Source organism: Bacillus sp. UNC437CL72CviS29, from assembly GCF_000482345.1.
GTDB classification, from domain to species: domain Bacteria; phylum Bacillota; class Bacilli; order Bacillales; family Bacillaceae_G; genus Bacillus_A; species Bacillus_A arachidis.
Genome location: NZ_AXVB01000003.1, coordinates 173,015 through 403,700, shown reverse-complemented (window position 1 = coordinate 403,700; position 230,686 = coordinate 173,015). Strand labels below are relative to the sequence as shown.

Sequence of the window (230,686 nt, the reverse complement as noted above, 5' to 3'; positions counted from 1 at the left end):
TTTCTAAGTTCATATCTTCTGCACGAATATCTAGTTCTTCTGGCTCTGGAATTGCTACCGCAATTTCATCTTTTTCTTTTACTTTATAATTCCCTTTAATGGTATTTCCGTTTACGGTTACAACACCATCTTTAATCCATTGCTGCACCTGTGTACGTGACCATTCATTATTTACACCTGCAACAAACTTATCAATCCGTTCATTTTTTTGTTCTTCTGCAACTGTTACTTGTACTACTTCGCTCATTCAATTACTCCTTCATTTTCTTTCCTTCTAATAATGTTTGGATAATAATTAATACAACTCCAATACATAAAGCTGAGTCAGCTATGTTAAATACCGGATAGTTGTATGAAAAAATATACACGTGAATGAAATCCACCACTTCTTGTCTAAATACACGATCAATAAAATTGCCAATTGCTCCGCCTAAAATAAGGCCTAATGAAACTCCTAGGAGTTTATCTGTTTTCGCATACTTTTTCATATAAAATACGATAAACCCTACAAAAACAACTGTAATAACATAGAAGAACCACATTTTACCTTCTAAAATACCCCAGGCAGCTCCTCTATTCCGATGTGATGTTATGTATAATACATTATCGATAATCGGGATACTTGTACCTAATTCCATGTTCTTTACAATTAACCATTTCGATATTTGATCGATGGCAATGACAAATAAGGCTATTAAATAATATATCATTTTCATTTCCCCCACAAAGACAGTGTACCTCAAAATTTTAGCATAGCTACGGTCTTTTCACAATGAACCTTTACGGAAGAATAAAATAAAATGGAAAAAGGTAATATAATATCATTGTACTATCAGACATTTACTTTCTCATATAAAAATTCATGAATTGTACGAGCTGTTGGCATGATTTGCATTTGCTTTACAGGAATATATTTTCCAGTTTCTTCACAAATTCCATACATATCAATTTCCATTTTAAATAATGCTCGTTCCACATCTTTTAAATCTTCTCTTATATCATGTAAAAATAACTTCTTTTTCGCATCTTCCTTCATGTCATACCCTAGTTCTTGTCCGAATTCCATATGATATGTGTGCATCGCTTCTTTTGCCAGTCGCTCCTGTAATTCTTTTCTCATCAATTGTAATTCTTCTTTGATTTCCATGTAGATTTCATTCACGTGTACATTCCTCCCGGCTGCAATGTACCGTTAGTGTGTCCGAAAATTTCTCACTTACCGCTCACACATTTTTCCTTCCTAGGAAAGAGATGAATCACTGATAAAATAATAATGTCATAAACAAGGTTTTACCACCTGTGAATCATGTAATGCATATAAAAAACTGACTGCAATAATTAGCAGTCAGTTTTTCATTATTATTTTACATAATTTTCTTTTACAACTGTCGCACAACGCTCACATAATGTTTCGTGCTCAACGTCTTTGCCAATTGTTTCAGAAACAATCCAACAACGTTCACATGTTTCACCAGTTGCTTGTACCACAACAACAGCTGTATGCTCATATTTCGGAGCATCTGCTGGAGCTTCCTCAATTGTTCCACCAAGTTTATACTCAGAGACAATAAACAATTGTTTTAAATCTTCACTAATAGACTCTAACATTTGTTTCATTTCTGCAGTTGGATAAAGGGTAATGCTCGCATTTAATGACTTACCGATTACTTTTTCATTACGAGCCACTTCTAACGCTTTTAATACGTCATCGCGAAGGGTCATGAATGCATCCCATTTCGCTTTTAACGCTTCCGCACCTTCTATTTCAACAGCTTCTGGCATATTAGTTAGCTGAACGCTTTCTTCAACCACACCAGGAACATATGGCCATACTTCATCAGCTGTATGCGGTAAGATTGGTGTTACAAGTTTTGTTAATGCAACAAGAACATCATAAAGCACCGTTTGAATTGCACGACGGTCATGATGATTTGCAGCCTCGATGTATAAAATGTCTTTTGCAAAGTCTAAATAAAATGAACTTAAGTCGATTGTACAGAAGTTATGAATTGCATGATATACTGCCGCAAAATCATATGTTTCATATGCTTCTTTTACTTTTGTAATTAAGTCATTTAGTTTCACCAGCATGTAACGATCTACTTCGCGTAGTTCAGCTTTTGCTACTGCATCTTGACTTGGATTAAAGTCAGCTAAATTTCCTAATAAGAAACGGAAAGTATTACGGATTTTACGATATACTTCTGCTACTTGTTTTAAAATATCATCTGAAATACGTACATCAGATTGATAATCAACAGAAGATACCCACAGACGTAAAATATCTCCACCTAATTGGTCCATAATTTTCTTCGGTACAACAATATTCCCGATAGATTTACTCATTTTACGACCTTCACCGTCTAAGACGAATCCATGGCTTAAAACACCTTTATATGGTGCTTTACCTGTTACTGCAACTGCTGTTGATAACGAAGAGTTAAACCAACCACGGTATTGGTCAGATCCTTCTAAATACAAATCAGCTGGACGTTGTAAGTCTTCGCGCTCTTCTAGAACAGCTTGATGAGAAGAACCTGAATCAAACCATACGTCCATAATGTCTGTTTCTTTACGGAACTCACCATTTGGACTAGATGGATGTGTAAATCCTTCTGGTAATAAATCTTTCGCTTCACGTTCAAACCATACGTTAGAACCGTTCTCACGGAATAGATCTGCTACGTGATTGATTGTTTCATCTGTAATAATTGGATCGTTATTCTCTGCATAGAAGACAGGAATTGGTACACCCCACGCACGTTGACGAGAAATACACCAGTCACCACGGTCACGAACCATATTATGAAGACGTGTTTCACCCCATGCTGGCACCCATTTCGTTTCTTCAACGGCTTGTAATAACTCTTTACGGAATGCTTCAATAGATGCAAACCATTGCGCTGTCGCACGGAAGATAATCGGTTTTTTCGTTCTCCAGTCATGTGGATAAGAATGCGTGATAAATGTTAATTTTAATAACGCACCCACTTCTTCTAATTTTTCCGTAATTGGCTTATTTGCTTTATCGTAGAATAAACCTTCAAATCCAGGCGCTTCATTTGTTAATACACCTTTATCATCAACTGGGCAAAGAACCTCTAATCCATATTGTTTCCCAACAATGAAATCGTCTTCCCCATGTCCTGGTGCTGTATGTACACATCCTGTACCAGCATCCGTTGTAACATGTTCTCCAAGCATAACTAAAGAATCCCGATCATAGAATGGATGTTTCGCAACTGTATACTCAAGTTCGCTACCTTTAACTGTTTTCACAACTTCAGCATTTTCCCATTCTAACGTTTTAGAAACTGTGTCAAATAGTTCAGAAGCAATAATATATTTTTCACCATTTACTTTGACAATGCTATATTGAAGCTCTGGGTGAACAGAAATACCTAAGTTTGCTGGTAATGTCCAAGGTGTTGTTGTCCAAATGATAAATTTCTCATCACCTTCTAATACGTTTTTCCCGTCTTTTACTGGGAATGCTACGTAAATAGATGCTGATTTTTTATCTTGATATTCAATTTCAGCTTCAGCTAAAGCAGATTCACTCGTCGGAGACCAATAAACAGGCTTTTGTCCTTTATAGATGTAACCTTTTTTCGCCATTTCACCAAATACTTTAATTTGTTGTGCTTCATACGCTGGCTCTAGAGTGATATATGGATTATCCCAATCTGCACGTACACCAAGGCGTTTAAATTGCTCACGTTGACGATTTACTTGTTCATATGCATACTCTGCACATAATTTACGAAATTCTGCAACCGTCATTTCTTTACGTTTTACACCTTTATTTGTTAAAGCTTGTTCAATTGGTAAACCGTGTGTATCCCATCCTGGTACATATGGTGCACAGTATCCCGTCATCGATTTGTAACGAACAATAAAATCTTTTAATACTTTATTTAATGCATGTCCCATATGAATGTCACCATTCGCATATGGAGGACCATCATGTAATACAAATAAAGGACGGCCTTTTGTATGTTCTTGTACTTTTTCGTAAATATTCATTTCAGCCCATTTTTCTTGCATTGCAGGCTCACGTTTTGGTAAATTCCCACGCATTGGGAATTCTGTTTTCGGCATTAGTAATGTATTTTTATACTCCATGCTCAATTCCTCCTCGAATGTATAAAAGAAAGACCCTAAAAAATGGAATAAAAAAGAGACTTTCTCATCCCAAAAAGGGACGAGAAAGTCTCCCGCGGTACCACCCTAGTAGACCATACATATATGCACTGGTCCTCTTTGTATTCTTAACGCGAATATACGCCTACGCTTACTTTTTTGTTCAGCGCGGAACTCCAGGGTGATTTTCCCATTATCTCCTTATCCTGAGCTTACACCATCCTCAGTTCGCTATATAAGGTATAAAAAAGGTACTTATCCCTATCTTCGTTTTTCTTAATAAATATGTTGTTTAAAATTATATGTAATAATGAGAAAAACGTCAAGCTTACACTGTTTCTTCTTTCTTTAACAGCTCGTCCACTTCTTCTTCTAGCTCAATTAATTTGTCCCAATCATCGTTGTTTAACATTTCAAGCTGCGCTTCTAATAACATACGGAAACGTGTGCGGAATACTTTCGCTTGTTTCTTTAGTTCTTCAATATCAAATGCAACTTTTCTTGATTTCACTAAAGCTTCATTAATAATACGGTCTGCATTTTTTTCAGCTTCACGTACAATTAATTTTGCTTCTTTTTGTGCATTACGCTTTACTTCTTCCGCTGCTTCTTGTGCAACAACGATAGATTTATTTAGTGTATCTTCAATGTTAGAGAAATGATCCAATTTCCCTTCTAGCTGAGCAACTTTTTCTTCTAATGCTTTCTTCTCACGAATGACCAATTCATAATCTTTGATGATCTGATCAAGAAACTCATTTACTTGATCCTCATCATAGCCACGGAATCCGCGACCAAATTCTTTGTTATGAATATCTAATGGTGTTAACGGCACAAACGCCACCTCCAAGTAGTTATCTAAATTTTCCTCTTTTTAATTATATCTTTTCTTCGACAAAATAAGAGATTTTCCTTCTAAAAAACCAATCATTTTAGTATACCATACAAAACTCTCCATTTGTCGCGTTTCGTTTTTCCTTCTACAGAAAATAATTTCCCACGTCCATATCCTCTAACTGAAAAAACATCACCTGGAAAACACTCGTATGCAGTTTGTTCAACCGTTTTCCAATTTACTTTCACAAGACCATTCTTTATAAGCGGCTGTGCTTTTTGCCGTGATATATGGAGCATTTCAGCTAACAGGACATCTAATCGAAGTGATGAAACAGTTCCAGACTGTTCTCTCCACTCTTCTTGTAATTGTAATACTTTATCTGCTTGTACAGAGGAAAGTGAGACCTTCATTTTCCCTATCGATTGTAAATTCATTTCAATGTACGAAACAATCTCTTTTGCAACTATAATTTGGGCACGATTTTCTCGAAGCAAAATATCACCACACTTTTCTCTTGTGAGACCAAGAGACATAAATGCACCTAATATTTGCCTATGTTCAAGCGCATAAAATTTGGAAGGATAGTCAATTTCTAATACTTCAACTTGAAAATCTTCTTCATTTAAATTAAGGTAACTCGGATAAATAAGAGCTCTTTTCCTTTCCGCTTTTGGCGTAGCACCATAAAGTCGTAAAGTAGCATCTCCTTGATTCCCCACTATCGTAGCAACAATTTGCTGCTGACGTGGATCAAGAAAATCCGTTAGTTTCACTTGATGATATTCTTCAGCCATCTGTTTCCATTCTAATGCTTTATCAACAAAGACCACTTCTTCAGGTCTAAAATGCTCATAGATGCTCATTCATGCAACCTCTTGTTACAAGAAATAACGAAACAGACTTACTAAACCACTACTAGCCAATTTCAACGCAATAATTGCGACAATTGGAGAAATATCAATCATACCAAAAGGTGGGATAAATCTCCGAAACGGCTCTAAATATGGTTCACAAATACGCGCTAGAAAATCACCAAATGTCGATTCTCTAGCCCCTGGAAACCAAGATAGAAGAATATAGATAATAAGCGCCCAGGAATAAATCTGGATGATCCAAAGCAATGCTTGTAAAATAGTTATCATGGCGTATTACCACCTCTTTATATTTGTCTCTTCCTCTTCACCGAACAACTCAGAAATGGCCCCAACAATATCGACAGTCTCAGGTGTACAAATAAATGTTTTCGGTCCTAATTTTTGAATATCCCCGCCTATAGCGTATACAGTACCACTTAAAAAGTCAACGATACGTACAGCTTGATCTGTGGACATTCTTTGCAAATTAATGACAACAGCTCTTCTTCCTTTCAAATGATCCGCAATACCTTGTGCTTCCGAATATGTACGCGGTTCTAGTAAAACAACTTTAGAAGACTGCTTTGCTGTTTCAATACTTACAATATTTTGTTTTGGCTGTGCTTTCGTAACCGGGATATCCTGCTGCTGAGGTTCCTGTTTTTTCATTTCAACTTGCTCCTTTTCCTTTTCGTAAGCTTCTCGCTCTTCTGGTGTGTCAAAAAAGAAGTACTTTACTTTTGACCAACTCATAATAACATTCTCCTTCCTTTTACGCTTTTCCTACTAAAATCGTTCCCAAACGAATATATGTAGCGCCTTCTTCAATTGCAATTGTATAATCATTTGACATTCCCATAGATAACTCTTCACACGGAGCATTTGATAACTCTAGTTCCTGCACTTGTTTTTGCACCCCACGTAACACCTTAAAACAATGACGGATTTCTGCTTCTTCCTCAGTAAATGGTGCCATTGTCATTAATCCAACCACTTCAATTTTATCAAACTCTTGCAAAGCACGAATAAACGCAATCGTTTCCTCAGCTGCTATCCCCTGCTTCGATTCTTCAGACGATGTTTTCACTTGTACAAAACATCGAACCTGCTTTGTAGCACGCTTTTGGATTTCTTTTGCTAGCGAAATGCGATCCAATGAATGCAAATAATCAACTTTATCAATAATTTCTTTTACTTTTCTCGTTTGTAACGAACCAATGAAATGCCAGCTTACTTTTGAACCGAAATGCTCATACTTTTGTAAAAGACCTTCATTACGATTCTCACCTAAATCAGTAAGTCCAGCTTCTATTACTTCATTTGTTTTTTCAATTCCTACTGTTTTTGTTACTGCAACGAGCTTAATCTCTTGTGCCGAGCGCCCTGCTCGTTCACATGCTTTTTTGATTTCCGCATTTACAAATGCTAATTTCTCTTGTACTACCACTGTTTTCAATCCTCCTTAAAGCCTATGAAACTCAACATTCTTCCTGTTTTCCCTTGATCACGGCGATGCGAGAAAAACAATTGTTCTTCACAGCTTGTACAAAGAGACGACATCACAATATGCTCTTCTTTTATGCCAGCTTGAATGCATAATATACGATTGATTTCTTTTAAATCAATTGCATATTGTCCGTCTGAAATCAATTTATATGGAACAGGTCCGTTTACGGCTTGTTTTGCTGCTGATAATACACGATCATCAACTACATAACAGCAGGACCCAATGGCTGGTCCAATTGCAACATACATCTCATGAACTGGTACCCCTTCTGCATTCCACTTTTGAATCATTTCTTTTGCAATTTCTTTTACAGTTCCCTTCCATCCAGCATGTGCAAGTCCTACCATTCCATGTGATGGTGCATAGAAATAGAGTGGAACACAATCAGCATAACACGACGTTAAACATACCTCTCTATCAGTCGTATAAATACCATCTGTATTTGGGATACCATCTTCATATAAATAGATTCCTCGTCCTTTTTCTCCGTGTCCTACTTTTTCAACGTGTTGATCATGAACCTGCTCTGAACAAATCCAATTTTCTAATGGTTTTTGTAACTTGTTTGCTAAAATACGTCTATTTTCATGAACATTCTCCATCATATCATTTACATGTAGTCCTAAATTCATCGCATGAAAGGAGCCTGTACTTACTCCACCATCTTTTGTAGTAAATCCTGCTGTAATGTTTCCAAGTTCTTTCCACGCTTGTAAATACAATATACCGTCCTCATATATAAATGGTTCTCTCATAAAGCGGCTCCTTTTAATAAAATAACATAAAAAGCATGGTACTTCCTGTCTATTTTACCATACTTTTATTTTTCCATAATGACAACATAAAAAAAAGAGGAATTTGTAATATTCTTTAAGAAATTGTCGGTGTTTGTATTGATTCTGTTACAGGATTGACATGATCAGCTCTTACTAATATTACATCCTCTCCAATTTTTACAATTTGCTTCCACGGAATAACAAACTCCGCCTCTTTCCCAAATATCCCTAGCATACGCGCTTGTTTTGAAATAATGACAGCTTGAATCTTTCCAGTGTTCATATCAATATCTATATCGCTAATGTTTCCAAGTTTTTTTCCGTCAGAGACATTTACAACATCCTTAATTTGAAACTCTGAAATCCGTATCATTATTATTCTCCTCCTGCAGCAGTTTCACTTTATTGCCATTATATGAACACGTAATCTTTCCTATGAACAGAATCTTGAGACTCACAACTTAAAAAGGTCTCATCTTAAATGATGAGACCTTATCCTTGAATTGTTTTATTCATTTGTTTAATTGCTGATTTTTCAAGGCGTGATACTTGTGCTTGAGAAATCCCAATCTCTTCGGCAACTTCCATTTGTGTTTTCCCTTGAAAAAAACGTTTTCGAATAATCATTTTTTCGCGATCATTTAATCGCTTCATTCCTTCTTTTAACGCCAATTCTTCCACCCATTGCTCGTCCCTTTGTTTATCATCACTTAGTTGATCCATTACAAAAATAGGATCGCCCCCATCATTATAAATCGGCTCAAATAATGATACTGGATCTTGAATGGCATCAAGCGCAAAAACAATTTCTTCATGTGTCACTTCAAGCACTTTTGCAATATCCATTGCCGTTGGCTCTTTTGAATTTTCAGCAATTAGCTTTTCTCTTACCTGCAATGCTTTATACGCGATATCTCGTAATGAACGAGAGACTCGAATTGGATTGTTATCACGTAAATATCTCCGGATTTCCCCAATAATCATTGGCACAGCATATGTTGAAAATTTAACATTTTGGCTTAAATCAAAGTTATCAATGGATTTCATAAGTCCAATGCAGCCGACTTGGAATAAATCATCAACAAATTCTCCTCTGTTGTTAAATCGCTGAATGACGCTCAGTACAAGACGTAAGTTTCCATTTACTAATTTCTCTCTTGCGCTTATCTCTCCACTTTGCATTTCTCGAAATAATTTACGCATCTCTTCATTTTTTAGTACTGGAAGTTTAGCTGTATCAACACCGCAAATTTCTACTTTGTTTCTCGTCAAAGTGTTCCCTCCTATCGGGAGTTGCTGTACAGTGTAAAGTATCTCCTTTGGAGGGAATTTTATGCATACCGTTTTTTTGTTGCCTTTGATTAAAATATCATTCGCACTTTACAAGAAAACATGACAAAACCAATCGGAATACCGATTGGTTTTATACACTCCCCTTGATAATACAGCTTTTCAAAAACATCACTTTATACCATTTTATTAAATTCTTTTCGAAGCCTTTTTATAATTCTCTTTTCAAGTCGAGATATATAAGACTGTGAAATCCCTAGCATATCCGCCACATCTTTTTGTGTTTTTTCCTCTCCTCCTGCAAGTCCAAAGCGGAGCTCCATAATTTGTTTTTCACGATCATTCAATTGATGTAGGGCTTTCATAAGAAGGTGCCTGTCTACAGTGGCCTCTAAGTCTTTTGTAATAATATCATCATCCGTACCAAGAACATCTGATAATAACAATTCATTCCCATCCCAATCAATATTTAATGGTTCATCAAATGACACTTCTGAACGATTTTTATTATTTCTACGTAAATGCATTAAAATTTCATTTTCTATACAACGTGATGCATAAGTTGCGAGTTTGATTTTTTTTTCAGGATTAAATGTATTCACAGCCTTAATAAGCCCAATGGTTCCAATACTAATTAAATCCTCAATATTAATTCCTGTATTTTCAAATTTTCGCGCTATATACACAACAAGTCGCAAGTTACGCTCAATAAGTAATGACCGTGCCGCTTGATCACCTTTTGGCAACTTATTAAGGAGTACTTCTTCCTCCTCTTTTGTCAAAGGTGGTGGCAATGCCTCACTTCCACCTATATAGTAAATTTCATCGGTCTTAATTCCAAGTTTCAATAATACTTTATACCAAATATATATGAAATAAAATTTTAATTTCGCCATACTCTCCCACCTCTCATAATTAAGCAATTGTAACTTTCTGAGATATCAACATTTTCGGATGTATAATACATTGGTACTCTCCATTTGTAGACAATTGCTGTGTATTTAAGCCAATTAGTACTTTGTTTACGACCATATCACTTCCTTCATGATGAATTTGAACAATATCAGGCTTAATTGCCCATAAAAATTGATGATCAATTCCTACTGCTCGAAAAGGAATTAAGCGAAGCCTCGTTGCCCAGCCAGAATCATTTTCTGGTATTTGCGGAATCTCTGTCTTGGAATAAATCTGCTGTGTTAACCATGTTGGTAAACAATGCTCTAATGATGAAATATGCATAATCATAACCGGTGTTTTTGTTAACGGGTCATAAAGCTGATTTCCACTATCAATTAAACCATCTAATGTAATTTCATTTTCAACAAGTTTAATATTCACCTGTACAATTTGGTCATAGTGAATCTTAGTGACTTCCACATTTTCAATACGTTTTTTTGAAAAGTAATAAATGATCGGGAATCCAAAGATTACAAACATCCAGCTTACAGGATCACCATAAGAAATTGATTTTGACTGGACTAATCCACCTACCATTTCATTTGTTTGTAGGAAAAAATGAGTCCCTATTAACCCTCCCCCTACCATAAATGTTACAAAATAAAAGGTAAAAACAGTTTGTGTATAATCTCTAAAAGTAGAAAATCCAAACGCTGTATACACAATAAGTAATGAGTATACTAGTTTCATAATTGGATGTGTCATCATAGAAGCAAAAGGAGTAAAGGCAAAAATAACAATTGTAGAACCAATGAATGCTCCTAGCACAAACCTCCATTTTTTGATCCTCTTTTTCAACACAGTTGCTGTTAATAAAAGTAAAAGAAAATCAATGCAGGCGTTTAACAACCACACAACATCGGCGTAAACAACCAAACAATTCACCTCTTTTTTTAAGTTGAGACTAGTATAAAGCATATCCAATAGGAAAGTGTGTCAATTTACGGAGGGGTTTTTTTGTTATTTTGTGGTTTCTAGACATAATCTGTCGTGAGGGATATATTGCAAACTTTCTATAACTTAGATGATGATCTTACTATATAAATACAAATTGAAAAATCAGCATAAAATCTCTCTTTTTAGGGTGAGAGCGCCCGGCCATGCATAGAAACCGTCAGGACCTATTTTAGCCTCATACCATATAAAAATAAAGTAAGAAAATGAGTAGGGATGTTCTTTTGTTTTCATAACCGTGACCTATATGTTGAAAAATCAAAATGAATTTACATATTTACAAATAGTGCGATAAGTTTTTCATGTGAAAATATTTAAGTTTATGTAATAAAAAAGAAAGGAGCTGAGCTCCTTTCTTTTTTATCGTCTACGACGATTACGTAAAAATGCTGGAATATCGATATCGTCTGAATCGGTATTACGTTCGTGTACAACAGGCTCTTCACGCTTCACTTCGCGTTTTACTTCACGTTGTTTTGGTGGTTGAGCTACTGGTTGTTGTTGCGCATGATTTGTAGTTGTTGCCGAACGTACAAATGGTTTTGGTGGCTGAACTGAAACACTATCATCAAAACCAGTTGCAATTACAGTAACAACAATTTCATCTTTCAAACTCTCATTAATTACAGAACCGAAAATCATATTTACTTCCGGATCTGAAGCTGAAGCAACGATATCTGCCGCTTCTTGTACTTCATATAAACTTAAGTTCGTGCCCCCAGTAATATTCATAAGAACACCTTGCGCACCATCGATAGATGTTTCTAATAACGGACTAGAAATTGCACGTTTTGCTGCTTCTGCTGCACGATTTTCACCAGTTCCAACACCAATACCCATTAACGCAGAACCTTTATTAGACATAATTGTTTTTACGTCTGCAAAGTCTAAATTAATGAGACCAGGTGTAGCAATTAAATCTGAAATACCTTGTACACCTTGTCGCAATACGTTATCCGCTTCACGGAACGCTTCAAGCATTGGTGTATTTTTATCAACGATTTCTAAAATACGATCATTCGGTATAACAATGATTGTATCTACATTATCTTTAAATGCTGTAATCCCAGATATAGCTTGTGTCGCACGCTTGCGACCTTCAAATGTAAATGGACGTGTTACAACGCCAACTGTTAACGCGCCTAATTCCTTTGCGATTTGCGCGATAACTGGAGCTGCTCCCGTACCAGTTCCACCGCCCATACCAGCTGTTACAAAGACCATATCTGCACCGCGAAGTGCTTCTTGGATTTGTTCTTTACTTTCTTCAGCGGCTTTTTTCCCTACTTCAGGGTTTGCGCCGGCACCAAGTCCACGCGTTAATTTTCCGCCAATTTGCATTTTTGTTTCAGCTTTTGATAAATTTAATGCTTGTGCATCAGTGTTTACAGCGATGAAATCCACACCTTGTACACCATGCTCAATCATACGGTTTACGGCATTATTTCCACCGCCGCCGACACCGATAACTTTTATGCTCGCTAATTGATCTTGAGTAGTATCAAACTCTAACATGTCGAAATCCCCCTAGAACCTCATTTTTCGTGTGCAATTTTAATCCCATAAATAGCGGAATACACGTTTTACTTTTGACATCATTCGCTCATTATCTTCATTATTTTTACTTTGCTTACGAGTTGTTTGTTTTGCAGGTTGTTGCTGTACCGGCATTGGTGCTGGTACTGGTTCAAAAAGTTCTTCCTTTTCCTGAACATTTTTTCCGCGCAATTTCGCTTTTTGATAAGAATGTTTAATTAATCCAACCCCAATTGTATACTGTGGTTCACGAACACCAATATAATCGGGAGTTGCTATACGAACATTTTCATGTAAAATATCATATGCAAGATCAAGAACACCTGGCATAGCAGCAATCCCACCAGTAAGTACGTAGCCAGACGCTACTTGTTTTACTCCTAGCTTTCGGACCTCTTCTTGAACAAACATCAAGATTTCCTCTACACGTGCCTCAATAATATCAGATAACTCTAATTGTGAATATTGTTCTGTTTGATCGTTTCCCATAATAGGAACCGTAAACACTTCTTCTTCAGATGCTGTATCATAAAAAGCATGTCCATATTTCAGCTTAATTTGATCTGCATTTTCAGTTGAAGTTTTAAATCCTATAGCAATATCCTTCGTTATATGATCTCCACCTAAAGGCAGTACACTTGTTGCTTGTAATTCTCCATCTTGAAAGATTGATAAAGTTGTAGATCCCCCGCCTATATCAACAAGAGCTACACCTCTATTTTTTTCATCAGAAGATAAAGCAACCGTCGCAGCAGCTAAAGGTTGCAGACAAATATCAACAATTTCAAGGCCCGCTTTTTCTACACAACGTAGTAAATTATGTAGTAACGTTCTTGAACCTGTAATTAATGTGCCTTCCATTTCTAATCTTACACCAATCATCCCGCGTGGATCGTTAATCTCATCAAGACCGTCTACAATGAACTGTCGAGGCACCACATCAATAAATTCACGCTCAGGAGCAATTGATACAACTTGTGCTGCATCCAGAACGCGTAAGACATCTTCATTTCCAATTTCACGATCTTCATTTGAAACAGCGACAACTCCATGACAAGGAAGAAGCTGTACCTGATTTGCATTCACACCTACAACAACTTGTTCAATGTGAATTCCCACCATACGCTCAGCTTGTTCAATTGCTTTTTTAATTGATCGAACAGTTTCGTCTATGTCAACTATGGAGCCCTTTTTCAAACCATTTGATTTTACATTTCCAACACCAATAATGTTTAAGCCGTCATTAACCATTTCACCAATGATGACTTTAACATTGGATGTACCGATGTCAAGACTAACATATATTTCATTGCTGTTCATTCTTTGGCACCTCCTTCTTTATTTATACCATACAAGTCAATATATGGAACAACAATCGCAGCTTTACTATTTATAAGAAAAATATTCAACGTCTTTATGCGTTTCCCTTTTTTAACCCGGTATTTTTCTTATTTTTATTTAACATTCACTTATTGATATCACCGTAATCTGTGAATGACTACTTTATCTTTGAAATAACTGTATTTCAAATGCAAAGATTACCGCCAAATATAAGTCTACACTAAGATGTACTCATAGAAAAGCTAAACTTGTACCAATCCTAGCATGAATCGAAGAAAATCTAGTTATTTTTCAACAAATTAATCATAATTGTAATAAATTTTACATATAGAAGAACACAATTGTCGTTATTGTATTTAAAAAGAAATAAATCTACTATTCTACTGCTTTTTTTCTTCGTTATCTAAATATTTGAAATACGCGCCAACTTCTAAATCAATTAGAGCTTTTCTACCTGATTCTATATTTTTTATAATAAGTGGATATACTTCCATACGCTTGGCAAAATCTTGTATAGTTGTACTCACTTCATAACCTTCATTCATATATAAAGTAAGATGATCTTCATTTGAATTCGTTGGAGCATAATGAATTTCAGAAATAGACCTGAGAGTAGTCGGAGTTAACTTTTCTAGCTCTTCAATTAACTCTTTCATTTTCTCTTCCTTAAATGGTTCAAAAATCGGAGCTGCGACAGGTAATTTTCCGTTCGGTAACACGTCAAGTGTTTTACCATTTTCTAGAAGTGGTTGTAACTTCCCACCTTTGTTTATATAACCTATCGTTACATACTCTTCAATGTGAATATCAATTTTGTTAGGAAAACGCTTTTTGACAATTACTTTCTTGATTTCATTTCGTTTTGTCAAATTTTCTTCAGCCTTATGTGCCGTCACTCGAAAATAACTCGTTTCATATGTAACTCCAGATTCCTTCATAACCTGTTCATCTGTCATATAATGATTTCCTAAAACACTTATCTTTTTTATATTACTAAGCGGAGATCGAAAATAAATTAAAAAAAGTACTAATAAAAATAAAATCGACACATATAAAATTAATCTCTGATTGACAGGTTTTTTCTTCTTCTTCTTTTGGTTCTTTAGTTTTGGTACACGATCTTGTAGTTTAATCACTTTACTATTTTTCATGTACGATCCCCCTATGTAACATAAAGAACGGCATGTTACGCATGCCGTTCTTATCTTCTTATTATACCATAAATGATAACGAGCGGAACAAATAACAGCTATCTTCCAATGATTTCTACTTCCGTATGCATATCTACACCAAATTTTTCTTTAATTGTTTTTTTGACAAATGCAATTAAATCCAGCACATCTTTTGCTGATGCAGATCCTGTATTAACAATAAAATTCCCATGCATTTCAGAAATTTTTGCACCGCCGATTTGATAACCACGTAGATCTGCCTTTTCAACTAGATTCCCAGCGAAATTGGGTAGTGGATTTCTAAATATACTCCCCGCACAGTGGTGATTCCACGGCTGAGTTTCACGACGATACTCCTTATTCTTTTGCATTATACCAACTATTTCTTCACGATTTCCTGCTTTCAGTTGCAATTCCGCTTCTACTACAATGCCCGGACGTTTTGTTTGCAAAACAGAAGTGCGATAAGAAAATTCCATCTCTTCTTTTGTTAGCCACTTCATTGTACCATCGTCAAACATAACACGCGCGCTCATCAAAATTTCTGACATATCTGATTTGTGTGCACCAGCATTCATATATACTGCTCCACCGACACTTCCTGGAATACCACTAGCAAACTCTAATCCAGCTAAACCTTGGCGACTAAGTAATGTTGACAACTTAATAAGAGGATATCCTCCTCCTACTCGTACAGTAGTTCCTTCTACTTCTAGGTGATCTAATCCTTCTCCTAAACGAATTACAACACCTTCAATTCCCTTATCAGATACGAGAAGATTAGAACCACGTCCAATCGCTGTCCACTTTGTGTTATGTTTCTTTACTAAATCTAAAGTCTTTTCCACACCAACAACACTACTTGGCAAAATTAGAATGTCAGCCGGCCCACCTATTTTCATAGTTGTATAACGAGCTAACGCTTCATTTTCTAGCACTTTACCAACTTTTGCTTCGACAAGTTCCTTTGCTAATCGTTTCATGATGATCTCCCCCATATGAAATCTCCGTATTACAGTAGTATGCAGGGCATTCACCTAACGTTATTTTGTACAAGTTGTTTCATCACTTCAAATAATTTATTTGCTGCATCAGGCATTCCTAATTGCGTAGCAGCTAGTTTCATATTTTGTAATGTTTGTGTATTTAATAGAATTTCATCAATATCATGAAGAAGAGTTTCAGCAGTTAAATCTTTTTCAAGAAGCATTTTTGCCGCCCCTTTATCGACAACTGATCTCGCGTTTTTCTCTTGATGATTATTTGTCACATAAGGACTTGGAATTAAAATACTTGGCTTTCCTAGCGCTGTCAATTCCGCTAATGTTGTAGCACCAGCACGTGAAACAACAAGATCCACACCAGTAAGTACCTCTGGCATATTATGAATAAATGGTTTAATAATTACATTATTCGGATTCCCTTTTTGTTTCACAGCCTCTATGACTTTATCATAATGCACTTCACCTGTTATATACAATACTTCATAGTTTTTATTACCAAATTGTTCAATTGCTGCCACAAATGCATCATTAATCGGCCTTGCCCCGCGGCTTCCACCAAAAATAAGCACAGACTTTTTAGGAAGAGATAATCCAACAGAGCGCTTCCCTATCATGCCGTTTTGGTTCATCACTTCTGATGCACGTGGATTTCCTGTCATGACAACTTTCGACTTTGGAAAATGTTCAGATGCCGCTTCAAAACAAACAGCTACCTTATCGACATATCGACTTAAAAATTTATTCGTTACACCAGGTACACTATTTTGTTCGTGTACAATTGTTGGAATTCCTAGTTTCGCTGCCGCATATACGACTGGACCACATACATAGCCACCTGTACCAATTACAACATCCGGATTGAAACGGCGAATATACCTTTTACTATCTTGTACACCTGTTAGAAAACGCATCACTGTTTTCACATTATCAAGAGATATTTTTCGTTTAAATCCACTAATGACAATTGATTGAAATGGTATTCCTGCCTTTGGAACAATTGTACTTTCTAATCCATTTTCTGTACCAATGTATAAAAATCTTGCTTCAGGATGTAATTTTTTTATTTCTCTAATTAAAGCAAGAGCTGGATATATATGTCCTCCTGTGCCACCACCACTAACTAATACTCGCACTACAAATTCCTCCGCTTCTCTATTCTACATTCCATTTTATGTATTCGTATATCTATAATCTGTTTTTCCGCTTTCTATATAAAGTTTGATTTCTCTACACATAGGTCGCTGCTGTGAAGAAGAGAAAGTGACTTGCACTTGTCTCTTCCCCCTTAAAAAGAAAGGGTTTAGATTTATATACATACGAAAAACCCTGTCTTATAAACAGGGTTTAATAGCGAGAATGACGACTTATATTCAATAATACGCCAACTGCCATTAACATTAAGGTCAGACTCGACCCACCATAACTTAAAAATGGCAAAGTAATTCCTGTAACAGGCATTAGTCCTGTTACAACACCAACATTAATCATTACTTGAATCGCAATCATCGCCACAATACCTACTGCTAAAAACGTACCATATAAATCAGGCGCTCCTAATGCTATACGAACTCCACGCCATAATAATAGACTAAATAATAATAACACAAACGATCCACCAATAAAACCTAATTCTTCGGATAAAATTGCAAAAATAAAGTCAGTCTGTGGCTCAGGTAAATAAAGAAATTTTTGTCTACTTTGCCCAAGTCCAAGCCCAAACAAACCACCAGGCCCGATTGCAAGTAACGATTGAATAATCTGAAATCCACTCCCAAGTGGATCTGACCATGGATCCAAATACGAAGTAATTCGTTTCATTCGATATGGTGCCGATGCAATTAATCCGACAAACCCCGCTATCCCTATTAGCCCTAACATCGAAAAATGAAAAACACGTGCTCCTGAAATAAAAATCATTACGATACATGTCCCAACCATTACTGTTCCTGTTCCAAGATCCGGTTGTAACATAATCATACCAAATGCAACAAATACAAAACCAAGTGCAGGAAGTAGTCCTCGTTTAAAAGAAGTAATTAACTTTTGCCTTTCTGCTAAAAATTTAGCCAAAAAAATAATCATCGCAAATTTCATAAATTCTGACGGTTGAATCGAAAATGCTCCAATTCCAATCCAGCTTCGTGCTCCCCCCCGAACAAGTCCAACTCCAGGAATCAGGACAAGGATAAGGAGAATAAAGCAAACCAGTAAAATCACCTTCGAATAAGTTCGCCATGTCCAATAGTCAATTCTCATAATAAAAAACATGGCAGCTACACCAATTCCCGCAAATAACAGCTGTCGTTTTGCAAAAAAGAATGAATCACCCATCTTATAAGAAGCCCAGACAGCACTTGCACTGTAGACCATTATCATTCCAATTGTTAACAACAAAAGTGTAACGATAATTAAAATAAAATCAGGTGTTTTCTTCATTGGCAATGAGCACCACCTCTTTTAAAGAAGCTTTTTTTAATCTATGTAACAAAACATCAGTAGGTGTTAACCTACTGATGCTTTGTCTACTTTATATAAGTTTATGCACAGCTTGTATAAAAATGTCTCCTCTTTCTTCAAATGTTTTAAATTGATCCCAGCTTGCACATGCTGGTGAAAGAAGAATAACATCTCCATCTGCAGAATGAGCATAAGCTCTTTCTACTGCCTCTTCTAAATTATCGACAGTTTCAATGATATCTAATCCTGCTTTTTCAGCTGCCTTTACTAATTTTGGTGCAGTTTGTCCATATGTCACAATCGCTTTTACATGTTCAAAATATGGAATTAAATCGTCAAATTCATTCCCACGATCAAGCCCACCTGCTAGCAAAATAACAGGCTGCGTAAATGCTGATAACGCCTTTTCCGTTGCTAACATATTTGTTGCTTTTGAATCATTATAAAACTTACGATTATTAATTGTTGTTACATATTCTAAACGATGTTTTACACCTGTAAAGCGTTTTAATACTAGAACAATTGCCTCATTTGCTACACCTAACAATTTAGCAATACTCATAGCAGCTAAAATGTTTTCTAAATTATGTTTACCTGGTAAAACGATGTCCTTAATTTCCACAACTTTCTCACCTTTAAAATAAAGAGCACCATCTTTAATACACGCACCATCTTCAATTACCTTAGTAGCTGAAAATAATACTTTTTGTCCTTTACTATTTGCTGATAAAGCCATTACATCTGTATCATCAGCATTCATTACACTATAGTCAGTCTCAGTTTGGCTTTTAAAAATATTCGCTTTCGCTAAACCATACTCTGCCTTTGTACCATGGTAATCTAAATGCGCTTCAAATAAATTTAAGAATACTGCAATTTTAGGCTGGAATGTTTCCACTCCCATTAACTGGAATGATGAAAGTTCTGTAACAACTACTTCATTTTCTTTCGCAAATTGTGCCACTTCACATGCTACTGTACCTATGTTTCCAGCAATAACAGGATGTTTTTGTCCTTCTTTCAACATCTCGAATGTTAGCATTGTCGTTGTTGTTTTTCCATTTGATCCAGTAATTCCAACAAACGGCGCCTCTGAAACACGATACGCAAGCTCTATTTCTGTCACAATCGGAATTTGTTTTTCTTTCGCAGCAACTAGTAATGGGTTAGAGTATGGAATCCCTGGATTTTTTACAACAAGTGAAATATTTCTTTCTAACAACTCTAGTGGATGACCGCCGCATACAACGTCCATTCCTTTTGCTTGCAATTCTGCAGCTAATACATTATCAGCAGATGGTTTCCCGTCATTTACAATCACATTTGCACCTAAGCTTTTTAATAAAGTTGCTGCTGCATAACCACTTTTTGCAATACCCAATACAAGAATATTTTTATTTTGATAGTCAATTACAGTTTTCAATTACATCCACACCCCGATATAGATTCCTAATACTGCCAATAAAAATCCTACAGACCAGAATGTTACAACAACACGCCATTCTGACCAGCCGCATAATTCGTAATGATGATGCAGTGGACTCATTTTAAAGACACGTTTTCCTGTTGTTTTAAATGAAATAACTTGAATGATAACAGATAATGTTTCCATTACAAATACGCCGCCAATTACAACAAGTAATAGTTCTTGTTTTAATAAAATAGCTACTGCGGCTATTGCGCCACCTAAAGCGAGCGATCCTGTATCCCCCATAAACACCTTAGCTGGATTTGCATTAAATACTAAAAATCCAAGTACTGCTCCTACGACTGCCATACAGAAAATAGCTACTGCATATTGACCTTGCGCAACTGCAATAATACCAAATGCTCCAAATGCGATTGCAGCTGTTCCTGATAATAATCCATCTAGACCATCTGTTAAATTGACTGCATTAGATCCACCAATAAGCATAAATAGCACAAGGATAAAATATGCCCAGTGTAAATCAAATTTAATTTCAGTTCCTGGGATCATTAAATGCGTATCAAATCCCTGTCCTTTTGCTATTACAAAGAATGCAATTGCAATAACTAACTGACCGATTAATTTTTGTTTTGATGTTAAACCAAGATTTCTTTTTTTAACAACTTTTATATAGTCATCTAAAAAGCCAATCAATCCATAACCAAATGTAACTAATAATAATAATGATACTTCCGTACCTAAATGTTTAAATTTAATTGCCATGATAAGTGTTGTCACCATCATAGACACATAAATCACAATACCACCCATCGTTGGTGTTCCTGATTTCTTTTGATGTGATTTCGGTCCTTCATCACGAATACTCTGCCCAAACTTTAACTTACGTAAAAATGGGATAAACAATGGCGAAAGGGCAACTGAAATTAAGAAAGCTACCCCAGCCGTTACTAATAAACCTTGTTCAAGCACATGTAGTCCTCCTCTCATGTTGTCACTCTTTGTTGTTTAGACGTTCATTGATTGCTTCTTTTGCAATTTCACGATCATCAAAATGATGTACGTCTTTTCCAATAATTTGATACGTTTCATGCCCTTTTCCAGCAATAATAATAATATCTTCTGCTTTCGCTTCTGAAACCGCATGGAAGATTGCTTCTTTTCGATCAATGATTACTTCATAATTATTTCCTTTTGCACCTGTTAACATATCATCTAAAATTGATTTTGGATCTTCACTTCTTGGATTGTCTGAAGTCAAAATTGCATGCGTTGCATATTCTGTAGCAACGCCAGCCATAATTGGCCTTTTCGTCCGATCACGATCACCGCCGCAACCAACAATGCAATAAACGTTTCCTTTCGCAAATTGTTTTGCTGTTGTTAACACATTTTCTAAACTGTCTGGAGTATGCGCATAATCGACAATAACTGTATAATCTTGTCCTCCATCCACAACTTCAAAACGACCTGGAACTCCAGTAAGTTTCTTAACAACCTCAACAATCGTTTGTAAAGATACACCTGAAACAAGAGTAGCCGCTATCGCCGCTAAAACATTGTATACGTTAAACTTTCCAATTAACTTCATCGTAATATCTATACTTTCACTTGGCGTAACAAGGGTAAATGTTGTTCCACCACTCGTCATCACAATATCTTTCGCCATAATATCACTATGTGTATCAATTCCATACGTAATAACCGTAGCTGCTGTACTTCTCATATACTCTTCCGCTACTGGATCATCACTATTTAACACAGCGTACTTTTCACGATTATTATGGTAACTATTGCCTAGTTGAGCGAACAACAAACCTTTTGCATGCTTATATTCTTCCATCGTTTTATGATAATCTAAATGATCTTGTGTTAAATTTGTAAATACGGCCACATCATAATCACAACCGTGTACACGACCAAGGCTTAACGCATGTGAAGAAACTTCCATTACAGCGCTATTTACATTTTTCTCAACCATACGGTGAAACGTTTGCTGAAGTGTCAGTGCATCTGGCGTTGTATTTTTCACCTCGAATGTTTCATCACCGATTTTCATATTAATTGTTCCGATTAGCCCTGTTTTATGACCATGCGCTCGCATAATTTCATCCATAATATGCGATGTTGTTGTCTTTCCATTTGTACCTGTAATTCCAATCAAGTGTAACTTATGCGTTGGCTGTTCGTAAAAATAATCAGCTAAAACCGCTAAAGAACGATAGGTATTTTTCACAAGTACAACTGGAACGTCAACATCAATCGGTCTTTCCGCAACAATAGCAGCCGCACCTTGCGCGGCTGCTTGCTTAGCAAAATCATGGCTATCAACCGTATACCCCTTCATACATACAAATAAGCTTCCATTTGTCACTTTACGCGAATCCGCTTCAATGGATGTAATTTCTGGATTTTCTTTTGGAACAACTGGAAAATCATGCAAACATGATACAAGTGTGTGCAACTTCATTTCACTAAACCCTCTCTACATTGTTTATTTATCTCTTACTTAATAAGCAGTTCTCGCCATCCTTCATTCGCTAAAAATTGAGGAAGGAAGCATTTGCTAAGAGTCCGAGAAATCAGACTCGTTTATCAGTGCAGCATATAATAGCTAAGCTGACAAAGTGTTTACTTTATTACTTATGTCTAAGAGCAATATAATCTGTTTTCATAGAAATAAATTTCTATGAAAACAGATATTTATATTAACTCAACTTCCACCAATTGTATCATAAAACACAATCTCTGACCTTTAATTCCCAAAGTAAATTCGAATTTTCGAACCTTCTTTTACTTTCGCACCAGCTTCTGGTGATTGTTTAATTACTTTGTCTCCCTCACCACTTATATCAAGCTGTAAGTCTACAAGTTGCGTTTGTAAATCTTTCTTCTTCATCCCGATTAAATCCGGAACTTCTATTGTAGGGGTATCGCCCCATTTATATTCCTTCTCAACTTGCTCCTTGCGTGGCTCTACTCCCATAACAGGAAGCACATCACGAAGAATATTCCCCACAATCGGCGCAGCAACTACACCACCAAATTGAGTAACCCCCTTTGGATTATCAACCGCAACATACACAACGATTTGCGGATCATCTGCTGGAGCAAATCCTATAAAAGATACAATATAGTTATTATCTAAGTATTTTCCGTCTTTTACTTTTTGGGCAGTTCCTGTTTTCCCGCCAACACGATAACCATCAATATATGCACCTTTACCAGAACCTTTCGCTACAACATTTTCTAACGCATAACGAACTTTTTCCGATGTTTCCTTGGAAATAACTTTTCTTTTCTCAACCGGTGTTTTCTTTCTGACAACTTGATTATTCGATGGATCAACAAATTCTTTCGCAATATATGGTTGGTATAATGTCCCGCCATTTACAGCTGCTGCTACTGCAGCAACTTGTTGAATTGGTGTGACAGAAACTCCTTGCCCGAAGGAAGTCGTCGCTTGTTCAACCGGTCCAACCTTATCTAAATTAAATAAAATTCCTTTTCCTTCTCCTTGTAAGTCAATCCCTGTCTTCTGTCCAAAACCAAAATCACGAATGTATTGGAACAACTTTTCTTTTCCCAGGCGATCCCCAAGCTCAATAAAACCTGGGTTACAAGAATTTTGAACAACTTCTAAAAACGATTGGCTACCATGCCCGCCAGCTTTCCAACAACGTAGTCTAGCTCCACCAACTTCAGCTGCTCCATCATCATAAAACGTATCTTTCTCCAAGTCTACTAATTTTTCATTCAAAGCAGCTGCCAATGTAATGATTTTAAAAGTTGATCCCGGCTCATATGTACTCCAAACGGGCAAATTCCGATTAAATACTTCTGGTGAAACGCTCTGAAAATCTGCTGGATCAAAACTTGGGCGACTTGACATACCTAAAATCTCACCATTTTTCGGGTTCATCGCAATTGCTATCATACCATCTGGATTATAAGTAGAATCTGCGATATTCATTTCTCTTTCTATAATTGTATTGATTCGAGAATCGATTGTTAATTTTAAATCTAAGCCAGCCTCTGGTTTTTTGAAATCATCTCCAACATTCGGCATTCTTTGTCCTTTTGCATCCGCAAAAAATCGCACATGACCTTTATCACCATTTAATTCTTTATCATAATATGCTTCTAATCCCATTAGCCCTTGGTTATCAATTCCCGCAAATCCTAGTACATGAGATAAATATTTTCCAAACGGATAATACCGAATGGAATCTTCAGCAATATAAACACCTTTTAAACTTAAAGTACGTACTTCCTTTGCTTTATCATGAGAAATTTTCCTTCCACCTTTATCCAATCTCACAATAGACTCTTTTCTTGTAATCCGTTTATAGATTTCCTCTTTTTGCACACCTAAAACTGCAGCTAACTTCTCTGCAGTCTCTGCTGGTTTTTCAATTTGTCTTGGTACAACAAAGACTGTTGGGGCACTTTTATTTGTTGCAAGCTCCACATCATTTCGATCTAAAATTTTCCCTCGTTCAGGTTCAAAAGTAATATTACGACTCCACGAATCTTTCGCACGATCTGTTAACATATTCCCGAGAAAAAACTGTACATATCCAAGACGAATATCAATAATTGTAAAAATGAGTATACCCGATATAAGTATAAAAATGAGTCTTTTTCTAACAGTTACATTTGATACACGCATATTGGAACAAACCTCCTTTACACCTAGCTTGTTCCAATATATGCTTGTACCTGTTCGAATAGAACCTCTCGCATTTCTTGCACCTAAAACATTATGGTTTTTCTGCCTCTTGTTGTGGTTCAAGCGGTGGTACCAGTGTTACAGCTAATTCCGTACCTGCTTGTAACGGCGTTCCTTCCGCCACACTTTGTTCTGTCACATATCCTGTACCAGATGGTTTCAAATTAAGATTTAACGTTTTCGCTAAATTCATTACATCACGAAGTGCCCATCCTTGTACATTCGGCATCAACGGCTTATCTCCTACTAAGAAGACTCGATCGCCCTTCAATGTTTTTTCAGTTGCTTTTGGTACCTGTTGTTTTACTTTTCCTTCACCTAGTATAATCGGTCGGAATTTGGCTTTTTCTAACACTGCCTTTGCCTCTTCCATTGTTTTCCCAGTTACATCTGGAACAACCGTCTGCTGTTCTTTCACATATTTCTTTGCATCTTTTACTTCATTCGGTTTAATTTTCAAATACTCTAAGCTATTTTTCGTTACAGATTTAAACATTTCTGCAAGAGGTTGTGCTCCGTATTCATTATCTTTTAATTTCGGTTGCTTTATTGCAAAGTAAACAATTAACTGTGGGTCGTCCATTGGTGCCATACCAAGGAATGAGAAAATATAATTTTCTCTTCCAGTCATATATCCACCTTTTCCATCCGGAATTTGTGCTGTTCCTGTTTTACCACCAACAGAGTATCCATCGATTTTATACGCATTCCCTGTCCCTTTTGGTGATGTAACAACACGTTCTAATAATTGCCTTACTTGTGCTGCTGTTTCCTTTGTAACTGGTTGTCCTACTTCTTCTGGTTTATGCTGTAAGTCCACTTTATTTGTTATTGGGTCTACAATTCGATCAATTGCATAAGGTTTCATCATTTTTCCATCATTTGCAATTGCAGTCGCAGCTTGTACAAGCTGTATCGGCGTTACAGTAGACCCTTGCCCAAAGGCCGTTGTTACCTGTTGAATTTGCTGATCAAATATAATCGTATTTTCTCCTTCACCAGGTAAATCAATATGCGTTTTTTCATCCAATCCAAATTTGTGAATATATTGACGGAAACGATCTGGACCAAGTTTTTGATCCCCTAAAATAGCAAATGCAACGTTAGAGGAACGCTCAACACCTTCATCGAATGTAATAGATCCCCAACCTGCACCACCGTTATGATCTTTTATTTTACGATTCCCAACTGGATATGTACCTGATTGGTAATATTCTTGACCGTTATATACACCTTCATTAATCGCCGCAGCTAATGTGAAAATTTTCATAGTAGATCCCGGCTCATATGCATTTGCGATTGGATCATTTAAATAGTATTCAATATTACGCTTATTCGGATCATAACTAGGCCGACTAGACATCCCAAGTATTTTTCCAGTTTTCGGATCCGCAACCACTCCAATTAGCATAGAAGGTTCATAATGCTGCTCAGCCGCTTTCATGGCATCCTCTAAAAAGCCTTGAATACGTTGATCAATTGTTAAATACACATTTTCCCCATTTTTCGGCGGCTTTACATTTTGTTTTCCTCCATCAAGGGAAACCCCATTACGATCTCCTGTATATGCTACACTCCCGTTCGAAGCACGCAAGTACTTATCTAAGCTCTTTTCTAATCCGAATTTCCCCTCTGCAATTCCTTTATCATCAGGTTTTGCAAAACCTAACACATAAGATGCAAAATCTCCATTTGGATACACTCTAGCTTTTTCTGTAACAAATGAAATACCTTGTATATTAAGACTTTCTATTTGTTCTTTCTTCTCTTTCGTCAAGTTCTTTCCTAGCGTTCCGAACTCCACCTGACTCTTATCTTTGTTTAAAGCGGCTAAAATTTCTTCTTCACCTGACCCAAGTACACCTGCAATTTTTTTTGCAGCATCCTCTTTATCTTTTACAGGTTTTTCACCTTTCAGCTGCGCAACAATCTTGTATGAGTTCGCATCTTGCGCTAACACATGTCCATTTTGATCATAAATCGTTCCACGATTCGCTTCAAGTACACCATTTTTATTATGCTTTTCTTGTGCAAGTTTCTTTAAATCCTGACCATGTACTGTTCCTGTTGCTTGAATATAAAAGAATCGGGCTAACAACACCAAAAAGAGCAGGAGGAAAAATATCATAAAGTAACCTGCTCCTTTATTGGTATGAATTTTGTTCATATTTGTCTTCATTTTTCTTCACACCTACTATATTAATGTAAACCTTTCACATTATTCGCATTAATTTCTAGCCCGTGTTTTTTTGCAATCTCTGCGATACGCTCATAGCGACTTAATTTTTCTACTTCAGCTTGTAATTCTTGATTTTCTTTTTGTTTTTTCACAATTGTACTCTCTATTTTTGCTGCTTCCGCATCAACTTGGTACAGTCCCGCTTTATTTCCAATAAAAGCAACGCAAGCATATAATAAAAAGCCAACAAAAGCCACATATAGTAATTTCTCAATTCTTGTAATTTTTGTTTTCACCTTTGGTTGTACTTTTTGCTGCGGAGCTTGAGATTGTACTTGTACTTGTTCTTGTACTTGTTGTTGTTTATACTTTACAGCTAAATTTGTCATACCTCTCTCTCCTTTTTATCGTTTTTCAGCGATCCTTAACTTCGCAGAACGCGCTCGATTATTCTCTTCTAACTCTTCATCAGAAGGTAAGATTGGTTTTCTTGTGACAAGCTTTAGTTTTGGCTTAAACTCATCAGGAATAATTGGTAAGCCTGGCGGAAGCTGTGGCGTTGTACTATTTCGTTTAAATGTTGTTTTACAAATACGATCTTCTAATGAGTGGAACGTAATAACACTTATTCTTCCACCCGGCTTGACCATTTCAATTGCAGATTCCAACGCTTCCTCAAATACTTTCAATTCATCATTTACAGCAATACGAATCGCTTGAAATACTCGTTTTGCAGGGTGTCCCCCCGTTCTACGAGCTGGAGCAGGAATTCCTTCTTTAATTAACTCCACTAACTCTGCTGTCGTTTCAATCGCCTTATTCTCGCGATACGCTTCAATTTTCCTTGCAATCTGCTTTGAAAATTTTTCTTCACCATATTGGAAAAAGATTCTTACGAGTTGTTCATATGACCAGTTGTTCACAACATCATATGCTGTTAATGAGGCATCTTGATCCATCCTCATATCTAAGGGTGCATCATGATGATAACTAAAGCCACGTTCTGGTGTATCTAATTGTGGGGATGAAACACCTAAATCAAATAAAATTCCATCTACTTCTGTTATTCCTAGTTCATGAAGTTTTTCTGACAAATAGCGAAAATTACTCTTCACTGTTATAAATTGATTACCATAAGAAGAAAATTTTTCTTTCGCATTTTGAATCGCAACTTCATCTTGGTCAAATGCAATTAATTTTCCCCCTTCCGTTAGTTGGGATAATAAATAGGAACTATGTCCTCCACCACCTAGCGTACAATCTACATATGTACCACCTGGCTTTATATCCAAACCATCTACTGTTTCTTTTAAAAGAACTGTTACGTGTTTAAACATTGTTGCACCTACTTTTTGCAAAATAATTACGTTGAATGTATCACTTGTTCCCTTTTAATACCATACACAATATGTTGGGAAATTAACGCTATGAAAACATGTCACATCCAACTTGGCGTTAGTGGAAATCTAATGTCCACTAATCGCAGTTTCACTTTATTATATACTAAATTTTATCATCTTTTGCGGGAAATTAAATAAAAACATGTCGAAAAACACAATAATGCGTTTACATTTTGTTCTATTTTGTCATATACATGCGTTTTGTTCTCCATATCACACTCTTGTTCATATAGTTTGATAATTCAGTTTTTCGCTTTACATTTAATTCCACAAATCAAAAATAAAATCCTGCTCCTAAGAGCAAGATTTTATAGTTTTATAATATGATGTTTCCCGTCCCAAGAGTACGATTGTTTCGTTACCCGTTCAACAAAATCTAATCCAAACTGATTTAAATAATAACATATATTCCATACACGCTCCTGCGGTGCACCTAACGGACGGAGAGCGTATTGTACACGCCTGAATTTATTCAGCTCTACTTCATTTTTTTTCTCAACATTCCGCTTTAACATTCTTTCTAACAATTCAATTTGCTCTTTAATTTTTCGCTCATTTTTCTCAGCAAATTTCTGCATTCCTGGGTCTATTTTTGTTACAAACTGTTGTAAAGAAGTATGAATATCGATCATTTTCTCTGTCGCTTCTATAAATCGTTCACCAATCGGCTCTTCTATTTGATTAGAAAGCCACTCTTCACGTAACATATCTATACTCTTCACAAACAGATCACTCTCTTGTAATTGCAAATCGTGTAAATCTGTTGAAATATCACGTTCCACATAACTAATTGTGAGCCTTGGAATAACCGGAGGTACCTGAAATCCGAACACATGAAATACTCGTTGCAATTCACTCCAGTAAGCAATTTCACCAGGCCCTCCAATAAATGCTAATGTCGGAAATATATATTCTTGCATAAGTGGTCTCGTTACAACATTATTACTAAATCGTTCCGGACTTCTTTCCATTTCCGCTATCAATTCTTCATACGAAAATGAATAAGCACCATCTTTCCCAACAAATTGCCCATTCTCTTCTTCTAACAACACACGCTCTTCATCAATTTGCATAAATATGTGTACCGCATTTGATTTTGTTTCAATAATCGGTTTATATCCTTGTTCTCTTATTAATTGCTGTTGTTTATGAAGACTCATTTGCACTTCTTGATATCGACTTAATATTTGTTTAAAAAAAGAGACTTCCAATTTTCTTAACGCTGGATGATGTGAATCAACAAGAATCAAGCCTGAATCTACAAATAATTTCATAATAAGATGCGCAAAGAAATCCACATAAGTACGCGAATTCTGCAAGGCATCTTCAACAAACTGTAATACGTCCTTTGTAAAATTCGTTTCTGGATATGTTTTAAAAATTTCTTCAATCCACTTTCTACAATCTTCTTTTGAAAGCTCAGACTCAGATGCACTCGCTTTTTTTAGAAGACGATCATGAAAAATCGTCTTTTTTATTTTTTTATTTTTCGTTACAAACACATGATTAATTTCATCGATATCATGATCTTCACCAGCAATCCAAAAAACAGGAACGACACGTACTCCTAAACTCGCCTCTTTTTCTTTTGCAAGCTGTAAAATCGAAATAATTTTATGCACTGTATAAAGAGGGCCTGTTAATAGTCCCGCTTGCTGTCCTCCAACAACAACATATGTATTTTCATCCGCTAGCGCCTTTATATTCTGAAGAGTATGCTCTCCAGCATGTAAATTAGTATTATACTCTAATAAATGTGCCACTAAATCTTGACGGAAAAATTTCTTATTACGCAAATCATGCAGACGTTGCCCGAATCCTTCTTCTGTCAACGGATAATCAAAGTATGCCTGCGCTTCTTTCTTACCCTTCATATAGTCCGCCACAACACCTTGTAGTGGAACAGAGATCTCTTTTATCTCCATATAATTCTTCCTTTCCTATCCTGTTCTCTCACCAATCCAAATTGTAGTCAATGTTTCATGTAAAAGCAAAGAATATCTCTTATACTTCTAATCCCTTTATGGAATTGTATACAAATTGCAGTACTGGAACTTGTTTTTGCTGTTTCCGTGCTTCCTCCATCACATAACCAATAATAGCGTCAATTTCCGTTTCCTGGCCCGCTCTTATATCAGCTAACATAGATGATGTATTACTGGCTGTGGTTTCACATACACGACAAACCAATAGCCACAAATCTTCTTTTCTTTCCTCCCCTACAAGAAACACGACCTCCTGAAATATTTGCTCCATGACTCTATAAAAATAAGGGTTCGACAGCAACACTCCGTTTTGTATACCAAATAAAGCTGTTAGCGGATTAATGCATACATTTATTACAAGTTTATAATACATCGTCTGTTTCCAATCTTCTTCGACTTGCACCGAAAAATATTTTGGAGAAAAACAATCTAATAGTGAATCAAATTGAGACAACTCTCCATTTACCACCCCAAATTTTGTAACCCCTACTCCTGTATGATTCACTGTATATTTATTTTCTTTTTTTGCTCCATGCTCTACAATTCCCACCGCTATATTTTCACATTTTATTTCTTGCAAGATATGCAAATGAGACATCCCATTTTGCAAAAAGATAATCCGTCTTTGTTCTTTTATAAAAGGAAGAATATTCACTAGATGATATTGTTTTACAGCAACGAACAGATAGTCCATTTGTTCATCTACAATATTCTCTAAGGGCATAGCATTTATAAATACCGTTTCCATTTCTCCCTTACGAATACACTTTATTCCCTCCTGAACTAACTTTTCAGCTTGTTCTACCGTTCTTGTAAATAATGTAACATCCTGTTTGTTCTTTTTTAAATAAAATGCAAAAAGCAGACCAATCGCTCCCGGACCAACAATCCCAATTTTCATCTCTATCCTTCAGAAGCTCCTAACCGGTACCAAAATAAATTATATCCTACCATCAACTAGAAGCCTTCTGATTCCCCCCTCTCTATACTTGTCCTAACATTGATTATATCTTAATTTATATTTCAACAATCGAAAGTACATTTTATAAATATGTATAAATCCCCTTCCTATGACTAGTGTAGCAAACACTTCAAAAAAATACCGAAAGAAATATTCTATTTTCTTCATAAAAATGAAAAAATGAGTTATAATATTATTGAAAATATTTATACTTTTCTTTATTTTACAAACTGAGAAGAGGATGTGATGTAATGACATTCCCAAAAGTTGAGCGCTTGCTCATCAATTATAAAACGTTAGACGAATTTAAAAAATTTAAGGGCTGTGGTGCCCAAGAACTCTCCATGTTTGAAGAATTACAAGCAAATATTATTGAAAATGATAGCGAATCTCCCTTTTACGGCATTTATTACGGCGGATCCCTTATCGCACGTATGAGTTTGTACATGAGGAGACACGGTGAGTCCAACCCTGAGATTGCTGGACCTTACGTAGAACTTTCAAAACTTGAGGTGTTACCAAACTTTCAAAAACAAGGTTTTGGTCAAATGCTTGTTAACTATGCAAAACAACTACAATTTCCAATCAAAACAACTGCCCGTATACACTCTGCTGCGTTTTGGGATAAACAAAATTTCGAGCAAGTATCAACGGCTGATGGCGAATTTTATATTTGGCATCCAGAAACTAATTTGAATGCGGTTACAAACGAAGAATCCGCATAAATAAAAACAGCTGTTATCAGCTGTTTTTATTTTTTCAACTTTTCTAATGTTTCATGCTCATGAATCGTATCTCTTTCTTTTGTCTCTAACACCATCACACTTCTTTTTCGATCAATATAATCAAGCAAAGTACGATACTCTTCTTCATATACAGATAAACGCTGAAGAAGCCATTCCTTTTCCTTTTGTAGCAATTCAATTTTTTGATGTAATTCTTTTACCTCTTTTTCATCTTTATATTTTTGTAAAAAGGTAATAACATCATCTAACGTAATCGATACAGGAGAAAGCTCCACAACTTTCGGTTGCCTTACTTCATAACTTTCTGCCTTACGAATTTGTTTGGCCTCTTCAATACGTTCCTTATATTGCTTTCTAACGTAAGAATTCCATCTAAATCCACATGCTGCAGGTGTACGAGATAAATGCCTTCCTACCTCTTTAAATGCGGAAAGTTGCGTTCCACCTTCACGAATATGCCGGAGTACCACTTCTGCCAGAAGTAAATCTTCATCATCAGTCCATGCATCTTGTCTTGTTGTCGCCATTCCTCTAGTCCTCCTTATGCATTTTTTATTAAGCATATGCAGTTACTAGAAAAGATAGAATACCAACATGTAAAGTTAAGACAAAAAAAAATAAACGTAGAAGATATTCTTCTACGTTTATTTCTGCAATTACTTGCTGATTACTTCTTTACCTTTGTAAGTACCGCATGCTTTACATACACGGTGAGCTAATTTCGCTTCACCACAGCTTGGGCACTCTACCATACCAGGTACTGATAATTTGAAATGCGTACGACGCTTTCTTTTTACTGTTTTAGAAGTTCTTCTAAAAGGTACAGCCATTCTTCCCACCTCCTTAAAAGAAATAGTTATTTTCATATGAAGGCCTGAACCAGTCTTCCGATTATTTGTCAAAAAACTTCGCAAGTCCTGCCAATCTTGGATCAACAGGCTTTTCTTTGCTTTCTTCCGAAATCACTTGCCAGTCTTGACCTTGCGTCGGTGCTCCACCGGAAACATCATCACTGAAAATTTGCATTGGAATCTCCAAAAGTATATTTTCCTTGATTATAGGGAGTAAGTCAAGTACTTCTCCTTCTAAGTAATGGATTTCCGCTTCCGTTTCATACTCTTCTGCTGAAGTTTGGAACACCTCAGTTGTTTTAATGTCAAATGGTAATGTTACATCTACTAAAGAGCGAGAACATGGTAACACCATGCTTCCAGTTATATGTAGATGAAACGTAAACTTACTAGAGCCAAAATCAACTCTACCTGTTACATGAACAGGACTAATTTTACGAATTTCTTTCTCGACTTCTTTTAGCTCACTTACATCTACCATCTCATCCAATGTCAATCCTTTATGTCTCAATTTGTTTAATTGATGGATGGACCATTTCATATCATATCACCTCAAGGCAACAAACAAAATTATAGCTAGCCATTTTATATTTGTCAATGTTTTTTCTTTACACTATAATGAAGTCATTATAGGAAATAATATATAGATTATCATGTTTTCAGAAAAGATGCTACATCGAAAGGAGAGATTATCATAAAGGCTAGTGGTATTATTGTGGAATATAACCCCTTTCATAACGGTCATGCTTATCATGTGCAACAAACCAAAAAGTTAACACAGTGCGACATTACAATCGCTGTCATGAGTGGACCATTTTTACAGCGCGGTGAACCAGCTCTCGTATCAAAATGGCAGCGAACCAAAATGGCTCTAGCTGGGGGCGTAGATCTTGTTGTTGAACTCCCTTATGCATTCGCAACACAAAAGGCCGAAACATTTGCTAGCGGAGCTATTTCTATTTTAGATGCGCTTGGCGTTTCTGAAATTTGTTTTGGCAGTGAGGATGGAAAAGTTCAAAATTTCTATAACACCATTTCGTTACGCCAAAAAGAAAATGATACTTTCAATCAACTTGTACAGCAATTTATGGATAATGGAAACAGCTATGCAAAAGCAACTTCTCAAGCCTTCTTACATATCTTATCGGACAGTAATACTGTTGATATGTCACAGCCAAATAATATATTAGGCTTACATTACATTGAAGCAATTCTTTCCCAGAAAAGTTCAATTCATGCACATACCATTGAAAGATTCGCATCTCATTATCATGACGAAACCTTTCAAGATAACCATATTGCAAGTGCCACCAGCATTCGCAAACAATTATTTAGTGAAAATGATTCATTCACAACCATTTATCCCTTTGTACCAAATTTTACTGCATCTTTTTTAGAAAGCTATAACCAAACCTATCACATGCTACATTGTTGGGAGAAGTATTTCCCATTTTTTAAATACAAACTTTTGACAATGTCTTCCAAGGAGCTACAACATATATATGAGATAGAGGAAGGATTGGAGCATCGTATTTTATCAAAAATACATAATAGCTCTTCATTTCTTACTTTCATGGAAGCGTTAAAAACAAAACGTTATACATGGACTAGATTACAACGAGCGTGTACACATATTTTAACGAATACAACAAAAGAAGAAATGGAGAAGGCGCATACAGAGCAATATTCACCATATATACGTTTACTTGGTATGTCACAAAAAGGACAAACTTATGTTTCGAAACATAAAAAAAATCTAGGACTCCCTCTTCTTACTCACACAAAGACATTCAAGCATCCTGTTCTAGATATAGAGCGAAAAGCAAACGCTGTTTATTTTTCAGTGCTACAAGAACCGCTACGTACAAAATGTATACAAAAAGATGTAACGCAACATCCTATTCGGTATGATGAAACAATAAATACCTTTTTATAAAAAAGTAAACCTCTCTTGCGAGAGGCTTACTTTTTTTCTGACATTTTTTCTAAGTATGTTAATGCATCATCCAATGTATCTACTGGTACAATTTTCATCTTCGTCTTAATATCTTTTGCTGCTTCAAGCGCTTCTTTATAATTCGATTTCGATACCCCTTTTTCATTTGGAGCAAAGAATATTTCTGCACCCGCATCACTAGCTGCTACAACCTTTTGCTGAATACCACCTATAGGACCGATTTCTCCCTTCTCATTAATTGTTCCTGTCCCAGCAATTTCATGGCCTTTTGTCATGTCTTTTTCAACTAATTGATTATAAATTTCTAATGTAAACATTAATCCCGCCGAGGGCCCACCAATTTCGTGCGAGTCGATTTTCACTTTTGGATCTACTACTAATTCTCTTTCAGTGACAATAGAAACTCCGATTCCCACACGCCCCTTACCATCAGGAATTTGTTTTAATGTTAACTTTTCCTCAAAACGTTTTCCATCTCGAACATATTCAATATGTACTACTTCCCCTTCTTTTTTCCCTGCCATGTGCGCAGTAAATTGGTCTATCGTTTCAAAAGGCTGACCGTCAGCAGCGACAATTACATCTCCCAGTTTTAATTTTCCTTCAGCGGACATATTCTTTGCAATCCCAGCAACTAATACTCCTTTATTTTGAAAAGAAACTGGACGATTCGCACGTTTATATGCATTATAAATCGCTGCATTTTGTGAATCTTTCATTGCATACGCTTGGCGGAATTGGTATTCCTCATCACTCTCACCTTTTTGCAAAATTTCCTCTGCTTTAGAAATGTGATTATATTTATTAAATTGGGCAGCTATTAAGTTTACAACATTCGCTGGCCCCATTGAAACTGTCACAAGCATAAAATCACCTGATTCTTTCTTTCCACCATCAACTTGTACATATGGTTCTAATTTCGCAGCCATACCTGGCTTTGTTACATAATACGGAAGGCGTACGTAGACAAGTAACATCGCCAATATAACTCCAATTAAAATTGCATATATAAACCGAAAACGCTTAAACATTATTTTTCTCCTTCCACTGCTCAATTAATAAGTAAATTTTCTGAATATGCTTCTCCGCCTCTTCTTCTCCAACTCGAATAATGTCTTCAATATTGGTAAAAGCACGAGAACTAAATTGTTCTACTGCCGGACGCATCATTAAATCCGAAGCAATTTGCCGATTGACAACAAGTTCATGCTGCATAATTTCAATGCTCTGCATGATAACATCATAAATGGATGTAATTTCTCCGTTCACCTTAATAGGCGATACATCTACAGCAATCACAATATCCGCACCTAGCTCTTTTACGACAGATACAGGAATACGATCAATTACCCCACCGTCCACTAATAAACGACCATCTATTTTCTCAGGTACAAACACTCCTGGCACAGAAATACTTGCTCTGACCGCATCAGCAATAGGACCGCTTGTAAATACAACTTTTTCCCCCTTTAAAATGTCAGTGGCCACAACTGCAGTTGGGATATCTAACTCTTCTAATTTTTTATTATATGTAAACATTTTAATCATATCTTTTACACGCTTTCCAGAAATAAAGCCCATTTTGGGTACAGTAAAATCCAAATAGTATTTTCGTTTAAATAATGTAGCCATTCGATAGAGCCTCTCTACGTTGCAACTCGCTGCATAAAATGTACCAATCAATGCCCCCATACTACTTCCGGCAATCATATGGATAGGGATATTCGCCTCTCGTAACACTTTAATCACACCGACATGCGCGAAACCTTTCGCACCTCCAGATCCAAGAGCTAAACCTATTTTCGGTTCCTTCATTTCTCTCACCCTTAAAATTTTTTTGTCCTCTTTTTCATACTTATGGTCTAAACTCACCATGTATCCACGTATACTGAAGTGAACGTTTTTGGGACAAAGGGGGGCTACGTTAAAATGTATGAAAAATGGAAAACAGCTTTTCTCACCATAACGATGATATTTCTAACATTTTCTCTCGTACTTCACCCCCAAGCCGCTTTGCAAGCTTCTATTCGCGGATTAAATATATGGTGGGAAGTTGTCTTTCCTTCGCTATTACCTTTTTTTATCGTTGCGGAGCTTTTAATTAGTATAGGTGTTGTAAAGTTTATCGGTGTTATATTAGAACCGCTTATGCGCCCACTCTTCCGTGTACCTGGTATTGGAGGCTTTGTTTGGGCAATGGGGATGGCTTCTGGCTTTCCTGCGGGCGCCAAATTAAGTGCCAGACTAAGGCAAAGTAACCAGCTAACTCAAATAGAAGCAGAACGGCTCGTATCATTTACCAACTCTTCTAATCCACTATTTATTTTTGGAGCTGTTTCTATTGGCTTTTTTAACAATCCAAAATTAGGTTTTATATTAGCTACTGCACATTACGTTAGCAACTTTACTGTCGGTTTACTTATGCGTTTTTACGGCAACAACAATACTTACATAAAGGAAAAACAATCCATTCAAAAACGTCCCTTACAGCACGCTTTTTCAATCCTCCATGAGACACGTTTGCAAGAGAACAGACCAATTGGAAAACTACTTGGTGATGCTATTATTTCCTCTATTCAAACTTTACTCATGATTGGCGGATTTATTATTTTATTCTCCGTTTTAAATAAAATGATTACCGTCTTCCACATCACAACAGCACTAGCTCTTATTATGCAACATATTTTAACATTCTGCCAACTATCGCCACACTTTAGCATCCCCATCTTGTCAGGGCTTTTCGAAATGACACTGGGTAGCCAAATGATTAGCCAAACCAATCATACTACAATTCTTGAACAAGCAATGGTCACAAGCTTTATCCTCGCATTTAGCGGCCTTTCTATCCAAGCTCAAGTGGCAAGCATTTTAGCCGAAACTGATATTCGCTTTAAGCCTTATTTCTTTGCAAGAATTATCCAAAGTATTCTCGCCCCAATATACACCTTTATATTTTGGGTACCACTTTACGAAAAATTACATTCTTTTTCACCAAATCAACAAGATATTCCGGTTTTCTTATCAAATCAGTCTTCTATTCTTACAAAGGCTTGGGATATATTGCTTCACTACGGCCCTACTTTTACACTATTTTGTTTATATCTATATGTTATTTTATTATTCTTACGCATAATAAATAAAGAAAAACCCCGTTCATCTTAACGGGGTTTGAAACTTTTCTTTTAAAGCGCGCTCTACAACAGAAGGAACAAGACCAGCTACATTCCCACCATAACGAGCCACTTCCTTCACAATGCTCGAACTTAAAAATGAATATTGATTATTTGTCATAATAAAAAATGTTTCAATGTTTTCATCTAACTTACGATTCATTGATGTAATTTGCATTTCATATTCAAAATCAGAAACCGCACGTAAACCACGTAAAATCGCGTTTGCATTACGCATTTTTGCATACTCAACTAACAGTCCGCTATGCGAATCAACTTTTACGTTTGGAATATCTTTTGTTGCTTCTCGAATTAGCTCTAGACGCTCTTCTACTGAAAAAAACGGTTTCTTAGAAGAATTATTTAAAACAACAACATATACTTCATCAAACACCTTTGCGCCCCTTTTAATAATATCCAAATGTCCAAGAGTTATTGGATCAAAACTTCCTGAAGAAATTGCTATACTTGTCATTCGGTCTCCTCACCTTCATACTTATAAATCGAAATCGCCGTAATACCATAATTTTCTGCTCTTACCTTTACAAGTCTACCTATCGTCTCAGGTAAGACTATATCATCCCCATGTTCTGCCATAATCAATCCATCTTCGTTCAATACTCCATGTTGGTCTATAACACTAATTAACGAAATGATTTTTTGATCTTTGTATGGTGGATCTAACAGTATGAGATCAAATGATAATTCACGCTTAATTAGCGCCTTCAAAGCGCGCTCTGCATCATTTCTATACACTTCAGCTTGATCATGTACTCTGCAGCTTTCTAAATTTTGATGAATTACCTTCACCGCTTTATTATCTCGATCAACAAAAATAGCTTTGTCAATCCCTCTGCTAAGTGCTTCAATCCCAAGTCCTCCACTACCTCCAAATAAATCGAGAGCAACTCCTCCCTCGAAATAAGGACCAATCATATTAAAAATGGCTTCTTTTACTTTATCTGTTGTTGGTCGCGTTGTATTACCTGGTACAGCCTTAAGTGGATGCCCTTTACATTTTCCTGAAACTACTCTCATTCGCTGTCACTACCTTTATTTCAATCTATCGAGCGATTATTACAAATACATATCCGCTTTGGTAATCGCTATCAAATCCCAATATTTCCTGGTTATTTTCCCATTAAAGGATAACCTAATCCGCTACCTATTAAAAGAAAAAACACTTTATTTCTTTTAATAGCCATCATTGTATGATCACTTTCCAGTATCCAATATGTATATTCATCTCGCTATATGCGAGTAAAATCTCTTCTACTGATACAAGTTTCCCTTTATCTTTTTTATCCTATCATAAAATAAAAAAAAGCAAAATAAAAAGCCTACGATAAAATTTAAATTCATTATGTATATCTTCATTTAGATTGGACATAAATAAATATAACAACATCACCTTCGATGTTGTTGCCAACCGCGGAGAAGACTTACGTTTCCCCATAAGTTCTTCCTCCGGTTTCTCCTCTCCCTTTGCCTTCTTGCTAGTACATACTAGTATAAGAAGGGCCCTGCTTTGCAGGGTTTTTTTCTTTGCGTTCTTTTCATTTTAAAAATGAAATGATACAGTAAAAGAAAGAGGAGGAAATAATATGATTCAACGTTTTATTGAACTAGGAGAAGGCTACTCCGATTTATATGAATTACTTGAGATTGCGAAAACAAATAAAGACCGTGTGTCACATATGTTACAATTCGAAACCTTAAAAAATGATAAAAAAGTATGCTCACTAGTTGTTGTTCTGAAACCAACAACAGTTGGTGATTTCCAACCGCTATACATATGTCGCGAAGGGATTCCTATACTTGAAAATAAAAAAAGCAAACGAATTGTTTTATTCGAAGAAACAGCTGAACAAATTGAAAAAAATGTCGTTTCTTTTACTGTAAAACCTTCTACAACTTTCCCAGAAAAAGAATTATATTTTAATCACCTTATCGGCATTTTACGAATGAATCATTTCATTCCTCCAATGCAGTAGCAATTTATACCCATTGTATTTTTATTAAAATAAAGAATCCCCCCACTAAAATTAGTGGGGGGATTCTCCTTAACTATAGTCGTATTCTTTCGCACGATCTGGACGCGAATTTTCAAATTCCGTTTTAAGAAACGGGCGATATGACTGCTCAATTTTTTTCACAAAAGGAAGCTTATTTAGCTTTTGCATCATATGCTCTATTTGCTCCACATCACAATATACAACTGCATATTTCAAACGCTTTGATATGTAATGAATATTACCATATTTCCTTAAAATTTTGGCATGTTTCAATGAATGTAAATAAACAATCATACTTTGTCGTTGCCCGAACATAATCTTCTCCATCTTCTCCTTTTATATACTCATATTCTTGTATTTTATAAAAATCAATCAGAAATTTGTGAAATTATAGAACAAATTCTGTATACGTTTTCTTTCATATTCTAAAAAACGGGGCACATCACCCCGTTTTTTTACAACCGCAACTTCCACCAGAGCCACACCCGCTTCCGCAGCCACCTGCATCAAAAAACGGATTTCCAGTAGGAACTTTAATCGCAGATGATACTTCGGAACCAATTGCTGCACTGACTTCATCTAATAGTTTTTGCAAAGTATTTTCCGCCTTTTTAAAAGCAGATATCTTTTCATGCAAGTCTACAGAACGTTTTAACTCTCGCATGTTTTTCGAAACGAAAGTATAATCAGGATGATATTTTCCAAAGCGTTGCACTTCTTCATATCGCTCTTTCATTACTGTAAATTGACCAATTAATGTTTGAGCCTCCAAATCTTCCTGTAATGCCTTATAACATTTACGATAGCTCTTAGCTACATCGGAACAGACAATCGCTTTTGCAAGCTGTTCTGCTTCGTCTAATATCATTACGCTTTCAAGCGTCGCTACAATCATGAGAGACACCTCCGAGTATCCATCATAACACATTTAGAACAGAACTACTAATTTGAATATAAAGTTAAAAGTTCTATTACTGAAAATACTCATCCATTATAATTTCTTATACGCAAATATGCTCGGCAATATTATATCGTAGTACATCCCAGCTTCCATTCTCTTCTTTTACATAACTAATACACGCATTTTTTAATGGCGTTTTAAATGTAATTTCATCAGGTGAGATTGCGTGTAACATTGCTTTTATCGCATGTGAATGTGCAACAATAATAACACGTTTACCCACATGTACTTGTGCAACGTCTTGCAATGCAGCAAAGCAGCGTTTTACAATCTCTTCATCTGTCTCCATACCTTCTACATTTCCCTCTGCAATAAGCTCTCTAACTGCAGGAACTGGTTTTCCTGAAGCCTCTCCAAAATTCCGTTCAACAAACCGCTCATCTAGAAGAATAGACTGTATTCCAACAGCATCGCTAATTGCCTGTGCTGTTTCTTGTGCTCTAATTAAGGGACTACTAATAATTACATCCCACGTTTCCAATTTTAATGCAGCTGCACTTTGACTGGCTTGCTTTTTCCCAACTTCATTAAGTGGAATATCTTCACGCCCTTGAATAATCTCTTGAAAATTCCAATCAGTTTGTCCATGTCGCACTAAACAAATTTCCGTCATGCTGTAACTCCTTTTTTTCAATAATCTGTTTCTATTGTAACAAATGTTTCGCATGACGGACATAGTTTTTCCTTCCAATTATGTTGCATTTTGCTGCTTCATATATTGAAACATGTCAATCATAATAGAAGCAACCGCCAGTTGATTTTGAAATTTTGCAACTTTATCAGGAATTGTCTTTTTATAATACTGTAAGGCAGCTAATTCAAAAGCCTCCTTCTCCTTAGGATTACGTGATAATTTCCGATACCAATGGGGTTGTTCACGAATATAACGCTCTAAATCTTTGTCAGCTTTTATAAATTCCATAAGTTCTGCCCTCATCCTCTTTTCCTCCTAATCTTTTCGAAAGAAAAACGGATTATTTTCAGAAGTTCTTTGCTCAGGTTGTGTACGATTCCCTTGAAATTGTTGAATAACTTGTTGTACACTCCCAATTGCACTTGTTACATTAGCTAGATGCTGCTGCATTTGTTCTGCATCTAATTTTTTAAAAAACGAAAGCATTTGTCCCATTAAATCAGCAGCTTTTTCATCATTATTTTCTGTACGATTCTCTTGTATAGGAGAAGAAATCGCTTCTCCATCCGCTTTATAAGCATTCCACATTTCATCTTGCTCCCCAAGTAAATACCATTCCTCATAAAATTGTTGCCATGTTTTTTGACCGTTTCGAACTTCATGAACCATTTTAGGGTGATGGTTTACAAACTCTTTAAATTGTTGAACAGAAGGATGTAACGGTCCTTTTGTCTTTGTCATAATCCTCACCTCTTCAGATGTATCTACTATATTGTAAGAAAAAAAAGGCGCATGGTTCGCCTATTTTTAGACGTTTCATGCACCTTTTGTTATTTTCTAATGAAATTTTGAGTATAGAATTTATCGAAGACCCCAACACCTAGTCCAGTAAATTGTTCATTTAACAAGTTTTTCCGATGCCCTTCGCTATTCAGCCAACCTTGCACTGCCGCGATTCCATCAGTATGCTGCGCTGCTATATTTTCTCCCGCTAGTTGAAAAGTGACTTGACCACGTTGTAATCGATCTCCTAAAGTTCCAAATTTCGGTGAATCATGTGAAAAGTAATTATTCTCTTTCATATCTTTACTATGTCCAAAAGCTACTTCAGCTGTTTGTTGATCCCATGTTAGTAATGGCAATTGATGACGACTACGAATAATATTAGTCAAATCTAGAATTTGTTGCATATTCCCATGTTCTACTTGTGCCATTTTCTCCTGAGGGATTGCTGGCTCCGTCCCTAATTCTCCAGAATAAACAAGCTGATACGGTCTTTGTCGAAGCAATGTTTCATCATCCATATACCTAATTCCAACAAGTTTATGTGTAAACCGATCAAAGTATAACTGCGCCCAATCATCTTCTTCTATCGAAACAAGTGGTTGTTCTGCAATTTCAGTATCAGATAATTCAAATTGGTAACTGTTCCTTCCTTTTTCCAAAGAAATTTCATGTGAAAATGGATTTTTTTTATAGACATCTTCATATTTTTCATTCATATGAAACGGGGCTACATCCACTTGATCACCAGCAACATAAGCTGTTACAATTTTATGCTCTGCAACACCAAACTGTACATATTGTGATAAATCTTGATTATAAATCCACCATTCGTAACCATAAGCAGAAGGTTCGATTCGAGCTGGCTCACCCCATTTTGCTAATAAATTTTCCGAATCTCCTCCTATTAATTGGGAGATTGTCTCTGGAAAACCTTCATTTATTTGTTTCTTTTTCTTGACAATCTTATGTTCCTGCTTAGAATGAGATGGTTGTAATATATATTGCGAAACGAGTAATTTCCCGTATAAATCAATTGCTAAAATCAAAGCCGTAATCATTACGATACGTAATAATTTTTTCAAAAAATATACCTCCTGGTCAAACATAAAATTGAGATATACACAAAGCCCTGTCTTCTCTTTTGTTTGTACCATACTATTTTCACTATATCATATTTTTATAAAAAAAGCCGTGATTATCCCTTTTCTCTCAATATGAATTGCGATTTCTCATTATTCATACTATTATAAAATTAGATGGTTTCAAATAAAAATAAGGAGGGATTCTATGCAGTTTACAAATTCAAAACTTATAGACGCAACTATTGATTTTACACTTCTCACAGAAGTCATGCAAAATCATCATTTCGTACTTGCCGGACAGTGGGATTATGAACGAGTTACATATGACTATAAATTTGAAATATTAAAGGATGTATACTATTTACGGGTCCAAGGATTTGCTGTAGAAGGAGAAATCGGAGGACGACACGCACAAGTTAAATTACTTCCCCCGTTGTTAGGAAAACACTATTATCCACATGGTGTTGAATATGGAGAGAATGAAAATTTCCCTACAAACGTACTTCAAAAAAGCGAACAACTACTGCAAAATATTGAAAAGGAATTGAAGGAATTTCAAATTATCGAGTAAATAAAACAGGCATGCCCATGTGGACATGCCTGTTTTATTTCGTTTGCAAATAAGGAGGTACTGCCTGTAGTTGCTCCTCATCTTTTTTACGTTCCTTACGTGCCCATTTAAAAAATACATAGCCAATAATTGTACCATATACTATTTCCTGGACAATTTTCATAATGGTACCACCTGTTTGTTGATCTTGTACAATCGGCATCCAGTGTAAAAATTCTGGTCCGGTTATATTTAAATCAGCCAGTGTCCCTACAGGCACACAAAGCTCCATCGCTTTCATCCATGCACTTGGATCCGTATATGTAACAAACAATGATTCGCTAGCAAATATGATTAGCGCACAAGCTGGTGTCAATAATATACCGTTCGCAAACATATAGCCAATTTTTTTAATTTCACTTAATGTTTGATACTCCGGCAATGGATTTAGCATAGGCCACCACATCATCATTGCTGTAAAAAATAAAACAGCAAGAAAAATAGGATGAGCGACTTGATTTTGTTTTACAGCATCAAACACAACCGGCAAATGATAAATGGAAAATAATCCATTAAATACAAACAGGGCAATAAGCGGTTTTGTAAACATATTCAACATCACCTGGATAAAACGAAAAGAAGTAATATATTTGTATAACCAAATCGGAATTCCTAATAACAATAATGGTGGTACCGCAATATACATCACTGCCATTTCAAACATATGTGCACTAAATACAATATGTCCAAGTAAATCAATAGGTCCACCCTTTACAAAATACAATAGGATAATCCCAGTCGTAAAATAAAATATCTGCTTTTTATTTACCTTATCTGCATTTTCGAACCGATTTCTATAGGGCCCAATAATAAGAAAGTAACAGATAAGGATAGACACCATAAAAAGTAAAAAGATCGGGCTCCATAAAGCTTGAAAACCAAATATCCATAAGTTGCTCATTTTTACACCCACCCTTTCAATTTGAATTCCTTACCCTCATAGGAAAAAGGGAGCGAAGATAACTTCAAGCTCCCTATCCTTTGCTTTTTTAAACCCAGATAATCGTCATAAAAGCTAAAATGGTTAATAATCCCACTAATAACCCTGCATATAAGAAAAAGGCTGCTGTTTCATGTCCCTTATGACTCATATGCATGAAATAGTACAATTGAAATATTACTTGCACAACAGCTAACAATAAAATAAATGGCACTGAGAAAAGAGGACTAAATGTTTTCGGATAAGCGACTGCCACAAAAGCTACAATCGTTAAGAAAATCATTAGACCAAATGTAATCACTTGATGCCTCATTTCCTCTGCACTTTTTCTTCTACGATAAACAAGATCTACCTTTGAGTTACTTGTGTTTGTTTGCTTTATCGCCATTGTTTATCCCACCATTCCCATCAAATATACTACAGTGAAAATAAACACCCAAACTACATCGATAAAGTGCCAGTAAATCGATGCGACGTAAAACTTTGGAGCATTATATAAATTTAGCCCTCGCTTCGCATTCCGAAAAACTAATGTTGAGATCCATAACAATCCGAACAATACGTGTAATCCATGAGTTCCAACAAGCGCATAAAACGCTGAACCAAATGCACTGCTTCTCATTGTATGTTTGAATTCATGTGTATAATGATAAAATTCATAAATCTCAAATCCTAAAAACCCCAAGCCTAATAGTACTGTAACAATTAACCAAAGCTGCATTTGCTTAAAGTTAAAGTTCTTCATATGATACATCGCATACACGCTTGTTAAACTACTTGTTAACAAAAGCATCGTCATGATAAAGACAAGTGGCATTTGAAACATTTCTTGAGAAGTGGGGCCGCCATTTGTAGAATTTTTCAATGCTAAATATGTGCCAAATAAGGAAGCGAACAATACAGTTTCGCCTCCAAGGAATAGCCAAAATCCAACAAACTTATTTTTCCCCTCAAGGGTTGCTTTTTCAGGCTCTGCTGGAAATGTTTCATTTGTTAATTTTTCCTCTACATGCATTACGCTGTGCCCCCCTTATCATCCAAATCTTCTTTATGAATATGATAACCATGGTCATCAATTACTGAACGTAAGAACATTGCACCAAACGTAATGATAAGCCCAATTATTGCAACCAGGAGCCAAAACTTATCTTTTCCACCTTGCATGTACATTGCACCAAATGCCGCTATAAATAACCCAAGCGAAATAACAAATGGTGAAAATGAAGAGTTTGGCATATGAATGTCACTCACAGGCTCTGCTGGTGTCATCTCTTTATTCCCTTCACGTTTCTCAATCCAAAACGGATCCAGACCTCGAACGAATGGTAATTGCTTAAAGTTATATTCTGGTGTCGGAGCTGGTATTGTCCATTCTAATGTACGACCATCCCATGGATCACGACCCGCTTTCTCTTTAGACAATGATGTTTTCACAACATTGAATAAAAGAACAATCGTTCCAAGTCCCATAAATACAGCACCAATCGAACTAATTAAGTTCCCTGTTTCTAATCCTTGTCCTGGTAAATACGTAAAGTAGCGACGCGGCATACCAATTAAACCAAGGAAATGTTGGATAAAGAATGTTAAATGGAAGCCGATAAAGAACAACCAAAATGTAATTTTCCCTAGTGTTTCATTTAATACTCTGTTAAACATAAGTGGCCAATAATAGTGTGCACCGGCTAATAATCCAAATACAACCCCACCAACGATTACATAGTGGAAATGTGCCACAACGAAATAGTTATCATGAAATTGATAGTCAGCAGGCGCTGAAGCAAGCATAACCCCTGTTACTCCTCCCATTACGAATGATGGGATAAACGCAACAGCCCACATCATTGGAGTTGTAAACCGAATACTTCCACCCCACATTGTAAAGAGCCAGTTAAATATTTTAATCCCCGTTGGGACTGCAATTGCCATTGTTGCAACTGAAAAAATAGCATTCGCGACAGGACCAAGGCCAACCGTGAACATGTGATGTGCCCATACCATAAATCCTAAAAATCCAATCAACACTGTTGCAAATACCATAGATGAGTAACCAAATAGTCGTTTTTTAGAAAATGTAGCGAATATTTCTGAGAATATTCCGAAAACCGGGAGTATAAGAATGTACACTTCTGGGTGACCAAAGATCCAGAATAAATGCTCCCATATAATCGTATTACCACCTAAAGCTGGGTTAAAGAAACTTGTACCAAATAGGCGATCTAACATAAGTAGCGCCAATCCGACTGTTAATGGTGGAAAGGCAAATAAAATAAGTGAAGACGTTACAAATGTTGTCCATGTAAACATCGGCATACGCATATAGGTCATTCCAGGTGCACGCATATTAATAATTGTGACAAGGAAGTTAATACCACCAATCAGTGTACCTATACCCGATATTTGTAATCCTAATACATAAAAGTCAACACCATGTCCTTTAGAAGCAAGAGATAACGATGCATAAGATGTCCATCCTGCATCAGGTGCTCCTCCCAAAAACCAACTTAGGTTTAAAAATACGCCTCCAAAGAAAAATAACCAAAATCCAAGTGAATTTAAAAATGGAAACGCCACATCGCGTGCCCCAATTTGAAGTGGCACAGCAGCGTTCATAAATGCAAACACGAGCGGCATAGCTGCGAGGAAAATCATTGTTGTACCGTGCATTGTTAATACTTGATTATAAGCATCCCCAACAAGAAAAGCATTGTTCGGAATGGCTAATTGAAGACGGATAAATAATGCTTCTATTCCGCCAATGATAAAAAATAACCCACCTGCAATTAAATAGAGAATGGCAATCTTTTTATGGTCTACTGTCGTCAAATAATCCCATATAACAGCACCCATCCCCTGTTTCTTTGCTACAGAACTCACGTTTTCAACCTCCCCTTCGCAAATAATCCCTTTTTACTTCTCAACTTTTAACGTTTTCAAATAGGCATTTAATGCCTCTATTTCATCGTCCGTTAAGTTGCCATATTTACCAGTCATTTTATTTCCTGGCTTCATATTTTCAGGATCCTTTAGCCATTTTTTTAGGTTTTCTTCATTATTTTCAGCAATGCCGGCAACCATATCGCGATCAGCAAAATTTGCTAGGTTTGGTGCGATACGTGCAGAAGGTGGTCTACTATCATTTGATCCAGTTGCATGACAACCGATACAGCTTTTGTTGAATATCTCTTTACCTTGTTGTTCTTTTGTAGAAGCTACTTCCTTCTTACCATCAATTTTCTTCATATCTGCAATCCAAGTTTTGTACTCGCTTTCATCAACAGCTTTCACTTTAAATTGCATTAAAGAATGTGATGGGCCACAAAATTCTGTACAAAAACCATTATAAGTGCCTGATTTATCTGCCTTTAACCACATTTTGTTTACATTATCTGTATTCGTATCCATTTTTCCAGCTAAAGATGGAACCCAAAATGAATGTTTAATATCAGCACCTTTCAGATTCAAATACACTTTTTTACCTGTGGGGATAACTAAATCTTGAGAAGTTACTATCTTTTCTGATTTGTAAGAAAATTCCCACCAATAAAGATTCGCTGTTACATCAACAACGATTGTATCTTTATCAATATTCTTTTTCTCCATCGCACTTACGTCAGCAAGTTTGAAGGTATATGTAACAGTCGGAACAGCCAATATTAGCAAAAGAATAATCGGAATAACTGTCCATATAATTTCTAGTTTGTGATTTCCTTCAACTTGCTTTGGAATATAATCCTCTTGGCCCTTCTTTTGTCGGAAACGCACAATTACATACAAGAAAATAATAGTAACTACAAGTACAACACCTACCATAATCGCACTTGCTAACAAGAGTAAATCATATTGCATTTTTGCTACTTCACCTTGCGGAATTAAAGTAGATTGAAAGGCTTTACCGCATCCCCCTAACAGTAAAGCCAGCAGTGAAACGAATGAAAGCAGTCGCCACTGTTTCTTCATACAAACAACCCCCACTTTCTTTGTGAATTAGATTGTACTTTATTTATAGTAAGTAAAGTAAATCTCAACGTAAAGAAATCCCCTCATGTCGTTGTCTTAGAAGAATGTAACTACAATCATTGACACAAATAAGATTGTCAAGTAATTCAAGGAGTAGACGAACATTTGTACAGACCATTTTATGTCATCCTTCTTACGGAATCCATAGAATCCTAATACGATCCATCCAATGTTAAGCAATGTTGCAATTACCATGAATGTTACTCCCAGTCCACTCATATAAAACGGTAGTGGTAATAAACATACTGTCCAAATCATGATTTGACGTTTTGTAATATCAAATCCATGTACAACAGGAAGCATTGGAATACCTGCATTTCGATATTCATCAACACGTTTCATCGCTAATGCGAGGAAATGTGGGATTTGCCAAACAAACATAATTAAAAATAGCATCCAAGCAATCGGATGATCTAAACTAGGATCAATTGCTGCCCAGCCAATTAAAGGTGGAACTGCTCCAGATACACTACCTACTACTGTATTTAGTGTGTATGCTCGTTTTGTCCATAATGAATACAAAACAACATATGTGAAAGCACCAATGAAACCAATCAATGCTGCCATCGGTGTTGTAAATAACAAGAATACAAAACCTAGAAGTAATAAAGTAATACCTAATGTTAACGCAAACCCAGGTTTATATTTTCCTGTTACTGTCGGACGATTTTTTGTCCGTTCCATTAAATGATCGATATCTCGATCAATATAATTATTTAAGCTACATGATCCTGCCATAATTAAAGCAGAACCGACAATTGTAAAGAACATTTTATCCAAATGGTTAGCAGCATTTAATCCATTAAAGTGTAAAGCCAACCAAAATCCTGTAAACACCGTAAGTGTATTTGAGTTTACAATCCCCATCTTAACGAGCGCTAATAAATCTTGTACACGTGTTGTTTCCGGCACATTTGTTATAGCTGACTCATCATGCAGCCCACTTGTTGCATGGTTCATCATTTCAACCCCCTCTTAAACGCGTCTTTCCTTTACAAAAGTAGTACGCTTCTATATAGCAATATTATTACAGTAGAAATGTTGTTTTCCCACTCTACTACTAATCTACGCTCATACTCGAATATATTAAATCATATTTCCCGAACATTTTGTGAAGAAAACATGAACTTTTTGTGTCGAATAACAAAAAAGTTTCTCCTATTACTCCCTATCATAACACGAGATTATCTTCTATAATAAACTATTTTGTCATATTTAGCATGCATTCTCCTTATTTCTTTTTATAATAGAAGTATTTCCACTTAAAAACTGTAATATCTACACCGTTTTTTTCTTATCCCAAGTACTTTATCCTCCCTCTTCATTTCTTTGCTATTTTATTATTTTTTATATATCATAGGACTGTAGCGCGTTTTGTTCTATAAAATTGATGGAATGAAAATATTTCGCAATAACTTCATAACAGAAAGATGGTGAAAAGATTGCAACGCTTTATTAAATGGTTAGCAGTCATTACAAGCCTTGACTTACTAGGGGTTTTATTAGGGGGGGCTTTAGTTACAAAAACAGGTTCAGGTCAAGGATGTGGAAAATCATGGCCACTTTGTAATGGTGAACTCGTTCCCTCTAATCTATCAATGGAAACAATTATCGAACTCAGTCACCGTTTAACATCAGGATCGGCAGGAATTCTCGTTACACTGCTTTGTATCTTATCATGGAAATATTATAAACATGTACGTGAAACAAAGACGCTTGCTATTTTATCATTTGTATTTTTAGTTGCACAAGCGCTAATGGGAGCAGCGGCAGTGGTTTGGGGACAAGTACCAGCTGTACTAGCTATTCATTTTGGTATTTCCTTAATTTCATTTGCTTCTGTCATTTTACTAGCCTGCCTTATTTTTGAAATTGACAAGAAATTCGATGCACGTTCTCTCATTATGGATAAAAAAATGAAGTTTCATATTTACGGTGTAACAATTTACAGCTATATCGTCGTCTATACAGGTGCTTTAGTACGTCATGAGCATGCTAGTTTGGCTTGTCCAGACTTTCCATTTTGTAGTAAAAACAGACCGTTTCCTACTCAATTGCATGAATGGGTTCAAATGGGACATAGGATTGCCGCAATATTAATATTTGCTTGGATCCTATACGCAATGATTCTTGCTATTCGCCACTATAAGCAACAGCGAGTTGTATATTGGGGATGGATTATCTCATTTATTCTCGTTACGCTTCAAGCAATTGTTGGTATTTTGGTTGTCTATACGAACGCTAGCCTCTCAATGGCACTGTTACATTCACTCTTTATCTCTTGTTTGTTTGCCGTATTATGTTATCTAGTGATGCTAGGTACAAGAAGTACAAGAAACGCAAAAGAGGCACAACAATCAACTACAACGCAAAATAAACAATCCTTTTAATAACTTGCCATTATGGCAAGTTATTATTTTTATATCAAAAAAAGAGCTACTTTTGAGCAGCTCTTTTCTTGATTTTTATTGTTCTAATTCAATAAGTAAATCCCCTGTTTGAATCGCATCGCCATCTTTTACATATACTTTCTTCACTTTTCCATCGAATGGCGCCTGAACCGTTGTTTCCATTTTCATTGCTTCTGTGATTGCCATGGAATCACCTTTTTTCACTTCATCGCCTTCATTTACAACGATTTTAATGACCGTTCCTGGCATTGTTGCACTAATATGATTTGGATTTTCACGGTTTCCTTTCACACGCTGCGCAACCGTTGCTTTAACACTTTCATCTTTCACAACAATTTCACGCGGTTGTCCGTTAAATTCAAAGTAAAGTACACGCGTTCCATCTGGTTGAGGCTCACCAATTGACACTAATTTAACAATTAATGTTTTACCACGTTCAATTTCCACACCAATTTCTTCACCCAATCTCATACCATAGAAGAATGTTGGTGTATCAAGTACAGATACATTTCCATAAAGTCCAGTTACCTTTTGATAATCCATAAATACTTTTGGATATAATGCATATGCAACAACATCAAAAATAGTTACTTCACGTCCAAGTTTATGGAATAACTCTTCTTTTAAAGCATCAAAATCCACTGGTTCTAACAGTTCTCCTGGTCTTACCGTTAATGGCTCTTTTCCTTTTAAAATGATTTTTTGTAATTCTTTTGGGAATCCGCCATATGGTTGTCCAAGATCTCCAGAGAACATCTCTACAACAGAACCTGGGAAATCTAACGCATGTCCCCGTTCAAAAATGTCTTGTTCTGTAAGATGATTTTGCACCATAAATAGTGCCATATCGCCAACAACTTTTGATGATGGTGTTACTTTTACAATATCACCAAACATATCATTTACACGGCGATACATTACTTTTACTTCATCAAATCGATCTCCTAAACCAACCGCTTTCGCTTGTTGCTGAAGGTTACTATATTGACCACCTGGCATTTCATGCATATATACTTCTGTATGCGGTGCATTCATACCACTTTCAAATGGTGCATAATATTTCCGAACATCTTCCCAGTAATGTGAAAGTTTTTCTAATGCATCCACATTCACATCTGGTTGTCTTTCATTTCCACCAAGCGCATAATATAACGTATTTGCACTTGGTTGTGATGTTAGGCCTGCCATTGAGCTTACAGCAACGTCGACAATATCAACACCTGCTTCAATTGCTTTCGTATACGTTAAAACACCATTTCCACTTGTATCATGTGTATGAAGGTGAATCGGAATCGATACCGCTTCTTTTAACGCAGAAACTAAATCGTAAGCTGCATTTGGTTTTAATAATCCAGCCATATCTTTAATACCTAGAATATGCGCTCCTGATGCTTCCAATTCTTTCGCTAAGTTTTTATAATAATTTAAGTCATATTTACTACGCATTGGGTCATGAATATCCCCTGTATAACACATTGTTGCCTCTGCAATTTTGCCACTCTCTCTTACAGCATCAATTGCAACTCTCATACCTTCAACCCAGTTTAAGCTATCAAAAATACGGAATACATCAATACCCGCCTGTGCTGAACATTCCACAAATTTTTGAATTAAATTATCTGGATAGTTTTTATAACCAACTGCATTTGATGAACGAAGAAGCATTTGAAATAAAACATTAGGCATTCTTTCACGAAGCTCTAATAAGCGTTCCCATGGATCTTCTTTTAAGAAACGATACGCAACATCGAATGTTGCACCGCCCCACATTTCCGCTGAGAATAAATTGGGTAACATTCTAGCTGTTGGCTCAGCAACTTGATTTAAATCTTTTGTACGAATACGTGTTGCAAGTAATGATTGATGCGCATCACGGAATGTAGTATCCGTTAATAGTACGCGCTTTTGATCTTGTACCCATTTTACTAGACCATCTGCACCGCGTTCGTCTAAAATTTGTTTCGTTCCATTTGGAACTGATTCAGAATGTTTCAAATTCGGTATACGTGCATCCGGGAAAATCGGTTTTTCTTTCTTACCTACTCCAGGGAAACCATTTACTGTTACTGTACCTACATAACTTAACATCTTCGTCCCACGGTCTTTACGTTTCGGGAAGACGAACAGTTCAGGCGAAGCATCAATAAACGATGTATCATACTCTCCTGATAAAAAGTTTCTATGCTTTACTACATTCTCTAGGAATGGAATATTTGTTTTAATACCACGGATACGGAACTCTTTTAGGTTACGCTCCATCTTTGCAGCTGCTTGTTCAAATGTAAGTGCCCAAGTCGTTACTTTAACAAGTAATGAATCATAATATGGCGTAATAACTGCTCCTTGGAAGCTGTTACCTGTGTCAAGACGAACACCAAAACCGCCACCAGAACGATATGCCATAATTTTTCCTGTATCCGGCATGAAATTATTAAGCGGATCTTCCGTTGTTACACGAGATTGGATTGCATATCCATGTATAATAACATCCTCTTGTTTTGGTACGCTCACTGTTGAACTATGTAAAGAGTGTCCATCAGCAATCAAAATTTGAGACTGAACAATATCAATTCCTGTAATCATTTCTGTAATTGTATGTTCTACTTGAACACGTGGATTTACTTCAATGAAATAAAAGTCATTACCTTTTACAAGGAATTCAACTGTACCAGCATTTAAATAGTTTACGTTTTTCGTTAGCTGTACCGCCGCTTCACAAATACGATGGCGAAGTTCATCTGAAAGCGATACACTTGGCGCAATTTCAACTACTTTTTGATGACGACGTTGTACAGAACAATCGCGTTCGTATAAATGCACAACATTGCCTTCTTCATCTGCTAATATTTGTACTTCTATATGTTTAGGTTTTTCAACGAATTTTTCAACATACACTTCATCGTTACCAAAAGCTGCTTTCGCTTCTGATTTTGCACGATCATAAGATTCTTTTAATTCATCACCGCTACGTACAATACGCATACCACGGCCACCACCACCAAGTGATGCTTTAATAATTATCGGGTAATCATACTTCTTAGCAAATTCTTCAACTTCGTCTAGTGAATGAACAGGTCCATCGCTACCAGGAATAACTGGAATATTTGCTAATTGTGCTTGTTTTCTTGCTTTTACTTTATCTCCAAACATATCTAAATGTTTACTTTGTGGTCCGATAAAGATAATCCCTTCTTCTTCACAACGTCTAGCAAATTGGATGTTTTCTGACAAGAATCCATATCCAGGGTGAATCGCGTCCACATGGTTGCTTTTCGCAATCTCAATAATACCTTCAATATCAAGGTAAGCATCGATTGGCTTTTTGCCTTCCCCCACTAAATAAGATTCATCTGCTTTATAGCGATGGTAAGAACCACTATCCTCTTTTGAATAAATTGCAACTGTCTTTAATCCAAGTTCTGAACAAGCCCTGAATACACGAATTGCAATTTCGCCACGGTTAGCTACTAATACTTTTTGAATACGTTGCAGCTTTGACATGATTTTCCCCCTCTACTTTCCTACCACTCTAGAGATTAAATAGGCACACGCTCTAAAAAGCGTGAAGTTCTTCACTTTCTTTTCTAAATTATACTTGGAAAGCTTCACTTTATTTTTATACATCATACCTTATTTTTCAACAAATGATAAGTTTTCTAATCAATTTGTTTCACAAAAATAGTATAGCACAACTCTTCCTTTTCTAACAGTTTTAATGTATATCACATTCGGATAAATATGACACACTATTCTTATTAAAACTTCACAAAGTATAACTCATTATAACACCATAATAAAAAGGCTTTGTGTCATCAAACACAAAGCCTTTTTTATTTTACAACAACAAGATGTGGCTCACCCTGTTCTTTTTTCTCATATACTTCTTTTTGTTGCTTCTCTTGTCGTTTCACGTAACTACCTATATTTATCAATATACCCATTGCAATTAAGTTCGCCATTAAAGAACTACCACCATAACTGATAAATGGTAAAGGTACACCAGTAAGAGGTATTAGCCCCGTCATACCACCAACAATAACAAATGTTTGTATCCCAATCAGACTAGCAATACCAATTGCAATTAAACTTCCAAATGGATCTTTGCACTTTTGAGCAATTCGCAATGCCCGAATAATAATAAGTAGCAAACTAATTAAAACAATCGCTACACCGATAAAGCCAAGTTCCTCAGATATAATCGCCATAATAAAGTCTGTATGTGGTTCAGGTAAATAACCGAATTTTTGTATACTGTTACTAAGTCCTCTACCATTTAGACCGCCTGATGCAATTGCAATAAAGGAATTCACCAGCTGATATCCATCATGTTGAGTATCTTCAAATGGATTTAAAAACGCTGTAAAACGTGCCTTCTGATAATCTTCCAATGCATAGTTTCCAAATAAGTATAAAAGCGGAATCCATACAATTGCACTTAATGCAATACGCTTTATCCACTTGTTAATCGGAACCCCTGAACAAAGGAACATAATTCCAACAATACCTATGATTAACAAAACTGTACCTAAGTCATTTTGTTTTAGAATTAAAAATACTATTAATCCTATAAATAGAATTGTACCTGCTGATCCTTTCCATACTGAAGTATCTGTTTCTTGCCTTCTTGCAAAGAAACGTGCAAGTACGATAATGATAGCTATTTTAACAAATTCAGCCGGCTGTATACCAAACACCCAAGCTTGCGCACCATTTGCTTTCGTTCCAAGTAACAAAGATAACGAAAGCAAACCAATACTTCCTATCATCATTAGTAATAAAATAATTCTTTTTCTCCAAAACTGGTATGGAATCACAGCGATTATCCCTAATCCAAATACTGTACCTATTCCTAATGCTAGTAGTTGCTTATAAAAAAAGTAATTAGCCGGTTTCTCATATTTTGTAACCGCTAAAATAGAGCTAGAACTGTATACCATTACAACTCCCAGTACACATAAAATAACAAGAGGAAGCAATAATGAATAATCCATTGACTTCCATACTTTTTTCATTCAATATCCTCTTTCTGTTTTCAGTTTAATTGTTGTATTCCATATGTATCGCCATTCTTCCTGCTTTATTATACAAATAAAAAGCTCAAACTTAGTCAGTTTGAGCCCGCTTATTTGAACCCTTTATTGTTGTTTGTTTGTAAATGCTTCATGAAGTGCTGATAATTCCCGTTCGAGCTCTCCTAGCATTTCTTTCCCTTGCTCTTCTGGAATAAGACCAAGACGAACCGCAAAGTCAACTTCACGGGATAGTCCAAACATTTGCGTGTCAAGCACTTCTTCATATAATGGACATTGCGGCATCGTAAGGTGGTCCATTTGCACCTTAATAAGTCTTAAAATCTTCTCCGCATCCGCTTGTAGAAGGGCAAGTGCCTTTTCCTGATGATTTGCTACTGTCTCAGACGCCAAATTGATTCCCTCCGTTTCCGTCCTACTCTCCTATCCTATCTATTAATATTAGCGATAGTTTTAATAAATTGCAATAGAAACATTTTTTGTGACAATCATGTCTAATACTATTATACTGAAAAGTGGGAGCATAATACAAATGGGGGAACAACAATGAGTGAAATTTTATTTATAAATGGAAACGTACGCTTTCCGATCACACTTGACCCAAGCGTTTGGATTTTTGATGATCGAAAAGTAGATTTAACAACTTATTTCACCGAAACAAAAGAAGAAAAATCAGAATTAGAAGACTATCTCAAGCATACTTCCGAACACTGGGATCGCGAAATTCGTGATGGTGCCGCTTTTCCACCTATACAACAAAGCGTAAAAAAATTTAAAAAAGAACAGCTTATCACAGGAACGTTTGGCATACCACTTCATCCCTTTTTCAAAAATGCTGAGATTGTAGCAGAAGCAACACATGTTGAAATCCATACATTGCATGATTCCATCACACTTTCATTAGAAGAAGCAAACAATGCTATTCTTGGATTTTCAAAAGATGGAAAACCATTGCGAGAAGATGGACCTGTTCACCTTTACTTTGGTGATGGCTCTAATATAAACAATCCAATTCGAAATATCCGTAAGTTTACAATTATTTAAAAAAAGGAGTGGGCAAAAGCCACTCCTTTTTTTAGCCTTTTACTATCAGTAATATTTCTATCTCAAAATTCCACACATGCAATACAGTTAGACGCAAGCTAATAAATCCCCTCACTGATTAAAGTTCCACTTTATAATAAGTCCGCCGCTAATTGTGCTAAATTAGAGCGTTCTCCTTTTACAAACTTTACATGTCCACTAATTTTTTGTTCTTTAAATTTCTCTACAACATAGGTTAGACCATTATTATATTCATCTAGGTAAGGGTGATCAATTTGTTGCGGATCTCCCATTAATACAATTTTACTTTTTTCTCCAACCCTTGTTAATATTGTTTTCACTTCATGTTTCGTTAAATTTTGTGCTTCATCAATAATAATAAATTGATCTGGAATACTTCGTCCTCGTATATAAGTAAGTGCCTCTACTTCAATTGAACCCATTCCTGCTAAAATCGCATCTAATTCACCAGGTTTTTTTGTATTAAATAAATACTCTAGATTATCGAAAATTGGCTGCATCCACGGTCTTAATTTCTCTTCTTTTTCTCCCGGTAAATAACCGATATCCTTGCCGACTGGAACAATGGGCCGGGCAACAAGGAGTTTTTTATACAACCCTAAATCTTCGGTCTGCATAAGACCAGCAGCTAACGCAAGTAAAGTTTTACCAGTTCCTGCTTTTCCTGTTAACGTTACGAGTGGAATATCTTCACGAAGCAACAATTCTAATCCCATAATTTGCTGCACATTCCGCGGGCGTATTCCCCAAACTTGCTCATTATGAAAAATAAGTTTCTTCACCTTTTTCCCTGAATAATCAACAATTCCAAGCGCAGAACTAGAACCACCTAATGCATCTTTCATCACAATAAACTGATTTGGATAAAATGGATGATTTGCAATTTCTGATAAAGGAAGTTCTCCTTTTTCATAGTAATAATTTAACTGTTCTTTTGATATGTAGCCTTCTAAAAAACCTGAATATATATTGTCCACTTCAATGACACGATCACTTAAATAATCCTCTGCTTGTAAGCCAAGAGCATCTGCTTTTACTCTTACAAGCACATCTTTACTTACTAAAACAACAGACTTTCCATCCTCTTTCTCTTGTTCTTCTAAAAATATATTTTTCGCAACAGCTAAAATGCGATTATCGTTTGTTTTTTCAACAAAAATATCTTGTAGTTGAACAAATGAGCGATGGTTTAATTCAATACGAAATGTCCCTCCATTTTCAAGGGGAATACTCTCATGCAATTTTCCTAATTCACGAAATTTATCTATCAGTTTAGATACATAACGAGCATTTCGTCCAACTTCATCCATGTAACGTTTTTTCGAATCAACCTCTTCTAATACAACTGCTGGAATCACTACCTCATTTGTTTCAAAAGAAAAAATAGATAAAGGATCCTGCAAAAGTACATTCGTGTCTAACACATAAATTTTATCCAACCTGTTACCCCCTGACTCCACTTTTAAATTTGTAGAACAAGGGTTTCATCCATGATTATGATATGGACGAACCATTGTTATAATTATATGTAATGTATTAACGAGGTAGAATCTAAATTCATATAAATTAAAACTTTTCTCAATCATTTTTTTCATTTATAACTAGGTATCATATTCATCAAAATTTATATTTGAACATGGAACAAAGGTTACCTATTCACCCAGATTAAAATAGCAGTAAAAGGATGAACACCCATAGTACTCATCCACTTTTCTACAATCCTTTCATTGCCGTTAAAACTTGGTTATCAAGTTTTTCAGCAGCACGAAGATCATAAGTTTTTTCATATGCTGGTTCCAAAGCAAGCTTTGCTCCATAAAACATAACATCACGCACTTCTTGAACAGATACTTCTACTATAGTTAACTTAAGAGGAATCCCTTCCATTCTATCCGTTAAAATCTTTGCTTCACCGCTAATGGAAAATACAGATTCATTCGCCATTACAGTGAGTACAAGCCCTGCATGATGGCGTAAATTTTCCGCAATACGAGATCGCCAATCAACTGCAAACCGAATACGCGTCTCATTCATTGCATATACCCATGAAATAGCACTTACATTTGGAACAGCCTTTTCAAAATCAATTGTTGCAATTGTTATAATACGTCCTTCACGTAAAGATTGAACTAAAGAATCTGTCAATGTAGGTTCTACTACATTTGCCATATTTCCACCTCCAAAATTTTATTTATCTTAATGATAACTTATTTTTCGAATTGCGAAAATATTATTTTTTTCCTCCATAGTTCAAAAATATCAAATTTACATGCTATACTTATATCGATAGAATTTGTATTGAGGTGACGAAATGAGAGTCAAATGTATGCTTTGTGATAAAAAAGAAGAGTTAGATGACGAAAATCCTATGGCCAAAAGGCTTCGTAACCGTCCTATTCATACATATATGTGCATGGAATGCACAGAACGTATTGCAGAACGTACAATAGAACGCCATGCAACCGGAAAATTCCACCTATATCGTGATAAAACAGTAGAAGATGAGTGGTAAACTGTCAAATAAGTCCTTAATCATTCGGATGAGGACTTATTTATATTTCTCCGGCTCTTGTCTCATTTGATCTAAGAAACAATCTATAAGCTCTACTGGAAATCTTGTAGAATGTTTTTCTCCGCCTCGTTTATATGTAACTAAATACATATCTTCTTTCTTTTCCACTTCCACATCACTTAATTGATGATCTTCATGCAACATATCATGAAACAGCAAATATGTTTCTTGTGCAGCTGCATCATTGGGTCTTGCTTCCGCAACCGTTTTAATCGTTAACCAATTATATAATGTATCTTGTACAGAGCGCATAAAGAACCTCCTTAACTTACTCTTTGTTGCTTTGCTTGACGTAAACGTAATCTATAAATTCCTAGTACAATTGCGGCTACAACAAGTCCTTCTCCCACCGGCAACAAAACTCCTAAAAAAGTTAAGACTGTACATCCTAACGCCAGCGCCACATACACCACAATATTTTTTAATAGCGATAACTTCCTAGCAAACCCTAAATTATATACAAGGGCACTTAAAAAAATCATTGTGCCATATAAAAGCCACATCCCTATTTCTGGATTCGTATCTACATTATATAATTTTGCGAAAAATGACATTCTCTCTAGCATTATACTCCCCCCTTATTTTGCAAAGATGAACGAAAACAACCCATATGAGTCCAATCCACTAACTAGTAGTACCTTGATTCTTACTTTTTAAATTCTATTTTCCCTACTATAAGAGTACCTTGCAGAAAAACTACTGTCTAGATAAAAGAGTAAATTTTCTAAAAAAATAAACAAAAAGCTGCCTTTTTTAAAAAGGCAGCTTCATATTTTTTACGCTTCTACAGATTTCTTTTTCTTAGCAGCTCTTTCGCGCTCACTCTTATCAAGAATCTTTTTACGAAGACGAATTGATTCTGGAGTTACTTCACAGAACTCATCATCGTTTAAGTACTCTAATGACTCTTCTAAAGTCATTAAGCGTGGTTTTTTCATTGTTGAAGTTTGATCTTTCGTCGCAGAACGAATGTTAGTTTGTTGTTTCATTTTTACAACGTTAACTGTTAAATCATTCTCACGTGTATGTTCTCCGACAATCATACCAGCATATACTTCTGTACCTGGTTCAACGAAGATTACACCGCGGTCTTCAACTTGCATAATACCGTATTGTGATGCTTTTCCTGTTTCAAGTGAAACTAGAACACCTTGACGACGTCCACCAACTTGTCCAGCATGTACTGGCTGGTAGCAATCGAATGTATGGTTTAAAATACCGTAACCACGAGTTAATGTTAAGAATTCTGTTGTGTAACCAATTAAACCACGTGCTGGAACCATGAAAGTAAGGCGAACTTGACCGTTTCCGTTATTCACCATATCTAACATTTCACCTTTACGTGCACCCATTGATTCCATAATAGAACCAGTGTATTCTTCAGGCACATCGATTTGTACGCGTTCTACAGGCTCACATCTTACGCCATCAACCTCTTTAATAATTACTTCAGGCTTAGATACTTGTAGTTCGTAACCTTCACGGCGCATGTTTTCAATTAAGATAGATAAATGTAATTCTCCACGTCCAGATACAATCCATGCATCAGGAGACTCTGTATTATCAACACGTAAACTTACATCTGTTTCTAATTGTGAACGAAGACGCTCTTCAATTTTACGAGACGTAATGTATTTACCTTCACGACCTGCAAATGGACTATTATTTACAAGGAACGTCATTTGTAGTGTTGGCTCATCAATACGTAATAATGGTAACGCATCTTGATGTTCAACTGGACATACCGTTTCACCAACGTTAATATCTTCCATACCTGAAACTGCTACTAGATCTCCAGCTTTTGCTTCTTCAATTTCTTGGCGTTTTAATCCCATGTAACCAAATAGTTTTGTTACGCGGAATTGTTTTACGCTTCCATCGACCTTCATTAGTGCAACTTGTTGTCCTACTTTCATTGTGCCGCGGAATATACGACCTACCCCGATACGACCTACATAGTCATTATAGTCAAGAAGTGCTACTTGGAATTGAAGTGGCTCTTCGCTGTTATCAACTGGTGCTGGAATATGTTCAATAATTGTATCAAATAATGATTTCATATTCTCTTCTTGATTTGCTGGGTTTGAATCCAAGCTTGCTGTTCCGTTCATTGCTGATGCAAATACAACTGGGAACTCTAATTGATCTTCGTTTGCACCAAGCTCGATAAATAAGTCGATTACTTCATCAACTACTTCATCCGGGCGAGCAAAGTCACGGTCAATTTTGTTTACTACAACGATTGGAGTTAAGTTTTGCTCAAGAGCTTTCTTTAAAACAAATCGCGTTTGTGGCATACAACCTTCATATGCATCAACAACAAGTAAAACACCATCAACCATTTTCATAATACGCTCTACTTCACCACCGAAGTCAGCGTGTCCAGGCGTATCTAAAATGTTAATTCGTTTATCTTCATAATGAATCGCTGTATTTTTTGCTAAAATTGTAATACCGCGTTCTCTTTCTAAATCGTTCGAATCCATTGCACGTTCTTCTACGTGCTCATTTGCACGGAACGTCCCCGCTTGACGTAATAATTGGTCAACAAGTGTTGTTTTACCATGGTCAACGTGGGCGATAATTGCTATATTTCGTAAATCTTGTCGTTTTTTCAACATGTCCAACTCCTAGTGTCTTTTTAATCCTTCTCTATTATAAGAGTGAAGGGGATACAATGGCAATCAAAATAAAATCAAGAATGAAAATATAGTTGTATTCTTACTTTTGTGAAAGTAAAATGAAATTGGAGGGTGAAGATATGGAACAAATTCAGTACCGCTTTTTATTAACAGCTATTATCGGTGTTATTTTCTTAATTGGCATTGGAATTATGATTGCTGAAAATAGTCCCATCGGTATTATTATTTGCATTATCGGCACATTTGTTACAGTTGGATACGGATTTGTAACAAAACGAAAAATGCGTAAATCACAGTAACAGTAAAAAGTAAGAAGCTTTTCGTAGCCTCTTACTTTTTTTGTTACTGTGATACAAATGGTAGTAACTCTTCATATACCCCCGGCTTCGCAACTAATACACTACTTTTTTCTACAATAGAAAGTGCTTTACCAGCAAACGTCGTCACTTTGCCATCGACTTCTTCTACAATAATCAGTCCTCCGCCAAAATCCCAAGGAGATAATCGCGGCGTCACGTAAGCATCTAATCTTCCTGTTGCAACATATACCATTTCTAGTGCCGCGCAACCATATGAGCGTGTTCCTCGTGCTTTTTTCACGAGCTTCATCATTTTTTCCATATTAAGTAATGGATTATCAGTAAGCCACGTAGCATTTAAAGCAATAATCCCGCTTTCTAATGTACCTTTCTCTAAAGTGGGAATGGTTACACCGTTACAAAAGGCTCCTTCCCCCTTTATAGCATGATACAGTTCGTCATGAACCGGATCATAGATGAGGCCGATTTTTCCGATACCGTTCTCATAAATGCCAATTGAAATCGCAAAATTTCTTTTCTGATGAACAAAATTCATCGTACCATCAATTGGATCAATTAACCAAACAACCCCATCCGAAGAAGCAAGCTTATCTCCATATCCCTCTTCTCCTAAAATATAATGGTGTGGGTATGTTTCTTTAATTTTCCCAATCAAAAACTGTTCCGTTTCTCGATCCATATTTGTTACTAGGTCAGCTGCATTTGATTTCGTCTCCACAATAAGCGTCTTTTGCAATGATGCCATTAAACGCTCACCAGCTTCTTGAATCCACTGTTTTGCATGTGTATCGATTTCTTTCCATACCTCTTGCATGTTTAAACACTCCGATCTACACTGTTCACAGAAAAAACGAACCCTTTATAAGGTTCGCACCAACTTAATTTTTATACATATACTATTATTACGCTTCTAAACGGATCATTTCAAGTCTTAGCACTTCTAGCTTTTGCACGCACTCTTCTTTTTTCTGATTATCATTTTCCATCATTGCATCATATAGCGTTGCTAATTCATAATCTAACTCCAATCTTAGCACCGGAATTCTTTTTTCAGCATCTGTTCTCTTTAACGCGTTAATCACCTGTCTCATTTTTATTGCCTCCTCCCAATATTCGTCTGCCCTCGGACTAGAATTAACTTAATTTTCTGATTTTTTGTTTTATACTATACTATGTTGGATAAATCATCTATGCAACAAAATTATATTTTTTTACTGAAGTTTTTTTGTACTGTTTTTTTTATGAATCGTACAAGCTATGCTAAAATAAAAAACAAACTAGGAGTTGGAGGAACTATCATGACATTACAAACATTTAAATCAACTGACTTTGCTGTCTTTGCAGTTGATGGTCTCGAAGAACGAATGAATGCTATTAAAACGAATATTCACCCTAAATTAGAAGCTCTAGGCGAGCAATTTTCTCATTATTTATCAGAACAAACTGGGGAAACTTTTTTCTATCATGTTGCAAAACATGCACGACGTAAAGTCAATCCACCAAACGATACTTGGGTTGCTTTTTCAACAAATAAACGCGGATATAAAATGCTGCCACATTTTCAAATTGGTTTATGGGGTACCCATGCTTTTATATACTTTGGTTTAATTTATGAGTGTCCACAAAAAGTGGAAGCGGCTCATGCCTTCTTAGAACATTTAAATGATTTAAAAACAAATATACCAAATGACTTCGTTTGGTCCATTGACCATACCAAACCAGCTGTAAAATCGCATAACTCACTTGAAACAAATGACTTACAAAAAATGATTGAACGCCTAGCGACTATAAAAAAAGCAGAGTTACTAGTTGGTATTCACATTTCTCCAGAAGAGTGCTCAACACTCGATGATGAACAATTTCTTGAGAAGATACAAACTACGATGCACTCACTCCTTCCTTTATATAAAATTTGCAATCGATAGTAAGAAAACGGACAATTTATATTGTCCGTTTTAAGTTGTTATCCCATTATAGCACTTAGAATTTGATTTTTCAAAATCTTTTTACATTTTCACAATCTTTTGTTCTTCTACTTCTTTCGCCTTTTGAATCGCTCGGTATATAGAGTAACCACTTACTTCTTGAAACTCTTTATCAATTTTTTTCTCTTCCGCTTTCGACGGCACAATTTCTTTAAAACGGCGATATAATCTCATCAATTCTTCTCTGATGATACCTTTTTCATACGCCTTTTCAATTGCCTCATAGAATGTCACAATCGCAATCATCTCATCATTCGACCAATCATAATCAAGTGGATATTGATATTCCATATGTACACCTCTTTCATTTTTACCCTTATTCTCCCTTAAAAATAAACCTTCCATCCTTCTTTATCATAGTCCCTTTTGCATTATACACTATTTCTCTTTTATTATGGCATTGTCTCTCTTCATACCGAAGACAACGAGGCGATGAAAGGCATAGATCTCCTTTCCTTTTTGAAAATAAGCCTCGATAAATTGAAACTTTATTTTTCCTCCATCCTCTTTTATTTTCGCTGATTTTTAAGATGAGGATATTACTGAACGCGAATAGAAATATAACTTCCATTGACGGAATTCTACGTATCTCCTCGCTTTCTCAGAACTTTAAGTTAAAACTTTACTGCTCACGAATAACGGCATACAAATTATTACTAATTATGCATATAATAAAAATAATAGTTTTTTCTATACATATATAATCATTGGTGATATAATGCTTTTGTTTTATTGAAAATAAAGTGAAACTTCCATTTGGTAAGTAGAACAAGTCAAGTTCTTATAGACAGTTATATAACTATATAGGGGAAATAACTTTCTTACTGAACAAGATACACATAAAACAACTCATAATAAATATTACGAAGAAGAAGGGGTGTATAGATTGTCCCAATACAAAACACCATTGTTTACCGCTTTAGTAGAGCACAGCAAGCGAAATCCAATTCAATTTCATATCCCAGGTCATAAAAAAGGACAAGGGATGGACCCAGAATTTCGCGAATTTATTGGGCATAATGCATTAGCAATTGATTTAATTAATATTGCTCCGCTCGATGATTTACATCATCCAAAAGGTATGATTAAAGAAGCTCAAGATTTAGCTGCAACTGCATTCGGTGCAGATCATACCTTCTTTTCAGTTCAAGGTACAAGCGGTGCAATTATGACAATGGTAATGAGCGTTTGTGGCCCAGGAGATAAAATTCTTGTACCACGAAACGTTCATAAATCTGTAATGTCAGCCATTATTTTCTCAGGTGCAAAACCAATTTTCATTCATCCTGAAATCGATCCGAAGCTCGGTATTTCACATGGGATTACGATTCAATCTGTAAAAAAAGCACTCGAGGAACATTCAGATGCAAAAGGGTTACTCGTTATTAATCCAACATACTTTGGATTCGCCGCAGACTTGCAGCATATTGTAGAATTAGCTCATTCCTATGAAATACCTGTATTAGTTGATGAAGCTCATGGTGTTCATATTCATTTCCATGACGAATTACCAATGTCAGCTATGCAAGCTGGTGCAGATATGGCAGCGACAAGTGTTCATAAGCTCGGAGGTTCATTAACACAAAGTTCCATTCTAAATGTCAAAGAAGGCCTTGTGAATGTAAAACATGTTCAATCGATTATTAGCATGCTTACAACAACATCAACTTCCTATATTCTATTAGCTTCTTTAGACGTCGCAAGAAAACGTCTTGCGACTGAAGGAAAAGAATTAATCACAAAAACAATTCAGTTAGCCGAACATGTACGCTGTACGATAAATGAGATTGAAAATCTATATTGCCCTGGTAAAGAAATGTTAGGTATGGATGCAACATTCAGCTATGATCCAACAAAACTGATTGTATCTGTCAAGGATCTAGGCATTACAGGTCACGAAGCAGAATTATGGTTAAGAGAACATTACAACATTGAAGTCGAGCTTTCAGACTTATATAACATTCTATGCCTTGTGACATTGGGAGATACAGAGGTCGAAACTAATATTCTTATTGAGGCCTTACGAGAACTAGCAACTACCTTTAAAGATAGAGCGGACAAAGGTGTTCAAGTACAAGTTGAAATTCCAGAAATCCCTGTACTTGCCCTCTCTCCTCGGGATGCTTTTTACTCAGAAGCAGAAGTCATCCCATTTGAAGAAGCTGCTGGTCGCATTATAGCAGATTTTGTTATGGTTTATCCGCCAGGTATTCCAATCTTCACCCCTGGCGAAATCATTACGCAAGAAAACCTAGACTACATTAATAAAAACCTAGATGCTGGCCTACCAGTACAAGGTCCTGAAGATATGACACTCCAAACACTACGCGTTATTAAAGAATACAAGCCTATCAGTTGATAGGCTTTTTTTCACCATTTTTTCTTTTACTCATACGATACTAAAGAATGTAACTTATAGGTGGGGATACAATTATGATTGTGATTGGTCGTTCTATTGTACATCCTTATATCACGAGTGAAAATGAACCGTTCGCTACTGAGAAACAACAAATATTGGCCATTATGGCTGGAAATCAGGAAGTATATTCATTCCGAACAACTGATGAACTCAGCTTTGATCTAAATTTACGAATTCATATCATTACATCCTCCTTAGAACTCTTTCAAAGTGGATTACAGTTCCGTACATTCCAAGAGTCCTATTGCAACCCTGAATTTTGGCAAAGGACACCACTAGGAGGATTTCAATTACTTCCAAATAGACCACCCTCGGTCGCGATACGAGATATTTTTAAAGATGGAAAAAAGTATGGAACAGAATGTGCAACAGCAATGATTATTATTTTTTACAAGGCACTTTTAGCTCTATATGATGAGCAAACTTTTAACCGCTTATTCGCAAACCTTCTACTATATACATGGGATTATGATCGAGATTTAAAACTGGTGACAAAAAACGGTGGGGATATCGTTCCTGGCGATCTTGTTTACTTTAAAAATCCACAAGTGAATCCAGCTTCAGTTGAATGGCAAGGAGAAAATGCCATTTATTTAGGTAATTTCTTTTTTTATGGGCACGGTGTAGGAGTACAAACAAAGGAACAAATCATTTATCTATTAAATGAACGAAGAATTCCCTATGCCTTTATCTCAGCATATTTAACAGATTTTATTACCCGCATAGATAGTCGCCTCATGAGCCAACATGCTTCTGCTAATACCCTACAAACCACATTCAAATTCATTCCCATTCGAGATGATGCAATTATTGCAACGGTTGGTCACACAACTACAATCTATTAAAAAACGCCTGCAAAATATGCAGGCGTTTTTTTAATTATTAGGCTTTTGTATGCTCTTTGTGACCACATTCGCAATGAGATCCACATTTCCCGTAAAGTACTGTTGTCTTTTCATCTTCAAAGTGTGCAATTGTTCCTTCACAAACTTGACATACGATTGTTCCCATTTTTCATTTCCCCCTGAGTTTGAATTATGATTGAAAACCTTTATATTTACACGTTCTATATATTACTGAACTTTTGTATGTTCTTTGTGACCACATTCGCAATGAGATTCACATTTCCCGTAAAGTACCGTTGTTTTTTCATCTTCAAAGTGTGCGATTGTTCCTTCACAAACTTGACATACGATTGTTCCCATTTTTCATTTCCCCCTAAGTTTATGGTCCTAAAAACTTTTTCAGCTAGAATATTCCTATATATTACTGGGCTTTTGTATGCTCCTTGTGATCACATCCGCAAGATCCGCATTTCCCGTAAAGTACTGTTACTTTCTCATCCTCGAAGTGTGCAATTGTACTTTCACAATCTTGACATACGATTGTTCCCATTTTTTTATTTCCCCCTAAGTTTATAATCCCAAAAACTTTTTTGTAACCGCTTAACTTTCTGTCTTTATTTTAATATGTTATACTTTTTACGTCAATAGGTTTTTAGTATAACACATTAAAAAAATTAACTTTATATTAGTATGATACAATAACATGAAAAAACAGTCATATCTTAATAAGTACGACTGTTTCCTTTTATTTATTCTTCATATTCAGCATGTAAGGAAGTAGGTGGTACAAGAAACTTAAAGAATTGTGCTAGGTCATTCGCTTCCTCCTCTGATTGTAATTTAAAGACCTGTTGTAAATGTTGAACATTATCTACATCGTCTTGTCCTAGTAAAGTTGCTCTCCCTGTTTGCATGCAAACAACAAGAGGTTTTCCAAAAAACATATTTGTATAAATAACACCAAAATCATAGCGGTTTTCATGTGTCATAAATCCCAAAAATCGTACCTTCACACTCTCATGCTCATCATACAATTTTTCAAACATTTTCTTCCTCCTTTCCTCACAACACTTTCTACCGTATATATTAAACAAAAAAAGGAAAGAACCTTTTTAATTGTCAAAAAATTTACACCAGTGTTAAAATGTCTGTATATATTACTTTAGGAGGAAAATCTTTATGCAACATGCATTTATTAAACTTGTACCTAAATCAAAACAACAAGCTGTCTCATTAGAAGATGTTAAACAACTTTTTAATTATTATAAAACCATTACTTCGCAAACCGGCGCGCAAGTTAGCTATGCATATACTAACGTAGCATTTCCGTATGAGATATTTGATACATCAGATACTACACTTGAGCTCAAATCTAGTCATGATCGTTATAATTCTATTTATGTGGGGATAGGAACAGAAAACGACCAAGCTTTCGTTCAAATCTCCTTACCTTCTACTGCCACATTTGGGGATAAAGGAAAAGCAAATGAATTCTGCCGTTTTTTAGCAAAAAAATTAGAGGGTGAATTAAGGTTATTTAATGGAAGAACAATGTATTTTTATAAACGCTAACTATAAAAAAAGGAAAGATATCAGTAAAAAGAGCATACTATTTGCGCAAGTAAGAAATAGTGCCTGTTTTCTTATACGAAGAACAACATATGCAATTACATATGCTAAATAAAGGAACACGAAAAAGAGCATCACTTTATAATGAAATTTATCACCATTTGATAAGAATAGTACAATAGAAAATCCACTCCATAAAAGGAAATGATAAAATATAACATGTATGATTTTCACGAAACCATCTCCTTTGACATGCTCTATTTTATAATAAGATATGGTATTGGACTCAAATCCATTACATAATACGAAAAGATGTAATCGATTTGAGTCCATTATATTTCTAAAAAAGTTACGTACATTCCAATTTAGACTATATAGTATTACGTATTTATTCCATAAATATACATAACGACCTTGTTAGCTCTACTAAAGCTTTAATGGATAGAGTGAAACTTTAATCAATGGATTTCTTCATTCTCACTAACGATCAGCTCTCACAAATCGGGATTTTGCAAGATAAATTCCATAAAATAAAAAATAACCCGCCTTTAAAAAGATAAAAGGCGGGTTATTTTGGTTATTCGTATTATTTTACAATGTGAATTGGCATTCCAAGAGCAACTTCAGCTGCTTCCATTGTGATTTCACCTAATGTTGGGTGAGCATGGATTGTTTGAGCGATATCTTCAGCTGTCATTCCAGCTTCGATAGCTAAACCAATCTCAGAGATAATATCAGAAGCACCTGCACCTGCAACTTGTGCACCTACAAGAAGACCATCTTCTTTACGTGTTACAAGTTGTAGGAAACCGTCTGTGCTGTTTAATGATAATGCACGACCGTTTGCAGCGAATGGGAACTTAGATACAGTTACTGCCATTCCTGCTTCTTCAGCTTGTTTCTTAGTGTATCCAACAGATGCTAATTCTGGATCTGTGAAGCATACTGCAGGAATTCCGATGTAATCGATAGCTGATGCATGGCCACTAATTGCTTCAACAGCTACTTTACCTTCGTAAGAAGCTTTGTGAGCTAATGGTGGTCCAGGAACGATATCACCGATTGCATAGATGTTTGGTACGTTTGTACGGCATTGCTCATCGATTTCGATGATACCGCGATCAGTCATTTTAACTCCAACTTGCTCAAGACCGATTTCTTGAGTGTTTGGACGACGACCTACAGTTACTAATACGTAATCTGCTTCTACAGTTTGTACTTCACCTTTAACTTCGAAGCTAACTTTTACGCCAGTTTCTGTTTCTTCAACGCCTTTAGCCATAGCTTTTGTATGAATATTTACGTTACCTTTCTTTTGAAGGGCACGTTTAACAACAGAGCTCATTGCTTTTTCGAAACCAGCTAAGATTTCGTCGCCAGCTTCTACTACAGTAACTTCTGTACCGAAGTTAGCATATGCAGTACCTAATTCCATACCGATGTAACCGCCGCCGATTACAACAAGTTTTTTAGGAATTTCAGGTAAGCTTAGAGCGCCTGTAGAGTTGATAACACGTTTAGAGTATTTGAATCCAGGAATTTCGATTGGTGTAGAACCAGTTGCAAGAACAGCATTTTTAAACGTATAAGTTTGAGCTGCATCTTCAGTCATTACGCGTAATGTGTTAGCATCTACGAAGTAAGCTTCACCGCGAATGATTTCAACTTTGTTACCCTTAAGAAGGCCTTCAACACCGCCAGTTAATTTCTTAACTACGCCGTTTTTCCATTCTTGAACTTTTGTAAAGTCAACTTTTACGTTCTCTGCAGTGATACCCATGTCATCAGAATGCATTGCATTCTCATAACGATGACCTGCATTGATTAACGCTTTTGAAGGAATACATCCAACGTTTAAGCATACGCCACCAAGGTTAGCTTTTTCGATAATTGCTACCTTTTGACCTAATTGTGCTGCACGAATTGCCGCAACGTATCCACCAGGACCTGCACCAACAACGACTGTATCTAATTCAATTGGGAAATCTCCTACTACCATTGTTATTACGCCTCCATTACTAATAATTGTGGGTCATTCAATAGACGTTTAATTTGGTTTAATGCTTTTTGAGCAGTTGCGCCGTCAATTAAACGATGGTCAAAGCTTAGAGATAATGCTAATACTGGAGCTGCAACGATTTCACCGTTTTTCACAACTGGCTTCTCAGCGATACGGCCGATACCAAGGATTGCTACTTCTGGGTGATTGATAACTGGAGTGAACCATTGTCCACCTGCAGAACCAATGTTTGTAATTGTGCAAGAAGCACCTTTCATTTCAGCTGGAGCTAAACGACCTTCACGTGCTTTACCAGCAAGATCATTGATCTCGTTAGAAATAGTGAAGATTGATTTACGATCTGTATCTTTAACAACTGGTACTAATAGACCTTTGTCTGTATCAGCTGCGATACCGATGTTGAAGTAATGTTTATGAACGATTTCTTGAGAAGCATCGTCTAAAGCAGTATTCAACATTGGGAATTCACGTAATGCAGATGTTAAAGCTTTTACAACGTATGGAAGGTAAGTTAATTTAATACCTTTGTCAGCTGCAACAGCTTTGAACTTCTTACGGTGAGCAACAAGTTCTGTTACATCTACTTCATCCATTAATGTTACGTGAGGAGCTGTATGCTTAGAGTTAACCATTGCTTTTGCAATCGCTTTACGGATACCACTCATTTTCTCACGAGTTTCTGGATATTCACCAGCTGGGATTGGTTGTGCTTTTGGTGCTTCTTCTTTTGCTGCTGCTGGAGTAGCTTCTACTGCTGCTGGAGCCTCAGTTGCTGCTACAGTTTGTCCACCATTTGCAAATGCATCGATATCAGCTTTCACAACGCGGCCGTTCTTACCAGAACCAGCTACTTTATGAATATCTACACCTTTTTCACGAGCATATTTACGAACTGATGGCATAGCGATTACGCGCTCATTTACTACTTCAGCAGTTGCTGCTGGAGTAGCTTCAGCTTTTGGAGCTTCTTCTTTCGCTTCTTCAGCTTTTGGAGCATCGTCATGGTCGTCACCTTTAAATTTAAGGTTTTCGTATCCAGGAGCATCAAATTTAATTAATGTATCTCCAACTACTGCAACCGTACCTTCTTCTACAAGTACTTCAAGTACTTTACCTTTAACTGGAGAAGGGATTTCTACTACTGCTTTATCATTTTGCACTTCAAGAAGTACATCGTCTTCGTTTACTTCGTCGCCTGGTTTAATAAACCATTTTACGATTTCACCTTCGTGGATACCTTCACCGATATCTGGTAGTTTAAATTCAAATGCCACGGAATTCAGCCCCCTGATTCATTTCTTTATTATGGAATATGGCAAAAGAAATCAGCATGTGCTGATTTCTTTTGCACATGAAAAACTAAAAATTAGAAGTTCATTACTTTGTTTACAGCTTCAACAATATCTTTATGGTTTGGTAACCATACGCTCTCAGCTTGAGAGAATGGGAATACTGTATCAGCAGCTGCAACACGTACAACTGGAGCTTCTAAGTTTAAGATTGCACGATCGTTAATTTCCGCTACAACGTTAGCTGCAATACCAGCTTGTTTTTGAGCTTCTTGAACTACAACTACGCGACCTGTTTTTTCAACAGAAGCGATGATTGTTTCGATATCTAATGGTTGAACTGTACGTAAGTCAACAACTTCTAAAGAGATACCTTCTTTTTCAAGTTCTTCAGCAGCTTTTAATGCAGCATGAACCATAGCACCGTAAGCGATAACAGATACATCTGTACCTTCACGTTTGATATCAGCTTTACCTAAATCAATTGTGTATTCGCCTTCTGGTACGTCTTGACGGAATGAACGGTACAATTTCATATGCTCTAAGTAGATAACTGGATCGTTGTCACGAATCGCAGAGATTAAAAGACCTTTTGCATCGTATGGAGTAGATGGGATAACAACTTTTAGACCAGGTTGTTGAGCCACTAATCCTTCTAAGCTATCAGCATGTAATTCTGGAGTATGAACACCGCCACCAAATGGAGAACGAACTGTTACTGGAGCAGTCCAACGTCCACCAGAACGGTAACGCATACGAGCTAATTGTCCAGAAATAGAATCCATTACTTCATAAACGAAACCGAAGAATTGGATTTCTGGAACTGGACGGAATCCTTCAAGTGCAAGACCAACTGCAAGTCCACCAATACCAGACTCTGCAAGTGGAGTATCCATTACACGATCTTCACCGAATTCAGCTTGTAAACCTTCAGTAGCACGGAATACACCGCCGTTTACACCAACGTCTTCACCAAACACAAGTACGTTAGGGTCATTTTTCATTTCAACACGTAAAGCATCAGTGATTGCTTGAATCATTGTCATTTGAGCCATGGCTTACTTCGACTCCTTTTCTTTATAAATTTCATATTGTTCAGCTAAGTTGTAAGGCATTTTTTCGTACATGATTTCCATTAAATCAGTTACTTTTTGTTTTGGAGCTTGGTCAGCCTTAGCAATTGCTTGTTTGATATCTTCTTTTGCTTCTTCGATTACTTTTTCTTCTACTTCTTGAGACCATAGGCCTTTATTTTCTAAGAATGTACGGAAGCGTACGATTGGATCTTTTTGTTCCCATTCGTTTTCGATATCTTTTGTACGGTAACGAGTTGGGTCATCACCAGCCATTGTATGTGGACCGTAACGGAATGTTAGAGTCTCGATTAGAGTAGGGCCTTCGCCATTTACTGCGCGCTCACGAGCGAAAGCAGTTGCTGCGTATACAGCTAATGGATCCATACCGTCTACTTGAATTCCGTAAATACCTGCTGCTACTGCTTTTTGTGCTACAGTTTTAGCTGCAGATTGCTTTTCTACTGGAGTAGAGATTGCGTAACGGTTGTTTTGAACAACGAAGATTGCTGGAGCTTTGAATGCACCTGCAAAGTTCATACCTTCGTAGAAGTCACCTTGTGAAGCACCACCGTCACCAGTGTAAGTAATTGCAACAGATTTTTTACCACGTAGTTTCATACCTAACGCAACACCAGCAGTTTGGATGATTTGCGCACCGATAATGATTTGTGGAGCTAGTGCATTTACATTCTCAGGCATTTGGTTACCCATGAAGTGTCCACGAGAGAATAAGAATGCTTGGTATAATGGTAATCCGTGCCATACTAATTGTGGTACATCACGGTATCCTGGTAAGATGAAGTCTTCTGCTTCAAGTGCGAAATGACTCGCTAATTGAGAAGCTTCTTGTCCAGCTGTAGGTGCGTAGAAACCTAAACGTCCTTGACGGTTTAAAGAAATAGAACGTTGGTCTAATACGCGAGTATACACCATACGACGCATTAATTCTTTTAATTGATCATCAGATAATTCAGGCATAGCTGCTTCATTCACAACTTCGCCGTTTTCATTTAAAATTTGTAATGTTTCAAATTGAGCTGCGATAGCTTTCATTTGCTCATCAACATTAAATAGGGTCTTTTTTGTTTTAGTACCCATTCCGTTCACCTCTTCCTCTCTTGAACCATATTCTGAAACGCTTTCACTAGAAATTCACTAGTACGAAAACGTAACCATGTAAACCGACAGGAAACCTCGCCGGTTGAGAATAATTTTGTGTACCTAACAATCTGTACTAATGTTTTTTCAGAAACATATTAATACAATCTTGATCACGTTTTTTAGTTTACAACTATTCTAATCACGATGTCAATTACTTTGGTTACGATTTTTTTATGAATAACATTAAGGTTTCCACTATACATTGTTGTTTTTATTTTCACATCTGTATTAGTAAGCAATAACCTACTGTTATATTATTCCCTATTTAACCTGTTTTCCATCGTAGAATAGTATGTAAACGATTTAATTCTTCTTAGTTTTTCTCTCTTTATAACAAAAATATGCAATCACTTCTTCCTTTTCTAGGCGAATGTCTATACACTTCTAACCACTCTTCCATACCTTATAATAACCGCAGTATTAGCGGGAAATGATAAAGGAGGTCATCTCATGTACGGATACACATATTGTTATCCAACTTGTTCATATCCTTCCTATGGATACGGAGGTTCTTACGGAGGATACGGAGGTTCTTGCGGAGGATGCGGATACGGACGGGGCTTTGCTTTAATCGTTGTGTTGTTTATTCTTTTAATTATCGTTGGTGCTGCTTGCATTCGTTAATGTAAAACAAAACAACTATAGAAAGAAATAGGCGGCTCTGCCGTCTTTTCTTTTTTTACCAACCAATCGCTAATAATAAAATTACAGCACTAGTCATCCTCTTTATTTGCTTAATTTATATATAGGTACTATGTACTTTATCATGACTTTTTTCAGCTCCTTTGGTAGACTAAAGGAGAAAGGAGAGATTGTGAATGCTTACAATGAACGATGTAATTCGTGAAGGAAATCCCATTCTACGAGCAGTAGCAGAAGAAGTACCTCTGCCAGCAAATGAGGAAGATACACGTGTACTACGAGAAATGATTGAATTTGTAATGAACAGTCAAAACCCTGAAATGGTTGAAAAATATAATTTACGTCCAGGAATCGGGCTAGCTGCACCACAAATTGGTATTTCAAAAAGAATGATTGCTGTTCATGTTACTGATACAACCGAAACTTTATACAGCTACGCTTTATTCAATCCCAAAATTATTAGTCACTCTGTTGAACGTACATACTTATCAGGTGGCGAAGGATGCCTATCTGTAGATCGTGAAGTTCCTGGATATGTTCCACGTTATACACGAATTACAGTTAAAGCAACTACCGTCGATGGTGAAGAAGTAAAATTACGTTTGAAAGGGTTACCAGCGATTGTATTCCAACATGAGATTGACCATTTAAATGGTGTAATGTTCTATGATCATATTAATCAAAAAAATCCTTTTGTAGCCCCCGAGGATGCAAAACCTCTAGAACGATAAAAAGCAGAAGCAATAGCTTCTGCTTTTTACTACTATTATCATATTACTCCTCTTATGGAATGGTTCTCACACCATATTACCTAGAGTAAACCAGCCCACTGCAAACCGTGAAGAATCCCATCTTCACTAACATCTTTCGTCACATAATTAGCAAGTTTTTTCAAATCGTCGTGACCATTCCCCATTACAATCCCCGTTCCTACTGCTTCAATCATTTCTAAATCATTTAATCCATCTCCAAAAGCATAGACCTGTTCACGCCTAAACCCTAATTTCTCAATGAATTTTTCAATTCCCTTTGCTTTAGAACCACCATTTGGGATAATGTCCATAGAATACGCGTGCCAACGAATAAAATGAAAATCTGGATAATCATAAATGAACTTTTTTTCCTCACCCGCTTGGCAAAAAAGAAGCGTTTGATAAACGTCACGATTTTCATAAAAACTTGGCTCATATAACGGATGCTCAAATTGCAGACTTCCGAAACTTTCTTTTACATAATTATGATATTCTACTGTTGCCTTCATATCCTTATGATCTAAATAAACAAGTGGATATCCCTCTTGCTTAGCAAACGTTGTAAAAGTATGTAATGTATTAGGGTGTAATGGATTTTTAAATATAACCTCATCTTCAAATACAACATATTGGCCATTAAAACTAACATAATTATGAATGTTAAGCTCATTACGAATGTCTTCAAACATGAAAGGTGCACGCCCTGTCGCAATTGCCACATGTACTCCTTTTTCTTGTAACGTACGCACCGCTTCTCTTGTAGATTGTGGAATTTTTTTATCGTGATCTAACAATGTTCCATCAATATCAAAAAAGACGATTTTATTATTCATTTTCAAAACCCTTTCTAAGCCTTCTATATTCCTATTTTGACTACTTCTTTTCAAATCCTAAAAAAAAGTATAACATATTAAACATCTGTGAAGAAAGCGTTCACTTTCTAACCTTATTTACGAAATATGCATATACTATTAAAAGAACATTAATAGTAGTTTGAATGAATTTTCTTTTCTAATCTACCTCATACTATATTTATAACCGGGGGCATACTGCCTGTGAGAGCAAAAAACGGAATATAAGATTACGTCTGCATGAGCCAATAAGATCACTGAACATCAAGGCGGCGATTCCCTCATTTATCTTCTATGGTTTTCTAGTATGTGGAGATGAAGAGTTACTACTAAATAAGAATTAAGTATGCATGTTTAAAATAAGGAAAGGAAGGAGTAATCATGCTGAAGAAGCTGAAGAAAAAGCTAAAACAATATTTAAACGATTTAGTCCGTAAAAAGACAATGGCTTAAATTGTGCCCATTTCGGGCTTTTTCTTCATTCTGATTCGAAAAAACATGAAAATCATAACTATTTGCTTTATAATAGGTAACAGATAATGCAAAACATAGACAAGGAGAGGTTTTCCCAATGATTTTTAAAGTATTCTATCAAGAAAAAATGACTGAGGTTCCAGTGCGTGAAAATACAAAAGTTTTATATTTAGAAGCGGAATCCGAAAAAGACGTTCGTACAAAATTGCAAAAGTTCGCATATAATATTGAGTTTGTCCAATCTGTTACTGGTGCTCATCTTGAATACGAAAAACAAAATGCTGATTTAACATTAACGGAGCTCGTATAATTTATGAAATTCCTAAAAAATGATCAGGTAGCCGTTTTCGCTCTTGGCGGACTCGGTGAAATCGGCAAAAATACATACGCTGTTCAATTTCAAGATGAAATTATTATAATTGATGCTGGAATTAAATTTCCAGAAGACGAACTTCTCGGAATCGACTATGTGATTCCTGATTACACTTATTTTGTACGAAACGAAGATAAAATTAAGGGGTTATTTATTACTCATGGTCACGAAGATCATATTGGTGGTATCCCTTACCTATTACGTCAAGTGAATATCCCAATTTACGGCGGGAAATTAGCAATCGCTCTAATTAAAAACAAATTAGAAGAGCACGGATTATTGCGAAAAGCAAAACTTTACGAAATTCAAGAAGACGATGTTATCAAATTCAAAAAGACATCCGTATCGTTCTTCCGCACAACACACAGTATTCCAGATTCATACGGTGCTGTGGTAAAAACACCGCAAGGTCAAATTGTTCATACAGGAGATTTCAAATTTGATTTCACACCAGTAGGCGAACCAGCAGACTTAACGAAAATGGCGGAAATCGGTAAAGACGGTGTACTTTGTCTCTTATCTGATAGTACCAATAGTGAAGTCCCGAACTTTACAATGTCTGAACGCCGCGTCGGCGATAGCATTCAAGATATTTTCCGCAAAGTAGAAGGTCGCATTATCTTTGCAACCTTTGCGTCAAATATTCATCGCTTGCAACAAGTTGTTGAAGCTGCCGTTGAAAACAATCGTAAAGTGGCTGTATTTGGTCGAAGCATGGAAGCAGCAATTGAAATTGGTCATGATCTCGGTTATATTCGCTGTCCAAAAGATACATTTATTGAAGCCTCTCAAATCAATCGACTACCAGCTAACAAAATCGTTATTTTATGTACAGGTAGTCAAGGTGAACCAATGGCAGCACTTTCTCGTATCGCGAATGGGACACACCGCCAAATTCAAATTATTCCTGGTGATACAGTTGTCTTCTCTTCTTCACCAATTCCAGGAAATACAGTTAGCGTAAGCCGTACAATTAATATGTTATATCGCGCTGGCGCTGATGTTATCCATGGTAAGCTTTCAAACATCCACACAAGTGGACATGGTGGACAAGAAGAACAAAAGTTAATGCTACGTCTTATTAAGCCTAAATACTTTATGCCAATTCATGGTGAATTCCGCATGCAACGTATGCACATGAAATTAGCAAACGATTGTGGTATTCCAGAAGAGAATTGCTTCATCATGGACAATGGTGATGTTCTTGCATTACGTTCAGACGAAGCAAGTGTTGCTGGAAAAATCCCATCTGGCTCTGTTTATATCGATGGAAACGGTATTGGTGATATTGGTAACATTGTACTGCGCGACCGTCGTATTCTTTCTGAAGAAGGACTTGTTATCGTAGTTGTCAGCATTGATATGAAAGAATTTAAAGTTGCTGCCGGACCTGATATTATCTCTCGCGGATTCGTTTATATGCGCGAAAGTAGCGATTTAATCAATGATGCTCAAACACTGATTACAACGCACCTTGAAAAAGTAATGGAGCGAAAAACAACACAATGGTCTGAAATTAAAAATGAGATTACAGACACATTAGCACCATTCTTATACGAAAAAACAAAACGTCGTCCAATGATTTTACCTATCATTATGGAAATATAAAAAAAGACAATGCTTACGAGCATTGTCTTTTTTATTTTACTTTCTATCTTATCTTAAGAAGTGCTTAAAGCGATTTACTTCATCATCATGACCAATTACAATTAAAATATCTCCCGATTGAATATTTTCTGTAGCTCGCGGGGAAACAATAACTTCCTTCCCTCGCTTAATTGCAACAATGTTTAATCCAAACTTCGCTCGAATATCCAATTCAATTAACGAGTGACCATCAATCTTTTTATTAGCAATAATCTCTACAATACTATGCTCATCAGAAAGCTCTAAGTAATCTAATACGTTACTTGAAGCAATATTATTCGCAATTCGTTTTCCCATATCACGTTCAGGATGGACAATATGGTCTGCCCCTATTTTAGATAACACTTTTTCATGATAATCATTTTGAGCTTTTACCGTAATATTTTTCACACCTAGCTCTTTTAAAATAAGCGTAGTTAAAATACTTGCATTTAAATTATCTCCGATTGCAACAACAACATGATCAAAATTACGAATACCTAGGCTTTTTAACACCATCTCATCTGTTGAATCTGCAATCACTGCATGCGAAGCAATATTGGCAAATTCATTAATTTTATCTTCATCTAAGTCAATAGCCATTACTTCCATACCTAATTGGGCTAATTCACGACAAATACTGCCTCCAAAACGTCCAAGTCCGATGACAGCAAATTCTTTCTCTTTCCCACTCACATGAATTCCTCCAATAACATCAAGTCCTATCTCTTTCCATTGTAGCATATTTTATATTCACCACAAAGCTTAGCGAATTGCACTTATTTTTGCTTCTCTATATAGAAATACTGTTGTAAATAAAACGCAATAATACAAACGAGCATACCAAAAACAAAAATGTTTCCAAACGAACTAAACGTTTGAAACACAAATAATAATGTTTCTTGACCAAAAAAGGCAAATAAGAGTTGTATAAAAGCAAATAAGAGCGCCCAGTTATAATGTTGTTGATGAAATAAATAATGAGTTGCTCCTAAAAATGCACAAAACGAGATGATAAAAATCCACCATGTTTCTAAAAAAACTTGCCATCCTGCAAAGTTATACCCATTTACAACAAGTGCAATGATTCCAATGACAAGCATTGTAGGGACGCTCCAAAATAACGCTCGACTTCGAAAAAATCGAATTCCATTAGAATCACCTTTTTTATTTGCGCAATATGTTAAAAATGCCGCACTTATATACAGGACAGAAAAAATTGTTAATACGATAATTAACCAAAAATGTAATTGATTGTATTCATGTTCGATATTCGTAACAATAGCTGCTAACATACCTGGAATCAACATACCTGTCCATCCATCAATTTTCCTTTCATTCCAAAACACAGCATTTCCTATTCGAATGCCTAAAAGCATAAAAATAATGACACCAATTACAAATAAGGTTGTCTTATTTCCAACTATGCTTGTTGAAAAAGCAATTAAACCAATAAATAAAAAAAGAACAAATCCATTCATAATCTCTAATACAGGTGATAAATAACCTTTCACCCATTTATATGTTTCTTCATATTCGCATTTATTCTTTAAACGATATGCATAAAAACTTATGCCGAAATAAACCGCTGCAATAATAACATATGCATACAAAAAGAAACATAAGATTGCGCTGCCAATCTGCACCTAATCCCCCACCCTTTTATCTATGTATCACATTGATTTTACACATTTTTCACATGAAAAGTAAACTAAAACATACAGTTCCATTGCTTTGAGTCAAATTTTTATTATTAAATCCATACCCTAGATGTATATCTCTCATTTAACCTACTATTTATAAAACCAAAAACCCCCTAATGAAAAGGAGGTTTTTTGCACATATCAAAAGAAATTTCTACTTCCAAGCCGTCTAGCATGTAAATAGAAAATCCACCTTTTATTCAGCTTCTTTTTGCGCTTCATCTAACACACGATTTACTCGTTTCGTTAGCATTTGCATCCCGCTTCCACCCGCTTGGAAATGACGAAGTACACCATTTTTATCAAACACATAATACGCTGGCACATATTGATTTTCAAATGAATCTGTAATCTTATGTTGATTGTCCACTAAAATAGGTTGGGAAATTCCATGTTCTTTTGCAACTGCTTCCACTTGCTCAAGGTTTAAGTCTTCTTCTGAACGTGGCATATGAACGGAAACAACATTTAATTGCTCTTTATACTCATCACGAAAGTTATTAATATTTGGCATTGCTTCTTTACATAAGTGACAACTAACTGACCAGAAATGAATAAGTGTGGGTTTTTCACCAATTAGTGATTCACGTACAACTTCTCCATTTAATACTTTTGTTGCACCATCTAAAGAAGGCATTGATTCGCGTAATTTCATTATTTTTCCTCCTAATACATGTAGAGAAAGGCCTAACAAAATATTGTTAGACCTTCTATAGTTTACAATAAAATTAAACGTTTAAAGTTGCTTGACCTGGTTTCCAGTTTGCTGGGCAAAGTCCACCAGTTTGAAGAGCTTGAAGAACACGAATTACTTCATCAACTTCACGTCCGATGTTGTTATGATGTACAACTTGGTACATTAATTCGCCTTCTGGACTAATAATGAATAAACCACGAAGTGCAATACCTTCTTCTTCAAGTAATACACCGTAGTCACGAGATACTACATGGTTCGTATCTGCTGCTAACGGATAATTTAATTCTCCTAAACCATTTTTCGTACGATCAGTGTTAATCCAAGCTAAATGAGTGTGGATTGTATCAGTAGATACACCGATTACTTCTGCATCTAAATCTTCAAACTCATCATAACGATCAGAAAGTGCGATGATTTCTGTTGGACATACGAAAGTGAAATCCATTGGATAGAAGAAAAGCACTGTCCATTTGTCCTGTTTCATAACTTCTTCAAGACTTACTTTACCAAATTCTTTGTTTGGCATAACAGCGTCCATTTCAAAGCGTGGCGCTTGTTTTGCTACCATACGTTCTGCCATATGTATCAACCTCCATAAATTTTTATCATATATGTCCACTCTTGTAGTATATAAGAGGAATCAGTTTTCAGTCAATTTCAATTGGTAATCATTACAAAACAACTTACTATCAACTTTTCCCTCCACCTACCATTATAAAGTATTGTGTTAGAATTACAAAAAAAATGCATTATATCTTATAATTTCTCAATTAAAAAGAACAGGTTTAAGACCTGTTCCCTTTCCACTTTACATATTGATTTAAAAATGAAATGGTCTGTTCAATCACTTCTTCCTTCGGTTGTAGTTTTGCATGATGTAAACCATATTCTGAGTCTACTCCAAGCCAGAACATAAACCCTGGAATATCACGAAGCATATAACCAAAATCTTCTCCTGTCATCGCTTCTGTACATGTAACAACATTCATATTTGTTTGTTCAGATGTAAATGTCATAAATTCTCGCGTTAACGCACCATGATTATACACTTGATGATACATGGCTCCGTAATCAATAACAGCTTCACATTGAAACGCTGCTTCAATTCCCGCCACAATTGCTTCAATTCGACTTTTCACTCGTTTCATTGACTCGACAGATAATGTTCGAATCGTCCCTTCTAAGCGAGATTTTTCAGCAATGATGTTTTGAACTGTACCACCTGTAATTTTACCAATTGTAATAACAGCGCTATCAAGCGGATTCACATTGCGGCTAATTACAGATTGAAGCTGTGTAACAAGATGACTCGCTGCAACAATCATATCATTCGCTGTATGTGGATATGCCGCATGTCCGCCTTTTCCTTTTAAATCAATATATAATTCTGATGTATTTGCAAATAACAATCCCTCTTTTGTCGCAATTGTTCCTACTGGATACTCAGGTGCGATATGAAGACCTAAAATCATATCAGGCTTCCATTCCTTCAACTCTTCACTTTCTAACATAGGAAGAGCTCCTCCTGGGCCTTCTTCAGCTGGTTGGAATAGAAAGACAATGTCATCATCTATTCTTTCATTTATAGTAGCTGTTAAAAGTCCTAAACCGATAGTAGTATGCAAATCATGACCACATGCGTGCATCATCCCTTCATGAGTAGAAGCGAATTCATAACCAGTCTCCTCAGTAATCGGTAAACCATCAATATCTGCACGATAACCAATCATTTTCTCCGGTTTTTTGCCATTCACTTTAACGATTACGCCTGTTTTCCATGTTTTAACTTCAATATATTCCTTAGGAAGAGTATGAATATACTCTAAAATATATTTTTGTGTTTTCCATTCCTTAAATCCTAATTCCGGAATTTTATGTAAATCCCTACGAATTTGTACAAATTTACTGACTGTCATGTCCGCACCACCATTTATAAAAAGCGTAAGGGCATGAATAGTCCCTTACGCTTTTTGTTTTTATTTTTCTGGGTTTAATTGACGAAGTTCTTGTTTAATTTCTGTTTTTGCCTTTGTCTTCTCATCAATTTCTTTAATAACACGCGCTGGTGTTCCTGCAACTACTGTATATGGTGGTACATCTTCCGTCACAACCGCACCCGCTGCAACAACTGCACCTTTACCAACTGTTACACCTTCTAGAACAACTACATTTGCACCAATTACAACGTCGTCTTCAACGATAACTGGTTTTGCAGAAGGTGGCTCGATAACACCTGCAAGTACCGCACCAGCACCAACGTGACAGTTTTTACCTACTGTAGCACGTCCGCCAAGCACTGCATTCATATCGATCATTGAGCCTTCACCGATTACTGCACCGATATTAATCGTTGCATTCATCATAATAACTGCATTATCACCGATTTCAACATGGTCACGAATAATCGCACCTGGTTCAATACGAGCTTTAATACCTTTTAAGTCAAGCATTGGAATTGCTGAGTTACGACGATCGTTTTCGACAACATAATCTACAACGTGCTTTTTATTTTCTTCAAGAACTGTCTTGATTTCAGACCATTCTCCAAATAAAACACCAGCTTTTTTATTTACAAACGCTTGTACTGTTTCAGGGAATGTTACTTCTTTTAAATCCCCTTTTATGTATACCTTTACAGGAGTTTTCTTCTCACTTTTTTGAATAAACGAAATAATTTCGTTTGCATCCATCATTTTCATGCTTGTTGCCTCCTAAATCCATTTATAATGTTACTCTACCAAACGAAAGAGCTACTAGCAAGACAATAATCTTATTTTTCCGCTTGAATTTCTTCTATAATATCTAAAAACGCTTGTACTTGTTTAAGTTGCCTTGCAGAATCACTTGTCAATAACCACGTTTCTCGATTCAACTGAACCGGTGTTTTATATGTCTTTTCTCTTACTTCTTTTAAAACAGTGGAGGGCAACAACGCATAACCAATTCCATTTAAAACGAGCTGCTTACATGTTTCAATTTGATCAACTACAATCGTTCGTTTAGGAGGATTAGAAAATAAACCGTACCACCAATTCTGTATTTGTCCATAGTATGTCGAATCGCTTTTAAATTGTATAAACGGTCTGTTTGTATCTTTCAACATAGAAATATCTTTAATTTCTGTATCAACTAAATACAGCTCATCCTCAAATAGTTGCTCTTTATGCCCTTTATATTCTTGTTTCCCTCGTAATATAGCTACATGGACATCGCCTTCATAAAATTGCTTTTGTACTTCACTACTCCACCCTGTAAAAAGAGAGATTTTAACAGATGGGTATTTTTGTACAAATTTCTTTAAAACAGGTGGTAACCAGTATTGTCCAATCACAGAGGCAACCGCTATCTTTAATGTTCCGTATGTTTCCGTATGATAGATTGCTAATTCACTTTTAATGGCCTCTTCTCTCTGCAACATATCTTTCGCATAATTGGCCACTTTTTCTCCTTCTGGTGTAATTGTCAATCCTTTTTGAGAACGGATAAAAAATTTCATTCCCCACTGTTTCTCCATTGATTGTAATCGTTGACTGAGTGCAGGCTGTGAAACGAATAAGCGCTCCGCAGCTTTTCTCATATTGGATTCCTGGGCTAAAACAACCATCATTTGAAAATCATCAATTTGCAACTTTCTCCCTCTTTCCTTATCTTACATGTAACCATCTAACCTCAATATATACGTTGCACCATTCTCTAACATGCAATATTTAATTATTATTTCCAAGAAGCTTAGGTGAATTATGATTTCCCCTAACCTTTTATACCTATTTAAACTAGCCACTCTACATATAAGTACAAATTGAAAAAACGACATAAAACCTAATAAGAGCATCCAGCCATGCACCGAAGCAGCCAGATTCTTTTCCTACCCCAGCCAAATTAAAACAAAGAGAAAAAACAAGTAGCAATCATCTATCGTTCCTCGTAACAGTGACTTATACGTCGAAAAATCAAAATGCCTTTATATAAATACGTAAAAGAGATGCATGATAAAAAAGCGACTTCTCTTTTATTCGAAGTCGCTTACCCTTCTTTATCGATTATATTGTCTTACTTTTTTGTTCAGCAATTTCAAAATAGCACGCCTTGTTAAAATCCCTTCGAAGTACCCATCATTGTTTACAGCACAAATAAATGGATGATCAATTGTCATTTCTAACGCTTTAGCAAATGAATCTTCAAGTCTAAGATTCGGAATGTCCTTTTTCATTACATTCTCAACTTTCATATCTTCAAGTTTTTCAAATTCAATACGTTCTAACCCTAAAATCCCATCCAAAATCATAGCAGTACTTATTAATCCATGCAATTTATACATAGGATCTAAAACAGGAATTGCTGAATATCCAGACTTTACAAGAACAAGCAAAGCATGTTCTAAGCTATTTCCAATTTGAACATGTGCAACTTTTTCTGATGAAATCATTAAATCCTTAACAAGAACTTGTTGAAACTCATCTTTCGGAATACTAATCATATTATATCCCCCACTTTTTCTTCCTTTTTCCTGCTAACATGATCTCCAATAGACAATTCATAAGAACCTTACTGTTCACAGTTAATCATATCCACGGCTAAAAGTTTCACTTTATTTCCCATTTCTATTCATATCTTATGATAGCGTTTTCATATTATTATTTTGTCCTAATTTTATTCCAACAAAAATAATGATACACAGTTCATTCTACCATAGAACACAAAAAAAAGACTACCTTTCTGGTAGCGCTTAGTATCCTTCATTTTTCAATCGATTAAATAGCCTTGTAATTCTTCTATATTGGGAAATATCAGTCTCTTTTAAACCACTTTCAATATCTGTAAGCTCAACAGCGAGAATTTCACTAGCATAGTTTTGTCGAAACAAAACATCTAACAACAAACTTTTTTCCTCTTTTGTTAAAGTAAAACTCTTCTGCATATACTCCTCTCCTTATACCTTTTTCCTTAGTATTTATTATATAAAATATTCGCTTAGTTTAATAGATGAAAAATTCAGTTTTTTTATTTTGTGTAGCGATTTGCATAACTAAATGCAGCATAGGCATCAGGTTTAATTTTTGCAGTTAGCCCCATCGCCTTCACCTTCGTTGTCATATCAGAAATAAATTCTTTTGTTAGTCCATCATTTCCTATATCTAAGTGAATTTCCATTACAAACCCCGCTCCTTCATGAGCATATGGATGTAACAACTCCCATATACGTCTTATATGTTCTGGCGTAAACAAATAAGCGACTTCTTGACTAAACTGTGTTTCTAAATATATTTTTTCACGTAAAGTAGTTGGTTTTTTACGTACCGCTTTATACCTTAAGCATCCCCATGCTCCTTTCCCAACACGATGAATGTGCACTGCCGTAATAAAACGGGTATCTTTTTGATGTGCTTGTGAATCTGTCCCAATAGATAGACGATACAAATTGCGTGGATCCCTTTCAATAAAATTACAAATACGTAAGAATACTGTTTCAAAATCCATATGCCTCTCTGACACGTTATAAAATAGATATTCACCGTTCACTTAGTCACGTCCCTTCAATTAGACAGACTTTTTGCATTCTCATTGTATGGGACAAAAGAGTAAAATATGACTTATTATCCTTTACTCGTTTCTATATTTCGAACAGAATACTTACATGCTGGACAGATATAAATTACATTCTGATTAGATTGCGCTGTTAGTACATGATCCATTTCAAATGACATATGGCATTTGGGACAAATAACAATTGGTAGTCGCTCCATATTTCACATTCCTTTCAAACTTTTAATACCAGTGTAGGAACAACCAAAAAATCTTATACATATAAAGTGAAACTTTAATCAGTGGGGGGCTTACTGTCCATTAAGGCGGGATAACGTGAAGCTTCCATCAAGATTTTACAGTTCATTATCTCCACATATCTTTTTCAATTCTTTATCCTTTTACTATCTAGTAATAAAAAATAAAATCTTTTATTAAAATCACCAAAAAAGGTACCGTGAGAAACGGTACCTTTTTTGTATGTATCAAGAAATAATGTCGTAAATTTCAATTGCAACCATATCAATGTTATCGAATTGATATACTTGTGGCTTTTCGCCTTGTTGATACACTTCTAACTCATACATTTCACTTTTATCGAAAAATTTCACGCTACATTTGCGTTCACCGTTCACTTCAAAATAGCGTTGTGCTACTTCACCGCTTTCAGCTTGTTCTTGTAGACTAACAAGTCGAGTTAAAATTCCTTGGAGTAGAGACATGAAATCTCCCCTTTCTCTAATCTTCCTACCAATAGGTTTTACAGCTATACTCATTCTATCCGTCATAACAGAAAAAATGTTCCACACTCTAGGATAAAGCTTCTTGGCGAGAAACTCAACTAAAATTTGTCGAAAAAAGAAGTAAAAAACAGAAAGAAAATCTTTTTCTTCCTTTGTTGCGGTTTTTGTAGCTGCAGAATATAATAAAGAGCAGAAAAAGAGGAGGGTTTATAATGAAAAAAGTAGAGGTTTATACACAACCAGATTGTCCACCCTGTGCCATTGTAAAAGAATTTTTAAAACATAATAACGTAACGTATGAAGAATTCGATGTAAAAAAAGATACTGCAGCTCGCAATCGTCTTTTATATGACTATGATTCATATTCAACTCCAACAGTTGTCATTGACGGTGAAGTTGTTGCAGGTTTTCAAATTGAAAAGCTACAACAGTTACTAAATATAGAATAGGAATAGGTGACTATGCACCTATTCCTATTCTTTTAACTCTTCTAACTTTTTCATTTCTGTTAAAAGTTCCTGACTCTCATGATACCCCGCTAATTTCCATTTTCCTTTATCCTGTTGTAATGTTACTATTTGATATTGATCATTTTTTGACCGTTCATATACATACAAAAGGTGATGTTCTTCATCATACAACATTTTAGTTGCCGAATTAAATGAAAAAGGTGCTTCTTTCGTAGGAAGTAAATATTCACCACTTTGTTTATCATTCCTACTATTTTCATCTGTAAAAACTTGAAGAAAATTATCTGTAAAGTACAGTGATAACGCATCAACCATTTTATTCATCGGCAAGTGCTTCCCACGAATTGAAAATTGTGCCTCGTATCCCTTTTGAATCGTTGTAAATACTTCTTTTCGATCCACTTTTATCTCTTCTTTACCAAGAACTGTTGTAACACTGTACCCAACCAGAAAGGCCATACATAGAAAGAGAACAAACCAAATTCCATATTTTTTCATTCTTTCACCTTCCTTTAACAGAGCTTGTCTTTGTATTATTCATTGTAACAATGATTATGCAAAGAAAGGGATGGTTTCGTTCGTAAAATCTTTACAATGATAGACAGCATTTTCACCATCATTTTCACTATTACCAATTTATGATAAAACCAAACAAAAAATGCACGAATTGCTTCGTGCATTAAAATAAAACATCCTCCTCGTATAGAAATTCATAGGACAAATCAATAAATAAAAAATTCTCATCATCAATTGGAAATGAAAATGTTCGCACCATCTCCCCTGTTTCTATATCTGCATATAAATCCGAGAGTCTTGCTTTATTTTCAAATCTCATTTTCATTATATTTTCTAAAAAGTACGGGCGCCAGCTCCAATTTTTCATATAATACTCTGGCATCACAATCCATTCACCATCTTTTTTCATAATGTTTCCCGATTGCTGAAAACCATCTTCATTACAAATAAAGATTCGAAAACTATAATGCGATACATGTTGACTAAAATGTAATAACCAATCATTAACGTCTTCATTCTTTTTCTGCTTAGATAAAACATTCCCAACTTGATCACGTAATGTTTCTGTTAATTGATAAATTTTTTGTAGTTTTTTCTTTTCATGTTGAATAAATTGATGACATTCATTACCGAGACGTTCTTTTAAAATATCTGCTTCAATAAAATCTGGAAAACACTTTTTTAAATAATTGCCTTGATAATATCTTCCGCCATTTTTCCAAGCATATTGTAACTGGTAAAACGCGTCAATTTCTTCATATAATAATGTCGCACCAATTCTTCTTGCGAGTAGTGACAAAGAATATAAAATATCTTGATAAGATTGTAAAAGTGCAGTTTGTCTTAAGTTCGTTAAATCTACCTTTAAAATGTCAGGTGCTAGTACACTAATTCGTTCTAGATTACTCGTTCCTGTTCCGACTTTATTAATTGAAATTTGAATTCCATATGTACGGTAATACATAAGTAAATGATTAAATTGTTCTATATCTGCCTTACACTCGTGCTCTGTTATTTCTAAAACGATATGGCCTAAGTTCAATCCTTTTTTTTCATACATTAACAGTAAATGAAGTAAACTTTCTTCTTCATCATTCATTAATATGTTTGCACCCCGATGTATAAACAATAAAAAATCTTGATTTGTTTCTAAGTAGCGCTCTAATGCTTTTTCTACTATGACATTATCTGCCTCTAATTGGAATTCTCCCGGAATGGAATCATCGCGAAAAAAAGAAGCAAGACTTTGTATCCCATCTTCCGTTTGGATACGTCCTACTACTTCATATCCAATTACTGTATGTTCATCAGCACTAAAAATAGCTTGATAATAAGGAAGGACTTTATCCAAATTACTCATCACATCTAATGCATCTACCAAAATGTTTCCCTCCCTTTACTTTTCAAAATTATAACACGGTATGTATAGAAAAATAATAAAAAATCCCTTCAGTTTTCCTGAAGGGATTAGAGGGGTAAAATGCTAAGGGGAATTAGCAATTCTACTATGAAGAAAAAAGAGGTCTTAAATATACCTTATAAAAAACCTATTGTAAACACTTTTCTACCATATGTCACAAATCCGTCACATTTTACCTCACATGAATGGGAAATAATCCCCAAGTTTCACTCTTATATAATCCCTTTAAAACGGATATTGGTGCAAATGCTGTCCACCATCCATTGTCATACACGTTCCATTTATGTATGCTGCTTCATCAGAGCATAAATAAAAAGCTAAACCTGCAATTTCTTCTGGCGTACCAAGTCGACCAAGTGGGACGCTTCGCAGTGTACGTTTGGCTGCCTCTTCTGAAATCCATAATTTATCCGCGCCACCTGTTCGTTCGATTGGTCCAGGAGCAATTGCATTGACACGAATACCATATTTACGCCCCCACTCGACAGCGAGCGTTTTTGTCATTGCCAACACACCTGCTTTCGCTGCAGCAGAATGAATAACACCCGGTCCTGCATCCCAAGCATACGTCGCTACCATATTAATTATATTTCCTTTTATCCCCTTTTCAATCCAATACTTTCCTACTGCTTGACTGCAATAAAAGGTCCCATTCAACACAATATTAATAACCGCATTCCAGCCATTTATCGATAAATCTTCTGCATGACAAAGAAAATTACCTGCTGCATTATTTACTAAAATATCAATACGTCCAAATTTTTCATCAACATATTCAATCATACGCTTTATATCTTCTATATTTCGAACGTCCATTTGTACTGTCAATACTTGTCCTGCAAATTGCTCAATCTCTTTTTTTGCTTCTTCAAGCTTTTCTTGTGTACGCCCTGTAATAACAACCCGTGCTCCTTCCTTAGCAAAACGAGCTGCCATTCCTTTTCCCATTCCACTTGAACCACCTGTTATGATCGCTACTTTTTCTTTCAAAATATCCCCTCCCAAAAAATGAATACACATTCATTTTACCACTTTATTTCATAGAAATCTTTATATTTTTAAACTTTTCTGATATCTTTAGATAAGAAAATCACTTTCTCTGTAATATTTCTTATAATCTATATAAATCCATTTTGACTTTTCGACATATAATTCTCTGCTATGAAGAGGAAAAAGTGACCCACACTTGTTTTCTCTCTTTTTTCACTTGATATGGGCATGAAAAGGATTCGAACACTTCTATACATGGCCAGATGCTCTCTCCCACCTAAAAAGTAGCCTTTGGTCGGCTTTTCAATTTGTATTTATATATGGCTCTTCAATATCCAAAAATACACTTTTGAAACAAGAAATAAACAGAAAGGAGATCCAAGTGACCTATAATGAATTGCCTGTATACCTTATAAACTTCCTTTTGTATACTATAGGTTCGCTCATATTCCTATGAAACAAATTACGAGAAGAAACTTTATAAAAACAGGAATACGCACTTTTCTCTATACTTGTGTTACAGGTGGTCTTGGTTATTACTATGCAAAGTATATAGAGCCGAACTTTCTCTCTTTAACACATCATACACTTCGTTCTTCACTCATTCCAAAAAACTTTCATGGTATGAAAATCGTCCAATTTAGTGATTTACATTTGGGGTACTATTTTTCTCTCCAACATCTTTCTACAATTGTTTCTAAAATAAATGAAACTACGCCCGACATTGTACTTTTTACTGGTGATTTAATCGATGACTACCAAACATATAGCGAAACTCCTTTTGTTTCTTCAATTTTACGAAACATTCGTGCGCCCTTTGGTAAATTTGCAATCTACGGAAACCATGATCATGGGGGATATGGAACCGAATACTATAGTGAAATTATGAGTGACGCAGGTTTTGAAGTATTACAAAATACCGAAAAACGTATTCGTTTATTAGATAATAGTGAAATTTCTATTTTCGGAATCGATGACATGCTTCTTGGTAAGCCAGAAATCGATGTAACATTACACAATGTGCAGAAAGAGCTATATACAATTGTGCTCGTACATGAACCTGATATAGCCCCTAAAATTGCAGAATTCCCAGTAAATCTCCAACTTTCTGGGCATAGTCATGGGGGACAGGTACAACTTCCCTTTTTAGGAGCGATCGTTACCCCAGCACTAGCAAAGCATTACATTGAAGGATTTTATCATATTCAAGAATTACTTCTTTATGTAAATCGCGGTCTTGGAAGGACACGTGTTCCATTTCGTTTTTTATCCAAGCCTGAAATTACAGTATTCACTCTTCAGCACTTATAACCTATAATTGCCTATTTTCTTATATATCCTTTCTTGTACTCGCTCATCCATGCTATTTCACCATATGATAACAATGAGTCCAATAAAGGAGGTTTTTTCATGTACCCATACCCTCATCCCTATCTAGTTCGTTCAGGACCTATTGGCCCAGTAAGTGACTCACGCATCTTACCATTCTTCGGTGTCCCATTCTTAGCAGGACTTGCTGGCGGCTTAATTGGCGGAGCATTAGCATTCGGCCCTAGACCACCTTACTATCCTCCATATCCACCGCCATTTCCTTGTTATGGAAGTCCGTGCCAACCATATTATTATTAATATAAACAAAAACTATGAAAAAAGCCCCTTAACTTACAAGAGGCTTTTTTCGCCGTATTCTCATAATCTTGCATTCACAAGTTATTACACTTAACTATTTAATATATGTAAATTCATTTTAATTCGTTGATATACCAGTCACTGCTAGGAAAATAAAACATGGCCTCCACTCATACTTTCCCTTTATTTTCACTTAACATGGGGAGAAAAGGATCTGACCACTTCTATGCACGGTTAGATTCTCTCCACCTCACAAAGGATGGTTTTATATCGTTTTCCAATTTACACATTACTCTGCATCAGTATTTTGATAAGCCATCTTAAATAATTTCACTTGGCTATCAATCTCTTGGGAACCATTATTTATTATATAATAGTATTCACCATCTTTATTTTGTTCACGTGTTTTTACGTTATCCGCTAAAATAAGCTGCAAAATTGCTTTGATTCTTGCTTTCATTTCAAATCCTACAATCGGAAATGATATTTCTACCCGTTTTTCCATGTTCCTTGTCATCCAATCTGCTGAAGATAAGTAGATTTTTTCATCCCCATTATGATGAAAATAATAAATACGACTATGTTCTAAATAACGTCCAACAAGACTAATCACCCGAATATTCTCACTCACGTTTTTAATACCAGGCCGCAAGCAGCACGTTCCTCTAACAACAAGTTCTACTTTCACTCCAGCTTGCGATGCTTCATATAGTTTTTGAATTAAAGGTTTATCTGTTAACGAGTTCATCTTTGCAATAATACGTCCGTTTCCATATTGCTTATGATAGCGAATCTCTTCATCGATCAATTCCATAAATTGATGACGTATATCGAACGGTGCTACTGATAGGTGATGGAAATGTGGCTTTGTTGTATAACCACTTAAGTAATTAAAGAAATTGGTCGCATCTACCCCAAAGTCTTTCCGAGATGTAATATATCCAAAATCTGTATATAACTTTGCCGTAGCATCATTATAATTTCCCGTTCCTAAATGGACAAATCTTTCAATCTTCCCGTGTTTTCTTCGTACAACAAGCGTAATTTTACTATGCGTTTTCAAATGACTTACACCATAAATAACGTGGCAACCAGCTTGTTCAAGTTCCTTTGCCCAATGGACATTATTTTCTTCATCAAAACGGGCTTTCAATTCAACAAGCACCGTTACTTGTTTCCCCTTTTCAGCTGCAATCTTTAACGCCTGAATAATTGGAGATCCTCCACTTACACGATATAACGTTTGCTTTATTGCTAGCACATTCGGATCATCAGCCGCATCACGTACAAAGTCAATAACTGGCTGAAAAGATTCAAATGGATGATGTAGTAAAATATCATGCTCTATTGCTTTTTCAAATACATCTTCTTCATCATCCAAATCTTGAGGTGGCTGCGGTATAAGAGCGGGGTAAACCAGATGTTCATATAAAGGTGCTAATTTTTTATATAGGGAAAATAAACATGTTAGGTCTAATGGCCCATCCATTATATATACATCTTCATCTTTCAATTCTAGCACTTCATACAGTAAAGCTAACACTCTTTCATCCAAATGCTCTTTGCCAATTTCTAAACGAACAGCCGCTCCCCATTTACGTTTTTTTAACTCTTTTTCAATTACTTTTAATAAATCCCTTGCACCCTCTTCATGAATTGTTAAATCCGCATTACGTGTAATACGAAAACGAGTAACAGAGGATACTTTATATCCTGTAAACAACTTATGAGTAAAGCTACTAATTACATCTTCTAATAATATAAATTTATGTTTTTGATCTTCGCTTGGTAAAAAAATAAAACGTTCGAGCAAAGATGGCACTTGAACGATTCCAAGCTTCGTTCGATTCTCTTCCTCTTCTTGCTTTTCATCATACAGAATAGTAGCTAAATTTAAACTTTTATTTAACAACATAGGGAATGGACGATATGCATCTATTGCGACAGGTGTTAACACCGGGAAAATTTGTTCATCAAAATACTCTTCAATAAATTCACGCTGTTCTTTCGTTAAATCTTGAAATGTTAGCGGCTCAACACCTTCTACTTCAAGCGCCGGCAACACCGTATTTTTAAATGTATTATACTGAACTTTCATTAATTCATGAGCTTTCATGGCAATTTTATTCAGCTGCTGTTTTGGTGTTAATCCAGCCTTATTTTCCGGTTGATTGAATCCCGCCTTTACTTGATCCTTTAATCCCGCAACACGTACCATAAAAAATTCATCCAAATTTGAACTAAAAATACTAATAAACTTTAATCTTTCTAAAAGTGGATTACTTTCATCTTGCGCTTCTTGCAATACACGTTCATTAAAAGCAAGCCAGCTTAATTCACGGTTATTATAGTAAGCAGTATCATTTAAATTCATAGCATTTCCCTTTATTAATTCCATTTCCCTCACACTTCCCCTTGAAACTTTTTCAATATAATTTAGTTACATTTATTGTAACAAATTCCAATTTATAAAAGTGTAAATTTTTTGTAAATATGTCCGTACAACTTAACCTTTCTCTTCAAACACTAGGTGAATATTCATCTTTAATGCTTTTTCAAGTTGTTTTTTCTGCTTTTCTGCCTGTACCTTTTCTGCTAAAGCCGATTGTTCACACACAATATGAAATACAAGTTCCTCTTTATTTTTCTTCACTTGAATCGTTTCAATTAGTTCCCTTTGCCTCACATTTAAGGAAGCAGAAAATTGTAAGATTGCTCCTAACAAACGAATCTTTTTTTGTTCACTTTTATCAAACCATCCTTCAAATGGCTCCAAATGCTGCTTAAATAACATTTTCGACTTATAAGATGCAATAAGTGCAAGTCTAATACGCTCTTTATGCATCATGCCGTCAATTGTCTTATTCGCCAATAGATAGAATGTATGTAAACGGCTTGCTTCCGCATCTATATATTTCCCAATATTAAATACCTTGGCAGCTTGATAAAAGACCTCCCAATCTTTTTCTGAAAAAGAGATAATTTCAGACTCTTCAAGTTGTGTACAAATTAACGTTCCTTGCTTAATGAGTTGAACCACAAAGTTCATATCCATTTCATATTCATAGGACAATAAGTGTAAACTCTCTTCTATCACATTTGGGTAATAAGAAACACCTAAATTTTTTGTAAGTTCCTCATAGAAAACACCTTCTCGTAATCCTTTTCTACTTAATACAAATGACGGAGCTTGTATAATATTTGTTAGCATATAAAATACTTCTACCGCTGGAATAATTGTATCAGCTCGATCTTTCGCTAACCCATCTAGCTTCTGCAAGTCTGTAAAAGAAAGACTTTCTAATTCCTCTTTTACACCCTTTATATCCACTTCCTTCATCTTATATAAATGCAAACCGGCTATCGGATAAGAAAGAAAATTTTGATGAATTTTCACCATATTTCGAGCACTTCCACCTATCGCAATAAGAGGTAGCCTTTTGCCCTTTAACCAAGGTAACGTTTGAAATTGGTACCATAAATACCTTCTTAGTTCCTCTAATTCTTCTATCGTTGGTATTTCATTATGAATAAATTGTTTTTTTAAAGAAAGCGCACCAAAAGGAAAGCTATAATATTCTATCATTTCTCGGTCTCGAAAATATGTAACCTCTGTACTCCCCCCACCAATGTCGACAGTAATCCCTTCAGTAAAAGAAGTCGAATTCATCACAGCTAAGTAACCATAGCGTGCCTCTTCATATTCAGATAAAACCCTAAGTACAAAATCAGTTTTTCCTTCTACAAGTTTTTTAATTTCTTCTTGGTTCTTTGCTTGTCTAATTGTTGCCGTCGCAACGCAAAGTATATTATGTAATCCGTGAAACCTTGTACTTTCTTGAAATTGAAGTAGTGTTTGGAGCAGTATATGCATTCCCTCTTCTATGAGCACACCATCTATTAGATAATTTCTTAATCGTGCAACAACTTTTGTATTTTCAATTTCCTTATAAAAACCTCCATTTTGTTTTTCATAAATCACCAGTCGCATCGTATTTGAACCAATATCAATAATGGCATATTGCTGTTTCAATATATCTTTCACACTTCTCACTCTTTCATCATTGAAATTCTAGAATTCATTCCTATCACTATTATACAAAATAGTTGTTTTTTGTAACAATATTGCTTTAATATTGAAAATATATACAATCATTTTTTGTATATAATAAAAACTACTTTTATTTATGCTATAATAGTGAAAAATTAGAAAGGGGTCCCATCATGAAACCTTCACAGCCACAGTCTCATTCACACAAACGATATTCTATTGATCAATTGGCTCAATCTATCTTCATTGTAAACCGGCATGCCAAAGCTGCTACAAATCCTAAATATTTATATTGGTTGAAAAAGATCGCTTTAGAACGTTTAATTCGTGAAAAGAAAGCAATAAAAGAAGGATTACATTTCTCTAGGAATCCACGTTTTAGTCAACAACAATCTGATGTTCTCGTTCGGTTAGGCGACTATTTTTTCCATATCCCTCCTACAAAAGATGATTTCAATACTCTTCCACATCTCGGTAGCCTTGAATCTTCCTATAGAAACCCCAAAACAACTCTTTCTTTAGCAGTAGCAAAAAAAACGCTACAAGATTACATTGGGCCAGAAGCACTAAAACAAGAAAAAAAATTAAGCGAACCAATTCCTTGGTATCGTCGTACGTACACAAAAAAATAAAGCAAGTTTGCCTATAAAGGCCAACCTGCTTTATTTTTTGTCTTCTTTTATTTTAATGTTCGCTTGTTTATAAAATGCTACTTTTTCTGTATTATATGATTTTGTGTATTCATTGAACTTATCTTTTTCAGCATCAATATCTTTATACGATTGGTTCACTGTTTTTACTTTATCACTAATATCTTTTAATTTTGCTCCCTTATCTTGCAGCATTGTAAATAATTCTTTTTCTAATTTTAATGATTTACTATAATTATCATACATTTTCTTAAAAGACTCATGTCGTTTTTCGTATGTTTTCGTTACTTTATCCGCTTGTTCTTTTAGCTTACTATTCTCAATTTTCTTCACATATGTATCAACCGATTTTACTTCTTCTTGCGCTTTATTCAATGCTTCTTTTTCTTTATCAATTACTTTTCCACGTTCTGCTGTATTTTTCATTGCTTGATCTAATTTTTCTTTCACAGCTTGATTATTATCTTTTCCTTCCTGTACAATTTGACCGTATAATGTTTGGCCTTCTTTTTCCAGTTCCTCTAATTTTTTCGCGTCTTCAAACATCGGTTTTTCTTGCTTCGCAGCATTTTCAAATGCTACATATAATTCCTCTTCTGGTTTTGGACCGAAACAACCTGCTAATAATGTCATAGATAAAACTGCTACAATTGCTATTTTATTATATTTCAACTTCTTTTCCTCCTAATTAAATTTCACCGTTGCTTTTTATCTAACTCAACTTCTCCCTAATCATGAGCAAGCTGAATTAGGTTTTTCTGATCGGCTCCAGCTCTTGCAAGTGATGTAAAGGATTAAAATATGCCCCCTCCGCCGCGACAGCACAAATTGCATTAGCAATTATAATTAGCCGCCTGATTAAAGGCGATCGTCGGCTCCTCACGTCTATCATTCTACCATTCCCTTTCTCACTTTCTATCAATCTTTTTCTAATCCATTTTACACATTTTAAAAGTTCACTTGCAACAACTTACATATATTCTTTTTATTTCCTTAAAAGGAAAAGTGTAGAGTTTTCCCCCTACACTTTTTTAAATGAAAAAACATTGTGCAAAATGTATTGACACATCCATCACAATTATATGATGTTTAAATCTATTTTTAAAGACTTTTGTTACAAAATAATGCTTTTTTGTAACAAAAGAGAAAAAATTGTTACGAAAAAACTTTTATTACTCTATCTTTTTTAATCTCTGTTTTATACAACTGCACTCCGTCCTCCCAGAGAATCCATCGTCTAAGATAATAGTTGATGGCCTTTTGTATAATATAAACAGTTCAAGCATCCGTACACATTGCATTGCTAACCATTTTGCAGCAGTCTCTACATTACTAATCAAGAAACTAGCAACTCTACCTTTATTTTTTATGCACTTTCTTCTTTTAAAATGATATATACTTCTATATCATTAATATTTTTTTACAAAAAAATGCACTTACCCTTCGTACATTTTCTCTCTCAAACTTGTATTCATTTTCTTTTCTATTTCATATATATAGTATATAACCATTATCGAAAGGAGAAGAAAATGTTACAAAGAGAAAACATTTCAGACATCATTCGCTTTTTTGCAGGATTTCTCTTATCATTAAAACTATTATTTGAATCATTTGGTCTTTCTTTTATTACAAATGACCAAATCGATGCAATCATAAATGTTGCTTCTTTCTTATTTATTTTATACTTCGGATATAAAAATAACTATGTAGGAAAGAAAGGCCTGGACCAAAAAGAATTACTAAAAAAGCATAATTTGCATTAAAAAAGGAACCCACGCCCGGGGTTCCTTTTTATTATTGTATCAAAATTGCTTCTGTTGTTTGAAGCGGTCCATATAATCGGCCCATCTGCTGAAATGTATATGTAGCACGCAATGAAATACGTGATGGGATTTGTATACGTGATGCGTTTACCTGACAGATTAATTGCGCTTTTTCACCTGATGATAATTCATCAATACGCCATCTTACAAGTCGAAATAAAAACTCTCCTGCCCCTTTATTCGTTTGTAATGTATTGGGGATATATGCAAAATAATCCCGAATCATATGACTAACGATTACACGAGAAATCCCTTCGCTTCCTCTGTTTTCAACTTCTAATTGGACAAAAAGAATTTCATGTACATCATAAGCAATTTCTTGTGAAAAACTCTTTTCTTTCATACCGCGAATTTGTAATGTCACTGCTACATTTGGATTAGGCTGTTTTTTCGTAAATTCTTTAGAACCACCTTCCCTCCACATAACAGGTTGTAAAGACAACGGGAACACTTCTTTATCTAGATTTATTTCCCACATTTTCACAATAACAATTCACCTCATTCCAGATGGTATTCTCCGCACAAATTTATTGTGCTCTCCTAAATAATAAACCAGCCTTCTCCAATTCGTTCACCTTAAAACATTCTCTTATTTTCGCCCAATAAAAATATACGTTTTCAACATTTTTACCTTTCTCCTTTATCATATTCGGCAACGTGATGAAAAAACCATTTTAAATAGCTATAAAGTGAAACTTTAATCAGTGTGGAGTTCATCCCCACACTGATTATGATCCCTCACCAATTGACTTTTACGATCCGTTAATGCGAGATAAACTCCATCAGTCACTCATTTCCTTTTATTTCTTAAATAGTAAAAGCTATAAAATAAAAAATTTGCCTTTTAGTCAAATTTGACTATAATATGATGTATGCTTTCTATTCTTTATGGCACGAAAACACTATCTTCCCTTATAACAGCAACCATAAAATTATAGTGGTACATAATAAAGACAAGTTAAAGCACAAACTACTAATTAGATTTTCTTAAAGAACAGTTAATCTTATATAAAAGGAGGAATATATTTGCAGGAACAAACATCTCAAAACAAAGCAAGCAAAACAAAGTTTGTTGTAGCTGGATTATTACTTGGTATTTTAATGGCAGCAATGGATAATACAATTGTCGCCACTGCCATGGCAACAATTGTTGGAGACCTAGGAGGATTTGATAAATTTGTTTGGGTCACATCAGCCTACATGGTAGCAACGATGGCAGGAATGCCGATTTTCGGGAAATTATCTGATATGTACGGACGTAAACGTTTTTATATCGGCGGTTTACTTCTCTTCTTGCTTGGGTCAATTCTTTGCGGTACAGCATCAAGCATTGAACAGTTAAGCATTTACAGAGCAATTCAAGGAATTGGTGGCGGTGCCCTCATGCCAATCGCCTTCACAATCATGTATGATATATTCCCGCCAGAAAAACGAGGGAAAATGACAGGACTATTTGGAGCAGTTTTTGGAACATCAAGTGTATTTGGACCTTTATTAGGCGCTTATATTACGGAGTATATAAGTTGGCACTGGGTCTTTTATATCAATATTCCATTAGGCATTATTTCCTTCTTCTTTATCTCCAAGTACTACAAAGAATCTCTACAATATAGAAAACAAAAAATCGATTGGGCTGGCGCTATTACACTTGTAATAAGTATTATTTGCTTAATGTTTGCACTAGAACTTGGCGGTAAGGAATATGCATGGAATTCCAATATGATTCTTGGGTTATTTGCTACGTTTGCTATTATGCTTATTATTTTCTTCTTCGTAGAAAGACGTGCAACAGAGCCAATTATTTCTTTCCATTTATTTAAAAAACCTTTATTTGCAGCAAGTCAAGGTGTTGCCTTTTTCTATGGAGCGGCTTTTATTATTTGCACTGTTTATATTCCAATCTTTGTCCAAGGTGTTCTTGGGGGTTCCGCATCAAATGCTGGATTAATTTTAACCCCGATGATGGTCGGTTCTGTAATTGGAAGTCAAGCAGGCGGACAATTTGCTTCGCGTACGAGTTACCGTAACATTATGATCATGTCTGGTATTTTCTTTATACTTGGTATCTATTTACTCAGCACTTTAACAATGGACACACCGCGTGTACTCGTAACAGTCTTTATGATTCTTGCTGGACTTGGAGTAGGCTTCTCTTTCTCTGTTTTAAGTATGTCTTCTATTCACAACTTAGAAATGAGAGACCGAGGTTCTGCCACATCAACAAACTCATTCTTCCGTTCTCTCGGCATGACTCTTGGTGTAACAATTTTTGGGACTATTCAAAATCATATTTTCACAAATAAATTAGAAACTATTTTCCCTCCAGAGTTGGCAAAAATGGCACCAAAAAGCGGAGATACAAGCTTTTTATTAGCACCACATGCTACCGAAAAAATCCCGCCTCAAATATTGGATGGAATTAAACAGGCGCTCGCAATATCTATTGCTGATACATTTTTCTGGGCACTTATCCCAGCTACTCTAAGTATTATCTGCATTACACTGATGGGGAAAGAACGTCTTGCAACTGGAACAAAGAAAAAGCAGAAACAAGTAAGTTAATACATGATAAAACGGAGCGGTATAACCCTTTATGGAAAGGGTTATACCGTTTATAATATGTATAAAGTTTAAATTACAGGAGTTGAGACAGCGTGAGTATGAAACTAGTCATTCTCGGCTTACTACTCGAAGGAGACAAACATCCATATGAAGTACAGCATACAATGAAAGAACGGCAAATGGATTGTTATATTAAATATGCAAAAGGCTCCCTCTACTACGCTTTTGAACAATTAGAAAAGCAAGGAGCCATTGCGGTTACAAACATAGTACGAGATACAAACCGACCAGATAAGACCATTTTCCATATAACTGAAACGGGAAAAAAGCTTTTCCATACACTGCTTTTAAAACAATTTGAAGCAAAAAATCATATATATAAGCCAATCTATTCAGCACTATCATTCGCTCATTTTGGTGATGAAAAAAAAATCATTCCTATTTTAGAAAAAAAGATGGATGACACGATTCAATATTTACATACGATGCAATCCATATACGAACATAGCAAAGAAAATGTTCCACGTGCACAACTTTATATTTTAAAAAGTGTTATCGAACATATTACTGTTGAATTACGTTGGTTAAATGAACTCCATAAAGATGCAAGTGCTGGTTGCCTTTCCGAAATTGGAACAGATATATAGTAGGCCTACTATTGCTTACCGTCTCCTCTACTGCTATAAGACTCTCTATTAATTAGATTCTTATAAGCAGTTTTTTATTTTATCCACGGGTATATATCTTCCAACCCATTCCTCTTCTTACAACTTCTTGTATTAAACATATTTTTGTAAAAAGCACTCCCATTATACACCTTATTATTCATAATATTTAGGATAACAATAATTTAAAACTTTAAAATATTCTTATTTCAAAACAGTAGACAAAATTCGAAAAATTATGTTAGAATTTATTTCAATATCATATTTGCTTGTTAAATTCCTTTCAAAAGGAAAATAGGTACATGGAATTTCTTATTTCGTGTTTAAAAGGGAAGCTTGGTGAAATTCCAACGCGGTCCCGCCACTGTAAGTGCAGAGAATTCTTTCCTATACCACTGTGAAAACGGGAAGGTGAAAGAAATCGTATAAAGCATAAGCCAGGAGACCTGCCTATTTTAACAACACTGATAGACTCACGGATGATGATTAGGTGTTAGAAACGAGAAGAAAGGGTTATTTTCTGTACCTTTATACTTTTCGTCACATGCATTTCCGAGTAAACGGAAGTGCTTACTTTCAATTAGGGAGGAAATTTAAATGGCAATTCAAACAAGTAATTTAGGGTATCCACGCATTGGATTACACCGAGAATGGAAAAAAACGTTGGAAGCTTTTTGGTCAAATAAGATCGATGAGCAGCAATTTTCAACAACCATGAAAGAACTTCGTCTTCAACATGTCAAAGTTCAACAAGAAAAAGGAATCGATTTAATTCCAATCGGCGACTTTACATATTATGATCATGTGCTGGACACAGCCTACATGCTTGGCTTTATTCCATCACGTTTTTCTGAGTTTTCTTCGTATCTTGATGTATATTTTGCAATGTCACGCGGCTCTAAAGATCACGTTGCTTCTGAAATGACAAAATGGTTTAATACAAACTATCATTATATTGTTCCTGAATATGAAGAAGGATTAGATATTTCTTTAAAAGACAATCGACCGCTTCGCTTATACGAGGAAGCAAAACAAGAATTAGGTATTGACGGCAAACCAGTTATATTAGGACCTTATACATTTTTAAAATTAGCAAAAGGATATAAAGAAGATCAATTTGCTACTATTCTAAATCAACTAGTTGCACCTTATGTACAACTATTAACTGAATTACATGAAGCTGGCGCACGCTTCGTACAAATTGATGAACCGATTTTTGCATCTTTAACTAAAGCAGAAATTGTAGAAGCAAAAGAACTTTATGAAACAATTCGCAAAGAAGCACCACATGTATCTCTTATTCTACAAACTTATTTTGATAGCGTAGAAGAAAACTATAAAGAAATTATTACATTCCCTGTATCCGGCATTGGATTGGACTTTGTTCATGGTAAAGAAGGCAATGTAAGAGCTATTCTAGAGCACGGCTTCCCAACCGACAAAATCTTAGCATTCGGTTGTATAGATGGCCGTAACATTTGGAGAGCTGATCTTGATGACATTCTTTCTTTATTTAAAACATTACAGGACCGTGTTACACCAAAAGAATGGATTATTCAACCTTCGTGTAGCTTATTGCATACTCCAATTGATAAAACGGAAGAAACACACTTATCAGCAGAATTATTTGGTGCTCTTGCATTTGCAAATCAAAAGCTAGAAGAACTTACGCTTATTAAACGTGCAGTTTCTGAAGGTGTGGAAAGTGTTAGTACTGAATTAGCTACTTACCGTAGCGCCCATGAAGCTATACGTTCTTCAGCTGCACGTAATCGTGAAGATGTAAAAACAGCACGTGCAACGCTTAAAGAAGAAGACTTCTCTCGTCCTCTTCCATTTGAACAACGTTATGCTTTGCAACAAGAAGCTTTACAATTACCGATACTTCCAACAACAACAATCGGTAGCTTCCCGCAAACTACTGAGGTTCGTCAAACGCGTAAACAATGGCGAAGCGGTGATATTACAAATGAACAATATGAACAATTTATTGAAAAAGAAACTGCAAAATGGATTCGTTATCAAGAAGAAATTGGACTTGATGTGCTCGTTCACGGTGAATTTGAACGAACAGATATGGTGGAATACTTCGGCGAACGACTTGCTGGTTTCTCTTTCACTAAAAACGGCTGGGTACAATCATACGGTTCCCGTTGCGTAAAACCACCTGTAATCTATGGTGACGTTGCCTTTATTGATGGGATGACAATTAAAGAAACTGCATACGCACAGAGCCTTACAAATAAAGTTGTAAAAGGTATGTTAACAGGCCCAGTAACAATTCTAAACTGGTCATTCGTTCGAAATGATATTTCACGAAAGGAAGTTTCTTATCAAATTGCATTGGCACTTCGCCATGAAATTGAATTACTTGAATCTTCTGGTATTCACATTATCCAAGTCGATGAGCCAGCACTTCGCGAAGGGATGCCATTAAAGGAAAAAAATTGGGATGCATACATTACATGGGCTGTTCAATCATTCCTTTTAGCGACTTCTTCTGTAGCGAACGAAACACAAATTCATACACATATGTGCTACAGTAACTTTGAAGATATCGTTGACGCGATTCGTGCTTTAGATGCTGATGTTATTTCTATCGAAACATCAAGAAGCCATGGTGAGTTCATTCATACATTAGAACATACAACATATGAAAAAGGAATCGGTTTAGGTGTTTATGATATTCATAGCCCTCGTGTTCCAAGTAAAGATGAAATGTATACCATTGTAGAACAATCCTTAAAAGTATGTGATCCAAAATACTTCTGGATTAACCCAGATTGTGGTTTAAAAACAAGAAGAACAGAAGAAGTTATACCTGCCTTAGAGCATATGGTTCAAGCTGCGAAAGAAGCTCGTTCCCTTTTAACAACAAACGCATAAAGAAAAAGCCACGATGTCGTGGCTTTTTCACTCTTTCTCTTCGAAAAACAATTCATATTGTATCTTGTACAATTCATCATCCGTTGGTTTCTCAAGCGGCATGGCTTGCATCACTAACACATATTCACCTTGCGAAATAGGAATATGTAAAGTGTTTGAAAGAATGCTGCGTATAAAAACACCCTCATTCCCTATCGTAAACAGTGCTGATATCGTTTTTATTACCCCTTCTTTTTCAATGTGCTTTCCTACAGATACTTCTATTTCACACGTATAATCAGAAATTGCCTCAAAAATAACTACACCTTCTGCTTCGACGTATCCTCTCTCAAAAGCTTCATTCGTCCACTCTACATAAGGCTGTTCCCCATCATAATTCATCACGATTAATTGTGAATAGGAAATTGTTAATTCCACAAGCGTCATCTTCCTTCTACTATTGACTTTAAGTAAAATCTCCTTACATTCGCCTACTACTTCACTACAAATTTCACACGAGTACCATCCGGATATTTGTCTAACTTATTTCCAACCCAAGAACCAGCCCCTCTATTATCAGCTGGACTAATATATTCAATATGTGCACCTTTTCCTCCTTCTTTACACATTGCCATTGGCCATTCATCACGATCATATCCTTTTTTTGCTGGATATGGAGCTAGAGACAACTTTCTTCTATCAGCTGCACCATTTCGATCAATCGTACACACTTTAGAATGTCCTGCTTTGATCGCATCTGCAATATGTTTCCCTGTCTCGGGATAGCGTTCTTTTGGAAATTCTAAAACTTGATCATATGTAACTTCTTTCTTGCTCTTTGATTCTGTAGGTGAAAATACTTCATATACAGCAACCAAAATAGAAAGAATCGCAATAATTGAAATGATAATACCTTTTATTTGTTTCATAGATGTACCTCCGTTTTTCGATCCAATTTCTTTTCCTAGGTTATTATATCAAACATCCTCTCTATATGTTTTCAGACATTATTTTATCCCTTCCTCTCCTTTACGCCAAAAACATTCATTTTTATGCAACTTTTCGCTAATCATGTAGAAAACTTCTAGGCTTCCGACATTCTTTTTCAAAGGAAGTCCAAATAAAAAATGGAATTTGTACATACGATACTTTTTGGGGAGGAAATGTCATGGAAGCAACATATAAAACGAAGGATGTTACAAATAAAACAGGAATCCCGAAACACATAGTTCGAAAATATAGTCAACTTTTAGAACAACACGGTTATATGATTACCAAAACCGCTGATGCTCGTATATATAAAATGGATGATTTGAAGCTTTTAAAATTAATTCATGAACGAGCAGCCACTTTACAAGAAGATATTACAGAAACCATTCCAATTATTTTAAAAGAAAAAGACAGTCCACCTGTACCAATAGTAAAACAAAATCAAGAGGTACACGCGAAAGAAGAGGGCCGAAATTTTGAAGAATTTATGTTAAAACTCGATATGCTTGCTCAATTAAATGAAGCAATTATTCATCAAAACTCCACCTTAATCACACAAAACCGCTTAAAAGATGAAAAACTAGATGAATTAATGCAACAAGTTTATGTAAAAGAAGACCAGCAGGGAGAAATGCTGCAAGAGCTTATTGATCATGCAGCTCAAACAGATGCCTTGCAAAAAGAAAAAATGGACTTATTAATGAATCATATGTATAAGCGGGAATCAAAACAAGAAGAAAAAATGAACAAACTTGTCAATCATGTTTACAATAAAGATAACAATCGAGATGCACAGCTTATGCAAGTCATTCGTGAAATTCAAGAAACAAAACGACTCATCGCCGCCTCAAAGGAGCAAGGTTTATTTCAATCATTTAAAAATTTATTTATTCGAGTCAAGCCAGAAAAAACAAATGAATAAAGTACAACATTCGTCGTTAGCTTTCCATCATCAAGGTAGAAACTTTACACTCCTTTCACTTTTACGTATATAAATCCATTTTAGCTTTTCGACATATAAGTCACTCATGCAAAGAAGAAAAAGTGACCACCTCTATGCATGGCTGGATTCTCTCAACTAAAAAGAATGGGGTTATTTCGTTTTTTCACTTGAGCTTATGATAAATAAAAAAGTTACCTTCTATCGGTAACTTTCATTCCTTATTTCTAGCTGCTGGTAATGTAATAATTGCTTCTGTTCCTTTTCCACTCTCACTTTTATATTCCAGCGTACCATTATGTGCTTGTAAAATACTAAAAGTAACCATAAGCCCTAGGCCTGTTCCTTTTTCTTTTAATGAATAATATGGTTGTCCAAGCCTAGCTAACTGTTCCTTCGTCATTCCCACGCCACTATCTTTTACTCGTACCATAATGACACTATCTTTTTGAATGGCGGTTACTTTTAAATACCCTTTGTTTTCTTGAATTGCTTCGATTCCATTTTTAACGATATTCATAATTGCTTGTTTTAACTTTGTCTTATCGCCAATTGTATAGAGGTTCTCAGAAATTTCAACTTGTAAATAAACGCCCTGCATAGCCGCAAATGAAGACATTAAAGTAGTCATTTCTATGAGTTGCGCTGATAAACATATACGTTCCTTTTTTTCAATTTGCGGCCTAGCTAAATTTAAGTAATCTGAAATAATTTGTTCAGCCCGATCAAGCTCAGCTAGTACAAGACGCATATATTCTTTATTCTTCATATCTTCTGTACTCTCTAATAGCTGAATAAAACCACGAACAACTGTAAGTGGATTTCGAACTTCATGCGCTACACTTGCCGCTAGCTCACTTACAATGTTTAGCTTTTCAGATTTTTGCATTTCTGTACGTAACAATGCATTTTCGTTTAAATACTCTGTTAAATACACTTGAAATACCATTGTCATAACCATAATAAGGGAAGCAAATATGTATCCACTATATAAATGCGACATAGGTGGCGTAAAGCCTACTCTCAGTAAAATTCCAAACATACTACATGCTAAACTGATCAGAGCGTACAAAGATGAAATAATAAGAGCTAAAATGAGTTTTTTCTCTCTTGGGAAAACAGACCACTTTTTTGATAATAATAAAGGAATAATCGCAATACATAAAACTTCTATTATCCGAAACCATTGTAAACCATTCAAAAACCATTCGTATATAACAAAGATAAAAGCTGGGATAACCCCTGCAATCCCACCATACAAAAAAGCACTAATAATTGGAATCGGATAGAAATTATAACCACACAAATCACCAAAGCAAATCGGATACGTCACAGAAAGAACAAGCGTAATACTAGATAAAAACATAATAAAGTAGCGATTGGGCTTTGGAAGCATATCTTGATAGCGATTTAGACGAATCGCTTCATATAAAAACAGTGGCAGAATAATGATAGCAACTTGGATCATTAAGTCACGGATTAGCTCCATACCCTTTCATCCTCTACATGTATTTTGATATGATTATATCATTTTACAGTCACTTTTGTTTTAAAATTTAGATTTTTCTTAACACATTTGTAAATCATTTGTGAATAAACGTTAAGAAATGTTACAACTTTCCGAAATGATTGTAAACCCTGTACCAAACTACCATGATGCAGTATACAATGAATACGGGTTAAAGAATAAAACAAAAATAGTCCAATATACGGACAACTATAACAACATGTAGCATATAATCCATACTATCTATGTTTATAAATAAGTAATCATTATTTTAGTAGGAGGAAGATAAATATGGCAGGAACTACGCTTGTTCTAAAAGAGGAAAATTTGGTTGTTCTCGAAAATGTGGAGAAATCAGTATACGAAGAATTGCAAGATAAAGCTGGTGAAGAAAATTGCACATGCGCTGTAAATGAATCTGTTGTATACCTTGGAAAAGTATCTTCAGTTCTTTGGAATGAAGATGAAATAGATTGGGAATATGGGTACTAAAAAGTCGCTTTAAGCGGCTTTTTTTATGCACTCTAAAGCGAAAATATAAAATTTATGATAAAATAAAAGAAATTTTGCAAACAGAAGAAAGGGAGACAAAATGGAACAATTCATTAACCCTAGAGTGAAGGATATCCAAATTTCTGGTATTCGTCAATTCTCTAATATGATTCAAAACTATGATAATCTCATTTCTTTAACAATTGGACAACCAGATTTCCCAACGCCTTCTTTAGTAAAAGAAGCTGCCAAACGAGCGATTACAGAAAATCATACAAGCTACACACACAACGCTGGCCTCTTAGATTTACGCAAAGCAGCTTGTCATTTTCTAAATGACAATTACGATTTACACTATTCACCTGAAAACGAAACCATCGTTACAATCGGTGCTAGTGAAGCGATTGATGTTACGTTCCGTACTATTTTAGAACCTGGAACAGAAGTTATTTTACCTGCCCCTATTTACCCAGGCTATGAACCTATTATTAGACTATGCGGCGCAACACCTGTGTTTGTAGATGTTCGAGAAACTGGATTTCGTTTAACAGCAGAAGCGATTCAAAAAGCAATTACAGATCAAACAAGATGTATCGTTTTACCTTATCCTTCTAATCCAACTGGTGTTACACTGTCAAAAGAAGAACTAACAGATATTGTATCTGTTTTAAAAAATAAAAATATTTTCGTTCTTTCAGATGAAATCTATAGTGAGCTTGTATATGAAGATAATCATATATCCATTGCTCATTTTCCAGAAATGCGTGATAAAACAATTGTTATTAACGGACTAGCAAAATCACATTCAATGACAGGTTGGCGCATCGGTCTTTTATTTGCTCCAAGCTATTTAACACAGCATATTTTAAAAGTCCATCAATACAACGTTACATGTGCAACTTCAATCTCACAATATGCTGCAATTGAAGCGTTAACAGCAGCAAAAGATGCACCGCGAATGATGCGTCATCAATATAAAAAACGCCGTGATTACGTATACAACAGACTGATTCAAATGGGTTTAACTGTTGAAAAACCAACGGGTGCCTTTTATTTATTCCCATATGTTGGAAATCTCACATCTTCATCATTTGATTTTGCTATTGATCTTGTCAAAGAAGCTGGGCTCGCAGTTGTTCCAGGAACGGCATTTTCAGAGTATGGCGAAGGGTATCTCCGTCTTTCATACGCTTATAGCATGGAAACACTGAAAGAAGGCTGTGATCGTTTAGAAAGATTTTTAAAACAAAAAGCTAAGAGATAACACTCTTAGCTTTTTACGCATAATGATCACAAGTCTGACGTTTCAGTAATTTATGCGGAATAATAATGCATTTTGAAGTGGACTCAGAATGCTCCACCTTATCAACTAACGCTTTTGCAGCTTCATACCCTAATTGATAAATATTTACATCAACCGTTGTGAGCGGTGGACTTGCTATTTCAGATAATAAAGCATTGTTAAAACTCACAATAGAAACATCTTTCGGTACAGCAACTCCTTTTTTCGCAAGTGCACTCAGTACCCCAAGGGCAATTAAGTCGTCTGTTGCCATAATTGCTGTTGGTGGCTTTTCAAGACCCATTAATTCTTCTACAGCTTGTTGACCACTCTCTCTTGAAAAATCAAAATGTAAAATATATTCATTTGGCAACACGATGTCTGCTAATTTTAATGCATCGCTCATTCCAGCTAAACGATCCTTTGTAACAAGTAAATCAGAGCCGCCGCCAATAAACGCTATTTGTTTATGTCCTAGTGAAATTAAATATTCCGCTACTTCTCTTGCAGCTGTATAGTTATTATTATCTACATATGTAATTTCATCTTTTCTTTCGTACGGCTTTCCAATTAAAACAAATGGGAAATTTTGTTCATGTAAATATTGAATAATACGATCGTTTTCACGTGAATAGAGAAGAATAATTCCACCGATTTGACGCCCCTGTACCATCTTCACAACACCATTAAAAATTTCCTCTTCTGTTTCACCAGTTGACATATACAGCGCATAACCTTCAACATGTGCAAAGGAACTTATCCCTCGAATTACTTCTGGGAAAAATGGATTTTGAAATGCCTTACTTGCAGAACTCGGCATAACAAGACCAATTGTTTTTGTCGTTTGATTCGCAAGGTTTCTCGCATTTAAATTAGGATGATACCCTAACTCGCTCATTACTTTACGAACACGACGCTTAGTTTTTTCACTTATACTTGGATTATCAGCAATTACACGAGACACAGTAGATGGTGCAACATTTGCCTTTTTTGCTACATCTTTAATTGTAACTGTCATTAAATCTCCTCCTCTCTTCTTATTCTTCATTCATATCTATTATTATTCTGTACTCCACAGATATTAGGAGAAAACGAAAGCTACCATTACTTTATTTCATTTCTCAAAAAAAATTATATTAATGTAAACTAATATTCTCCCTCTTCATGTATTGTAAGGGATACAGGCTTATTTTCCTATACTATAATATACTATTTTTTTCACATCTTTCCCCTTACGATGTCATATGAACCCGAATTTCTCCTAAAAAAAGAGAAATGGGACATAATGTCCCATCCTCATCCTTTCGTACCTCCAGCTGTTAAGCCTGAAATAAAATATTTTTGCAATGATAAGAATAAAATAGAAATCGGTATTGCAATTAATACAGAGCCAGCTGCAAATGTTGTAAATTCATTACCAAATTTTTTCGCGACCATTTCATATAATCCAACCGCTAACGTATAGTTTTCCGGTGTGCGTAAAATGATGCTCGCTAAAATAAAATCTGTAAACGGACCGATAAAGGTAAATAAAGCTACTACTGCCACAATTGGTTTTGCAAGCGGCATAATAATTTGCCAAAAAATACGGAAGTGTCCTGCCCCATCCATACGTGCTGACTCATCCAACTCTTTTGGAATCGTATCAAAATACCCTTTCATAAGCCACGTATTCATTGGGATTGCTCCGCCGACATAAATTAAAATTAATGCAAGATGTGTATCAATTAATCCTGTTAATTGTGCTAATACATAGAGTGCAATCAAAGCTGCAAAGTTGGGAATCATTTGCAAGATTAAAAATGTTAACAAACCATTCTTTCTTCCAACAAAACGATATCTTGAAAATGCATAAGCTGTAAAACTAATGGATAGTACAGAGAAAATCATCGTTAAAACACTTACTTTGAGTGTATTTTTATACCAAAGTAAATAATTGCTTTGTGAAAGATCTAATAACTTTCGGTAATGATCTAACGTTGCATTTTTCGGAATAATACTTGACCCTGATAAACTATCTCCTGGATTAAACGATGAACCAACAATCCACAATAATGGATAAAAAATAATGACACACATTATGAAAATTACAAAATAACTTAATGAGAGACGTAACATCTTTTGTCGTTTTATATTCATTTACATCATATCCTCTTCTTGGAATGATTTTGTTCTCTTAAATTGCCATAATGCAACTGAAATAACGATTAACGATAAAATCATCGTAAGTGCCGCTGCTTTTCCATATTGTGCTGATGTCATCGTTAATTTATAAATCCATGAAATTAAAATATCTGTTCCTCCTGCATTTTGCCCAGACACAGCAGGTCCCCCGCTATTAAACAGATAAATAATACTGAAGTTATTAAAGTTAAACGTATATTGTGTAATTAAGATTGGTGCTGTTGCATATAGAACAAGCGGCAATGTAATTTTTCGAAATTGTTGCCATGCCGTTGCCCCGTCTACTGTAGCTGCTTCATATAATTCCCCTGGAATCGATTGCAATATCCCTGTGGTCATTGCAAAAATAAATGGGAAACCAAGCCATGTTTGGATAAATATCAAAGCACATTTCGCCCAAAATGGATCTGTCATCCAAGCAATCTTTTCGATTCCAAATAAAGCTAACACTTGATTGTTAATTGCTCCAAATGATTCATTAAACATACCTGCAAAGACAAGAATGGATACGAATGCTGGAACAGCCCACGGTAAAATAAAAATCGTACGAATTACTGCTTTTCCTTTAATACCAGGCTGATTCACTAATATTGCTAAGAAAATCCCAAGGGCTACTTGTAAAGTAGTCGCGACGAATGTCCAAATCACAGTCCAAGAGAATACACTTAAAAGCGTGTCTCTCCACATTGGTAATGTAAAAATATCAATAAAGTTTTTGAATCCAACCCACTCTACCAATTTTGCAGGAGGGGAATGATATAAGTCATAGTTTGTAAATCCAATTAAGATAACAAAAATGATTGGAAATACAACAACAAAGATTAATAGCAGAAATCCTGGTGAAACCATTAAATACGGAAAACCTTGATCTAATAAATTACGATATTGTTCTTTCACAGAATTTAAAGGTATTCCTACATCACGCTTTTTTCCATTTTGATAGGCATCATATAAATTAAAAGCATATATACCTAATCCAAATGCAATAACAATTAGTGCTAAAATCCCTTTCACTAATAGAAAAATAGAGTGATCCCGAGGAACTTCTGTACCGAGCGTAACAATTCCCCACAATCCTATATTTAATAAATCAGCGAATGCTACGACAAATGAACCTGTTAATACAAGAAAGATAAGACCTTTTAGATATTGTTTATTATATATTTGACCAATACCTGGAATAATTGACAACATCGCGGCTGTTTTGCGGTGTTTTGAACCGTTCACTTCCTGTGCTGGTTCAATGGATGTTTGCATATTTCTTCCCCCTTTTTTCTTCCCCTTGGAAGGAAGAGAATCCGTATCTCCCTTTTACGAGAGATACGAATCCCATCTTATTTTTTCTTACTATGATTTGCTTCAATGTTTCCTTTAATTTGTTTTACAGCTTCATCAAGTGCTGCTTTCGATTCTTGTTTATTTGCTGCAACTAATTGAAGCGCATCTCCAGCTGGTTTCCAAACTTCTTGCATTTCTGGAATATTCGGCATCGGAATACCATTCTCTGATTGAACTGCCACCGCTTTTGCAGCTTCATTTTCTTTAATAATTGGATCTTCCATTACTGATTTAACAGGAGGAATTTCTTTCGTTTTTTCAAAACGGATTTTTCCGTTCTCTTCATTTGTTACCCACTCAGTAAATTTTGTTGCTAAATCATTCTGTTTGGAAAAGCTAGTTACATGCCATCCTTTTACACCCACAAAAGTTTTCATCGGTTGACCGTTTGGTAATTTTGGCATCGGTGCTACCCCATAATCAATGCCTGCTTTTTCCATCGCTTGGAATGCCCATGGACCATTCATTATAGATGCCGCTTTTCCTTCATTAAACAATCCATCTGCAGCTGCCCCACCAGATTCTCCAATAATTCCTTTTGGGAATAATTTTTCTTTATACCATTTTTGAATATATTCAGCACCTTGTACCGCACCACTATTATTTAATCCAATATCTTTCGGATTCGGTTTTCCATCTTTTTCACCAAATACATAACCGCCCATACCTGCCATAAATGCATTCGCAAAATAGAAGTTATCCCCTAATGCTAAAAATCCGTACTTTCCATCTTTCGTAAAGTCTTTTGAGAAATTAAAAAGCTCATCCATTGTTTCTGGTGCTTTTGGCATTAACTTTTTATTATAAATAAAGATTGGTGTTTCAATTGCTTTTGGTAAACCGTACATTTTCCCATCGTATGTTTCTGCCTGTATTGATAAATCTGTGAATTTATTTTTCACAGTATCATCCACTTTCACTTCTGAAAGTAGCCCTTCTGTTACCGCATTACCAATATGATCATGAGGCAGTGTTACAACATCTGGCCCTGTACCAGCTGGACCGTCGAGACGAAGTTTTTCTACTTGTTTCGTCATCTGAACCTCTACAACTTTTACTTTCACATTATATTTCTTTTCAAAACTTTTCACTGCTGGATCTAGCCCGACACCCTTTTTCTCATCTTCCCAAACAAGAAGATCATAATCTTTCTTCTCCTTGCTCGCTTCCTTTTTCCCTGAATCTTTCGGACCACATGCCGATAACATACCGATCGCCAACGTTGAAATTGTTAATAATGATAATGCTTTCTTCACCCTAAAAACCTCCCTAAATTATATGTACTGATCCAACAAATGAAAACGTTTGCACTAACTAGTTTAATAGAAGCGCAAACAATCTTTCAATCTATGAAAACGTTTGCGCTATTTGTCTCTCATTATACATTCTTTTATATATTTTGCAAATATTTTATTTCTGTATTTTTTAGAAAAAATTATGACATTATTCTTTCTTTCCATTGACTTTATATGAAATGAATACTACCCTTATAAGCAATATTAAAATTGTACCAAAAGCAATCGTTTGCAATATGTTTTTATTTATAGAGATATCAAAGGGGGATTTTCTATATGTTTAAAGAAGCAATATACCATAGACCAAAAGACAATTACGCATACGCTTATGATGAAGAAACGCTTCATATTCGATTGCGTACAAAAAAAAATGATGTGGATATCGTCTCATTTATTCATGGTGATCCTTATGAATGGCAAGATGGGAAATGGATCACAGCAAACATGCCAATGAAAAAAAGTGGATCAACAGATTTATTTGATTACTGGTTCATTTCAATCAAACCAAACTTTAAGCGCTTACGATATGGGTTTGAACTAAAAAATAATACGGAAACGATCATCTATACAGAACGTGGCTTTTTCCATGAAACACCTAATGGTGATGTGGGCAACTTTTTTTGCTTTCCATTTATTCATGAACAGGATGTTTTTAAAGCATCTTCATGGATAAAAGATACAGTCTGGTATCAAATTTTCCCAGAACGATTTGCTAATGGGGATCCTGCATGTAATCCAGTAGATACACTACCTTGGGCGAGTACTGATCCAACACCTACTAATTTTTTTGGAGGGGATTTTGCCGGAATCATTCAACGGCTTGATTATCTTGTAGAACTCGGTATTTCTGGAATTTACTTTACTCCTATATTTGCAGCACACTCGAATCATAAATATGACACAATTGACTACATGGAAATTGATCCGCAATTTGGGACGAAGGAAACTTTCAAAAAATTAGTTATCGCCTGCCACGAACGTGGTATAAAAGTCATGCTAGACGCCGTTTTTAACCATAGTGGGTACTTTTTTGATAAATTTCAAGATGTGCTAGAAAAAGGTGAGCAATCTCGCTATATCAACTGGTTTCATATTCATGAGTTTCCAATCGTGACAGAGCCACTTCCGAACTACGATACCTTTGCATTTACACCCTATATGCCAAAATTAAATACTGCCCATCCAGATGTAAAAGAGTATTTACTCGAGGTAGGACGTTATTGGGTACGGGAATATCACATTGATGGCTGGCGCCTCGATGTAGCAAATGAAGTCGATCATAACTTTTGGAGAGAATTTCGTAGTGAAGTAAAAGCAATTAACCCTGAGGTCTATATTTTAGGAGAAATTTGGCACGATGCTCTGCCATGGTTACAAGGTGATCAATTCGATGCCGTTATGAGCTATCCTGTCACCAATGCCCTACATTCTTATTTTGCAAACGAAACAATTGGGGCAAGTGAATTTATGGAACAAATTACAGCTTCTCTTCACTCCTATTCCATGAACGTAAACGAAGCTGCTTTTCATCTATTAGACAGTCATGATACACCGAGAATTTTAACAGCCTGTAGTGAAAATAAAGATAAAGTAAAATTACTATATATATTCCACCTTTCTTTCATCGGTTCCCCATGCATTTATTATGGTGATGAAATCGGCATGGACGGCGGAATGGATCCTGAGTGCCGAAAATGTATGATTTGGGATGAGGATAAGCAAGATAAAGCATTATTTAAGCATATCCAAACATTAATTTCATTACGGAAACAATACAAAGCATTTGGTAGCCATGGGGCATTTCAATTTATTGAAGCAAATGATGAACAGGGTTATATTTCTTATACGAAGACATATGGAGAAGAAACAATCTTCATTGTTTTAAATCCAACAAACAATGAAATATCCGCCCCTATACCTTTTGATATCTCTAGTAAAAAAATCGTCAACCTATATACAAATGAAGAATTTTCTGCAGAGGCAAACTCATTACAGGTTACACTTCCATCATATGGATTTTCAATTTTGAAATGGTAAAATATAGAGTGAAATTTTAATCAGTGAGGGCTTCTTCATCCCCCACTGATTATTAGTTCTGATCAATCGGGATTTTACAAAATAAAGGCTTGATCAAATTTTTCACATTATCTGTTTCCACTTGTTGTTTACGTCCGAAAATCATAAGTTTCTTTGTGCCTTCAGCCTATAGGGTGAAGGTGTGAATTCATTGTCTTTTTTCCTTTCTTGAAAGTTTAGGTTTCTTTTGAGACTGTGGTATGTTGATATGCCTTGAAGCCATGAATTGTTTTTTGAAATCAAAATAAAAATACAAATGTGTACTTAGAGACAAGAAAGCAACTAAAAAAAATGAAGAAAGAATGATCAGTACGATTGCCATAGATTTTTGGCTCAAAAAACCAATACCAACTTGACCAATCATATAACCTAAAACTGAAAAAAATACGATTTTAGGAATTTTTACATCTTGATCTGTTATCTTCCTTAAGCGGGCTGTAAAATATTTAATCTAGAATAACACGGATTTATAAACAACAAAACCATATGCTATAAGCGATAGGATAAAAAATAAAGGTGACTCTAGCTCTACGAATTCGTATGCCAACTTTTGAACAGCTATAAAGCTGCAAATTGAGATACTGAATGCGACAAATCTAGTATATGGTAAATATTGCAATTGAGGCGGCCGAGGCTTATAAATCAAAATCCAAATTCCCCATAGATTGCATATCACATAAAATGGAAGAGCCACGTAAGAATATATACTTCGCGGTGGAAAAAGGTAACAAATGAACAACACCCCTTTAATTCGCATGTTTAATATGCGAATTAAAAGGGGTGTTGTTCATTATCTTAATTTATACACTCTCGCTTCATATGGCCGTAAATCAATACTCTCAATTATTTCACCTTGCACATCATAATTGTGTATTAATAATTCTGAACTATTATAAGTTATCTCTTTCGGTATTTTAAATACACACTCATCCTCAGTAAAGTTCGCAATCACCAGTAATTCTTCATCTTTCCATTTTCTTATATAAGCAAAAACAGATGGATGATCCTCTAAAATCAAATCATATGTACCATACACAATGATTTCATGTTTTTTACGAAGCTCAATCAATTTCTTGTAGTAATAAAAAATAGAGTTTGAATCTTGTAATGCTTGTTCTACATTGATTTCTTTATAATTAGGGTTTAATCCAATCCATGGTTCCCCGGTAGTAAATCCAGCGTATTCCGTTGCATTCCACTGCATGGGTGTTCTCGCATTATCTCGCCCTTTTATATAAATCGATTGCATTACTTGTTCTTCATCTTCACCACTCTCTATTACTTTTTCACGGTACATATTCAGCGTTTCAATATCTCGGTACTTATCAATCGAATCAAAGTGAACATTTGTCATCCCAATTTCTTCTCCTTGGTAAATATAAGGAGTGCCTTTCATCATATGAAGTACCGTCGCTAACATTTTCGCTGATTCTATGCGATATGCTTTATCATTACCAAAGCGAGAGACCACACGAGGCTGGTCATGATTATTCCAATACAGACTATTCCATCCCGTTTGTTCTAAAGCTTTCTGCCATTTTGTCAAATTCTGCTTTAACGTAAGGAGTGAACACGGCTTTACGTCCCATTTCCCCCCTTCTCCAGAATCTAAATCCATATGTTCAAACTGAAATACCATTTGTAATTCTTGACGTTCTTCTGCTGTATAAAGTTTAGCTTCCTCTGTTGTTACACCTGGCATTTCACCAACTGTCATAACATCGTATTTTGACAATACCTTCTGATTCATTTCATGTAAGTACGTGTGAATGTTCGGTCCATTCATAAAGTATTGATGGCCTGAAACATAACCTTCTTTGTCTGTTTTCACAGTTGGTAATCCCTCTGTTTTAGAAATAAAGTTAATCACATCCATACGGAAACCATCAATTCCTTTTTCAAGCCAAAACTCCATCATTTCATAAACGTCTTTTCGTACCACTTCATTATCCCAATTTAAATCAGGTTGCTTTTTAGAGAATAAGTGTAAATAATATTCATCTGTCGCTTCATCATACTGCCAAGCAGATCCACTAAAAGCTGCTCCCCAATTATTTGGCTCTTTTCCCTCTGTACCAGGGCGCCAAATATAGTAATCTCGATACGGGTTATCTTTTGACTTGCGAGATTCGATAAACCAATTATGTTCATCAGAAGTATGGTTAACAACTAAATCCATCATTAATTTCATATTACGTTTATGCATTTCGTTTAATAATTCGTCCCAATCGTTCATTGTTCCAAACTCATCCATAATCTTTCGATAATCGCTAATATCATAGCCATTATCATCATTTGGAGATTCATAGACTGGTGATAGCCAAATAACATCTATACCTAGTTCCTGTAAATAATCAAGCTTTGAAATTATTCCACGAAGGTCACCAATCCCATCACCATTACTATCCATAAAACTACGTGGATAAATTTGATATACAACACTTTCTTTCCACCATTGTTTTCTCATCATGCTACCCCATTTCATTTTTCTTATCAAAAAATCCCAGGCGCAAACGTTTTCATTAATGAATGATAGCAGATTTTATAAGAATTGAAAATAGCGCTTACATTTTTCTCTTTTCATTTAGTCAGTTTACATAGATAAAAGGCTTTATTTATTAAATATTTTACTCTATTCATGAAAACGTTTTATTTTTTTGTATCATTTTTATTTATTTTTCAAAAACATTCGTTTATAATAAATTCAAAGAAAACGTTTGCATAATTTTTCTAGGAGGAAAAGTCATGGCAGAACTAAAGTTAGAAAATATTTATAAAATTTATGACAATAGCGTAACAGCAGTAACAAACTTCAATTTACACATTCAAGATAAAGAGTTCATTGTTTTCGTTGGTCCATCCGGATGTGGAAAATCGACGACATTACGAATGGTAGCTGGACTTGAAGATATTTCAAAAGGGGAATTTTCTATTGATGGTAAAGTAATGAATGATATTCCTCCCAAAGATCGCGATATCGCAATGGTCTTTCAAAACTACGCTCTCTATCCACATATGAGCGTTTACGATAACATGGCATTTGGATTAAAGCTTCGTAAAATCCCAAAAGACGAAATTGATCGCCGTGTAAAAGACGCAGCGCAAATTTTAGGGCTTTCGGAGTATTTAAACCGAAAACCAAAAGCATTATCTGGCGGACAGCGTCAACGTGTTGCGTTAGGTCGTGCGATTGTCCGTGACGCAAAAGTTTTCTTAATGGACGAGCCGTTATCAAATCTAGATGCAAAATTACGTGTAGCAATGCGCTCAGAAATTTCTAAACTACATCAAAGGCTTGGAACAACAACAATTTATGTAACACATGATCAAACAGAAGCGATGACAATGGCTTCACGCCTTGTCGTTATGAAAGATGGAAAAATCCAGCAAATAGGTTCACCAAAAGAAGTATATGAAACACCTGAAAACATTTTCGTTGGTGGATTTATCGGCTCACCTGCAATGAATTTCTTCCGTGGTAAATTAACAGAACAAGACTTTGTTATAGATGATAAAATAACTATCAAAGTATCTGAAGGCAAAATGAAATTATTACGTGAACAAGGCTATGTGAATCAAGAAATTGTCTTAGGAATACGTCCAGAAGATATCCATGATGAACTTCTATTTTTAGAGGCTTCACAAGGCACAACATTTACAACTCAAATTGTAGTTGCCGAACTATTAGGTGCAGAATCTATTTTATATATGAAACTTGGAAATCAAGATTTTGCAGCCCGTGTTGATGCAAGACATACCTTTACACATGGTGATCAAATCAAACTTGCATTCGATATGAATAAGGCACATTTCTTTGATAGTAAAACAGAAAAACGTATTCGCTAAAATATCGCTTTTCTTCACCTCAAACAGATACAAGAAAACCGTCCGCATATATTTTTGGGGCGGTTTTCTATTATTATATTAGGGTTCCTGCTGCATGAAATGACCGTTTTTCCGCACTTAAAATACCAAAAACAGGTAAATTAGTTAGTGTTACTTCTTCTTGCTGTTTCATAAAAGATGACGTCAATTGCTTTATTTCTATCCAAACGTCATTAATACAAAGTATATTGGAATCGTTCTCTTGTTGACGTGAAAAATTAGAATCTATTTTATATAATCCAGCATTGTTAAAGAGCACATCAATACGATTATAAGCGTCAATAGCCACTTCGATAACACGTTGTCGATCTCTTTGTTTCGCCATATCATGGGTTACAAAAAGCGCCTCTCCACCTAATTCTACAATTTTCTCCGCTGTTGCTTGTCCATTTTCCTGATCAATATCCGTCACAATTACTTTTGCACCTTGTTCTGCCAACAAAAGAGCTGTACTACGTCCAATACCGATGCCACCGCCAGTTACAACGGCAACTTTTCCTGCAAGCTTCATCGTCATTACAACTTGTATGCGTTCACCTTTTTGTTTTCTCTTTTTTCTTACTGTTATATTGATCAAAAGCTAGACCGATAAAAATAAGTATCACCCAAAAAAGCAAGCTACTGCCCGTCATTTTGATCACCCCTTTGTTATATAACATGATTGTTCCATTTATTATATCATTTTCTTAATTTTCAATCTAATGTACAAAAAAATAGAATATGTTAAAAAGTTTGCCTTCGCTTACTTTCTAACATATCCTACATCAATATGGAGGGTACTATATAGGAGATGTCCGCCCTATATGAACTCCATTATATCAATTAAATTCATCGAATTTTGTAAAAATTTAAAAGTGTATAGAATTTTTTTACATCTCCTAAATTTCTTCCTTTTTAAATAACATATTGTCACTCAAAAAGGAAGAACTACAAAATATAATCCTTTATCTTTCTATTCTATTATTCTTTAAACAAGACTCATCACTTTCGTTTTCATAATTATATCATGGAAACCACAATTATCATGACGGAACAACATCATGTATACATTACAAATAGATGGTATTCCAAGTAGCAATATGTTCGGTAATAACAATACAAAGAAACGTATTGTTATCGTTTGAATTGTTAACTTTTCACTTGTTAATGATATAAGTCTTATTCTTGTTATTTTCTTACCAATTGTACAACCGTTCCATATAAATGGAACAAGAATAAAATATATAGCCATTAATATTAAAACAAGCGCAAGATCATATCGATAATCACCTAAGCTTATATTAAAGCGATTGAAAATGGCTCCATAATTTCCCGTTACAATTGCCACAACCGCCCCATACATCACCGAGATTAGAAACATATCGATAATGGAAGCACCTATGCGATTCATTACCACCGCTGGACGATGCATCTTTAACTTCATTTTATGTCGACTCCTTTGTATCCTACTTTACCTGTCTCATAGTACCATTTCTAAAAACCATTGTAAATAACTCATATATTGGCGTTTCTTTTCCTTTTCTTGTACAATGTGTTTACAACAAGCATTTTATAAGGAGGGCCTCATATTGAAGCGATTGATGACCGTAATCGCCATTATATTATTGACTGGTTGCACAACAAACTCTAATAGCCATTCAGCTTACACCATCAATGACGAATATGAACTAGTAAAAACTTCCAAAAATGCATTTGAACTTTTCCCAACACAAGATGCTGTATATGCTACACAATATGTCCCAGCTAAAATTGTAGAAATTGCTTGGGACGATATATATATTATTGCAAAACAAATTGAAGAAAAATCTGACCCAAACAACCCAGAATCTAGTATTACAAATAGGCAGAGCGAATATTATTGGATTATTGATATGAACAACAATCGTCGCTTTGGTCCTTATAATGAAAAGCAATTTCAGGAACAAAAAGAAGCATTTCGAATTTCTGAACAATTACAAGCCATAGAAACTTATTTAAACGAACAAAACAAACAGTCCTCAAGCACATAAAAACGGCTGTTTGTTTCAAAAATGGTATACTTTTTCAGTCCATTTGTTGATTTTGATAACTTGGATGTTCCTCTTTTATCGTGATAACAGTACCGCATTTTTTACAAATTTCTACCTCAGCGACTGTTTGTGCAAATAAAGTAAGATAGTTTTTTTGGTCTGGTGCTATCGTTCCTTTTTCTATTTCTTTACTACCACATTCGTAACATCTTTTTTCCATTTTTCTTCCCCCTTTGCACTTTATAATACATTCGCTTTGATTTGACAAATTTCCTGTTCATTTTCTATACAAAAAACATCTCACTTAGACAGTGAGATGTTAAATGTTTGCGGTTCTGCAACAATGTCATGTGTTTCATTCGATACAAGAACATCAGTTGTAAATGCGATTTGAGTAATCTCTTTGTTCTCATCATCGAGTATTAATCCAATTATCCCTTCCCTTGTTTCACCTCGCTTATACTCTTCTTTTGTAACATTTTTCGTGTCTACAAGCGTATCCTCTTCATATAAGAAGTTTTGTTTTGGGACATTGAATTGCTGTGTTCCATTAATCGTGACATCATTTATAGAGAAAAACTGCATGTCTTTATCTCCGCTATTTTCTACCTTATATGTAATTTCCACATAGCGCACTTTATCTGCAATATCTTTTCCACTTAACGAAGCGTACAACTCAGCATCTTCTCGATTAACTTTATCTCCAAGTCTACGCTGCACTTCCTCTGGAGTTAATGCTGTATATACCTTCAATGTATCTTTTGCATCTTGACTCATTTGTGATAATGCGATAACTTTTACATCTTGCACATGAATTTTCATTGGAAGTACTTCAAATGTTTGATTCACATGTTTTAGTTGTTCTAATTTAAATGTACCCCATCCTTTTTCTTTTACAGCCTGTCCAACTTTCTTTAATTCCTTGCCACCATACTCAGTTGTTTCTGGAATAGTTTCTTTCTTTACCTCTTTTTTTTCTTCCTTTTGAAAACATCCACTGAGCAAAACGATAGAACTACATAAAATACAAATACTTTTCCATACTTTCATCTTCTTATTACTCCTAACACTCTTATTCATAATTAACTAGATTATTCCTTTACTTTATATACTGCTGAAACAATGAATATCCCCAAAAAACACTTGTAATTCTGGATACTATTATACTCCCGATTTGTAAAATTTGAAAATACAGGTCTAAGAATGCATGAGCAGTAAACACGCCAAGCAGTAAGTTCAAATAAAAAACCTAACCATATATGTCCAATGACACCGTTCGGCTGAAAATGTAAAACATATTCAAAATCGGGCGCCATGCTTCCTAATACTAATGCTGTCACTGAAACATATCTTGGTTTCATGCAAAAAGGAATGACAGCAGTCAGATGTGCAAATACAGCCTATGTTACTTTCCTTCTGAAACTAAAAAATCTTCCTATGTAAGACATCCTCTATCATAACGATATCGATTCTTTATATGCAATACTTATTTTGACATTGGAATATCTATACTTTAAATGATATAATCTAAATGTAATTTTTAGGAAATAATTAAGTGACATGATGTTGACACTCATACTTGTATTTTTTCTATGGAAACATATAAAAATAGCACAGTATATTCCAAGTTTACTAAGTTTTATTATAAATAGAAACACATATGACTGGGGCGAGTTAGGTTTCTCTACTTTACAATTTGTTATTTTATTTGCAAGTTGTCTGACTCTTGTATTTGCTTCTATATTAGAAACAAAATCTTCAACGAATTGAGGTATATAGTTTGAATGAACATACAACCTTTCTAAAGAGCATCTCCTTACAAAAAGAACATATTCCTACTTTTTCCGTGTATCCATATTGTTTGCCTGCCATCCGAACACTACAATCACTCGATTTCCACCCTAATGTCACATTTATTATTGGAGAGAACGGAACTGGGAAATCTACATTGTTAGAAGCCTTAGCCATCGCTTTAGGGTTTAATGCAGAAGGTGGAACAAAAAATTTTCGTTTTGCTACTCATGATTCGCACTCACCCTTACACAAATATATTCGAGTAGCAAAAAGCTTTGTTGCACCAAAAGATGGATTCTTTCTACGCGCGGAGTCGTTTTATAACGTTGCTTCTTACATTGATAAGATTGACACAAATGAGGATGCAGCTTTAGGGAATAAGATCATCGATTCATACGGAGGTATATCCCTACATGATCAATCTCATGGTGAATCATTCTTTTCTTTATTTATGAATCGCTTTTCAGGACAAAGCTTATACATTTTAGACGAGCCTGAAGCAGCTTTATCTCCAATGAGACAGCTTTCTATGCTAATTCGCATGCACGAGTTAGCAGAACAAGGAGCACAATTCATTATCGCTACCCACTCTCCTATTTTGATGGCCTATCCAGAGTCGAGTATATATTCGTTCTCACAAGAAGGAATCACTGAAACAACCCTAGAGGAAACTGAGCATTATCAAACGATGAAACTCTTTTTCGAGAATCGAGATCGCTTGTTTCATCATTTGTTCCAATCATAAAGCAAAAGATAATATTGCTCGTTGATATCCAAAAAAGAAGAAGCAGCAAGCTGCCTCTTCTTTTTTATAGTGCTTCTATAAATAACGCTACCCCAATGCCACCACCGACACAAAGGGATGCAATTCCTTTTTCTAAACCTCTTCTTTTTAATTCGTGAATTAAACTTACCGTAATACGTGCACCTGTACAACCAATTGGATGCCCAAGTCCAACACCACTTCCGTTGACATTTACTTTCTCACGGTTTAAGCCCAGTTCCTTCTCAACCGCTAAGTATTGTGCCGCAAAGGCTTCATTGATTTCTAATAAATCAGCATCTTCTAATAACCAATTTACTTTCTCTAAACCTTTACGAATTGCTGGTGCTGGACCAATCCCCATAATTTTCGGATCTACCCCAGCTACAGAATAACCAACGATTCTAGCTAATGGTTGTAAGCCTTTCTCCCTAGCCTTTTCTTCACTCATTAATACTAAAACCGCACTTCCATCATTAATACCTGATGCATTCCCTGCAGTTACTGATCCACCTTTACGAAATGCTGGCTTTAACCCCGCCAATTTTTCAGCTGTAATATCTGCACGTGGATGTTCATCTTTTGAAAATACTACTTCTTTTCTACGCTCTTTTATTATAATAGGAACAATTTGATCATCAAAATAACCTGATTCAATTGCCTGAAGAGCTAATTGATGACTACGCAACGCAACTTCATCTTGTTCCTCTCTTGTAATTTCATATTGCTCAACTAAATTTTCCGCTGTTTCCCCCATCATAATATGGTGGATTGGATCTTCTAAAACTTCCCACACCGTATCACGAATCTCTCCATGTTGAAGACGCTGTCCCCATCGGTGTTGTTTTAATGCATAAGGACTTGAGCTCATCGCTTCTACTCCACCCGCAATAACAACCTCACTTACACCTAACTGAATTTGCATTGCTGCTGACATAATCGCTTGCATACCTGAAGAACATTGACGCTGAATCGTATAACCTGTAACCGTTTCTGGAAATCCTGCTGCTAATGCAGCTGTTCGCGCTGTATTTGCTTCATCTGTTCTTTGAATACAATGTCCTAAAATGACTTCATCCACTTCATGAGGTTCTACTCCACCTCTTTTAACAGCTTCTTGAAGTACAGGAACAACTAATTCTACTGGTGTTACATTTTTTAGCGCTCCCCCAAAAGTTCCAATTGGCGAACGAACTGCAGCTGTAATGACCACATTATGCATCTTGCACTTGCCCCTCTCTTATGTACCCTAGTAAGTTTTTGGATGGAATAACATAAGATGTATATCTAAATTTATCATACTACAAACATACCAGAAAAATCAAAAAATTTAATATAATAAAAATAGAGAGAATCTTCCTCTCTATTCGGTCAATGCGTATAAAAATTTTTGCAAAATTTTCTCTGTTGTTTTATTTAAATTAGGTAATTTTTCAGCTGGAAAATACTTAAGATCCAGACTTTCTTCATCAAGCTCTATTTCACCACTTATATGATGCGCTTGGTATAGATGAATCACATTATAAATTTCATCCCCATTTGGATAGCGATAATATACATCTTTCCCAGAAAGAACACCAAGAAATTGCAACGTCTTCACTTCTAATCCTGTTTCTTCAAAGAACTCTCGCCGAGCCGTTTCTTCCGTTGTTTCACCTAACTCCATTGCACCACCTGGTACACCCCAATCATATGTATCCGAACGATATTGAAGCAATACTTCTTGTTTTTCATTTAAAACAATTACTGCCGATCCTACAAGAATTAACGGCCTTGTACCGACTGATTTTCTTAATTCTTCAATATACCCCATTGCAAACCTCTCCTTTCCTCATCCTTCCTTATCATAGCAAACTTTCTTATTTTTTTGTGTGATGAAAAAAATATTCCTACTAGCAAAAAAAGGGAGCATTCGCTCCCTTTTCATTACTTTTATTTTCGAAAACTTTCATATTTAACTGCTTCAAATGCCTTTTCAATCTCTTCATTTCTATAATGAACATATGTAAAACGTCCTAATTCTACTAATCGAGAGATTTCTTGTAATGCCTTTTGCTTTTCATATGTCTCTTTAATCATTACATGTACATAAAATTTCATAAGTGGATGTTCATATAAGGTTTCTCCAACCTCCACATATACATCCTCTACCCCTTGTACCACTCTTACATAACTCGCAAACTGATAAACGGCTTCTCGATCTGACACAATTTTTAATGTGTACATATATTCTCCCCCTTTTCTTTTACTATATCAGAATGAATAACATATAATTTAATTAAACTATGAATATTTTCCGACTTCTTCCACTTATTCTTATATCCATATTATTCATTCATTTGTATCTTCTCAGTTAAAAACACAGCTATCCACAAAAGAAAATTTTAATCACTCATTATCAATCGGACTTTTCCAAACGGTTCTCCCACCTTATTTCTTTAGGTAGAGTCTTACTTCCTGTTAACATAGGATAAAACACGTTGTATACAATATTTTTCCAGCAATTCCAACCCATCAAAATACACCTAATTTATAAGGATTATATCCATACACAATCGTTTCCTTTCACATAATATATTAATAAACTATTTTCCATTTGAGGTGTTTCTAATGGATCCGTACGTAAATATATGTATTTGCATTGCCCCTGGCTCCGATATTAAGGACCACCGTATCGCCAAAGACTTAGCAATCGCTGAATCAATATGGCACCCCATTTCATTTCAAATTAAAGATGTCATTATACTAAATGAAGCATTTAAATTTCATGATGGTGAAATTAGCTATATGGATTCTGTCCGAAACCAACCTAAAGTTTCTTCCTTTTTTAACACCTGTTCATCAGAAGTTCCCGATTGTGATATTTATATTTGTTATATCGGAAGTAATTACTTTAAAGAACAATCCGTCATTGCATGTGCCTATTCATTTGTTATAAACCAAATCCTTACAGGTTATATCATCCTTACTAACGCTGCTTCTCCTATGAAAAATATATATACACTTGCACATGAAATGGGGCATATTTTATTTACAAGGCGGATTAACGGAAAGCTTACCCATGCAGATCCGCATTCTCCAAACGGATCTGAACACCACCCTTCTTCAAGTAATCTCATGTATCCAATTGTTCCTCGTCCTGACAAAGTACACATTGAATCTTTATTAACAAGTGAACAGAAAAATCTCGCTTTGCAAAGCCCTTTATTACACACAAAAAAACAGTAACAATACTATTACTGTTTAAAATCATATATTGGCTGCACAGAAAACAGCTCTCACTCAAGACCACTGTATACTATTTCTTTGGAGATATTTCCGCATGTACCCAAAGCAGCCTTTTTCCTTATACCCCTAATTGACACTTTTTCGCTCTTCTATTTTCATAGACCACCTCAATAATCCATATAAACTAGCATACATAAGTAAAACTTCTATCACTCCCCAGTATGGATTTTGTTTTCCTAACTCTTTAAATGCAAACATAATTGATAATGGAACAATTAACACAAAGATTCCAATCCAGCCAAGTGCATATACTTCGCCAATAATAAGTAGTAAAAAGATAATTGCAGCTAGTATATAGCTTTGCATAGTAGACAATTGTAAGACAGGAGTTCCATACCATTTATTAACAAACATTAATAACACTAGTAATACAATTGGAATCATCACTATTGCATAAATAATCCCAAATTCTTTTAATTTGCTTTTGAAAGACGACATCCGAAATGCAATAATTGTCCCAATAATAGTAATCATTAAAACGATTGGATATCCAATTAATTGTACATTTGTTAATGCAAATTGATGATTTGGATTATTAAACAAAATATTAGTTAGTAACCAATATCCACCAACCCCAATCATCATCCCCAGAATGCCCCTTATACTCCCTCCTTTATCTGTCTCCATTTCTTTCGCCAATTCATCTGCATACTCTTTCGGCGAATCTCCAAAAATATCCCTTACCCTCTTCCCCCGTTTCTCTCCTTCAATTAAATGAAGCTCTGCATCTTCTAAAAATGCATTTATATCTTCTTCCTTCATTCCTTTTGTTAACAAATACACTTTCATATCTATTAAAAACTTTTCTCCTTCTTTAGAAACGTGCATTATCATCTTCTCCCCTTTCCTTTTAGTAAACGTTCTACACTGCTTTGCATCACTTCCCAGCGTTCCATAAATTCATCAAGTGCATCTTCACCTTTTTCTGTTAATGTGTAATATTTTCGCTTCGGACCAGTTGAAGATTCTTTCATTACGCTCGTAATTAGCCCTTCCTTTTGCATCCGTATTAATAATGGATAAATACTTCCTTCACTTGCCATAGTAAAACCATACTTAGCTAGTTTTTCACTCATTTCGTATCCGTATATCTCTCCTTCAGAAATAATTGCAAGGAGACAGCCTTCTAAAATCCCTTTCAGCATTTGACTTGTCGACATAATTCAAATCCTCCCTCTATCTTGTTTTACAAGATAGATAAGCATAAGTATCTTGCTTTACAAAATAGTATAGCAAAAGCTATTTTGCAAAACAAGATAGCCCGGTATATTTTTCCAAATCTTTGCAGGATTTTCATTACATTCCCTCTAAATAGAGCAATAAGGTAAATCTTATATATAAAGGAGTGCTCTCATCATGGTTACAAATCGTGTCGTCTTTTTAACAGGTGCTGCAAGTGGTATTGGTTATGAAATGGGAAATGCATTTGCAAAAGAAGGAGCAAAAGTGGTGATTAGTGATCGTCTTGAAGATCGTGCAAAAGAAGCTGCTGAACAGTTACGCAAGGAAGGATATGAGGCAATCGGTCTAAGATGCGATGTGACATCTGAGCAAGAAATATCCGAAGCGATTTCTGAAACTATTACTAAATTCGGCTCACTTGATGTATTAATAAATAATGCTGGTATGCAACATGTCTCACCAATTGAAGAATTTCCAACCGACAAGTTTGAACTTCTTATTAAAATTATGCAGATCGCACCGTTCATTGCCATAAAACATACTTTTCCAATTATGAAAAAACAAAAGTATGGGCGGATTATTAATGTTGCCTCTATTAACGGACTTGTCGGATTTGCCGGGAAAGCTGCCTATAATAGTGCGAAACACGGCGTAATTGGTTTAACAAAGGTTGCCGCGTTAGAGGGAGCTACCCATGGGATTACAGTAAATGCTCTCTGCCCAGGTTATGTGGACACACCACTGGTTCGAAACCAACTCCAAGATTTAGCAGCAACAAGAAATGTTCCACTAGAGCGTGTATTAGAAGACGTTATTTATCCACTCGTACCACAAAAACGATTGCTAGCTGTAGAAGAAATTGCTAGTTATGCTTTATTTTTAGCAAGTGAGAAAACAAAAGGAGTAACTGGTCAGGCTGTTGTTATAGATGGCGGCTATACATCACAGTAGCTCTTTTTTGATTGCAAAAAAGGCTTATGCTTCTTGAAAGCATAAGCCTTTTCCCTCACTTCGTTTCATGCGGAGCTTCATATCTTGTCATCTGTTGTGGTAATTTCTCAATTGCAACAATTACACCATCTAATTTACTTTCAATACGATGCAGTAAATATAACGTCACAACGATTGGAAATCCAACATTACCGATCATAGATATCCATTCCTCCATCTACTTCCCCTCCTTTCTTTTACATAAATAAGCAAAAGAAAGGAAATTTGGCAATAAAAAAACAAGCTACTATATATTAGCTTGTTTTTCAAATAATAAAGCAATCTCTACTGCATAATCCCCTTGTAGAATTCCCTTTTCAGTAATAATTCCCGTAATAAGATCATGAGGAGTTATATCAAATGCAGGATTATAAACATTGACGCCCTTTGGAGCAATTTGTTTTCCAAAAATCTTTGTAACTTCAGATTCGTCACGTTCTTCAATCACAATTTCAGCACCCGTTTTCTTCGTAATATCAAATGTAGAAAGTGGAGCAGCAACATAGAAAGGAATATGAAAATACTTTGCTAATATAGCTAAATTCAAGGTTCCTATTTTATTTGCTGTATCACCGTTCGCGACAATTCGATCTGCCCCTACAATTATAGCAGTAATATGTTTTCTTCGGATCACATGAGCTGCCATATTGTCTGTAATGAGTGTTACATCAACACCAGCTTGTTGCAATTCCCATGTAGTAAGACGCGCTCCTTGCAAGACAGGTCTTGTCTCACATGCATAAGCATGTAAGCTTATCCCACGCTCCTTTCCAATATAAAACGGAGCTAGTGCTGTTCCATAACGAGCCGTAGCAATACTTCCAGCGTTACAAATCGTTAAAATATGATCTCCATCTTTAAATCTAGTTAAAGCATGTTCCCCAATACTACGGCACACATTTTCATCTTCTTGCTGAATTTTAAGTGCTTCCTCTTCCAACATTTTTCTCGATTCTTTAATTGTTGTTGCTTCCTTAATAGAGCTACTCATACGATCAATTGCCCAAAATAAATTAACAGCTGTCGGACGTGCGGTTGCTAAATAATCACAATCGCGTTTGAAAATTTTTTTAAACTCAGTGATATTCATAGCATTATATTTTTTTGCTGCAAGCGCTAAACCAAAAGCAGCTGTAATACCAATTGCAGGTGCCCCGCGTACTTCTAACATAACGATACTTTTCCATACATCTTCAATACTATTCAATGTTTTATATTCTACAACATGTGGTAATCTCGTTTGATTTAATAAAGTAATAGAATCTCCCTTCCAACTTACAGAACGCGGAACAGCAACTGTTGTGCTCATACTCTTGCCTCCTCTCCAGAAACAATATATCGAAATATTGTTTGAAACACACGAACATCTGCATTTGTTGCTTCATGTAATAGTAATTCTCTTCCTAAGTATAACGCTTGTTTTTTTGCTTGAATTCTTCGACTTTTATTCTTAATCCCATCTAAATCTACTACATGTGCTAATCCAATTGTTCGACGAATGATTTCACAACCAGCAAATCCAACTGCGTCAGCAAAAATATTTTGTAGCACAATCGCAAGCCATTGTTTCTCCTTTGTATACGGTTCTATCCCTTCTAATAGCCATAGCTTCGTGAATACTTCTACAAAATTACTCCATGTTTTTTCAATATGATAGAATAAAATATCTCGTTTCTCGTCTTCCCTTGCTAGTGCATTCAACAATAAATTTGCAATAAATTGACCAAGGTCAAATCCAAGAGGTCCAAATGTTGCAAACTCCGGATCAATTACCTTCGTTTCAGAAGATGATGAAAAAATACTACCTGTATGTAAATCACCATGAATTAACGCTTCTTTTCTCGTTAAAAATTTATATTTATACTGTGCTACCTGTAATTTTAATTTCTTATCACACCAAAGTTCATCTAAGACAGGTTGCAATTCTTTCTCATAATCGTTTGTTTCATAGTTTCCAAACGGATCTGTAAACACAAGATCTTCTGTAATTTTACAAAGATCAGGATTTACAAACTTTCCGTCTAACACCCTTTTCTCTTCTGCTAGTAGGCCAAAATCTGACGTATAAAACAAAACATGTGCTAAGAAGCGCCCAATATGCTGAGATAAAAGCGGATATTCTTCCCCTTCAACCAATCCTTTACGAGTAATTGTAAAAGCCGATAAATCCTCCATTACTGTCACAGCTAATTCTTCATCATGACCATATACTTTTGGTACATATTCTGGTACGTATTTTGCAAAAACTTGCAATGCTTGACTTTCAATCGTGGCCCTTCTTACCGAAAGTGGCCAGCTTTCTCCAACGACTTTTGCATATGGAAGAGCCTGTTTTACGATAAGGCCGCTTTCTCCATCATGGACCCTGAATACATAATTCAAGTTCCCATCTCCTATTTCATGACAAGTTAGCTTTGCGTCTGTCCTAAAGTATCCATGCTCTTTTACATACTGAGCTGCTGTTTCTATTGTTAATGAACGATATCCCATTTTCTTATCCCCCTTTTTTAATGCAGAGGCTTTTCATCATAAGAAAAACCTCTTCCCATGAAGAAAGAGGTTTGAAGTTTATCTTCTCCCCTCTTATCTGTCAGAAAGCTATTCTTTCTGCTGGAATTAGCACCGTGCCTTTTTGGCGCATAAGCGCCCCATCTCGCAATGGTATTACGGTCGGTTGCTGGGTTTCATCGGGCCAAATCCCTCCACCTGCTCTTGATAAGAGTTGCATGATTTATTTGAATTTTTAACTTTCTGCTACAGACTATAACAAGAATAAAAATCATTTGTCAATATTTTTATTTATATAATTCTGGACGTCGATCGGCAAATACAGGAATTCCCTTACGCACTTCTTTAACTTTTTCTAAGTTTAGCTTCCCATGCAAAATTGATTCTTCTTCTCCTGCTTCTACTACAATTTCCCCCCATGGATCAACAATAAGAGAATGTCCAGCAAACACATTATGTGGATCCTCTCCTGCTCTATTACACGCAACCACATAACATTGATTTTCAACCGCTCTTGCTTGAAGGAGTAAACGCCAATGAGCTAAGCGAACAAGCGGCCATTCTGCTACAACGAATAACACATTTACCCCTCTTACAGTATAAACACGCATCCATTCTGGAAAACGAATATCATAACAAATCACACCACCACACTGTACACCATCCAATGTAAATTCTCCTGTTTCACTCCCCCCTATTAAATAGTTATGTTCATTCATCAACTGGAACAAATGGACCTTGCTATACTCATTTTGCAGTCTCCCCTCACGATTCACTATATACATCGTATTTGTAACACCGTGCTCTGTTTGCTTCGCAATGGAACCACCGACAATATTTACATCATATTTCTGTGCCCATTCTGAAAGAATCTGTTTTGTTTGGATCCCATCTCCATCTGCAATTTCCGGAAGTCTTTCTAAATCATAACCAGTCGTCCAAAGTTCAGGTAATACGATAATATCTGGTGTTCCTTGCATCGCTTCTTCTATTTTTTTCTTTGCATTTCCAATATTTATTTTCACATCACCAAAAGCAATATCCATTTGAATACATGCGATTTTCATTTTATCCACCTCATTTTCAATTTTCCCTTTACAAAAACTTGGAAAGGCTATATTATTTGTCACTAGAATTGTAACAACTTTCAAAAGAGGTGGAAAGTATGAAACATTTTCAACCTTCCAGGGTTGTAACATCCTTACCAACACAGTTTTTCGCTTCACTTGTTGCAAAAGTTAACAAAGTGGTGGAAGCAGGTCATGATGTTATCAATCTAGGACAAGGCAATCCAGATCAACCAACACCGCCGCATATCGTAACAGCTTTACAACATGCAGCAGAAAAAACAGTTCACCATAAGTATCCACCATTTCGCGGGCATGAAAGCTTAAAAAAAGCCTTTGCGGCGTTCTATGAACGTGAATACGGAGTCAAAGTAAACCCTAAAACAGAAGTAGCTATTTTATTTGGCGGAAAAGCAGGGCTTGTTGAATTACCGCTTTGTTTCACAAACCCGGATGATACAATTCTGGTACCCGATCCAGGATACCCTGACTATTTATCAGGTGTCGCTTTAGCAAAAGCAACCTTTGAAACAATGCCATTATTAGCAGAAAATAATTTTTTACCAGACTATGCAAAAATTGATGAATCTATTGCCAAACAATCAAAATTAATGTTTTTAAACTACCCTAATAACCCGACTGGTGCTACTGCATCAAGAGAGTTTTTTGAAGAAACAATTTCCTTTGCCAATAAACACGATATTTTAGTCGTGCATGATTTTGCTTATGGTGCAATTGGCTTTGACGGCAACAAACCAACGAGCTTCTTACAAGCAAACGGTGCAAAAGATGTTGGCATTGAGATTTATACATTGTCAAAAACATTTAATATGGCTGGTTGGCGAATCGCCTTTGCTATCGGTAACGAAAGTGTCATTGAAACAATCAATGTATTGCAAGACCATATGTACGTCAGCATTTTTGGTGCTGTACAAGAGGCAGCTTGTGAGGCGCTATTAAGTTCACAAACTTGTGTGAATGAACTTGTTGAACGCTATGAATCACGAAGAAATACACTTATTACAGCTTGTTGTTCGATTGGCTGGGATGTTCTCGCACCAAATGGATCATTTTTTGCATGGCTTCCCGTTCCTAATGGTTATACATCGGAACAATTTACTGACTTATTGTTAGAACAAGCGCACGTAGCAGTTGCACCTGGAGTTGGGTTCGGGAAACATGGCGAAGGCTACGTTCGTGTTGGATTATTACATACAGAAGAGCGACTACAGGAAGCTATTCAACGAATCGATAAATTGAAAATTTTCAAAAAACCGTTGACATCGTAAAAAAACTCTGTCAAAATTCAGATATCGTAAAAATTAAAACATTTCAAAATACTTCTTATCAAGAGCAGGTGGAGGGACGAGCCCGACGAAACCCGGCAACCGATCTACAATTGTAGGCACGGTGCTAATTCTCGCAGCGTTACGCTGACAGATAAGGAGCTGGTTGTAAAAAAACCTCTCCTTAGCTGAGAGGTTTTTTTATTTAACTAGGAGGTTATGAAAATGAGCGGAATAACAGCAACCTATTTAATCCATGATGATTCTCTTCATTTAAACCAAAAAGCAGAGCAAATCGCTCTCGGTTTGACAATTGGTTCATGGACTCATCTGCCACACTTATTACAAGAACAATTAAAACAACATAAAGGCAACGTCATTCATGTCGAAGAGTTGGAAGAGCAAGAGCGTGTAAATACGTATCTTGGAAAAAAAGTAATACGTGGACTCATTAAAATTCATTATCCATCAGTAAATTTCAGCCCGGATTTACCGGCTATTTTAACAACAGCATTTGGAAAATTATCGCTAGATGGCGAAGTTAAACTAATTGATTTAACAATTTCAGATGACTTAAAAGAACATTTCCCTGGTCCTAAATTTGGCATTGAGGGAATACGAAATCTCTTACATATTCACGATCGTCCACTTCTGATGAGTATTTTCAAGGGAATGATCGGTCGCAATATAGGATATTTAAAAACCCAACTGCGCGATCAAGCAATTGGTGGTGTAGATATTGTAAAAGATGATGAAATCTTATTTGAAAACTTATTAACACCGCTCACAAAACGAATTTCTGCTGGAAAAGAAGTATTACAGTCCGTATACGAAACATACGGTCATAAGACTTTATATGCAGTAAATTTAACGGGTCGTACCTATGATCTTAAAGAAAATGCAAAACGCGCTGCCTCAGCCGGTGCAGATATTCTTCTATTCAATGTATTCTCATATGGATTAGATGTACTGCAATCACTTGCTGAGGACGATGATATACCTATTCCAATTATGGCACATCCTGCTGTAAGCGGCGCATACGTTTCATCGGAATTATATGGATTTTCTTATCCATTACTACTCGGAAAGCTGCTTCGTTATACTGGTGCAGATTTCTCTTTATTTCCATCACCATACGGCAGTGTTGCATTAGAAAAAAAAGAAGCTCTTCTTATTACAAATGAACTAATTGAAAAAGATCCGTCTTTAAAACGAAGCTTCCCTGTTCCATCGGCCGGTATTCACCCTGGTTTTGTTCCATTTATCCTTAGTGATTTTGGCAAGGATGTTGTCATTAATGCAGGTGGTGGTATTCATGGTCATCCAGCTGGGGCACAAGGCGGTGGAAAAGCATTTCGAGCAGCGATTGATGCTACTTTGCAAGGAACACCATTGCATGAAGCAGGTAACACTGATTTACATGTTGCACTGCAATTATGGGGAAATCCATCTCACAAGGTGACACTATGAGTCTTCAAATTTTTTGTGACTTCGATGGTACGATTACGAACAATGATAATATCGTTGCTATTATGGAGAAATTCGCTCCACCAGAAGCTGAAACGATTAAACAAAAAATTCTATCACAAGAACTTTCTATTCAAGAAGGTGTTGGAGAGATGTTTTCCCTTTTACCTACAAGCTTACAAAATGACATCACTACTTTTATAAAAGAAACAGCGGTGATTCGAGCTGGATTCTCAGAGTTTGCACAGTTTGTCCAAATAAATCAGATTTCACTTCATATTATATCCGGAGGAATGGATTTTTTCGTCTACCCTCTCCTCAAAGGATTAATCAACCCAGATCATATTTATTGTAATACGACTGATTTTTCGGGGGAAACAATTCAGGTAAACTGGCCCCATCCGTGTGATGAAGATTGTAAAAACAAATGCGGTCTGTGTAAATCGACACTGATTCATCAATTAAGTTCAAACGGTGATTTTAATATTGTAATTGGAGATTCAATTACAGATTTACAAGCTGCGAAACTTGCTGATAAAGTATTCGCTCGTGATTTTCTCATTACAAAATGCCGAGAATATCAAATTTCCTATACGGCATTTGAAACGTTTTATGACATACAGGCAGAAATTAAGCAATTGTTGGAGGTGATAAAATGAAACAACTTTTTCGCCAATGGGAAGAATTGAGTAAACTAAAGAAAGAATTAACGGATCGTAACTGGTTTCCTGCTACAAGCGGAAACATTTCAATAAAAGTAAACAATGCTCCAACTACCTTTCTTATTACAGCAAGTGGAAGAGATAAAACGAAAACTACACCTGATGATTTTCTATTAGTTGATCATACTGGAAAGGCTGTTTTAGAAACCGATTTACGTCCTTCAGCAGAAACATTGCTGCATACTCATATTTACAATCATACAGAAGCTGGATGTGTCTTACATGTCCATACAATTGATAACAATGTAATTACAAACGTATACAACAAAGAAGTTTCATTTTCTAATCAAGAAATCATTAAAGCTCTTAATATATGGGAAGAAGGGGCCTCTATCAAAATTCCGATTATTGAAAATCATGCCCATATTCCAACGTTGGGAGAAGATTTCCGAAAACATATTCATGGTGACGCTGGAGCCATACTAATTCGCAACCATGGTATTACAGTTTGGGGAAAAGATAGCTTTGACGCAAAGAAAAGACTAGAAGCATATGAGTTTTTATTCCAATTTCATATAAAACTATTATCAATTCAAGGAGGCGTTTCCCATGGCGCAAATTCGTATTCATGAAATAAATACCCGTATTGAAAATGAAGTGGAAGTGCAGCAATTTTTACAAGGAGAAGGCGTTTTATATGAGAAATGGGATATTTCAAAACTTCCTGCTCATTTAGAAGAAAATTACTCCTTAACTGATGAAAACAAAAAAGAGGTTTTAACAGTATTCTCCAATGAAATTGCTGATGTTTCAGAACGTCGAGGCTATAAAGCACAAGATGTTATTTGCCTATCAAATGCAACGCCTAGCCTTGATGAGTTATTAATTAACTTTAAACAAGAGCATCATCATACTGACGATGAGGTACGCTTTATTGTCAGTGGGCATGGTATTTTTGCCATCCAGGGTAAAGATGATCGTTTCTTCGATGTTGAGCTTGAGCCTGGTGATTTAATCTCTGTACCTGAAAATACAAGACACTATTTTACTTTACAAGATGATCGCCAAGTTGTAGCCATTCGTATTTTTGTTACAACGGAAGGCTGGGTTCCTATTTACTAAGGTAGTTAGTTGAATAAAAGGTACTGGATCCCCTTTTCCATCCTTTTATTCACTCTACATATATACATCCTCCTATGGAACAGGCTTATTTCACAAATATGAAATAAGCCTGCTTTTTTATTTTCTCTTGCTTTGTAATATCTCCTGATGGATGTAAATTCATCATTAAAGATGACTGATGTCTACCTCGTTTTTTTATTTTTCACTTTATCAAGTATGTTTCTCAATAAAATTTGAACATTTTTTGAACATTTTTTGAATTTTTTCTGAAAATTCTGTTTAAATTGTGATATAATACAAATAATAGAAAATGAAGTGAAAAAACTGCAAAAAGAGGGGGAAGAACATGAATTTAATTATAGCACTTATACTTGGGGTTACTTGTGGGGCTATTCCTGCTATTCTCGGAGCAATTATGGAGGAATTAGAGATTGGTATCTTCGGTTTTGTAGCATCCTCTGTAAGCGCTTTACTTTTTGGTTTGTACGGTGCTATTCCTGTCGCTATTCTCTTTGCATTATATATATTACGTCACGCTCGTACAAAGCAATTTAGTCGCAATCATATGGCTCAGATCATTCCATTTCCAATCGAACGCTCTCGCCGTGCTTCTAGCTTATAATTCCATTATTATATCCCCACCATACATCTACTTTAATATAACCTGCCTTTGTCAAAATTAGCTTCCAATTTTCCCGAAAAATATGTTAAAAATAAAAAAGTCCTCAAGTGAGGACTTTTTTATTTTTTATTTATTTAATTCCAAAAAATGGAACAGTTCTTGTAAATGAAGAGCATCTTCTCCGTAGCTAACAGATACATAACATACCCCATCAATTTCAGCATGCATATATAAATCGATACCTTCACGGTCATACTTTAAAGCTAAATAAAATTCCATTTCTTCTAGCATCTTTTTTGCTGTTCGAATAACATAATGACCATTTTCATCACGCCCATATTCAAATGTTGGCTCAAAATCATACTTTTGTTTAAATGCCGCTTGTTGCTTATCATTAATCGGCATACAAATTGTACGTTGCACAGCATCAACCATTCCATCAAATTTTTCTAAATTCATCATATTCCTCCCCCTATATATTTTTTATATAATACTTGTGTTCCACTGTCTTCCTCTCCCGATTCTACTAGTTGTTCATATAAATCTTTCGCAAGAGTTAAACCCGGTACAGGTAATTCTAATTTTTCAGCCTCATCTAATGCAATTTTCATATCCTTCATAAAATGTTTCACATAAAATCCTGGTGCAAAATCCTCTTTTAACATACGTGGAGCTAAATTACTTAATGACCAACTACCGGCTGCTCCAGTTGAAATACTTTGTAATACTTTATCTGGATCTAAACCTGCTTTCTTTGCATATGCTACCGCTTCACAAACTCCTATCATATTAGAAGCGATTGCAATTTGATTACACATTTTTGTATGCTGCCCACTTCCTGCCGGGCCCTGTAGTTGAATGTTTTTCCCTAGTTTCTCAAATAAAGGTAAACAAACTTCATATACTTCTTGATCTCCACCAATCATAATGGCAAGTCTACCTTCTTTTGCTCCAATATCTCCTCCCGATACCGGCGCATCTAGCGTATATACATTCTTTATTTTTCCAGCTTCATATATACGTTTCGCTAGCGTAGGTGTAGATGTTGTAAAATCAATTGCAATTGTTCCTTCATTTGCATGTTCGAGAATTCCTTCTGTTCCAAAATAGACTTCCTCTACATCATGCGGATATCCTACCATCGTCATAACAACATCTACATTCTTTACCAATTCTTTTGGTGAATCACACCAATTTGCTCCTTCTTTTAATAAAGAAGTTGCTTTTTCTTTCGTACGGTTGTACACATATACTGTATAACCACTTTTTAATAAATGATGCACCATACTTTTCCCCATAACACCTATGCCAATAAAACCAATTGATGAAATTACTTGTTTCATCTACTCATCCCCTTTGCTCTATTAAGTCGCTGACCATCTTTCGAAATTCCTTATTAAAATCATCATCCACGCCATTTTGTACATTTGAGAATAAAATAACAAATGTTCTCTTATCCTTATTGAAATTATTAAATGTATTCCAGCCAGAAAGTACACCATGATTATGAAAATAATCAGGATAAATATAAAAACTAAATGCATATTTTCGTGCTGGTGAAGGTGTAAACATTGCTTGGATACTTTGTTGTGAAAGAAGTTTTCCATTTATAATTGCTTCATCCAACTTCTTCATATCTCCAACTGTAGTATACATCTCACCACAGCCGTATAACCAATCCATTGCCAATTTTGGTGCAGGTACAAGTACATTATCTTTCTTTTTATATCCTTTAGTAAAATGTTGATCTCCTGGCACCATATTCCCCATGCCTGATTCATACATTTCTGCTCGTGCAAAAATATTCTCCTTTATGTATTCTCCTAAAGGCTTTTTAGATATATTTTCTATAATGTAAGCCAACACCATATAATTATAATCAGTGTATTCCCAACCAGTTCCTGGCGGAAAAGCTACTTGTTGCTTTCCAATCCAAGTAACTAAATTCAAATGGGATGCAGCATTCACTTTCCCCTTTCCCTTCCCTGGTAAACCAGAAGTATGTGTCAGAAGATGATATAATGTAATATTTTTATCTGCCGGGAATGAAGGGATATATTTATTTACATTATCCTGAATATTTAACTTCCCCTGCTCTTGCAGCTGTAAAATCGATGTTGCCACAACAGTCTTAGTAATTGAACCGATACGATATTTTGTTTGTGGCGTATTTTCAATTTTATTTTGAACATCTGCGTACCCATATCCTTTATTCAACACAACATGATCTTTATCCGTGACAAGAACTGTTCCATTGAAATTTTTATCTTTTAAATATTGATCTAACTTTTGTGCCACACTGGCATAATCAATTGGCCGTCCCTCTTTTTCTTCCGATTTATCATGTAACGCAGAATCAACAGAAGGCGTTACCTTAGGAGTTGCTATCTCTTCCTTCTTTGGTATAGAAAAAAAGTAATACACACTCCCGCATACTATACAGAAACTCAAGACCATAATAATTAATCTTTTTGTCATTAACAAACCTCCGCAGTTATTTTATTATAAATGGTCCCCCTCTTTCTATTATCAGACAACAGAAAAAAATCGCAACACTTTGTTGCGAAAAAGTTACATTTTTTCTTTTCTATATAAACGTACTTGGTTTTTTCCATTTTTTTTCGCTTCATATAATGCAATATCCGCTCGTTGCATCAATTCTTCTTTTGTAATTCCTTGCTCATATAAAGCAACTCCAAAACTCGCGGTTAATTTTGAAATACTAGAAAATTGTTTTGTTTCAATAAAAAATCGTAATGATTCAGCAACTTGAAAAGCCTCTTTTTCCGTTGTATTTATTACTAATATAATAAATTTCTCACCACCCCACCTTGCAAAAATATGCTGGGGTGCTATTTTAGATTTCATAAGTTCAGCTAACTGAATTAATGCTAAATCACCAAAATCATGTCCATATGTGTCATTTACTTTTTTTAAATCGTCTATATCAAAAAGAATAATTGCCATTGTGTGATTCATTCGTTTCTCATTATCCCATTTTTCTTCTAATAATTGTTGAAACTTCAAACGATTGTATATTTCTGTTAAAGAATCAATTGCAACAAGCTGTTCTTGCTCTTGATATAATTCATCTAGTTCCGTAATATCTGTACAGTTAACAATAAACCTAGACAAATCTTCTGGCACAGGTACCGCACGTAATAAAAAAACAAATTCTTCGCCTTCATAATTATACATTTTTATTTTTCTGGATTGTTCTAAAGAATCATCGAGCCAAGTTATATCATGTTTTGTTGCATAATATCCATGATCTTGGATAAAATGTTCCGCAAATACCATATGTTTCTCACGGTATGAAAGTAAATCTTCATATCCAAAAAAACTCAAAAAGTTCGTATTACAGTCAACGATCTCATCATCTTCTACAATAAATAATAAATCATTTTGAAAATCAAACATCATTTGAAGAAGCTCTTGTTGAATAGTCACCTGCTGCAATAGTGATATTTGATAGAGACATTTGTTTACCTCTTCCAGTACAACCTGTGATGTAACAGGAGCTATCACAATATTTCGCACTCCTATTGTAAGCAACTCTACAAATTTTGACGTCACCGGATGATCCCAAATAACAATAAAAGAACTCCTTGGATTATACATGTGTTTTATATACTCTACTTGTGCACCATTTGACACATATATGATCACAATTTGCGGTCGAACTTTTTCTAATAATCTTTCTCCTTCTTCAAAACTACTTGCTAAAAACATACATTTTGGATGTATCTCATCAATCGTATACTGGTGATTACACCCTTCTTCTATATAAAGTACATTTACATGGAGATCCTGTAATACATTTTGAAAAACCGTATTCTCTAATAAAAAATGTAGTATGTTCACCACTGGTCTTCACTCACTTCATATATCCTGTTCTACTGAATTCTTCACTATCCTTTTCTACAAGGGATTGTTATCAAAAGAACCCGATTAGTGAGGGCTAAGCATCAGCAGGAACGAGGAACTCTCCCGCTGACAGGAGCTTCACTTTACATATCTCTTCTTGATCTGCGAATCATCTTTTTATTGTATGATTACATGAGTGACAGTGTTTGTACGAATGCCCTCCTTTTATGCTATTCTCAACAACTTGACAATTAAAATAAAGATATTATATTCTTTTACAGTGACAACTTACAAAATGTAAGTAAAAACTTTTACATATGGAATTTTTTACAGATCGACATAAAACTTTGGAGGTATATTATGACACAGCAAGATTTCTTTACTGTTTTATATGAACGAACATCTAATCGTGCATTCAACCCTGAAAAGGAAATTTCAAAAGAGGAATTACAAGAAATTTTGAAAGCAGCTGGCCAAGCACCATCCGCTTGGAACTTACAACATTGGAAATTTCTTGTTTTCCAAGGTGAAGATGTACAAAGCCGTTTACACCCAATTGCTTATAATCAACAACAAATTCTTGATGCTTCTGCAGTAGTCGCTATTTTAGGTGATCTAGAAGCACACAAAAACATCGATTCTGTTTATGGTCCAATCGTAGAGCAAGGGTTTATGAAAGAAGAAGCAAAAGAACGTTTGACACAAAATATTGAATCTGCATATAAGCGTGAACAATATCCACGAGATGCAGCCTTCTCTAATGCATCTTTAGCCGCAATGCAACTTATGCTTGCAGCAAAGGCAACTGGCTGGGATACTTGTGCAATCGGTGGTTTTAATTCACAAGCACTAATGGATGAATTTAATGTTTCCTCTCGCTATGTACCAATCATGCTAATTACAATTGGTGAATCTACATTAAAAGGGCATCCTGCACCACGTATGCATGTCGAACAAGTAGTGGAATGGGCAAAGTAAACAGTCCCACAATAGCATAAAAAAACGAAGGGAGCTCCCCTTCGTTTTTTTATGTCATTTCTTTGTAATATTCCCCATATATAAACAGCAGTTCATTTCTCTGATCATCTTTTAAACTGCAGTATTTTGTCGAATCTTGTTATGTCTTGAAATATAAGGGGTGTTTTTTTGTTACAATTATGATACAATAGTAACAAATAGATAACAAGAGAGGGATTTTCATTGAATTCATATGGAAGCTTTATTGCATTTTTAAGCTATGCCGTAACTGTACTGCTTCTATACTTTATTGGGGATGCCACAAATATTACAATGCTACAATTTCCAAAAGAAAAAGCACTACAACTAGAAGACGGACTACATATCTCACAATCTATCATGCCATTATTGTTAGCTGTTCCCGTATATGCAATCGTTTTATATAAAAGTAAAAAAGTGTAAGGGATACCTCGTTATAAATGAAGGTGTCCTTTTCTATATATGCAATTATTCATGAATAATTAGCCTTCACCTAAAGGTTCTTATTGATGCAAAGATGATACATAAGGGATAACTCCCCATAAAATTTGGATTTTCGAATAAAGAAAAAACACTAATAGAAGTTGCGATCTATCTTTCCCTGTCATTTACCCTTATCCAAATACCATTAAGTAACAAATACCCACCTAGTCATCTAAAATAAGAAAATACCCCAGTAAAAATTCCACGTTCTGTCCAATCACCACATATGGAACTTTCATACATTATAAGTGTGAAGGGGGTGATCAGAATTATGTTTGGATCTTTTGGATGTCACGAAGACTTTAGACACTTTCACTGTGATCGCGATCGAGATCGTGATCGTGAAAGAGAGAAAGAAAAAGAAAAAGAAAACAACGCAGTATGTAATGTCCTTAGAAACATTTCAATCGGAACAGAAATTTCTCTTTTAAGTATTAGAAACAACGGAACTTTTCATAACGTTATTTTTGAAGGGTTTTCGAACGGTGTTGCTCTTTTCTCTGCTTTAGCTATGGGAAAAGACAAAGATAATAATAAAGATGATAAAAATAACCAAAACGCAAATAGATTTACAGGGATTTTACGTGTTTGCCCAAATGATGTTGTAGCAATCGCTATATAATTCTGCTTCGTTTCCTCAAAATTACAAAAATCAAATCTAAATTTAGTATATAAAAAAAACCTGAGACCGATTTCAAATCGGCTCAGGTTTTCTTTTGTTATTAGATGTTTTTAACTAATTCAACAACTTCTTCAGCAGTTGACATTGTTAATGCTTTTTGCGCTAACTCTTCCATCTCTGCTTTTGACAACTTACTTAGTAGTGTTCTTGCAGGAAGAATAGATGTTGCACTCATGCTAAATTCATCTAATCCTAATCCAAGTAATAGTGGGATTGCAAGTGAATCCCCTGCCATCTCACCACACATACCAGCCCATTTTCCTTCTTTATGAGCAGCATCGATAACCATTTTTACAAGACGTAAAATAGATGGATTATACGGTTGGTATAGGTAAGATACACGTTCATTCATACGGTCAGCAGCCATTGTGTATTGGATTAAGTCGTTTGTTCCGATAGAGAAGAAATCAACTTCTTTTGCAAACTGATCTGCTAATACTGCAGAAGCGGGGATTTCTACCATCATACCTACTTCAATAGCATCAGAAACAGTTGTACCAGCTTGAACAAGTCTTTCTTTCTCTTCTAATAGAATTGCTTTTGCTTGACGGAATTCGTCAAGCGTTGCAATCATTGGGAACATAATTTTTAAGTTACCATATACGCTTGCACGAAGTAATGCGCGAAGTTGTGTACGGAACACGTCTTGTTCTTCAAGGCATAAGCGAATTGCACGGTAACCTAAGAATGGATTCATTTCTTTTGGTAAATGTAAGTATGGAAGTTCTTTATCTCCACCAATGTCAAGTGTACGAACAACAACTGGTTGACCTTCTTTTACACCTTCAAGAACTGCTTTATACGCTTCGAACTGTTCCTCTTCTGTCGGAAGATTGTCACGGCCCATGTATAAGAATTCTGTGCGATATAAACCAACACCTTCTCCACCATTGTCAATAATACCTTGTACATCGTTTGGTGTTCCGATGTTTGCAACAAGCTCAACATGATGTCCGTCGCTTGTGACAGTCGCTTGATCTTTTAATTTTGCCCATTCAGCTTTTTGTTCTTCAAATTTTGCTTTCTTTTCTTCGAAAGTGCGAAGAGTTTCTTCAGATGGGTTTACAATTACTTCTCCATCTAAACCATCGATGATTACGATATCGCCGTTTTGGATTTGTTCCATAACAACTTTTGTACCAACAACAGCTGGAATTTCCATAGAACGAGCCATAATTGCAGAGTGAGATGTACGTCCACCGATATCAGTTGTGAAACCTTTTGCATATTTGCGGTTTAACTGTGCTGTATCAGATGGTGTTAAATCCTCAGCAATGATGATTACTTCTTCAGAAATTGTACTTGGATTTGAGAAGTTAATGCCTAGTAAATGTGCAAGAACACGTTTTGTTACGTCGCGAATATCCGCTGCACGCTCTTTCATATATTCGTTATCCATGTTTTCAAACATAGTAATGAACATTGTTGCAACTTCGTCCATTGCAAATTCAGCATTTATTTTTTCACTATTTACTTTATCTTTTACTGGATTTACTAGTTCTGGATCATTTAGTACTAGTAAATGTGCTTCAAAGATAGCAGCTTTATCAGCACCAAGCTCAGCAAAAGCATGGTCTTTAATTGCTTCTAATTCTGATTTTGCTTTCTCAAGCGCAGCGTCTAAGCGTGCAATTTCTGCAGCTTCGTTCGTAATCGTTTTCTTTTCAATGTTAAATTCAGGATTTTCAAGTCGGAAAGCCTTCGCAATAGCAATCCCACTTGATGCAGCAATCCCTTGAATATTAAGAGTCATTATTCTCCTAATCCTTCGTTTTTCATAGTTTCTTCGATAGCTGCTAGTGCTTGAGCTGCATCATCACCATTTGCAGTGATTTTAATTTCTGCGCCTTGTTGAATACCTAAAGACATAACGCCCATGATTGATTTTAAGTTAACGTTTTTACCATTATATTCTAAGTTAATGTCAGCACCGAATTTGCTTGCAGTGTTAACAAGTAGAGTTGCTGGACGTGCATGAATTCCTGAGTCACTAGTTACTTTAAAGATTTTTTCCATAATAATCTATCTCCTTTAAATACAGTATTTTTTAGTTGTATAGACGTGAGTACTACACCGTCTATTGTATATAATGGGCGATGTTCGGTCAACCACATCGCCCATTATAATTATAAACATTTTGCGTCAATTTCTTACTGAATGTCAATAATATTGGCTTCGCCTTTCTTGACATTCCCCTCTTTTTTCAATTCAACTTGTTGTCCTTGCTGTAAATTTGTAAAAATAATTGGTGTAATAATAGATGGTGCATTTTCTTTTACAAATGCTATATCTACTTTTAATAACGGTTGTCCTTGTTTCACTTTATCACCTTGTTCTACAAGTGATTCAAAACCTTCACCATTTAATTTTACAGTATCAATACCGAAGTGAATTAAAATTTCTTTTCCACCTTCAGATTGAATACCAATTGCATGTTTAGTTGGGAATACATTAACAATCTCGCCGTCAACTGGGGAAACTACCGTTCCTTCTGTTGGCTCAATTGCAAATCCATCTCCCATCATTTTCCCTGAAAATACTTGGTCAGGTACTTCTGTAATCGGTAAAAGCTTTCCTTCAATTGGAGATACAATTGTTTCATTTGTATCAGCTTTTTGTACAGTTTCTTCTACTTTTACAGGTTCTTCTTTTTCAATATGAGGCGTGCGACCTGACATAATATCATGAATTTGTGACTTTAACGTGTCAGATTTTGGTCCGAAAATAGCTTGAATGTTATTTCCTACTTCAAGCACTCCCGCTGCCCCAAGTTCTTTCAAACGATCTTTGTTTACATTTTTTTGTTCGTTAACTTGAACACGTAAACGTGTAATACAAGCATCTAAAGAAGCAATATTCTCTTTACCACCTAGTGCTGCTAAAACTTCGCGTGGCAGTTCGCCTGCTTCTGCTTTTCCTGCACCATCAGTATTTGTTGTTACTTCGCGACCAGGTGTTTTTAAATCCCATTTGCGGATTGCAAAGCGGAATCCGAAGTAGTAAATTACTGCAAGTACAAGACCAACAACAATTACCCACCACCATGCTGTACGACCTGGTAAGACACCAAATAGCATAAAGTCAATTAAACCACCAGAGAATGTCATCCCAATTTTAACACCTAAAATGTGCATTGTCATAAATGATAAACCAGCAAATACAGCATGTATTCCGAATAATACTGGTGCTACGAATAAGAATGAAAATTCAAGTGGTTCTGTAATACCTGTTAGGAAAGATGTTAATGCAGCAGATCCTAAAATACCAGCTGCCAATTTTTTATTTTCTGGACGGGCTTCATGATACATTGCTAAAGCTGCTGCTGGAAGACCGAACATCATGAACGGATACTTACCAGTTGTAAATGTACCAGCTGTTAATTCTACGCCGTCTTTTAACTGCGCCATAAAGATTTTTTGGTCACCACGGATTAATTCGCCAGCCGCATTTGTATACTGACCGAATTCGAACCAAAACGGTGAATAGAAAATATGATGTAATCCGAATGGAATTAATGAACGTTCAATTAAACCAAAGATAAATGCTGCGATCGTTCTATTTGCATCAATCATTTGATGGGAGAACGCATTTAAGCCACCTTGAATGTATGGCCAAACAAAGCACATGATAATACCTACTACTAAAGAAAATGTTGCAGTCGCGATCGGTACGAAACGCTTTCCTGCAAAGAAACCTAAGTATGATGGTAATTCAATGTCGAAGTATTTATTATAACAATATGCCGCTACTATCCCGACGATAATACCACCAAATACTCCTGTTTGCAGCGTTGGAATCCCTAATACATTTGCATACGCAGGATCTGCAAAACCGATTTTAACTGGGTCAGCCCCAGTACTTGTTACTTTCACTAGCTTGTCTACTTCTAAGAACACACTCATCGTTTTGTTCATAATTAAGTAGCCGACGAACGCTGCTAAACCAGCTACCCCGTCCCCACCTGCTAAACCAATTGCTACCCCAACTGCGAATAATAAAGCAAGGTTAGCGAAAATAATGTCACCAGATTGTTCCATAATTTTTGCAACCATTACGAACCAATCCGCTTTTAAAGCAGGAATAAGATTTGTTAATTGTGGATTTTGAAATGCATTACCAAATCCAAGTAAAATACCTGCCGCCGGCAAAATCGCTACTGGAAGCATAAGCGCTTTTCCGACTTTTTGAAGAACACCAAAGATCTTCTTAAACATGGAAACCCTTCCTCTCTTATCTATATTGATACTTTTCGACAAACGTCAAAAAGGCATGAGGAAAAAAAGATAGAACGATAGCTATACAAAGGGTAGTATGTCCCTTTCTTTAGCTTACATTCCCAACTTTTCTCCACTCATGCCTGATCGAATCAGTAACACGTGTCAAAAATAGGTTTACGTATAAGTTCACTATAATTAAGGCAAACGTTTTCGTTACTCACCTTAACGTGTTTGTCGAAATTTGTATAACTTTGTATTAGTAATTATACATAACTATTGTAAGCGATTCAATCATTTTTTTTAACGTTTTCATTTTAGACAAAATATAATGTCTTTTTACACATGCTCCGCTTTCACTAATCGTTGCAAGTGCATCGTTAAATACACGCTCTCCGCTTCATATACAGGAAGTTGCAGTTCTTTTTGCATTACCTTAACTAGCTTCCAAGCCAAGTTATAACAGATTGGATATTCTGCTTTTAATAAATCAGCAAATCCCTGCGCTTCTTCTACCTTTTCTCCCTTTTTCACCCGTTCAATTGCATATTGCAAATGACGAATAAGGCGTAAATAATGAATACTTTCTGGATCTAATGTAAGATGTAGATTTGTTTCAATTAATGAAACAAGCTTTGCAATAAGACGGGAGTTTTGATTAACAGAAGATAGATCAGAATTTGTGAGTGAACTATAAATATGAAGTGCAATAAAGCCAATTTCCCCTTCTGGCAATGTAATTTGCAAACGGGAATTTAAAAGTTGTACAACTCCTTCAGCAATTTTGTACTCTTCTGGGTACAGCATTTTTGTTTCAACTAAAAAAGGATTATCTATTGTAAAGCCTTGTTTCAGTCGTTTAATTGCAAAAGAAATATGATCTGTTAAGGCAATATGAATATGCTCGTTTAATGGTGACTGCGCCTTTTCTTGAATATATATCATAATATCGTTCATCAGTTCAATTAATTTTTCGCTCACATGTGGCACTAAAAGCTTATATTGTTCACGGTCACGTTCATTTTTTAAAACAAACATTTTTTCAATTTGCTCCGCTTTTAATACATCTTTCGCTTTCTTCCCAAATCCAATCCCCTTGCCAATCACTACTACTTCCTCATGCTCCTGATGGCTCGCAATGATGACATTATTATTTAAAACTTTTTTAATTTCTAGATAATTATTCATATAACACCACCCTCGTACTTAAATAACCTGCTTTTATGTTACAGAACATCCTTCTTTTTCGTCAATGCAAAACATCTACCAATTTAGAAAAAGTCATATTTTAGACATGATTGCACTATATACGTATAATGTAAGAGCAAATATACATAGAAAGGAGAAAGTAACATGATTAAAATGTTTATAAGCGATATTGATGGTACAATGATGCAACATGGAGGTTTCATTGATCAAGAAGATATTGCTGCACTTCATAGTCTCGCAGAGCAAAATGTGATTCTTTGTTTTGCCTCCGGTAGGCTTGATAATGAAATTGCTGATTTGATGAAAGAGGTTGGTACTAACTTTCACCGCATTAGCGTAAATGGTGTATTCGTATATACCCATGAGAATAAACAATTATTGTCTGCGACATTTGATTCTGGCATTTTACCAGATTTGTTAGCAATGACAAAAGAAGAGCCTTATTTTCGTTATGTAAGTGACGAATATAATTATTACATTGAGGAAAAAACACCCTTTATTCATGAACTTGAGAAACAAGTTACAATGACTTCTGTTGAAGAACCAAATTTATTACAAAAAATTGATGATACAATTTTTCCTAATAAAATTTCTGTCGGGGGCATGAAAGAAGATTTACAAGTACTTCAGAAAAAAATCGAGGAGAAATTTAGCGGTAAAGTCAGTACCTTTATCTCCGCTGAACAATGCTTAGATGTCATGCCTCCAAATGTTAGCAAAGGGTCCGCCATCTCCGTTTTATTACAAGAATTCCAAATAAAACCTGAAGAAGTTGCTTGCATCGGTGATTCTTACAATGATATTCCGATGTTTAATTTAACACCCCATAGCTTTGCCATGTCACAGGCTGATGATGAAGTGAAGAAGCACGCACAATATATCGTAGACTCTGTAAAAGACGCTGTAGAACACGCGATAACTTACAACTCCAAACGAAATAAAAATACGACTCACTCCGTATAAGGATGAGTCGTATTTTTATTTCTCTACATATCCAATGGATGAATCGAAAGTTTAATACATTTCACAAAATAAAATATATCACTTGTTTCGTGAAATACTCGTAATAAACTTATAACGATCACCACGATAAATACATTTCACGTATTCTAGCGGTAATTCGCTTTCTGCATATGACCATTGTCTCATTACAAGTACAGGTGCTTTCTTTGGAATATGCAGATGCTCCGCTTCATTATCCGTTGCAATTGAAGCTTCAATTGCTTGGGTAGCACGAACAAGTTTAAAGCCTAATTTTTTCTCTAAATGTTCGTATAAGGATTGTTGCAGAATTTCTTCGTTAATATCTTTTACAAGAGTTGGTGACAAGTATGTCGTCTCAAAAGCAATCGGTTCGTCATCAGCTAAGCGAATACGCCTTACTTCATACACCGATTCTCCCTCTTGTATCCTAAGCCGCTCTGCTATTTTAGCAGTAGCTGGAACTACGCGGAAGCTTAATAATTGGCTGCTTGGTTGCATACCGCGAGAAAGCATATCCTCTGTAAATCCGGTCATCCCTTGCAGCTTCTGCTCCACTTTCGGAAGTTGAACAAACGTTCCAATTCCGCGTTTTCGATATAAATACCCTTGCTCCACTAAGTTATTAATTGCCTGTCTGATTGTCATGCGACTTACTTCGAACTTATCACAAAGTTCATTCTCAGATGGAATTTTATCTCCCGGCTTCCATTCACCGCCCTCAATTAGCTGTTTCACCCACTCTTGAATCTGATAATAGATCGGAAATGGTGAATACTTGTCGATGTTCATCAGCAATCGCCTCACTGCATAAAGATAGAGCTTCTGGATCGGCAATTACAGTTACACTCGGATGACGTTGCAATACTGTAGCAGGACACGCTTCGCTATACTTACCTTGCAATAATTCCTTAATTGCTTCTGCTTTTTTCGGTCCCATAGCAACAAGGAGAATTTGTTTCGCTTTCATAATGCTTCCAATACCCATTGTAATCGCATGGGTTGGCACATCTTCTTCTTTTTCAAAGAAGCGAAGATTTGCTTGGCGTGTAGACTCTGTTAATTCTACAATGTTAGTTGAAGAATTAAACGCTGTCCCTGGCTCGTTAAATCCGATGTGACCGTTTTCACCGATTCCAAGAATCTGTAAGTCAACTGGGTTAGCTGTTAGAATACTTTCATAACGCTTACACTCTTCTTCTAAATCACTTGCCATCCCATTTGGTACATAAGTTTCTTTAAAAGGAAGATGATCAAACAACTGTTCTTTCATAAAGTAATGATAGCTGTTTTTATCTTCATGTGGTAAATTTACGTACTCATCTAAGTTTACAGTGGTTACACGGCTTGTATCAAGTTTATTTTTTCGCATTTCTGCATAAATACCAAGTGGAGAGCTTCCAGTAGCCATTCCTAATGTTGGGTTTTCTTTTGATTTTATAACTTCCTCAATTAACTTATAACCTGCTTCTGCTAATTCTTCCGAAGTTTTTACAACAAGAATATTCATCCTACTTACTTCCCTTCTTTCATATGGATTCCTAATCGAACTGTATCATATACATGTAAATCTTGGGTCATGACAACAAAGTCAGCATCTTTGCCTACTGCTAATACACCTTTATTCGTTAATTCAAACTCTTCAGCTTGGTTAACTGATGTCATAAGAACAGCATCTTCAACAGAACATCCTGTGAATTCAATTACATTTCGGAATGCTTGATCCATTTTCAAGATACTACCAGCTAACGTTCCATCTTCTAACCTTGCGCTACCATCTTTTACATGTACCGGCTGTCCACCAAGTTCATATAATCCATCTTCTAAACCTTTTGCACGCATTGCGTCAGTAATGACACTTACTTTTTTAGGGCCCTTTAATTTATATGCTAACTTCACCATATCTGGATGAATATGAATACCATCTGTAATAACTTCAACCATTACATCTGGATTTAATAATACATGACCAACAACTCCTGGTTCACGGTGATGTAAACCACGCATTTGATTGTATAAGTGTGTAGCATGTGTAATGTTTCTATTTTTTAATTGTGCATCAATTGCATCTGTATGTCCCATTGTACCAACAACACCAGTTTCAGCAAGATACTGTTCAAACTCTATCGCACCCTCTTCTTCTGGCGCATACGTTACTAATTTAATTAAATTACCGCTTGCCTCTTGCCATTGTTTAAATTGTTCAATATTCGCAGGAACGATATGCTCAAGTGGCTGTGCTCCTGCACGTTTTTTTGAAACATATGGTCCTTCTAAATGCATATATTCAAAATGCGCTCCTTTTTCTTTCGCTTCTTTTGCAGCTATTAATGCCGCTTCAATTGCTTCTGGAGCTTGCGTCATTGTTGTTGGGAAATAAGTTGTAACCCCTTCTTTTAACATTTCTTTACCAAGGGTTACCAATCCATCGCTATTCGCATCCATCGCATCAATATCGTATCCACCATGAATATGAACATCGATCATACCTGGAATCACAATTTTTCCTTCTGCATCAAATACAGTTTCATTTTTTTGTGATACATATTGAGTCATCAAACCAATTTCTTCAATTTTTTCTGCGTAACGAATAAATCCACTTTCCATTACTTCGTGACCTGTATAAATTTTGGCATTGATGACAACTTGCGTTTTCATTTTCATCGATCCTTTCCCATGAAATACCTACTTATATTATTACCTATTTGCCTAATTCTATCTTAATATATACACGAGTAGTTGTCTATACATTAAAAACAAATTTCCTCTTTTATGATTAAAAAAGGAAATTTACTTTTCTTATCTAATTATAATATATACTATTCACTTTTTCCAAAAGAAGACAATGAACCTTTTTTGAAATTTGGTATCGATTTCTTATTTGATTCCAAATGTAATCCTAAGTGGTATCGAGTTACTTTAATAATGGAAGTGGAGGGTTGGACCACATTACAATATGTTCTCCATCCGTTTCAATATCTACTGTTCGTTTATCGGTTACATACGTCATCACACCATATCTCTTTAATCTTTTTACTACACTTTGGTGTGGATGCCCATATGGATTTTTTTTATCATAAGAAAGAATAGCAAATTGAGGATTTACCTTCTTTAGAAATTGTTCACTGGTTGACGTATATGAGCCATGGTGACCAACTTTTAAAACATCTGCATGTATATCATATCGCTTCATTATTTTTTTTTCAGTTTGTATATCCGCATCTCCCATTAATAAAAAATCAGCTTTGCCATATCGAACCTTTAAAACGATCGATGATTCATTATTTTCATCCTTTGATTCTCCGTTATTTAACACTTGAATTGCAACTTGGGGATCTAACGGAATATGCTGGCCTTGTTTTACACGAACAAACGGAATACCCCTCTTTTTAATATTGTTCCTATACGTATGATATGTAAAAGAACTATAGGTTTTGCCGCTATCTAATACAAGTGACACTGGCATTTGTTCTATAATCGGGATAAGCCCACCTATATGATCCATATCTGGATGAGTCCCTACCACAACATCTAAATGATTGATTCTCTTTTCAACTAATTTTTGAATAATTATCTCTCCAGCCTCATAAGGTCCTCCATCGATTAACACAGTTTGACCATTAGGTAAGATAATAAGTATAGCATCACCTTGTCCTACCTTAAAAAAGCTCATCTTCATTTTTCCTAAATGTGGACGTTGTATGGAAAAAGAAGACGCAGTATGAACAGACGTCATATATCTTTTGGCAGATGTGCTGTTTAATGCAAAACATAATAAAACAGAAACTAGCAATAGAATAATCCGTACTCTTTTCATAATCCGTCTCCTTTTTCATTTAGTATGACACGAGGCGTATTTCATATACAAAAAAGCTTAGCAATGTGCTAAGCTACGATTTTGACAGTTCCTGCAAGGAGCCAAAGAATAAGTCGGCTTCATTCATTTGTTCATCTTCTTCAGAAAGAGCTGGTAAATCATCTAATGTTTGAAGTCCAAACGTATCTAAGAACTCTTTCGTAGTACCATATAAAATCGGACGCCCAGGTCCTTCCGCTCGACCCGTTTCTTTTATAAGTAAGTGCGAAACCAATGTTTGCAATGCTCGATCTGTTTTCACACCACGAATTTCTTCCATCTCCGTTCTTGTAATTGGCTGACGATAAGCAACAATCGCCAATGTTTCAAGAGCGGCCTGAGAAAGAGAAGCGGCGGTCGGGGTATTCATCAATTTTTGATAATAAGGAGCATGTTCTTTTTTTGTAGCAAAGCGATACACTTTTGCAAATTGTACAATTTGCAAACCTCTCTGCATCCCTTCACATTCCCTTTGCATTTCCTCGATCATCTGAATTACATCTTTCACTTCAACCTCAAGTACTTTTGCAATTTGTTCCGGGTAAATTCCTTCATCACCCGCAACAAATAAAAGCCCCTCAATAATTGCCATTTTTTCTTTTCTATCCAACGTACAATCTCCTTTCTTATACTTTTCCATGCAAAAATGTCCATAGTAAAAACCGAATCACAGTATATTGCGTCCGGTCCAACATTCCTTCTATTGTTCCTAAACACGATCATGGAATCTTTGATCAGTGGGCGTATTTCCACTGATCATTACTTTCACTCATCAAATACTTACTACTAGTTTTCCTCACAATCTTAAGATGCAAGTTCTACTAGGCTTTAGAACGAGTCAAAAAGATTTCATCAAAATTGTGTTCTTGCTCAATAATAATTTGTTGATTTTTCATGAGTTCTAGTACAGCTAAAAACGTTACAACCATTACTTCACGTTCTTCATCAACAAATAAGTCATAAAAGCTTTGACGTCCTTCCGCTATTTCTAACTGCTTTAAAATATCACTCATACGTTGTTCAATCGGGATTTCTTGCCGAGTAATTCTTGTTGTTACTGGACGTTTGGATTTTTTACGACGCAAAAGTTTTTGAAATGCCGCTAACATATCATATAGTGTGACATCAAGAGGTAAACTTGTCTCCTCTTCTGACTGAAACGATGTAAAATCAATTGGTGGACGTGTAAAAAGTTGCGCTCTCTCTTGTTCTCTCTCTTTTAATTCAGTAGCAACTTGCTTGTATTTTTTATATTCAATTAACCGCTCCATCAACTCTTGACGGGGATCATCTATAAAGTCTTCACCATTATCAGGTACATCTTCCTCTTGTTTCGGTAACAGCATTTTACTTTTAATTTGCAATAGCGTTGCAGCCATCACCAAATACTCACTTGCAACATCCAATTGCAAGTCTTTCATCGTATGAATATAAGATAAATACTGCTCTGTAATTTCCGCTACAGGAATATTATATATATCGATTTCATAACGATGAATTAAATGTAACAATAGATCTAAAGGCCCTTCAAAAGCCTCTACTTTAAAATTATATTGCACAAAGCATCCCACCACATTTTTTCTATAACAACATAAGTATAGAGCATACTTATGTTCTATCCAACCTTTTTCAGAAATTTAGTTAAAAATAGACACCTGCCCATGCAACAATGCCCACCCTTTCATATGATAAAAATGTAGTAAGTTCAATGTAGGAGGTAAAAAACTATGGGCCATGTTGATTGTGGTTTTCACGGCGGTTTCGCTTTACTTGTTGTGCTCTTTATCTTATTAATCATTGTAGGCGCGGCTTGTTTCTGCTAATGCAGAATATAATAAACGACTAGAGGTTCTCTAGTCGTTTATTATTTATCACGCTTTTTTCGGAATTTCACTTCATGATACACTGTACATAAGACTATTTAGACAGGAGTGAAAAGAATGTATCCTACAGCATACATACAGTTTTTAATTCATTTTCATGGAGATTACGATTATTTTGAATGTCATGAAGTATTAGAGGATCATTGGAAATTAAAACCTAGAGAAGAGCGGGACAACTATTGGGTTGGTTTTATTCAAATAGCAGTTTCTTTATATCATCACAGACGCTCAAATTGGAATGGTTCACTACGAATGATGAAAAGCGCCATTACTATTTTAAATAAAGAAAGTAAACAAGTGCACAAATTAGGTCTGAATCACTCCAAACTTTTAACTATATTACAAAAACAATTACTGTCTATTCAAGCGAAAGAACCTTTCACACCTATATTTTTACCTTTTTCAGATTCTTCTTTAGAAAACACATGCCGGCAATTATGTACAGAAAAAATGATTCCTTGGAAAGATGCTCAGTCGCTACCTACTGAATACATTATCCATAAGCATAAATTACGTGACAGAAATGCTGTAATTGCCGAACGAAACGAACAGCTAAAAAAAAGAAAGCAGAGATGACATGGTTCCTATCTCTGCTTTTATGAATGTATATTCTGTTCAACTTCCTGACACTTTTCGCAAAAACTCGCAGTTTGTTCATTACCACAAATCATAGCATCTTGAAACTTATTTTTTAACTCTTGTACCATCTTCGTTCCAATCCCCATGTGACGATGAGACGGATTTACACTAATATGTTGAATCTTTAATACATCTTCTTCTTTAATAACTCCAATTATCCCAACAAAATCATCATTTTGTTTCCACAAATACAGTTGCCAATGATCATTTTTATCATATTCCTTCATTGTCACCTGTAAAGTTTTCACATCTTTTTCAGTCGGCATAAAAGAAAGAAGCCCCATTGCAATCTTTTCATAACTTTTTTTAAAACGAATTAACATAAACCTTATCCCTTCTTACAAAAGTTACAAACCATGTATCCCCTCTACTACTATTTTTACATCATATCCATTTTACAATATTTTCACTGTAGTGAGAAGGGCTGCCAAAACAACCTGATAATCATACAAAGAGAATTTAGGAAAGTCAAATGTATAGTATTCATTTATTTTCACTAATAAAATAAATGAATACTCACTTTCCTAAAATAAACTCAGCTTCTCTCAGAACTGATTGAACTACAAAGCTTACTGATTTCGAATAGCAAAATACATCTTCACTTTATTCTATGTATTTTTATAAAAATAGTTTTATTGCAAATAAGTTTAGTTAGCTATAAAAACTTTACTATTTACTCTCTTATCATTTACTGCACATTACTTACAAATTCCTGTTTATAGATTAAAACTTTTCTTATTTAAGTTTTCTCTCCAACTGCCACTACAAACATTGAACAAAGCAAACTTTTATATCCAAATATTTCTAGTCTTCTTTACATGTCATGTGAAATTTTGAATGATGATTCTTTAACAGCGAAAAAAATAAAAAGAGAGCACAGTGCTCTCTTCAGCTTACTCTTCCCAAACTTTAACTTCTTTCATTACATCGCCTTGACGCATGTTTAATACTGTTTCAATCCCACTTGTTGCTTTACCAAACACAGTATGTACACCGTCTAAATGTGGTTGTGGCTCATGAACGATAAAGAACTGGCTACCACCTGTATTACGGCCAGCATGCGCCATAGAAAGTGAACCAACTACATGTCTATGAGGATTTTCATCAGTTTCACATGGAATAGAGTAACCAGGGCCACCTGCTCCTGTTCCCGTTGGATCTCCACCTTGGCTTACGAAACCAGGAATAACACGATGGAACGTAACCCCATTATAGAAACCTTGATTTGCTAATTTTTTAAAGTTTTCAACTGTTTTTGGTGCTTCCTCCGAGAAAAATTCCAATTCGATTTTTTCTCCGTTTTCCATTAATATGTATCCTAAAGTTTTCATGCTTATATGTCTCCTTTCGACTATCTCAGCACTATATTACCATATTCGTGCTCAGAAACAAAAAGAATCCGACAATCTGCATACTTCTTTTTTAAAATCAGTACGAAGACGGATGACAAATTTTTAAAATATACTATAATTACTTTGTTGCCCGCAAATTTCAAGAAAAAGAAAGGGAGCGATTTTTCGTGAAAACGAAACTATTAGCCCTGCTATTAGCTGTTACGGTATTTATGATTCCGTCAGCTTCATTTGCAGACGTGATTGAGGGAGAATCAATCGTTACATTAGGAGAAAATTTATCTGAACAACAAAAACAGGAGCTTTTAAAAGAAATGAAAGCGCCAAAAGATGCGCAAGTTATTACTGTATCTAATGCGGAAGAACATAAATTTTTAGAAGGCATCGTTCCAAAATCACAAATTGGTACAAGAGCGATTTCCTCTTCTATGATTACGTATACAAAACCAGGATCTGGTCTTATTGTACGAGCAAAAAATATTAATTGGGTAACAGATGCAATGTACACAAATGCACTTATCACAGCAGGTGTCAAAGATGCAGAAATCCAGATTACAGCACCATTTAAAGTATCAGGAACAGCTGCTTTAACGGGCTTAATGAAAGCTTACGAAACTACAGCAAACAAAGAAATTCCTGAAGAAGTAAAAAAAGTCGCTAATGAAGAAATGGTACAAACAGCTAAGCTTGGTGATAAAATCGGTGACGAGAAAGCTGTTCAACTTGTTGCAAAAGTAAAAGAAGAAATCGCCAAAGAACAGCCGAAGACCACAGAGGATTTACGTGCGCTAATTAAAAAGATTGCTGATCAACTCGGTATTACACTAACAGATGAGCAATTAGATAACTTAGTTTCATTATTTGATAAAATGAAAAATTTAAATATTGACTGGAACCAAGTTGGTAGCCAATTAAATAAAGCGAAAGAACATGTTTCAGCCTTCTTAGGGTCTGAAGAAGGACAAAGTTTCCTAGATAAGATAAAAGATTTTTTCTCTAGTATCATTGATTTTATTAAATCATTATTTAAGTAATAAAAGCTCGTCAGTGACGAGCTTTTTCTTTATACATCCAAATTTAAAAACGACATAAACCCTCTTTTTTAGACGTGAGAGATCATCGCCCCATGCCTTGTGAAGACAAAAAGAGAAAATGAGTGGATATTTCTGTTTGTTTTCATAGCTGCGACTTATATGCAGGAAAACAAAATGGATTTATCCCACTATTTGCGGACAGTTACACTCTCATCTCAAAATGTTTCACTTTATACAAGCAGGGGTAACTTCATAATAGCTTCCTCTACAGAACGAACAACGTGACGCGCCTTTTCCTTTACATAGGGATGTGCATGATGAAGAGAAAAAGAATGTGGTGTTACTGTAAACATGGAAATATCATTAAAAGAATCACCAATACATGCCACTTCATGCGCTTCAATGTTTAAATGCTTCATCAACCGTTTTAAAGCACTTCCTTTACTAACCCCTATTGGCATAATATCCACATAGCCTTTTCCAGAAATAAAAATTTCAGCTTGCTCATGAAAAGTTTCTCTTAGCTCTTCATCTAATGTCACAATCTTTTCTGCTTCTCCATACACAAACAACTTTGAAGGATGGACTGTTTTACCAAACTCTTCTTCTAATGTTTCTATCTCCGCAATATGCACACTCATATATTCTTCAAAAGCATAATGATGTTCATTTTTCTTTTTGGTATATCTCTGCTCTTTTGCACATACAATATCAGCTAGTCTTTTTTCATGTATATATCGATATATTTCCTGGGCAACTTGATCATTAAATTTCGATTCATGGAATATTTGCCCGTTTGGTAATAGCATAGTAGCTCCATTTAAACCCGTCGTATAATATGGAAATCCGAATCTTCTAACCACATCTTGGATCCTATGTGTAAAACGGCCAGAAGCAAAGCAAATATTCGTTCCTTTTTCCGCTAACCAACAAAGTGCTTTTTCATCTTCTTTATGAATATGGCTTACATTATAAACGAGTGTATCGTCTAAATCACTTACAAATAGTTTGATCATGCTCTCTTCCCCTTTCATACACAATTTCTACTCTAAGTGTACGAAAAAAATGTTGTCTTTTTGTTACAAAACGATAAATTTATAATAAAAAATAAGCAGGAGAACGATCCTGCTTATTTTTGTCTACGTATATTTTGTGGATGGACAATACTTGGACGCACTTTTAAACTAGACATGGTCGGGCGTAATAATATTGTTTTTAATGCTCCCCAGTCAAATGGTAAAAACGGCCATAAATATGGTGTTTGCAAACTTTTGATGGACGTTAAAAATAAAATTAACATCGTCATGCCAATTACAAATCCTATCTCATGGAAGAAGCCAGTTAAAATAATAACAAATAATTTCCCTAGTTTGTTTCCAAGTCCTAATTCGTAACTTGGTGTTGCATATATTCCAATCATTGAAACCGCTGTATATAAAATAACTTCTGGAACAAATAATCCAACGTCAATTGCAATTTGCCCAATTAAAATCGCTGAAATTAAGCCGGTAGCTGATGATAGAGGAGTTGGTGTATGAATCGATGCCATTCGCAAAAATTCAATTCCAATATCGGCCATAACTATTTGTAACAATATAGGGAGATTGGTCATTTTATTTGGTCCAATGAAAGCAAGTTTTTCTGGTAACAACGTTGGATCGAACACAAAAACAAGCCAAAACGGTAATAAAAACAAAGAAAATATAATACCTACAAAACGAACCCATCTCAAAAATGTACCAACTGCCGGATTTTGCCTAAACTCTTCCGCGTGCTGTACATGGTGAAAATAAGTTGTTGGTGTAATCATTACGCTTGGTGATGTATCAACAATGAGTAATACATGTCCTTCTAATAAATGATTTGCCGCTACATCAGGTCTTTCTGTATAACGAATAAGTGGAAAAGGATTATAACTTTGTTTAACCAGAAACTCTTCAATCGTTTTATCTGCCATTGTAATGCCATCCATTTCAATACTCTCTAGCTCTTGCTTAATAATTTTTATCAAATCTGGATTCGCAACATCTTGAACATACGTAATGCAAATATCCGTTTGCGATCTATCTCCCACCCGAATAATTTCGTTTCGAAGGCGCGGATCACGAATACGTCTTCTTATCAATGCTGTATTAACAACAATGTTTTCCACAAAACCATCTCTTGCCCCGCGCACTACTTTTTCTGTATCCGGCTCTGTCGGTGTTCGGCCTGGATAACTACGAACATCAATTACAAAAGCTTCTGTTTCACCTTCTACAAAAATAATTACAAGACCAGATAAAACTTGTAGCATTACTTCATCCATCGTTTTCACTTTACTTACTTGTTGATGGATAAGTCGATTTTCTAAAAGCTTTACGGTATTCTCACCAACATCCCTTATCTCATTTGTATCAACTGCTTCTTCTAAAATCGGAATAATGTAGTTTGTATCACACAATCCATTTACAAATAATACACCAATCTCTTTATCAAGAATTTGAAACTTACGAATTCCTACATCAAATGTGACACCAAGTCCAGCTGTTTGTTTCAAATAATTTTCATTATCACTTATGAAGGAAGAAATCGGGATATTAACTTTCTTTTGTTTCGTCATAAAACCCACTTCTTTCTAAAATTAATTGAATTGCTTTTTTTGTAATTGGCGATCCTCGCTCCCACTCATCATTTCTACACATCTTTCCTATATCACCAATCCCTACAATTACAGGGACAGTTAATTCATCTAAACAATAAATCGTATCTCCATTAATTCTGCCAATTTCACCATCGGGGAGTCCGAATTTATCAACACCATATTCTGTTAATCTGCCTTCTCGATCTATACTGATATCTACACGAGCCCACTCCCAATGATGTGTATTAGATGCAACGGCTAAAATACCAAGAACATCAATTTGTTTATGCATTGCCACATATTTTAGCGCCTTTTCACCGGAACCCTCCCCTATAAATCCACTATCATCAAACATAACAAATACAGGGTCATATGGCGTTTGCATAATTAGCTCCACAATCTTCTTTCCCGTCAATTTTGTTGGATTGCTTTGCGATGCAGAAATACACCTTCCGCCAAATTCCTTTGTTAACAGCTCAATCGTTCTTTTTGCATATTCATCTCCATCTGTCACCAAGATAACCCTTCGTCTCATTTGATTTATCCTTTCGGTTTACATATAAGTGCTACAAAAAATGCAAATAATATCGCTGCTGAAATACCTGAAGAAGTTAAGCTAAACATGCCAATTCCAATTCCTAAATAACCATGTTTTTCAGCCGCCTCTAGTGCCCCGTGTAAAAGGGAATGTCCAAAGCTCGTTATAGGAACAGTTGCACCTGCACCTGCAAATTTTATGAGCTTATCATATAGTCCAAAACTATCTAAAATCGCTCCAATCACTACAAACGTTGCCATCAAATGTGCAGGGGTTAATTTAGCAAAATCCAATAAAATCTGTCCTATAACACAGATAGCTCCTCCAACGATAAACGCATATATAAAATCCACAATTCACACCCCTTTTACCCTTTCAAATACAACCCCATGTGCAATTGTCGGAATCGTTTCTTTTTGTTGAATCATAATCGGGCTTAACAATGCTCCTGTTGCAACTACAAAAATACGTTGTAAGTTTCCCTTTTGCATTTCTTTTAATAAATGACCGTATGTTACAACTGCCGAACAAGCACACCCGCTTCCACCTGCAAAGACCTCTTCTTGATCCCCATAATAAATCATTAATCCGCAATCATTATATACATTCCCTAAATCATACCCTTCCTCGAGTAAAAGTTGCTTCGTAATTGGCGCTCCAACACCTGATAAATCACCTGTAACGATTAGATCATAATCTGCTGCGCTTCTTCCTAAATCTTCAAAATGCTGTTGAATTGTATGAGCGGCAGCAGGCGCCATTGCTGACCCCATATCAAAAGGATCTGCAATTCCTAAATCTTGCACTACCCCAATGGTTGCAGCTGTTACTTTAATATTGCTCTGTTCTTTACTAATTAAAACTGCCCCTGCTCCTGTAACAGTTGATGTTGCTGTACCAGGTCTTTGCCCCCCGTATTCTGTCGGATAACGGAACTGCCGTTCGGCAGTTGCATTATGACTACTAACTGTAGCTATCACACGGTTAGCAAATCCTCCATCAATAAAAGCCGATCCAATTGCTAATGTTTCCATTGATGTCGCACAAGCACTGAACATGCCTAACAAAGGAATTCCAAGCTCCCGAGCCACGTAATTTGCTGTAACAGTTTGGTTTAATAAATCGCCTGCTAAAAGAAAATCAATTTGCGAAGGCTTTACATCTCCTTTTTGCATGACTTGCTGAATTGAATCATTCATCAATCGTCTTTCAGCGAGTTCCCAATTCTCTTCCTGACAGTGCAATTCATCATATGAAATATCAAAACACTTTCCAAGAGGACCTTCCGCTTCTTTTGGACCGACAGCAGTACCTGTTGCATTCACAAATATATTATTTTGAAATACCCATGTTTGCTTCCCTGTCAATCTCATATCTAGTCTCCTTTAAGATAACCAAAGTTTAAACGTATATCGAATTAGACCAACAATGTATGCTCCAACAACACCAAAGACAATTACACTTCCAGCAAGCTTAAACATATTTGTCGCAACTCCGAGTACAATTCCCTCACTACGATGCTCAATTGCCGCACTTGCCATTGAATTTGCAAATCCAGTAACAGGAACTGCTGAACCAGCCCCCCCAAATTGACCGATTTTATCATACACACCCAATCCCGTTAACACAGCTGATAATAACACAAGCGTTGCTATTGTAGGATTTCCGGCATTTTGCTCACTGAAGTGAAAATAGTGCATATAAAATTTCATCAAGCATTCACCTACTGTACAAATCAGGCCCCCTACGACAAACGCTTTTACACAATTCATCACATAATTTGACTTTGGGTGATAATCTTTTACTTTATGTATGTAATCATCTTTTAATTTATTTTGTGTCATCTTAATACCTCCTACCTTGCAAAATAAATCCAATGAAACAAAGACCCCATTACCTTCCCAAGCACAAGTGCAACGAGTAGAACCACAATTTTCCCATCTCCTCCGACACGTTTTGTGATTTTATAAACAAGTTGTTTTTTATTTTCTCTACTATGCTAAAATCTCCAACAACTTGTGCAACCTCTTCAATCTTCACCTCATATGAAGGAGATACCCTCAGCCTATTTCGCATTTTGAGATAGATTGTTCGCTCCACTCCACTCCACTCATCTCTTCACTATTCCTCGTAGTTGTAGTATGGTTTTTGGAAATTTTTCTAATACAACTTTTTTCATAAAAGTATTAGAGATTTACTACCGATTTAAATAAAAAAACATCTGCACCATGTGAGTACAGATGTTTTTTTATTATGACAAGTTTATATTTTAAATTTACTAAACCACCAATAAATTCTGTAAATATTTCCAGATGATTGAAATTCTTTGGTTTTGGAAAAGATAACAACAATAACATAAGATACAACTTTTTCATGATTTTTTTCTTTCCAAGTTTAGTTGAAATATCAATGCCGTCTAGTCTAATACAAAAAATCGAATAGATGGCTATTCATCTATTCGATCTTTCATCTGTTTTAATATTTTCTTTTCAAGCCTTGATACTTGAACCTGTGAAATTCCAATTCTCTCTGCTACTTCTGATTGAGTTTGATCTTTATAATAGCGCAAATATACAATTAAACGTTCGCGCTCATCCAATTCTCTAATCGCCTCTTTTAAGGCGATTTTATCAAACCATTTCGTTTCTGTTTGATCTGCAATTTGATCTAAGATTGTAATAGGATCTCCATCATTTTCATAAACCGTTTCATGTATGGATGATGGAGTACGGCTCGCTTCCTGTGCAAGAACCACTTCTTCTGGCGTTAGTTCAAGCGCCTCTGCTACCTCATTAATTGTTGGAGCCCTTCCATATTCTTTAGAAAGCTCATCTTTCATTTTTCGAATTTTATTTCCAGTCTCTTTTAAAGAGCGACTTACTTTCACTGATCCATCATCACGCAAAAATCGCTGTATTTCTCCAATAATCATTGGAACTGCATAGGTTGAAAATTTCACTTCAAAAGACAAATCAAATTTATCTACCGACTTCAAGAGCCCAATACAGCCAATTTGAAATAGATCATCTGGTTCATATCCTCGATTGAGGAAGCGTTGTACAACCGACCATACAAGCCGCATATTACTTTGGACTATCGTATCTCTCGCCCCTTGATCTCCATCTTGACTTTTTTGAATTAACGCTTTTAACTCGTGGTCCTTTAACTGAGGTTTCTTCTTCTCATTTCTGACCTCTATGTCCATAGGCAATTCTCCTTAATTGCATAGAGCGTTACGATTTGATAAGTATTTTGTCAAATGGATTGTTGTCCCGAAAGATTCATTTGAAATGACTTCTACTTCATCCATAAAATTTTCCATGATAGTAAATCCCATTCCGGAACGCTCTAATTCAGGTTTAGTTGTAAAAAGAGGTTGCCTTGCCTCATCTAAGTTAAAAATGCCAACCCCTTCATCTCGAATCGTGAGTTTCACCATTGCTTCTTCCAAAATCACTGAAATGTAAACAACACCTTCAGCATTCCCCTCATACCCATGAATAATTGCATTTGTGACTGCTTCAGACACAACTGTTTTAATCTCTGTCAATTCCTCCATCGTTGGATCCAATTGTGCGATAAAAGCAGCAACTGTAACACGAGCGAACGACTCATTTTGACTTAATGCTGAAAATTGAAGGTTCATTTCATTTCTCATTTATGCCACCCCCAATGTCGCGAGCGCATGCGCTTCACTTTCTTCTAAGCGAATGATTTTAAACAGACCTGACATTTCAAATAAACGTTTTACAGGAGGTGAGATTGCACAAACGACCATCTCCCCTCCTAAACTTTTAACATGCTTGTATCTGCCTAATATAACACCAAGACCAGAACTGTCCATAAATGTTAATTTTTCTAAACTTAATACAATATGATGAATACGATGCGTCTCAATCATATCCGTTACTTTTGCTCGCAACTCTTCAGCAGTATGATGATCTAGTTCACCCGCCAGCCTTACACATAAGACATCACGCTTTACTTCTAAATGCACGGAAAGACTCACACGATTTCCTCCTTATGCTTAAACTTTACTCATGTACATAAGATTTTCGTGAACATAAAATAAGAATCCTTCCTACTGACAAAAGAAGTACTATTTCGCCATAATGTGAATCTTTCAGCAATTATTCTACCTATTTCATGTATACAGATAGAATAGCGGCAATATTTTTGCCGCTATTTCGATGTTGAAAACGTCCCTAAACTTCTTTTAAATAGCTCCCACCAGCTTGCTGCAGCAACATCTTCTCTCGCTACAATCGTTTGCTTTAATAAAACATCCTTATCTTTTTTAATAACAAGTGTACCGAGTGCATCACCTTTTTTAATCGGTGCTTTTACTTTCTTTTCAGCAATAACTTCCTGTTTTATCTTGTCCATATTCTCGCCTTTTTTCATCAAAAGAGATACGTTTTCTGATGCAACTAAATCTACCTTGTCTTTCTTACCTTTTCCTACCTTTACGGTTTGAATTTTTTCACCGCGCTTATACAATTTTTTCGTTGTATATTGTCCAAATGCATAATCAAGGAGCTTTGTTACTTGATTGTTACGTTCTTTTGATGTTGGAGCTCCCATGACAACAGAAATGACACGCATGCCATTTTTTTCAGCTGATGCTGTTAAACAATATTTAGCTTCTGTTGTAAAACCTGTTTTCACCCCATCCACCCCAGGATAAAAACGAACTAATTTATTCGTATTCACGAGCCAAAATTTTTTCTCTGTATCTTCACGTAAGTAATCTTCATACTTTCCTGTATATTTTCGAATGAGTGGATACTTCATCAACTCTTTCGCCATAATTGCCATGTCATATGCTGTTGAATAATGATTTTTCGCTGGAAGACCCGTTGGATTTTGGAAATGTGTATTTTTCAATCCTAAATCCTTCGCTTTTTTATTCATCATGTTTACAAAACCTTCTTCTGAACCAGCGATATGCTCAGCAACTGCAACAGATGCATCATTTCCCGATGCAATTGCAATCCCTTTTAGCATTTCATTCACTGTCATTTCTTCACCCGGCTCAAGAAAGATTTGTGAACCACCCATCGAAGCTGCATGCTCACTTGCTCTAACTTTATCCTCTAGTTTTAGTTTTCCTTTTTCAACTTGTTCCATAATCAATAGCATTGTCATAATCTTTGTCATACTAGCAGGTGGCAATTTTTCATTTGGACTTTTCTCAAATAAAACTTTACCCGTATCTTGCTCAATAACAATTGCTGACGATGCTTGCTCCGCTAACTTCGGCCCTGCTTCTATTTCTGTTTTTTCAGACTGCGCTTTCTTAGATTCTGCAAAGCCAACCGAAACACCAGAAAATAGCAACATGAAACAAACAAGTATTCCAAAAACTCGCCTCATGACTAACCCTCCATTCTATATCAAACCTATTTTTTCCAATCAACGTGTTTTTATACCATATTTTTCTATAAATTCGTATTGACAAATAAATTCATCACATATATTGTATTAAGTGTATTACACCTAGTAGTACACTTAATATTCATCAGGAAGGAGACATTGCTCTTGCACATTCAACTCGATCCAAGAAGCAACACTCCGATATGGGAACAAATTGTTCAAAATATAAAAGAACGCGTACTAAAAAATATGTTAGCACCAAACGATAAACTACCATCTGTACGTGAACTCGCTTCACTTCTTGTCATTAATCCAAATACAGTAAGCAAAGCGTACCAGGCGTTAGAACGACAAGGAATTATTGAAACACTGCGAGGAAAAGGTACATTTGTCTCCCAATCGATTACACCAACATTAGATGAAAGGAAAATCGCTATGGTTGAAAAACACTTCCATCAATTATTACTAGAGGCTTCTTACCTTGGGATTACGAAAGAAAAAATTCACGATTGGATAGATTCGTACTATAAAGAACTAGGAGGGAATACGGATGCTAAAAGTGACGAGTCTCAAAAAAACAATTGATAATCAAGTCATTTTAGACAATATTTCTTTCACATTACAAAAAGGAAGTATTGTGGGATTACTCGGAAGAAACGGTGCGGGGAAAACTACTTTACTTCAAACACTCGTTGGTATTTTAGACCCAGATGAAGGTACTGTTACATACGACGAAACAGATGTTCATAAACATCCAGAAACGAAGCAGAAGGTAGCTTATGTACCAGATTCCACGAATGTATTAAACGGGTATACAGTAAAAGAAATCGCGAAGTTTTATAAAGCTGTTTATCACAATTTTAATGAAGAACATTTCTATAAGCTGCTAGAACGTTTTAAATTACCTGAAAAACGCATTCGCAGTTATTCACGAGGTATGAAGGCACTTCTTGCTATGATTCTAGCGTTTTGTACAGGTGTAGAATACATTATTTTAGATGAGCCAACCAATGGGCTTGACCCAATTGTAAAAAGACAAATTTTACAATTTTTAATTGAAGAAGTAGCAGAACGTGAGATTACCATTCTCATTTCTACTCATCACTTAGATGAAGTGGAAAAAATTGCAGACACGGTTATTATTTTAAAAGATCATACAATCGCATCGATTACAGCATTAGAAGATACGAAATCTCGCTATGCAAAAATACAAGTCGCTTATGAACGTTCACTACCACAAAAACTAGAAAACTTAAATCATGTAAAAATATTAAATCAAACAGGAAAAGTGTACACGATTTTAATTGAGGGCAATGTAGCAGCTACATTAGAAAAGTTTCATAAAGAACAGCCTATTTTATTAGAAGAATTACCAATGTCACTCGAAGATATATTTGTCACAACGTTTGAGGAGGATTCGCATGTTTCATAAAGCTTTATGGATGAGACAATGGAAACAAGGAAAATATATAATTCTATTGTTTTGGTTAATTAGTTTGTATCAACTCCCTTATAAATATTATCAAGCAGCACAAACGGCGCTTAACCAATCAAAAATGAAACTGGATGACTATGTGTATTATTATTCCTACTCTTTTAATACATTCGATAATCCCTTCGTCACGCAAGGAGCCATTCTTATTGCACTGGCTTGTCTTTTAACTGGATGGGAACGTAACAATCAATCTACTGATTTTCTATTCTCGATGCCTTTTAAGCGAAAAGATATTTTTTTAACAAAATGGTTGCTTGGCGTTTTGAATATCATTACAGTACACATAATTTGCTGGATTAGCATGTACGGAATAAAAAACATATCGTTTCACAATGAGTATCAAGTCTTTACTCCGTTTCATAGTTACTTTGTATATGCTACGGTTGTACTCATTGCTATTTATACATTCACTTTATTTATCGGAACTATTACTGGAAATATTTTCTCCCAAAGTAGCTTAACGGCAATTTTATTATTTTTACCATACGGTTCCGTATTATTAATCTCTGGATTCATTTATACCCATACACAATGGTCTTTAGAGGCAATGGGAGAAATAGAGGTGCAGACTCATGAGTACTTACAACATGTAGGGATTATTTCACCATTAGAATCTTTTTCTATTAATTATGATTACCATCCGATAGAAACATTTGATGACTATGGAAATAAACTTTCTAGTGTACTACAGGACAATCCAATGGAGCATACTTCTGTGCCTTCTCCTTGGACACTATTAACACCATTTGCTTACATCATGATCTTTTTACCATTATCAATTTTTCTATACACACGTACACCGAACGAACAAAACGGAAAAATACTATTGTTTCCTAGCTTACAAAGGTGGTTCATGCTTTGTACTGTTCTATGCTTCGGATTACTTGGCGGTAGAATATTAGGCGGACGAGATGCACTTCTGTCTTATTATATTGGATTTTTCCTATTCGCTATCATAAGTTACTTCATTTTTACACGTCTATTAAAATTGAAGTTTGCTTTTGGAGGGAGATAAAGTGAAACTTTATTCAGTGGGGGTTTTCTGTATCCCCCACCTATCTTCCTCGTTTTTCTCTGAATTTTGAGGTGTGGGTCTTACTGCCCGTTAATGTGGGATAAATACGAATTGAGGTGGGATCATGTTTCATAAAGCTTTATGGATACGGAATTATAAACAAGGAAAATATGTCATTACGCTCTTTTGGCTAAGTATTTTATACGCCTTACCATATAAATATTATGCTGCCGCACAGCACACAGATGAGTATTTACGCACGACAACAGATACTTATTATATGTATCATTTAGAGGGAGCGGACGCGATACTGTTTCCAGGTCTTCTATTAATGGTATTAGCAATCCTCTTAATCGGATGGGAACGCAATAACCAAAGTATCGATTTTCTTTGGTCTATGCCATTTAAACGGTCGCACTTATTTTTATCAAAATGGTTACTAGGCATTGTTCATATCGTAAGTGCGCTTAGCCTTAGTTGGCTTCTTATGTTTATCATCTATAAAAACACGATACACGTTCAATACCAATCCTTTTCACCATTTCATGTATACTTTGCTTATACAATCATTACGTTAATTGCAGTTTATACATTTACGCTCTTTATTGGGACGATTACAGGAAATGTGATTTCACAAAGTGTTTTAAGTTACATTATTATCATTTTACCTTTATACATCTTTCAGCTTGCGTTCCCTTTTTTCGCACTACATATAGATTTATCACGAGAAGAGTACAATTATAATTACATTAAATATGAAAAATATACAGAAAATATAAGTGTAGTAGCTCCTCTTAATCAGTTTCGTATTAACTACAACTATGATCCACAGAGGGACACTTTTGAAGATGAATTCGGAAACATACGAACAGGACCTACTTATCATCACACCCCGTCTGCTTGGGCACTGTTAAGCCCTGTTATCTATATACTCATTTGTCTTCCGCTAGGAGCTTATCTATATACACGCGCTCCGAATGAACATAACGGAAAAATATTGCTATATCCAAGACTTCATAAGTATTTCTTAATCTGTACTTCTATTTGTTTCGCACTTCTTGGCGGTACTATTTTTATTGATGGTAGTAATTCTTTACCTCTTTACTATATTTATTTTATAGGGTCTGGCATACTGACATATATTATCTTGCAGCGACTGTTAAAACACAAGCTTTCTTTATATGCAAAATAACCTCCTCACCCCAAGGAGGTTATTTCACATTCTCTCTTCTTTTTCCATATTCCTTCTCTTCTTTCATTCCAAAACCATCGCCATTCTCTATTATTTGATCTGTAGGAGCTACAATACTTTCAGCAATTCTCCAATCTCCTTGCTCTTGAACAAATACTTGAAGAAAGTAATTCATTCCATTTAGTTGATATGGAGTTTCTTTCTTCACTTCATAACGCACAGCAACGTAATACACTTGAACATTTTTATTTTCAAATTTAGAAACATATTGAGATAATCTCGGGATGTAATTTGAAGCTTTTTCAAGTGAAAGTTGTTTTACTTTTACGAGAGAAGAATTTGTAACATTGCGCAGTGTATCCTGCTCACGAATATTATTACTATGATGAAGTAAAATTCTACTCTGCATAGAACGAACCCATAATTTCGAATATAAAACAGGCTGATTACTTGCAATATAGTGCATTTCTTTTTGAACAACTTGGATTGGTGTTTTTGCATAAATCAATGTGCTAGAACATATAAAACTTCCAATCATAATTAGGAATGAGACCATATATTTCATTATTTTTCCTCCGATACTTTTTACTTAAAGTATTGGAGTTTCAAAATATTTTTATTCAAAAGAAAAAGGATAGGTAAGCATTTCGCTTCCTATCCTCATTTATTATAATACGCGACCAAATAACTCTAATACCATTTCAACTTCTTGATCGCTCCAACCTTTAAATTTCTCTCTATAATATTCTTTACGTACAGCTTCCAGTTTTTCAGCCACTTCTTTTCCATGCTCTGTAATTTCTAAATATACAATACGACGATCTGAATCAGAACGTTTTCTCGTTACGAAGCCCTTTCGTACTAAACGATCTGTTACAGCTGTAATATGGCTAGATGTTACGTTTACTTCACTTGCAATTTGCGAAGCCATTTGCGGGCTCTTCCAAAATAACGCACGCAATACAGAAAACTCATTATATGGCATATGCTCTGAAAAACGTGTATTAATATCATTTTGTAATAAACGTATCATCTTTCGAAATGATGCAGATAAATCTAAAATCAGTGCTTCTCTTTTTTCGTTCACTAGCCTCGACCCTTTTTTATAATATTTACACATATTATAATCTATCGATACCTACATTGTATATGTTTTCTTTCCTTTCACTTCTCAATTATGTAACTTTTTACATACAATTTTCTCTCTCTTTCACTCATATACATATAAAAAGGATGGTGAGCAAAAATGCAAGTTGGCATGAACCCTTATTCACCTGATGTCCGCAATGGTAAACAAGCAACCATTACTGTGCAAGGAGAGGGAATTATAAAAGCAAAACCAAATGTCGTTGTATTAACAATTGGTATTAGAACAGACAATAAAGATGTGAAACAAGCACAAGAGGAGAACTCCATTCATTCTAGACAATTACTCGATGCACTTAAACAAATTGGTATCGCCGATAAGGATATAGAAACCATTTCATATACAATTACTCCCCAATATGAATATGTGAAAGAAAAAGCACTCTTACAAGGTTACCGAGTAGAGCATTTGTATGAAATTACCGTTTTAAATGTACAAAAAGCTGGGGAAGTATATGATATAGCTGTTACAAATGGTGCAAATGTAGCAAGAGGATTACGTTTTCTTATTTCCCATCCAAACGCGTACTATCAACAAGCACTCTTACAAGCAGTTCAACATGCTCAAGAAAAAGCTCGTATCATTGCAAGTTCATATAATTTAAATATTAATCCCGTCCCACTTTCACTCGTTGAAGAATCGGCACAAGTCCCACGTGAATTTATGTCTCATGCTACTTTACAAGCACAAGCCGCTCCTCCAATTCAATCTGGGGAACTCGAAATCATCTCTACTGTTCGAGCCATTTTCACATATTTGTAGCACCAATTAACTTTTAAGTAACCGTTCTCATTATATTTATTGTAAAAAGATTATGTTCTGATATAATAAAGGACGGTGGGCCCTTTTCATAGGGATATCACGGGTGGGAGAGGGATATGAAAAAGAAGGTTTAACATGAAAGGAATACTCGAAAGAACATTTAAATTAGACCTACACCACACATCACCAAAACAAGAAATATTAGCTGGAGTGACATCATTTTTCACAATCGTTTATATTATGATTGTCAATGCGTCCATTTTATCAGATGCCGGCATTCCGCTTGAAGCAGGAATTTTGGCAACTGTTTTTAGCTCATTTGTCGGATGTCTATTGATGGCATTTTGGGCAAATGCACCTGCTATTCTTGTACCAGGTATGGGTGTAAATGCATTCTTCACGTACACAGCTGTGCATACGCTTGGATTAAGTTGGCAAGAAGCATTAGCAGCTGTCTTTATCGCTGGTATTATTTTTGCAATTGCCGCGTTTACACCGATTGCTCGCACGCTTTCATTATCAATTCCAAAGTCATTAAAAGAAGCGATCACTGTCGGTATTGGTTTATTCTTAGCTTTCATTGGCTTGCAAAAAGGTGGTCTTGTCGTTTCGAATCCGAACACTGCTGTTGCATTAGGAAAATTAAGTAATCCTGTTGTTCTAGCAACACTGCTTACTCTTGTTGTGGCACTTGTGTTATTTATTCGTAACGTACGTGGGAACTTTTTATGGACGATTGCAATTGGAACCGGTATTGCATGGATATTTGGTCTTGTTGATACAGGCCAGGTTGGAAATAGCTCATTTTCAATCTCAAACTATGGAGATGTATTTGGAGCTATGTCCTTTGGAAAGCTTTCTTCCTTACCGTTTTGGATTGCAACATTTTCCTTAAGCATGGTGCTTATTTTTGAGAACATGGGACTTTTACATGGATTATTAGAAGATGACCGTAAATTCCCACGTGCCTATCAAGCAAATGCAATTTCAGCAATGACATGTGGTCTATTTGGCACAAGTCCTACCGTTTCAACAGTAGAAAGTGCCGCAGGTATTACAGCAGGTGGTAAAACAGGTCTGACGTCTATCGTTACAGGGATGTTGTTCTTTGCATCACTGTTTGCTCTTCCGTTTGTAAAATTAATTCCTGATAGTGCCATTGCACCAATCTTAATTATTATTGGCGGCCTGATGATTTCAAACATTCAAGAAATCCATCTAAACGACTTTTCAGAAGGATTTCCAGCGTTTTTAATTATCGTTATGATTCCGCTCACATATAGTATCGCCGATGGCATTGCGTTCGGATTTATTGCTTACCCTATTTTAAAGATCGCTCTTGGAAAGCATAAAGAAGTCGCGCCGTCCATGTATATCATTGCATGCCTATTCTTAGCCATGTTTGTGTTACACACTATTGGCTAGAGAAAAAACGCCGAGGGAGTTCCTCGGCGTTTTTTACTTAAACCAGCCTTTTTTATAAAACCAAACCATCATTCCTCCACCAATTAACACCATAATAGCTAAACAAATAAAATAGCTATATTTCCCTACTAATTCTGGCATATGCGCGAAGTTCATCCCATACACCCCGGCAATGAATGTGAGTGGCATGAAAATCGTCGAGAAAACAGTTAATGTTTTCATAATATTGTTCATATGATGAGAATTCAACGAAAAATAGCTATCTCTGATATCAGCTGTTAACTCTCGACTTGCTTCAATCATTTCTGAAAGCTTTAGCAAATGATCATGAATATCTTTAAAATAAATCTCATGGTCGCTTACACCATAAAACCTAGTGGAATTTAAAATACGATACAAGAGATCGCGCATCGGTATAATGGTACGCCTAAGCTTAGATAAATCAGCACGAATATCGAATACTTCCTCTAGTACACTCCCTGCTGTATCACCTGTTAAATTATCATCAATTGCATTTAAATGATCTTCAATATAGTAAACAGGTGCAAAGTAATCATCCACAATTTGGTCAATGATTGTATGTGCTACATGTAAGGAACTCTTCTTGATACGTTTTCTCTCGCCAAGCGTTGTCCACACTCTTTCAATCGCATTATTATGTGAAAAATGGAAAGAAACGATATAACGATCACTAACAAATAAATCGATCTCATGCGGTTCTAATCCATCTTCTCCAAATGCGTGGAGAACTAAAAAGTTATATCCGTCATAGAAATCCACTTTTGGCCTCTGAACATATTCTACACAATCTTCAATCGCAAGGGGATGGAACTTAAAATGCTCTTGCAAAATGTATGTATACTCTTCTTTTGTTGGCTTATATAAATCAAGCCAATACCATACGATATCTTCTCGTCCTGTTTCTTCTAACGAAACATCATATAATACTTCATCTTCTTTCGTTACTGCACAAATTCTAATCATAATTTCACCCATTAATATTATAAACAAAAAACAGTCAAAAAAGCCAAGGAGAAGTCTCCTTGGCTTTTTCAGCTTATTTCGTTACAATGCCATGCACAAGTTTCGGTGCATCCACATGTTCTTTCGTTATTTTCATGTTCTCATAAATTTTTTCTTTTACATCTTCTACATTTTCGCGGTTTGCGTAAATCGTAACAAGTGAGTCACCTTTTTTCACGCTATCCCCTACTTTTTTGCGAAGCATAAGTCCAACTGCTAAATCAATTTCAGATTCTTTCGTTGCACGTCCTGCACCTAAAAGCATTGCTGCTGTTCCAATTTCATCTGCAACAATTTCAGATACGTATCCATCTTCTTTTGCCTCTACCTCAATTTTAAATTGTGCTTGTGGTAGTTTAGAAGGATCATCAACAACTGAAGCGTCTCCGCCTTGCGCTGCTAGGAACGTTTTAAATGCTTCTAACGCTTTTCCGTTGTTCATAACTTCAATTAGTTTTTCACGCGCATCTTCTAAAGAAGAAGCTTTTCCAGCAAGGTATACCATTTGACTTCCAAGTATTAAACATAACTCTTCTAAGTCTTTCGGTCCTTTACCTTGTAATGTATCAATTGCCTCTTGTACTTCTAATGCATTACCAATGGCCTCGCCAAGCGGTTGACTCATATCAGAAATAACTGCCATTGTTTTACGACCAACATTATTACCGATACGTACCATTGCTTCTGCTAAACGTTTTGCATCTTCATCCGTTTTCATAAATGCACCTGCACCTGTTTTCACATCAAGCACAATTGCATCAGCACCAGCTGCAATTTTCTTACTCATAATAGAGCTTGCGATCAGAGGGATTGAGTTTACTGTCGCAGTTACATCACGAAGCGCATATAGTTTTTTATCGGCAGGTGTCAAGTTTCCACTTTGACCGATAACAGCAATTTTATTTTCATTTACAAGACGAATAAATTCATCATTTTCAATCTCTACATGGAACCCTGGAACTGCTTCTAATTTATCAATCGTACCACCTGTATGCCCTAAACCACGGCCTGACATTTTTGCAACTGGTACATCTAAAGCAGCTACTAATGGACCTAACACAAGCGTAGTTGTATCACCAACACCACCTGTTGAATGCTTATCTACTTTTACGCCTTCAATCGCTGATAAGTCAATTGTATCGCCGCTATTTACCATTGCCATCGTTAAATCAGCACGCTCTTGTTCATTCATATCTTGGAAGAAAATTGCCATTGCAAGTGAGCTCATTTGATAATCTGGAATATCACCATTTGTATAGCCTTCTACAATAAAATTTACTTCTTCCGTCGTTAATGCATGTCCATCACGTTTTTTCGCAATTAGGTCCACCATTCTCATTGTAAACTCATCCCTTCATTTGTTTTACAATTGCTTTTACTAATGCTAAGAAATTAGATTTTACACGTTCTGTTGTTTCAATTACCTCATCATGATGAAGTGGTTGATCTAAAATACCAGCTGCCATATTTGAAATACAAGAAATACCAAGTACTTTCATACCAGCATGACGTGCAACGATAACTTCTGGTACAGTTGACATTCCAACCGCATCGCCACCAAGTGTACGAAGCATACGGATTTCTGCAGGTGTTTCATATACTGGGCCTGTCATCGCAACATATACACCTTCTTGTATTTTAATGTTTAAATCAGTTGCAACTTGTTTTGCCATCATACGAAGTTCTTTTGTGTATGATTCAGACATATCAGGGAAACGTACTCCCATTTCAGAATCATTTGGTCCAATCAATGGATTGTGTCCCATAAAGTTAATGTGATCTGTAATTAACATTAGATCTCCTGGTTCAAATGATGTATTTACACCACCAGCTGCATTTGTTACAACAACTGTTTCTACACCTAGTTCTTTCATAACACGAACTGGGAATGTTACCTTTTGCATGTCATATCCTTCGTAATAATGGAAACGACCTTGCATTGCCACTACTGTTACACCTTGAAGTGTACCAAATACAAGCTGACCAGCATGACCTTCTACAGTTGAAACAGGAAATTCAGGAATTTCACTATACGGTACTGTTACAGCATTTTCGATTTCATCTGCTAAGACACCTAGTCCAGAACCAAGGATAAGTCCTACTTGTGGTGTTTCTTGGAATTTCTCTTTTAAGTATGAAGCTGATTTTGTAATAAGTTCACGATTCATTATATTTTCCCCCTTATTTCTTTAAGTTGTTTAAGAAACTTGTTCCGTATTCTGGCATTGCTACACCGAAGTTTTCTGCTACTGTTGCACCAATATCAGCAAATGTTTGACGAAGTGCTAATTCTTCTCCGCCTTCTTTCATGCTTGGACTATATGCCAATAATGGTACATATTCACGCGTATGGTCTGTACCATGGTGAATTGGATCATTACCATGATCCGCTGTAATTAGTAATAAATCATCTTCTTTTAGTTTTTCAAATACTTCTGGAAGACGTGCATCATATTCTTGCAACGCCTCTCCGTATCCTTGAGGATCACGGCGATGACCAAACAGCGCATCAAAATCAACTAAGTTCAAGAAGCTAAGACCTGTAAAGTCCATATTTAATGTATCTACAAGCTTGTCCATTCCATCCATATTCGATTTTGTACGAAGAGATTCAGTTACGCCTTCTCCGTCGTAAATATCAGAAATTTTGCCAATTGCAATGACATCATAGTTACTGTCTTTCAATTCATTCATGACTGTACGACCGAATGGTTTTAATGCATAGTCATGACGGTTTGGTGTACGTGTGAAGTTTCCTGGCTCTCCAATGAATGGACGAGCAATAACACGACCTACCATATACTTTTCATCCAGTGTTAACTCACGTGCAATTTTACAAATGCTGTATAGTTCTTCAAGTGGTACAACTTCTTCATGTGCAGCAATTTGTAATACGCTATCAGCGGAAGTATAAACAATTAGAGATCCGGTTTCCATTTGCTCTTGACCAAGTTCATCAAGAATTTCAGTTCCAGAAGCAGGTTTATTCCCAATAATTTTACGTCCTGTTTTTGCTTCTAATTCATCTAATAATTCTTTTGGGAATCCTTCTGGGAACACTTGGAATGGCTTATCAATGTAAAGGCCCATTATTTCCCAATGACCTGTCATTGTATCTTTACCAGTAGATTTCTCTTGCATTTTTGTATAATAGCCAAGTGGTTTCTCTACTTTTGAAATCCCTTTCATTTCACGAATGTTACCAAGGCCTAATTTCACCATATTTGGCATTTGTAATCCGTTCATATGTTCAGCAATATGACCGATTGTATCAGAGCCTAAATCGCCAAATTTTTCAGCATCCGGTGCTTCCCCGATTCCTACTGAGTCCATTACGACTAGGAAAATACGTTTATATTTATTCATAACTGCAACCTCCTTTATGTTCAGTTCCACTCCTTGTAGTATGTTCAAAACGTTGTAAAGTGAAACTGCTATCAATGAGAATTCTCTCGTTTTCCACTTACTAAAACACTTCTTCAAGTCATGCTCCAACCCTCTTCGCTCTATTTTCAAACGAAGCAAAAAACTTTCCTATTTTTTCTAAGTCAGATGTCAGACATCTCATGTTGATATCATAACATGTTTACGCTTTCTTTTTAATACATTTTCGTAGAAATTCTTATTTTCTTCACATTTTCTATTGTAATCCATTCTGCACTGAAGTGCTAATGAAATTATGATTTATTTCATTAACCTAAAGAAAAAAGCAGCTCTAAAGAGCCGCTTCTTATTTTACTTCTACTGTTTCCTCTTTATGTTCGTGAAGTTCACCTTTTTTCACATGAACTTTCACTTTATAAGCACCATTTTCTTTAAATGTATGTTTACTTACATACTCACCTTTATCCCCTTCCTTTGCGGGAATAAACTCATGCTTTTCAACGCCATCTTTCCAAATTTCAAGCTGTACTTCAGCTCCAGTTAACGCTTCTTCTTTTTGCTTCAAATGAACTTTCATTGTTGATTCATTATTTGCTTTTACATCGCCAGCCATAAGATGAATCATCGTATCACTCTTGTGACCACCGTGCCCTGCTTCATGGCCACTTTTTTCTTTCTTCGCATCTTCAACTTTCGCATTTCCTACAGCTATTTTCACTTCTGGCATAACATGCATTTCACGTGCATTTGTATGTGCAATAACATGATACACACCATCAGATGGGAATGTTTTTTCTACTGCATAAACACCTTTTCCTTTATGTTTACCGTTTAGCATTTCATGCTTCTCTTCGCCATCTTTCCAAATTTCGAACTTCACATCGTCAGCATCCGTTACTTTTTCTTTTCCTTGTGTAACAAGTGCCTGCACTTCTGTTTTTTCATTTGGTTTAATTTCTTTCGGATTTGTTTGAACCGCTACTTTCACTTCTTCAATTTTGTCTTTTTTCGTTGATTCTTCTTTCTTTGTATTACAACCAGCTAATGCTAGCATCGCGATAAATAAAGTAATTACAAGTTTTTTCATTTTGATTTCCTCCTTTATACTTTATTTAGTATAGAGGATATACCAGTTCATATTCCAGCCTTCTGCTGAAAACAATGTACGAAATGTTTGTGAAGTTTTTGTGAATTCCTCACATCTACTTACTTTTTATTCTCAAAACGCTTTATTCGTTTACTAATTAGCTCTGGCAATATACATTCATTTTGATTTTCCCACATATAAGTCGCGGCTATAAAGAACAAAAGGTTACCGCTACTTATTTTCTCTCTTCGTTTTCACCTGGCATAGGGCAGGAAAAAGAACTGACCGCTTCTATGCATGGCCGGATTCTCTCCCACCTAAAACACTTTCTCAATTTGTACTTATATAAATAAAAAATAAAAAGAGCATAATACTTATGCTCTCGGATGAAACTGTTTATATACATCTTTTAATCTAGTTTTTGAAACATGCGTATAGATTTGCGTTGTTGAAATATCTGCATGCCCAAGCATTTCTTGTACAGCACGCAAATCCGCTCCATTCTCTAATAAATGAGTCGCAAAAGAATGTCTTAATGTATGCGGCGTAAGCTCTTTTTCTATATTGGCCTCTTTTGCTAAGCGCTTTAAAATCTTCCAAAAACCTTGACGTGACAATCGATTACCATGATGGTTCAAAAATAGTGCATCGACTGCTTTCTTCCCCATTAATTCTTTTCTTCCCTTTTCAATATAACGTTGAATTGCTTCCGTAGCCAAACTTCCTAATGGGATGATCCGCTCTTTATTCCCTTTTCCAATGCAGCGAACAAACCCCATTGTCAAATGAACATCCTCTAAATTTAGTGCTATCAATTCAGAGACGCGGAGTCCTGTTGCATACAACAACTCTAGCATAGCCTTATCCCGAATACCGAACGCACTTGTCGCTTTGGGCATTTGAAGTAATGCCTCTACCTCGCTCACTGACAATACTTTCGGTAATTTCCTCTCACCTTGAGGTGTTTCAATATGTACAGATGGATCGTGTTCTACCACTCTTTCACGAAGTAGAAATTGATGAAATGAACGAATAGAGGCAATGTGGCGTGCCAAAGTTTTTGATGATTTTCCGTTCTCTTTTAAATACTGCAAAAAATTCACAATGTGCATCCTTGTCACTTCATGAAATGTTTTTATTTGTTCGACATTTTGTAAATACTTCACATAGCTTTTTAAATCACGTTCATAAGATACAACTGTATTTTTTGCTAAACCTTTTTCAACAATCATATAATGAATAAAATCTTTTAATTGATCTTCCAATCTACACTACTCCCCATTTTCATAGAAAAAAATTATTCTATTTACAAAAGCATCTTTTGCCGGTTCCTCATTCCCTGATACTTTTTCTACTGTCTCCTCTTTTGGTTTTTCGTAACGATGATAACTTTCATATTCTTCATTTACCCATAGTATAGCGAAATAAAACAAAATCGTACAACCTGTAAATAATAAAAATACCTTCATCCCATCAAAAGTTAATTGTAAAGCTCGGCGCATGGTAAACTCCTCCAAAATATATGTTATTACAACATATGCCAAGCTTTCTGCGATTTATACCTAAATTCAAATAAAAAACCTCTTCCTAACTAAATAGGAAAAGGTTATTTTTCATCCGTTTCATTTTCTTGACAATTTTTACAAATCCCATGGAAAGTTAAACGATGGTCTTTTACCTTGAAGCTCCAGTCTCGTTCTACTTTTTTCTCCACTTCACCAAGTAAATCCTCTTGAATTTCTTGTACAGCACCACATTGCGTGCAAATCAAATGATGATGGAAACGCTGTGCACCTTCTTGGCGTAAGTCATAGCGTGAAACACCGTCTCCGAAGTTAATTTTATCAACAACTTTTAACTCAGATAATAACTCTAAAGTTCGATAGACGGTTGCTAATCCGATCTCTGGCGACTTTTCTTTTACAAGGAGGTAAACATCTTCTGCACTTAAATGATCTTCTTCATTTTCCAGCAGCACACGAACTGTTGCTTCACGTTGTGGTGTTAATTTATAGCTCGCTGCATGCAATTGCTTCTTAATTCGTTCAATTCTCTCTTCCATTCGGTACTACTCCCTCCTCGCCACTCTTACACCATTATATCAGAAGAAGGACTTCTGTCAAAAGAAAAACAATGAAAATAACTTGATAATCATTCTCATGTAGTATTTATTTTTTATTGATAACTTCCACGACTTCTTTCATTAACACTGGTGACGCATATGCTTCGATGCTAGAAGCAATTGCTAATACTATGCCAATAACAAGAAAGAAGCAAGTATAGCGGATTAATAACGGTAGTAGTGGCTCGGTAATTTTTCGAATAAATTGATGCCTAATCATACGTAAAGAAAAACTTGCAGCAATTGTCGTCATGACAAGAAACGCTGGAATGATAATTAAATTTTGTGGCAACACAGATACAAATGCTAATAACAATCCATTCCATCCATGCTGACTAACTAAAAACCCTACTGTAAACCCAACAACTACCCCTTTTAAAAATAATAAAATAAAAATTAGTGGCAATCCAATAATTGAAATTCCTAACAACCAAATAAATCCAATATATTTTAATTGTGAAAAGAAACTTTCTCGAAACATGTCGCTCGCAATTGCAAATTCTCCTTTGGAAACTTGTCCAAAAAATCGATTCAAATAAAAAGATAGATCTTGTTTTTGATTGACCTCTAGGCTATTTACAAGAACGGCTCCAAACACCACACCCATCAATAACAAAACAGAATTAAATATATATAGCGAAGAATTCTCTTGTATATGAGAAATTACACGATCTTGCCAAGTTTTTCGTAACATTTTTCTTCCCTCCGTTCACACTCTTACTAAAATGTATGAAAGAAAGAAAAAAGTATGACGAATTAACATTGAAATTCCGCTCTACTTTGCTAAACTTAAAAGTAGAGAATAGGAGGGATTTTACTTGAAACCATTATTATTAGATTTTCCAACATTATTTCAAACTGAGCGCCTGCAAGTACGCAAACCATTTCCAGGAGATGGAACAGAAGTATATGAAGCAATTCAAGCTTCTTTAGAAGACTTACAACCTTGGATATCCATTACATCTGAAACAGAAGAAAGTGCTGAGGAAACAGTCCGAGAAGCTCACGGACAATTTTTACTTCGTGAAACATTAGCTTTTCATTTATATGATAAAGCCAATGGTACATTTATCGGCGCCCTTACCCTTCACCCAGAAAATTGGGATATTCCAAAGTTTTCAATTCGTTTCTGGCTACATAGCGCTTATACAAAACAAGGATATATGACAGAAGCGTTGAAAGGTGCTGTCCAGTTTGCTTTTGATAAGCTTAATGCTAGACGACTTGAAATTCGCTGCGATGCTACAAATGTAAATGCATGTACTTTAGCAGAACGTCTTGAATTCATTTTAGAAGGCACACTCGAAAATGACTTTCTTGCTCCAGACGGCAGCTTACGTGACACACGCGTTTACGCCAAAATTAATTAAAACACTCGCCTAAGGCGAGTGTTTATTTTTGTAATTGTAAGTATTGCACAGCGAATATCGTCTTCGCATCATGAATACGCTGATTTTTCATAAGTTCAATGGCTTCTTCTAGTGAAACTTCCATTAACTCTACAAATTCATCTTCATCTAAAGCCGCTTTATTTTCTTTTTTCTTTAATCCTGTCGCTTTATACACATATAAAATTTCATCAGCAAAACCTGGTGATGTGTAAAAAGATGTGATGAATTCCATTTCATCACATACATAACCCGTTTCTTCTTCTAATTCACGAATTGCTGTGACCTCTGGCTTTTCTCCAGGCTCTAATTTTCCCGCGGGAATTTCAACAATCTCTTTTTCAAGAGCTTTACGGTACTGCTCAACAAGCACAAGCTTCTCTTCATCTGTAACAGCGATAATTGCAACGGCACCAGGATGATTTACAATCTCACGTTTACTCATTTCTCCATTTGGCAATACTACATCATCAACACGAACTTTAATAACTTTTCCATCAAAAATTGGCTCAGTTGCAACTGTTCTCTCTGCAAGATTACTCACAATATTTCATCTCCCTATTCTATTTCCTAATCGTTCTTCATACATTTTACCACACTGAAAGGAGCGTGATAAAAATGAAAGTATATATTTTACCGAATCGTATCACATTGGTCGGGAAAGCTTGGCAAATTCGTAATAAACTAAAACAATATGGAAAAGAGTACACAACTGTACAAGACTGGATTAACGCAAGCAAAAAGTAAACGTTTGTCAACCTTCTTCTACTTTCGTACAATATAAGATAGGGGGTTGAGCGATGAAAAAACGACAATTAGGAAACTCAGATTTATATATTACTGAAATAGGACTCGGTTGCATGTCTCTTGGCACCGATGAACACGAAGCAATCCGCATCATCCATGAAGCAATAGATTTAGGAATTAATTTTTTTGATACGGCAGACTTATACAATTATGGATTAAATGAAGAATTTGTTGGGAAAGCCCTTAAGGGAAAACGCGATCAAATTGTTCTTACAACGAAAGTAGGAAATCGCTGGACAGATGGCAAAAACGGTTGGTCTTGGGATCCTTCTAAAGCTTATATAAAAGCAGAGGTAAAAGAAAGTTTACGCCGCCTGCAAACGGATTATATTGATTTATATCAACTTCACGGCGGAACAATAGAAGATCCTATCGATGAAACAATCGAAGCGTTTGAAGATTTAAAACAAGAAGGTGTGATTCGTCATTACGGTATCTCTTCTATCCGTCCAAATGTTATTCATGAATATGCAAAACGGTCTAACATTGTTAGCGTATTAATGGAGTACAGTCTATTAAATCGCCGGCCAGAAGAATGGTTTTCGTTCTTACAAGATAATCAAATTAGCGTGATTGCCCGCGGGCCACTCGCAAAAGGTTTATTAACTGACAACAATAAAAGAAAGATAGAAAAAGTGAAAGAAAAAGATTATCTTTCTTATTCTTATAATGAGTTAACAGAAGCTTTAGCTACTGCTAAAGCAATTACAAAAGGGCGTTCATTAACCGAAACAGCTCTTCAGTATTGCTTATATGATCCGGCTGTTGCAGCTGTTATTCCAGGTGCTAGCTCTATTCAGCAATTGCGAGAAAATGTACAAGCCACCAAACAATCTCCATTAACAACTGAAGAATACAAACAAATTCAAGCAACTACTAAATATGATACATACACATCACACCGTTAAAAAAACGCTACCGAAAATGGTAGCGTTTTTTTACAATGTATCATATTTATCAGGGTTTGTACCTACATGTAAATTACGATCCAGCGTATCAATCTGCTTGATTTCTTCTTCTGTTAATGAAAAATCAAAAATCGTAAAGTTCTCTTGAATACGAGATGGTGTAACAGATTTAGGAATTGTTACGATACCACTTTGAATATCCCAGCGTAAAATAATTTGAGCAGGTGTTTTTTCATATTTTTTAGCAATCTCTTGAATAATTGGATGCTGAAAGACTTCGCCACCTCTCATTAACGGACTCCACGCTTCCATTTGAATCTGTTCATTTTGACAAAAATCACGTAATTCAAACTGCGCGAGCATCGGGTGAAGTTCTACTTGGTTCACCATCGGCTTCACATTACAATTTGGCAAAAGCTGCTCTAAATGATGTTGGTGAAAATTCGAAACGCCTATTGCACGCACTTTTCCTTCTTCATATAATTTCTCAAGAGCCCGATATGTATCTATGTATTTTCCTCTTATTGGCCAGTGAATTAAATATAAATCTACATAATCCATTTGTAATTTCTTTAAACTTTTATCAAATGCTTGAAGCGTCGTTTCATAACCTTGATCGTCATTCCATACTTTTGTCGTAATAAACAATTCTTCACGGGCAATCCCCGATTCACGAACCGCTTCTCCGACACCGCTTTCATTTTCATATACAGTCGCTGTATCAATAGAGCGATATCCAACTTCTAAAGCTGCTTTTACTGCTTGTTTTACTTCTTCTCCCTCTTTTGCTTTATATACACCTAAACCAAGCATCGGCATTTTCACACCATTACGAAGTGTAGTTGTTGGAATATACATGATTGTTGCTCCTCCTTCTTCTCTCCTACGAATGATATAGAGAGGTGCCATAAAATTTTTGTAACCATCACCTTATTTGAACAAGATTTATAGCAAAAGTCAAAAAATACATTCAGTTAACATAATATTTTTATAAAAATAACACGTTCTTACTTGCTCACGTTACTTTCTAACCACTCTTTTGCTTTCACATCAATATTACGTACAAAATCAGTCTTTCCTTCTGTATATTGATCTCCATCATATGTGAATTTTTCTGCTAAGTCATTTTTTAATGCCGCATAAGCTTCTGCTTCTTCACAATGTGCCATCATATAATCACGAAATGCTAAATGACGTGTGATTTCTGGATTTCCTGTTTCAAATACATGTAAATGATACGACCGTTTTTCTTCCGTTCCATGGATAAAAAAACGCCGACCGGAAATACCATTTTCACCTTTTACAATGTAACCGAGTTTTTCAAAGCGCTCTTTCCAATTGTCTACTCTCTCAATATCTTCCACCTCCATAATCATATCAACAATCGGCTTTGCTGCGAGCCCTGGTACTGATGTACTACCAATATGATGTACCTTCACAGGTTCTGGCATTGCTATTTTTAGCCTCTTCGCTTCTATTTGAAACTTCTCACTCCAATGGTTTTCATAAGGAACGACTACAATCTTTCTCATCCCAATTCCCCTTTTCTTATCAAATCGTTAAAAAAATCATCAGGATAATACCGCTGATGATTTTTTATATTATTTAAAGTCTTTCCAAGTGAGATTACTTTCACTTAATAGTTCTTCAAACGATTTATTCTTTTCTCGTTCCTTTTGCTCTTTACGTTTTCTTTCTTGTTCTTCTATTTCTTTTTGCTCAGCTCTTACTTGTAATTCTTTCTTCTTACTTTTCAATTGATTCATTAGTGATGCATTCAATTGATCACCAATGGTAATAGAATCTTTCTCTGTCTGATGATTCATTTGTGTTTGTCTTTGCTTCTTTTTCTTCATACTACTCACCTTTTACTTTTTTCTCCATTATAGGGGAAATGACTCCCTCTCCACAATAAAAAAGCCCATTCTCTTTCGATTCCCCTACTATTTTTATCTCGTAAAGATGTAAAGGGAAAAATAAAGTTTTATTAATTTTTATAATAAAAAGAAATTTTGTAGCATTAATCCTCTTAATCTATTAAAATTATGTCGTATGATGTCAGATTATAAAAAAAAGGGAGAGAAATTTCATGTGGAAAAAAGTCATTCCTGCTGCTCTAGTATTAAGTACGATTACCTTCTCAAGTGTATTCGCTGCACCACCGTCTCAGACACCAGCAGAACAAAACCGCTACATAGACGTACAAATGCTTGGTATTAACGACTTTCATGGACAATTAGACACTGTAAAGAAAATTAACAACAAAGAGGCAGGGGGCGCCGAGTACTTAGCTGCTTATTTACGTGATCGTGAAAAGCAAAATCCAAATACATTAATGGTTCATGCGGGTGATGTCGTCGGAGCAAGTCCTCCAGTTTCAGCACTACTACAAGACGAACCAACAATTGAATTTTTAAATGATTTAGGATTTGATGTTGGAACGATTGGAAACCATGAATTTGATGAAGGAATAGACGAAATGCATCGTCTTATTTATGGTGGATACCATGAAAAAACAGGGAATTTCAAAGGAGCAAAATTCCCGTACGTTGCTGCCAATTTCTACAACAAATCAACTGGTCGCTTATTTCTACCACCATTTACTGTAAAAATGGTACAAGGGGTTCCTGTTGGCTTTATCGGGGTTGTAACAACAGATGTTCCTAACGTTGTTATGCCTACTATGCTAAAAAATGTACAAATTACAGATGAAGTTGAAGCAATTAACACATCTGTAAAACAACTGAAAAGACTAGGTGTTAAATCTATCGTTGTTCTTGCACATAATGGAGGTACAACGGATAATAACGGCGTAACAAATGGCGATATTGTTCGCTTAGCAAATGAGACTGACCCAGAAGTCGATGTGATTTTCGGCGGTCATAGTCATACTTATGTAAATGGAACCGTTAACAACAAGCTTGTCGTACAAGCAAATTCTTATGGAATGGCCTTTGCCGACGTAGATGTAAAAATTGATCGTAAAACAAAAGATATTGTTGGAAAAAAAGCAGAAGTTGTTACAACCTACCATGAAGGAATAAAACCTGATCAACAAGTGAAAAAGAAAATGGATCAGTATCAAGAAAAAATTGCTCCTCTTGTAAATCAGGTTGTTGGAAAATCTACCGCTCCAATGGATCGTAAACAAAATGACGCGGGCGAATCCACTCTTGGAAATTTAATTGCTGATGTTCAGCGCGAGACCATGAATACTCAAATTGCCCTTATGAATCCTGGTGGTATTCGCAATGATCTAGATGCTGGCGATATTACATGGGGAGAATTATATGGCATTCAACCATTTGGGAATCAATTGATAAAAGTTAATTTAACTGGTCAAGACATTCGAGATATTTTAAATCAACAATGGCAAAAAGACATAACAAGAATGCTTCAAATCTCAGGTATTCAGTACACTTGGGATGCGAATAAACCAAATGGTGAAAAAGTTACAAATCTCCACTTAACAAACGGAGAAGAGTTAGTTGCCTCTAAAACTTACAGCGTCGTTGCAAATGCCTTTCTAGCTTCGGGCGGTGATGGATTTGTATCCTTTAAAAATGGAAAAGATGCTGAAACAGGACCAACTGATTTCGAAGCGTTAGTGAATTATGTAAAACAAGCAAAGGAACCAATTCAACCTATTATTGATGGAAGAATTCAAAAACTGAACTAGTTTTTTCTATACGAAAATACGTTAATACTAAAAAGAGCTCCACTATATTCTCACTTAAAACCCCCATGTTCATTTAGAATACGGGGGTTTTTCATACATAACCTAAAATCTATTCTAAAGGATATGCACCCAGTATCTTCATTCCCCGTAAAATATATAAGAATAAACTGGGAGGGAAAAAAATGTATTCCTATTCAAATAATTACAATTTTATATACAGACAAAACGAAAAATTAATTGTTGACATCGAAAAAGCCATCAATGGAGAGTACAGCGCAATAAATTGTTATGCTAAATTAGCTAATTTGACTTCACAAAATACTGAGCGAAATCAAATTCTTGAAATCCGCCAAGATGAAATAAAACATTTTCAACAATTTGTACAGATTTACATCAGCTTAACGGGTAGGCAACCTCAACCAAAAATCATTGAAGAGTGTCCAAATTTTTATGAAGAGGGATTAGAATTCGCGCTACAAGACGAACAACGAACTGTTGACTTCTACTTAAAAATTGCAGATGATACTACAAATCAATTCATTAAAGAAGCATTTCGTAGAGCAGCAGATGATGAACAAAATCATGCCGTTTGGTTCTTGTATTATTTTTTTAAAACTAAAAAATAATACTACAAAGGATACTACAAAGGATACATGCTTTTGCATTGAACATAGTATCCTTCCCTTCATTTATCTTGATACAATTCATCAGCTTCTTTATACTTTCGTAAAAATTCTATCAACGCTTCTTCTACAATTTTAGATTTATGAACTCCTGTCGCATCAGCTATAACGTCTAATTTCTCTAAAATCTCCGTACATATAGAAAAAGTGCGTTTTTTCTTCTCATTACTTGTGATTATTTTGGGAAGAATAAGTTCCTCGCGTTTTCGCAATAATTCATAAATATTTTGCAATTGTTCATAAATCAAAACCTGATAATCTGTTTTTACATATTGAAGTGCAGTTGCTTCTTGAAGATATAAATGGCGGGGCTCTTCTCCCTCTCCAATAAATATTCGTTTCTTCTGTTCACCATCATATTCATATCCAAGTATCCTTAACTTTTTCGACAATGCATAGGGGCTCATATCGAGGCGTTTCGCAACTATGGCAAGTGGTTCACGTTTATTCAAGCAATCTATAATTTCTCCAATCGTCACTTCCTTCCTCCTCTCCCTAAGCGTTCATAGTTGAAATATAGCCTATATGTTATGATACAATAACTTTTTAACAGTATATGCAAGATAGTACACCCGTGCGATACATACTCTTAGAGAAAAGGAGATTTTTTTATATGCTTTTTCGTAGCCACACTCCAAAGTTTTACAATGAAAGAAAGAGTCCAATTCCAAATAGCGTCGCTACGATAGAAAGCGTTACGATTAACAATCGCAAACAATCTCTACTTATTCGTGGTCAAGATATAAATCAGCCTATTTTATTATGCTGTCACGGTGGCCCTGGCATGGCACAAATTGGATTTATTCGCCATTTTCAAAAAGACTTAGAAAAGCACTTTATTGTTGTCAATTGGGATCAGCGCGGAGCAGGGAAAACTTTTTCTTGGCGAGATATTAAAACACCATTCACAATTGAACAATTTATTTTAGATGCACTTGAAATAATAAAATACCTTCTTTCTCGCTTCAATAAACAGAAACTATTTCTTGCTGGACATTCTTGGGGAAGTATTATCGGCCTACAAATTACAAGTCAATATCCAGACCATATTGAGGCCTATATTGGCATTGGTCAGATTGTACATATGAAACAAAACGAAGAATTACTCTATCGACACTTAATTCATTCTGCAAAAAAACATGGGCACGAGCGGGCATTGACTTCACTTTCAAAACTTGGAAAACCTCCTTTTCTAGATATGCGGCGCTTGATTATTCAAAGAAAATGGCTTGGTACATTTGGAGGATCCGTGCAAAATGGGACTTCATTTTCCTTCATTCGAAAAGGGCTATTCTCTTCAGAATATACATGGTTAGATTGGATAAAATTTCTCGCTGGAAATATGAAATCTGGGACGTTATGGGAAGAAATGCTCACAATAGATTTCTTTTCTACAATTTCAAAGCTTTCTGTACCTATTTATTTCTGTTCTGGTCGTTTCGACTATCAAACGCCTTATGCACTCGTTCAACAATATTGCGACATGATTCAAGCACCCATCAAAAAAATGATTTGGTTCCCAAACTCTGCTCATTCACCAAATTTAGAAGAACCTGAACTTTTTGCAAAATCTTTATGTTCTATCAAACAAGAGCTATCTTTTCCACACCAGTAATCGGTATACCTTTTACATTTCACAAAAAACACTTTATAATTACATGTCGCAACTTTACTCTGTTAGTACCTATACCTACCTAAGATAAGTTGCAGAAACAGAAAAAGATCAGGGAGATTACATTTATTATGAATGCTGTACTCGTCGCAGTTGCAGTGATGTTGCTGCTTAGTTTATTACGTGTCCAGGTCATTGTCGCTATTATCGTCGGTGCTTTAACAGGTGGACTAATTGGTGGTCTTGGAATTTCAGAAACAATCAATACTTTTACCATAGGTCTTGGAAACAGTGCTCCAATCGCTTTAAGTTATGCCATGCTCGGAGGATTTGCTATTTCTCTTTCCAAAACAGGTCTTCCCGATGCTATGATCCATACTGCACTGAACTTAATCAGCAACGAAAAAGACACGAAAAAACAAACATATTCAAAAATGCTCATTTTATTTATCATTTTAGCAATGGCTTGTTTTTCACAAAATATTATTCCGGTCCATATTGCTTTTATCCCCATTTTAATTCCAGCACTCTTAAAAGTCTTAAATGAATTAGAAGTGGACCGTCGGCTTGTTGCATGTCTTATTACATTCGGATTAATCACTCCTTACATGTGGATTCCAACTGGATTTGGAAAAATTTATCACGATGTATTACAAACAAATGCACAGCAAAGCGGTCTTACATTTGATGTAGCACTCATTCCAAAAGCCATGACCATTCCGGCAATAGGAATGATTATTGGTCTATGTATCGCTGTTTTTATTTCATATCGTAAACCACGAACCTATCATACTGAAACCATTCATACTCCATCTGATGAAATTGTACCTTATACGAAAAGAAGCATTTCTTTTGGGTTATTGTCTATTGTCGCAACACTAAGTGTACAACTAGCAACAGAATCAATGATTTTTGGTGCATTAGCAGGTATCATAGTATTATCCATTAGTGGCAGTCTTCCTTTAAAAGAAGCTGATGCCATTTTAACTAGTGGTATGCGAATGATGTCATTTATAGGTTTTGTTATGATTTCTGCAGCAGGATTCGGAGCAGTTCTTCGAAAAACAGGACATGTTGAATCGCTTGTTCAAACAAGTGCTGATTTAATTGGGAACAGTAAGCCACTTGCTGCCTTCCTTATGCTTATTATCGGTCTGCTTGTTACAATGGGAATCGGTTCTTCCTTTTCTACCATTCCGATTTTAACAACTATCTTCGTTCCGCTATGTATCCAACTTGGCTTTAGCCCGATGGCCACCATTGCTATTATCGGTACAGCTGGCGCATTAGGTGATGCTGGTTCTCCAGCATCGGATAGTACGTTAGGACCTACCTCAGGTTTAAATGCTGATGGCAGGCATCATCATATATGGGATACGTGTGTCCCTACTTTTCTTCACTACAATATCCCGTTACTTATATTCGGTTTTATTGCTGCAGTTACATTATAAAAAAAGGTGCGTTTTACTTGGACGCACCTTTTACTTTGTCGATTCTCGTTCAATTAATAGAAACTCTTCTTCCTGCACTTCCTCATGTTTTACTTGTTTCTTCTTTATTTTTCCTACTAAGCTTTGAACAGCTAGTACTCCTTGTTTTTCAAAAGACCTTCCAATCGTTGTCAAAGATGGCATAACCCATTCACCTTGTAAACTTCCTTTAAAACCAACAACCTGCAAACGCTCAGGTATATGAATACCAAGATAGCTTGCTGCACGGACGACTGCAATTGCAACAGCATCACTAGAAGCCACAATACCATCAATATATGGATACTTTCGTAACAATTCAATAATTTGTTTTTCTTCAGGTCCCTCTATTCTTTCTTTTCGATAAGCAAGACCCTCTTCCCAAACTGCATCTAAAAATCCAGATACATGTTCTTCCATTGTCTCATCTTCTACCTCTTCTCCCATATAAGCAAGAAAATGACAACCTTTTTCTTTTAACAAAACAACTGCCTTTCTAGCACTTTCGTAATATGTAGAAAGCTCTCCTGCTTCATCAAGTATGACAAACGGAATGGAAATATTATTCAGCCGCTTGAATATGTCGTTCGTCATAATAACACCAGCAATATTATTTTGCATTAGTATATCTATATAATCACTCTTATTTCCTATGTTACAAATAACAATTTGATATCCCTCTTTATATACAGCCTCTTCTACCGAACGAAGCAATGTTATATATGATGGATTTTCTAAATTTGATACTAATATAGCAATCATTGTCGAAGATTTTTTAAATAATGCCTTCGCTACAGCATTAGGTTTATACTGTAACTCTTCAATTGCTTGTTTTACTTGTTTGACTGTATCCTCATGGACATACCCTTTTTCGTTAATTACTCGTGAAACGGTTGCGACTGAAACACCGGCCGATTTTGCAACATCACGTATGGTTGCCACATCTTCACCCCTTAATATGGTAATAGCTTACAATTCAAACCTAAAACAAAGTAGGACATTCGTCAATATTATTATTCTATATTTCTGAAAATTGTTACACGAATACTTCTTACTCCTTACATTTTCCATCTTCAACATATGTAAAGAGTGATTTTATATATTCATTTTTTCTAGTTGAATTTCATGTGAAATCGTAATATTGTCATAACCAATGAGAGGAATTTCTCGCTTTATCTTCCTCGCCTCCTTAACCGCATCTATGTATAAGTTAGTCATGATAAAATCACGTTTCTGATAGAAACGAAGTGCATTCGTGTTATCGTTTGTCGTAATAAGCCACACCTTTTTACAACATTGTTTTTTGGCAATATCAATTACATACTCTACAAGTTTCGTTCCAGTTCCCTTTTTCTCCTTAAAGCTATCTAATGAAACAATCTCACAATCATTTCCTCTTATTTCATATGTAATAATTCCTATTATTCTGTTATCTTCAATTGCAATAAAACCGGGTAATTGATCTAACTGATGTGCTCTTCCACGTGAAACCATCAGCGTGCTTCCCCAATTTTCACGCATAAATAGCGCAATTGTTCCTCTCATTTCTTCTGTAATTTTTTGTATTTGAATCATGGTTCACTCTCTCCCCTTTTTACATCATTATGATACAATATAAGAGTATCATATGTAGAGGTATGTGGAGGATGAGGTATGAAACGTTTTTTTACAGCATTGCTAACCATAATGGGAGCCTTAATTGGTATCGGTATTTTCTTTACGAATAAAGTAATGTACTTAAAGAAAAAAACAGAAGAAGAAATTTTAGAGCGTGAAACAAAAAAACATTTTCGCTTAGAGGATTTTAATGCCATTCCAAAAGAAGAGGTTCGTATTCCATCTCAATTTAAATATGAAATTCACGGGTATTACATTTCTGCAGGCAATTCTAATAAGTTTATGATTTTTTGTCACGGTGTAACCGTAAATAAAATAAACTCTGTCAAATATGCAAATTTATTTTTAAACAGAGGATATAACGTATTTATTTATGATCACCGTCGCCATGGTAAAACCGGTGGTAAAACGACAAGTTATGGCTATTATGAAAAACATGATTTAAAGACGGTAGTTGATTGGCTAAAAGACCGTTTTGGAACAAATATTATACTGGGCATTCATGGAGAATCGATGGGGGCTGCGACACTCCTTCAATATGCAGGAATGGTGGAAGATGGTGCTGATTTTTATATTGCAGATTGTCCATTCTCTGACTTTTATGGCCAGCTACAACATCGCTTAAAAGTCGAATTCCATTTACCGAAATGGCCGCTACTACCATTAGCAAATGCCTTTTTAAAAGTACGGGACGGTTATACAATACGAGAAGTTTCTCCAATCGATTGTGTAAAAAACATAAATAATCCAGTTCTTTTTATTCACAGTAAAGACGATGACTATATTTTATGTGATATGACAAAAGCACTTTATGAAGCGAAAGAAAATAATAAACAGCTCTTTATTGCAGAACACGGTGCACACGCTTGCTCTTATAATGAGAACCGGCAAGAGTATGAAGCTGCAGTGGATCAATTCTTAAAAACATATGTGAAAGAAACAAAAAACAGGCTTGCATAAGCCTGTTTTTTGTCACTTTATTGCCCTAACACATCTGTAACTTGTTCCATATTTTCAGAGATCCATTTTACCGCTTCTTCGAGCGTTTGAAATTCTGTCGTTTGAAATGTTACTTCATCTTGAAGTAGCCACACATCTTTAGGCTCTTGTCCCGCACCTGCAATCGACCAATGAAGTAAGCTATATGGATGATTATCATTTAAAAACGATGCCCAAGTGCGCTCATTTGCAATATTTTGTAATGTACGTAATTGTTTATTCATATTTCGTCACCTTACTGTATTTCAGTTATAAACGTTATTATAACATTCTCTTCCACTACATACAAAGTACAGTTTTCTATTGTCAAGTACTTCCTGTAATTATATGATGAACATAAGCGTTTGGAAGGGAGGGATAACGTTGGCAAAAGTTCAAATTAAAGTGAATGATAATGGTTCATTTCGCATTACAGGGGATGTGGAATTAATCGACTCACAAGGGAATGCTTTCCCTGCAAAGCCTGCATTTTCTTTATGTCGCTGCGGCTTATCAAAAAATATGCCTTATTGTGATGCTTCACATAAAGGAAAATTTGAGTCTGTCGTTCGAGCACCAAAGGAATAATAATACGAGAAGCATGCAAAATGATTTGCGCATGCTTCTTATAAATATCCTATATAAAAACCTAGAAACGCACAAAAAATGCCTATTATATAACTCATTACTAAATATAATAACGCCTTTTGTCCCTCACGTTTATGTATTAATTGAACCAATTCAAACTTAAATGTTGAAAAGGTCGTAAATGCCCCCATAAACCCTGTTCCGCATAATAATAACCATGTATTACTCACATTAGCTCCATACAACAGACCCAGTAAGAATGATCCAACTATATTTACAAATAATGTTCCATACGGGAATACATTCCCGTATTTTTTTTTCATTACATTACTAATAGAGAATCTAGCAACAGCTCCGCAAAAGCCACCGATTCCTATAAGTAAAATATTCATAGCGCTCCTTCTTTCTTCATGCTTTTTTCATATAGTGTATTCCCAAGATAAAATCCAAATAAAGACAAAAGCAATCCTCCAACTATACTTGTACTTACATAATAAAATGCCATAAAAAATGCTTCATGTTGCATTAATTTTAATGTCTCCATGCTAAATGTTGAAAAAGTAGTAAAAGATCCAAGCATTCCTGTTCCAACGCTACTCATTATCGTTTGTGAAACATGTTTCATACGAAATAAATACATCGTTAAAAATGCTAATAAAAAACTACCAATCATATTCGCTATCCATGTTGCCAGCGGAAAAGAATCGACTGAAGGAGTATCAATCCATTGTCCTAATCCATACCGAGCTAAAGCCCCAATAACACCACCGATTCCTACTGCAATATATTTCATATCCTCACCTCATTTATGTATGCACTGAAATCTTTCTCATGCTAGTATAACAAACTTTATCCCTCCCTTCATTTTCATGCAATTCTTCACATTCAAATATTTTTTACTATCCTTTTTTCTTTTTTGTGCTATAATGTGAGCAAACAGCATCCTTCGGGGTCGGGTGAAATTCCCAACCGGCGGTGATGAAGTGCACACTTCTAAGTCCGTGACCCGTTTTCACTCTTGGAAACGGTGGATCTAGTGAAATTCTAGGGCCGACAGTATAGTCTGGATGGGAGAAGGATATGTTTTCTAGTTCTTATATAGCGAATACACTTTTATTTTGGCGTACACATGTGTACTGATTCGTTTTGAATCACTGTATGTGTTTTCTTTCATATACCTATTTTTCTATGCTGAAATAAAAAGATACGACTAGCGTATGAAAATTGATAGTTTGCTAGGTTTTTTTCTCATGCAAAAATATCAATCATCGTTAGGTTTCTTTCTTATACTTTCGTATTCGAGCTATACTTCTAGAAATCACGTCTCCCAAACCCCAAGGATATTAATCCTTGGGGTTTTTTGATTTTTCTTAGGAGAGGTGAAAAGAATGACAGACCAAGAATATATGAAGATCGCCTTACAGTTAGCACAAAGCACTGCAGGGCAAACAAGTCCAAATCCAATGGTCGGCGCTGTTGTTGTAAAAGATGGAAACATCGTTGGAATGGGAGCACATCTGCGCGCAGGTGAGGAACACGCTGAAGTTCATGCTCTTCGTACGGCTGGTGACAAAGCAAATGGATCCACTGTATATATAACGTTAGAGCCGTGCAGTCATTTTGGAAAAACTCCGCCGTGCTGCGATCTACTCATTGAAAAAAAAGTGAAGCGTGTAGTAATTGCTACACTTGATTGCAATCCGCTCGTTTCAGGTAACGGCGCAAAACGTTTACAAGCGGCAGGTATTTGTGTAACTACCGGTGTTCTTGAAGAGGAAGCCATCACATTAAATCGCTACTTTTTCCACTATATGAATACAAAACTACCGTTTGTAACAATAAAAACAGCAATGAGTTTAGATGGAAAAATAGCTACTACTACTGGAGAAAGCAGATGGATTACAGGTGAAATAGCTCGCGAAGATGTTCATCAATATCGTCATACGCACGATGCCATCCTTGTTGGAGTCAATACTGTTATAGCTGATAATCCATCTTTAACAACACGTCTTCCAAACGGAGGCAAGCATCCGATTCGAATTATTTTAGATACACATTTACGAACGCCGCGATCCTCTCATGTCATAACAGACGGGATAGCGCAAACATGGATTATTGTTGGAAAAGATGTAAAGAAAGAAAAAATAGCCACCTACGAATCTCAGGCAGTATCTGTACTTCAAATGCAGACGAGCCAAATTGAAATACGTGATCTCCTCCTCCTTCTTGGTGAAAAACAAATTCTTTCACTCTTTGTTGAAGGTGGACAATCCGTGCATGCGAGCTTTTTAGAAGCAAAGTGTTTTAATGAAATTGTAACTTATATAAGCCCTAAATTAATTGGTGGAAAAGCCTCTCCAACTATGTTTGGTGGCACCGGATTTAACAAGCTACAAGATGCAATTTCTTTGCAAATTCAAGAGATGAAACAACTTGGTGATGATATAAAAATCGTCGCTACAGTGCGAAATGAGGTGCTTGCATGTTTACAGGAATTGTAGAAGAGCTTGGAACTGTTTCGAATATAAGTCAAAGCGGAGAGGCCATGAGGCTAACAATTACCGCAAATACAATCTTGTCAGATGTAAGATCAGGAGACAGTATCGCTGTAAATGGAATCTGTTTAACCGTCACTTCTTTTACAGCGTCTTCGTTTACTGTTGATGCCATGCCGGAAACAATGCGAGCGACATCACTCCGTATGCTCGGTACCCGTTCTAAAGTGAATTTAGAACGAGCAATGGCTGCAAACGGGCGTTTTGGTGGCCATTTCGTCACAGGGCATATTGATGGAATTGGAACCATTGTAAGTAAAAAACAGCACTATAATGCGATATATTACAAAATTGAAATTCCAGATGATTTGCTCCGTTATTGTTTACACAAAGGATCGATAGCTGTTGATGGCACAAGCTTAACGATATTTGATATAGATGAATCTTCCATTACCATTTCGCTCATTCCGCATACAGTAAGTGCATCTATTATTGGGGAAAAAGCAGCTGGAGACATCGTAAATATTGAATGTGACATGATTGGAAAATATATTGAGCGTTTCATTTCAAAGCCCAAGAAACAGAGCAGTTCGGTTACAGAGAGCTTTTTACAAGAAAACGGATTTCTATAAGGAGGAAGCACAATGTTTCATCGTATTGAAGAAGCACTAGAAGATTTAAAACAAGGAAAAGTCATTATTGTATGTGATGATGAAAGCCGTGAAAACGAAGGAGATTTCATCGCTTTAGCAGAGAACATCACACCTGAAACAATTAATTTTATGATTACACATGGCCGTGGTCTTGTCTGCGTACCGATTACAGAGCAATATGCAGAACGCTTACAGTTAGAACCTATGGTTTCTCATAATACAGATTCCCATCATACTGCGTTCACAGTAAGTATTGACCACGTTTCTACAACAACAGGTATTAGTGCTTACGAACGCGCGACAACTGTACACGAGTTATTAAATCCAACATCAAAAGGAACAGATTTTAATCGTCCAGGGCATATTTTCCCTTTAATTGCAAAGGAAGGCGGAGTACTGCGCCGCGCTGGCCATACAGAAGCAGCTGTTGATTTAGCAAAATTATGCGGTGCGGGACCAGCAGGGGTCATTTGTGAAATTATAAAAGAAGACGGTACGATGGCACGTGTTCCTGATTTAGTACAAGTTGCAGAACAATTTGATATAAAAATGATTACGATTGAAGATTTAATTGCTTATCGCCGCCATCATGAAACACTCGTAACAAGGGAAGTTGAAATTACATTACCAACAGATTTCGGTACATTTCATGCAATTGGTTATTCCAACTCGCTTGATCAAAAAGAACATATCGCTCTCGTAAAAGGAGACATCTCTACTGATGAACCTGTTCTCGTTCGTGTTCATTCTGAATGTTTAACTGGCGATGTTTTCGGCTCATGCCGTTGCGATTGTGGCCCACAGCTCCATGCCGCCCTCGCTCAAATTGAACGAGAAGGAAAAGGCGTTCTTCTTTATATGCGCCAAGAAGGTCGCGGGATTGGGCTGTTAAATAAGCTCCGTGCATACAAATTACAAGAAGAAGGATTAGATACAGTTGAAGCAAATGAAAAATTAGGGTTTCCTGCAGATCTTCGCGATTACGGCATTGGTGCTCAAATCTTAAAAGATCTAGGCTTACAGCAATTGCGTTTATTAACAAATAATCCAAGAAAAATTGCCGGCTTGCAAGGGTATGATTTAGAAGTTGTGGAACGTGTACCGTTACAAATGCCAACAAAAGAAGAAAATAAAGTATATTTACAAACAAAATTAGAAAAATTAGGTCATTTACTAAGTTTATAATATATAAAGGGAGAGATATAATATGGTATTCGAAGGTCATTTAGTTGGTACAGGATTAAAAGTCGGAGTTGTGGTTGGACGCTTTAATGAATTTATTACAAGCAAACTATTAGGAGGCGCATTAGATGGGTTGAAGCGCCATGGGGTAGAAGAAAACGATATTGATGTCGCATGGGTTCCAGGTGCATTTGAAATTCCATTAATCGCAAAGAAAATGGCTGGTAGCGGCAAATACGATGCTGTCATTACACTAGGAACAGTCATTCGTGGTGCTACAACTCATTATGATTATGTTTGTAATGAAGTTGCAAAAGGCGTTGCCTCTTTATCATTACAAACAGACATCCCAGTTATTTTCGGTGTATTAACAACTGAAACAATTGAACAAGCCATTGAACGGGCTGGTACGAAAGCTGGTAACAAAGGCTATGAATCGGCAGTTGCTGCGATTGAAATGGCTCATTTATCCAAACAATGGGCATAAAAAGAGGCTTCGGCCTCTTTTTATTTTTTTACTTTTTTCCGCACATCTTGTATCAATTCATCCATTGTTTTTCCTTCTGTTTTAATACGAAGATTTTGAGCGGTTTTCCACACATTTTCTCGCCTTTTTTCTTCCTCTACAATATGAATTTCTTTCCGCACCTCTTTTAAGTCTTTCCCCTCAGTTTCAATACCAAAATGCTCAGCTTTTGTTCGAAAATGCTGTTCAATTCTTTGCTGCATTTCTTTCTGCTCTGGATTTTCAGCCGCTTTAACAGGATCAGTACTTATCGCTTTTAATAAAATAAGAAACGTCATAATAGCTAATATATATTTGTGCATGTGAAATCCTCCAACCCAAGGTAAATTACATCTTTACTTTGTACAATTACAGGTTGGAAAATTCGTCCACGAAATTAATTTTTCCACTAAAAATCCGCATATCTGAAGGACTAAAGATAATTTATTACATTTTATTTACAATGAAATCCCGTAAAATAATCTATTTCTTTTATAATTAAAAACAGCCATTGTTTCATGAAACAATGGCTGTTTTGTGTAACTTTTATTTCATTATTCTAGTCTACAAAGGAGCTTTCCTCCCTCATTTTTACAACGCACACTCCTCAATCTCAAACCCTAAATCCTCAATCATACCCCAGTCTGCTGTTGGCTCTTGTCCTTCTGTTGTTAAATAATCACCAACAAAGATTGAATTTGCTGCGAATAAACCAAGTGGTTGTACAGAACGCAAATTAATTTCACGCCCACCGGAAATTCGAATTTCTTTTGATGGATTCACGAAGCGCATCATCGCGAGAGTTTTTAAACATTCTAATGGTGTTAATTCTTTCTGTCCTTCAAGCGGTGTGCCTTTTACAGCAACAAGGAAGTTACATGGAATAGAATCCGCATCTATCCGTTTTAATTCAAGTGCAATTTCAACGCGCTGCTCTTTCGTTTCACCCATTCCGAAGATTGCACCAGAACATGGAGAAATTCCCGCTTGCTTCGCTTTTTCGACTGTATCTACGCGATCATCATACGTATGTGTTGAACAAATGCTATCATAATTATTTGCATGTGTATTTAAATTATGATTATAACGATGAACACCTGCTTCTGCTAAGCGCCCTGCTTGATCTTCATTTAAAAATCCTAAGCAGCAGCAAATTTTCAAATCTGTTGTTTCACGAATTTCTTTTACGGCACCGATAACATGATTTACTTCTTTATCCGTTGGACGGCGACCAGATGCAACAATGCAGTATGTACCTGCTTTACGGCGAATTGCTTCGTGAGCTCCCTCTACGATTTTTTCTTGTGTTAACCATGCATACTTATCGATTGGCGCTTCTGAAACGATAGACTGTGAGCAATATCCGCAATCCTCCGGACATAGTCCAGATTTCGTATTAATAATCATATTTAACTTCACTTTTTTACCAAAGTAATGATGGCGGATGACATAAGCTGCGTTCATAATCTCTAATACTTCTGTGTCGTTTGCTTCTAAAATTGCTACCGCTTCTTCTTTTGTTATATTTCTACCCTCTACTACTTCAGATGCAATTTGTTTCCAATCTACTTTTGTTTGTACTTGTTTCATTTTTCCTCTTCCCCTCTTTTTCAATATACGCAAATAAAACATGGTACGTCGCTACAATTTCCCCTTCTTCCGTGAAATCTCTTTCGTATATACGAAGCATAGTTCGAAAGATAGAGGGAATTTGACAGTATGATTCTGCATTACTATTCGTTGCTCCCACTTTCCGAATGGATTGTAGAAACTCCCGAACTTCAGTAAACTTCTCTATGTAACATGTTTCAGAAACATGAACATCCCCTGTTACACTTTCACATAAACCTTGCAGCTGTTCTTTCGTAAAAAAACGTTGTCCAACAGATGCAGCATTTTGTCTATTTCTTTCTTCTTTAGCGCTTTGAAATGCTATATGAAGCTCCCTAAATGTCTGTTCTCCAAACGTCGAAAATAACAATAAGCCATCTTCACATAAATGACGACTATATAAACTGTTCACCGTTGTTTGCAAATCGTTTAACCATTGAAATGTCGCACTTGAAATAATGACATCAAATGACTCGCTTAATGTGAGATGTTCAATATCTTCACATCGAAATGTCACAGATTCCACATAACTTCTCGTTTTCGCAACAGCAATCATACTTTCAGCAAAATCAATTGCGGTAATTGTTGCATTTGGAAAAGAAACCGCCAATTGTTCAGTCAAATACCCTGTGCCACATCCAAGTTCTAAAATACGAATGGACGACATCTTTTGGTAGTGTTTTTTCATTATAGAGAGCAATTGTTGCGCCATCTTTTTCTGTACATTTGCATATTGATCATAGGATACTGCTGCCCCATTAAATCGTTTTTGTAATAACGTTTTGTTGATCATTTTGTATCCCCTCTACAAACTGGATTATTTCATTTACGCAATATTCAAAATCCGTTACACAAAGTGCATGCCCCGCTCCATTTATTACTTTAAGCGTTCCATTCGTATTTTTTTGTATATAGCGAGCAGCAGATAGTGGACATATCGCATCCTGTTCTCCATGAAGAAGTAATATCGGTGTCTTTACATACTTTAGCTGACTTCTCATATCCACCTCTATTAAATAATCAAGCCCCATCTGTAAAGATTCAATGGAATCACCTTGAAAATGCTCTGTAATGCCTTCAAATTGTTCCCTCTCTTTTAGCTCTTGTTTGGCAAACATACTTTTATAGAAGCGCTTCAATGTATCGTCCTTTTGCTTTACCAAACTTCTTTTCATCCGTTCTACAAAAGCATGTCTCCATCCACTCTCATAATTTTCATCCACTGTAAACTTTGCCGTACCACCTATTAAAATCATTCCTTTTGTCCGCACTCTATCACATGCTTGAAGAGCAGCTAATGCACCAAGTGACCATCCAATCAAAATTACATCCTGTTCTTCCGCAACTTCTACTATACGATCTGCAAAATCATTAACCACTTTTACACTACGCCATTCAACATATCGAACAGAATATTCTTGAAAATATGGAAGTAATAAATCCCATACTTTTTTTTCCATCCCCCATCCAGGAATGAAAATAAGCTGAGGCGGTTTCATATGAGTACCCCCTCTTCTTTACCAATTCGAATGATCTGCCGAGTAGCCCATTGTAAATCAGATTTTGTATGTTCAGACGTAACTGCAAATCGAATTCGGGAACTATTATGCGGAACAGTTGGTGGCCTGATAGCAATTGCAGCAATTCCTGCTTCCTGCAATTTTTCGCTAAAACGTATCACAGCTTCATTCGATGAGACAATAACTGGGACAATATGAGTTGAACTATCGCCAATATTAAAGCCAATTTCCTCTAAAGTATTGCGGAAATACGCTCCATTTTCTAAGAGACACTGCCGTCTTCCCTCATCTTCCTTAACAATTTTAATTGCACATTTCATTGCACCGAGCGTCCCTGGTGGTAATGCTGTTGTGAAAATGAAGCTTCTCATCATGTTTTTCATATAATCAATGCAAATTGCATCACCTGCTAAATATGCTCCATAACATCCTAGCGCTTTACTAAATGTCCCCATATGAATGTCAATTTTCTGTGAAAGTCCTTGCTCCACATGAGCTAAACCAGCACCATGTCTCCCGTATATTCCACCTGCATGCGCTTCATCAACCATCAATAATGCTCCGTATTTTTCTTTCAACATAATCAATTCTTTTAGATGAGCAACATCTCCATCCATGCTGAAAACAGTGTCTGTTACGATTAACTTTTTCTTTGCAACAGGGGCCATTTGCAACAATCTTTCCAAATGTTCCAAATCATTATGTCGATACCTTTTATATTCCGCACCACTAAGCATAATTCCATCGACAATACTGGCATGATTTAACTTATCGCTAAAAACGATATCGTGCCGACTCACTAAAGAAGAGAGTGCCCCTACATTTGCTGAATATCCACTGTTCACAATGATTGCTTTTTCGGTTTCTTTCCAATCACAAACGCTCTGTTCTACCTCTTCATATAGTGAATAATTCCCTACAACAAGCCGTGACGCCGTAGCTCCTACTCCGTATTGCTTTGTCGCTACAATAGATGCTTCTTTTAATCTTCTATCTCCCGCCAAGCCTAGATAGTTATTCGAAGCTAAATTCAGCATACGTTTTCCATCCCTAATCAGCCATGTTTCTTCAGCTTGCTCAGTCATAACTACATGTCGATATTGTGATTTCTCTTTCAAACGACTTAAACTAGAGTGAAAGTGTAGATTCCACGTTTGATCCATGTTTGACAAACTCCTCTAAATTTAAAATCGCGATATTTTCTTCTGCTGCTCTCAATAGTTCTTCACGCGTAACCCCTTCTCTAAGCTCTGGTAGTAAGCCCAAAACTGGAATACCACTTAACTCCTCAATCATTTCTTTATTCTCTTGCACACGTTCCTTCTCACATTCCTTACAGCCGGATAAAATAACACCTGCAACTGTTAAACCATGGGCTTTCGCATACGAAATCGTTAAAACGGTATGATTAACAGTACCTAACGTTGGACGCGCGACAATAATAAGTGGTAATTTTAGTTCCTTTGCAAAATCAACCACTAACGCATCTTCTGTATACGGAACAGCAAGACCACCTGCCCCTTCTACAAACAAACTATCAAACTCTGTCATTAACTCGTTATAATGAGCGGTAATTTGTGCTAGTGTCACACTTCTTCCTGCTCGCTGCATTGCCAATCTTGGCGCGAGAGGTTCTTCAATAGAATAAGGGCAAATACTATCAGTCTCTGTCATCACTCCTGATGCCATTTTCAATCTCGCAGCATCACCTTCAGGATGAGAAGCGATGTGTCCACTTTGCAATGGTTTATATACCCCTATGTTATACCCACGATTTCTAAGCACTCCTGCTAATGCACCTGCAACAACTGTTTTTCCAACTTCCGTATCCGTTGCTGTTATAAAAAAGCCACTCATGATTCTCCCTCCGTAACATCTGCAATTGCTTGATATAAGATGTGCAACATTTCATCAATCTCATCTATCTTAGATGCTAGTGGTGGCATAAATACAATTGTGTTACCCAGTGGGCGTAAGATCATTCCTAGCTTTCTTGACCTTTTACACACTTCTACGCCTACTCGCTCCGTCCACTCAAACGACTCTTTCGTTTCTTTATTTTTCACAAGTTCAATTCCAATCATCAATCCACACTGACGAATATCTCCAACATGCTTATATTCGTAAAGTGCTTCCAACTGTTTCCCTACATATTCTGCTTTATATGCAACATCATTTATTAGATTGTTTTTTTCGTAAAGTTCTAGATTAGCAATTGCAACAGCGCAACCTAATGGATTGCCCGTATAACTATGGCCATGGAAAAATGTTTTTTGCTCTTCATAGTCACCTAAAAAAGCATCATAAATTTCATCTGTTGTCACAGTAATAGCGACTGGTAAATAGCCACCTGTTAAGCCTTTTCCAGCTGTTAAAATATCGGGTGTAACATTTTCATGTTCACAAGCAAACATTTTTCCAGTACGACCAAACCCTGTCGCTACTTCATCTGTAATAAATAAAACATTATATGTTGTACAAAGATCCCGAAGGCCTTTTAAATACCCTTTTGGCATTGTAATCATACCGCCTGCACCTTGCATTAACGGTTCTACAATAATCGCTGCAACTTCTTCGTGTTTTTGTTTTAATAGCTCTTCCATTTCCTTCAAATGTTCTTGTACAATTTGTTCTTTGTCGTCCCCATAAGGAGAACGGTATGTATATGGATATGGCATTTTTATCGTGTCAAATAAGAGCGAACTGTACACTTGGTGAAACAAGTCAATCGCTCCTACTGAAACAGCTCCGATTGTATCTCCGTGATATGCTTCTTTTAATGTAATAAACTTTTGCTTTTTAATTTTTCCTTTATGCTGCCAATATTGAAACGCCATCTTGATTGCAATTTCAACAGCTGTAGAACCAGAATCTGAATAAAATACTTTTTTCAAACCTTTTGGAACAACTTCAATAATCTTTTCTGCAAGTAAAATAGATGGTACATTGGCAAGTCCTAGCATAGTAGAATGCGCAACTTGATTTAATTGTTCACGAATTGCATCATCTAATTCAGGTACCTGGTGTCCATGAACATTAAGCCAAATCGATGAAACACCATCCCAATAACCATTTCCATTGACATCGTATAATTTACGTCCTTCTCCACGTTCAATAATAACAGGATCTTCCGCTAAGTAATCCTTCATTTGTGTAAATGGATGCCACACATACGCTTTATTCTTTTCAGCTAACTCTTCATATGTATAAGCGATTTTTTTACTTGTATTACGACTCACAGTCACAATTGTCACCCCTAATGTTAACTTTTATATAAATATAGTTAACATTAAAAACGAAGTGCTGTCAATTTTTTCAGTTGGTAATGTTCTTAAAAAAGAACGACTTATCATAAGATAAGTCGCTTTATTTTCCATGTTGAATCTTTCCGATTTCTAAAATAATCTCTTCATCTTTTTTTCCTTCAGTATCAATCCCAAGTTGCTTTGCATGTTCTATAAGCAGCTCATGACGCTTTTCAAACCTTGCTGTATTTAACTCTTTTTGAATCTCTTTCTCTGTTTTCCCTTCAAGAGAAACGCCTAATTTATCAGCTGCTTTCTCTCTATTCTTTTCTTCTTTGACTTTCTCTAATTCCTTTGTTTCTACTTTTTGCTCAACCTGTAATTTCGGTTGATCTGGTGATGCCGCAAATACTGTATAAATCCCAGCACCCCCACCAAGAACAAGTAAGGTTGTCAAAAGAAATAATTTTTTCTTCATTCACTCCCCTCCTTTCTTTTTTCATTATAACGCACAAACAAGGAATTAAAAAAATATTCTAACATTATTTTCTTTTGAAAAATAATTAACATATATGTTGACATATGATCCAGATGTGTGATAAAAATTTAACTAACATCATATGAATCGGCGATGATAGGATTTAGTAGTATTTCGTTTCTTGATTTCAGAGAGCTGGTGGTCGGTGCGAACCAGTACAGAGCGAATTATGAATTACCCCCTTGAGCTTCTTTTACGAAACGTTGGGAGTAGTAAAAGACGGTTATGGACCGTTATTTCTACAGAGTGGTGAAATGAAACTGTTTCACAATTTAGGGTGGTACCGCGATTTTTCGTCCCTGCATATACTGCAGGGGCGTTTTTTATTTTCTGTTGGTGCATATTATACGATCCTTTATTTTGTGCTACGTTCTTTTCACAAGCTAGGGTGGTACCGCGATTTTTTTCGTCCCTGCATATTTATATGCAGGGACGTTTTTTTATGAAGCTAAACAATTACCGGTAATTTGTCACAAAATTCTAAATTTTAGAAGGAAATATACAATATTGGCGAATTTTATATAAAAAAGAACTATTTTAGATTATTAGGAGGAGCAAACAATGATTTCAAAAATTGAATCTATTCTTTTAACATTTTTAATCTTTTTCTGCATTGGCTTCAGTGTTATTCAATTAGGAACATCACCACACATTCCAATTCTATTTGGCATTATCGTACTATTAGCATTTGGATTTATTAAAAAAATCCCTTGGTCTACTATGGAAAAAGGAATGATAAGTAGCATTTCAGCTGGCATTCCATCCATTTTCATCTTTTTACTTGTTGGTGTTCTAATTAGTGTTTGGATTGCCGCTGGAACAATCCCAACATTAATGGTATACGGCTTCGGGCTTGTATCTCCAAAGGTTTTCATTCCGACAGTCTTTGTTGTTTGTGCAATTGTTGGAACAAGTATTGGCAGCGCCTTTACAACAGCAGCGACAGTAGGACTTGCTTTTATGGGTATGGGCACTGCTCTTGGATACGATCCAGCACTTATTGCTGGTGCAATTGTTTCTGGAGCTTTCTTCGGGGATAAGATGTCTCCTTTATCGGATACAACAAACTTAGCTCCTGCTGTAACAGGAGTGGATCTATTTGAGCATATTCGTAACATGCTTTGGACAACAATTCCTGCTTTCATTATTGCCTTTATCGCTTTCTTCACTTTAGGAAGTGGTTCTTCAGGAAATGTTGATTTCTCTACTTTTACAAATGCGTTAGAAAAGAATACAATCATTTCAATCGTCACACTTATTCCGATTCTATTACTATTCGTATGCGCATTTAAAAAAGTACCGGCTGTTCCAACTTTACTTGCTGGCATTGTAGCTGGCATTATCATTCTCTTTATTTTCAAGCCGGGTACATCACTTTCTGATTTGATGAAAATTATGCAAGATGGCTATGTTGCTAAGACAGGCATAAAAGATATTGATAGCTTATTATCACGCGGCGGGCTACAAAGTATGCTTATGTCAATTGCACTTATTTTCCTTGCTCTTTCTATGGGTGGATTACTACAAGGAATGGGCATTATTACTCAGCTTATGAACATTATTTCTAATTTCGTTAAGACAAGCACGCGTTTAATTATTTCTACCGCTTCAACAGCAATTGGAGTTAACTTCTTGCTTGGTGAGCAATACTTATCTATCGTTTTAACAGGACAAGCATTTGCTAACAAATACGATGAAGTCGGTTTAGAACGCCGTAATTTATCACGCGTACTAGAAGATGCAGGCACAGTTGTTAATCCTCTTGTACCATGGGGCGTAAGCGGCGTCTTCTTAGCAAACGTACTAAGCGTTCCAACAATTGATTATGTTCCATACTCAATCTTCTGCTTAGCTTGCCCAATCGTTACAATTATCGTTGGATTCACAGGATTCGGGCTTTCATGGAAAAAAGAAAAAACTGTTTCAGTTTCTTAAATGAAATATAAAGAAAAAGGGATTACCACTATCGGTAATCCCTTTTTTCTTTATTCCTCTATTTGCGAACGTTATTATCTATTTGCTTTTTTTCTTCTAAAGAGCATGAACATACCAGCTCCAATAAATGCAAGTCCCGCTCCAATTGTAGAGAAGACATTCGCTCCCGTTTTTGGTAAATCACGATCTACTTTGCTTGTTTCTTTGTCTTCACTTACATTTGTAGGTTCTTTCGCGTCTTTATTCCCATTGTCAGGAGTTGTTGGTTTATCTCCAGCATTTTCTTCACCTGCTGGCGGTGTTGTTGGGTTACCACCGTTATTTTCCCCACCTGGTGTTGTTGGGTTACCACCGTTATTCTCTCCACCTGGTGTTGTTGGATTACCACCGTTGTTCTCTTCACCTGGTGTTGTTGGAGTGCCCTCATCTTTCTTTTTCGTTAGGTCAATAGCATATTTCGCAAACTCATTTTCGGACGGGCCAACATAAGAAATTTTTCCACCTTGTGTAATATACTTCTGCGCGTTTGGTGAAGAATCAAATGTAGTATTTAATTTTTCAGCTACGATTGGCTTAAACGTCCAGTTTTGATCTGCTGCCGGATTAATAACAGGTGTTTCTTGCATATATTTCACAATGATTTGACGCGTTTCATCTTGAGATTGATATACAACTTTACCTTTACTTACACCAGGGAATGTTTGGCTACTACCGCGATAATTATTTGTAGCAACAATAAATTCTTGATTATCAGCTACCGGTTTTCCATCATACGTTACATTCACAATACGATTTGCATTTTGGTTTACTACTTTCCCATCTTTATCATACTTTGCTGGTTGTGTAACATCAATTTCGTATTTTACGCCATCTAAAACATCAAAGTTGTATGTAGGATAGTTTACATTTACTAACGACTGTTCTTCTGCCTTCGCTGGATCAATTTGATTGAACTGCCCTGCTGACATTTCCAGCCATTCTTTTACTTGCGCACCATTTACTTTTACAGCATACAGTGTATTTGGATATACATATAAATCAGCAACGTTTTTAATTGCTAACGTTCCTGCTGGAATATCAGTATAATAAGTTGCACCATTTCGGCCGCCTGCTTTAAAAGGTGCACCTGCTGATAAGACTGGGATTCCCTTAAATTCACTGTACTTTTCATCTTTTAATAGCTTTTCTACATACCATTTTTGAGCATTTGTAACGAGCTGGACAGATGGATCATCTTGTACAAGTGAAAAATAACTGTTAATTGGTGCTGTCGTTTTACCAACAGGAGTATTTACATATTTAATTGTCGCCTCGTGATCATCTTTGATCTCATCAACTAATTTTTTATCAGGTTCTACTAATGCAGTTCCTTTGCTATCAGAAATTGGGCGAACACTTGGAACCGATTTATCTTTTTGTACTTCCCACTTGCCGTTTACCTTTTTCAGTTCCATATCAATGATACCTAGATTACTTCCGAAAACACCAGGCATGACAACTGGAACACCGTCAAACTTGTCCGTTATTACCGTATGCGAGTGTCCCATTAACACTGCATCAACGTCAGGAACTTGTGTTGCTAAATAATACGATGCATTTTCCATACCAGCATTGTAACCATTTTTATCGACACCAGAATGCGCTAGTGCAACAATAATGTCTGCACCCTTAGCTTTCATTTCTGGAACCAAATCCTTCGCTGTTTGCACAATATCTTTCGCTTTTACTTTTCCTTCTAAATTTGCTTTATCCCAGCCCATAATTTGCGGTGGTACAAAGCCCATTACACCGATTTTCACTGTTTGTGTTTTGCCAGCTTCATCTGTTACTACTTTGTCAAAAATATGATACTTTTCAAATGCATTTTTATCGTTTTCTTCATTATTATCATGATCATCTATAAAAACATTTGAGTTAATAACTGGGAACTGTGTTTTACTAATTGCCTTATGTAAGTAGTCCAAACCGTAGTTAAACTCATGATTCCCAAGAGAAATGACGTCATACTTCATTAAATTCATTACACGATATAAAGGATGAACATAGTTTCCATCCAAACCTTTTTGCGCCACATAATCCCCGAGCGGAGTCCCTTGCAAAGCATCCCCATCATCAAATAGTACAGAGTTCTTCGCTTTTGCACGCTCCTCATTTACAAGCGTTGCAGTTTGAACTAATCCCACTTTATTATCTGTTTTCGTTTGATAATAGTCGTAGTTCATTAAGTTAACATGAATATCAGAAGTTTCTAAGATTCGTAAATTAACTGTACTCTCCCCTGCTTGTTCCTCTGCGTGTGCAGTTGTTGGCAACACTTGCGGAGCCATAACACCTAATGCAAGCGTTGCTCCCGCTAACACTTTCTTTGACTTCTTCACAAAAAATCCCCCTTATAAAATTGTCCCTTGAAAAACAAATAAAATGAGTTTCTTATCAAACTCTAATAAAGCTTTCTCTCTACCTTTATTCTCTTCTTTCCTCATATTAGAGTGACATACATTCATTTATCTGACATTATCATATCGAACATACTTTCATATCGTCAATAATTTTTGACATGCTTCTACAAATTTTCTGTAAAGTTATTGTAAACTTTCCATAAAGATATAATATAAACTTTCACTGCTTATACAGTTAGGTATGATACAATAACCAATTACCAGGAGGATAAATTTATGAAAAAAGTCATCTTAACTATACTTTGTCTCCTCCTTCTAATCATTTCTTATTCATATTTTGAAGAGAACGATGAGACAAAAGAACAGAAAGAACAAAAAGCAGCGTCTACTCCCCATTGGATTGATAGGCAGACGAATGATTCTTTTTATCACCTTGTATTAGGGGATTCGCTTGCAAAAGGATTTGGCTCGACACAAGGAGGATTCGCGGAATTAGCCTCCAAACAAATAGAGGAACAAATTCATAAACCAATTAAAGTGGAAAACCTTGGAGTAAATGGACTTACAACGGATCGTCTCGTTCAAAAAGTTCAGACAGAAGAAGTACAACAAAAAATTAAAGAAGCGAATATAATTACCATAAATATTGGGGGAAATAATTTATTTCGTTTAAATCGCAATGTAGGTGTTATAGATGGTATTAAAATGTTAAATAAAGAAAAGACTCATTTTGAAACAGACGTAAAAAATATTGTAAAGACAGTTCGGACACTCAATCCGAATGCTTTACTCATTCTATCTGAACTCTATAACCCTTTACAACTCGATGATTCAATTGCTTCTTATGCTGATATGTTTTTAGACGGCTGGAATGATACAGTTTATTCCATTTCGAAAGCAAATCAACCGTCCATTGTTTTACCAATTCGAAAATTAATACCAAATGATAATAAAGATTTACTATACGACCAAGTACACCCAAATGATAAAGGCTATGAGATTATTGCTAATGCATTTACAAAGCAAGTATTGTCCTATAAATATTGAGGCTAAGCCAAACAATTCTATTTTTATACGATACCTTTTTTGTTACAATGATAATGGAAGGGGGCCTTTATATGGAATCACGTGAGTGGGAACGTATTGTTGATCATCTTCTTTCGCTAGTGCCTCTTTTTTATCGCAAATTTATGCTTCCTGGAGAATTTTCTTCACAAAGGCACATGCCACCGTCACATACACAGGTGTTATTGCTATTACATGAACATGGCACATTAGCAGTCTCAGAAATCGGAAAACGATTAGCGATTTCAAGACCAAACATGACACCTCTATTAAATAAATTGATTCAGGAAGAACTTATAGAGCGGCATTACAGCGAAAAAGATCGACGGGTCATTTTAATTTACCTGACAACAGAAGGGAAATCGTTAGTAAATCAATATCAACAATTTATTTTAGACAAATTAAAAGAAAACTTTCAAACATTGTCGGAAAGCGATCGTGACCAACTCATTCACTCGCTTCAAACGATTCAAAATTTAATTTTGAAAACAAACATGTAAAGCTGCTTCCAAAAGAAGCAGCTTTATGATTCATAATAATTTCCATAATATACATTTGAATACGGCCATGTCATTAAGTAAGGTTTTCGTTGCTGCGAAGGCTGCGGTGGCTGATATAATTCAAACTGCTGCCGTGGATAAGGAGCAGTATAATAATTCGCATATGGATATACTTGAGGTACATAGTAATAATACATTCATTCCCCCCCTTTTTCTTAAACATATTCAAGGCAGGAAATGGATGTGACATTCTTTATATTTGTACAAGTGGTTCTCTCGTTTGTTTTTTTCTTTTTTTCAAACGTAACTTCCGGTTCTTTTCATATAAATAATACACAACAAAATAAGATATCACTCCGAACACAACACCTAAAATCGTCATCCCAATTAATACATATACTTCACTCTGCAATAAGCTCTTTAGCATCATAAAAACATCGCTTGAGAAAAGATCAGATATTGTATATGGTTTATGCGGAATTACCTTTATTTCAAACGGATATAACATTTTTCCTAATGCATATGCAAACGGAAACAAAAATACCGGAAGAAATGATACTTTTCCGATAATATTGCCAATAACCGCTGCAGGAAAAGACCCCTTTGCTAATCGCACAATTGGATAAAAAACAAGATACACAAGTGACGCTGTATAAAGCACTAGCATTTCCAAAGCAAACCCAATCGCAAATCCTCGTGACACTTTCTTTGCTCCTTCTGGCGAACGGAGCAACTTATAATAATGAAATTTCGGCATCCTCCATATTCGCTGAAAAAAAGAATATGTTTTTTTACTTGTTCGCACAATCATCATCTCTTTTATAGTATTTTCTCTTTCCAGTATGCTCTTATATATTACTAAGAAACAAAACTACTCATCTTCATCTTATTATAAATGATACAAAGGGCATTCACCAAATATACATCAGACATTTCATAACAAAAAAACCTTCCTGATTAGAAAGGTTTTTTGACATTTTGAAGCAGACTTGCCAATAATGCTTTTTGAACGTGTAATCGATTCCCAGCTTGCTCAAAGACAACAGAAGAAGGACCATCTATAATTTCTCCTGTTACCTCTTCTTCACGATGAGCGGGTAAACAATGTAAGAAACGATACGTTGCTTTCGCATGCTGAACAAGTTTTCCATTCACTTGAAACGGCTCGAATAATTTATATTTCCCTTCCGTATCTTCTTGCCCCATACTCATCCAAACATCCGTATAGACAAAGTCTGCATCTTTCACCGCCAACTCTGGATTATGTAAAATTTCAATATTCGCTCCTGTCTCAGTTGCAATTTCTAGCGCATTCTTTACAATTTGTTCATTTGGTTCATACCCCGGGGGAGTTGCTACTGTCATATGCATACCGACTTTTGCACTTGCTAACAGTAAAGAGTGACATACATTATTTCCATCTCCCACGTAAGCAAGTTTAATCCCTTTAAATGTATGAACTTCTTCATAAATTGTCATCAAATCCGCTAATGCCTGACATGGGTGATGATCATCTGTTAATCCATTAATAACAGGAATACTAGCTTCCTTCGCAAGTTCCTCTACATCTGCGTGCGAAAATGTACGAATCATAATTCCATCAATATAATGAGATAATACTTTCGCTGTGTCTGAAACACTTTCTCCTCTACCAAGTTGCATTTCTTTTCCACTTAGAAACATTCCATGCCCACCAAGCTGTACCATTCCGGCTTCAAAAGAAACACGCGTACGAGTTGAATGTTTATCAAAAATGAGTCCTAATATTTTTCCCTCTAATAACGGTTCATGTTTATTCTTTTTTAAATAAATAGCAAATTCAATTAACGCAATCAATTCCTCCTGTGTCAATTCCTCTAATGTTAAAAGATCTTTCGTTTGTAATTTCGGTATTTGTATAGTTGACATGGAAATTCCCCCTTATAATATTGGTGATTTTTGTGTACAAATTACTCTCTTTATCATATTTACCGCTTCATCTATTTCTTCATTCGTTACAATGAGCGGTGGTAACAATCGCAAAACATTTGTTCCAGCTTGCAATACAAGAATCCCCTCTTCTTCTAACTGTTCTATAATTGGTGTGACATCACACTTGCAAACGACTCCAATCATAAGTCCTCTTCCGCGAATATCAGTAATCCATTCGATATCATGTAATTCTTTTTTTAGTTTTTGTAGTAAATATTCTCCCTTTACTTTAACTTCTTGTAAAAAAAACGGTTGCTTCATAATTCGCAACACTTCTTTTGCTGCTGTCATCGCAATATAATTCCCACCAAATGTAGAGCCATGAGCCCCAGTTGTAAAAGCAGTCATAAGCTCTTTCTTTCCAAGCATTGCCCCAACCGGAATACCATTTCCAAGCGCCTTTGCCGCTGTAACAATATCTGGGGATGTTCCAGTCTGTTCATAAGCAAACAACGTTCCCGTTCTTCCCATCCCTGTTTGCACCTCGTCAATTATATAAAGAGCTCCATATTGTCTACATAATTGTTCAATCTCTTGTAAAAAGGAAATATCGGCCGGTAAAACTCCTCCCTCTCCTTGCACAACTTCCACCATAACTGCAGCTACTTCTTCATTCATTGTCTCCCTGAGTGCTTCTATATCATTAAAGGGAATATGTAAAAAAGACGGAAGAAGTGGCCCGAATCCTGTTTTGACTTTCTCTTGTCCAGTTGCACTCATTGTCCCAAAAGTTCTACCATGAAAGGATTGCTGGAATGTTAAAACGAGTGAATTTCCCGTATGCTTGCGTGCTAGTTTAAGTGCTGCTTCATTCGCTTCTGCTCCGCTATTACAAAAGAACACGTAATCTAGCTCACGCCCCTCTGTTAATAGTGCAGCTACCTTTTCTTGTACCTTGTGCGGAAAAAGGTTTGATATATGCCAAATTTCCTCTAATTGCTTTGTCATCGCTTCTACAAGTACAGGATGACAATGTCCTAAATTACATACAGCAATGCCAGAAGTAAAATCCATATACTCTTTCCCATTTTCATCTATAACCTTTGTTCCAGTCCCTTGAACAATTTCAATACTGCGTCTTCCATATGTGGGAAATATATGACTACTCATACAATACTCACCCCTTTTGTTACTTTCGTTCCAATCCACTCGCCTGATGTTCCAACAAAATGTTTTGTACCATTTACAATGCTGACGTTCTGAACGCCCATCTGTATTGAGGTAAGAGCCGCCTGTACTTTCGGAATCATTCCCCCTGTAATAACTTCTTTTTCTATCAGTCGTAGGATCTCAGCTTTATCTGCTTTCTTTAACAACTTTCCTTCGAACAATATCCCATCTACATCAGTAATAAAAATAAGTTCTTTCGCCCCCAGCGCGTATGCAATTCCAGCTGCCGCCGTATCTGCATTTATGTTATATACTTGGCCACCACTTATCCCAATTGGAGCAATAACCGGAATATAATTTAAATCTAGTAACCCTTTTAATAGCGCCGTCTCTACACCACTAACTTCTCCTACGTATCCAAGTTCAGAGTCAAGTTGCTTAACTTGCAGTAACCTTCCATCGCAACCAGAGATCCCAATTGCATGCAAGCCATGCTTTTGAAAATTCATCACCATTTTTTTATTCGTGCTCCCGCATAAAATCATCTGGACAACATTCATCACTTCTTTTGTCGTCACACGTAATCCATTCTTCTTTTCAATTGAAATATTAAATTGCTGTAGCTTTGCATCAATTTCTGGTCCACCGCCATGAACAACAATAACTTGATATTTTTTCTTCAGCTGCTCTATGCATTCAAAAAATATATGGTCTAAACGCTCTAACATACTACCACCGCATTTTACTACAATATACTCGCTCATCTTTTCTCTCCCTACGTACGATAACAAGCATTTATTTTCACATATTCATAACTTAAGTCGCAGCCCCAAGCTCTTCCTTTTTCCTCTCCAAGGTGCAAATGAACATCAATAACAATTTCAGGTTGCTTTAATTTTTTATTCATTTCCTTTTGAGAGAATACTTGTGGCTCACTGCTTTGTAAAACAGAAATGGACTGAACAGCGATATCAACGGCGGTAGGTTCAATAGCAACTCCACTTTGACCAATTGCGCTAATAATGCGACCCCAATTTGCGTCTTCACCATACATCGCTGTTTTCACAAGACTTGAGCCAACAATTTGTTTCGCAATCTTATTTCCTTCTTCTACTGTTCGTGCCCCAGATACATTTACTTCAACTAACTTAGTAGCGCCTTCACCATCTTTAGCAATTTGCTTCGCTAAGTCCTCACATACCTTTTGCAAAGCACACATAAATTTTTTCCACTCTGTATGATTTGTATCAATGGCAGTCGTCCCTGATAATCCACTTGCCATAACAATCACCATATCATTTGTAGACGTATCTCCGTCCACTGTAATTTGGTTAAACGTATGATTGGTCACTTGTGATAACGCTAGCTGAAGTGTAGCTTGTTCTATATGTACGTCGGTTGTAATAAAACTAAGCATCGTTGCCATATTTGGATGAATCATTCCAGACCCTTTAGCAGCTCCTGCAATCGTCACTTCTTTCCCTTCAATTGTAAACTGATAACACGATTGTTTTTTGACGAGATCCGTTGTTAAAATGGCTTCATAAAATGAATCTACTTTCTCTTTTTCCTTCGATGGCACAAGATGGACAATACCAGCACGGATCACATCCATCGCTAAAGGAACTCCAATGATACCTGTTGAAGCAACCGCCACATGATTTTCTTTTACATGGAATTGTTTCGCAGCCAACATTCTCATTTCATACGCATCTTGCAATCCTTGTATACCTGTACAAGCATTCGCATTTCCGCTATTTACAACAACGACCTGCACTTTCCCCTCCACCGCAATACTTTCTTTTGTTACTTGCACCGGTGCCGCTTGAAACTGATTTGTTGTATACACAGCCCCGCAATTTGCAGGAACATCACAAACAATTGCTCCCATATCTTTTTTCTCTTTTTTCAATCCAACCTGGATACCAATTGTAGCAAAACCTTTTGGCGTTACAATTGATCCACTTGCAACTTTTATAATAGAATCTGTTTCAATCATTATTCTTCCTCCCTTATGGGTAAAGCGGTATATATTGTAACCCTGCTGTTTCCTCTAACCCTGCTAATAAGTTTGCATTTTGAATTGCTTGCCCAGCAGCTCCTTTCATCATATTATCGATGACAGAAACAACTGTAATACGCCCTGTTCGTTCATCATAAGCCGCTCCAATATCACAATAATTTGAACCTCTCACTTCTTTCGGGCTTGGAAACTCCCCTTTAGGACGAATACGAACAAAGGAAGCATGACAATACGTTTCTTCATATAACTTCTGTAATATACGTGTATTGATATCTCGTTTTGCTTTTGTATAGAGAGTAATCATAATCCCTCTCGATATCGGAATTAAATGTGTGCTAAATGTAATAGGTTGTGCTTGTTCATTCCACTCAGTAAGCATTTGTTCAATCTCTGGAACATGTTGATGCTCATTCACCTTATAAATATGAAAATTATCATACAACTCAGGAAAATGCGTCATTGTTGTCGGTGTCTTTCCTGCTCCTGATACCCCTGATTTCGCATCGATAATAAGTGAGTCTTCCTCTATCATCCCACCCTGCATTAATGGTGCGGCCGCTAATAGTGCAGCTGTTGCAAAACACCCTGGATTTGCAACTAATTTTGTTTCTTGAATAGCTGACTTTTTCCATTCACTCAATCCATACACTGCCTTTTGCAGAATTTCTTCCTTTGCAGCAGGCTTGTTATACCATGTTTCATATGCATGAGGATTTAGCATACGAAAATCACCTGATAAATCAATAACTTTTAAACCAGCCGCTAGCAATCTTGGCGTTATATGCGCCGAAACTCCTGCTGGTGTCGCTAAAAATACAATACTAGCTTCCTTCGCTATTACCTCCACATCGATTTCTTGCAACGTATGAACAATAAAATTTTGTAAATGGGGATATACATTTGTTATGCGTTCCCCTACTTGTGAAAAAGAATGGAGAGATACAATTGAAAAATATGGATGATGTTGCAATAACCTTATTAACTCAATTCCTCCATATCCTGTTGCTCCAATAATCGCGACTTTCATACGCTCCTCCTTATATGGATTCTTTAAATTAAGTATGATTATAATATTGTATATTTATAGAGTCAATTAAATATTTATTAATTTTAAAAGTTTTAAAAACGTAATTTTTCTAGAAAAACATTAACTGATTATGAATTTTTATACACAAAAGACGTATACTAGTATTTTTTCTACACTTCAAGTACAATAAAAACAATACATGTATACACATAAGCGGGGAAAAAGATGAACGAAAAATTAATTGAGAAGATGTTAGCAAAAAGTTTTCGGCAATATCAATGTAAACCTGTTTCAAAAGAAGATGAGGAAATTTTAATTCAAAGTATCCAAACACTGATTCATTCGGAACCTCATATCGATTTGTATGAAGCAATTGAGGACATTGTTTATGAATATATTACGGGAAAATAAAAAATAGGAGATTTCCATTTGGAAATCTCCTATTTTTTACTTAATGATTTACCTGCTACACGTTCAAACAATCCCGGAAATAACGCAAAAAGTTTTGGTCCAATACTCATCCATTTGGGTAAATTCACTTCACGCTTTTTCGTTCGCATCACTTTTACAATTTGCTCTGCTACATATGTTGGCTTTAACATGTAACGCCCCATATTTTTTACATATGTACCGGATTGATCGGCAATATCAAAAAAGTTTGTGTCAATTGGTCCTGGATTAATTGCTGTTACATAAATATTTGTACTTGAGAGCTCCATGCGTAAGCTATTCGTAAATCCTAATACCGCATGTTTGGTTGCAGCATACGCACTCGATTTTGGCGTTGCAATTTTCCCTGCTAACGAAGCAATATTAATGATTTGCCCACTATTTTTCTCTAACATATGAGATAATACCGCTTTCGTACAAGCTACTAATCCAAATACATTAACCTCGAACATATCTTTCACTTCAACCATGGTTGCTTCTTCAAATGTTTTGAAAATGCCAAAGCCAGCATTATTTACTAATATATCAATTTGTCCTGCATCTGCTAGTATTTTTGCAAAGACAGTATTAACCTCTGTTTCTTTACTTACATCTAATACATAATAATAACAAGGCGTATTGTAAGTCGTTTTAATCTTCCCCGCTAATACTCGCAGTTTTTCTTCTGTCCTCGCTATTAATACAGGAATTGCGCCCTCAGCTGCAATTTGCATCGCGACTTGTTCTCCAATCCCACTAGAAGCTCCTGTAATGACGATTACTTTTTCTTGTAAACGTCCTGTCATCGCTGTCACCTACTTTGCATAATAAATCAATTGTGGCGACGATTCATCAATCATCACTTGTTGATTATATGCTAAAAAGTCTAATTGTCCAACTGTTTCCGAAATCGTAAGTGGCAATTGTTCTTTATATAATACAGGAAATAATTTCACACATACTTCAAAGGCTGTCATCGGCTTTTCTTTTAATAATTCTAATACTTTAAATGCGCGTGTTTCTTGCTTTTGCAATCTTCCTCTTATCAGCGCTTTCACATCCACAATATCTTCTCCGTGACCTGATAAAATACGTGAAATATTCATATTACTTAAACGTTTTAATGTTTGGTTATATTGTAACAAAGGCCGTGCTCGCTCCGTCTGCCCTTCATATGGCGGTTCTAGTATTGGATTCGAAGAAATATGACTAATTAAAGCATCCCCACCAATTAACAGTCCATCTCGCTCCCTATATAACGAAATATGCGTCGAAGCATGCCCAGGTGTTTCAATAACTGTAAACTCAGGTAACGACTCAATACTATCTCCCTCTAGTACAGTATGTGTTAACGACCTATTACAAGAATATTTAAGTGTTTTCGTTGTAAGTAATACTTCATCTTTCAAAAATGCTTCTGGGACGCCAAACTGTAATGCGACTTCTTTAAAAAATTGCTGATAACGTTTCAAAAATTGAGAATCTTGTGTAATCCATGGCTCATTCCAAGGATGGCCAACAATATTCGTCTTCTCGGAAAATGTATTTAGAAGCCCACAATGATCAGCATGATGATGTGTAATCACTACTGTTTCAATGTCTTCTATCTTGTATCCTAAAGTCCTTAATTGTTTTTCTAATGCTGACTTTGCCTCCTTTGTATTTGTCCCTGTATCAATTAATGTTAATGATTCTCCCTCTACTAAAAACACATTAACTGTCTCAACTGCAAATGGAACAGGAATCTCCATTCGATGAATTGCTACCATGTTTATGCCCCCCATCTCTCTCCGGTTCAAAATGAATCTCTCTTCAGTTTACAACTTCCATAAAAATTTGTCATTATTTTCAGATAAAAAGAAGGTTTTTTCTATAATAAAAAGAATGTATGTAAATTTATAAGTTTTTCTTACCAAAATGAAGGAGGCTTCATCATGTCTATTCAAAATATTTCCTTTCTAGGTGCTGGATCAATAGCTGAAGCAATCATCGCCGGTTTATTAGATGCAAATGTTGTAAAGAGTGAACAAATTACAGTAAGTAATCGCTCCAATGAAACAAGATTACAGGAATTACATACAAAATATGGTGTTAAAGGAACCCATAACAAACAAGATCTACTGGCTCATGCAGATATTATCTTTCTCGCAATGAAGCCAAAGGATGTAGCGGAAGCCTTAACACCTCTTAAAGAATATATAACAAGTAGCCAACTTATCATTTCATTATTAGCAGGTGTTTCTACAAGTTCTATTACAAGTCTGCTTCAAAAAAATGTTCCGATTATCCGTGCAATGCCAAATACATCGGCAGCTATTTTAAAATCAGCTACAGCTATCTCTCCATCCTTGCATGCAACAGAGCAACATGTTCATATTGCTAAATCTTTATTTGAAACAATCGGTCTTGTTTCAGTAGTAGCAGAAGAGCATATGCATGCTGTTACTGCCCTATCTGGAAGCGGTCCTGCATATGTGTACTACGTAGTTGAAGCAATGGAAGAAGCTGCAAAACAAATCGGCTTAGAAGAGCATGTAGCTAAATCTCTTATTTTACAAACAATGATTGGTGCAGCTGAAATGCTTAAAGCGAATACAAAACACCCTTCTATCTTACGAAAAGAAATTACCTCTCCTGGTGGAACGACAGAAGCTGGAATCGAGGTTCTACAAAGTTTTAATTTTCAACAAGCACTCATCGCGTGTATTACACAAGCTACAAAACGATCTCATGAGCTAGGAAAAACATTAGAACAATTAGCAAAAGAAAAATAAAAAACAGAGCTCAGAAAATAAATCTGAGCTCCGTTTTTTATTACGATCGTATTCTCTTATTTGCTACTCTTCCCAAAAATCTCTTCTTGAAGGCGACGTCCTGTCGGTGTTGCTGCTAGTCCACCTTCAGCCGTCTCACGAAGTGCAACTGGCATTGTTTGCCCAATTCTAAACATCGCTTCAATAACTTCATCACATGGAATCGTACTTGTTACACCAGCTAATGATAAATCAGCTGCAATCATCGCATTTGAAGCACCTGCTGCATTACGTTTTACACAAGGGACTTCTACAAGTCCAGCAACAGGATCACATACTAATCCTAACATATTCTTTAGAGCAATTGCCATCGCCGTAGCCGCTTGCTCCGGTGTTCCTCCTGCCATTTCAACAGCTGCTGCCGCTGCCATTCCACTTGCTGAACCAACTTCAGCTTGACATCCTCCAGCTGCACCAGAAATACAAGCATTATTGGCAACAACCATACCAAATGCTCCAGCTGTAAATAGAAATTCAATCATTTCTTCGCGTGTTGGCTGTAACTTTTCTTTAAGTGCAAACAATACTCCTGGTACAGTGCCCGCTGATCCAGCTGTTGGTGTTGCACAAATGATTCCCATCGCTGCATTCACTTCATTTGTCGCAACAGCTTTACTTACCGCATCCAACATCGTATGTCCAGATAAGCCTTTTCCACTCTTCATATACTCTTGTACTTTCACCGCATCTCCGCCAGTTAAACCGGTTGGTGATTTTACACCACGAATACCACGTTCTACTGCTTGTTCCATCACGACTAAGTTTTTTTCCATACCTGCAAGTACTTCTTCACGAGAAATACTTCTTGTTTGCATTTCACATTGAATCATAATTTCTGCAATTTTTACATTCTGTTCTTTAGCTTGTGTCACTAGTTCCGCTGCGTTCCGAAACATGGTGTGTCCCCCCTGCAATTAGTCCATAATAGTTACTTGACAAATATTTGATTGTCCCTTAATTTCCTCAATCACTTCATCTGCTAATAATTCATCTGTTTCAATGACCATAAGTGCTTTTCTTCCCTTTTCCTTACGTGAAACACTCATTGTACTAATATTAATTTCATGTTTGGCAAGTATAGAAGCTACAGATGCAATCGCTCCAAAGCGATCGTTATTGACAATAAGAAGTGCTGGACTTGTTCCTGATAATTGTAAATCAAATCCGTTTAATTCCACCACTTCAATCTTTCCACCACCGATTGAACAAGCAACCACTTCAATCTCCTCTTCTCCTTTATACAAGCGAATTCTCGCTGTATTCGGATGTGGTGCATTCGCTTCTTCTTCAATAAAATTCACTTCAATCCCACGCTCTTTTGCAATTTCTAGCGCACTTGGGATACGTATATCATCTGTTTCAAATCCTAGTATTCCACCAATCAATGCGACATCCGTACCATGACCACGATATGTTTTGGCAAACGAGCCATATAACGAAATCGTAATTTTTTCTGGTTCATGCCGGAAAAGTTGACGAGCAACCTGTCCCATTCTTGCTGCCCCTGCGGTATGTGAACTGGACGGCCCAATCATAACTGGACCGATAATATCAAATACTGAGCGATATTTCATCATGATTCCCCCTAAACCTTTTATCAAAAATTGCTTACTACTATTCTATTAAGCTGCCGATTCTGTTGCCTTCCCTTCTGTACCACGAATTTGCTGTGCTGTACGAATTGGATAGTTTTTGAATAGAAGCGAGCCGATATATCCTGTAAAATACCAGACACCATAATACATAAGAAACATAGCGTCACTTTCATCGGATTATTAAAGCCATACATTGTCATAAGTCTAACAATAAATCCTGGTAGCAATCCAAATTCTAACACAGAAGCCCCTACAAGCATAGCCTAAACAAGTGAGACCCCCATTACTAACGCAACAAGAGTTGCACCAGCTACTCCGCTTAGACTACCTGCTGATTCTCCAACTTCTTTCAAAAACGGTATGTCAATTACATCTCCATCAACATATAGCTGAAATGCTTCAACTAAGAAACTTGCAACAGCGGCACTCGTTAAAGCACCCATTGCTTTCATACCATTTGGTGCTTTGAAACTAAAAAGCTAAAAAAGACTTAATACAAATAATAATAATACAGTTCCTTTAATTATCTCCTTGATGCCCTCTCTCTTTTAGTCAATTTCGTTTCGTTACGAAAAATGGCTAAAATGCACGATGCAACTTACGATGAATTGTAATTCGCCCTCATTATAGCTTGTTTTTGATAAAACGCTTACTTTTATTGAATTTTAAAATTTCCGAATTCAATCTCATTTATTCCCCTTGTATTAATAATAAAACAAATTATCTATATAACAGTTTTTCAAGACAAATGATTTTTCGTACTTCTTTCATACCCTTTCAAAAATCTTAAAATTCCTGTATCAGTTCATAAATTTATCAAATTATAACAGTTCTATCTATTTTATAGAGAAAACTTTTTTATAAAAAACAAAACAATGGCAAATCTATATTGCCATTGTTTGTGAAATGTCACCTTTCTACTGGAAAACATTTCAAATCCATCGCTATTTCCGTATTTGCAAACAGCGACTGAGCTTCTTGTAACAATTCCTTATATGCATCTCCTTGATACCGCGAACTAATGTGAGTCAATATCAATCGTTTCACATTCGCTTGTAACGCAATACTTGCTGCCTGTTTCGTTGTCGAGTGAAAATAATCATGCGCCTGGATTTCATCTGCTGCTGCAAACGTCGCTTCATGAACAAGCACATCTGCGTCTTGTGCAAGTTGGCTACTCGCTTCACAATAACGCGTATCTCCTAATATCGTAATAATTCTCCCTTTTTGCGGTGGACCGATAAAGTCTTTCCCGTGTAAGACTCTTCCATCATTTAATTCTACTGTTTCACCATCTTTTAAACGCTTAAAGATTGGTCCTGGTTTTACTCCTGCTTCTAACAATTTATCAACAAGAAGGTGCCCTTGTATATCTTTCTCTACAATGCGATATCCAAAGCATTCAATCCCATGTGATAATCTCTTCGTTTCTACAGAAAATTGAGTGTCTTCAAAAACAATACCTTCCTCCGTAATTTCAACAATTTCAAGTGGATATTTAACATGCGTCGTACTCACTGATAATGCCACTTCAATGAATTGCCTAATTCCTTTTGGGCCATAAACCGTTAATGGCGTTGTTCCACCTTGAAAAGAGCGACTTCCTAATAAACCAGGTAACCCAAAAATATGATCACCATGTAAATGAGTAATAAAAATTTTTTCAATGCGACGCGGACGCACAGATGTATGTAAAATTTGATGTTGCGTTGCTTCACCACAGTCAAATAACCACGTTTCACCACGTTCCTCTAGTAATTGTAAAGCTATTGATGAGACATTTCTTCCTTTTGAAGGAACACCTGCACCAGTTCCTAAAAATACAAATTCCACTTTGTTTCCTCCAGCTCTTTATATACTCTATCTTTCATCTTACGGAATGTAATTTCAAATGGCAAATCAAATTTCATAAAAAACTCATCTAGACAACTATATAACACGAACGTTATAAATAAAAAAATAACAAACGTTCGTATTTTGTAGTAAAATGATTATATCAAATAAAAAGGGAGCCTTTAACTATGAAAGAAGTATTTCGTTTACAAACTGATTTTTCATCTTCATTTGATCGCTGGGTAAGTTCTTTCGTTTCTGATCACCCGGCACAATTACAGTGGACGACTTTAAAAGAATTAATCCATGAGTACACAACATTGCACACAAATCAAACGTTACCGAAATATATTTCTTCTTCTATCACATATTATGCACAACGTATTTCAACAACAAACAATTCAGAGATCGTAATTTATGAAAATTCTACCATCTCATAATCTATAAAGTGAAACTTTAATGAGTGCGTTTTACTGTCCGCAAATAGCAACACAAAAATAAAAAGCATCGATTCTCGATGCCTTTTTTATTTCAAAAATATACAAATCTCATTACTTTAACATATACTCTTTAGTTATATCATAGAAGGATATAACATTCTCTTCCGATCCATTTACCAATCGTTTATATACTTTATCAATGGGAAACACTTTCCACTCTC

Annotated in this window: 255 protein-coding genes, 4 pseudogenes, 4 riboswitches and 2 other annotated features (2 of these 265 cut by a window edge); of the genes and pseudogenes, 72 read left to right on the top strand and 187 right to left on the bottom strand. The window is 35.9% G+C overall.

The features are described from left to right. The 30 genes and pseudogenes from M014_RS0102275 to M014_RS0102130 form a co-directional block, all read right to left on the bottom strand. A protein-coding gene (locus M014_RS0102275) for an RluA family pseudouridine synthase (RefSeq protein ID WP_026590263.1) crosses the window boundary here: on the bottom strand, positions 1 to 247 show its 5' portion. It extends 662 nt beyond the left edge of the window; 247 of the gene's 909 nt are visible here — the first part of the coding sequence; its start codon is at positions 245 to 247; its stop codon lies beyond the left edge, outside the window. A 4-nt stretch (positions 248 to 251) separates the two neighbouring features. Continuing rightward, a complete protein-coding gene (lspA, locus tag M014_RS0102270; RefSeq protein ID WP_026590262.1) occupies positions 252 to 710 on the bottom strand; it encodes a lipoprotein signal peptidase LspA in 459 nt (152 codons plus the stop codon). A 122-nt stretch (positions 711 to 832) separates the two neighbouring features. Next, on the bottom strand, positions 833 to 1,162 hold the full coding sequence (locus tag M014_RS0102265; protein WP_026590261.1) for a molecular chaperone DnaK: 330 nt from the start codon (positions 1,160 to 1,162) through the stop codon (positions 833 to 835). Positions 1,163 to 1,359: 197 nt separating this feature from the next. After that, the gene (gene ileS2 / locus M014_RS0102260; protein ID WP_026590260.1) at positions 1,360 to 4,125 is read right to left on the bottom strand and encodes an isoleucine--tRNA ligase; all 2,766 of its coding nucleotides are present in this window, start codon (positions 4,123 to 4,125) and stop codon (positions 1,360 to 1,362) included. 72 nt (positions 4,126 to 4,197) lie between these two features. After that, positions 4,198 to 4,420 (bottom strand) — a binding site (T-box leader). Positions 4,421 to 4,471: 51 nt separating this feature from the next. After that, positions 4,472 to 4,978 (bottom strand): septum site-determining protein DivIVA, encoded by a 507-nt coding sequence (divIVA, locus tag M014_RS0102255; protein WP_016116021.1) that lies wholly within the window; start codon positions 4,976 to 4,978, stop codon positions 4,472 to 4,474. A 92-nt stretch (positions 4,979 to 5,070) separates the two neighbouring features. After that, positions 5,071 to 5,844 carry a YlmH family RNA-binding protein gene (locus M014_RS0102250; RefSeq protein WP_026590259.1) on the bottom strand — a complete coding sequence of 258 codons (774 nt, stop codon included), beginning with the start codon at positions 5,842 to 5,844 and terminating at the stop codon, positions 5,071 to 5,073. 15 nt (positions 5,845 to 5,859) lie between these two features. Next, positions 5,860 to 6,123 (bottom strand): YggT family protein, encoded by a 264-nt coding sequence (locus tag M014_RS0102245; RefSeq protein ID WP_026590258.1) that lies wholly within the window; start codon positions 6,121 to 6,123, stop codon positions 5,860 to 5,862. A 6-nt stretch (positions 6,124 to 6,129) separates the two neighbouring features. Continuing rightward, positions 6,130 to 6,588 (bottom strand): cell division protein SepF, encoded by a 459-nt coding sequence (locus M014_RS0102240; RefSeq protein WP_026590257.1) that lies wholly within the window; start codon positions 6,586 to 6,588, stop codon positions 6,130 to 6,132. Between the two features lie 19 nt (positions 6,589 to 6,607). Then, complete coding sequence (locus M014_RS0102235; protein WP_026590256.1) at positions 6,608 to 7,282, bottom strand: YggS family pyridoxal phosphate-dependent enzyme; 675 nt, start codon at positions 7,280 to 7,282, stop codon at positions 6,608 to 6,610. Positions 7,283 to 7,287: 5 nt separating this feature from the next. Next, entirely contained in the window at positions 7,288 to 8,097 is an 810-nt protein-coding gene (pgeF, locus tag M014_RS0102230) for a peptidoglycan editing factor PgeF (RefSeq protein ID WP_026590255.1), read from the bottom strand. A 115-nt stretch (positions 8,098 to 8,212) separates the two neighbouring features. After that, positions 8,213 to 8,491: a YlmC/YmxH family sporulation protein gene (locus M014_RS0102225; RefSeq protein ID WP_026590254.1), complete on the bottom strand. Its 279-nt coding sequence runs from the start codon at positions 8,489 to 8,491 to the stop codon at positions 8,213 to 8,215. A gap of 119 nt (positions 8,492 to 8,610) precedes the next feature. Next, a complete protein-coding gene (gene sigG, locus M014_RS0102220) occupies positions 8,611 to 9,390 on the bottom strand; it encodes an RNA polymerase sporulation sigma factor SigG (protein WP_003199794.1) in 780 nt (259 codons plus the stop codon). A 194-nt stretch (positions 9,391 to 9,584) separates the two neighbouring features. Beyond that, positions 9,585 to 10,304: an RNA polymerase sporulation sigma factor SigE gene (gene sigE, locus M014_RS0102215; protein WP_026590253.1), complete on the bottom strand. Its 720-nt coding sequence runs from the start codon at positions 10,302 to 10,304 to the stop codon at positions 9,585 to 9,587. Positions 10,305 to 10,323: 19 nt separating this feature from the next. Further along, complete coding sequence (gene spoIIGA / locus M014_RS0102210) at positions 10,324 to 11,241, bottom strand: sigma-E processing peptidase SpoIIGA (RefSeq protein ID WP_026590252.1); 918 nt, start codon at positions 11,239 to 11,241, stop codon at positions 10,324 to 10,326. Between the two features lie 438 nt (positions 11,242 to 11,679). Next, entirely contained in the window at positions 11,680 to 12,834 is a 1,155-nt protein-coding gene (gene ftsZ, locus M014_RS0102205; RefSeq protein WP_026590251.1) for a cell division protein FtsZ, read from the bottom strand. A 39-nt stretch (positions 12,835 to 12,873) separates the two neighbouring features. Further along, positions 12,874 to 14,175, bottom strand: a complete 1,302-nt coding sequence (ftsA, locus tag M014_RS0102200) for a cell division protein FtsA (RefSeq protein WP_026590250.1) — start codon at positions 14,173 to 14,175, stop codon at positions 12,874 to 12,876. A 183-nt stretch (positions 14,176 to 14,358) separates the two neighbouring features. Beyond that, a pseudogene (locus tag M014_RS29860) lies at positions 14,359 to 14,454 on the bottom strand (small basic protein); the annotation flags it as partial. Between the two features lie 122 nt (positions 14,455 to 14,576). Further along, the gene (locus M014_RS0102190) at positions 14,577 to 15,347 is read right to left on the bottom strand and encodes a cell division protein FtsQ/DivIB (protein ID WP_026590249.1); all 771 of its coding nucleotides are present in this window, start codon (positions 15,345 to 15,347) and stop codon (positions 14,577 to 14,579) included. 98 nt (positions 15,348 to 15,445) lie between these two features. Beyond that, positions 15,446 to 16,351, bottom strand: a complete 906-nt coding sequence (murB, locus tag M014_RS0102185) for a UDP-N-acetylmuramate dehydrogenase (RefSeq protein ID WP_026590248.1) — start codon at positions 16,349 to 16,351, stop codon at positions 15,446 to 15,448. Between the two features lie 50 nt (positions 16,352 to 16,401). Then, positions 16,402 to 17,505, bottom strand: a complete 1,104-nt coding sequence (murG, locus tag M014_RS0102180; protein ID WP_026590247.1) for an undecaprenyldiphospho-muramoylpentapeptide beta-N-acetylglucosaminyltransferase — start codon at positions 17,503 to 17,505, stop codon at positions 16,402 to 16,404. Positions 17,506 to 17,716: 211 nt separating this feature from the next. Next, positions 17,717 to 18,808, bottom strand: a complete 1,092-nt coding sequence (gene spoVE / locus M014_RS0102175; protein ID WP_026590246.1) for a stage V sporulation protein E — start codon at positions 18,806 to 18,808, stop codon at positions 17,717 to 17,719. Between the two features lie 91 nt (positions 18,809 to 18,899). After that, entirely contained in the window at positions 18,900 to 20,252 is a 1,353-nt protein-coding gene (gene murD / locus M014_RS0102170; RefSeq protein WP_026590245.1) for a UDP-N-acetylmuramoyl-L-alanine--D-glutamate ligase, read from the bottom strand. Next, positions 20,253 to 21,227, bottom strand: coding sequence for a phospho-N-acetylmuramoyl-pentapeptide-transferase (gene mraY, locus M014_RS0102165; protein WP_026590244.1), 975 nt, complete (start codon positions 21,225 to 21,227; stop codon positions 20,253 to 20,255). Positions 21,228 to 21,249: 22 nt separating this feature from the next. Beyond that, complete coding sequence (locus M014_RS0102160) at positions 21,250 to 22,725, bottom strand: UDP-N-acetylmuramoyl-L-alanyl-D-glutamate--2,6-diaminopimelate ligase (protein WP_026590243.1); 1,476 nt, start codon at positions 22,723 to 22,725, stop codon at positions 21,250 to 21,252. A gap of 285 nt (positions 22,726 to 23,010) precedes the next feature. Then, positions 23,011 to 24,927: a stage V sporulation protein D gene (locus M014_RS0102155; RefSeq protein WP_026590242.1), complete on the bottom strand. Its 1,917-nt coding sequence runs from the start codon at positions 24,925 to 24,927 to the stop codon at positions 23,011 to 23,013. A gap of 91 nt (positions 24,928 to 25,018) precedes the next feature. Then, a complete protein-coding gene (locus M014_RS0102150; protein WP_026590241.1) occupies positions 25,019 to 27,166 on the bottom strand; it encodes a PASTA domain-containing penicillin-binding protein in 2,148 nt (715 codons plus the stop codon). Between the two features lie 20 nt (positions 27,167 to 27,186). Continuing rightward, positions 27,187 to 27,555 carry a cell division protein FtsL gene (gene ftsL, locus M014_RS0102145; protein WP_026590240.1) on the bottom strand — a complete coding sequence of 123 codons (369 nt, stop codon included), beginning with the start codon at positions 27,553 to 27,555 and terminating at the stop codon, positions 27,187 to 27,189. A 15-nt stretch (positions 27,556 to 27,570) separates the two neighbouring features. Then, the gene (gene rsmH / locus M014_RS0102140) at positions 27,571 to 28,503 is read right to left on the bottom strand and encodes a 16S rRNA (cytosine(1402)-N(4))-methyltransferase RsmH (RefSeq protein ID WP_026590239.1); all 933 of its coding nucleotides are present in this window, start codon (positions 28,501 to 28,503) and stop codon (positions 27,571 to 27,573) included. Between the two features lie 371 nt (positions 28,504 to 28,874). Next, a complete protein-coding gene (bshC, locus tag M014_RS0102135; RefSeq protein WP_026590238.1) occupies positions 28,875 to 30,491 on the bottom strand; it encodes a bacillithiol biosynthesis cysteine-adding enzyme BshC in 1,617 nt (538 codons plus the stop codon). A gap of 79 nt (positions 30,492 to 30,570) precedes the next feature. Beyond that, a complete protein-coding gene (locus tag M014_RS0102130; protein WP_026590237.1) occupies positions 30,571 to 31,458 on the bottom strand; it encodes a 2-dehydropantoate 2-reductase in 888 nt (295 codons plus the stop codon). 305 nt (positions 31,459 to 31,763) lie between these two features. Between M014_RS0102130 and M014_RS0102125 the strand changes: the two genes are divergently transcribed. Continuing rightward, positions 31,764 to 32,237, top strand: a complete 474-nt coding sequence (locus M014_RS0102125; protein ID WP_026590236.1) for an N-acetyltransferase — start codon at positions 31,764 to 31,766, stop codon at positions 32,235 to 32,237. 26 nt (positions 32,238 to 32,263) lie between these two features. On the opposite strand, the gene M014_RS0102120 is transcribed toward M014_RS0102125, so the two are convergent. The 3 genes from M014_RS0102120 to M014_RS0102110 all read right to left on the bottom strand — a co-directional run bounded on the left by M014_RS0102120 (position 32,264) and on the right by M014_RS0102110 (position 33,650). Beyond that, on the bottom strand, positions 32,264 to 32,785 hold the full coding sequence (locus tag M014_RS0102120; RefSeq protein WP_026590235.1) for an RsfA family transcriptional regulator: 522 nt from the start codon (positions 32,783 to 32,785) through the stop codon (positions 32,264 to 32,266). Between the two features lie 129 nt (positions 32,786 to 32,914). Next, the gene (gene rpmF, locus M014_RS0102115) at positions 32,915 to 33,088 is read right to left on the bottom strand and encodes a 50S ribosomal protein L32 (RefSeq protein WP_001984764.1); all 174 of its coding nucleotides are present in this window, start codon (positions 33,086 to 33,088) and stop codon (positions 32,915 to 32,917) included. A gap of 61 nt (positions 33,089 to 33,149) precedes the next feature. Further along, entirely contained in the window at positions 33,150 to 33,650 is a 501-nt protein-coding gene (locus M014_RS0102110) for a YceD family protein (protein ID WP_026590234.1), read from the bottom strand. A gap of 153 nt (positions 33,651 to 33,803) precedes the next feature. Here M014_RS0102110 and M014_RS0102105 point away from each other — a divergent pair, with 153 nt between their 5' ends. Continuing rightward, complete coding sequence (locus M014_RS0102105; protein WP_081810947.1) at positions 33,804 to 35,045, top strand: nucleotidyltransferase; 1,242 nt, start codon at positions 33,804 to 33,806, stop codon at positions 35,043 to 35,045. 26 nt (positions 35,046 to 35,071) lie between these two features. Here M014_RS0102105 and M014_RS0102100 read toward each other — a convergent pair whose 3' ends face one another. Next, positions 35,072 to 36,097: a SepM family pheromone-processing serine protease gene (locus tag M014_RS0102100; protein ID WP_026590232.1), complete on the bottom strand. Its 1,026-nt coding sequence runs from the start codon at positions 36,095 to 36,097 to the stop codon at positions 35,072 to 35,074. Next, positions 36,090 to 36,881, bottom strand: a complete 792-nt coding sequence (locus tag M014_RS0102095; protein WP_026590231.1) for a patatin-like phospholipase family protein — start codon at positions 36,879 to 36,881, stop codon at positions 36,090 to 36,092. The genes M014_RS0102100 and M014_RS0102095 overlap by 8 nt, the downstream gene beginning before the upstream one ends. A 114-nt stretch (positions 36,882 to 36,995) precedes the next feature. Between M014_RS0102095 and ylbJ the strand changes: the two genes are divergently transcribed. Beyond that, on the top strand, positions 36,996 to 38,228 hold the full coding sequence (gene ylbJ, locus M014_RS0102090; RefSeq protein WP_026590230.1) for a sporulation integral membrane protein YlbJ: 1,233 nt from the start codon (positions 36,996 to 36,998) through the stop codon (positions 38,226 to 38,228). Here ylbJ and coaD read toward each other — a convergent pair. Beyond that, positions 38,220 to 38,711 (bottom strand): pantetheine-phosphate adenylyltransferase, encoded by a 492-nt coding sequence (gene coaD, locus M014_RS0102085; protein ID WP_026590229.1) that lies wholly within the window; start codon positions 38,709 to 38,711, stop codon positions 38,220 to 38,222. The genes ylbJ and coaD overlap by 9 nt on opposite strands. After that, positions 38,708 to 39,274 carry a 16S rRNA (guanine(966)-N(2))-methyltransferase RsmD gene (gene rsmD / locus M014_RS0102080; RefSeq protein WP_026590228.1) on the bottom strand — a complete coding sequence of 189 codons (567 nt, stop codon included), beginning with the start codon at positions 39,272 to 39,274 and terminating at the stop codon, positions 38,708 to 38,710. Before rsmD ends, coaD begins: the two co-directional genes overlap by 4 nt. A 566-nt stretch (positions 39,275 to 39,840) precedes the next feature. On the opposite strand from rsmD, the gene M014_RS0102070 reads away from it, so the two are divergent. Then, a complete protein-coding gene (locus M014_RS0102070; RefSeq protein ID WP_026590227.1) occupies positions 39,841 to 40,230 on the top strand; it encodes a DUF7147 family protein in 390 nt (129 codons plus the stop codon). Positions 40,231 to 40,299: 69 nt separating this feature from the next. On the opposite strand, the gene M014_RS0102065 is transcribed toward M014_RS0102070, so the two are convergent. The 6 genes from M014_RS0102065 to M014_RS0102040 all read right to left on the bottom strand — a co-directional run bounded on the left by M014_RS0102065 (position 40,300) and on the right by M014_RS0102040 (position 43,714). Continuing rightward, positions 40,300 to 40,566: a YlbG family protein gene (locus M014_RS0102065; protein ID WP_026590226.1), complete on the bottom strand. Its 267-nt coding sequence runs from the start codon at positions 40,564 to 40,566 to the stop codon at positions 40,300 to 40,302. Between the two features lie 127 nt (positions 40,567 to 40,693). Then, positions 40,694 to 41,146 carry a YlbF family regulator gene (locus M014_RS0102060; protein ID WP_026590225.1) on the bottom strand — a complete coding sequence of 151 codons (453 nt, stop codon included), beginning with the start codon at positions 41,144 to 41,146 and terminating at the stop codon, positions 40,694 to 40,696. 106 nt (positions 41,147 to 41,252) lie between these two features. Further along, positions 41,253 to 41,825, bottom strand: a complete 573-nt coding sequence (locus tag M014_RS0102055; protein ID WP_026590224.1) for a histidine phosphatase family protein — start codon at positions 41,823 to 41,825, stop codon at positions 41,253 to 41,255. 78 nt (positions 41,826 to 41,903) lie between these two features. Continuing rightward, complete coding sequence (locus tag M014_RS0102050) at positions 41,904 to 42,149, bottom strand: YlbE-like family protein (RefSeq protein ID WP_026590223.1); 246 nt, start codon at positions 42,147 to 42,149, stop codon at positions 41,904 to 41,906. Positions 42,150 to 42,161: 12 nt separating this feature from the next. Then, positions 42,162 to 42,587, bottom strand: a complete 426-nt coding sequence (locus M014_RS0102045; protein WP_026590222.1) for a YlbD family protein — start codon at positions 42,585 to 42,587, stop codon at positions 42,162 to 42,164. An 89-nt stretch (positions 42,588 to 42,676) separates the two neighbouring features. Then, positions 42,677 to 43,714 (bottom strand): CAP domain-containing protein, encoded by a 1,038-nt coding sequence (locus tag M014_RS0102040; protein ID WP_026590221.1) that lies wholly within the window; start codon positions 43,712 to 43,714, stop codon positions 42,677 to 42,679. 205 nt (positions 43,715 to 43,919) lie between these two features. Here M014_RS0102040 and M014_RS0102035 point away from each other — a divergent pair, with 205 nt between their 5' ends. Continuing rightward, on the top strand, positions 43,920 to 44,285 hold the full coding sequence (locus M014_RS0102035; RefSeq protein ID WP_026590220.1) for a YugN family protein: 366 nt from the start codon (positions 43,920 to 43,922) through the stop codon (positions 44,283 to 44,285). 34 nt (positions 44,286 to 44,319) lie between these two features. Here M014_RS0102035 and ctaG read toward each other — a convergent pair whose 3' ends face one another. The 6 genes from ctaG to cyoE all read right to left on the bottom strand — a co-directional run bounded on the left by ctaG (position 44,320) and on the right by cyoE (position 50,244). Beyond that, positions 44,320 to 45,225, bottom strand: a complete 906-nt coding sequence (ctaG, locus tag M014_RS0102030) for a cytochrome c oxidase assembly factor CtaG (protein ID WP_026590219.1) — start codon at positions 45,223 to 45,225, stop codon at positions 44,320 to 44,322. A gap of 88 nt (positions 45,226 to 45,313) precedes the next feature. Beyond that, on the bottom strand, positions 45,314 to 45,652 hold the full coding sequence (gene ctaF / locus M014_RS0102025) for a cytochrome c oxidase subunit IVB (protein WP_026590218.1): 339 nt from the start codon (positions 45,650 to 45,652) through the stop codon (positions 45,314 to 45,316). Positions 45,653 to 45,655: 3 nt separating this feature from the next. Next, the gene (gene ctaE, locus M014_RS0102020; protein WP_026590217.1) at positions 45,656 to 46,279 is read right to left on the bottom strand and encodes a cytochrome c oxidase subunit III; all 624 of its coding nucleotides are present in this window, start codon (positions 46,277 to 46,279) and stop codon (positions 45,656 to 45,658) included. Continuing rightward, positions 46,279 to 48,114 carry a cytochrome c oxidase subunit I gene (ctaD, locus tag M014_RS0102015; protein WP_170833611.1) on the bottom strand — a complete coding sequence of 612 codons (1,836 nt, stop codon included), beginning with the start codon at positions 48,112 to 48,114 and terminating at the stop codon, positions 46,279 to 46,281. Before ctaD ends, ctaE begins: the two co-directional genes overlap by 1 nt. Positions 48,115 to 48,174: 60 nt before the next feature. Continuing rightward, positions 48,175 to 49,224, bottom strand: a complete 1,050-nt coding sequence (gene coxB, locus M014_RS0102010; protein WP_026590215.1) for a cytochrome c oxidase subunit II — start codon at positions 49,222 to 49,224, stop codon at positions 48,175 to 48,177. Between the two features lie 96 nt (positions 49,225 to 49,320). After that, complete coding sequence (cyoE, locus tag M014_RS0102005) at positions 49,321 to 50,244, bottom strand: heme o synthase (protein WP_026590214.1); 924 nt, start codon at positions 50,242 to 50,244, stop codon at positions 49,321 to 49,323. 482 nt (positions 50,245 to 50,726) lie between these two features. Between cyoE and M014_RS0102000 the strand changes: the two genes are divergently transcribed. Then, a complete protein-coding gene (locus M014_RS0102000) occupies positions 50,727 to 51,674 on the top strand; it encodes a COX15/CtaA family protein (RefSeq protein WP_026590213.1) in 948 nt (315 codons plus the stop codon). Positions 51,675 to 51,749: 75 nt separating this feature from the next. Here M014_RS0102000 and pyc read toward each other — a convergent pair whose 3' ends face one another. The 3 genes from pyc to M014_RS0101985 form a co-directional block, all read right to left on the bottom strand. Further along, positions 51,750 to 55,196: a pyruvate carboxylase gene (gene pyc / locus M014_RS0101995; protein ID WP_026590212.1), complete on the bottom strand. Its 3,447-nt coding sequence runs from the start codon at positions 55,194 to 55,196 to the stop codon at positions 51,750 to 51,752. A gap of 329 nt (positions 55,197 to 55,525) precedes the next feature. After that, positions 55,526 to 56,707, bottom strand: a complete 1,182-nt coding sequence (locus M014_RS0101990) for an FtsW/RodA/SpoVE family cell cycle protein (protein WP_026590211.1) — start codon at positions 56,705 to 56,707, stop codon at positions 55,526 to 55,528. A gap of 123 nt (positions 56,708 to 56,830) precedes the next feature. After that, on the bottom strand, positions 56,831 to 57,118 hold the full coding sequence (locus tag M014_RS0101985; protein WP_026590210.1) for a YlaN family protein: 288 nt from the start codon (positions 57,116 to 57,118) through the stop codon (positions 56,831 to 56,833). 153 nt (positions 57,119 to 57,271) lie between these two features. On the opposite strand from M014_RS0101985, the gene M014_RS0101980 reads away from it, so the two are divergent. Beyond that, positions 57,272 to 57,769, top strand: a complete 498-nt coding sequence (locus tag M014_RS0101980; RefSeq protein WP_026590209.1) for a hypothetical protein — start codon at positions 57,272 to 57,274, stop codon at positions 57,767 to 57,769. A 131-nt stretch (positions 57,770 to 57,900) separates the two neighbouring features. Here the strand turns inward: M014_RS0101980 and M014_RS0101975 are convergent, their stop codons facing one another. After that, positions 57,901 to 59,229, bottom strand: a complete 1,329-nt coding sequence (locus M014_RS0101975) for a PhoH family protein (protein ID WP_026590208.1) — start codon at positions 59,227 to 59,229, stop codon at positions 57,901 to 57,903. Positions 59,230 to 59,503: 274 nt separating this feature from the next. Then, positions 59,504 to 59,959, bottom strand: coding sequence for a pyridoxamine 5'-phosphate oxidase family protein (locus tag M014_RS0101970; RefSeq protein WP_026590207.1), 456 nt, complete (start codon positions 59,957 to 59,959; stop codon positions 59,504 to 59,506). Positions 59,960 to 60,101: 142 nt separating this feature from the next. Here M014_RS0101970 and M014_RS0101965 point away from each other — a divergent pair, with 142 nt between their 5' ends. Beyond that, the gene (locus M014_RS0101965; protein ID WP_026590206.1) at positions 60,102 to 60,302 is read left to right on the top strand and encodes a YlaI family protein; all 201 of its coding nucleotides are present in this window, start codon (positions 60,102 to 60,104) and stop codon (positions 60,300 to 60,302) included. A 36-nt stretch (positions 60,303 to 60,338) separates the two neighbouring features. On the opposite strand, the gene M014_RS0101960 is transcribed toward M014_RS0101965, so the two are convergent. The 3 genes from M014_RS0101960 to typA all read right to left on the bottom strand — a co-directional run bounded on the left by M014_RS0101960 (position 60,339) and on the right by typA (position 62,983). Next, positions 60,339 to 60,614: a hypothetical protein gene (locus tag M014_RS0101960; RefSeq protein ID WP_026590205.1), complete on the bottom strand. Its 276-nt coding sequence runs from the start codon at positions 60,612 to 60,614 to the stop codon at positions 60,339 to 60,341. 11 nt (positions 60,615 to 60,625) lie between these two features. Beyond that, on the bottom strand, positions 60,626 to 60,928 hold the full coding sequence (locus M014_RS0101955; protein WP_026590204.1) for a YlaH-like family protein: 303 nt from the start codon (positions 60,926 to 60,928) through the stop codon (positions 60,626 to 60,628). Between the two features lie 210 nt (positions 60,929 to 61,138). Further along, the gene (gene typA / locus M014_RS0101950) at positions 61,139 to 62,983 is read right to left on the bottom strand and encodes a translational GTPase TypA (RefSeq protein ID WP_026590203.1); all 1,845 of its coding nucleotides are present in this window, start codon (positions 62,981 to 62,983) and stop codon (positions 61,139 to 61,141) included. A 140-nt stretch (positions 62,984 to 63,123) separates the two neighbouring features. Between typA and M014_RS0101945 the strand changes: the two genes are divergently transcribed. Next, positions 63,124 to 63,303 (top strand): DUF5325 family protein, encoded by a 180-nt coding sequence (locus M014_RS0101945; RefSeq protein WP_026590202.1) that lies wholly within the window; start codon positions 63,124 to 63,126, stop codon positions 63,301 to 63,303. A 43-nt stretch (positions 63,304 to 63,346) separates the two neighbouring features. Here the strand turns inward: M014_RS0101945 and M014_RS0101940 are convergent, their stop codons facing one another. Beyond that, positions 63,347 to 64,138 (bottom strand): inositol monophosphatase family protein, encoded by a 792-nt coding sequence (locus M014_RS0101940; RefSeq protein ID WP_026590201.1) that lies wholly within the window; start codon positions 64,136 to 64,138, stop codon positions 63,347 to 63,349. Between the two features lie 88 nt (positions 64,139 to 64,226). After that, on the bottom strand, positions 64,227 to 64,415 hold the full coding sequence (locus M014_RS0101935; RefSeq protein ID WP_001250169.1) for a hypothetical protein: 189 nt from the start codon (positions 64,413 to 64,415) through the stop codon (positions 64,227 to 64,229). A gap of 207 nt (positions 64,416 to 64,622) precedes the next feature. Between M014_RS0101935 and M014_RS0101930 the strand changes: the two genes are divergently transcribed. Continuing rightward, entirely contained in the window at positions 64,623 to 65,249 is a 627-nt protein-coding gene (locus tag M014_RS0101930; RefSeq protein ID WP_026590200.1) for a YktB family protein, read from the top strand. 81 nt (positions 65,250 to 65,330) lie between these two features. Here the strand turns inward: M014_RS0101930 and M014_RS0101925 are convergent, their stop codons facing one another. Continuing rightward, on the bottom strand, positions 65,331 to 65,600 hold the full coding sequence (locus tag M014_RS0101925; RefSeq protein WP_026590199.1) for a UPF0223 family protein: 270 nt from the start codon (positions 65,598 to 65,600) through the stop codon (positions 65,331 to 65,333). A gap of 586 nt (positions 65,601 to 66,186) precedes the next feature. Here M014_RS0101925 and M014_RS0101915 point away from each other — a divergent pair. Continuing rightward, entirely contained in the window at positions 66,187 to 67,668 is a 1,482-nt protein-coding gene (locus tag M014_RS0101915) for an aminotransferase class I/II-fold pyridoxal phosphate-dependent enzyme (RefSeq protein ID WP_090687293.1), read from the top strand. Between the two features lie 74 nt (positions 67,669 to 67,742). Next, a complete protein-coding gene (locus M014_RS0101910; RefSeq protein WP_026590196.1) occupies positions 67,743 to 68,573 on the top strand; it encodes a protein-glutamine gamma-glutamyltransferase in 831 nt (276 codons plus the stop codon). A gap of 37 nt (positions 68,574 to 68,610) precedes the next feature. Here the strand turns inward: M014_RS0101910 and M014_RS0101905 are convergent, their stop codons facing one another. From M014_RS0101905 to M014_RS0101890, 4 genes are all read right to left on the bottom strand, one after another. Continuing rightward, the gene (locus M014_RS0101905; RefSeq protein WP_026590195.1) at positions 68,611 to 68,739 is read right to left on the bottom strand and encodes a GapA-binding peptide SR1P; all 129 of its coding nucleotides are present in this window, start codon (positions 68,737 to 68,739) and stop codon (positions 68,611 to 68,613) included. A gap of 62 nt (positions 68,740 to 68,801) precedes the next feature. After that, positions 68,802 to 68,933: a GapA-binding peptide SR1P gene (locus M014_RS0101900; protein WP_026590194.1), complete on the bottom strand. Its 132-nt coding sequence runs from the start codon at positions 68,931 to 68,933 to the stop codon at positions 68,802 to 68,804. Between the two features lie 61 nt (positions 68,934 to 68,994). Continuing rightward, positions 68,995 to 69,123, bottom strand: coding sequence for a GapA-binding peptide SR1P (locus tag M014_RS0101895; protein WP_000536782.1), 129 nt, complete (start codon positions 69,121 to 69,123; stop codon positions 68,995 to 68,997). A 199-nt stretch (positions 69,124 to 69,322) separates the two neighbouring features. Continuing rightward, complete coding sequence (locus M014_RS0101890; RefSeq protein ID WP_026590193.1) at positions 69,323 to 69,619, bottom strand: DUF3055 domain-containing protein; 297 nt, start codon at positions 69,617 to 69,619, stop codon at positions 69,323 to 69,325. Between the two features lie 133 nt (positions 69,620 to 69,752). On the opposite strand from M014_RS0101890, the gene M014_RS0101885 reads away from it, so the two are divergent. Next, positions 69,753 to 70,145, top strand: coding sequence for a DUF1885 family protein (locus M014_RS0101885; protein WP_026590192.1), 393 nt, complete (start codon positions 69,753 to 69,755; stop codon positions 70,143 to 70,145). Here M014_RS0101885 and M014_RS0101880 read toward each other — a convergent pair whose 3' ends face one another. From M014_RS0101880 to pdhA, 5 genes are all read right to left on the bottom strand, one after another. Beyond that, a complete protein-coding gene (locus tag M014_RS0101880) occupies positions 70,146 to 70,376 on the bottom strand; it encodes a hypothetical protein (protein ID WP_026590191.1) in 231 nt (76 codons plus the stop codon). It lies immediately after the preceding gene. 352 nt (positions 70,377 to 70,728) lie between these two features. Further along, positions 70,729 to 72,141: a dihydrolipoyl dehydrogenase gene (gene lpdA / locus M014_RS0101875; RefSeq protein WP_026590190.1), complete on the bottom strand. Its 1,413-nt coding sequence runs from the start codon at positions 72,139 to 72,141 to the stop codon at positions 70,729 to 70,731. A gap of 5 nt (positions 72,142 to 72,146) precedes the next feature. Beyond that, positions 72,147 to 73,436, bottom strand: coding sequence for a pyruvate dehydrogenase complex dihydrolipoyllysine-residue acetyltransferase (pdhC, locus tag M014_RS0101870; RefSeq protein ID WP_026590189.1), 1,290 nt, complete (start codon positions 73,434 to 73,436; stop codon positions 72,147 to 72,149). 92 nt (positions 73,437 to 73,528) lie between these two features. Beyond that, the gene (gene pdhB, locus M014_RS0101865) at positions 73,529 to 74,506 is read right to left on the bottom strand and encodes a pyruvate dehydrogenase complex E1 component subunit beta (RefSeq protein WP_000068166.1); all 978 of its coding nucleotides are present in this window, start codon (positions 74,504 to 74,506) and stop codon (positions 73,529 to 73,531) included. Positions 74,507 to 74,509: 3 nt separating this feature from the next. Continuing rightward, positions 74,510 to 75,625 carry a pyruvate dehydrogenase E1 component subunit alpha gene (gene pdhA, locus M014_RS0101860; RefSeq protein WP_026590188.1) on the bottom strand — a complete coding sequence of 372 codons (1,116 nt, stop codon included), beginning with the start codon at positions 75,623 to 75,625 and terminating at the stop codon, positions 74,510 to 74,512. 513 nt (positions 75,626 to 76,138) lie between these two features. On the opposite strand from pdhA, the gene M014_RS0101855 reads away from it, so the two are divergent. Continuing rightward, entirely contained in the window at positions 76,139 to 76,312 is a 174-nt protein-coding gene (locus tag M014_RS0101855; protein WP_026590187.1) for a YjcZ family sporulation protein, read from the top strand. Positions 76,313 to 76,506: 194 nt separating this feature from the next. After that, a complete protein-coding gene (gene def, locus M014_RS0101850; protein ID WP_026590186.1) occupies positions 76,507 to 77,061 on the top strand; it encodes a peptide deformylase in 555 nt (184 codons plus the stop codon). 80 nt (positions 77,062 to 77,141) lie between these two features. On the opposite strand, the gene M014_RS0101845 is transcribed toward def, so the two are convergent. Beyond that, positions 77,142 to 77,915, bottom strand: coding sequence for a Cof-type HAD-IIB family hydrolase (locus M014_RS0101845; protein ID WP_026590185.1), 774 nt, complete (start codon positions 77,913 to 77,915; stop codon positions 77,142 to 77,144). A gap of 589 nt (positions 77,916 to 78,504) precedes the next feature. Between M014_RS0101845 and M014_RS0101840 the strand changes: the two genes are divergently transcribed. Together M014_RS0101840 and rnjA are read left to right on the top strand one after the other, a co-directional pair. Continuing rightward, positions 78,505 to 78,717: a DNA-dependent RNA polymerase subunit epsilon gene (locus M014_RS0101840; protein WP_026590184.1), complete on the top strand. Its 213-nt coding sequence runs from the start codon at positions 78,505 to 78,507 to the stop codon at positions 78,715 to 78,717. A 3-nt stretch (positions 78,718 to 78,720) separates the two neighbouring features. Next, positions 78,721 to 80,388: a ribonuclease J1 gene (gene rnjA / locus M014_RS0101835; protein WP_026590183.1), complete on the top strand. Its 1,668-nt coding sequence runs from the start codon at positions 78,721 to 78,723 to the stop codon at positions 80,386 to 80,388. A 48-nt stretch (positions 80,389 to 80,436) separates the two neighbouring features. On the opposite strand, the gene M014_RS0101830 is transcribed toward rnjA, so the two are convergent. From M014_RS0101830 to M014_RS0101780, 12 genes are all read right to left on the bottom strand, one after another. Beyond that, a complete protein-coding gene (locus M014_RS0101830; protein WP_051588525.1) occupies positions 80,437 to 81,150 on the bottom strand; it encodes a potassium channel family protein in 714 nt (237 codons plus the stop codon). A gap of 35 nt (positions 81,151 to 81,185) precedes the next feature. Continuing rightward, complete coding sequence (locus tag M014_RS0101825; protein WP_026590181.1) at positions 81,186 to 82,052, bottom strand: cytochrome c oxidase assembly protein; 867 nt, start codon at positions 82,050 to 82,052, stop codon at positions 81,186 to 81,188. Positions 82,053 to 82,305: 253 nt separating this feature from the next. Next, positions 82,306 to 82,764 carry a TlpA disulfide reductase family protein gene (locus tag M014_RS0101820; protein ID WP_026590180.1) on the bottom strand — a complete coding sequence of 153 codons (459 nt, stop codon included), beginning with the start codon at positions 82,762 to 82,764 and terminating at the stop codon, positions 82,306 to 82,308. Positions 82,765 to 82,837: 73 nt separating this feature from the next. Further along, positions 82,838 to 83,386 (bottom strand): peroxiredoxin, encoded by a 549-nt coding sequence (locus M014_RS0101815; RefSeq protein WP_026590179.1) that lies wholly within the window; start codon positions 83,384 to 83,386, stop codon positions 82,838 to 82,840. A 205-nt stretch (positions 83,387 to 83,591) separates the two neighbouring features. Further along, the gene (locus M014_RS0101810; protein WP_026590178.1) at positions 83,592 to 84,722 is read right to left on the bottom strand and encodes an N-acetyldiaminopimelate deacetylase; all 1,131 of its coding nucleotides are present in this window, start codon (positions 84,720 to 84,722) and stop codon (positions 83,592 to 83,594) included. 60 nt (positions 84,723 to 84,782) lie between these two features. Next, the gene (dapD, locus tag M014_RS0101805; RefSeq protein WP_026590177.1) at positions 84,783 to 85,505 is read right to left on the bottom strand and encodes a 2,3,4,5-tetrahydropyridine-2,6-dicarboxylate N-acetyltransferase; all 723 of its coding nucleotides are present in this window, start codon (positions 85,503 to 85,505) and stop codon (positions 84,783 to 84,785) included. 71 nt (positions 85,506 to 85,576) lie between these two features. Further along, complete coding sequence (locus tag M014_RS0101800) at positions 85,577 to 86,434, bottom strand: LysR family transcriptional regulator (RefSeq protein ID WP_026590176.1); 858 nt, start codon at positions 86,432 to 86,434, stop codon at positions 85,577 to 85,579. A 405-nt stretch (positions 86,435 to 86,839) separates the two neighbouring features. Continuing rightward, on the bottom strand, positions 86,840 to 87,283 hold the full coding sequence (gene cbpB, locus M014_RS0101795) for a cyclic-di-AMP-binding protein CbpB (RefSeq protein ID WP_026590175.1): 444 nt from the start codon (positions 87,281 to 87,283) through the stop codon (positions 86,840 to 86,842). Positions 87,284 to 87,532: 249 nt separating this feature from the next. Beyond that, the gene (gene abbA / locus M014_RS0101790) at positions 87,533 to 87,724 is read right to left on the bottom strand and encodes an antirepressor AbbA (RefSeq protein WP_026590174.1); all 192 of its coding nucleotides are present in this window, start codon (positions 87,722 to 87,724) and stop codon (positions 87,533 to 87,535) included. A gap of 83 nt (positions 87,725 to 87,807) precedes the next feature. Then, on the bottom strand, positions 87,808 to 88,284 hold the full coding sequence (locus tag M014_RS0101785; protein WP_243765140.1) for a ribonuclease H-like YkuK family protein: 477 nt from the start codon (positions 88,282 to 88,284) through the stop codon (positions 87,808 to 87,810). 116 nt (positions 88,285 to 88,400) lie between these two features. Continuing rightward, positions 88,401 to 88,550: a hypothetical protein gene (locus M014_RS29040; RefSeq protein ID WP_090687304.1), complete on the bottom strand. Its 150-nt coding sequence runs from the start codon at positions 88,548 to 88,550 to the stop codon at positions 88,401 to 88,403. A gap of 264 nt (positions 88,551 to 88,814) precedes the next feature. Further along, positions 88,815 to 89,051 carry a YkuJ family protein gene (locus M014_RS0101780; protein WP_000055151.1) on the bottom strand — a complete coding sequence of 79 codons (237 nt, stop codon included), beginning with the start codon at positions 89,049 to 89,051 and terminating at the stop codon, positions 88,815 to 88,817. A gap of 233 nt (positions 89,052 to 89,284) precedes the next feature. Here M014_RS0101780 and M014_RS0101775 point away from each other — a divergent pair, with 233 nt between their 5' ends. Further along, positions 89,285 to 89,521 carry a glutaredoxin family protein gene (locus tag M014_RS0101775; protein ID WP_026590172.1) on the top strand — a complete coding sequence of 79 codons (237 nt, stop codon included), beginning with the start codon at positions 89,285 to 89,287 and terminating at the stop codon, positions 89,519 to 89,521. A 24-nt stretch (positions 89,522 to 89,545) separates the two neighbouring features. Here the strand turns inward: M014_RS0101775 and M014_RS0101770 are convergent, their stop codons facing one another. The 4 genes from M014_RS0101770 to fadH all read right to left on the bottom strand — a co-directional run bounded on the left by M014_RS0101770 (position 89,546) and on the right by fadH (position 92,468). After that, the gene (locus M014_RS0101770; protein WP_026590171.1) at positions 89,546 to 90,040 is read right to left on the bottom strand and encodes a DUF3993 domain-containing protein; all 495 of its coding nucleotides are present in this window, start codon (positions 90,038 to 90,040) and stop codon (positions 89,546 to 89,548) included. 35 nt (positions 90,041 to 90,075) lie between these two features. Further along, on the bottom strand, positions 90,076 to 90,222 hold the full coding sequence (locus M014_RS29500) for a hypothetical protein (RefSeq protein ID WP_170833598.1): 147 nt from the start codon (positions 90,220 to 90,222) through the stop codon (positions 90,076 to 90,078). Then, positions 90,222 to 91,439, bottom strand: coding sequence for an EAL domain-containing protein (locus tag M014_RS0101760; RefSeq protein WP_026590170.1), 1,218 nt, complete (start codon positions 91,437 to 91,439; stop codon positions 90,222 to 90,224). Before M014_RS0101760 ends, M014_RS29500 begins: the two co-directional genes overlap by 1 nt. A 264-nt stretch (positions 91,440 to 91,703) precedes the next feature. After that, positions 91,704 to 92,468: a 2,4-dienoyl-CoA reductase gene (gene fadH / locus M014_RS0101755; RefSeq protein ID WP_026590169.1), complete on the bottom strand. Its 765-nt coding sequence runs from the start codon at positions 92,466 to 92,468 to the stop codon at positions 91,704 to 91,706. Between the two features lie 453 nt (positions 92,469 to 92,921). Here fadH and M014_RS0101750 point away from each other — a divergent pair, with 453 nt between their 5' ends. Beyond that, positions 92,922 to 93,779 carry a metallophosphoesterase gene (locus M014_RS0101750; protein WP_026590168.1) on the top strand — a complete coding sequence of 286 codons (858 nt, stop codon included), beginning with the start codon at positions 92,922 to 92,924 and terminating at the stop codon, positions 93,777 to 93,779. Between the two features lie 99 nt (positions 93,780 to 93,878). Further along, positions 93,879 to 94,097: a hypothetical protein gene (locus M014_RS0101740; protein WP_026590167.1), complete on the top strand. Its 219-nt coding sequence runs from the start codon at positions 93,879 to 93,881 to the stop codon at positions 94,095 to 94,097. Between the two features lie 289 nt (positions 94,098 to 94,386). Here M014_RS0101740 and M014_RS0101735 read toward each other — a convergent pair whose 3' ends face one another. Both M014_RS0101735 and M014_RS0101730 read right to left on the bottom strand, forming a co-directional pair. After that, positions 94,387 to 96,495, bottom strand: a complete 2,109-nt coding sequence (locus tag M014_RS0101735) for an RNA degradosome polyphosphate kinase (RefSeq protein WP_026590166.1) — start codon at positions 96,493 to 96,495, stop codon at positions 94,387 to 94,389. A gap of 108 nt (positions 96,496 to 96,603) precedes the next feature. Further along, positions 96,604 to 98,142, bottom strand: coding sequence for a Ppx/GppA family phosphatase (locus tag M014_RS0101730; protein ID WP_026590165.1), 1,539 nt, complete (start codon positions 98,140 to 98,142; stop codon positions 96,604 to 96,606). Positions 98,143 to 98,321: 179 nt separating this feature from the next. Here M014_RS0101730 and M014_RS0101725 point away from each other — a divergent pair, with 179 nt between their 5' ends. Further along, entirely contained in the window at positions 98,322 to 98,780 is a 459-nt protein-coding gene (locus tag M014_RS0101725; RefSeq protein WP_026590164.1) for a YkyB family protein, read from the top strand. A gap of 30 nt (positions 98,781 to 98,810) precedes the next feature. On the opposite strand, the gene M014_RS0101720 is transcribed toward M014_RS0101725, so the two are convergent. Next, positions 98,811 to 99,431, bottom strand: a complete 621-nt coding sequence (locus M014_RS0101720; RefSeq protein ID WP_051588530.1) for a YkyA family protein — start codon at positions 99,429 to 99,431, stop codon at positions 98,811 to 98,813. Positions 99,432 to 100,327: 896 nt separating this feature from the next. Between M014_RS0101720 and M014_RS0101715 the strand changes: the two genes are divergently transcribed. Next, positions 100,328 to 100,561: a phage holin gene (locus M014_RS0101715; protein WP_026590162.1), complete on the top strand. Its 234-nt coding sequence runs from the start codon at positions 100,328 to 100,330 to the stop codon at positions 100,559 to 100,561. Between the two features lie 31 nt (positions 100,562 to 100,592). Here the strand turns inward: M014_RS0101715 and M014_RS0101710 are convergent, their stop codons facing one another. After that, positions 100,593 to 101,105: a hypothetical protein gene (locus tag M014_RS0101710; RefSeq protein ID WP_026590161.1), complete on the bottom strand. Its 513-nt coding sequence runs from the start codon at positions 101,103 to 101,105 to the stop codon at positions 100,593 to 100,595. A gap of 542 nt (positions 101,106 to 101,647) precedes the next feature. Here M014_RS0101710 and M014_RS0101705 point away from each other — a divergent pair. The 3 genes from M014_RS0101705 to metE all read left to right on the top strand — a co-directional run bounded on the left by M014_RS0101705 (position 101,648) and on the right by metE (position 106,734). After that, the gene (locus M014_RS0101705) at positions 101,648 to 103,183 is read left to right on the top strand and encodes an MDR family MFS transporter (RefSeq protein WP_026590160.1); all 1,536 of its coding nucleotides are present in this window, start codon (positions 101,648 to 101,650) and stop codon (positions 103,181 to 103,183) included. 92 nt (positions 103,184 to 103,275) lie between these two features. After that, positions 103,276 to 103,830: a PadR family transcriptional regulator gene (locus tag M014_RS0101700; protein WP_026590159.1), complete on the top strand. Its 555-nt coding sequence runs from the start codon at positions 103,276 to 103,278 to the stop codon at positions 103,828 to 103,830. A gap of 297 nt (positions 103,831 to 104,127) precedes the next feature. Beyond that, positions 104,128 to 104,316, top strand: a riboswitch (cobalamin riboswitch). Positions 104,317 to 104,445: 129 nt separating this feature from the next. Next, a complete protein-coding gene (gene metE / locus M014_RS0101695; protein ID WP_026590158.1) occupies positions 104,446 to 106,734 on the top strand; it encodes a 5-methyltetrahydropteroyltriglutamate--homocysteine S-methyltransferase in 2,289 nt (762 codons plus the stop codon). 27 nt (positions 106,735 to 106,761) lie between these two features. Here the strand turns inward: metE and comJ are convergent, their stop codons facing one another. Then, positions 106,762 to 107,151: a competence protein ComJ gene (comJ, locus tag M014_RS0101690; RefSeq protein WP_026590157.1), complete on the bottom strand. Its 390-nt coding sequence runs from the start codon at positions 107,149 to 107,151 to the stop codon at positions 106,762 to 106,764. Positions 107,152 to 107,207: 56 nt separating this feature from the next. After that, on the bottom strand, positions 107,208 to 107,642 hold the full coding sequence (nucA, locus tag M014_RS0101685; protein ID WP_026590156.1) for a DNA-entry nuclease: 435 nt from the start codon (positions 107,640 to 107,642) through the stop codon (positions 107,208 to 107,210). 239 nt (positions 107,643 to 107,881) lie between these two features. Here nucA and M014_RS0101680 point away from each other — a divergent pair, with 239 nt between their 5' ends. Beyond that, positions 107,882 to 108,625, top strand: coding sequence for a DUF3967 domain-containing protein (locus M014_RS0101680; RefSeq protein ID WP_026590155.1), 744 nt, complete (start codon positions 107,882 to 107,884; stop codon positions 108,623 to 108,625). 232 nt (positions 108,626 to 108,857) lie between these two features. Here the strand turns inward: M014_RS0101680 and M014_RS0101675 are convergent, their stop codons facing one another. Further along, entirely contained in the window at positions 108,858 to 110,132 is a 1,275-nt protein-coding gene (locus M014_RS0101675) for a sensor histidine kinase (protein ID WP_026590154.1), read from the bottom strand. A 309-nt stretch (positions 110,133 to 110,441) separates the two neighbouring features. On the opposite strand from M014_RS0101675, the gene M014_RS0101670 reads away from it, so the two are divergent. Both M014_RS0101670 and M014_RS0101665 read left to right on the top strand, forming a co-directional pair. Further along, entirely contained in the window at positions 110,442 to 110,642 is a 201-nt protein-coding gene (locus tag M014_RS0101670; RefSeq protein WP_026590153.1) for a hypothetical protein, read from the top strand. Between the two features lie 100 nt (positions 110,643 to 110,742). Beyond that, positions 110,743 to 111,906: an aminotransferase A gene (locus M014_RS0101665; RefSeq protein WP_026590152.1), complete on the top strand. Its 1,164-nt coding sequence runs from the start codon at positions 110,743 to 110,745 to the stop codon at positions 111,904 to 111,906. A gap of 13 nt (positions 111,907 to 111,919) precedes the next feature. Here the strand turns inward: M014_RS0101665 and malR are convergent, their stop codons facing one another. From malR to M014_RS0101645, 4 genes are all read right to left on the bottom strand, one after another. Further along, the gene (malR, locus tag M014_RS0101660) at positions 111,920 to 112,942 is read right to left on the bottom strand and encodes a maltose operon transcriptional repressor MalR (protein ID WP_026590151.1); all 1,023 of its coding nucleotides are present in this window, start codon (positions 112,940 to 112,942) and stop codon (positions 111,920 to 111,922) included. Between the two features lie 278 nt (positions 112,943 to 113,220). Then, on the bottom strand, positions 113,221 to 114,063 hold the full coding sequence (malD, locus tag M014_RS0101655; protein ID WP_026590150.1) for a maltosaccharide ABC transporter permease MalD: 843 nt from the start codon (positions 114,061 to 114,063) through the stop codon (positions 113,221 to 113,223). Then, a complete protein-coding gene (locus M014_RS0101650; RefSeq protein ID WP_026590149.1) occupies positions 114,064 to 115,365 on the bottom strand; it encodes a carbohydrate ABC transporter permease in 1,302 nt (433 codons plus the stop codon). Between the two features lie 77 nt (positions 115,366 to 115,442). Further along, positions 115,443 to 116,702: an extracellular solute-binding protein gene (locus tag M014_RS0101645; protein ID WP_026590148.1), complete on the bottom strand. Its 1,260-nt coding sequence runs from the start codon at positions 116,700 to 116,702 to the stop codon at positions 115,443 to 115,445. Positions 116,703 to 117,017: 315 nt separating this feature from the next. On the opposite strand from M014_RS0101645, the gene M014_RS0101640 reads away from it, so the two are divergent. After that, entirely contained in the window at positions 117,018 to 118,778 is a 1,761-nt protein-coding gene (locus M014_RS0101640; protein ID WP_026590147.1) for an alpha-glycosidase, read from the top strand. Positions 118,779 to 118,968: 190 nt separating this feature from the next. On the opposite strand, the pseudogene M014_RS29855 reads toward M014_RS0101640, so the two are convergent. Together M014_RS29855 and M014_RS0101635 are read right to left on the bottom strand one after the other, a co-directional pair. After that, positions 118,969 to 119,574 (bottom strand): annotated as a pseudogene (locus M014_RS29855) (hypothetical protein); the annotation flags it as partial. 33 nt (positions 119,575 to 119,607) lie between these two features. Next, on the bottom strand, positions 119,608 to 121,284 hold the full coding sequence (locus tag M014_RS0101635) for an alpha-glucosidase (RefSeq protein ID WP_026590146.1): 1,677 nt from the start codon (positions 121,282 to 121,284) through the stop codon (positions 119,608 to 119,610). Positions 121,285 to 121,562: 278 nt separating this feature from the next. On the opposite strand from M014_RS0101635, the gene M014_RS0101630 reads away from it, so the two are divergent. Further along, entirely contained in the window at positions 121,563 to 122,663 is a 1,101-nt protein-coding gene (locus M014_RS0101630) for an ABC transporter ATP-binding protein (protein WP_026590145.1), read from the top strand. 73 nt (positions 122,664 to 122,736) lie between these two features. Here the strand turns inward: M014_RS0101630 and M014_RS0101625 are convergent, their stop codons facing one another. The 3 genes from M014_RS0101625 to M014_RS0101615 all read right to left on the bottom strand — a co-directional run bounded on the left by M014_RS0101625 (position 122,737) and on the right by M014_RS0101615 (position 124,125). Next, positions 122,737 to 123,213 carry an SDR family NAD(P)-dependent oxidoreductase gene (locus tag M014_RS0101625; protein WP_026590144.1) on the bottom strand — a complete coding sequence of 159 codons (477 nt, stop codon included), beginning with the start codon at positions 123,211 to 123,213 and terminating at the stop codon, positions 122,737 to 122,739. Between the two features lie 22 nt (positions 123,214 to 123,235). Further along, on the bottom strand, positions 123,236 to 123,334 hold the full coding sequence (locus M014_RS30535) for a hypothetical protein (protein WP_026590143.1): 99 nt from the start codon (positions 123,332 to 123,334) through the stop codon (positions 123,236 to 123,238). Between the two features lie 335 nt (positions 123,335 to 123,669). Continuing rightward, entirely contained in the window at positions 123,670 to 124,125 is a 456-nt protein-coding gene (locus M014_RS0101615; RefSeq protein ID WP_026590142.1) for an RDD family protein, read from the bottom strand. Between the two features lie 157 nt (positions 124,126 to 124,282). Here M014_RS0101615 and M014_RS0101610 point away from each other — a divergent pair, with 157 nt between their 5' ends. After that, positions 124,283 to 124,711: a DUF3997 domain-containing protein gene (locus M014_RS0101610; protein WP_442852729.1), complete on the top strand. Its 429-nt coding sequence runs from the start codon at positions 124,283 to 124,285 to the stop codon at positions 124,709 to 124,711. A gap of 34 nt (positions 124,712 to 124,745) precedes the next feature. Here M014_RS0101610 and M014_RS0101605 read toward each other — a convergent pair whose 3' ends face one another. The 3 genes from M014_RS0101605 to M014_RS30530 all read right to left on the bottom strand — a co-directional run bounded on the left by M014_RS0101605 (position 124,746) and on the right by M014_RS30530 (position 126,096). Next, positions 124,746 to 124,931 carry a hypothetical protein gene (locus M014_RS0101605; protein ID WP_026590140.1) on the bottom strand — a complete coding sequence of 62 codons (186 nt, stop codon included), beginning with the start codon at positions 124,929 to 124,931 and terminating at the stop codon, positions 124,746 to 124,748. Positions 124,932 to 125,011: 80 nt separating this feature from the next. Beyond that, on the bottom strand, positions 125,012 to 125,761 hold the full coding sequence (locus M014_RS0101600; RefSeq protein WP_026590139.1) for a hypothetical protein: 750 nt from the start codon (positions 125,759 to 125,761) through the stop codon (positions 125,012 to 125,014). Between the two features lie 41 nt (positions 125,762 to 125,802). Then, on the bottom strand, positions 125,803 to 126,096 hold the full coding sequence (locus M014_RS30530) for a DUF4184 family protein (protein WP_441296543.1): 294 nt from the start codon (positions 126,094 to 126,096) through the stop codon (positions 125,803 to 125,805). Positions 126,097 to 126,491: 395 nt separating this feature from the next. Between M014_RS30530 and M014_RS0101595 the strand changes: the two genes are divergently transcribed. Next, complete coding sequence (locus tag M014_RS0101595; protein WP_026590138.1) at positions 126,492 to 127,250, top strand: AAA family ATPase; 759 nt, start codon at positions 126,492 to 126,494, stop codon at positions 127,248 to 127,250. Positions 127,251 to 127,314: 64 nt separating this feature from the next. Here M014_RS0101595 and M014_RS0101590 read toward each other — a convergent pair whose 3' ends face one another. The 3 genes from M014_RS0101590 to M014_RS0101580 all read right to left on the bottom strand — a co-directional run bounded on the left by M014_RS0101590 (position 127,315) and on the right by M014_RS0101580 (position 129,494). Beyond that, a complete protein-coding gene (locus tag M014_RS0101590) occupies positions 127,315 to 128,490 on the bottom strand; it encodes an acetyl-CoA C-acetyltransferase (protein ID WP_026590137.1) in 1,176 nt (391 codons plus the stop codon). A gap of 141 nt (positions 128,491 to 128,631) precedes the next feature. After that, entirely contained in the window at positions 128,632 to 129,081 is a 450-nt protein-coding gene (locus M014_RS0101585; RefSeq protein ID WP_026590136.1) for an NUDIX hydrolase, read from the bottom strand. A gap of 119 nt (positions 129,082 to 129,200) precedes the next feature. Next, entirely contained in the window at positions 129,201 to 129,494 is a 294-nt protein-coding gene (locus M014_RS0101580) for a DUF3928 family protein (protein ID WP_026590135.1), read from the bottom strand. A gap of 384 nt (positions 129,495 to 129,878) precedes the next feature. On the opposite strand from M014_RS0101580, the gene M014_RS0101570 reads away from it, so the two are divergent. Beyond that, complete coding sequence (locus M014_RS0101570; RefSeq protein WP_026590134.1) at positions 129,879 to 130,496, top strand: ImmA/IrrE family metallo-endopeptidase; 618 nt, start codon at positions 129,879 to 129,881, stop codon at positions 130,494 to 130,496. 126 nt (positions 130,497 to 130,622) lie between these two features. Here M014_RS0101570 and M014_RS0101565 read toward each other — a convergent pair whose 3' ends face one another. Beyond that, positions 130,623 to 131,384 carry a DUF1129 domain-containing protein gene (locus tag M014_RS0101565; protein ID WP_026590133.1) on the bottom strand — a complete coding sequence of 254 codons (762 nt, stop codon included), beginning with the start codon at positions 131,382 to 131,384 and terminating at the stop codon, positions 130,623 to 130,625. A gap of 2 nt (positions 131,385 to 131,386) precedes the next feature. Further along, positions 131,387 to 131,716, bottom strand: coding sequence for a PadR family transcriptional regulator (locus tag M014_RS0101560; RefSeq protein WP_026590132.1), 330 nt, complete (start codon positions 131,714 to 131,716; stop codon positions 131,387 to 131,389). Between the two features lie 196 nt (positions 131,717 to 131,912). On the opposite strand from M014_RS0101560, the gene M014_RS0101555 reads away from it, so the two are divergent. Then, positions 131,913 to 132,689 (top strand): 3-hydroxybutyrate dehydrogenase, encoded by a 777-nt coding sequence (locus tag M014_RS0101555; RefSeq protein ID WP_026590131.1) that lies wholly within the window; start codon positions 131,913 to 131,915, stop codon positions 132,687 to 132,689. A gap of 55 nt (positions 132,690 to 132,744) precedes the next feature. On the opposite strand, the gene M014_RS0101550 is transcribed toward M014_RS0101555, so the two are convergent. The 4 genes from M014_RS0101550 to M014_RS0101535 form a co-directional block, all read right to left on the bottom strand. Beyond that, complete coding sequence (locus M014_RS0101550; protein ID WP_017151057.1) at positions 132,745 to 132,906, bottom strand: YvrJ family protein; 162 nt, start codon at positions 132,904 to 132,906, stop codon at positions 132,745 to 132,747. A gap of 69 nt (positions 132,907 to 132,975) precedes the next feature. Continuing rightward, a complete protein-coding gene (mtnA, locus tag M014_RS0101545; protein ID WP_026590130.1) occupies positions 132,976 to 134,037 on the bottom strand; it encodes an S-methyl-5-thioribose-1-phosphate isomerase in 1,062 nt (353 codons plus the stop codon). Beyond that, positions 134,034 to 135,218 (bottom strand): S-methyl-5-thioribose kinase, encoded by a 1,185-nt coding sequence (mtnK, locus tag M014_RS0101540; RefSeq protein ID WP_026590129.1) that lies wholly within the window; start codon positions 135,216 to 135,218, stop codon positions 134,034 to 134,036. The genes mtnA and mtnK overlap by 4 nt, the downstream gene beginning before the upstream one ends. Before the next feature lie 90 nt (positions 135,219 to 135,308). Continuing rightward, positions 135,309 to 135,450, bottom strand: a riboswitch (SAM riboswitch). A 73-nt stretch (positions 135,451 to 135,523) separates the two neighbouring features. After that, positions 135,524 to 136,387, bottom strand: coding sequence for a carbon-nitrogen family hydrolase (locus M014_RS0101535; protein WP_026590128.1), 864 nt, complete (start codon positions 136,385 to 136,387; stop codon positions 135,524 to 135,526). Positions 136,388 to 136,401: 14 nt separating this feature from the next. Here M014_RS0101535 and M014_RS0101530 point away from each other — a divergent pair, with 14 nt between their 5' ends. The 6 genes from M014_RS0101530 to M014_RS0101505 all read left to right on the top strand — a co-directional run bounded on the left by M014_RS0101530 (position 136,402) and on the right by M014_RS0101505 (position 141,462). Beyond that, positions 136,402 to 137,592, top strand: coding sequence for a pyridoxal phosphate-dependent aminotransferase (locus tag M014_RS0101530; RefSeq protein WP_026590127.1), 1,191 nt, complete (start codon positions 136,402 to 136,404; stop codon positions 137,590 to 137,592). A gap of 52 nt (positions 137,593 to 137,644) precedes the next feature. Next, positions 137,645 to 137,750, top strand: a riboswitch (SAM riboswitch). Between the two features lie 64 nt (positions 137,751 to 137,814). Further along, positions 137,815 to 139,059 carry a 2,3-diketo-5-methylthiopentyl-1-phosphate enolase gene (mtnW, locus tag M014_RS0101525; protein ID WP_026590126.1) on the top strand — a complete coding sequence of 415 codons (1,245 nt, stop codon included), beginning with the start codon at positions 137,815 to 137,817 and terminating at the stop codon, positions 139,057 to 139,059. Next, positions 139,056 to 139,715, top strand: coding sequence for a 2-hydroxy-3-keto-5-methylthiopentenyl-1-phosphate phosphatase (locus M014_RS0101520; RefSeq protein ID WP_026590125.1), 660 nt, complete (start codon positions 139,056 to 139,058; stop codon positions 139,713 to 139,715). The genes mtnW and M014_RS0101520 overlap by 4 nt, the downstream gene beginning before the upstream one ends. Then, on the top strand, positions 139,712 to 140,350 hold the full coding sequence (locus M014_RS0101515) for a methylthioribulose 1-phosphate dehydratase (protein WP_026590124.1): 639 nt from the start codon (positions 139,712 to 139,714) through the stop codon (positions 140,348 to 140,350). Before M014_RS0101520 ends, M014_RS0101515 begins: the two co-directional genes overlap by 4 nt. Next, entirely contained in the window at positions 140,328 to 140,840 is a 513-nt protein-coding gene (locus tag M014_RS0101510) for a cupin domain-containing protein (protein ID WP_026590123.1), read from the top strand. Before M014_RS0101515 ends, M014_RS0101510 begins: the two co-directional genes overlap by 23 nt. 346 nt (positions 140,841 to 141,186) lie before the next feature. Then, positions 141,187 to 141,462 (top strand): hypothetical protein, encoded by a 276-nt coding sequence (locus M014_RS0101505; RefSeq protein ID WP_026590122.1) that lies wholly within the window; start codon positions 141,187 to 141,189, stop codon positions 141,460 to 141,462. Positions 141,463 to 141,588: 126 nt separating this feature from the next. On the opposite strand, the gene M014_RS0101500 is transcribed toward M014_RS0101505, so the two are convergent. From M014_RS0101500 to M014_RS0101485, 4 genes are all read right to left on the bottom strand, one after another. After that, positions 141,589 to 141,921, bottom strand: coding sequence for a DUF3909 family protein (locus tag M014_RS0101500; RefSeq protein WP_026590121.1), 333 nt, complete (start codon positions 141,919 to 141,921; stop codon positions 141,589 to 141,591). After that, complete coding sequence (locus M014_RS0101495; protein ID WP_026590120.1) at positions 141,921 to 142,805, bottom strand: NAD(P)-dependent oxidoreductase; 885 nt, start codon at positions 142,803 to 142,805, stop codon at positions 141,921 to 141,923. The genes M014_RS0101500 and M014_RS0101495 overlap by 1 nt, the downstream gene beginning before the upstream one ends. A 4-nt stretch (positions 142,806 to 142,809) precedes the next feature. Continuing rightward, positions 142,810 to 143,940 carry a serine hydrolase domain-containing protein gene (locus M014_RS0101490; protein WP_026590119.1) on the bottom strand — a complete coding sequence of 377 codons (1,131 nt, stop codon included), beginning with the start codon at positions 143,938 to 143,940 and terminating at the stop codon, positions 142,810 to 142,812. Positions 143,941 to 144,033: 93 nt separating this feature from the next. Further along, positions 144,034 to 145,326 carry a sensor domain-containing diguanylate cyclase gene (locus tag M014_RS0101485; RefSeq protein ID WP_026590118.1) on the bottom strand — a complete coding sequence of 431 codons (1,293 nt, stop codon included), beginning with the start codon at positions 145,324 to 145,326 and terminating at the stop codon, positions 144,034 to 144,036. Between the two features lie 363 nt (positions 145,327 to 145,689). Between M014_RS0101485 and M014_RS0101480 the strand changes: the two genes are divergently transcribed. The 3 genes from M014_RS0101480 (at position 145,690) to M014_RS0101470 (ending at position 147,430) form a co-directional block, all read left to right on the top strand. Next, on the top strand, positions 145,690 to 146,307 hold the full coding sequence (locus tag M014_RS0101480) for a nitroreductase family protein (RefSeq protein ID WP_026590117.1): 618 nt from the start codon (positions 145,690 to 145,692) through the stop codon (positions 146,305 to 146,307). A gap of 222 nt (positions 146,308 to 146,529) precedes the next feature. After that, positions 146,530 to 146,748, top strand: coding sequence for a hypothetical protein (locus M014_RS0101475; protein WP_026590116.1), 219 nt, complete (start codon positions 146,530 to 146,532; stop codon positions 146,746 to 146,748). Positions 146,749 to 147,079: 331 nt separating this feature from the next. Beyond that, the gene (locus M014_RS0101470; protein ID WP_026590115.1) at positions 147,080 to 147,430 is read left to right on the top strand and encodes a DUF3915 family protein; all 351 of its coding nucleotides are present in this window, start codon (positions 147,080 to 147,082) and stop codon (positions 147,428 to 147,430) included. 100 nt (positions 147,431 to 147,530) lie between these two features. On the opposite strand, the gene ptsP is transcribed toward M014_RS0101470, so the two are convergent. The 4 genes from ptsP to glcT form a co-directional block, all read right to left on the bottom strand. Continuing rightward, positions 147,531 to 149,243 (bottom strand): phosphoenolpyruvate--protein phosphotransferase, encoded by a 1,713-nt coding sequence (gene ptsP / locus M014_RS0101465; RefSeq protein ID WP_026590114.1) that lies wholly within the window; start codon positions 149,241 to 149,243, stop codon positions 147,531 to 147,533. Continuing rightward, a complete protein-coding gene (ptsH, locus tag M014_RS0101460) occupies positions 149,243 to 149,506 on the bottom strand; it encodes a phosphocarrier protein HPr (protein WP_000411078.1) in 264 nt (87 codons plus the stop codon). The genes ptsP and ptsH overlap by 1 nt, the downstream gene beginning before the upstream one ends. A 134-nt stretch (positions 149,507 to 149,640) precedes the next feature. Continuing rightward, on the bottom strand, positions 149,641 to 151,704 hold the full coding sequence (ptsG, locus tag M014_RS0101455) for a PTS glucose transporter subunit IIABC (protein WP_026590113.1): 2,064 nt from the start codon (positions 151,702 to 151,704) through the stop codon (positions 149,641 to 149,643). Between the two features lie 339 nt (positions 151,705 to 152,043). Next, entirely contained in the window at positions 152,044 to 152,892 is an 849-nt protein-coding gene (gene glcT / locus M014_RS0101450) for a glucose PTS transporter transcription antiterminator GlcT (protein WP_026590112.1), read from the bottom strand. A gap of 165 nt (positions 152,893 to 153,057) precedes the next feature. Here glcT and M014_RS0101445 point away from each other — a divergent pair, with 165 nt between their 5' ends. After that, on the top strand, positions 153,058 to 153,876 hold the full coding sequence (locus M014_RS0101445) for a Cof-type HAD-IIB family hydrolase (RefSeq protein WP_026590111.1): 819 nt from the start codon (positions 153,058 to 153,060) through the stop codon (positions 153,874 to 153,876). A 78-nt stretch (positions 153,877 to 153,954) separates the two neighbouring features. Here the strand turns inward: M014_RS0101445 and phnF are convergent, their stop codons facing one another. From phnF to M014_RS0101415, 6 genes are all read right to left on the bottom strand, one after another. Further along, a complete protein-coding gene (phnF, locus tag M014_RS0101440) occupies positions 153,955 to 154,686 on the bottom strand; it encodes a phosphonate metabolism transcriptional regulator PhnF (protein WP_081810942.1) in 732 nt (243 codons plus the stop codon). Next, entirely contained in the window at positions 154,616 to 155,404 is a 789-nt protein-coding gene (gene nagB / locus M014_RS0101435; protein WP_026590109.1) for a glucosamine-6-phosphate deaminase, read from the bottom strand. Before nagB ends, phnF begins: the two co-directional genes overlap by 71 nt. Positions 155,405 to 155,409: 5 nt before the next feature. Then, positions 155,410 to 156,552, bottom strand: coding sequence for an N-acetylglucosamine-6-phosphate deacetylase (nagA, locus tag M014_RS0101430; RefSeq protein ID WP_026590108.1), 1,143 nt, complete (start codon positions 156,550 to 156,552; stop codon positions 155,410 to 155,412). 256 nt (positions 156,553 to 156,808) lie between these two features. Next, positions 156,809 to 157,711 carry a ComEC/Rec2 family competence protein gene (locus M014_RS0101425; protein ID WP_026590107.1) on the bottom strand — a complete coding sequence of 301 codons (903 nt, stop codon included), beginning with the start codon at positions 157,709 to 157,711 and terminating at the stop codon, positions 156,809 to 156,811. A 73-nt stretch (positions 157,712 to 157,784) separates the two neighbouring features. Beyond that, a complete protein-coding gene (gene scpB / locus M014_RS0101420; protein WP_026590106.1) occupies positions 157,785 to 158,360 on the bottom strand; it encodes an SMC-Scp complex subunit ScpB in 576 nt (191 codons plus the stop codon). Between the two features lie 211 nt (positions 158,361 to 158,571). Continuing rightward, the gene (locus tag M014_RS0101415; RefSeq protein WP_026590105.1) at positions 158,572 to 159,309 is read right to left on the bottom strand and encodes a segregation/condensation protein A; all 738 of its coding nucleotides are present in this window, start codon (positions 159,307 to 159,309) and stop codon (positions 158,572 to 158,574) included. Positions 159,310 to 159,477: 168 nt separating this feature from the next. Here M014_RS0101415 and M014_RS27715 point away from each other — a divergent pair, with 168 nt between their 5' ends. Further along, positions 159,478 to 159,573: a YjcZ family sporulation protein gene (locus M014_RS27715; RefSeq protein ID WP_017151030.1), complete on the top strand. Its 96-nt coding sequence runs from the start codon at positions 159,478 to 159,480 to the stop codon at positions 159,571 to 159,573. 117 nt (positions 159,574 to 159,690) lie between these two features. Then, on the top strand, positions 159,691 to 160,209 hold the full coding sequence (locus M014_RS0101405) for a DUF309 domain-containing protein (RefSeq protein WP_026590104.1): 519 nt from the start codon (positions 159,691 to 159,693) through the stop codon (positions 160,207 to 160,209). A 20-nt stretch (positions 160,210 to 160,229) separates the two neighbouring features. Here the strand turns inward: M014_RS0101405 and M014_RS0101400 are convergent, their stop codons facing one another. Continuing rightward, complete coding sequence (locus tag M014_RS0101400; RefSeq protein ID WP_026590103.1) at positions 160,230 to 160,595, bottom strand: GNAT family N-acetyltransferase; 366 nt, start codon at positions 160,593 to 160,595, stop codon at positions 160,230 to 160,232. Positions 160,596 to 161,165: 570 nt separating this feature from the next. Beyond that, positions 161,166 to 161,603 carry a peptidylprolyl isomerase gene (locus M014_RS0101395; RefSeq protein ID WP_026590102.1) on the bottom strand — a complete coding sequence of 146 codons (438 nt, stop codon included), beginning with the start codon at positions 161,601 to 161,603 and terminating at the stop codon, positions 161,166 to 161,168. Positions 161,604 to 161,791: 188 nt separating this feature from the next. Here M014_RS0101395 and M014_RS0101390 point away from each other — a divergent pair, with 188 nt between their 5' ends. Beyond that, positions 161,792 to 162,658, top strand: a complete 867-nt coding sequence (locus M014_RS0101390) for a DUF1002 domain-containing protein (protein WP_026590101.1) — start codon at positions 161,792 to 161,794, stop codon at positions 162,656 to 162,658. A 230-nt stretch (positions 162,659 to 162,888) separates the two neighbouring features. Here the strand turns inward: M014_RS0101390 and M014_RS0101385 are convergent, their stop codons facing one another. The 12 genes and pseudogenes from M014_RS0101385 to M014_RS0101340 form a co-directional block, all read right to left on the bottom strand. Beyond that, the gene (locus M014_RS0101385; protein WP_026590100.1) at positions 162,889 to 163,692 is read right to left on the bottom strand and encodes a Cof-type HAD-IIB family hydrolase; all 804 of its coding nucleotides are present in this window, start codon (positions 163,690 to 163,692) and stop codon (positions 162,889 to 162,891) included. Between the two features lie 95 nt (positions 163,693 to 163,787). Continuing rightward, a complete protein-coding gene (locus M014_RS0101380) occupies positions 163,788 to 165,260 on the bottom strand; it encodes a spore germination protein (protein ID WP_026590099.1) in 1,473 nt (490 codons plus the stop codon). Then, positions 165,238 to 165,816 carry a stage V sporulation protein AE gene (locus M014_RS0101375; RefSeq protein ID WP_026590098.1) on the bottom strand — a complete coding sequence of 193 codons (579 nt, stop codon included), beginning with the start codon at positions 165,814 to 165,816 and terminating at the stop codon, positions 165,238 to 165,240. Before M014_RS0101375 ends, M014_RS0101380 begins: the two co-directional genes overlap by 23 nt. A 5-nt stretch (positions 165,817 to 165,821) precedes the next feature. Next, complete coding sequence (gene spoVAE, locus M014_RS0101370; protein WP_026590097.1) at positions 165,822 to 166,172, bottom strand: stage V sporulation protein AE; 351 nt, start codon at positions 166,170 to 166,172, stop codon at positions 165,822 to 165,824. Between the two features lie 3 nt (positions 166,173 to 166,175). Beyond that, entirely contained in the window at positions 166,176 to 167,192 is a 1,017-nt protein-coding gene (gene spoVAD, locus M014_RS0101365; RefSeq protein ID WP_026590096.1) for a stage V sporulation protein AD, read from the bottom strand. Between the two features lie 12 nt (positions 167,193 to 167,204). Next, positions 167,205 to 167,663: a stage V sporulation protein AC gene (gene spoVAC, locus M014_RS0101360; RefSeq protein ID WP_026590095.1), complete on the bottom strand. Its 459-nt coding sequence runs from the start codon at positions 167,661 to 167,663 to the stop codon at positions 167,205 to 167,207. Between the two features lie 11 nt (positions 167,664 to 167,674). Next, a pseudogene (locus tag M014_RS30525) lies at positions 167,675 to 167,782 on the bottom strand (stage V sporulation protein AB); the annotation flags it as partial. Further along, positions 167,771 to 167,919 (bottom strand): annotated as a pseudogene (locus M014_RS29845) (stage V sporulation protein AA); the annotation flags it as partial. The pseudogenes M014_RS30525 and M014_RS29845, both read right to left, overlap by 12 nt. A 346-nt stretch (positions 167,920 to 168,265) precedes the next feature. After that, positions 168,266 to 169,024 (bottom strand): RNA polymerase sporulation sigma factor SigF, encoded by a 759-nt coding sequence (gene sigF / locus M014_RS0101355; protein WP_026590094.1) that lies wholly within the window; start codon positions 169,022 to 169,024, stop codon positions 168,266 to 168,268. 12 nt (positions 169,025 to 169,036) lie between these two features. Next, a complete protein-coding gene (gene spoIIAB, locus M014_RS0101350; protein WP_026590093.1) occupies positions 169,037 to 169,477 on the bottom strand; it encodes an anti-sigma F factor in 441 nt (146 codons plus the stop codon). Next, a complete protein-coding gene (gene spoIIAA, locus M014_RS0101345; protein ID WP_026590092.1) occupies positions 169,478 to 169,828 on the bottom strand; it encodes an anti-sigma F factor antagonist in 351 nt (116 codons plus the stop codon). A gap of 173 nt (positions 169,829 to 170,001) precedes the next feature. After that, the gene (locus M014_RS0101340) at positions 170,002 to 171,195 is read right to left on the bottom strand and encodes a D-alanyl-D-alanine carboxypeptidase family protein (RefSeq protein WP_026590091.1); all 1,194 of its coding nucleotides are present in this window, start codon (positions 171,193 to 171,195) and stop codon (positions 170,002 to 170,004) included. 165 nt (positions 171,196 to 171,360) lie between these two features. On the opposite strand from M014_RS0101340, the gene M014_RS0101335 reads away from it, so the two are divergent. The 4 genes from M014_RS0101335 to M014_RS0101320 all read left to right on the top strand — a co-directional run bounded on the left by M014_RS0101335 (position 171,361) and on the right by M014_RS0101320 (position 174,897). Continuing rightward, a complete protein-coding gene (locus tag M014_RS0101335) occupies positions 171,361 to 171,780 on the top strand; it encodes a GntR family transcriptional regulator (RefSeq protein WP_026590090.1) in 420 nt (139 codons plus the stop codon). Further along, positions 171,746 to 172,627 carry an ABC transporter ATP-binding protein gene (locus M014_RS0101330; protein WP_026590089.1) on the top strand — a complete coding sequence of 294 codons (882 nt, stop codon included), beginning with the start codon at positions 171,746 to 171,748 and terminating at the stop codon, positions 172,625 to 172,627. The genes M014_RS0101335 and M014_RS0101330 overlap by 35 nt, the downstream gene beginning before the upstream one ends. Further along, positions 172,617 to 173,705 carry an ABC-2 transporter permease gene (locus tag M014_RS0101325; protein WP_026590088.1) on the top strand — a complete coding sequence of 363 codons (1,089 nt, stop codon included), beginning with the start codon at positions 172,617 to 172,619 and terminating at the stop codon, positions 173,703 to 173,705. The genes M014_RS0101330 and M014_RS0101325 overlap by 11 nt, the downstream gene beginning before the upstream one ends. Before the next feature lie 124 nt (positions 173,706 to 173,829). Further along, positions 173,830 to 174,897, top strand: a complete 1,068-nt coding sequence (locus tag M014_RS0101320; RefSeq protein WP_026590087.1) for an ABC transporter permease subunit — start codon at positions 173,830 to 173,832, stop codon at positions 174,895 to 174,897. Positions 174,898 to 174,916: 19 nt separating this feature from the next. Here M014_RS0101320 and M014_RS0101315 read toward each other — a convergent pair whose 3' ends face one another. Both M014_RS0101315 and M014_RS0101310 read right to left on the bottom strand, forming a co-directional pair. Then, a complete protein-coding gene (locus tag M014_RS0101315; protein WP_026590086.1) occupies positions 174,917 to 175,462 on the bottom strand; it encodes a hypothetical protein in 546 nt (181 codons plus the stop codon). Between the two features lie 102 nt (positions 175,463 to 175,564). Continuing rightward, entirely contained in the window at positions 175,565 to 175,984 is a 420-nt protein-coding gene (locus M014_RS0101310) for a MarR family winged helix-turn-helix transcriptional regulator (RefSeq protein ID WP_026590085.1), read from the bottom strand. Between the two features lie 159 nt (positions 175,985 to 176,143). Between M014_RS0101310 and M014_RS0101305 the strand changes: the two genes are divergently transcribed. Both M014_RS0101305 and M014_RS0101300 read left to right on the top strand, forming a co-directional pair. After that, a complete protein-coding gene (locus tag M014_RS0101305; RefSeq protein ID WP_026590084.1) occupies positions 176,144 to 176,806 on the top strand; it encodes an SIMPL domain-containing protein in 663 nt (220 codons plus the stop codon). A 135-nt stretch (positions 176,807 to 176,941) separates the two neighbouring features. Next, positions 176,942 to 178,231, top strand: a complete 1,290-nt coding sequence (locus M014_RS0101300; protein WP_026590083.1) for an NCS2 family permease — start codon at positions 176,942 to 176,944, stop codon at positions 178,229 to 178,231. 33 nt (positions 178,232 to 178,264) lie between these two features. On the opposite strand, the gene corA is transcribed toward M014_RS0101300, so the two are convergent. The 9 genes from corA to spoIIM form a co-directional block, all read right to left on the bottom strand. After that, a complete protein-coding gene (gene corA, locus M014_RS0101295) occupies positions 178,265 to 179,227 on the bottom strand; it encodes a magnesium/cobalt transporter CorA (protein ID WP_026590082.1) in 963 nt (320 codons plus the stop codon). 61 nt (positions 179,228 to 179,288) lie between these two features. Continuing rightward, positions 179,289 to 180,593 carry a pyrimidine-nucleoside phosphorylase gene (locus M014_RS0101290; protein WP_026590081.1) on the bottom strand — a complete coding sequence of 435 codons (1,305 nt, stop codon included), beginning with the start codon at positions 180,591 to 180,593 and terminating at the stop codon, positions 179,289 to 179,291. A gap of 7 nt (positions 180,594 to 180,600) precedes the next feature. Continuing rightward, positions 180,601 to 181,422: a purine-nucleoside phosphorylase gene (locus M014_RS0101285; protein ID WP_026590080.1), complete on the bottom strand. Its 822-nt coding sequence runs from the start codon at positions 181,420 to 181,422 to the stop codon at positions 180,601 to 180,603. Between the two features lie 13 nt (positions 181,423 to 181,435). Beyond that, positions 181,436 to 182,620: a phosphopentomutase gene (deoB, locus tag M014_RS0101280; protein ID WP_026590079.1), complete on the bottom strand. Its 1,185-nt coding sequence runs from the start codon at positions 182,618 to 182,620 to the stop codon at positions 181,436 to 181,438. Between the two features lie 364 nt (positions 182,621 to 182,984). Further along, the gene (locus M014_RS0101275) at positions 182,985 to 183,725 is read right to left on the bottom strand and encodes a FixH family protein (RefSeq protein WP_026590078.1); all 741 of its coding nucleotides are present in this window, start codon (positions 183,723 to 183,725) and stop codon (positions 182,985 to 182,987) included. 374 nt (positions 183,726 to 184,099) lie between these two features. Further along, a complete protein-coding gene (xerD, locus tag M014_RS0101270; protein WP_026590077.1) occupies positions 184,100 to 184,990 on the bottom strand; it encodes a site-specific tyrosine recombinase XerD in 891 nt (296 codons plus the stop codon). A gap of 6 nt (positions 184,991 to 184,996) precedes the next feature. Further along, positions 184,997 to 185,227: a YqzK family protein gene (locus M014_RS0101265; protein ID WP_026590076.1), complete on the bottom strand. Its 231-nt coding sequence runs from the start codon at positions 185,225 to 185,227 to the stop codon at positions 184,997 to 184,999. A 104-nt stretch (positions 185,228 to 185,331) separates the two neighbouring features. Further along, on the bottom strand, positions 185,332 to 185,787 hold the full coding sequence (fur, locus tag M014_RS0101260; RefSeq protein WP_000392653.1) for a ferric iron uptake transcriptional regulator: 456 nt from the start codon (positions 185,785 to 185,787) through the stop codon (positions 185,332 to 185,334). 106 nt (positions 185,788 to 185,893) lie between these two features. After that, positions 185,894 to 186,541 (bottom strand): stage II sporulation protein M, encoded by a 648-nt coding sequence (spoIIM, locus tag M014_RS0101255; RefSeq protein WP_026590075.1) that lies wholly within the window; start codon positions 186,539 to 186,541, stop codon positions 185,894 to 185,896. Between the two features lie 124 nt (positions 186,542 to 186,665). Here spoIIM and M014_RS0101250 point away from each other — a divergent pair, with 124 nt between their 5' ends. After that, positions 186,666 to 187,217 carry a GNAT family N-acetyltransferase gene (locus M014_RS0101250; protein WP_026590074.1) on the top strand — a complete coding sequence of 184 codons (552 nt, stop codon included), beginning with the start codon at positions 186,666 to 186,668 and terminating at the stop codon, positions 187,215 to 187,217. 22 nt (positions 187,218 to 187,239) lie between these two features. On the opposite strand, the gene M014_RS0101245 is transcribed toward M014_RS0101250, so the two are convergent. Next, positions 187,240 to 187,779, bottom strand: coding sequence for an NUDIX domain-containing protein (locus M014_RS0101245; RefSeq protein WP_026590073.1), 540 nt, complete (start codon positions 187,777 to 187,779; stop codon positions 187,240 to 187,242). Positions 187,780 to 187,853: 74 nt separating this feature from the next. Between M014_RS0101245 and mciZ the strand changes: the two genes are divergently transcribed. Beyond that, positions 187,854 to 187,982: a Z-ring formation inhibitor MciZ gene (gene mciZ, locus M014_RS0101240; protein WP_026590072.1), complete on the top strand. Its 129-nt coding sequence runs from the start codon at positions 187,854 to 187,856 to the stop codon at positions 187,980 to 187,982. Between the two features lie 53 nt (positions 187,983 to 188,035). After that, positions 188,036 to 188,950: an aldo/keto reductase gene (locus M014_RS0101235; protein ID WP_026590071.1), complete on the top strand. Its 915-nt coding sequence runs from the start codon at positions 188,036 to 188,038 to the stop codon at positions 188,948 to 188,950. 30 nt (positions 188,951 to 188,980) lie between these two features. Here the strand turns inward: M014_RS0101235 and M014_RS0101230 are convergent, their stop codons facing one another. The 3 genes from M014_RS0101230 to M014_RS0101220 all read right to left on the bottom strand — a co-directional run bounded on the left by M014_RS0101230 (position 188,981) and on the right by M014_RS0101220 (position 190,806). Continuing rightward, positions 188,981 to 189,808 carry an aldo/keto reductase gene (locus M014_RS0101230; protein WP_026590070.1) on the bottom strand — a complete coding sequence of 276 codons (828 nt, stop codon included), beginning with the start codon at positions 189,806 to 189,808 and terminating at the stop codon, positions 188,981 to 188,983. A gap of 149 nt (positions 189,809 to 189,957) precedes the next feature. Then, positions 189,958 to 190,482, bottom strand: a complete 525-nt coding sequence (locus M014_RS0101225) for a GrpB family protein (RefSeq protein ID WP_026590069.1) — start codon at positions 190,480 to 190,482, stop codon at positions 189,958 to 189,960. A gap of 69 nt (positions 190,483 to 190,551) precedes the next feature. Then, entirely contained in the window at positions 190,552 to 190,806 is a 255-nt protein-coding gene (locus tag M014_RS0101220; protein ID WP_026590068.1) for a YqkE family protein, read from the bottom strand. Between the two features lie 233 nt (positions 190,807 to 191,039). On the opposite strand from M014_RS0101220, the gene M014_RS0101215 reads away from it, so the two are divergent. Next, the gene (locus M014_RS0101215; protein ID WP_026590067.1) at positions 191,040 to 192,629 is read left to right on the top strand and encodes a bifunctional metallophosphatase/5'-nucleotidase; all 1,590 of its coding nucleotides are present in this window, start codon (positions 191,040 to 191,042) and stop codon (positions 192,627 to 192,629) included. 182 nt (positions 192,630 to 192,811) lie between these two features. Further along, positions 192,812 to 193,255, top strand: coding sequence for a ferritin-like domain-containing protein (locus M014_RS0101210; protein WP_026590066.1), 444 nt, complete (start codon positions 192,812 to 192,814; stop codon positions 193,253 to 193,255). Positions 193,256 to 193,314: 59 nt separating this feature from the next. Here the strand turns inward: M014_RS0101210 and M014_RS0101205 are convergent, their stop codons facing one another. Continuing rightward, positions 193,315 to 193,791 carry a ribbon-helix-helix domain-containing protein gene (locus M014_RS0101205; RefSeq protein WP_026590065.1) on the bottom strand — a complete coding sequence of 159 codons (477 nt, stop codon included), beginning with the start codon at positions 193,789 to 193,791 and terminating at the stop codon, positions 193,315 to 193,317. Between the two features lie 134 nt (positions 193,792 to 193,925). Between M014_RS0101205 and M014_RS0101200 the strand changes: the two genes are divergently transcribed. Both M014_RS0101200 and M014_RS0101195 read left to right on the top strand, forming a co-directional pair. Continuing rightward, positions 193,926 to 194,927, top strand: a complete 1,002-nt coding sequence (locus M014_RS0101200) for an alpha/beta fold hydrolase (RefSeq protein WP_026590064.1) — start codon at positions 193,926 to 193,928, stop codon at positions 194,925 to 194,927. Between the two features lie 128 nt (positions 194,928 to 195,055). Continuing rightward, a complete protein-coding gene (locus tag M014_RS0101195) occupies positions 195,056 to 196,375 on the top strand; it encodes a Na+/H+ antiporter family protein (RefSeq protein ID WP_026590063.1) in 1,320 nt (439 codons plus the stop codon). 30 nt (positions 196,376 to 196,405) lie between these two features. Here the strand turns inward: M014_RS0101195 and M014_RS0101190 are convergent, their stop codons facing one another. Continuing rightward, positions 196,406 to 197,335, bottom strand: coding sequence for a LacI family DNA-binding transcriptional regulator (locus M014_RS0101190; RefSeq protein WP_026590062.1), 930 nt, complete (start codon positions 197,333 to 197,335; stop codon positions 196,406 to 196,408). A 153-nt stretch (positions 197,336 to 197,488) separates the two neighbouring features. Continuing rightward, a complete protein-coding gene (locus M014_RS0101185) occupies positions 197,489 to 197,968 on the bottom strand; it encodes a GNAT family N-acetyltransferase (RefSeq protein ID WP_026590061.1) in 480 nt (159 codons plus the stop codon). A 78-nt stretch (positions 197,969 to 198,046) separates the two neighbouring features. On the opposite strand from M014_RS0101185, the gene M014_RS0101180 reads away from it, so the two are divergent. Next, the gene (locus M014_RS0101180) at positions 198,047 to 198,970 is read left to right on the top strand and encodes an alpha/beta hydrolase (protein ID WP_026590060.1); all 924 of its coding nucleotides are present in this window, start codon (positions 198,047 to 198,049) and stop codon (positions 198,968 to 198,970) included. A gap of 17 nt (positions 198,971 to 198,987) precedes the next feature. On the opposite strand, the gene M014_RS0101175 is transcribed toward M014_RS0101180, so the two are convergent. Beyond that, positions 198,988 to 199,233 (bottom strand): DUF2552 family protein, encoded by a 246-nt coding sequence (locus M014_RS0101175; RefSeq protein ID WP_026590059.1) that lies wholly within the window; start codon positions 199,231 to 199,233, stop codon positions 198,988 to 198,990. A gap of 103 nt (positions 199,234 to 199,336) precedes the next feature. On the opposite strand from M014_RS0101175, the gene M014_RS0101170 reads away from it, so the two are divergent. Further along, a complete protein-coding gene (locus M014_RS0101170; protein ID WP_081810940.1) occupies positions 199,337 to 199,576 on the top strand; it encodes a CDGSH iron-sulfur domain-containing protein in 240 nt (79 codons plus the stop codon). Between the two features lie 38 nt (positions 199,577 to 199,614). Here the strand turns inward: M014_RS0101170 and crcB (M014_RS0101165) are convergent, their stop codons facing one another. Both crcB (M014_RS0101165) and crcB (M014_RS0101160) read right to left on the bottom strand, forming a co-directional pair. Further along, a complete protein-coding gene (crcB, locus tag M014_RS0101165; protein ID WP_026590057.1) occupies positions 199,615 to 199,968 on the bottom strand; it encodes a fluoride efflux transporter CrcB in 354 nt (117 codons plus the stop codon). Continuing rightward, positions 199,965 to 200,369, bottom strand: a complete 405-nt coding sequence (gene crcB, locus M014_RS0101160; protein ID WP_026590056.1) for a fluoride efflux transporter CrcB — start codon at positions 200,367 to 200,369, stop codon at positions 199,965 to 199,967. Before crcB (M014_RS0101160) ends, crcB (M014_RS0101165) begins: the two co-directional genes overlap by 4 nt. A gap of 145 nt (positions 200,370 to 200,514) precedes the next feature. Continuing rightward, positions 200,515 to 200,659: riboswitch (FMN riboswitch) on the top strand. A gap of 305 nt (positions 200,660 to 200,964) precedes the next feature. On the opposite strand from crcB (M014_RS0101160), the gene ribD reads away from it, so the two are divergent. The 4 genes from ribD to ribH are packed head-to-tail and all read left to right on the top strand — an operon-like array spanning position 200,965 to position 204,393. After that, the gene (gene ribD / locus M014_RS0101155) at positions 200,965 to 202,077 is read left to right on the top strand and encodes a bifunctional diaminohydroxyphosphoribosylaminopyrimidine deaminase/5-amino-6-(5-phosphoribosylamino)uracil reductase RibD (RefSeq protein WP_026590055.1); all 1,113 of its coding nucleotides are present in this window, start codon (positions 200,965 to 200,967) and stop codon (positions 202,075 to 202,077) included. Then, positions 202,059 to 202,703 (top strand): riboflavin synthase, encoded by a 645-nt coding sequence (gene ribE, locus M014_RS0101150; RefSeq protein WP_026590054.1) that lies wholly within the window; start codon positions 202,059 to 202,061, stop codon positions 202,701 to 202,703. Before ribD ends, ribE begins: the two co-directional genes overlap by 19 nt. 12 nt (positions 202,704 to 202,715) lie before the next feature. Further along, the gene (locus M014_RS0101145) at positions 202,716 to 203,909 is read left to right on the top strand and encodes a bifunctional 3,4-dihydroxy-2-butanone-4-phosphate synthase/GTP cyclohydrolase II (RefSeq protein WP_026590053.1); all 1,194 of its coding nucleotides are present in this window, start codon (positions 202,716 to 202,718) and stop codon (positions 203,907 to 203,909) included. Positions 203,910 to 203,931: 22 nt separating this feature from the next. Next, positions 203,932 to 204,393, top strand: a complete 462-nt coding sequence (ribH, locus tag M014_RS0101140) for a 6,7-dimethyl-8-ribityllumazine synthase (RefSeq protein ID WP_026590052.1) — start codon at positions 203,932 to 203,934, stop codon at positions 204,391 to 204,393. A gap of 20 nt (positions 204,394 to 204,413) precedes the next feature. Here the strand turns inward: ribH and M014_RS0101135 are convergent, their stop codons facing one another. From M014_RS0101135 to M014_RS0101100, 8 genes are all read right to left on the bottom strand, one after another. After that, positions 204,414 to 204,734, bottom strand: coding sequence for a hypothetical protein (locus M014_RS0101135; protein ID WP_026590051.1), 321 nt, complete (start codon positions 204,732 to 204,734; stop codon positions 204,414 to 204,416). Positions 204,735 to 205,002: 268 nt separating this feature from the next. Then, entirely contained in the window at positions 205,003 to 206,001 is a 999-nt protein-coding gene (gene bioB, locus M014_RS0101130; protein ID WP_026590050.1) for a biotin synthase BioB, read from the bottom strand. Beyond that, on the bottom strand, positions 205,955 to 206,815 hold the full coding sequence (bioC, locus tag M014_RS0101125) for a malonyl-ACP O-methyltransferase BioC (protein ID WP_026590049.1): 861 nt from the start codon (positions 206,813 to 206,815) through the stop codon (positions 205,955 to 205,957). Before bioC ends, bioB begins: the two co-directional genes overlap by 47 nt. After that, positions 206,781 to 207,521, bottom strand: a complete 741-nt coding sequence (locus tag M014_RS0101120; RefSeq protein ID WP_026590048.1) for an alpha/beta fold hydrolase — start codon at positions 207,519 to 207,521, stop codon at positions 206,781 to 206,783. The genes bioC and M014_RS0101120 overlap by 35 nt, the downstream gene beginning before the upstream one ends. Then, positions 207,518 to 208,705, bottom strand: a complete 1,188-nt coding sequence (gene bioF, locus M014_RS0101115; RefSeq protein WP_026590047.1) for an 8-amino-7-oxononanoate synthase — start codon at positions 208,703 to 208,705, stop codon at positions 207,518 to 207,520. The genes M014_RS0101120 and bioF overlap by 4 nt, the downstream gene beginning before the upstream one ends. Further along, entirely contained in the window at positions 208,671 to 209,399 is a 729-nt protein-coding gene (gene bioD, locus M014_RS0101110; RefSeq protein WP_026590046.1) for a dethiobiotin synthase, read from the bottom strand. The genes bioF and bioD overlap by 35 nt, the downstream gene beginning before the upstream one ends. Continuing rightward, on the bottom strand, positions 209,396 to 210,787 hold the full coding sequence (gene bioA, locus M014_RS0101105; RefSeq protein ID WP_026590045.1) for an adenosylmethionine--8-amino-7-oxononanoate transaminase: 1,392 nt from the start codon (positions 210,785 to 210,787) through the stop codon (positions 209,396 to 209,398). Before bioA ends, bioD begins: the two co-directional genes overlap by 4 nt. A gap of 121 nt (positions 210,788 to 210,908) precedes the next feature. Beyond that, positions 210,909 to 211,265, bottom strand: a complete 357-nt coding sequence (locus tag M014_RS0101100) for a hypothetical protein (RefSeq protein WP_026590044.1) — start codon at positions 211,263 to 211,265, stop codon at positions 210,909 to 210,911. A 144-nt stretch (positions 211,266 to 211,409) separates the two neighbouring features. Beyond that, positions 211,410 to 211,629, top strand: a binding site (T-box leader). Between the two features lie 257 nt (positions 211,630 to 211,886). Between M014_RS0101100 and nhaC the strand changes: the two genes are divergently transcribed. Beyond that, a complete protein-coding gene (nhaC, locus tag M014_RS0101095) occupies positions 211,887 to 213,260 on the top strand; it encodes a Na+/H+ antiporter NhaC (protein WP_026590043.1) in 1,374 nt (457 codons plus the stop codon). A gap of 74 nt (positions 213,261 to 213,334) precedes the next feature. Here the strand turns inward: nhaC and cpdB are convergent, their stop codons facing one another. Next, positions 213,335 to 215,638: a bifunctional 2',3'-cyclic-nucleotide 2'-phosphodiesterase/3'-nucleotidase gene (cpdB, locus tag M014_RS0101090; RefSeq protein WP_026590042.1), complete on the bottom strand. Its 2,304-nt coding sequence runs from the start codon at positions 215,636 to 215,638 to the stop codon at positions 213,335 to 213,337. Positions 215,639 to 215,935: 297 nt separating this feature from the next. Here cpdB and M014_RS0101085 point away from each other — a divergent pair, with 297 nt between their 5' ends. Next, on the top strand, positions 215,936 to 216,706 hold the full coding sequence (locus M014_RS0101085; RefSeq protein ID WP_026590041.1) for a GDSL-type esterase/lipase family protein: 771 nt from the start codon (positions 215,936 to 215,938) through the stop codon (positions 216,704 to 216,706). 71 nt (positions 216,707 to 216,777) lie between these two features. After that, positions 216,778 to 217,224, top strand: coding sequence for a MarR family winged helix-turn-helix transcriptional regulator (locus M014_RS0101080; protein WP_026590040.1), 447 nt, complete (start codon positions 216,778 to 216,780; stop codon positions 217,222 to 217,224). Positions 217,225 to 217,247: 23 nt separating this feature from the next. On the opposite strand, the gene M014_RS29495 is transcribed toward M014_RS0101080, so the two are convergent. From M014_RS29495 to argC, 7 genes are all read right to left on the bottom strand, one after another. Further along, positions 217,248 to 217,421, bottom strand: coding sequence for a hypothetical protein (locus M014_RS29495; protein ID WP_170833600.1), 174 nt, complete (start codon positions 217,419 to 217,421; stop codon positions 217,248 to 217,250). Between the two features lie 56 nt (positions 217,422 to 217,477). Next, complete coding sequence (locus M014_RS0101070) at positions 217,478 to 218,029, bottom strand: DUF2062 domain-containing protein (protein ID WP_026590038.1); 552 nt, start codon at positions 218,027 to 218,029, stop codon at positions 217,478 to 217,480. Between the two features lie 152 nt (positions 218,030 to 218,181). Continuing rightward, positions 218,182 to 219,132, bottom strand: a complete 951-nt coding sequence (gene argF, locus M014_RS0101065) for an ornithine carbamoyltransferase (RefSeq protein ID WP_026590037.1) — start codon at positions 219,130 to 219,132, stop codon at positions 218,182 to 218,184. A gap of 12 nt (positions 219,133 to 219,144) precedes the next feature. Then, positions 219,145 to 220,305, bottom strand: coding sequence for an acetylornithine transaminase (locus M014_RS0101060; RefSeq protein WP_026590036.1), 1,161 nt, complete (start codon positions 220,303 to 220,305; stop codon positions 219,145 to 219,147). Next, on the bottom strand, positions 220,302 to 221,069 hold the full coding sequence (gene argB / locus M014_RS0101055; protein ID WP_026590035.1) for an acetylglutamate kinase: 768 nt from the start codon (positions 221,067 to 221,069) through the stop codon (positions 220,302 to 220,304). Before argB ends, M014_RS0101060 begins: the two co-directional genes overlap by 4 nt. An 11-nt stretch (positions 221,070 to 221,080) precedes the next feature. Beyond that, positions 221,081 to 222,307, bottom strand: coding sequence for a bifunctional glutamate N-acetyltransferase/amino-acid acetyltransferase ArgJ (argJ, locus tag M014_RS0101050; protein ID WP_051588524.1), 1,227 nt, complete (start codon positions 222,305 to 222,307; stop codon positions 221,081 to 221,083). Between the two features lie 10 nt (positions 222,308 to 222,317). Further along, positions 222,318 to 223,355: an N-acetyl-gamma-glutamyl-phosphate reductase gene (gene argC, locus M014_RS0101045; protein WP_026590033.1), complete on the bottom strand. Its 1,038-nt coding sequence runs from the start codon at positions 223,353 to 223,355 to the stop codon at positions 222,318 to 222,320. Between the two features lie 225 nt (positions 223,356 to 223,580). On the opposite strand from argC, the gene M014_RS0101040 reads away from it, so the two are divergent. Beyond that, complete coding sequence (locus tag M014_RS0101040) at positions 223,581 to 223,766, top strand: YqzH family protein (RefSeq protein ID WP_026590032.1); 186 nt, start codon at positions 223,581 to 223,583, stop codon at positions 223,764 to 223,766. 29 nt (positions 223,767 to 223,795) lie between these two features. Here the strand turns inward: M014_RS0101040 and M014_RS0101035 are convergent, their stop codons facing one another. After that, entirely contained in the window at positions 223,796 to 224,590 is a 795-nt protein-coding gene (locus M014_RS0101035) for an SDR family NAD(P)-dependent oxidoreductase (RefSeq protein ID WP_026590031.1), read from the bottom strand. A gap of 9 nt (positions 224,591 to 224,599) precedes the next feature. Continuing rightward, positions 224,600 to 225,553 (bottom strand): MBL fold metallo-hydrolase, encoded by a 954-nt coding sequence (locus M014_RS0101030; protein ID WP_026590030.1) that lies wholly within the window; start codon positions 225,551 to 225,553, stop codon positions 224,600 to 224,602. Between the two features lie 165 nt (positions 225,554 to 225,718). Between M014_RS0101030 and proI the strand changes: the two genes are divergently transcribed. Beyond that, positions 225,719 to 226,558, top strand: coding sequence for a pyrroline-5-carboxylate reductase ProI (gene proI, locus M014_RS0101025; protein ID WP_026590029.1), 840 nt, complete (start codon positions 225,719 to 225,721; stop codon positions 226,556 to 226,558). A gap of 56 nt (positions 226,559 to 226,614) precedes the next feature. On the opposite strand, the gene sdaAA is transcribed toward proI, so the two are convergent. The 5 genes from sdaAA to rnz form a co-directional block, all read right to left on the bottom strand. After that, the gene (gene sdaAA, locus M014_RS0101020; protein ID WP_026590028.1) at positions 226,615 to 227,493 is read right to left on the bottom strand and encodes an L-serine ammonia-lyase, iron-sulfur-dependent, subunit alpha; all 879 of its coding nucleotides are present in this window, start codon (positions 227,491 to 227,493) and stop codon (positions 226,615 to 226,617) included. An 18-nt stretch (positions 227,494 to 227,511) separates the two neighbouring features. Beyond that, positions 227,512 to 228,171 carry an L-serine ammonia-lyase, iron-sulfur-dependent subunit beta gene (gene sdaAB / locus M014_RS0101015; protein WP_026590027.1) on the bottom strand — a complete coding sequence of 220 codons (660 nt, stop codon included), beginning with the start codon at positions 228,169 to 228,171 and terminating at the stop codon, positions 227,512 to 227,514. Positions 228,172 to 228,219: 48 nt separating this feature from the next. Then, complete coding sequence (locus tag M014_RS30285; protein ID WP_255301430.1) at positions 228,220 to 228,351, bottom strand: hypothetical protein; 132 nt, start codon at positions 228,349 to 228,351, stop codon at positions 228,220 to 228,222. A gap of 104 nt (positions 228,352 to 228,455) precedes the next feature. Then, on the bottom strand, positions 228,456 to 228,644 hold the full coding sequence (locus M014_RS29840) for a PTS sugar transporter subunit IIC (RefSeq protein WP_231503887.1): 189 nt from the start codon (positions 228,642 to 228,644) through the stop codon (positions 228,456 to 228,458). 457 nt (positions 228,645 to 229,101) lie between these two features. After that, positions 229,102 to 230,025 carry a ribonuclease Z gene (rnz, locus tag M014_RS0101000; RefSeq protein ID WP_026590025.1) on the bottom strand — a complete coding sequence of 308 codons (924 nt, stop codon included), beginning with the start codon at positions 230,023 to 230,025 and terminating at the stop codon, positions 229,102 to 229,104. Between the two features lie 188 nt (positions 230,026 to 230,213). Here rnz and M014_RS0100990 point away from each other — a divergent pair, with 188 nt between their 5' ends. Beyond that, the gene (locus M014_RS0100990) at positions 230,214 to 230,465 is read left to right on the top strand and encodes a DUF3932 family protein (protein ID WP_026590024.1); all 252 of its coding nucleotides are present in this window, start codon (positions 230,214 to 230,216) and stop codon (positions 230,463 to 230,465) included. A 111-nt stretch (positions 230,466 to 230,576) separates the two neighbouring features. Here M014_RS0100990 and M014_RS27535 read toward each other — a convergent pair whose 3' ends face one another. Then, positions 230,577 to 230,686: the end of a hypothetical protein gene (locus M014_RS27535; protein WP_026590023.1), read on the bottom strand. The gene runs 325 nt beyond the window's last position; only the last 110 of its 435 coding nucleotides appear in the window; the start codon falls outside the window, past its right edge; its stop codon occupies positions 230,577 to 230,579.

Bases quoted from the DNA above. Each gene is read 5' to 3' on its own strand.
- lspA (WP_026590262.1), bottom strand. From the start codon at position 710: ATGATATATTATTTAATAGCCTTATTTGTCATTGCCATCGATCAAATA.
- ileS2 (WP_026590260.1), bottom strand. From the start codon at position 4,125: ATGGAGTATAAAAATACATTACTAATGCCGAAAACAGAATTCCCAATG.
- M014_RS0102250 (WP_026590259.1), bottom strand. From the start codon at position 5,844: ATGAGCATCTATGAGCATTTTAGACCTGAAGAAGTGGTCTTTGTTGAT.
- M014_RS0102245 (WP_026590258.1), bottom strand. From the start codon at position 6,123: ATGATAACTATTTTACAAGCATTGCTTTGGATCATCCAGATTTATTCC.
- M014_RS0102240 (WP_026590257.1), bottom strand. From the start codon at position 6,588: ATGAGTTGGTCAAAAGTAAAGTACTTCTTTTTTGACACACCAGAAGAG.
- pgeF (WP_026590255.1), bottom strand. From the start codon at position 8,097: ATGAGAGAACCATTTATATATGAGGACGGTATATTGTATTTACAAGCG.
- M014_RS0102225 (WP_026590254.1), bottom strand. From the start codon at position 8,491: ATGATACGGATTTCAGAGTTTCAAATTAAGGATGTTGTAAATGTCTCT.
- sigE (WP_026590253.1), bottom strand. From the start codon at position 10,304: ATGGCGAAATTAAAATTTTATTTCATATATATTTGGTATAAAGTATTA.
- ftsZ (WP_026590251.1), bottom strand. From the start codon at position 12,834: ATGTTAGAGTTTGATACTACTCAAGATCAATTAGCGAGCATAAAAGTT.
- ftsA (WP_026590250.1), bottom strand. From the start codon at position 14,175: ATGAACAGCAATGAAATATATGTTAGTCTTGACATCGGTACATCCAAT.
- M014_RS0102190 (WP_026590249.1), bottom strand. From the start codon at position 15,347: ATGAAAAATAGTAAAGTGATTAAACTACAAGATCGTGTACCAAAACTA.
- murB (WP_026590248.1), bottom strand. From the start codon at position 16,351: ATGAAACGATTAGCAAAGGAACTTGTCGAAGCAAAAGTTGGTAAAGTG.
- spoVE (WP_026590246.1), bottom strand. From the start codon at position 18,808: ATGAAGAAAACACCTGATTTTATTTTAATTATCGTTACACTTTTGTTG.
- M014_RS0102160 (WP_026590243.1), bottom strand. From the start codon at position 22,725: ATGAAGTTGCACACACTTGTATCATGTTTGCATGATTTTCCAGTTGTT.
- M014_RS0102155 (WP_026590242.1), bottom strand. From the start codon at position 24,927: ATGCGTGTATCAAATGTAACTGTTAGAAAAAGACTCATTTTTATACTT.
- M014_RS0102150 (WP_026590241.1), bottom strand. From the start codon at position 27,166: ATGAAGACAAATATGAACAAAATTCATACCAATAAAGGAGCAGGTTAC.
- ftsL (WP_026590240.1), bottom strand. From the start codon at position 27,555: ATGACAAATTTAGCTGTAAAGTATAAACAACAACAAGTACAAGAACAA.
- rsmH (WP_026590239.1), bottom strand. From the start codon at position 28,503: ATGTTTAAACACGTAACAGTTCTTTTAAAAGAAACAGTAGATGGTTTG.
- bshC (WP_026590238.1), bottom strand. From the start codon at position 30,491: ATGGAGATAAAAGAGATCTCTGTTCCACTACAAGGTGTTGTGGCGGAC.
- M014_RS0102125 (WP_026590236.1), top strand. From the start codon at position 31,764: ATGACATTCCCAAAAGTTGAGCGCTTGCTCATCAATTATAAAACGTTA.
- M014_RS0102120 (WP_026590235.1), bottom strand. From the start codon at position 32,785: ATGGCGACAACAAGACAAGATGCATGGACTGATGATGAAGATTTACTT.
- rpmF (WP_001984764.1), bottom strand. From the start codon at position 33,088: ATGGCTGTACCTTTTAGAAGAACTTCTAAAACAGTAAAAAGAAAGCGT.
- M014_RS0102110 (WP_026590234.1), bottom strand. From the start codon at position 33,650: ATGAAATGGTCCATCCATCAATTAAACAAATTGAGACATAAAGGATTG.
- M014_RS0102100 (WP_026590232.1), bottom strand. From the start codon at position 36,097: ATGTTTAAGCGTTTTCGGTTTATATATGCAATTTTAATTGGAGTTATA.
- M014_RS0102095 (WP_026590231.1), bottom strand. From the start codon at position 36,881: ATGAAGGAACCGAAAATAGGTTTAGCTCTTGGATCTGGAGGTGCGAAA.
- ylbJ (WP_026590230.1), top strand. From the start codon at position 36,996: ATGTATGAAAAATGGAAAACAGCTTTTCTCACCATAACGATGATATTT.
- coaD (WP_026590229.1), bottom strand. From the start codon at position 38,711: ATGACAAGTATAGCAATTTCTTCAGGAAGTTTTGATCCAATAACTCTT.
- rsmD (WP_026590228.1), bottom strand. From the start codon at position 39,274: ATGAGAGTAGTTTCAGGAAAATGTAAAGGGCATCCACTTAAGGCTGTA.
- M014_RS0102070 (WP_026590227.1), top strand. From the start codon at position 39,841: ATGATTCAACGTTTTATTGAACTAGGAGAAGGCTACTCCGATTTATAT.
- M014_RS0102065 (WP_026590226.1), bottom strand. From the start codon at position 40,566: ATGTTCGGGCAACGACAAAGTATGATTGTTTATTTACATTCATTGAAA.
- M014_RS0102060 (WP_026590225.1), bottom strand. From the start codon at position 41,146: ATGATTGTAGCGACGCTTGAAAGCGTAATGATATTAGACGAAGCAGAA.
- M014_RS0102055 (WP_026590224.1), bottom strand. From the start codon at position 41,825: ATGACGGAAATTTGTTTAGTGCGACATGGACAAACTGATTGGAATTTT.
- M014_RS0102050 (WP_026590223.1), bottom strand. From the start codon at position 42,149: ATGAGGGCAGAACTTATGGAATTTATAAAAGCTGACAAAGATTTAGAG.
- M014_RS0102045 (WP_026590222.1), bottom strand. From the start codon at position 42,587: ATGACAAAGACAAAAGGACCGTTACATCCTTCTGTTCAACAATTTAAA.
- M014_RS0102035 (WP_026590220.1), top strand. From the start codon at position 43,920: ATGCAGTTTACAAATTCAAAACTTATAGACGCAACTATTGATTTTACA.
- ctaG (WP_026590219.1), bottom strand. From the start codon at position 45,225: ATGAGCAACTTATGGATATTTGGTTTTCAAGCTTTATGGAGCCCGATC.
- ctaF (WP_026590218.1), bottom strand. From the start codon at position 45,652: ATGGCGATAAAGCAAACAAACACAAGTAACTCAAAGGTAGATCTTGTT.
- ctaE (WP_026590217.1), bottom strand. From the start codon at position 46,279: ATGCATGTAGAGGAAAAATTAACAAATGAAACATTTCCAGCAGAGCCT.
- ctaD (WP_170833611.1), bottom strand. From the start codon at position 48,114: ATGGGTGCTGTTATATGGGATTATTTGACGACAGTAGACCATAAAAAG.
- coxB (WP_026590215.1), bottom strand. From the start codon at position 49,224: ATGAAGAAACAGTGGCGACTGCTTTCATTCGTTTCACTGCTGGCTTTA.
- cyoE (WP_026590214.1), bottom strand. From the start codon at position 50,244: ATGAACCATGCAACAAGTGGGCTGCATGATGAGTCAGCTATAACAAAT.
- pyc (WP_026590212.1), bottom strand. From the start codon at position 55,196: ATGTCAAAGCTGCAACGTATTCAAAAAGTATTAGTAGCTAACCGTGGC.
- M014_RS0101990 (WP_026590211.1), bottom strand. From the start codon at position 56,707: ATGAAAAAAGTATGGAAGTCAATGGATTATTCATTATTGCTTCCTCTT.
- M014_RS0101980 (WP_026590209.1), top strand. From the start codon at position 57,272: ATGAGTGAAATTTTATTTATAAATGGAAACGTACGCTTTCCGATCACA.
- M014_RS0101970 (WP_026590207.1), bottom strand. From the start codon at position 59,959: ATGGCAAATGTAGTAGAACCTACATTGACAGATTCTTTAGTTCAATCT.
- M014_RS0101965 (WP_026590206.1), top strand. From the start codon at position 60,102: ATGAGAGTCAAATGTATGCTTTGTGATAAAAAAGAAGAGTTAGATGAC.
- M014_RS0101960 (WP_026590205.1), bottom strand. From the start codon at position 60,614: ATGCGCTCTGTACAAGATACATTATATAATTGGTTAACGATTAAAACG.
- M014_RS0101955 (WP_026590204.1), bottom strand. From the start codon at position 60,928: ATGCTAGAGAGAATGTCATTTTTCGCAAAATTATATAATGTAGATACG.
- typA (WP_026590203.1), bottom strand. From the start codon at position 62,983: ATGTTGAAAAAACGACAAGATTTACGAAATATAGCAATTATCGCCCAC.
- M014_RS0101945 (WP_026590202.1), top strand. From the start codon at position 63,124: ATGGAACAAATTCAGTACCGCTTTTTATTAACAGCTATTATCGGTGTT.
- M014_RS0101940 (WP_026590201.1), bottom strand. From the start codon at position 64,138: ATGCAAGAGGTATGGAAAGAAATCGATACACATGCAAAACAGTGGATT.
- M014_RS0101935 (WP_001250169.1), bottom strand. From the start codon at position 64,415: ATGAGACAGGTGATTAACGCGTTAAAGAGAACAGATGCTGAAAAAAGA.
- M014_RS0101930 (WP_026590200.1), top strand. From the start codon at position 64,623: ATGACATTACAAACATTTAAATCAACTGACTTTGCTGTCTTTGCAGTT.
- M014_RS0101925 (WP_026590199.1), bottom strand. From the start codon at position 65,600: ATGGAATATCAATATCCACTTGATTATGATTGGTCGAATGATGAGATG.
- M014_RS0101910 (WP_026590196.1), top strand. From the start codon at position 67,743: ATGATTGTGATTGGTCGTTCTATTGTACATCCTTATATCACGAGTGAA.
- M014_RS0101905 (WP_026590195.1), bottom strand. From the start codon at position 68,739: ATGGGAACAATCGTATGTCAAGTTTGTGAAGGAACAATTGCACACTTT.
- M014_RS0101900 (WP_026590194.1), bottom strand. From the start codon at position 68,933: ATGGGAACAATCGTATGTCAAGTTTGTGAAGGAACAATCGCACACTTT.
- M014_RS0101895 (WP_000536782.1), bottom strand. From the start codon at position 69,123: ATGGGAACAATCGTATGTCAAGATTGTGAAAGTACAATTGCACACTTC.
- M014_RS0101890 (WP_026590193.1), bottom strand. From the start codon at position 69,619: ATGTTTGAAAAATTGTATGATGAGCATGAGAGTGTGAAGGTACGATTT.
- M014_RS0101885 (WP_026590192.1), top strand. From the start codon at position 69,753: ATGCAACATGCATTTATTAAACTTGTACCTAAATCAAAACAACAAGCT.
- lpdA (WP_026590190.1), bottom strand. From the start codon at position 72,141: ATGGTAGTAGGAGATTTCCCAATTGAATTAGATACAGTCGTTGTTGGT.
- pdhB (WP_000068166.1), bottom strand. From the start codon at position 74,506: ATGGCTCAAATGACAATGATTCAAGCAATCACTGATGCTTTACGTGTT.
- pdhA (WP_026590188.1), bottom strand. From the start codon at position 75,625: ATGGGTACTAAAACAAAAAAGACCCTATTTAATGTTGATGAGCAAATG.
- M014_RS0101855 (WP_026590187.1), top strand. From the start codon at position 76,139: ATGTACGGATACACATATTGTTATCCAACTTGTTCATATCCTTCCTAT.
- def (WP_026590186.1), top strand. From the start codon at position 76,507: ATGCTTACAATGAACGATGTAATTCGTGAAGGAAATCCCATTCTACGA.
- M014_RS0101845 (WP_026590185.1), bottom strand. From the start codon at position 77,915: ATGAATAATAAAATCGTCTTTTTTGATATTGATGGAACATTGTTAGAT.
- M014_RS0101840 (WP_026590184.1), top strand. From the start codon at position 78,505: ATGATTTTTAAAGTATTCTATCAAGAAAAAATGACTGAGGTTCCAGTG.
- rnjA (WP_026590183.1), top strand. From the start codon at position 78,721: ATGAAATTCCTAAAAAATGATCAGGTAGCCGTTTTCGCTCTTGGCGGA.
- M014_RS0101830 (WP_051588525.1), bottom strand. From the start codon at position 81,150: ATGCTACAATGGAAAGAGATAGGACTTGATGTTATTGGAGGAATTCAT.
- M014_RS0101820 (WP_026590180.1), bottom strand. From the start codon at position 82,764: ATGAAATTACGCGAATCAATGCCTTCTTTAGATGGTGCAACAAAAGTA.
- M014_RS0101815 (WP_026590179.1), bottom strand. From the start codon at position 83,386: ATGGCAGAACGTATGGTAGCAAAACAAGCGCCACGCTTTGAAATGGAC.
- M014_RS0101810 (WP_026590178.1), bottom strand. From the start codon at position 84,722: ATGACAGTCAGTAAATTTGTACAAATTCGTAGGGATTTACATAAAATT.
- dapD (WP_026590177.1), bottom strand. From the start codon at position 85,505: ATGAAAATGATGGATGCAAACGAAATTATTTCGTTTATTCAAAAAAGT.
- cbpB (WP_026590175.1), bottom strand. From the start codon at position 87,283: ATGATTAGTATTCCGAAAGATGAGTTTCAACAAGTTCTTGTTAAGGAT.
- abbA (WP_026590174.1), bottom strand. From the start codon at position 87,724: ATGCAGAAGAGTTTTACTTTAACAAAAGAGGAAAAAAGTTTGTTGTTA.
- M014_RS0101785 (WP_243765140.1), bottom strand. From the start codon at position 88,284: ATGGATTTTGAAACAGTATTCTTACGTATTTGTAATTTTATTGAAAGG.
- M014_RS29040 (WP_090687304.1), bottom strand. From the start codon at position 88,550: ATGGAGCGACTACCAATTGTTATTTGTCCCAAATGCCATATGTCATTT.
- M014_RS0101780 (WP_000055151.1), bottom strand. From the start codon at position 89,051: ATGTCTCTACTCCAAGGAATTTTAACTCGACTTGTTAGTCTACAAGAA.
- M014_RS0101775 (WP_026590172.1), top strand. From the start codon at position 89,285: ATGAAAAAAGTAGAGGTTTATACACAACCAGATTGTCCACCCTGTGCC.
- M014_RS0101770 (WP_026590171.1), bottom strand. From the start codon at position 90,040: ATGAAAAAATATGGAATTTGGTTTGTTCTCTTTCTATGTATGGCCTTT.
- M014_RS29500 (WP_170833598.1), bottom strand. From the start codon at position 90,222: ATGCACGAAGCAATTCGTGCATTTTTTGTTTGGTTTTATCATAAATTG.
- M014_RS0101750 (WP_026590168.1), top strand. From the start codon at position 92,922: ATGAAACAAATTACGAGAAGAAACTTTATAAAAACAGGAATACGCACT.
- M014_RS0101740 (WP_026590167.1), top strand. From the start codon at position 93,879: ATGTACCCATACCCTCATCCCTATCTAGTTCGTTCAGGACCTATTGGC.
- M014_RS0101735 (WP_026590166.1), bottom strand. From the start codon at position 96,495: ATGGAATTAATAAAGGGAAATGCTATGAATTTAAATGATACTGCTTAC.
- M014_RS0101725 (WP_026590164.1), top strand. From the start codon at position 98,322: ATGAAACCTTCACAGCCACAGTCTCATTCACACAAACGATATTCTATT.
- M014_RS0101720 (WP_051588530.1), bottom strand. From the start codon at position 99,431: ATGACATTATTAGCAGGTTGTTTCGGTCCAAAACCAGAAGAGGAATTA.
- M014_RS0101715 (WP_026590162.1), top strand. From the start codon at position 100,328: ATGTTACAAAGAGAAAACATTTCAGACATCATTCGCTTTTTTGCAGGA.
- metE (WP_026590158.1), top strand. From the start codon at position 104,446: ATGGCAATTCAAACAAGTAATTTAGGGTATCCACGCATTGGATTACAC.
- nucA (WP_026590156.1), bottom strand. From the start codon at position 107,642: ATGAAACAAATAAAAGGTATTATCATTTCAATTATTGCGATTCTTTCT.
- M014_RS0101680 (WP_026590155.1), top strand. From the start codon at position 107,882: ATGGAAGCAACATATAAAACGAAGGATGTTACAAATAAAACAGGAATC.
- M014_RS0101675 (WP_026590154.1), bottom strand. From the start codon at position 110,132: ATGGAGCTAATCCGTGACTTAATGATCCAAGTTGCTATCATTATTCTG.
- M014_RS0101670 (WP_026590153.1), top strand. From the start codon at position 110,442: ATGGCAGGAACTACGCTTGTTCTAAAAGAGGAAAATTTGGTTGTTCTC.
- M014_RS0101665 (WP_026590152.1), top strand. From the start codon at position 110,743: ATGGAACAATTCATTAACCCTAGAGTGAAGGATATCCAAATTTCTGGT.
- malR (WP_026590151.1), bottom strand. From the start codon at position 112,942: ATGACAGTTACAATTAAAGATGTAGCAAAAAAGGCAAATGTTGCACCA.
- malD (WP_026590150.1), bottom strand. From the start codon at position 114,063: ATGAATATAAAACGACAAAAGATGTTACGTCTCTCATTAAGTTATTTT.
- M014_RS0101650 (WP_026590149.1), bottom strand. From the start codon at position 115,365: ATGCAAACATCCATTGAACCAGCACAGGAAGTGAACGGTTCAAAACAC.
- M014_RS0101640 (WP_026590147.1), top strand. From the start codon at position 117,018: ATGTTTAAAGAAGCAATATACCATAGACCAAAAGACAATTACGCATAC.
- M014_RS0101635 (WP_026590146.1), bottom strand. From the start codon at position 121,284: ATGAGAAAACAATGGTGGAAAGAAAGTGTTGTATATCAAATTTATCCA.
- M014_RS0101630 (WP_026590145.1), top strand. From the start codon at position 121,563: ATGGCAGAACTAAAGTTAGAAAATATTTATAAAATTTATGACAATAGC.
- M014_RS0101625 (WP_026590144.1), bottom strand. From the start codon at position 123,213: ATGAAGCTTGCAGGAAAAGTTGCCGTTGTAACTGGCGGTGGCATCGGT.
- M014_RS30535 (WP_026590143.1), bottom strand. From the start codon at position 123,334: ATGACGGGCAGTAGCTTGCTTTTTTGGGTGATACTTATTTTTATCGGT.
- M014_RS0101615 (WP_026590142.1), bottom strand. From the start codon at position 124,125: ATGAAGTTAAAGATGCATCGTCCAGCGGTGGTAATGAATCGCATAGGT.
- M014_RS0101610 (WP_442852729.1), top strand. From the start codon at position 124,283: ATGACCGTAATCGCCATTATATTATTGACTGGTTGCACAACAAACTCT.
- M014_RS0101605 (WP_026590140.1), bottom strand. From the start codon at position 124,931: ATGGAAAAAAGATGTTACGAATGTGGTAGTAAAGAAATAGAAAAAGGA.
- M014_RS0101600 (WP_026590139.1), bottom strand. From the start codon at position 125,761: ATGAAAGTATGGAAAAGTATTTGTATTTTATGTAGTTCTATCGTTTTG.
- M014_RS0101590 (WP_026590137.1), bottom strand. From the start codon at position 128,490: ATGCATAATGTGGTCATTACAGCTGCAGTTCGTTCGCCAATTGGAACT.
- M014_RS0101585 (WP_026590136.1), bottom strand. From the start codon at position 129,081: ATGGGGTATATTGAAGAATTAAGAAAATCAGTCGGTACAAGGCCGTTA.
- M014_RS0101580 (WP_026590135.1), bottom strand. From the start codon at position 129,494: ATGTACACATTAAAAATTGTGTCAGATCGAGAAGCCGTTTATCAGTTT.
- M014_RS0101570 (WP_026590134.1), top strand. From the start codon at position 129,879: ATGGATCCGTACGTAAATATATGTATTTGCATTGCCCCTGGCTCCGAT.
- M014_RS0101565 (WP_026590133.1), bottom strand. From the start codon at position 131,384: ATGCACGTTTCTAAAGAAGGAGAAAAGTTTTTAATAGATATGAAAGTG.
- M014_RS0101560 (WP_026590132.1), bottom strand. From the start codon at position 131,716: ATGTCGACAAGTCAAATGCTGAAAGGGATTTTAGAAGGCTGTCTCCTT.
- M014_RS0101555 (WP_026590131.1), top strand. From the start codon at position 131,913: ATGGTTACAAATCGTGTCGTCTTTTTAACAGGTGCTGCAAGTGGTATT.
- M014_RS0101550 (WP_017151057.1), bottom strand. From the start codon at position 132,906: ATGGAGGAATGGATATCTATGATCGGTAATGTTGGATTTCCAATCGTT.
- mtnA (WP_026590130.1), bottom strand. From the start codon at position 134,037: ATGAGCACAACAGTTGCTGTTCCGCGTTCTGTAAGTTGGAAGGGAGAT.
- mtnK (WP_026590129.1), bottom strand. From the start codon at position 135,218: ATGGGATATCGTTCATTAACAATAGAAACAGCAGCTCAGTATGTAAAA.
- M014_RS0101530 (WP_026590127.1), top strand. From the start codon at position 136,402: ATGAAACATTTTCAACCTTCCAGGGTTGTAACATCCTTACCAACACAG.
- mtnW (WP_026590126.1), top strand. From the start codon at position 137,815: ATGAGCGGAATAACAGCAACCTATTTAATCCATGATGATTCTCTTCAT.
- M014_RS0101520 (WP_026590125.1), top strand. From the start codon at position 139,056: ATGAGTCTTCAAATTTTTTGTGACTTCGATGGTACGATTACGAACAAT.
- M014_RS0101515 (WP_026590124.1), top strand. From the start codon at position 139,712: ATGAAACAACTTTTTCGCCAATGGGAAGAATTGAGTAAACTAAAGAAA.
- M014_RS0101510 (WP_026590123.1), top strand. From the start codon at position 140,328: ATGGCGCAAATTCGTATTCATGAAATAAATACCCGTATTGAAAATGAA.
- M014_RS0101505 (WP_026590122.1), top strand. From the start codon at position 141,187: ATGAATTTAATTATAGCACTTATACTTGGGGTTACTTGTGGGGCTATT.
- M014_RS0101500 (WP_026590121.1), bottom strand. From the start codon at position 141,921: ATGAATTTAGAAAAATTTGATGGAATGGTTGATGCTGTGCAACGTACA.
- M014_RS0101495 (WP_026590120.1), bottom strand. From the start codon at position 142,805: ATGAAACAAGTAATTTCATCAATTGGTTTTATTGGCATAGGTGTTATG.
- M014_RS0101490 (WP_026590119.1), bottom strand. From the start codon at position 143,940: ATGACAAAAAGATTAATTATTATGGTCTTGAGTTTCTGTATAGTATGC.
- M014_RS0101480 (WP_026590117.1), top strand. From the start codon at position 145,690: ATGACACAGCAAGATTTCTTTACTGTTTTATATGAACGAACATCTAAT.
- M014_RS0101470 (WP_026590115.1), top strand. From the start codon at position 147,080: ATGTTTGGATCTTTTGGATGTCACGAAGACTTTAGACACTTTCACTGT.
- ptsP (WP_026590114.1), bottom strand. From the start codon at position 149,243: ATGACTCTTAATATTCAAGGGATTGCTGCATCAAGTGGGATTGCTATT.
- ptsH (WP_000411078.1), bottom strand. From the start codon at position 149,506: ATGGAAAAAATCTTTAAAGTAACTAGTGACTCAGGAATTCATGCACGT.
- ptsG (WP_026590113.1), bottom strand. From the start codon at position 151,704: ATGTTTAAGAAGATCTTTGGTGTTCTTCAAAAAGTCGGAAAAGCGCTT.
- glcT (WP_026590112.1), bottom strand. From the start codon at position 152,892: ATGAATAATTATCTAGAAATTAAAAAAGTTTTAAATAATAATGTCATC.
- M014_RS0101445 (WP_026590111.1), top strand. From the start codon at position 153,058: ATGATTAAAATGTTTATAAGCGATATTGATGGTACAATGATGCAACAT.
- phnF (WP_081810942.1), bottom strand. From the start codon at position 154,686: ATGAACATCGACAAGTATTCACCATTTCCGATCTATTATCAGATTCAA.
- nagB (WP_026590109.1), bottom strand. From the start codon at position 155,404: ATGAATATTCTTGTTGTAAAAACTTCGGAAGAATTAGCAGAAGCAGGT.
- nagA (WP_026590108.1), bottom strand. From the start codon at position 156,552: ATGAAAACGCAAGTTGTCATCAATGCCAAAATTTATACAGGTCACGAA.
- M014_RS0101425 (WP_026590107.1), bottom strand. From the start codon at position 157,711: ATGAAAAGAGTACGGATTATTCTATTGCTAGTTTCTGTTTTATTATGT.
- M014_RS27715 (WP_017151030.1), top strand. From the start codon at position 159,478: ATGGGCCATGTTGATTGTGGTTTTCACGGCGGTTTCGCTTTACTTGTT.
- M014_RS0101405 (WP_026590104.1), top strand. From the start codon at position 159,691: ATGTATCCTACAGCATACATACAGTTTTTAATTCATTTTCATGGAGAT.
- M014_RS0101400 (WP_026590103.1), bottom strand. From the start codon at position 160,595: ATGTTAATTCGTTTTAAAAAAAGTTATGAAAAGATTGCAATGGGGCTT.
- M014_RS0101395 (WP_026590102.1), bottom strand. From the start codon at position 161,603: ATGAAAACTTTAGGATACATATTAATGGAAAACGGAGAAAAAATCGAA.
- M014_RS0101385 (WP_026590100.1), bottom strand. From the start codon at position 163,692: ATGAAAGGGGAAGAGAGCATGATCAAACTATTTGTAAGTGATTTAGAC.
- M014_RS0101380 (WP_026590099.1), bottom strand. From the start codon at position 165,260: ATGACGAAACAAAAGAAAGTTAATATCCCGATTTCTTCCTTCATAAGT.
- M014_RS0101375 (WP_026590098.1), bottom strand. From the start codon at position 165,816: ATGAGACGAAGGGTTATCTTGGTGACAGATGGAGATGAATATGCAAAA.
- spoVAD (WP_026590096.1), bottom strand. From the start codon at position 167,192: ATGAGATTGACAGGGAAGCAAACATGGGTATTTCAAAATAATATATTT.
- spoVAC (WP_026590095.1), bottom strand. From the start codon at position 167,663: ATGACACAAAATAAATTAAAAGATGATTACATACATAAAGTAAAAGAT.
- sigF (WP_026590094.1), bottom strand. From the start codon at position 169,024: ATGGACATAGAGGTCAGAAATGAGAAGAAGAAACCTCAGTTAAAGGAC.
- spoIIAB (WP_026590093.1), bottom strand. From the start codon at position 169,477: ATGAGAAATGAAATGAACCTTCAATTTTCAGCATTAAGTCAAAATGAG.
- M014_RS0101340 (WP_026590091.1), bottom strand. From the start codon at position 171,195: ATGAGGCGAGTTTTTGGAATACTTGTTTGTTTCATGTTGCTATTTTCT.
- M014_RS0101330 (WP_026590089.1), top strand. From the start codon at position 171,746: ATGCTAAAAGTGACGAGTCTCAAAAAAACAATTGATAATCAAGTCATT.
- M014_RS0101325 (WP_026590088.1), top strand. From the start codon at position 172,617: ATGTTTCATAAAGCTTTATGGATGAGACAATGGAAACAAGGAAAATAT.
- M014_RS0101320 (WP_026590087.1), top strand. From the start codon at position 173,830: ATGTTTCATAAAGCTTTATGGATACGGAATTATAAACAAGGAAAATAT.
- M014_RS0101315 (WP_026590086.1), bottom strand. From the start codon at position 175,462: ATGAAATATATGGTCTCATTCCTAATTATGATTGGAAGTTTTATATGT.
- M014_RS0101305 (WP_026590084.1), top strand. From the start codon at position 176,144: ATGCAAGTTGGCATGAACCCTTATTCACCTGATGTCCGCAATGGTAAA.
- M014_RS0101300 (WP_026590083.1), top strand. From the start codon at position 176,942: ATGAAAGGAATACTCGAAAGAACATTTAAATTAGACCTACACCACACA.
- corA (WP_026590082.1), bottom strand. From the start codon at position 179,227: ATGGGTGAAATTATGATTAGAATTTGTGCAGTAACGAAAGAAGATGAA.
- M014_RS0101290 (WP_026590081.1), bottom strand. From the start codon at position 180,593: ATGAGAATGGTGGACCTAATTGCGAAAAAACGTGATGGACATGCATTA.
- M014_RS0101285 (WP_026590080.1), bottom strand. From the start codon at position 181,422: ATGAATCGTGAACTTATTACAAAATCAGCTTCATACTTAAAAGAGAAA.
- deoB (WP_026590079.1), bottom strand. From the start codon at position 182,620: ATGAATAAATATAAACGTATTTTCCTAGTCGTAATGGACTCAGTAGGA.
- M014_RS0101275 (WP_026590078.1), bottom strand. From the start codon at position 183,725: ATGAAAAAACTTGTAATTACTTTATTTATCGCGATGCTAGCATTAGCT.
- M014_RS0101265 (WP_026590076.1), bottom strand. From the start codon at position 185,227: ATGCGCCGAGCTTTACAATTAACTTTTGATGGGATGAAGGTATTTTTA.
- fur (WP_000392653.1), bottom strand. From the start codon at position 185,787: ATGGAAGAGAGAATTGAACGAATTAAGAAGCAATTGCATGCAGCGAGC.
- spoIIM (WP_026590075.1), bottom strand. From the start codon at position 186,541: ATGTTACGAAAAACTTGGCAAGATCGTGTAATTTCTCATATACAAGAG.
- mciZ (WP_026590072.1), top strand. From the start codon at position 187,854: ATGAAAGTATATATTTTACCGAATCGTATCACATTGGTCGGGAAAGCT.
- M014_RS0101235 (WP_026590071.1), top strand. From the start codon at position 188,036: ATGAAAAAACGACAATTAGGAAACTCAGATTTATATATTACTGAAATA.
- M014_RS0101230 (WP_026590070.1), bottom strand. From the start codon at position 189,808: ATGTATATTCCAACAACTACACTTCGTAATGGTGTGAAAATGCCGATG.
- M014_RS0101225 (WP_026590069.1), bottom strand. From the start codon at position 190,482: ATGAGAAAGATTGTAGTCGTTCCTTATGAAAACCATTGGAGTGAGAAG.
- M014_RS0101220 (WP_026590068.1), bottom strand. From the start codon at position 190,806: ATGAAGAAAAAGAAGCAAAGACAAACACAAATGAATCATCAGACAGAG.
- M014_RS0101215 (WP_026590067.1), top strand. From the start codon at position 191,040: ATGTGGAAAAAAGTCATTCCTGCTGCTCTAGTATTAAGTACGATTACC.
- M014_RS0101210 (WP_026590066.1), top strand. From the start codon at position 192,812: ATGTATTCCTATTCAAATAATTACAATTTTATATACAGACAAAACGAA.
- M014_RS0101200 (WP_026590064.1), top strand. From the start codon at position 193,926: ATGCTTTTTCGTAGCCACACTCCAAAGTTTTACAATGAAAGAAAGAGT.
- M014_RS0101195 (WP_026590063.1), top strand. From the start codon at position 195,056: ATGAATGCTGTACTCGTCGCAGTTGCAGTGATGTTGCTGCTTAGTTTA.
- M014_RS0101185 (WP_026590061.1), bottom strand. From the start codon at position 197,968: ATGATTCAAATACAAAAAATTACAGAAGAAATGAGAGGAACAATTGCG.
- M014_RS0101180 (WP_026590060.1), top strand. From the start codon at position 198,047: ATGAAACGTTTTTTTACAGCATTGCTAACCATAATGGGAGCCTTAATT.
- M014_RS0101175 (WP_026590059.1), bottom strand. From the start codon at position 199,233: ATGAATAAACAATTACGTACATTACAAAATATTGCAAATGAGCGCACT.
- M014_RS0101170 (WP_081810940.1), top strand. From the start codon at position 199,337: ATGATGAACATAAGCGTTTGGAAGGGAGGGATAACGTTGGCAAAAGTT.
- crcB (WP_026590057.1), bottom strand. From the start codon at position 199,968: ATGAATATTTTACTTATAGGAATCGGTGGCTTTTGCGGAGCTGTTGCT.
- crcB (WP_026590056.1), bottom strand. From the start codon at position 200,369: ATGAAATATATTGCAGTAGGAATCGGTGGTGTTATTGGGGCTTTAGCT.
- ribD (WP_026590055.1), top strand. From the start codon at position 200,965: ATGACAGACCAAGAATATATGAAGATCGCCTTACAGTTAGCACAAAGC.
- ribE (WP_026590054.1), top strand. From the start codon at position 202,059: ATGTTTACAGGAATTGTAGAAGAGCTTGGAACTGTTTCGAATATAAGT.
- M014_RS0101145 (WP_026590053.1), top strand. From the start codon at position 202,716: ATGTTTCATCGTATTGAAGAAGCACTAGAAGATTTAAAACAAGGAAAA.
- ribH (WP_026590052.1), top strand. From the start codon at position 203,932: ATGGTATTCGAAGGTCATTTAGTTGGTACAGGATTAAAAGTCGGAGTT.
- M014_RS0101135 (WP_026590051.1), bottom strand. From the start codon at position 204,734: ATGCACAAATATATATTAGCTATTATGACGTTTCTTATTTTATTAAAA.
- bioB (WP_026590050.1), bottom strand. From the start codon at position 206,001: ATGAAACAAGTACAAACAAAAGTAGATTGGAAACAAATTGCATCTGAA.
- bioC (WP_026590049.1), bottom strand. From the start codon at position 206,815: ATGATCAACAAAACGTTATTACAAAAACGATTTAATGGGGCAGCAGTA.
- M014_RS0101120 (WP_026590048.1), bottom strand. From the start codon at position 207,521: ATGAAACCGCCTCAGCTTATTTTCATTCCTGGATGGGGGATGGAAAAA.
- bioF (WP_026590047.1), bottom strand. From the start codon at position 208,705: ATGGATCAAACGTGGAATCTACACTTTCACTCTAGTTTAAGTCGTTTG.
- bioD (WP_026590046.1), bottom strand. From the start codon at position 209,399: ATGAGTGGCTTTTTTATAACAGCAACGGATACGGAAGTTGGAAAAACA.
- M014_RS0101100 (WP_026590044.1), bottom strand. From the start codon at position 211,265: ATGAAGAAAAAATTATTTCTTTTGACAACCTTACTTGTTCTTGGTGGG.
- nhaC (WP_026590043.1), top strand. From the start codon at position 211,887: ATGATTTCAAAAATTGAATCTATTCTTTTAACATTTTTAATCTTTTTC.
- M014_RS0101085 (WP_026590041.1), top strand. From the start codon at position 215,936: ATGAAAAAAGTCATCTTAACTATACTTTGTCTCCTCCTTCTAATCATT.
- M014_RS0101080 (WP_026590040.1), top strand. From the start codon at position 216,778: ATGGAATCACGTGAGTGGGAACGTATTGTTGATCATCTTCTTTCGCTA.
- M014_RS29495 (WP_170833600.1), bottom strand. From the start codon at position 217,421: ATGTATTATTACTATGTACCTCAAGTATATCCATATGCGAATTATTAT.
- argF (WP_026590037.1), bottom strand. From the start codon at position 219,132: ATGTCAACTATACAAATACCGAAATTACAAACGAAAGATCTTTTAACA.
- M014_RS0101060 (WP_026590036.1), bottom strand. From the start codon at position 220,305: ATGAGTAGTCATATATTTCCCACATATGGAAGACGCAGTATTGAAATT.
- argB (WP_026590035.1), bottom strand. From the start codon at position 221,069: ATGAGCGAGTATATTGTAGTAAAATGCGGTGGTAGTATGTTAGAGCGT.
- argC (WP_026590033.1), bottom strand. From the start codon at position 223,355: ATGAAAGTCGCGATTATTGGAGCAACAGGATATGGAGGAATTGAGTTA.
- M014_RS0101040 (WP_026590032.1), top strand. From the start codon at position 223,581: ATGAACGAAAAATTAATTGAGAAGATGTTAGCAAAAAGTTTTCGGCAA.
- M014_RS0101035 (WP_026590031.1), bottom strand. From the start codon at position 224,590: ATGACAGGACGTTTACAAGAAAAAGTAATCGTCATTACAGGAGCTTCT.
- M014_RS0101030 (WP_026590030.1), bottom strand. From the start codon at position 225,553: ATGGTAGCAATTCATCGAATGGAGATTCCTGTTCCATTTGCAGTTGAG.
- proI (WP_026590029.1), top strand. From the start codon at position 225,719: ATGTCTATTCAAAATATTTCCTTTCTAGGTGCTGGATCAATAGCTGAA.
- sdaAA (WP_026590028.1), bottom strand. From the start codon at position 227,493: ATGTTTCGGAACGCAGCGGAACTAGTGACACAAGCTAAAGAACAGAAT.
- sdaAB (WP_026590027.1), bottom strand. From the start codon at position 228,171: ATGAAATATCGCTCAGTATTTGATATTATCGGTCCAGTTATGATTGGG.
- M014_RS30285 (WP_255301430.1), bottom strand. From the start codon at position 228,351: ATGTTTCTTATGTATTATGGTGTCTGGTATTTTACAGGATATATCGGC.
- M014_RS29840 (WP_231503887.1), bottom strand. From the start codon at position 228,644: ATGAAAGCAATGGGTGCTTTAACGAGTGCCGCTGTTGCAAGTTTCTTA.
- M014_RS0100990 (WP_026590024.1), top strand. From the start codon at position 230,214: ATGAAAGAAGTATTTCGTTTACAAACTGATTTTTCATCTTCATTTGAT.